The organism is Ensifer sp. ENS08 (genome assembly GCF_014852195.1).
In the GTDB taxonomy this organism is placed as follows: domain Bacteria; phylum Pseudomonadota; class Alphaproteobacteria; order Rhizobiales; family Rhizobiaceae; genus Ensifer; species Ensifer adhaerens.
In genome coordinates, this window is the sequence record NZ_JACVBF010000004.1 from 1 (window position 1) to 225,485 (window position 225,485).

Genomic DNA, 225,485 nt, shown 5'->3' on the forward strand with positions numbered 1-225,485 from the left:
GCATGTGTTAAGCCTGCCGCCAGCGTTCGTTCTGAGCCAGGATCAAACTCTCAAGTTGAGAATTCAATCATTGGCATTACGTCACGTTCTGAATCGACGAGAACTCACACCTTGTCTTCAATCAACAGCAATCCAAAGATCGCCATCGAGAAAACAGGTGTAGTCTCTTGTTAAAACGTGACCGCCAAAGTCTCTTTCCGAAAGAACCCCTAAAGGTTCCCCACGAGCTCCGCCGCCCACGTTTCTCTTTCTCTATATTCAATTGTCAAAAAACCGACGAACTCACCGTCCGTCAAACCGTTTCCACAAAGCCCAGAACGCTCGTTCCGAACCCCTCAATCAGCACCAAGCCAATCAGGAAACTCTAGAGCGAAGGTCGTCGTCGCCAGCAGCGCCGCCGCCCTCGTCAGTGATCGGGCTTATAGACCCCCATCCTCACAGACGTCAACAGCCACGTTCAAAAAAACTTCAAAAATCGACAACTCTCTGAATTTACACAATAATTCCAGCTGTTGATAAACTAGGTCGATTTTGATCCGCGAGACCGCGGTCTTTCGGTCCGCAAATCACTGCCCTTGGTTGCAAGATCATATATCGCCACAATCAGGCAGGATTTAGGAGCGCGACAGGTGCCTAACGTCTGTGGTCGGCAGTGCCATTTCACGGGTGAAATGGCCGCGGTTTTCCCTGACGCTCTGCATCAGGAATTCGCGCACCGCCCTTACCCGCGGGACGGCAACCAGGTCTCTATGGCAAACCAGCCAGTAGGTGCGCTTGAGCTCGATCTCTTCCGGCAGAACGATCTCCAGGTCGTCTTCCTGCTGCGCGATGAAGTGTGGCAAGACGCAAAGGCCCAGCCCCTGCCGCACGGCCTTCAACTGCGTCAGGATGCTCGAACTCTGGAAATGGGCATGCAGGCCCGGCTGCAGCTCCCCCAGGTAATCGAGACCCGGCGCGAAGATCATGTCGTCGATGTATCCGACGAAGCGGTGTGCGGCGAGATCGTTGCGCCCGGTGATCGGCGGGTGCTTCGAGAGATAGCTGCGCGCGCCATAGACATGCAGCGTATAGGGCGTCAGCACCTCGGATTGGTAAGGCCCAGTCTTCGGCGCCGTCAGCGCCACCTGGATATCCGCCTCCTTGCGCGACAGAGACATGATCTGCTGGATCGCCAGCATCTCCAGGGAGACGTTCGGATAGCGCGCCGCAAAGTCCGCCAGCCGGTCGGCCAGAAAGAAGTTGCCGAAGCCTTCGAGTGTGCTGAGACGGACGACGCCGCGTTGCGCCGTCAGACCGTCATTGATGTCGAGCTGCAACTGTTCGGTCTCGCGCTCGATCCGCTCGGCGGTTTCGACGAAGCGCTGGCCCATGCCGGTCAAGATGTAGCCGCGCGGATTGCGCTCGAACAGCTTGACCTTGAGCGCGAATTCCAGCCTGTCGATGCGACGAGACACCGTGGCATGGCTGGTCCTCAAGCGCCGCGCCGCCGTCGACAGTTGCCCGGTGCGGGCCACCGCCAGAAAGAACTGCAGATCGTCCCAGGTGAAATTCGGATTCATGCTTACTCCCCGTCTGTCCGAAAATGAACAGATCCTGTTTTGCAATTTACGGTTCCGGACGCTTGCATCCAAGCGGTTTTTTCCCGATTGTACGCGTCAGAGCGGACATCTGAGGAGCATGTCTGGCCAAATATGAACAGACCGAAACGAACGCCCCGGCGGCCACCATCCGGCGCCGGAGTATTCCTGCGTTCGTTCGCGGCGGCTGACGGTTCAGGAAGAAGACAAGATGACGAAGCTCAAGAATGCGGCGCCGGGGCGCGGCTGAAGGAGCGATGTCGCCCGAACCCGGGATCTGAAGGGTCGCGCCGTACATATCGAGGGAGAACCATGGACATATACGACTTCATCGTCGTTGGGGCAGGTAGCGCCGGCTGCGTGCTTGCCAACCGCCTTTCGGAAAACCCGGGGCATCGCGTGCTGCTGCTCGAAGCCGGCGGCCGCGACAACTACCATTGGATCCACATTCCGGTCGGCTATCTCTATTGCATCAACAATCCGCGCACGGACTGGTGTTTCACGACCGCAGCGGAAGAGGGCCTGAACGGCCGTTCGCTCGGCTATCCCCGCGGCAAGGTGCTCGGCGGCTGCTCGTCGATCAACGGCATGATCTATATGCGCGGCCAGGCTGAGGACTACGACCACTGGCGCCAGCTCGGCTGTACCGGCTGGGGCTGGGACGACGTGCTGCCGCTCTTCAGGAAATCCGAGGACCACTATCGCGGTGCCAACGAGATGCACGGCGCCGGCGGCGAATGGCGGGTGGAAAAGGCGCGCGTGCGCTGGGACGTGCTCGACGCTTTTCAGAAGGCGGCAAGCGAAGCCGGCATTCCCGAGACGCCGGATTTCAACCGCGGCAGCAACGAAGGCTCCGGTTATTTCGATGTCAACCAGCGTTCCGGCATCCGCTGGAACACCGCAAAGGCATTCCTGCGCCCGGCGCAGAAGCGCGGCAACCTCACAGTTCTGACCAAGGCGCATGTGCGCAAGCTGATCATCGAGGGCGATCGCATCGCCGGCGTTGAATTCCAGCATGACGGCACAGTCAAGCGCGCCGGCGCAACCCGCGAAACTGTGCTCTCCGCCGGCGCGATCGGCTCACCCCATATCCTCGAACTCTCCGGCATCGGCCGTGGTGACGTGCTGCAGGCAAACGGCATCGAGCTTCGCCACGAACGCGCCGGCGTCGGCGAAAACCTGCAGGATCATCTGCAGCTGCGCATGGCCTACAAGGTCACCGGCGTGCCGACGCTCAACGAAAAGGCAAACTCGCTGTTCGGCAAGGCGTCGATCGGGCTCGAATATCTGCTGAAGCGTTCCGGGCCGATGGCAATGGCGCCGAGCCAGCTCGGCATCTTCACCCGCTCCGGACCGGAAAAGGAAACGCCGGATCTGCAGTATCACGTGCAGCCGGTGTCGCTCGACAAGTTCGGCGAGCCGGTTCATTCCTTCCCGGCAATCACCGCCAGCGTCTGCAATCTGCGCCCGGAAAGCCGCGGTTCGGTACATCTGAAGGGTCCGGATTTTGCCGCCGCACCGGACATCAGGCCGCGCTACCTGACGGCGGAGGCCGACCGCGATGTCGCGGTCAGCGCCATCCGGTTGACGCGGCAGATCGTCAAGCAACCCTCTTTCGCCCGCTTCAACCCGGTCGAGTTCAAGCCGGGCCCGTCCTACGAGACCGAGGAGGACCTGAAGCGCGCGGCCGGCGATATCGGCACGACGATCTTCCATCCGGTTGGGACCTGCCGCATGGGCGCCGATCCGGAGAGCGTCGTCGATCCGGAACTGCGCCTGCGCGGCCTGAAGGGATTGCGCATCGCCGACGCCTCGGTCATGCCGACGATCACCTCGGGCAACACCAATTCGCCGACGATCATGATCGCCGAAAAGGCGGCAACGATGATCCTGGCAGTCAATCGTTAGGCGTCAGCGGCAAGGGCGGGCTGCACTCGGGCGCCCGTCGAAGATGCTGATTCCATGCCGGATTCGGCCAGCTAGCGGTGTCGGATAACGGTAAACTGGCCGAAAAGCGGCGCGAAAAGCTTAAATCTCAGGCGTTGAGCCCCTATATCAGGTCCTGATGGCTCGGTTTGAGCCCAAGCAAGATTTAGGGGTTGTGATGGCAATGCAGCGATTTGGGCGTTTTGGACGAACTCTGGCAATGATGGCGATCGGCATGGTCGTCGCGCTGACCGTTGTGGACGTCGCCGAAGCGCGGCGTTCGGGCGGCGGCTTCGGTAGCCGCGGCACCCGCACCTTCTCGCAGCCGCCGGTCACCCGTACGGCGCCGACCAACGCGGCACCGATCGACCGTTCGATGACGCCGCGCCAGGACGCAGGCCCGGCCGCGACCAATCCGGCAGCCGGCCAGACGCGCCCGAACGCCACCCAGCCGAATGCCCGTCCGGGCTTCTTCAGCGGCTTCGGCGGTTCGCTGCTCGGTGGCCTGATGGTCGGCGGCCTCATCGGCATGCTGATGGGCGGCGGTTTCGGCGGTGCTGCCGGCTTCCTCGGCCTGATCGTGCAGATGCTCCTGATCGGTGGCCTGATCATGCTCGCCATGCGCTTCTTTAACCGCAACCGCCAGCAGACAGCCTATGCCGGCCCGTCCGAGCGCTCGTCGGGCCAGCAGCCATCGAACGGCATGCCGTCGTTCAAGATCCCGAGCATCGGCGGCGGTCAGGCAAGCGGTCAGGTGCAGGCTCGACCCCAGGCAGCCCCTCAGGCGGCGCCCGTCACCGACGGCCCGGCCGATGAAATCGGCGTCCAGGGGTCTGACCTCGAGCAGTTCGAAAAGATGCTGAAGGACGTGCAGGCGGCTTACGCCGCGGAAGACTACGGCACGCTGCGTCGCCTGACGACGCCGGAAGCCATGTCTTACCTAGCCGAAGAGCTCAGCGACAACGCCACGAGCGGCGTCAAGAACGATGTGCGCGACGTGCACCTCGTTCAGGGCGACGTCGCCGAAGCCTGGTCGGAAAACGGAACCGAATTTGCGACCGTCGCCATGCGCTACGAGAGCATCGACGTCATGCGCGACCGCACCACCGGCAAGGTGATCAGCGGCGATCCGGACAATCTGACGGAAGCCGTCGAGCTCTGGACTTTCGTGCGCAAGCCGGGTGCCGAATGGCAGGTTTCGGCGATCCAGGGCGTCAGCCACGACTGACGCACAGCAAAGCCTATAGAAAAGGCCCGGTCGGCGTCGCCGCACCGGGCCTTTCCGTTTTCAGGCTTGTCCAATCACACGGCCGCGGGGGCCACAGTCGGCGGCGCGAGGATGCCGGTGATCAGATCCCGCAGCCAGCGATGGGCGGGGTCGCCGTCGCGCCGCCGGTGCCAGATCTGCCGGAAGGCGAAGGGCGGGATCGCGAAGGGCGGCGCGAAGATGGCGAGTGGCCCAGCCCCCCTGTCGCGGGGCAGGATCCGGCGCGCAACCGTAAGCACGAGGTCGGTTCCGGGAACGAGACCCGGCGCCGCACTCCAATGAGGCAGGGCCAGCGCAATGCGGCGCTTGTGTCCAATAGCCGAAAGCGCAAGGTCGATCTCGTTGCCGGTATCGCCACGCAGGGAGACGAGAATATGCGGCCGCTGCAGATAGGCCGAAAGATCCATCGTCGTTTCGCCGCCGAGGCTCGCGCGATCGGCCAGGCAGGCGAAGTGCTCCTCGAACAGCAATGATGTCCTCAGATCCTCGGCAAGCGTCGGGAAAACCCCGAGCGCCAGATCGATTTCGCCGTCGACGGCCTGTGCCATCATCACTTCGCGGCTTGCCTGGCTGACGAGGATATCGACGTTCGGCGCCTGCCGGCGCAGCACGGTCATCAGTTGCGGCAGCAGCACAAGCGCAGCGTAATCGGACATCGCCAGCCGGAAGACGTGGGGCTCGCGCGCCGGATCGAACGGCTGAGACCCCATGAGCAGACGCATATGCGCGAGCGCTTCGGCAAGCTGCGGCGCGATCTCCAGCGCCCGCACCGTCGGCTCGAGCTGGCCGCCATGGCGAACCAGCAAGGGATCGTCGAACAGAGCACGCAACCGCGCCAGCGCATGGCTGACGGCAGGCTGGCTCTTGTTCAACCGCAGAGCCGCGCGCGAGACGTGGCGCTCCGCCAGGAGCGCGTCGAGCACCACGAGCAGGTTCAGGTCGAATGCGCCAAGATTATTCATCATACGAATATAGCACGTGAAGAATTGGAATTTCCATTCCCAAGATAGATGATGGAGGATCGCCGCAACAAAAAGGAAAAACAATGCCCAATCTCTCCTCCCTCCTGTTGCTTGCCGTGGCGATCTTCGCCGGCGCCGTCGTCCCCCTCCAGGCCGGCGCCAATGCCAATCTTGGCCGCCTCCTCGGCCATCCGCTCTGGGCGACGGTCGTCTCGCTCGGCGTCAGTCTCGCGCTCATCCTGCCGATGCTGATTGCCTTCCGGGCGCCGTTGCCCAGCCTGGCTGTGGCATTCAAGGGTCCGTGGTGGATCTGGGTCGGCGGCCTCGCCGGCGTGATCTACATCACCGCGGCTCTCCTCCTTGCGCCGAAGCTCGGCGCGGCAAGCTTCATTGTCGCCGTCATCGCCGGCCAGATGGTCATTTCCATGTTGATCGATCACTACGGCCTTATGGGTTTCCCGCAAAAGCCGGTCAATGCGGCGCGGCTGACCGGCCTGTTCTTCATCGTCGGCGGCATGGTGATCACCCAGATCGCCAATGTCACGCCGGCCTTGGCCAACGCGCCGCGATAGCACAGAGCCGCATCTCGGCAGCGGCAGCCATGACGATCAAGGCTGCCGCTTGTCACCTGAGAAGCACCCATGGTAGATGGCTGACCATGTCGAGCGAACCCCATTTGATGGCCTGATTTGCCCCGCAAGGCGGGGCTTGCATCTGTGAGCCCAGAACCGTCCGCCTCTTGCGCGGGCTTATCCTGTTCGCGTTCGATCTCATCAAACCTGCCCAATACAGCAGACCCGAGATCGATTGCGTCTCATCGGGCTCTCCTATGGACAATTCCAATCTTTGGGGCGATGCCGCCTTCCGGCGCATCAGCCTCGTCCTCACCGTCGATTCCTTCTGCTCCTGGATGCTCGTCGCCGCGTTGCCGCTCGTCGTTGCAAGCCGCTTCGGCGCCGGTGCGGAACTGGTCGGCAGTCTTGCCTTGCGTCTGCTGCCGAGCCTCCTGCTTGCGCCAATCGTCGCCTCGCTCCTACGGCGCAGCGGCCCGCAGCTTCCGGTGCTGTGCTGCCTGTCGGTGACCGCCATCGCCATTCCCGGCCTTGCGTTCGCGCCGGACGCAATGACATTGCACATGATCGTCCTGGTCATCGGCGCTGCGGACGCGGTGATCACGCCGGGTCTGTTGATGCTGCGCGCCGCCGTCGTTCCGGCCGGCCGCAACATGGAGGCCAACACCGCCTTCCAGGCGATCGACCGCTTCGCCAAGATTTTCGGTCCGCCGGCGGCGGGTCTGGCAGCTGCCTCCACCTCGATCGTGACAACCCTTCTTGCGCTGTCCCTTGCCCAGATCGGGGCAGCCCTTCTGCTGGTGCTTCAACCACGCGACAAGCCGGTGCAAGAGAACGCGGCACCCTCGCACGCATCGGGCTTCGGACGGGAAACCCTTGCGATGTTTTGCGAGAACCCCTTGCTCTGGGCTTTGCTGCTCCCGGCCTTCGGCTACATGGTGTCGCTCGGGGCACTGCAGCCGTTCCTGTTCTGGCTCAATCGTGACCAGTTTCATCTCGGCCCGGAGATGTGGACCTTGCTTCTGGCGGCACAGGGCGCCGGCGCCCTGATTGGTGCCGTCGTCTCGCACCGATTGGCGGGGGCTTTGACCAGTACGCAGGCGCTGCTTCGCGCCTATCTCCTCTCCAGCCTGCTCGAAGGCCTTTCGACCTTCGCGCTGATTTTTGCCCCCAAAACCCTGGTGGCCAGCGGACTGCTGATCGTCGGCGGCATACCGGAGATGATCGCTTTCGCCACCTACTTTACCCTTGTGCAACGCTGCCTGTCCCTGGAGCGCCAGGCGGTGTTTTACGCCGTGAGCTTGCCGCTCATGGATGCCTGCTTGATCGCCGGCATCGTCTCGGGAGCCTTCTATACCAGCGATCTCGTGACCCTCGGGCAGTTCTGGCTCTTTGCCAGCGCCTGTGCCGTGCTTCCGGTTCTGCCGTTCCTCGCGTGGCGCGGGTCGGCGACCGACCGTCAGAGCAGTGTCTCGCGGCAAAAAGATCAACGCCAGCCGTAACTTACGGCTGGCGTGTTTCACTTTGACTGGCCATACTCGCACCGGGCTATAAAGGGGTATTGCATGCAGGACCGGTTGTTCATCGATGGCAAATGGGAAAAACCGCGGCGCGGCGGCACGCTCGACGTGATCGATCCGGCGACGGAGGAGATCATCCATCGTGCGCCTGCGGCAACTTACGAAGACGTGGACAGGGCCGCAAAGGCGGCCCGCATCGCCTTCGACAGCGGCCCCTGGCCAAAACTTTCGGGCAGCGAGCGCGCCGCCTATCTGCGTGCAATCGCCGCCAAGATCGAGGAAAAGCGCCACTCGCTGGCCCGGCTCGAAGTCGCCGACAACGGCAAGCCGCTGCCGGAAGCATTGTGGGACATCGACGATGCCGCAGGCTGCTTCCGCTATTATGCCGGCCTCGCCGAGGAACTGGACACCAGCCCTGAGGAGGCGATCGCCGTCGGCGACAGCCGCTTCACGTCACGCGCCGTGCGCGAACCGCTCGGCGTCGTCGGCGCGATCACCCCGTGGAACTATCCGTTGCTGATGGTGTCGTGGAAGGTGGCTCCGGCGCTGGCCGCCGGCTGCACCATCGTGCTCAAACCGTCGGAGCTGACACCGCTGACGGCACTTGAGCTCGGCGTAATCGCCGAGGAAGTCGGGCTGCCGGCCGGCGTGCTCAACATCCTCACCGGCACCGGCCAGGACGCCGGCCAACCGCTGACCGAGCATCCACTGGTCGACAAGCTTGCCTTCACCGGCTCCGTCGTCACCGGCCGCAAGGTGATGATGGCCGGTGCCCAGGACATCAAGAATGTCAGCCTCGAACTCGGCGGCAAGTCACCCTTCGTCGTCTTTGCCGACAGCGACATCGACAAGGCCGTCGAATGGATCATGTTCGGCATCTTCTGGAACCAGGGCCAGGTCTGCTCGGCGACCTCGCGCGTGCTCGTCGAGGAGACGATCTACGAGACCGTCGTCAAGCGCCTCTGCGAAGAAGCGGCGAAGATCACCATCGGCAATGGTCTGCAAGACGGCACCCTGCTCGGGCCGATCGTCTCGAAGGGGCAGTACGACAAGATCATGGGCGCGATCGACCGCGCCCGCCAGGACGGCGCCACGGTGGCTGGCGGCGGCGGCCGCCCGGCCGGCCTCAACAGCGGCTACTTCATCGAACCGACAGTGCTGACCGATATGCGCGAAGACAGTTACGTCTGGCGCGAGGAGATCTTTGGTCCGGTCGTCTGCGTCAAGCCGTTTGGCGAAGAGGCCGACGCGATCCGCATGGCCAACGACAGCCGCTTCGGTCTTGCAGCCGCCGTCATGTCGGCCGACAGGGACCGCTGCGAGCGCGTCGCCCGCGCTTTTCGCGCTGGCATCGTCTGGATCAACTGCTCGCAGCCGACCTTCACCGAAGCACCCTGGGGTGGCTACAAACAATCGGGCATCGGCCGTGAGCTCGGCCGCTGGGGCCTTTCCAATTATCTGGAGACCAAGCAGATCACCAGTTTCGACGCCGACGAGCCCTGGGGCTGGTACATCAAGGGATAGCGCCGATCGGGGCGTGGAGGTCAGCGTCAAATTCCCTTCATGCGGCTGTGAAATAAGCCGACTAACGATGGCATCACGCAAAGTTGTCGTCGAACACACGCAATCCGGAGGGTCAGATGAACAGGTCGAACGACGAGATCGAAACGCAGGACTGGCTGGAAGCAGAACTGGCCGACACGCTCGACGAGGACTACGAACTCGAGCTTTCCGAACCGGCGCTGTCGGAAGAGATCCGCAAGATCTACCGCAAGAACCACCCGCCATCGATCCCGCGCATCGATTACTTCCGCTCGCTGCTGAAGTTGCAGTCGGAGCTGATCAAGCTTCAGGACTGGGTGGTCCATCACAAGGAAAAGGTGGTGGTGATCTTCGAGGGCCGCGATTCCGCTGGCAAAGGCGGCGTCATCAAGCGCATCACCCAGAGGCTCAATCCCCGCGTCGTGCGTGTCGTCGCGCTGCCGGCACCGTCCGACCGCGAAAAGACGCAATGGTATTTCCAGCGCTACGTGCCGCACCTGCCGGCCGGCGGCGAGATCGTGCTCTTCGACCGATCCTGGTACAACCGCTCCGGCGTCGAGCGCGTCATGGGCTTCGCCACCGAGGACCAGGTCGAGCAGTTCTTCGACGACGTGCCGGAATTCGAGCGCATGCTGGTTCGCTCCGGCATCCGGCTGGTGAAATACTGGTTCTCGATCACCGACGAGGAGCAGCAGATGCGCTTCCTGGTGCGCATTCACGACCCGTTGAAGCAGTGGAAGCTGTCGCCGATGGATCTGCAGTCGCGGGTGCGCTGGGAAGGTTACACCAAGGCCAAGGAGGAGACCTTCGCCCGAACCAACATCCCGGAAGCGCCCTGGCATATCGTCGAAGGCAACGACAAGAAGCGCGCCCGTCTGAACTGCATCGACCACCTGTTGAAGCAGATCCCCTACGAGGACGTGCCGCACGAGGAAATCTCCCTACCGGAACGCGTCTTCAACCCGGATTACGAGCGCAAGGTTCTGCCGCCGGAACTCTACGTGCCGTCGAAATACTGACGCACGCGGGCAACTGCCCGCGTCTGCAGCCGTTGAAAGCAAGGCGGCATCCGCCCGCCTCGCTTGCAATATCCCCGCGAAAATCAGAGATTGCCGTGAAACGCCAGTTTCATGGACATCGCATGAGCCCGAAAGAACGTTCCTTCCTCACCCGTGTTCGCCAAGTGCTGCCGGAACTGCATCCGGCCGAGCGGCGGCTGGGCGACTTCCTCTGCGATTTTCCAGGCGAGGTCGCCAGCTACTCAGCCCAGGAACTGGCGGCGCTCGCACATGTGTCGAAGGCGACGGTCTCTCGCTTCATCCAGCGGCTCGGCTACGACAATTACGAAGAAGCGCGTCGGCATGCCCGCGCCGACAAGCAGACCGGTTCGCGCCTGTTCCTTGCAACCGCCACCGACAGCGGCGGCGAGCAGTCGCTCACGTCCCATGTGGCGCAGGGCGTGGCCAATATCGAAGCGACCTTTCTCGCCATTTCCGAAACCCAGGTGACGGCGGCGGCAACCGCCATCCTTGGCGCCCGCAAAGTCTGGGTCATCGGCTTTCGCGCCAGCCATTCCTTCGCCACCTATCTGCAATGGCAGATGACACAGGTGGTCGAGCACATCTCGGCCATTCCCGGCGGCGGCCAGACGCTCGGCGAACATCTGGTCAGCATCAACAACGACGACGTCGTCATCCTTTTCGGCCTGCGCCGGCGCGTCACATTGATGGAACCGATCCTCGCGCAGCTCGAAAAATCGGGCGCAAGGCTGCTCTATATCACCGACGAAGGCGTTCCCTTCCTCAACCAGGCAGAATGGCATTTCCGCTGCCAGACGCTAGCGCCGGGGCCCCTGTTCAACCACGTCTCTGTGATGGCGCTCTGCCATCTGCTCACCACGCGTTGCATCGAAATCGCCGGTCCCGCCGGCCGAAACCGCCTGCGCGGCATCGAGGCGATCAACGACGCGCTCGACGAATTGTGAGCGCCGATTGGGCATTTGCCTGAAACGGCAGAACATTTTTCGAGCACAAGAAATCTGGGTTTCAACCGCCCGTTAGAGTGCAATTTGTCGCCAAGCTTTTGACGGCAAACGAGAAACTGTCGTTTCCCACCGAGTGGCACGAAATCTGCATTCCATAACCTGGGTTGCGAGCGGCCAATTCCTTTCGCAGCGCGTCATAGAATCTCCTATGAAACTCAGATTTCATGCTGTAGATTTCATGAAACTGAGTTTTCACATTTTCACGTTGTTAAGCCATAAAGGGGAACGAACCATGGCAGCGGAAAATATGGTACCGTCCGGCAGGTCATCGCCGGTCATCAGACAGTTGGAATCAGCCTTCACCAAGATCGGCGTCACCGGCGCCCACAAGCAAATTCTCGCCCTCGTGCTCATCGGCTGCCTGTTCGACAGCTTCGAACAGAACACCATCGGCGTTGCCGGCCCGATCCTGAAAGAACATTGGGGCCTTACCGGCACCGACATCGGTTTCCTCAACACCATCACCTTCGGCAGCGCGGCGATCGGCCGCCTGCTTTCAGGCATCCTCGGCGACCGCTACGGCCGACGCGTGATGCTGACCATCAACCTCCTGCTCTTCACCATTGGCTCGGCCGCCTGCGCCATGGCGCCGAACTTCGCCACGCTCTGCTTTGCCCGTGCCATCGTCGGCTTCGGCGTCGGCGGCGAAATCTCGACGGCCGTTACCATGCTGTCGGAATTCTGCTCGCCGAAATTCCGCGGCACGGCGGCCGGCCTCGTCAATGTCGGCGCCGGCGGCTTCGGCAACTTCCTGGCGCCCGCCTTCGGCCTGATGATCTTCACCCTCTTCCCGGGTGAAAACAGCTGGCGCTGGCTCTTCGCCGCCCTCGCGCTCCCGGCTCTGCTCGTCGTCTTCTACCGCCGCTTCGTGCCGGAGACCCCGCGCTTCCTGGCTTCGCAGGGCAAGATCGACGAAGCCAACAAGGTGCTCTCCATCCTTGCCTCCGGCTCGTTGCGCCCGCGCAATCTCAAGGTCCAGGAGTATCTGACCAAGGATCACCTGAAGGACGAAGAGCCGGCCAAGAGCGACTGGAAGGAACTCTTCCGCGCGCCCTTCATCGGCCGCACGATCCCCGTCGCCATCGCCATCCTGATGAGCTACGGCGCCCAGCTTTCCGTGCTGACGCTGATGCCGATCATCTTCGTCTCCATGGGCTACACGCTGCAGGGCAGCCTGCTCTACAGCATGATCATCCAGAGCGGCAGCGTGCTTGGTGCCATCGCCGCCTCGATGTTCGGCTACTACTTTCCGCGCAAGAAGGTGCTGACGCTCGGCGCCGTGTTCGCCTGCCTCGCGGCGGTCTCGATCGCCTATCTCGGCACCAACATCTATCTGGTGCTGATGTTCGGCGCGATCTTCCAGTTCTTCGTGCTGCTGCTCAACACCTCGATCTGGATCTATGCGCCCGAACTCTTTCCGACCCGCATCCGCGCCTTCGGCGTGGCGCTGATCCTGGCAACCGGTTCGGCCGCGGGTTCCTTCGTCCCCACCATCGCCGGCGCCCTCTTCGACGTCTACGGCATGGTCGGTGTCTTCGGGCTTGCCGCCGGCATGTATGCGGTCTTTGCCTTCTGCATCCAGCTCGGCCCCGAAACCTACGGCATGTCGATGGAAGACCTCACCCAGCCTGCCGATGCCGACCTGGCAAAGGCTGACACTTCTGAAATCAAAGTCGGCGTGGAACTGAGAACGTGAGCGCACATATCCTTCTGATCAACCCGAACAGTTCGCGTGCCACGAGCGACATGATGGTCGCCATCGCACGCCGGGCGGCATCAGGACGCATGGCCGTGGCAGTCGCCACGGCCATGCGGAACCCGCCGATGATCGTTACACCGGAGCAGCTGGACGCATCCGCTGCCGAGGTCGTCGAGATCGGCGAAAAGCATGAGGTCGGATGCCTCGGCATCGTCGTCAGCGCCTTCGGCGATCCCGGCCTTGCCGCGCTCAAGCACCGGCTCGATATCCCCGTCATCGGAATCTGTGAGGCCTCGATGATCGAGGCCTCACAGGGCGGCCGCAAATTCGGCGTCGCCACCACGACGCCGGAACTGATCCAGGCGATCGACGACCGCGCCCGCGATCTCGGCGTCTGGGAACAATATACCGGCATCCGTTGCACTTCGGGCGATCCGCTGGCGCTTTCCGCCCACCCGGATCGGCTGCTTTCGGCTCTCGGCGAGGCGGTCCGCCAATGCATCGAGCTCGACGGCGCCGAGGCCGTCATCATCGGCGGCGGCCCGCTCGGCCAGGCGGCCGACGAGCTCCAGCCGATGTTTTCGACGCCGATCATCGCCCCCATCCCGAGCGCAATCGGCCGCATGCTCGACCTGATGCAGGTCGCCGCCTGACAGGCACTCCTCATCGCAGACACCCAAAAGGAGTATGGATCGGGCGGCGCTAATACCTGTTTCCGCCGGCCGCCCTGTGGTATTTTCGCCCTTCCTAATTGGCGAGACCGAAGCTGGGGCGGAGGTTACGCGATGAAATCTCTCTTTGCTTCGCTGGTCGCGGTGGCGTTCTTCGCCGCGGCGGCGAACGCGGGTCCTTTGCATGACGCGGCACGGGACGGCGACACGGAACGCGTCAAACAGTTGCTCGATCAGGGAACCGATATAACCGAGCCGGATGCGGCCGGTGAACCGGCGCTGTTGATTGCCGCTCTCAAGGGTCGCGCCGAGGTCGTCGCCCTTCTCATCGACCGCGGCAACGACATCGAGATCCGCAACAAGGGCGGTCTCACCGCGCTTCACGCCGCGGCCTATGGCGGCAATCTCGAAACCGTCAAACTACTCGTCGCCAAGGGCGCGGCGGTCAACGACGTCGCCAACTTCTACAAGATGTCGCCTCTGCATGCAGCAGCCGAAGAAGGCCACGCCGAAGTGGTCGCCTTCCTGCTTGCCAACAAGGCAGACATCGAAGCCAAGGAGCGCAACGGCTATACGCCGCTCACCCAGGCCGGCTGGCGGTCCTATTGGCCGGCCGCCGAACTTCTGTTGAAGGCCGGCGCCACCTGCCAGAAGGCCGAGCTTGTCGGCGAATGGCTCTACGGCGAATGCACGAAACGTCAATAGATCCGGAAACGGAGGAAACGGCATGTCTCGACACTCCATACGATTTATAATCGCGGCGACAGCGGCGTTCCTTGCGCCGGCCGTCACGTCACTGGCAGAAGAGCCCGTGAACACCGGCTACTTCGGTGACGTGGCGATCAAGGGTTACGATCCCGTCGCCTATTTCACCGAGAACAAGGCTGTCGAAGGATCACCCGAATTCAGCTATCGCTGGCTTGGCGCCACCTGGCAGTTTGCCAGCGCCGAGCATCGCGACCAGTTCATCAAGGAGCCGACCCGCTATGCGCCGCAATATGGCGGCTACTGCGCCGATGGCGTCTCCTTCGGCACGGTCACGACCAACATCGATCCCAAGGCCTGGCGCATCATCAAGGACAAGCTCTATCTCAGCTACGATCCGGGCGCAGCCGACGGACTGGTGAAGAACCCGAACAAGGTGGTCGATTCGCGCAAGCACTGGTCCGAGGTCGAGCAGACGTTGCTCACCGAGAAGGCGAACATCAACTGGACGCAGCCCCGGCCCTGAAGGCCGGCGGCTCGGCGATGACAACCGTCACTTCTCGATCGAGAAGAACTTCAGCGACTGCGGCGTGACATTGATGTAGTCCGCCGTGCGCTCGCCCTTTGCCGTATTGCGGTAGACATAGCCGCAGACCATGCGGTCGAGAAAATAGCCGTCATATTTTTCGCAGAGCTGGTTGCCCTTCACTTCAATCCGACCGGTGATGTTGGTGTTGCTGGTGCGATAGGCGGTGTTGCCGTCCTTGTCGAAGAACTGGGCAAAGCCCGTGCCGTTCTTGTGCACGCCGACCCAGGTCTTGTCGGTGGTCAGTTGTTTCAGCTCGGCCGGGCCGAGCCGGTCGCTGGCGGCGCCGACGAAGCCGAAGGGCCATTCCGGAATACCGGCGACGCGAAGGCCGAAGAGGTGGCGATAGAGATCCTCTTCGCGCCAGTAGTCGTAGAGATAGCCGTAGTAGCTCAGGTTCGTGTCCGGGAAGAGCTTCAACAGCTCGGCCGCTTCGGCGGCCGCACTCTGCTGGTCGCCGCGCTGGGCATAGGCCGACGCCAGATACTCCCGCACCGCCTCCGCCTTTGGCAAGGATGCGCCGGCCGCTTCGATCAGGGGGATCGCCTTCTCAAGGTGACGCGTCGTGTAATAGACGATGCCCGAAAGCAGCTGCAGGCTCGAAGATGGCGACGGATCAAGCCTCAGCGCCCGCTCGATATCGTCGAGCGCCTGCTCGTGTTCACCGGTCTGGGCCAGTATCAGCGCCAGATTGGCGAGCGCCTCGGCATCCCCCGGCTGCGCCGAGACGGCTCGAAGCGCCGATTCCTTTGCCTCAAGGGGACGGCCGTCCACCAGTTGCAGCAGCGCCAGCACGGTATGGGCGCGGGCGTTGTTGGCGTCGAGCTTCAGGGCCTGTCCCGCCGCATCATAGGCGATCTTGCGCGCCACGGCCGCGGACCAGAGATAGTTGTAGTCGTTGCGCCAGACGTCGACGGCGACCCGGGCGATACCGGCATGCGCATCGGCGAATTTCGGATCGAGATCGATCGCCCGCTGATAATAGGAAAGCGTCTGGCGATAGGTGTCGACGTCGCGCCAGATCAAGCCCTGCTGCTCGGCGCGCATGTAGTTGTCGTAGGCCTCGAGATTGTCCGTCGGAATGCGCGCCAGCTGGTCGCGTTCGCCCTCGCTGAGCTTGACCTCGAGCGCTGCGATGATCTTGCCGATCACGTCGTCCTGAACCGCAAAGAGGTCGGCGTATTGCCGATCGTAGCGCTCGGCCCAGAGCGAAAGACCGCTCATCGCATCGATCAGCTTTACGTTGATGCGCAACCGCTGGTCCGCCCGCTGCAGCGTGCCCTCCAGCACATAGTGTACGCCAAGCTCGGCGGCCACGTCCTGGATCTTGTCGGTACTGCCCTTCAGCGCGAACACCGAATGGCGCGCGATGACAAAGAGGCCGGACACTTTCGAGAGTTCTGTGATGAGATCGTCCGTCAGCCCCTCGGCCAAATGGTCGTGATCGCTGTCGCCGCTGACATTGATGAAGGGCAGCACGGCAACCGAAGGCTGGTCCGGCAGCGGATAGGCGAAGCGCTGCGCCATCCCCTCCTGCCCGATCCACGTCCACGGCTGCCACCAGGCGACCGCAGTCGACAGCGCAATCGCGACGAGACCAACGACCGATCCCTTCACCCAGGCCGCATTGTGTCGAGGCTTCTCGACAACCGTCCTGCCGGCGGCCCCCGGATCGAGGAGGACCCGGTAAACCCGGATCGGCTCGGCAAGCCCCTTGACCGTCTGTTGACCCAGGGACGCAAATCCGACTTTCAGCTTGGAGCTGACCTGGTCGTAAGCCGTGCCGGAGATCGCAATACCACCCGGCTCGGCAAGTCCCTGGACCCGATCGGCGATGTTGACGCCGTCGCCATGGATGTCGTCACCCTCGACGATGATGTCGCCAAGATTGATGCCGATGCGGAAGTCCAGCCTCTCGCCATTTGGCGCCTTGTCGGCTTCCGCCTCCGCCTTGCGCCGCTGGATCTCGACTGCGCATTGGGTCGCGTCGACAACGCTGCGGAATTCGACGAGCAGGCCATCGCCCATCGTCTTCACCAGACGCCCGTGATGCTCGCGGAAAAGCGGCTCGAGAATATCGCCGAGATCCGACTGGAATCGCAAGCGCGTCCCTTCCTCGTCCAGCCGGCTCAAGCGGCTGTAACCGACGACATCCGCGATCAGGACGGCTGCGAGACGGCGCTCCATCGACGGGCTCTCAACGTGCGATGTACTCCAGCGGCAATGGTACCGCAGCTTGGCGGGCGGCGCCATCGGCACGCATGGATGAGACGCGTCGACCAGGCCGTAACCGTTACGTACTTGCAGGACCTCGCTGAAGTGCCACGATTACAGGCGATCATCCGAAGGAAGCTGCCATGCTCAAACGACGGTCACTGCTGATGTTCGGCGCCCTTGCAACGGCACTGCCGGCATTCAAGGTAACGCGGGCAGGCGCCGCCGATTCCGCACTCACGGCGGACGAGGCGCGCGCCATTGCCAAGGACGCCTATATCTACGGTTTCCCGCTGGTCGACAGCTACAGGGTGCAGCATTCCTATTTCGTCGATCGCGGCAATCCCGAGTTCAAGAGCGGCTGGAATACGCTCAACAATACCGCGCGGGTCTATACGCCTGACGACAAGGCGATCCAGACGCCAAACTCCGATACGCCCTACTCCTTCCTGGGCGCGGACCTGCGCGCCGAGCCGCTGGTCCTGACCGTGCCGACGGTCGAGAAGGAGCGCTACTACTCGCTCCAGTTCGTCGACATGTACACGTTCAATTTCGCCTATGTCGGAAGTCGCGCCACCGGCAGCGAGGCTGGCACCTTCCTGCTGGCGGGACCGGGCTGGAAGGGTGAAACCCCGCCCGGGATCAACGCGGTGATCCGGTCGGAAACGGAATTCGCTTTCGTGCTTTACCGCACGCAGATGTTTGATCCCGCCGACATCGAGAACGTCAAGAAGATCCAGGCGGGCTACAGGGTCGAGCCGCTGTCGAGCTTCCTTGGTCAGCCGGCTCCGGCACCGGCCGCGGCCGTCGATTTTATCACCCCGTTGAGCGCGGCTGACGAAAAGACCTCGCCTGACTTCTACAGGGTCCTGAATTTTATCCTGCAGTACTGCCCGACGCACCCGTCCGAAACGGCGCTGATGCAGCGTTTCGCCGATCTGAACATCGGTGCGGGCAAGACGTTCAACATCACGGCTTTCTCGCCGGAGATCCAGAAGGCGATCACTGACGGCATGGCGGACGCCTGGGCGGCGTTCAAGGAACACAAGGAAACCGAAATCGACACCGGCAAGGCTTCGAGTGCCGACGCGTTCGGCACGCGGGAGTTCCTGAAGAACGACTATATGCAGCGCATGTCCGGCGCGGTTCTCGGTATCTACGGCAACTCGAAGGACGAAGCTCTCTATCCCGCCTATTTCGTCGATGACCAGAAGAAGCCGCTGATCGGGTCGGGCCACTACACCTTGCGCTTCGAACCCGGGCAACTGCCGCCGGTCAACGCCTTCTGGTCGCTGACCCTCTACGAACTGCCGTCGAGCCTGCTCTACGCCAATCCGCTTAACCGCTATCTCATCAACTCGCCGATGCTACCGAACCTGCAAAAGGACGCCGATGGCGGCGTGACGCTCTACGTCCAGCACGAGAGCCCTGGGCCTGACAAGGAAGCAAACTGGCTGCCGGCGCCGAGCGGCCCGTTCTTCACCGCCATGCGGCTCTACTGGCCAAAGCCGGACGCATTGGACGGAAAATGGAAAGCGCCGCCGATGCGGCGCGCCAACTGATCAACGAGGATTTGAATATGAAACACTATCGTTCGTTCCTCATTGCCAGTGCACTGGCGATGGCTGCCGCAACCCAGGCAAGCGCCGCCGACCCCGTAACCGTCGGTGTCGACAACTTCGTTCGTGCCGAGAGCGACATGTACCTTGCCTCCATGGTCAAGGACGGCGCCTTCGGCAAATTCGTGCATCGGCGCGAACCGGCTTCGATCGACAATCAGACCGTCATTCGCCTCAACCGCGATACGCTCTATTCATCGGCCGTGTTCGATCTCGACGCGGGCCCGGTTACGGTCACCATGCCGGACTCGGGAAAACGCTTCATGTCGCTGCAGGTGGTCAACGAGGACCACTATGTGCCGGAGGTCGTCTACGGTGCCGGAGAGGTGACGTTGAGCAAGGAAAAGGTCGGCACGCGCTACGCCGTTGTCGGCGTCCGCACCCTGGTCGATCCGACCGACCAGAAGGATATCGCCGAAGTCCACGCCCTGCAGGATGCGATCAAGGTGACCCAGGAGAAGGAAGGCACGTTCGAAATCCCGGCCTGGGACCCGGCCAGCCAGAAGAAGGTGCGCGAAGCCCTGCTTGCGCTCGGCGCCACTATGCCGGACTTCAAGAAGGCCTTCGGCACCAAGGCCGACGTCGACCCGATCCGCCATCTGATCGGCACCGCGACCGGCTGGGGCGGCAACCCCGACAAGGATGCGACCTATCTCAACGTCACGCCCGCCAAGAACGACGGCAAGACCATCTACAAGCTCGACGTCAAGGACGTACCGGTCGATGCCTTCTGGTCGGTCAGCGTCTACGACGCGCAAGGCTTCTACGAAAAAAACGCCTACAATGCCTACGCGATCAACAACATCACCGCCAAGAAGGGCGACGATGGCAGCGTCTCGATCCAGTTCGGCGGCTGCGACGGCAAGATCGCCAACTGCCTGCCCGTGGTCGACGGCTGGAACTATACGGTGCGGCTCTACCGGCCGCGCAAGGAAATCCTCGACGGAACCTGGCACTTTCCCGAGCCGCAGCCGGTAAACTAGGCGTGCCGCGAATTTGGCAGCGGAGGCCGCATGCATGGAACACAGCGATGACAACCTTGCGGCCTTCGCCGAGCATGGCGCAACGCCCCTGCCCGCAGCAAGGGGTGAAGGCCGTGTCGAGCGTGACGGCGCACGAATCTGGTATGCGACCTATGGATCGGGCGAACCGGTTATCCTCTTGCACGGCGGCCTTGGCCACAGCGGCAACTGGGGCTTTCAAGTCCCGGCCCTGCTTGACACTGGCCACCGCGTCATCCTGATCGACAGCCGCGGCCATGGCCGCAGCACCCGCGACCGAAAGCCCTACACCTACGAACTGATGGCGGCGGACGTGCTTGCCGTGATGGACAGGCTGGATATTCAGAAGGCCGCCTTTGCCGGCTGGAGCGATGGCGCCTGCATCGCACTTACCCTCGCCTCACAGACGCCGGAACGCGTCAGCGGCGTCTTCTTCTTCGCCTGCAACATGGACCCGAGCGGAACGAAGGACATCGAGCCGTGCCCGGTGCTCGACCGTTGCTTTAGCCGTCATGCCGAAGACTACCGCGCGCTGTCGGCGACGCCCGACGATTTCAGCGCCTTCGTCGACGCCGTCAGCGAAATGCAGAGAACCGAGCCGAACTACACGGCGGAAGATCTCGGCAAGATCCGCGTGCCGGTCGTGATCGTCCAAAGCGAAAACGACGAGTTCATCAAACACGAGCATGCTGACCATCTCGCCCGCAGCATTCCCGGCGCCGCGTTCATCCTTCTCGACGGCGTCAGCCACTTCGCCCCGCTGCAGCGGCCCGACCGCTTCAATGCCGCGCTCACGGCTTTCCTTGTCGCACTCGAAGACGAGCCCAAAGGCGACGCGCAATGACGGCATTGACGAGCCCTTGTCGGCTCGTCATCTCGCCCTCCGGCGACGCTACTCGGCCGCTTCGGTCTCAGGCATCGGCACGTAGTTGAGGATCGGCGACAGCCAGCGCTCGACCTCGCGCACCGGCATGCGTTTACGTGTCGCATAGTCCTCGACCTGGTCGCGCTCGACCTTGGCGACACCGAAGTAATAGGCTTCGGGATGGCCGATATAGAGGCCGGAAACCGACGAACCCGGCCACATCGCATAGCTCTCGGTGAGGCTGACGCCGATCGTTGCTTCTGCGTCAAGCAGCCGGAAGAGCGTTGCCTTTTCCGTGTGATCGGGCTGGGCCGGATAACCCGGCGCCGGGCGGATGCCGCCATAGGGCTCCCCAATCAGCTCCATGGGCGTAAACGTCTCGTCCGCCGCATAACCCCAGAGTTCGGTGCGCACATATTCATGCATGCGCTCGGCAAAGGCCTCGGCGAAACGATCGGCCAGCGCCTTGACCATAATCGAGGAGTAATCGTCGTTGGCGCGCTCGAAGCGCTCGGCGATCGCCACTTCCTCGATGCCGGCTGTGACAACGAAACCGCCGACATAGTCGTTGGAGCCGCTATCAACAGGCGCGACGAAGTCGGAAAGGGCCACGTTCGCACGGCCATCGCGCTTGCTGAGTTGCTGGCGCAGCGTGAAGAAGGTCGCAAGTTCAGCGGCCCGATCCTCTCCGGTAAAGAGCCGGATATCGTCGCCGACCGTGCCCGCCGGCCAGAAGCCGACGACCGCCTTCGGCGCAAACCACTTCTCCTCGATGATCTTTTTCAGCATCGCCTGCGCGTCGTCGAACAACTGGCGGGCAGCCGCACCTTGCGCCTCGTCGTCGAGGATCTTCGGATAGACGCCCTTCAGCTCCCAGGTCTGGAAGAACGGCGTCCAGTCGATGTAGCGGGCAAGCTCCGCCAGATCCCAGCTTTCGAACACGCGCGTGCCGAGGAACGAGGGCGTCTTGGCCTGATAATTCGACCAGTCAACCCGATGCTGATTGGCACGTGCCTGCGACAGGGGCAGCCGGCGCTTTTCCGCCTCGTTGCGCGCATGCGCGTCGGCGACCTTGCGATACTCCGCCCGAACCGTCTCCATGTAATTGTCGCGCGCTTCGGGCGAGAGCAAGCTCGATACGACGCCGACGGCGCGGCTGGCATCCGTCACGTAGACCGTCTGGCCGCGATCGTAGCGCGGATTGATCTTGACGGCGGTGTGCACGCGGCTGGTCGTCGCGCCGCCGATCAGCAGCGGTACATCGAAGCCTTCGCGCTCAAGCTCTGAGGCGACATGCACCATTTCATCCAGTGAGGGCGTGATCAGGCCGGAGAGGCCGATGATGTCGACCTTCTGCTCGCGCGCCACTTCGAGGATCTTCGCCGAGGGCACCATGACGCCGAGATCGATGATCTCGTAATTGTTGCAGGCCAACACGACGCCGACGATGTTCTTGCCGATGTCGTGCACGTCGCCCTTGACCGTCGCCATCAGGATCTTGCCGGCACTTTCGCGCGCCTCGCCGCCATTGGCGAGCTTTTCCGCCTCCATGTGCGGCAAGAGCACGGCGACCGCCTGCTTCATGACGCGTGCGGATTTGACCACCTGCGGCAGGAACATCTTGCCCGAACCGAAGAGGTCGCCGACGACGTTCATGCCGGCCATCAGCGGGCCCTCGATGACATGCAGCGGCCGCGCTGCCTCAAGCCGAGCCTCCTCGGTATCAGCCTCGATGTATTCGGTGATGCCGTTGACCAGCGCATGTTCGAGGCGCTTTGCCACCGACCATTCGCGCCAGGAAAGATCCTTCTCGCGGCCCTGCGAGCCGCCCTGTCCGCGATAGCGCTCAGCGATCTCCAGCATGCGCTCGGTCGAATCGGCGCGGCGGTTGAGCACCACGTCCTCGCAGGCCTCGCGCAGATCGGCATCGATGGCGTCATAGACGGCGAGCTGGCCGGCGTTGACGATGCCCATGTCCATGCCCGCCTGGATGGCGTGGTAGAGGAACACCGCGTGCATTGCCTCGCGCACCGGCTCGTTGCCGCGGAACGAGAAGGAGAGGTTGGAGACGCCGCCCGACACATGCACGTGCGGCAGGGTCTTGATGATCTCGCGCGTCGCCTCGATGAAGTCGACACCGTAGTTGTTGTGTTCCTCGATGCCCGTCGCCACGGCGAAGATGTTCGGATCGAAGATTATGTCTTCGGGCGGGAAGCCCGCCTGTTCCGTCAGGAGCTTGTAGGCGCGTGTGCAGATCTCGACCTTGCGCGCCTGGGTGTCGGCCTGGCCGACCTCGTCGAAGGCCATGATGACGACGGCGGCACCGTAGGCGCGGCAAAGCCTGGCATGGTGCAGGAACGCCTCTTCGCCTTCCTTCATCGAGATGGAATTGACCAGCGGCTTGCCCTGAACGCATTTCAGGCCCGCCTCGATCACTTCCCACTTCGACGAATCGATCATGACGGGAACGCGGGCGATATCCGGCTCGGAGGCGACGAGGTTCAAGAACTCGATCATCGCCTGCTTCGAATCGATCAGGCCCTCGTCCATATTGATGTCGATGATCTGGGCGCCGTTCGCCACCTGGTCGCGCGCGACGTCGAGAGCGGCCGCATAATCGCCGGCAGTGATCAGCTTGCGGAACTTCGCCGAGCCGGTGACGTTGGTGCGCTCGCCGACGTTGACGAAGGGAATGTCGGAGGTGAGCGTGAAGGGCTCCAGCCCGGAGAGCCGCATCAGCGGCTCGACCTTGGGGATCTCGCGCGGCGGATGCTTGGCAACGGCCTTGGCGATCGCGCTGATATGGGCCGGCGTCGAGCCGCAGCAGCCGCCGACAATGTTGAGCAGCCCGTCGCGCGCAAAGGCTTCCACCTGGGCGGCCATCTGCTCCGGCGTTTCGTCGTACCGGCCGAACTCGTTCGGCAGGCCGGCATTGGGATAGGCGCAGACGAAGGTATCGGAAACGCTTGAAAGTTCGTCGATGTGGGCGCGCATCGCATTGGCGCCGAGCGCGCAGTTGAGCCCGATGGTGAAAGGCTCGGCATGGCGCACCGAGTGCCAGAAGGCGGTCGGCGTCTGGCCGGACAGGGTGCGGCCCGAGAGGTCGGTGATCGTGCCGGAGATCATGACCGGCAGGTCGATACCCTTCTCCGCAAAGACTTCCTTGGTCGCGAAGATCGCCGCCTTGGCGTTCAGGGTGTCGAAGATCGTCTCGATCAGAATGATGTCGGCGCCGCCGTCGATCAGACCGCGGATCTGTTCGGCATAGGCGACGCGCAAATCGTCGAAGGTGACGGCGCGATAACCGGGATTGTTGACGTCGGGCGAAATCGACGCCGTGCGGTTCGTCGGCCCGAGCGCGCCGGCGACGAAACGGCGGCGACCGTCTGCGGCTTCGGCCCGCTTGGCCGCGCGCCGAGCCACTCGGGCACCATCGCGGTTGAGATCATAGACCATGTCTTCCATGCCGTAATCGGCCTGGGCGATGCGGGTCGAAGAGAACGTGTTGGTTTCAAGGATATCCGCGCCGGCGATGGCATAGGCGTAATGGATGTCCTCGATCGCCTTCGGCTGGGTCAGCGTCAGAAGGTCGTTGTTGCCCTGTTGATGACAGGCGCAGCCGCCAAATCGGTCGCCGCGGAAATGCTGCTCGACAAAGCCGAGCTGCTGGATCTCCGTGCCCATCGCGCCATCCATGATCAGGATGCGTTCGCGCGCAGCCTGGGCCAGCGCCCGCTTGATCTCGGAGCCATCCGGCTTGGAGGAAACATCGCCGAAAAGGGCGTCGATGGCGGACATGGGAAATCTCCCGTTCTGAAAACGACAAACACTAAGGCAAGTCAATCACATAAAGATATCTTTATGTCAACATATGCAGCAATCACATTTACCTCTCGGAGCAAAGAAAATGGCCCGCCGCAATCGCGACGGGCCATAATGAAAGCGATACTCTGGATCGGCAAATCAGCTCCGGGCTAGGCAGTCCTCGGTCTCATAAATGGCGCAGAGGATATGGTAGAAGCTGCTCGCCGGCGCCGGCTCCTCGACGAAGGTGCCGTCGGCCTTCTGCTTGTCGCGCCAAAGGCCCGCAACCGGCGTCGCCAGAAACGTCTGAAGGGCCGCCGCTGCTCGCGCGGCCGAAGCAAGATAACGCTCGCGCTCGGCACCATTGGTGAGTGCGGCAAAGCGGACGGCCGCCTTCAGCCACTCGGTCTGCGGCCAAAGCCTCGCGATCGGATCTGCCACCGACAGATCGTCGAGAAGCGTCATGATCGCGACGTTGCGGTTCGCGCAGATGCCGTGGGCCTCACCGATATCGAACAGCCGCCGTGCCTTGACGATCGCCTCGGCGCTGCCGCGGCGCTCCGCCCAGCGCAAAAGCAGCCACGCCCATTCGAACAGATGTCCAGGCTCGACGATCCGGCCCTTTTCGCCTGCCATCGGCGCCCAGTCGTGATCGAAGAATTCGCGCAGCACACCGCTCTCGGCATCGATGAAATAATCCATCGCCAGATGCGCAATTTCGTCGGCGAGGTTCGCCCAGCCAACCCGATCGAAGCCCTCGACCGTCTCGCTCGCCAGGCACGCCTCAAAGAGATGCATATGCGGATTGGAGCAGAGCGGCAGGCGCGAGGGATTGTCTTCCTCGAAGCCCGCGACCGGATGCTTGACATGCGCCTCGATCCGCGAGCGAAGGTCATTGCTGCGCTCGATCATCTCGGCCTTGCGGGCCGGCACGACCTCGCCCAGATAGGCGAAGGCAAGCAGCGCGAAGGCCTGGTTGTAGAGGTCAAAGGACGGATCGAGCAGATTGCCGTCGGCATCGGCGAGCGCGCCGTAAAAGCCGCTCGGCTGCTTGAAAATGCGATCGAAATCGGCAAGCCCGCCTTCGGCGGCACCGCGCCAATCACCGGACCAGCCGCGCCGCCCGGCCTCGGCGAAACAGTAGACCTGCCGCGGCTGAACGCGTGCACGCCGGTTGGCGCGGGTCGGCTCGCCTGCCATATCGATCGTCTCGACGAAGCCGCCTGAATGATCGACACCCTTGTCGCGCCAGAGCGGCAGGGCCTTGTCTGCCAGCCAATCCGACAGCACGCGTGATTGCGAAATTATATCCAATGCCAATTCTCAGTCCTCGAGCTTCAAGGCGCCATGATCCTTGCCGAGCAAGGCCGAGAGCGCTTCGACCACCATGTTGTGGTCCTCGCGTTGCGGCAGGCCGGATACGGTGACGGCACCGATACAGCCGGTGCCTTTGACGACGATCGGGAAACTGCCACCGTGCGCTGCATAATCCGCATCGGCAAGGCCGAGCTTGGCCTGCAGATTGGTCTGCGCCTTGGCGAGCTCGCGGCCGGTGGCATAGCTGCTCTTGAACAGGCGGAACACGGTGTTGCGCTTGCGGCGCACCCAGTTCGGATTATCCGGCGTCGCCCCGTCGAGCGCGGCGTAGAACACCTGCATCGAGAAGAGCGTGATGTCGATGACGACGCCAAGCTTGCGCTCGGCCGCCATCTTGCGCAGCAGTGAGCCAAGCTCCCACGCCGCATCGAGATCGAAGCGCTCGAACTGCAATTCCTGTTCCTGCCGCGCGATACGGGCGAGGTCCTTGTCGATATTCATGGGGGTCAGTCCTTCCAGAGCCAGGCCGCACCGCGCACGCCGGAACTGTCGCCGTGCAGGGCCTTGCGAATGGGCGTTTCGAACGTGTCGCCGAAGAGGTAGTTGACGACCCGCGGCGGCACGTCCTGGTAGATCTCGTCGACATTCGACATGCCGCCGCCAAGCACGTAGACATCCGGGTCGATGATGTTGGTGAGCAGTGCCAGGCTGCGCGCCAGCCGGTCGACGAAGCGCTCATAGACGCCCGTTGCAACCGGATCGCTCGCCCGCTTCGCCTCGATGATGTCGCGCCCACGCATTTCGACGCCGGTCGTCAGGCGATAGTCGAGCTCGACACCCGTGCCGCAGGCATACATGTCGAGGCAACCGTGCTTGCCGCACCAGCATTTGTGGCCAGGATATTCGTCCTGCGTCATCCAGGGCAGCGGATAATGGCCGATCTCGGCGGCAACGCCCTGGTAGCCGGCGTGCACCTTCTTGTCGATCGCAAGGCCGCCGCCATGGCCAGTGCCGACGATAACGCCGAAGACCACATGCTCATTCTTGCCGGCGCCATCGACCGCCTCCGAGACCGCCAGGCAATTGGCGTCGTTGGCAAGCCGGACCGGGCGGCCAAGCGCCGTTTCGAGGTCACGCCCAAGGGGCTTGCCATTGATCAGCACCGCATTGGAATTGCGCACGATTCCGGTGCGCGGATTGGGACTGCCGGGAATGCCGATGCCGATCGAGCCCTGTTCGCCCGCCGTCTGCTCGGCGGCAGCAACGAGATCGAGAACGGCGCGGATGCAATCGTCATAGCCGCTGGTCGGGGTCGAGACGCGATGACGGGCGCGTGTTTCGCCATCGCGGCCAAGCGCGATGACTTCCATTTTTGTGCCGCCCCAATCTATTCCGATGAACATATGTGGATCAGGTCTCTGATGAAGGACTCAATGGGGAGCGCCAGCTTCCTCGGGCCGGCGCTTGCTTTGCTTAGCATTCGGAGGACATGGAAGACCAGCCCCCCGTTTCACCCTCGTTTTCAAGCCTGCCGGTCCGCGTCGGCACACCACCCGGACGAGACGACCCAAGCTCGCCGCCACCTGCATTTCCTCGGGCACTAACGCAAAAACACTTGGCGAAGAGCCCTCGCTTTTGTATGGGTGCTATTCAAGTGGTCCCGTAGCTCAGCAGGATAGAGCACCAGATTCCTAATCTGGGGGTCCCGCGTTCGAATCGCGGCGGGATCACCATTCTCCAAGACCCCTCTTAATCGAATTGGACGCGGCGCACGCCGTGCTGACGCCGTGGATGACAGCAAAGCAACCCCCTCCGGAGAAAACACGGTTCATCTGCTCGTGACCTATATGGAAATGCTCGAACGTCCGGCGGGCGACGCGTTTCCGGCACCGATCGCGCAAGCGGTGGTCGCGTCCGAACGTCCGGATGCCGCTGCGTTTCTTTCGCTCTATCGCGCCGTCGGCGAACCGTTGCGCTGGGATCAGCGGCTGCGCATGCCGACGGCCGATCTCGACGACTTTCTCAGAAGCGCCTCCACGATCCTCTACATCCTCCGGCTGGATGGCCGCGCAGTCGGGCTCTGTGAATTCGACCGCGCCGATACCGAGGATGTCGAGCTCACCCATTTCGGCCTGATCCCGGATGTTTACGGCCAAAGGCTGGGGCCATTTCTGCTCGATAGCGCGCTGCGCGCCGTCTGGGACCGAGGTGCAAACCGGATCTGGCTACATACGGACGAATGGGATCACCCGAAGGCGCAGGCTACCTATCGCCGCGCCGGCTTCAGCGCCTTTGCGCAGAAGCTCGAGGAGATCGTGCCCTAACGCACGCTCACCGAAGCGGCTGCCACGCCGGGCCGCGCCAGGCTTTGAGTTCCTGCAGAAACACCTGCAGCCGCGATGGCAGGAAGCGCCGCGTCGGATAGACCGCATGCACAAAGACATCCGGCGCGGACCATCCCGGAAGCACGCGCAGAAGCTTGCCGCTCGCAAGTAGGCTGTCGCAGAAGATCGGCGGGAGCCGGCCGATGCCGTGGCCGCGCTCGGTCATGGCACTCGCCGACTGGATATCGTGGACCGACACCGCCCCGGTCACACGCAGGCTGGCCGCTTCGCCACCCTTGACCAGATGCCATTCGGCCTCGTTGCCCCGGGCATTGACCAGGACACAGCGGTGGCCACTCAGGTCTTCGGGTCGCGATGGGGTGCCATGTTTGTCGAGATAGCCGGGTGCGGCCACCAGGAAATGGGTGCTTCGACCCAAACGCTGCGCGACAAGCGACGAATCGCGCAATTCGCCGAACCGCACTGCGACGTCGATGTTTTCGGCAACGAGGTCCATGAACATATTGGTGACGAGCAGATCGACCTCGATCTCGGGATACGTCTTCAGAAATGCGGACAGGAAATCAAAGAAGGGCGGCTGCCCGAGGGTCATGGGAACGGTGACCCGCAGCAACCCCTCCGGTCTTCTCTGCGCCTCGCTCAGCACCCGCTCCGCGTCGCGAAGCTGCTTCAGCGGTTCGCCGCATTCCGCATAATAGGCGCGCCCCTGCGCCGTGAGACTGAGCTTGCGCGTCGTGCGCTGGATGAGCGTGACGCCCAGTTGCTCCTCGAGCGCCGTGACCTTGCGGCTGACGGTGGAGACCGGCATGCCGAGCGAACGTGCCGCCCGGCTGAAACTCTCGAATTGGGCAACGGCCGCAAAGACCGCGATATCGTTCAGATCGACCATGGGAAGATTTTTGCATCGCTAGAAAAGTAATTCCAGATATTTCCGCCTAATCGCACAATCTGGCAGCAGCCATATTGATCTCACCGAAACCGTCCATCCACGGAGAGAGATCAGATGACAAACAAAGTCGCCATCATCACCGGTGCATCCCAGGGCATCGGCGCGGGCCTCACAAACGCTTTTCTGGCAGAGGGCTACAGCGTCGTCGCAACCTCGCGCAATGTCAGCCAATCGCGCGAAATCACCGAATCGGACCGGCTGGCCCGGGTCGACGGCGATATCGCCGATCCGGAGACGGCGAAACGCGTGGTCGAAACCGCGATCGCCCGGTTCGGCTCGATCGACGCGCTCGTCAACAATGCCGGCATCTTCTTCACCAAGGCCTTCGTCGACTACACCGCCGAAGACTACCGGCAGCTGAGCGCCACCAACATCGAGGGATTCCTCCACACGACCCAGCTTGTGATCAAGCAGATGCTTTCGCAGAAAAGAGGCGGCAGCATCGTCAGCATCACGACACCCCTTGCCGACCGACCGATTGCAGGCATGAACGCTTCGGTCGCCATGCTGACCAAGGGCGGCATCAACGCGATCTCGAAGAACATCGCCATGGAATACGCAAGGGACGGAATCCGCGTCAACGTCGTGGCCCCCGGTGTCGTCGACACGCCGCTCCACAAGGACAACCCGCGGGATTTCCTGAACACGCTCTCGCCGATGCACAGCATTTCCAGCGTGGCCGAGATCGCGGATGCCGTCCTGTTCCTGACCAGGGCGCCGCGCATAACCGGGGAGGTGCTGAACGTGGACGGCGGCGCGCATCTGGGCAAATGGTAGAGTGGGAGCGCCCGTTGCTGGCGCAGGGCGGCGCAGGGGAAAAGAAACGCGCTGACGTCATGCGCCTGTCACGAACGACAGCTAAACAACACTCACATCTTCCTGATGACCACGGATGAACTGGCATCGACGGAAGGTGATGAGGAAGGTCGGGTTTGCCCCGGCCTTTTTTGTTGGGCCGGTCCCGTTCCTTCGATCACGATCGCAAGGTTGCCGCGCTGGGCGGCTGGCTTGACAGGAGATGCAGTCTGCCTGACGGTGCGCGCATGACGGGAGGACACCATGGGTAAGCTTCTGCAAATCATCGGCATCGTCATCATCCTGGCCGCTCTGGCCGCCGCGATCGCGCTGCTCGCTGCCGATCCGGCAACGGCGCAGCTTCGGGCGCTCGTCATACTGCCTTGGGCCTTGAGCGCGATCCTGAGCGGCATACTTCTCGCGGCTTTCGGCTCGATGCTGCGGCAGCTCAGCGCGATCCGCGCCGCGACCGAGCGTCAGGCCGCCCTGTTCCAGGCCATCCTTGACCGCAGAGCGCCGACGGCCGCGCAATAAGCGTTGCTATCCGCGTTCGGTCCACCAAAACCTGATGATTTCAATCATCGGGCCGGCACACGCGCAGCCGATGGCCATCCGGGTCAAGCGCGACGAAGGTGCGGCCGAAGACCGCCGTCTTCAGCTCCTGCTCGATCGTGATCCCTTTGCTGCGCCATTCCGCATAAAGGCGCTCGACCTCGGCATCGTCCTTCACCATGAAGGCGACTTCAGAGCGGTGACCGCTTCCAGACGAAACGAAATCCCGTGCACCGGTGGACCAGAGACTGAACGTCAGCCCGTTTTCGAGTTGGAAGGCGACATAAGTCGGGAAGGATGCGACGGGTTCGCGTCCAAGCAGGCCGGTATAGAAGGCAGCGCTTCCGGTTGGGTCTTCGACATAGAGCAGGATGAGGTTCGGTGACAGCATCGTCGGGTCTCCTTTTCGATGCCCGGACACTAGGCACTGCCGCTGTCAGATACTGTCAGCATCAACCGGACAGCCAAAGGCCGCCGGGCCTTGCGATCCGGCGGCCTTTGGCAGGAAGGCGACACGTCAGAAGACGGCGAGATATTTCAACAGAGAGATGATGCCGATGATGATGACGATGATCTGGACGATCTGCTTGGCGCGCGCGTCGAGCGGCAGACGCTGGACGAGATAGAGCACCAGCACGATGACGAGGAAGGTAATCAGAATTCCGATAAGCAGCCCCATGGAACACTCCCATTTTCACACAACAGCGCCGCGATGGCGTCGGGATTGTAACTAGGACGCGAAGGAAAAAGTTCCAATCGAGGCGACAACTTATGCCACTGGTTCACCCAGGCGCAGGCCGCGCCTGGTGTTTCCGCTCAGGCGAGAAGCCGGCTCAGGATGCCGGCTTGCAGGCGGTTCCCTGATCCTCGTCGCCTTTGGTGGCATCATACAGCGTTGCTTCCTCGCCCTTCGTCCACCAGACATATTGCCCGCCGGCATATTTGGCTCCGGACGCAGCTATCACGTTTGAGGCGACGACGAATGTGCCGTCGATGGTGAAGGTCACCAGCGAAACCGGGCCGGCATTGATGTATTCCGCCTCGATCGCCTTGCCGCCGCAGTCGTAGCGGACCGATTGCCGGTCCACCGCATCGGCGCGGGGAACGCGGATCGTCACGTCGGCGCCTCCAGACGCTGCCGTCATAGACGCCAGTTTCAGGGCGATGCCGCCGCCGGCCTTGCCAAGCACGAGCTTCGATCCTTCCACCGACCAGGAAAGCTCGTTGCTGAGCGCCTTGAGGAACTTCTGCTCCTGGTTCATCACCGCGGGCACGCACATCTTGCGTGTCGATGCCGCCGGGCCGAAGGTGATCTTCGAGCCGGAGAGACTGAAAGTACCGGTGAAATGGTTGCAGCCGGCCATGCCGCCATAGGTCCCGTCCTCGCGGATCTCCAGGGTCGACTGGAGATTGTCGATGACCCCACCCCCACCGATATCTTCGGCAAGCCAGGTGGCGACGAGCTGCGGCGGCACGTTTTCCGCCGCAACCGGCTGCATCGATGCCATTTCGATCGCGACACAGGCGCAGGAAACGGCGGTTATGATTTTCAGCATCGCGAACTCCTCCGGACCCCGACTCAAGGCACCCAATTCTTAGCCTGCGGACGAGACGGAATGAAGACCGCACCCTTGTTGCCGGCGGATTTCGCCTGTAGAGCCTAGCAAACAACATAAAAGACTCGGATCGATCTCGTGAAGATCATGCGCCCGCGGCGAAGGCTCAGCCGGGCATTCCGTCCGAAAAGAAGAACATGGGTATTGGCATGGCATCCCACGACAGTGCGAAGCGCCGACTGACGATCCTCGGCTCGACCGGTTCGATCGGCACCAACACGCTCGACGTTATCGAGCGCCTTGGCGGCCGTGAGCGCTTCGACGTCGTCGCCGTCACCGGCAACGGCAACATTCCCCTGCTCGCCGAGCAGGCCGTGAAAGTTCGCGCCGAACTCGCCGTCACCGCCAACGATAGCCAGTACGAAAACCTGAAGGCCGCGCTCGCCGGCACCGGCATTCAGGTTGCCGCCGGCAAGAGCGGCCTGATCGAAGCGGCCGAGCGCAACGCGGACTGGGTGATGGCGGCGATCGTCGGCAATGCCGGCTTGGCGCCGACGCTTGCCGCGGCCCGCCGCGGCGCCGACATCGCGCTTGCCAACAAGGAGTGCCTGGTTTCCGCCGGCAGTCTGTTCATCGACGCGGTGAAGAAAGGCGGCGGTCGGCTGCTTCCGGTCGACAGCGAACACAATGCCATCTTCCAGGTTCTGGAAGAACACCAGCGCCATGCGGTCGAGCGTATCATCCTGACCGCTTCCGGCGGCCCCTTCCGCACCAAGTCGCTGGAAGAAATGCGTCACGTGACGGCTGACGTCGCGCGCGCCCATCCGAACTGGTCGATGGGCCTGAAAATCTCGATCGACAGCGCCTCTATGTTCAACAAGGCGTTGGAGATGATCGAGGCGAGACATCTCTTCGCGCTTCAGCCCGAGCAGGTCGAGGTGATCGTGCACCCGCAGTCGGTGATCCACTCGATGGTCGGCTATACCGACGGATCGGTGCTCGCCCAGCTCGGCTGCCCGGACATGCGCACCGCCATCGGCTATGCGCTCTCCTATCCGAGCCGCTGCAGCCTGCCGATCGAGCGGCTCGATTTCGCCAAGCTGTCGCGCCTCGATTTCGAGGCGCCGGACGAAGTGCGCTTCCCGGCCATCCGCCTGGCGCGGCGCGCCATGGTCGAAGGCGGCGTGCAGGGTGCGGTCCTCAACGGCGCCAAGGAAACCGCGCTCGACGCGTTCATCGCCGGCCGCACCGGCTTTCTCGCCATGGCAGAGATCGTCGAAAAGGTCATGGACAAGCTTGCCGACCTGCCGGGGGCCGCAACGATGGACGACGTCTTTGCCGCCGACGAAAAAGCCCGGCACTTGGCGGCCGGGCTGCTTCGGTAATTCAGAGCTTTCTGACCGGCGCGCATGGCGCCGGCAAGATTGGCCTTACGCGACAGCGCGGGCCAGCGCACAGCGCGACCACAGCGAATGCAGCGCGCCGACGAGATGGTCGATGTCGGCATCCGAATGGAGCGGCGTCGGGGTGATGCGCAGGCGCTCGGTCTTCTTCGGCACCGTCGGATAGTTGATCGGCTGCACGTAGACGCCGAAATTGTCGAGCAGGAGATCCGAGATCCACTTGCACTTGGCAGCGTCGCCAACCATGACCGGCACGATATGGCTCGGGTTCGGCATGTGCGGAATGCCGCGCTGGTCGAGTAGCGAGCGCAGACGACGCACACGCTCCTGGTGCGCGAAACGTTCGACCTGGCTTTCCTTCAGGTGGCGAATCGAGGCGAGCGCACCGGCGGCAAGCGTCGGCGGCAGCGCCGTCGTGAAGATGAAGCCGGAGGCAAACGAGCGGATGAAGTCGCAGAGTGCGGCGGAGCCGGTGATGTAGCCGCCCATGACACCGAAAGCCTTGCCGAGCGTGCCTTCGATCACCGTCAGGCGGTGCATCAGGCCTTCGCGCTCGGCAATGCCGCCGCCACGCGGACCGTACATGCCGACCGCATGCACTTCGTCGAGATAGGTCATGGCGCCGTACTTGTCGGCGAGGTCGCAGAATTCCTTGATCGGCGCAATGTCGCCATCCATCGAATAGACGGACTCGAAAGCAATGAGCTTCGGCGCACGCGGATCGGCGGCAGCGAGCTTGGCCTCGAGGTCAGCGACCGAATTATGCTTGAAGATGACGCGTTCGCACTTGGAGTGACGGATCCCCTCGATCATCGAAGCGTGATTCCCGGCGTCCGAGAAGACGATAACACCGGGAATCTTGGAACAGAGCGTTCCGAGCGCGGCCCAGTTGGACACGTAGCCGGAAGTAAAGAGCAGTGCCGATTCCTTGCCATGCAGGTCCGCGAGCTCGCGCTCAAGCAGGACGTGGTAATGGTTGGTACCGGAAATGTTGCGGGTGCCGCCGGCGCCGGCGCCGCATTCGTCGATGGCGCGCTTCATCGCCTCGGTGACGACAGAATGCTGGCCCATGCCGAGATAGTCGTTCGAACACCAGACGGTGACTTCCTGAACGCCTTCAGCCGTATGGCGCGCGGCCTTCGGGAATTGGCCGCGATGACGGGCGAGGTCTGCGAAAACCCGGTAGCGGCCTTCCTGATGCAGCCCGTCCAGCTCGTTCTTAAAGAAATTCTCGAAATCCATCATTTTCTCCAGTGCCCGGCCGCTTTCTTCAATCAAAGCGACCTGGGGTCAACCTCGGAATGCCCGGCATCTGCCAACTGCGGCAAAAGGCCCTTGACGCGCTGCCTTCCCAGCGAGTGCATCCGAGATGATCTAGCATTTTTGAGCCTGAGCATCTTCGCTGCTTTCACTGAAACCGTTTCAACGGGAACAGCCCTAGTTTTGAAACATTCCAAAGAAAGCCTTAGTGCATGTTCATCACGTCAAGCTTGATCGAAGTCAAGCAAGGATGAAAAAAGGACGGCCGAAGCCGTCCTTTTTCAATGTTGGTGTGACGGCGAAGGCTGGTCATGCCGCCGCAACGGCGCGTTTGGCCATGACCTTCACCAGATTGGCGCGATAGGCCGCATCCGCGTGAATGTCGGAGAGCAGCTCCGAGGCATCGACGCTAATATTGCCAAGCGCATCCGGCGTCCAGTTGGCAGCAAGGGCTGCCTCCATCTCCGCCTGACGGAAAACGCCATTTGCGCCCGCACCCGTGACCGCGACCCGGATCTCGCCATTGTCGCGCTTGGCGACGAAGACACCGGTCATCGCGTAGCGCGAGGCCGGGTTGGCGAATTTCTGGTAGGCGGCCTTTGCCGGGGCGTCGAAGCTGACCGCGACGACGATCTCGCTGTCTTCCAGCGCCGTTTCGAACAGACCGGTGAAGAAATCGTCGGCCGCGATCTCCCGCCGGTTGGTCACGATCGTCGCGCCGAGCCCGAGCATCGCTGCCGGATAATCCGCCGCCGGATCGTTGTTGGCGATGGAGCCGCCGATCGTGCCCATGTGTCGCACATGCGGATCGCCGATATGGCTGGCAAGGCTGCAGATCGCCGGACACACAGCTTTGAGCGCCGCCGACGAGGCGACCTCATAATGTGTCGTGGCCGCGCCGATCCGCACGGATCGGCCGTTGACTGAGATGCCCTGCATCTCGGCGATGTGCCTAAGGTCGATCAGATCGCTCGGCGACGCCAGCCGCTGCTTCATCGTCGGAATGAGGGTCATGCCACCGGAGACGTACTTGCCTTCGCCGGCCGCATCCATTCGGCTGACGGCGTCCTGAACCGAGGACGCCCGGTGATATTGGGTCTCGTACATGGGGTGTCCTCCCGTTCACTTGGCCGCGTGCGCCGCCGCCCACACCTTCTGCGGTGTCGCCGGCATGGTAAGCGCGTTGTTGCCGATGGCATCTGTGATGGCGTTGATCAGCGCCGGTGGCGAGCCGATGGCGCCGGCCTCGCCGCAGCCCTTGATGCCCAGCGGATTGTTCGGGCAGGGCGTGTTCGAGGTCGAGACCTGGAACGACGGCAGGTCGTCGGCGCGCGGCATGGCGTAGTCCATGTAGCTCGCCGTCAAAAGCTGGCCGGAGGCATCGTAATGCACGCCTTCGAGCAGCGCCTGGCCGATGCCCTGGGCAATGCCGCCATGCACCTGTCCCTCGACGATCATCGGGTTGATGATGTTGCCGAAGTCGTCGGCCGCGACAAACTGGACGATCTTGGTCCGGCCGGTTTCCGGATCGACCTCCACCTCGCAGATGTAGCAGCCGGCCGGGAAGGTGAAGTTTGCAGGGTCGTAGAAGGCCCCTTCCTTCAACCCCGGCTCCATGCCGGCCGGCAGATTGTGGGCGGTGTAGGCGGCAAGCGCCATCTGGAACCACGGCACGGCCTTGTCGGTGCCGGCGACCTTCAGTTCGCCGTTTTCGATGACGATGTCGCTTTCGTCCGCTTCCATCAGGTGAGCGGCAATCTTCTTCGCCTTGGCTTCGACCTTGTCGAGCGCCTTGACGACGGCCGACATGCCGACGGCACCGGAGCGCGAGCCGTAGGTGCCCATGCCCATCTGCACCTTGTCGGTATCGCCATGCACGATGTTGACGCTGTCGAGCGGCACGCCGAAGCGGTCGGCGACAAGCTGGGCAAAGGTCGTCTCGTGGCCCTGGCCATGGCTGTGCGAGCCGGTCAGGACCTCGATCGTACCGACGGCGTTGACCCGCACTTCGGCCGATTCCCAAAGACCGACGCCAGCACCGAGCGAACCCACCGCTGCCGACGGTGCGATGCCGCAGGCCTCGATGTAACAGCTCATGCCGATGCCGCGCTTCATGCCGCGACCGGCGGCTTCCGTCTTGCGGCCGGCAAAGCCGTTCCAGTCGGCCGCCTTCATCGCCGCTTCGAGCGAAGCGTCGTAGTCGCCGGCGTCATAGTTCATGATGACAGGCGTCTGATGCGGGAAGGAGCGGATGAAATTGACCCGACGCAATTCGGCAGGCGAGACGCCGAGCTCGCGGGCCGCCGTCTCCATCGTGCGTTCCAAGAGATAGGTCGCCTCCGGCCGCCCGGCACCGCGATAGGCGTCGACGGGCGCGGTGTTGGTATAGACGGTGCGCACATTCGCATGGATCGCCGGGATGTCGTACTGCCCGGAGAGCAGCGTCGCATAGAGATAAGTCGGCACCGCCGAGGAGAACAGCGACATGTAAGCGCCGAGATTGGCGATCGTATCGACCTTGAGCCCGATGATGCGGTTGCTCGCATCGAACGCCATCTTCACCTTCGACACATGGTCGCGACCATGCGCATCGGTGAGGAACGCTTCGGTGCGGTCCGACGTCCATTTGACCGGCACGCCGGTGCGTTTCGACGCCCAGAGACAGACGATCTCCTCCGGATAGATGTAGATCTTCGAGCCGAAGCCGCCGCCGACATCGGGTGCGATCACCCGGAGCTTGTTTTCCGGCGCGACATTGTAGAAGGCGCTCATCACCAGTCGCGCGACGTGCGGATTCTGGCTGGTGGTGTAGCAGGTATAGTGCTCGTCGCCGGCATCGTAGATGCCGAGTGCGGCGCGCGGCTCCATCGGGTTGGGCGAAAGCCGGTTGTTATGGATGGTGATCTCGGTGACATGGGCTGCCGCTGCGATCGCCTTGTCGGTCGCCGTCTCGTCGCCGATCTGCCAGTCGAAGATCAGATTGTTGGGCGCTTCGGGATGCAGCTGCGGCTGTCCCGCCTCAAGCGCCTTTGAGGCGTCGATCACGACGGGAAGCTCCTGGTATTCGACGACCACGGCTTCGGCAGCATCACGCGCCTCGGCGACGCTGTCGGCAACGACGATCGCCACCGCATCGCCGACGTAACGCACGGTCTCGTGCGCGAGCGGCCGCCAGGCGCCCATCTTCATCGGCGATCCGTCCTTGGAATGGATCATCCAGCCGCAGATCAGATTGCCGATACCATCGGCGAGCAACTGCTTGCCGTCGAGCACGCCGATCACGCCTGGCATGCCGATCGCCGCCGACCCGTCGACTTTGAGGATCTTCGCATGCGCATGCGGGCTGCGCACGAACACCGCATATTTCATGCCCGGCACGGACATGTCGTCCGTATAGCGGCCCTTGCCGGTCAGGAACCGCTTGTCCTCCTTGCGCGCCACGCGCGCGCCAATGCCTTCAACGCCCATTGCCTATCTCCTCCCGAGATATCCAGCGACAGTCCCGACGGCCATGCATCGGTCCTGAGTGACATGCGTCAGGGGCGAGATCCCGCCCCCGTTCTGCCGCTATTCTGCGGCCACGCGGGCGCCGCTCATCTCGGCGGCGGCGGCAAGGATCGCCTTCACGATATTGTGGTAACCGGTGCAACGACAGATGTTGCCTTCGAGCTCGGCGCGCACCGTCGCCTCGTCCAGCTGACCCTGATGCCTTCGGATCATGTCGACGGCCGTCATTACCATGCCGGGCGTGCAGAAGCCGCATTGCAGGCCGTGATTGGCCTTGAAGGCCGCCTGCACCGGATGCAGCTCGCCATCAGCCGCCAGCCCTTCGATGGTGGTGATCGTAGAGCCTGCGGCTTGCGCGGCGAGGATGGAACAGCTCTTGACCGACTTTCCGTCCAAATGGATGACGCAGGCGCCGCACTGCGAGGTATCGCAGCCGACATGGGTGCCGGTCAGTCCGAGATTTTCGCGTATGAATTGCACCAGCAATGTGCGGTCGTCGCAATGACCGCTCACCTGACGGCCGTTGACCGTCATTGTTACTTTCGCCATTTCGCTCCTCCGGGGTCGGTCAATGCCAACACGAGCGCGGCCGGAAAGTCGGGTGAGATGGTTCACGCGACTAGGGTACGCGCCAACTGATATCAATGCCCGTCGCCCACGGATCCGCTCCTCCGGATTTTCGCAGGCTTGTTTGTATCATTTGTCTTTTTTTGGAATGCCGCAACCGCCCCTGCCCGCCGAACGACAAAATTTTTCCGCGCCGGTTGTGCCGAAGGGAACTGCCTTCATGTCCCGTTCAGGAACGATATCATTATCTTGCCGGCAGGAAGAAACCGCAGCGCTCCCGTAGACTTTCGATGGGGACCGCGTATTTTCCGAACCGCAAGTTCCGGTGGAGCGGGATGTTCCCGGCTTCGCCATCATCCACGGGACGGACTGAGCGATAGGCTTGAGATCCGTAGACATCGGAGAGAACAACATGAAGAAAGCCATCGCACTTGTGCTGGTCGCCCTGGCGGTCGCAAGCTGCACCCAGACGGAAAAGGGCGCCGGCATCGGTGCCGTTTCCGGCGCGATCATCGGCGGCGCTGTTACCGGCGACGTCCGTGGCGCTGCAGTCGGCGCGGCAATCGGCGGTGTTTCCGGCGCAGTCATCGGCAACGTCACCGAGCAGCCCGGCCAGTGCTACTATCGCGACCGCTACGGCCGCCGCTACATCGACTCCTGCCCGCGCTAAGGCGACAGGCAGCCTGCCGTCGGCTGCAGCTTGAGCCGCCCGACGGTCTGGTTTGATGTTTCCCCCTCACGGCTGACCGCCCTGAGGGGGTTTTTCGTTGCGGCAACCGCATCCTCTGCCGCACACAACACGCAGCGGCCAACGAAGGCGCCGAAATCGGGTGGCAACCGCCGAAGCAATCTCGTCTGCTGACCTCGACGTTTCATGATCGAGGTTCTTCCATGCCAAACCCACCACGCGACACCCTGCCACCGGCCTTCAAGCGCATCGGCTGGTCCAACCTGTTCGCACAGTTTTCCGAGCAGATGGCGCTGGCCGCCGCTCCGCTCGCCGCCGTGCTTCTGCTCGCCGCAGGCCCTGCGGAAACCGGATGGCTGCAGATGGCGCAGACGCTGCCATTCCTTCTGCTCTCCATTCCCGCCGGTCTCGTTGCCGACCGCGCATCGCGGCGCAGGCTGATGGTTTCCTCGGAAATGCTGCGCGCGCTGTCGCTGGTTGCCACGCTGTTGCTGATGCTCGGCGGCCTGCTGTCGCTGCCGCTGCTCGCCGTCATGGGCTTCGTCGGCGCCATCGGCACGGTCTGCTACAATGTCGCCGCCCCAGCCCTGGTGCCGGCGATCGTGCCCCGTCACCAACTCGCCGACGCCAATCGCTGGCTGGAGCTCGCCCGCAGTCTCGCCTATTCCGGCGGACCGGCGATCGGCGGCGCGATCGTCGCATGGACCGGCGCATCGCTCGCCTATGTCGCCGCCACATCCCTGTCCCTTCTCTCTGTCGTCCTGCTCGCCGGCCTTGGCGACCAGCAGCAACCGACCGCTCCCAGGCGCAACCTCCTTCAAGATCTCGCCGAAGGCGCCCGGTTCCTGGGCGGCCACCCGCTGCTCAGGCCCATTCTGGTGACCGCCATCGTCTTCAACACGGCCTGGTTCGTGCTGCAGGCGGTCTATGTCGCCTATGCCATTCAGACCCTCGGGCTGACGGCGACCGGCGTCGGCATCACGCTTGGCATCTATGGCGCCGGCATGATGATCGGCGCCTTCGCAGCCCCCGCCATTGCGCGCCGGATCCCCTTCGGCCTGATGATCGCCCTCGGCCCGCTCGGCGGGTTGACGGCTGCGGCCGTGATGCTCTCGACCATCTGGGTTCCCTCAGGCGCCCTTGCCGGTTTGAGCTTCTTCCTGTTCGGCGCCGGCCCGGTGCTCTGGTCGATCGCCACGCTCACGTTGCGGCAGGCCGTCACCCCCAATGCGATGCTCGGGCGCGTATCGGCCTTCATCACCACCGCCACCTTCGGCGCCCGGCCGATCGGTGCAGCGCTCGGCGCCGTCGTCGCCACACGCTTCGGCGTCGAGGCGTGCCTTGCCGTCGCAGCGGTCGGTTTCCTCATCCAGTTCCTCGTCATCATCGCTTCCGGCGTACCGCAATTGCGGGCGCTGCCCGAGGCGGCGTAGCGGCTCGATACAGCGGACAAGGCGGCATTTAAGCCTCCAAAAAGGCGCAGCGCCCTACTGGTTGTCGGCGGTGGTTGTGCTGCGCCGACAACATTTCCGCGCTTTTTCGACGGAATCGGCACCGAAATTCGGCATCAGGGGTGGATGCAGCGGATCGTCATCGTTAACAGATGGAAAACCTTAGGCATGCGATAGTGACCCAGCCGCATAAGCAGGCAGTTTGTATTGGGTCGCCTGAAGACGGGATGCGGAAGCGAATGTCCCCACCACGGTCGAGTATTGCGTACTGGAAGGCAGCGACTTCGCTTGCTGTTGCCTTTTCGTGCGCGCTCGGCCCGCTTTCCGCCGAGAAGGCCTATGCCTTCAAGCTCTTCGGCATGAAGTTTTTCGAGAGCGACGAGGAAGAGGCGCCGGTCATCGACCCGGTCAACTATACCCTCACCTTCGACGCCGGCACCGAAGACAAGGAACTGAAGGAAGCGCTGGAAAACAGCTCGCAGCTCGTGCAGGGCCAGGAAAAGCCTGTCTCCGGCGATCTTGGCCTGGCAATTCGGGCGCGTGACGACCGCGACCGGCTGCTTGCCGCACTCTACGAAAAGGCCCGCTACGGCGGCACCATCGCGATCCGCATCAACGGCCAGGATATCGACAGTCTGCCGCCGGATCCGTCTTTCCCGGATGGCAAGCCGATTCCGGTCACCGTCACCGTGACGCCGGGTCCGGTCTTCAACGTCGGTTCCGTCAAGTTCGAAGGCGATGCGGCCGGTTTCAGTCCCGCTGATTACGGCCTGCCCGCCGGCGCGCGTGCCGATTCCACCTTGATCATCAAGGCCGGTGAAAAGGTCGTGAACGATCTGCGCGAGCAGGGTCGCCCCCTGGCCAAGCTCACCGAACGCAGCGCTGTCGCCAACCACGCCAACTCGACCGTCGACATCGTCATCGGCGCCAGCGGAGGCCCCGTTGCCCCAGTCGGCGAAGTCAGCGTCGACGGAACGAAGACCGTCGACCCGGGTTTCGTGCGCGACTACTCACGCCTCAACGAAGGCCGTCCCTATTCGCCCGCGGACATCCGCAAAGCCTCCGAGCGCCTGCGCCAGCTCGGCGTCTTTTCGAGCGTCACCATCAAGGAAGCCAATGCGCTTTCGCCCGATGGATCTCTCCCGATGAAGATCGAGGTGTCCGAAGGCAAGCACAAGTATTTCGGCTTCGGCGCCCAGGTCTCGACCACCGACGGCCTCGGGCTTTCGGGCTACTGGGGACACCGCAACCTTTTCGGCCGCGCCGAATCACTGCGCATCGAAGGATCGGTCGACCGCATCGGCGAGACCAAGGAACTGGACAAGCTCGACTATTCGGTTGGCATCCTGTTTGCCAAACCCGGTGCCTTCGGCCCGGCTTCCACCTTTACCGCGAGCGTCAAGGCCAACATCCAGGACCCAGACGCCTACCGCGCCAAGATCCTGACGGCAGCGGCCGGCGCCACCTTCGAGCTCTCGGACACCGACACCGTCTCAGGCGGCGGCGAGCTCAGCTGGGCCAATATCGACGACGCCTTCGGCTCGAACTCTTATCTGACGGCCGCGATCCCGCTCGAATATGTGCGCGATACCCGCAACGACAAGCTGAACGCGACCGAAGGCTACCGGGCGATGATCAACGCCAAGCCGAGCTACGAAATCAAGGGGCAGACCTTCTTCTCGTCCTTCGAAGCCTCGGCATCCGGTTATCATGCGCTCGGCGACGAGAAGCGCTTCGTGCTTGCCGGCAAGATCGGCGCCGGCATGCTCGTCGGCGGCAGCGGACTCGAAGACATTCCTGCCAACCGCCGCTTCTACCTCGGCGGTGGCGGCTCGGTACGCGGCTATTCCTACCAGGAGATCGGCCCGCGCAATTCCGACAACGAGGAGACCGGCGGACGTTCCTATGTCAACGCCTCGCTCGAAGCCCGCATCGCCATCACCGACACGATCGGGGTTGTTCCCTTCATCGACGCCGGTACGGTGTCTGCGAAGACGACGCCGGATTTCTCCGACATCCGCGCCGGCGCCGGCATCGGCCTGCGTTACGCCACGCCCTTCGGCCCGATCCGCCTCGACTTTGCCGTTCCGCTTAACAAATATCCCGGCGGCACCAAGTACGGCATCTATGCCGGTATCGGCCAATCCTTCTGATCCGGGCCGTTTCTTCCACCAGAACCGGCAAATCGCCGCCATTGCCGGATAGTTTCTGCCGGCGGCGATTCCGCTTGGGAGCAACTTGCGTTATGGGTAGATCATGAATCAGGTCGTCCGCTTCCTTCGCGCGACGCTGCGCTATGGCCTTCGTGTGCTTGGCGTGATTGCGGTCGCTGCCCTTCTTCTCGTCGCCTTCGTGGGCTTCACCACACCCGGCGCAAGGCTCGTCGCCTGGGCAATCGAGAAGTATGCGGCAACCCCTGACCAGATCGTGCGGATCGCCGATCCGAGCGCGCTGTTGACCGGCAAGTTCACGGCCGGAAGCATCACGCTGTTCGATGGCGAGGGCGTCTATGCCGAAGTGCGCGACCTCGATCTCACCTGGTCGCCCGCCGCCCTTCTCTCCTTCCGCTTCGAAGCCGCGGCGCTCTCGGCCGGCTCGGTGCGCGTCGAGCGCCTGCCGATCCCCTCCACCGAGACCAAGGAAGTCCGCTCGACCTTTGCGCTTCCCGTGGACGTCAAGATCGACGCGATCGATCTCAAGGAGATCATCATCGGCAAGGCAATCGCCGGCGAGGACCAGTTCCTGACCGCCAGCGGCAAGGTGAACGCGACCAACGAGAGCATCGCCCTTCAGCTTGCGGCCGCCCAGCGCGACCGGCCGGAAGCGCGCGCGGTCGCCGATATCGTCTTCAATCCGGCGGGCAACGAGCTGAAGCTCGAGGCGACCGTGGACGAGCCGAACAACGGCGTGCTGGCAAAGCTGCTTCGCCTGCCCAACGAGCCCGCAGTCAACATCAAGCTGACCGGCGAAGGCCCGCTTTCCGACTGGGCCGGCAGCGCCACGGCCGCACTCGACGGCAGCGAAATTCTCAAGCTCGACGGTCGCCACGTCCAGACGCCCGACGGAATGCACCGGCTGACCGTTAACGGCGGCGGCGGTTTCGGCTCGCTGATGCCGCCGGCGCTACGCCCGATGTTCGAGGGTGACACCAGTCTCGACATCGCCGCCGCGTTCAACGACCAGGGGCTGGTTCAGGTCGACAAGGCTCATGTGACGACGGGCGCGCTCTCCTTTGCCGCTTTCGGTACTTACGACAGCAAGGGCGAGAACAACCTCAAGGCCAGGCTTGCCGGCACCAACGGCCCTGTCGACTTCCGCTGGCCGCTGCAGAAGGGTGAAGCGCAGGCCAAGATCAATGCCGTCGATTTCTCGCTGATCGGCGACGCGCAAGCCGCGATCCTCGATCTCACCGCAGACGTCACCTCCCTGGCGGTGCCCGACGTGGCGCTTGGCGCAGTCAAGCTTTCGGCACGCAGCGACGGCTTCAATCTCCAGGCGCAATCCGGTCCGGTGAAGGCGGCAATCGAGGTGGGCGAAGCCGGCTTCAACGACCCCAACCTCGCCCGCCTGGTCCAGGTGCCGCTGAAGGTGGACGCAATCCTCTCCGTGACGAAGGAAAACATCGCCTTCAACCCGGTGACGATCGAAAGCCCCGGTATCGGCGGTTCGCTCACCGGCGCCTTTTATCGCGACGAGAACACGGTTTCCGCGGCCTTCAAGCTCTTTGCCGTTCCGGACGCGTTGCCGCCGGCGGCCGCCGCGAAATTCGATGGCACGATCGCACTCTCGGGCGAAGTGAAGACGGCAACCGACGGCGGCGTCACCGTGGAGGGCCTCGAGCTCAAGTCGGGCACGATCGAGGCCGCCGGCACCGTTGCGCTCGCGCAGAGCAACCTGACGGCCGACCTTAGGGGTACCCTGCCTGATCTCGGCAAGCTGCTTGCCGATGCCAAGGGCCAGGCCGACTTTACCGCCGCCGTGACCGGCCCACTTTCGGAACTCGGCATCAAGGCCGAGTTGACGTCGAGCGGCGCGACACTGGCCGGACGCACGCTCAGCGACCTCAACGTCAAGGCCGACGCCAAGGCCAACCCTTCGAGCCCGCAGGCAAGCCTGACCGCGACCGGTGCACTCGACGGCCAGGCCATCGACGTCAAGGCCGACGTCGTCTCGAAGGATGGCCAGACCGCAATCCCGGTGCTCGAAGCCAGGATCGGCGAGAACAAGCTGACCGGGGCAATCAGCTTCACCCCCGATTTCAAGCCGGACGGCACGGTCAGCTTCGACCTGCCCGATCTCGGCCTCTTGGCCGCCATGGCCGGGCAGAAGGCCTCCGGCGACCTCAACGGCTCGGCGGCCATCAAGACCCAAAACGGCATCACCTCCGTCGTCGTCAAGGCCGGCGGCAGCGGCATCAAACGTGACGCACTGACGATCTCCAGGCCGACCGCCGACATCACCATCGCCGACCTCGCGGCCCTGGCGATCAAGGGCAGCATCCGCGCCGAAACGGTGGCGCAGGGCGAAAACCGTGTTTCCGGACTTGCCGTCGATTTCGAGCAACAGGCCGGCCGCACCGGTTTTGCCATCGACGGCAAATATGACGGCGGACCGCTGACGGTGAAGGGCGACCTCGCGGGCGCCAAGGGCCGCACGGAAATCCGCCTCGCATCCTTTGGCGCAACGCCGAAGGGCATTGCCCTGAAACTGGCGCAGCCGACGGTGATCGCCATCGAAAACGGCACCGTCCGTCTCAACGCGCTGACGATCCAGGCATCGAAAGGCACGATCGCAGTCAACGGCACGGCTGGCGAAAAGCTCGACATCACTGCGAAGCTCAACGCCCTGCCCGCAGCACTGGTCAACGCCTTCGCACCGGACCTCGGCGCCGAGGGCACGATCGCCGGCACCGTCGATGTCGAGGGCGCAGCGTCTGCCCCGGTCGTCGCCTACGACCTCAAATGGTCGGGCGCCTCGCTCGCGGCAGCCCGCACCGCGGGCGTTGCGGCCTTCGATGTGACGGCGGACGGCAAGTTTGCCAACAACAAAGTGACGCTCGATACGACGCTTTCGGGCGCCGGCGGACTTTCCTTCAAGGGCGGCGGCAATGTCGACATCGGCGGCAACATGCCGATCGCGATGAAGTTCAGTGGCAACGTCCCCTTCGCCCTCATCGCCAACCTGATGGCGGAGAAAGGCTTCACGCTGACGGGCCAGGCAAATGTCGATGTGGCAATCTCCGGTTCCGCGAAGGCGCCGCAGATCGCCGGCACGATCACCACGTCAGGCGGGCGCCTCGTCGACGTGCGTCGCAACCTGGCGCTCAACGACCTGACCGCCAATGTCGCGCTCGATGGCAAGCAGGCGACGATCTCCAGGCTCTCGGCCAATCTCGCGACCGGCGGCTCGGTCGAAGCCAGCGGTACCGTCGGCACCGTACCCGGTTCCGGCTTCCCGGCCAACCTGACGATCAAGCTGAACAACGCGACCTACGTCGATGGCACCCTGTTCAACGCCAACGTTGCCGGCGAGATGACCTTGACCGGTCCCCTGGTCGCGACCCCGACGCTCGGCGGCAAGGTGACGATCCGCAAGGCATCGATCACCATTCCGGAGAAGTTGCCGACGTCGCTTTCGGCCATCGACATCAAGCACAAGAATGCGCCGCCCAAGGTGCGGAAGATGGTCAAGGACCTACGCAAGGACGAAGTGCCGGCCGCAGGTGCCAATGCCAGCGGCGTGATTGCCTTCGATCTCGGCGTCAACGCCCACCAGATCTTCGTGCGCGGCCGCGGCATCGACGCGGAGCTTGGCGGCGACCTGACGATCCGTGGCACCGCCGTGCAGCCAATTGTTTCCGGCGGCTTTGAGATGCGCCGCGGACGGCTCGAAATCCTCGGCAAGCGCCTGACCTTCACCGACGGCAATATCGGCTTTGGCGGTGACCTGATCCCGACGCTCGACCTCAAGGCGACCTCCAGCGTCGGCGCGACCACCATCACCGTCGCGGTCGCGGGCCTCGCCAACAATCCGCAGATCGCCTTCTCTTCCTCCCCGGCGCTGCCGCAGGACGAAATCCTGGCGCAGCTCATCTTCAACCGATCGCTGTCGAACCTCTCGGCCTTCCAGATCGCCCAGCTCGCCTCCGCCGTCAGCCAGCTGGCCGGCGGCGGATCGACCTCGCTGCTCGACGGCCTGCGCAACAAGCTCGGCGTCGACGATCTCGACGTCACCACCGACGAGAATGGCGGCGCGTCCGTGCGCGCCGGCAAGTATCTCAACGACCGCACCTATATCGAGCTGCAGCAGGGCTCCGATTCCGCCTCCAGCAAGGCGGTCATCAATCTCGATGTCGGCAAGGGCGTGAAGCTCAAGGGCTCAGCCGCCGGCGACGGTTCGGCCTCGGGCGGCGTCTTCTTCGAAAAGGAATATTGAGCGGCGGCGGGCGTAAACACGCCTGTCCCGCCCGCATGACAAGGAAGCCGGTGGGTCGATCGCGATCCACCGGCGCCAGAGCCCCTGTGTTGCCCGCTCGACAGCAAGCTCACTATGGTCTTTTGGATGCACCGGCGGCGCCTGAAGCCGTGATCGGTCGAATGTCGTCGGCGCGGAGCGCGCTGCCCTTCTTGCGCCTGTTTCAGGCCCAGCCATTCTCGGGGACGAAGGAGACCTCGCGGCGTGGGCGCGTCTGCTCGTAGCGGTTCCATGCGACGGCGTCAGGTGACAGGCCGGTCATCTCGGTTTTTCGGGCGAGCATGGCGAGTTCGTCGATCGACAGGGCATCGCCGCGCTCGATCTTCTGGAGCGCCGCATCGATCAAGGACAGGCCGTGTTCGACACGGTCGCGCAGGTCCAAGAACGCCGATTGCTGGACGGCTAGCGTTTGTCCGAGGGCCGGCGCAGTACCGGCGAGCATTTCGGTAATCCGGGTGAGGCTAAGGCCAAGCCGCCTCAAAGCCATGATTTCGGTCAGCCGCGCGATTTCGACCGCACCATAGAGCCGCCACTTCTTCTGCGTCCGCCGGGGCGTGATCAGGCCGCGGTCCTCATAGACGTTGAGAGCGCGGATGGTAATGCCGAGACGGTCGGCGCATTCGGCCGCCGACAGCAGTTCATTGTGGTTCACGACCATGAGCACCTCTTCGAAACACTTTCAATAAGGTGACTTTGCGGTCGACCCGAGCGGGCTTTGCGAAGCTTTGATGGAGATTTGGCGAAGACGCACCGTGAAAGGCGATTTGCCGGCACGCGCCGTCAAAACTTGCGGGACCGCTCCGTGGAAATGCCACTTTGCCAAACCTACATCGGCATCCAGGCGCGACCGCGCGCCCCGTTGTTTCATTCCTTTTTTCAGGTGATTGCCTTGCCCTCTTCTTTTCCGCGTCCCGAACTGCCCGAACCATTCCGCCCTCTTGTCGCTGGCTATCAGTGGAACCGTGATCTGCTCGGGCAATCCGGCTCGAGCATCTTTCTCCTGAAAGCGCCCGATCGACCCATGCTGGTGCTGAAACTCGAGGAAGCCGGCCTGTTCAGCGAGTTCGTCGACGAGGCGGCGCGGCTTGATTGGCTGGCATCAAAGGACGTGCCCTGCCCGCGGGTGATCGCTCGTGCCTTCGGCGCGGAGACGAACTGGCTGCTGCTGCAAGCAGTGCAAGGGACGGACCTCGCCTCCTCGACGCTCTCGCCCAAGGACCAAATCGTCATCCTCGCGGACGCGCTGAAGCAACTGCATGCGCTGGATATCGCCAACTGCCCCTTCGATCACCGGATCGAAGAGCGCATCGCCATCGCGAAGGCGCGCACCCAGGCAGGCGTGATCGACGAAAGCGACTTTGACGAGACGCGGCTCGGCCGAACGGCGGCGGATCTCTTTGCCGAACTTCAGGCGCGCGTGCCCCAACCCGGCGAACTCGTCGTCACCCATGGCGACGCCTGCCTGCCGAACATCATCGAGAAGAACGGCCGGTTTTCCGGCTTCATCGATTGCAGCCGGCTGGGCGTCGCCGACCCCTACCAGGACATCGCTCTTGCCTGCCGCAGCATCGTCCACAATCTCGGCGAGGAATGGGTTCAGCCGTTTCTGACCCGCTATGGCCTCGACAAGGACGATTCGGAGAAACGTGACTTCTACTGCCTGCTCGACGAGTTCTTCTGATCGTCAGGCAGCAGGCATGAAATCCACCCAGAGCACATGCCCGGGCAGCGAAAGGGCCCGCAACGCCTCAGGCGGCGTTGCGGGCCTCGATGCTCAGATCGACGACGTCGGCATCTTCCATAGCGTTGAACAACGCCCAGATGTGGCCGAAGGGGTCGATGAAGGCGCCGACGCGATCGCCCGTCGACAAGGTTTCGGCCGCATTGCGAAGGCTTGCGCCTGCGCCGATCGCTCGGCCGATGACGCGATCGACGTCGCGCACATGCAGCTCCAGGATCACCGCCGTGGTGCCGAGCGCATGCGGCGAGCGCGGCCCGCCAAGCTTGGGTTCCGCATCGCGGCGCGGATTGGCCCCGGCAATACGGAACACCGATTCCCCGATCCTCAGATCCGCACTCGTCAGAATGCCGCTCGGCCATTCATGCCTTTGCAGCAGTTCGGCGCCGAGTGCTTCGCGATAGAAGGCGATGGCGCGATCCTCGTCGCCATGCCTGACGAACAGCTTCACACAGATCTGCCGATCGGCAAGCCTGCCGCCATTGGCAACCATGACATCCTCCATCTTGGGTGAGGCGGCCATCATAGCGAAACACGAGAACAAAGCAAGAACAATTCGACTCTGAGAGGCAATTTCCTCACCGCTTCGGGCGGCCAGAAATGCTCAGAACGCGCCGGTCATCTTGCTGGTTTTCAACAGGATATTCGTCTCCGTAACGGTGATGCCGTCGATCAGGCGGATGCGCCGCAGCGTTTCGTCGAAAGAGACGAGATCGCGGTCCTGAAGCTCGGCGATGAAGTCCCAGCGGCCATTGGTGCTGTGCAGCGCCCGCACCTGCGGCAGTCCGCGCAATTGCTCGGCGACACGATCGGCCATCTTGCCGTGCACCTCGATCATGACCACGGCGCGCACCCCGGAGGCCGGGATTTCGGCACCGGTGCGGATGGTGAAGGCGGCGATCGTACCATTGGCGACCAGCCTGTCGATACGGGCCGCCACCGTCGCCCGCGACACGCCCGTCATTTCCGATAGCGTCGAAACGGGAATGCGCGCATTCTGGCGCAGAGCGCTTATCAGCGCCTGGTCGAGATCATCCATAGCCTGCCACTTTGTAAAATCGGACTTAGCAATCTGTCGAAACTAGCTCACTAATCGGCAGTTTTCCATCTTTTTGCTGACGCCCATTTTGGCCATAATCCACACATCCCGGACTGGGTCACATGGGAATTATCTTGAGAAGGAATCGGGCGGACATGACGACTATCACGCTGATCGGCGCACCCATCGAGGAAGGTTCTGGACGACGCGGCGCGGCCATGGGTCCGACGGCCCTGCGCATCGCCGGCATCGACACAGTGCTGCGCGATCTCGGCCATACGGTTCACGACGAAGGCGACGTCAAGCCGCTGCCGGCGCGCGATCTCGCCAACCATCCCGGCGCCAACAACCTGCAGATCGTCGCAGCCTTCGCCCGCGCCCTGCATGATTCCGTGCACGACACCGTGCGCAAGGGCCATTTCCCGATCATTCTGGGGGGCGACCATGCGCTTTCGATGGGCAGCGTCTCCGGCATGGCGCGCTATGCCGCAGACGTCGGCCGGCCGCTGTTCGTGCTCTGGCTCGACGCCCATGCCGACTTCAACTCGCCGTCGACCTCGCCCTCCGGCAACATGCACGGAATGCCGGTCGCCTTCTTCTGCGGCCAGGCCGAATTCGCCCCGATCCTGCCGTCCGACCGTCCGCTCGTCGATCCGAAGAAGGTCTTCCAGGTCGGTATCCGCTCGGTCGACGACCGCGAGCGCGAAGAGATCACAGAACATGGCGTGCGCGTCTTCGACATGCGCGCCGTCGACGAACTCGGCATGGCTCACATCATGCGCCAGATCCTCGAAGAGGTCCGCGCCGCCAATGGCCTGCTGCATGTCAGCCTCGATGTCGATTTCATGGATCCTGAACTGGCGCCCGGCGTCGGCACCACCGTTCCGGGCGGCGCCACCTTCCGCGAGGCGCACCTGATCATGGAAGTGCTCTGGGAAAGTGGGCTCGTTTCCTCGCTCGACGTCGTCGAGCTCAACCCCTTCCTCGACGATCGCGGCAAGAGCGCGCGCATCCTGGTCGAACTGACGGCGAGCCTCTTCGGCCGCCGTGTTCTCGACCGGCCGACCCGCAGCGCCTAGATCACGGAGATCTTGGGTCGACTGGATCCAAGATCATAGGCGTGAACGGCTCTCATAAGTCTAAGCGGGATGCGGGCGGAAAACCGCGCACACTTTTCCTCATCCCGCTCAGACAAAGAAACACCGGAGGACGATATATGAACACGACGGCTGCCCTGATCGAAACCGAATACCGGCTCGGCGCCCATAACTACAAGCCGCTCGACGTGGTGCTTTCGCGCGGCGAAGGTGTCTATGTCTGGGATATGGAAGGCAACCGCTACCTCGACTGTCTCTCGGCCTATTCTGCCGTGAACCAGGGCCATTGCCACCCGAAGATCCTGAAGGCGATGATGGAGCAGGCGCAGAAGCTGACGCTGACCTCCCGCGCCTTCCGCAACGATCAGCTGGCGCATTTCTACGAAGAAATCGCTGCGCTGACCGGCTCGCACAAGGTGCTGCCGATGAACTCCGGCGCCGAAGCCGTCGAGACCGCCGTCAAGGCCGTGCGCAAGTGGGGCTACGAGGTCAAGGGCGTGGCCGAGAACAAGGCCGAGATCATCGTCTGCTCCAACAACTTCCACGGCCGCACCATGGGTATCGTCGGTTTCTCGACCGATCCGGACGCCCGCACCGGCTTCGGCCCGTTTGCGCCGGGCTTCAAGGTCGTACCCTTCGGTGACATCGACGCCTTCCGTGCGGCGATCAACGAAAACACGGTCGCCTTCCTGGTCGAGCCGATCCAGGGCGAAGCCGGCGTCATCGTCCCGCCGGTCGGCTACTTCACGACGGTGCGCGAGCTCTGCACCAAGCACGGCATCACGCTGATCCTCGACGAGATCCAGACCGGGCTTGGCCGCACCGGCAAGCTGCTTGCCGAAGAGCATGAGGCGATCGAAGCCGACGTGACGCTGATTGGCAAGGCTCTGTCGGGCGGCTTTTATCCGGTCTCGGCGGTGCTTTCGAATTCCGAAGTGCTCGGCGTCTTGAAGCCCGGCCAGCACGGCTCGACCTTCGGCGGCAATCCGCTCGCCTGCGCCATTGCCCGCGCGGCGCTGAAGGCGCTGACCGAGGAAGGCATGATCGAGAACTCGGCAAAGATGGGCGAGCGCTTCCAGAAGGGCCTCACCGACATCCGTTCCAACATCATCAAGGACGTGCGCGGTCGCGGCCTGATGCTGGCGGTGGAACTGGTGCCGGAAGCCGGCGGCGCGCGCAAGTATTGCGAAGCGCTGAAGCAGCTCGGCATCCTTGCCAAGGACACCCACGGCGACACGATCCGCATCGCGCCGCCGCTCGTCATCACCGCCGAGCAGGTGGATTGGGCGGTCGAACAATTTGCCAAGGTTCTCGCCTCCGCTTGATCGCAAATCGCTTCCGCCCCGGGGTCACGCCCGGGGCGAGATCTTCGTAAGCACTTGCAAAAGCAAGTCTTAACGAATCCCGGCCTATAGTCCTTTCCCAAAGCGCAAAGCGGTTCCTCCGCGCATGATGCAGCTGCGCCCTGCCGGATGTGATCGGCGGACTGGAAGGATCTCTCCTTTACGGATCATTGACCGCGCCTGATGCGCCGTCAGCCATGCGGAGAGATCTGGAGTTTGGCGGTGTCGCGCCCCAGAGGCGTCGACCGGAAAGCTGGAAGGACCTTCGATGACAAGCACACTCAGGACGGCCGGGTTCGACGGCGAGACGCTGGAAATCATTGCGTTCCGCCTCCACGATCAGGAATTCTGCGTCAAGACGACGACGATCCGTGAAATCCGCGGCTGGGCGCCCTCGACGCCTATCCCGCATTCGCCGCCGGAAGTGATCGGCGTCATGAACCTGCGCGGCACGGTGATCCCGATCATCGACCTCGCCCACAAGCTCGGCATGAAATCGACCACCGCCAACGAGCGCAGCGCCATCGTCGTCGCCGAAGTGCACAACATGGTCATCGGCCTCGTCGTCGACCGCGTGTCGGATATCCTCACGGTCCAGGGCAGCCAGGTGCAGCCGGTGCCGGAAGTGACGGCCTCCTTCGACAAGAGCTTCGCCGAAGGCATCATCGCCAACGAAACCGGCATGATCTGCTTCCTGAACCTTGCCCGCATGTTCAAGGAACGCGAGGTCGAGGAACTGGCCGCCTAAAGCAACAGCTCAGCGATATTCAAGGCCGTCCGACGTCTCGTCGGGCGGCTTTTTTGTTGGTTATTTGCTCAGCCAGAGGGCGATACTTTAGAAAAACAGGAGAAACTAATTCAACTAAAATTGGGATCTACGAGTTCTTACAACTGAAATTTGATAGTTGCTATTTTAACACCTGCTTAATAGTCCTATCACTAACCTAGATTGCATAAACACGGCGCCTGGGCATGAAGCCCGCCAGTTCGAACTCCCCTCACGAAGCACTAAATCGCTGACCCGGTGGGCCGGCGCGGGACGACCAGACATGTTTCGGCAGGCCGGCATTTGTCTTAGTCCGGGAGTTTGCGCCGCTTCGGCTCCGCAAACCCTGTCAAAGAAGGCACGAAGCCCCCGGCTTGAGCCAACAAACGAGAAGAGGGTTACAATGTTCGCTCTCGGAAAAATTGCAGACGCGAACCAGATCATCGCCGCGCTATCGAAGTCGCAGGCTATCATCCAGTTCGACCTGACCGGCAAGATCCTGACCGCCAATGAGAATTTCTGCCAGGCACTCGGTTACAACCTCAGCGAAATCGTCGGGCAGCACCACCGCATGTTCTGCCCCGCCGACTACGCCCAGACGCAGGAATACCGCGACTTCTGGGCCCGGCTCGGCCGCGGCGAATTCGACGCCAATGCCTACAAGCGTGTCGCCAAGGGCGGCCGCGAAATCTGGATCCAGGCGACCTACAACCCGGTGCTTCGGGGCGGCAAACCCTACAAGGTGGTCAAGTTCGCAAGCGACATCACTGCCGCCAAGGCAAGGGCCACGGAAGATGCCGGCAAGCTCGACGCGATCTCCCGCTCCCAGGCCGTGATCGAGTTCACGCCATCGGGCGAGATCCTGACCGCCAACGAAAACTTCTGCGCCGCGCTCGGCTACAGCCTCCAGGAAATCCAGGGCAAGCACCACAGCATGTTCTGCGAGCCCAACTATGCTCGCACCGCCGAATATGCCGACTTCTGGAAGCGGCTCGCCGCCGGCGAGTTCTTTTCCAACGAGTTCGTGCGCTACGGCAAGGGCGGCAAGGAGATCTGGATCCAGGCGGCCTATAACCCGATCCGCGACTTCAGCGGCAAGGTCTACAAGGTCGTCAAGTTCGCGACCGATGTCAGCGAGCGCATGAGCGCCATCAACAGCCTCGGCGCGGGCCTGCGGGCGCTCGCCGAAGGCGATCTGACGCGCAACCTCGACACGCCCTTCGTACCAAGCATGGAAGCGGTGCGGATCGACTTCAACGATGCCACCGCAAAGCTGCGCGGGGCGATGCGAACCGTCGGCGACAATGCCAGCGCGATCGCCTCCGGCGCCCGCGAGATCCGGGCCGCCGCCGACGACCTGTCGAAGCGCACCGAGCAACAGGCCGCTTCCGTGGAAGAGACCGCCGCAGCGCTCGACGAGATCACCACGACCGTCTCGGACTCCAGCCGCCGCGCCGAGGAGGCCGGAGGCCTGGTCGCCAAGACCAAGGCCGGTGCCGAACGCTCCGGCAATGTGGTCAAGAGTGCGATCGGCGCCATGGACCAGATCGAACAGTCGTCACGCGAAATCTCCAACATCATCGGCGTGATCGACGACATCGCCTTCCAGACGAACCTTTTGGCGCTGAACGCCGGCGTCGAGGCGGCGCGCGCCGGTGAAGCCGGCAAGGGCTTCGCCGTCGTCGCCCAGGAAGTGCGTGAGCTGGCCCAACGCTCCGCCAGTGCCGCCAAGGACATCAAGTCGCTGATCGGCACCTCGACCGAACACGTCAAGAACGGCGTGTCGCTGGTCGGCCAGACCGGGGCGGCGCTTGAGGAAATCCTCGTCCAGGTCCAGGAGATCAACGCCAACGTCTCGGCGATCGTCGAGGCGGCACGCGAACAGTCGACCGGCCTCAAGGAGATCAACCAGGCGGTCAACTCGATGGACCAGGCGACCCAGCAGAACGCCGCGATGGTCGAGGAAAGCACGGCCGCAAGCCACGCCATGGCCCGCGAGGCCGAAGCCCTGCACGAACTGCTCCGGCAGTTCCGCTACGGCGAGCAGGCCCAGGTCGTCGACGCGAACCGCCACCTCGAAGATCGCGCGCAGCCATCACGCCTGCATGCCACCGCCCGCGCCATGCGCGGCGGACAACGAACAAGCCTGGCCGCGGCACCGGCTGCGGATGGCTGGCAGAATTTCTGAGCGCACATCCCTGCACCCCGCGCTCGGGAATGGGGAAGGCGGCGACCGGTAGCCGCCTTCCCTTAAATCCTTTCAGGAGAGTGCCCGCTTAGGAAAACGCGCCCTCGATGAGCGTGCAGAAAGCGCTGGCGGGTAAAGAATGCAGGCTAGGCCGCTTCCGGACGTTTGATCTTTGCGGCCGCCTCCAGCACCAGCGGCGTCAGCCCCTCGCCGCCATTGTCGATATGCTCGAACAATTTGCGCCGCATGCGCGGCTCCCAGTACTTGTTGATATGGGTGGCAACGCCCTGCGCCGCCTCGCTCTCGGGCTGGCTCTTGAAGAACGTGGCGATCTGGTTCGCCATATAGATCAGCTTGGCGTTGGTATTGTCATGCGACATCGACGGCAGCTCCGGACTTGATGCGTTCGGCATGGGTGAAAATCTCGAATTCGTCGCCGCGCACGAGCGCAATCAGCGTCATGCCCGCAGCTTCCGCCGTGCGAATGGCAAGCGCCGTCGGCGCCGAAATGGCGATGATCACAGGGCTGCCGACGACTGCCGTCTTCTGCACCATCTCGACGGACACGCGGCTGGTGACGACCACGGCGCCCTCGCTGCCCTTGAAGCCGGCGCGTGCGGCGGCACCGGCCAGCTTGTCGAGCGCATTGTGGCGGCCGACATCCTCACGCACAGCGATCAGCCCGCGGCCCGGCACATAGAAGGCGGCACCGTGCACGGCGCGCGTTTCGAAATGCAGCGGCTGCTGGCCATTGAGCAGCGCTACGGCCGAAACCACGTCCTCCTGCGACAACGTCAGTCTCGAACGGGAAACGTCCGGCGTCGGCCGTACCGCCTGCTCGATCGATTCGATGCCGCAAAGACCGCAACCGACCGGCCCCGCCATGTGCCGTCGGCGTTGACGCAGCATGTCGTTCTCTTCGTCCTGAAGCACGATCTGCAAGTCGATGCCGAGATTGCCGGCGACCGTCTCGGAGACGACCTCGACCGTTTCGATCTGGCCGGGATCGGTAATGATGCCTTCGGTCAGGCTGAAGCCGACGGCGAAATCCTCGAGATCGCCGGGCGTCGCCATCATCACCGCATGGGTCGAACCACCATAGCTGAAGGCGACCGGCGTCTCCTCCGGCACGGCGCGCGCACCGTCCCGAAGCGCGCCGTTGCGGCGAGCGGCCTCGGGAACGGTCTTGGATGTCCTAAACGTCGCCATGATCGGTCGCAGCGAAAGGCATTACTCCGCCGCCTCCAGCTTTCCGGAAATCCGGCGCGACTGGCGGGCCTGCTCGTCATAGTCGACCTGCCAGTCCGACGGGCCGTTCGACGGCATCACCTGCACCGCCGTCACCTTGTATTCCGGGCAGTTGGTGGCCCAGTCGGAGAAGTCGGTGGTGATGACGTTTGCCTGCGTCGTCGGGTGGTGGAAGGTGGTGTAGACGACGCCGGGCGCGACGCGATCGGTGATCAGCGAACGCAGGGTCGTCTCCCCGGCGCGGCTTGCGAGCCGGATCCAGTCGCCATCACGGATGCCGCGCTGCTCGGCGTCGTGCGGGTGGATCTCCAGCCGGTCTTCCGCATGCCAGACGACGTTGTCGGTGCGTCGCGTCTGGGCGCCGACATTGTACTGGCTAAGGATGCGGCCGGTCGTCAAAAGCAGCGGGAAGCGCGGGCCGGTGCGTTCATCCGTCGCCACATATTCGGTGCGGATGAACTTGCCTTTGCCACGCACGAAACCGTCGATATGCATGATCGGCGAACCCTCGGGATGCGCCTCGTTGCAGGGCCACTGCACCGAGCCCATCTTTTCGAGATAATCGTAGGAAACCAGCGCGAAGCTCGGCGTCGTCGCGGCGATCTCGTCCATGATCTCGGACGGATGGCGGTAGTTCCAGTTGAGGCCCATGGCCTGGGCGAGCTTCTGCGTGACCTCCCAGTCGGCATAACCGTTCTTCGGCGTCATCACCTTGCGCACGCGGTTAATGCGGCGCTCGGCATTGGTGAAGGTGCCGTCTTTTTCGAGGAAGGTCGAACCGGGCAGGAAGACGTGCGCGTAGTTGGCCGTTTCGTTCAGGAACAGGTCGTGCACGACGACGCATTCCATCGCGGCGAGGCCGGCTGCCACATGCTTGGTGTCCGGGTCGGACTGCAGGATGTCCTCGCCCTGGATGTAGAGCGCCTTGAAGGTGCCGTCGACCGCGGCATCGAGCATGTTGGGGATGCGCAGGCCCGGCTCGTTGGAGATCTCGACGCCCCAGAGCTTCTCGAAGGTCTCGCGGGTGGCATCGTCGGAGATGTGACGGTAGCCCGGCAGCTCGTGCGGGAACGAACCCATGTCGCAGGAACCCTGCACGTTGTTCTGGCCGCGCAACGGGTTCACGCCGACGCCCGGCCGGCCGATATTGCCGGTGACCATGGCGAGGTTGGCGATCGCCATGACCGTCGTCGATCCCTGGCTGTGCTCGGTGACGCCGAGACCGTAATAGATCGCGCCGTTGCCGCCGGTGGCATAGAGCCTGGCCGCGCCCCGCACGAGATCGGCCGGCACGCCGGTATAGGCTTCGGTCGCCTCCGGGCTATGGTAGGGTTCGGCGACGAAGGCGGCCCAATCCTCGTACTCCGACCAGTCGCAGCGCTCGCGGATGAACTGTTCGTTGGCGAGGCCTTCGGTGACGATCACATGGGCGATCGACGTCAAGATCGCGACGTTGGTGCCGGGCTGGAGCGGCAGGTGATAGGCGGCCTCCACATGCGGCGAGCGCACGATGTCGGTGCGGCGCGGATCGATGACGATCAACTGGGCGCCTTCGCGCAGCCGCTTCTTCAGTCGCGAGCCGAAGACCGGATGGCCGTCGGTCGGGTTGGCGCCGATGATGACGGCGACGTCGGTGAACTCGACACTGTCGAAGTTCTGCGTACCGGCCGAGGTCCCGAAGGCCTGGCCGAGGCCGTAGCCGGTCGGCGAATGGCAGACGCGGGCGCAGGTATCGACATTGTTGTTGCCGAAGCCGGCGCGCACCAGCTTCTGCACCAGATAGGTCTCTTCATTGGTGCAGCGCGACGAGGTGATGCCGCCGACGGAATCGCGGCCGTACTGATACTGGATCCGCCGGAACTCGGAGGCCACATGCGCGTAAGCCTCCTCCCAGGTGACCTCGCGCCAGGGATCGGAGATCTTCTCGCGGATCATCGGGTTGAGGATGCGGTCCTTGTGGTTGGAATAGCCGTAAGCGAAGCGGCCCTTGACGCAGGAATGGCCGCGGTTGGCCTGGCCATCCTTCCACGGCACCATACGCACCAGTTCCTCGCCGCGCATTTCCGCCTTGAACGAGCAGCCGACGCCGCAATAGGCGCAGGTCGTCACTTCGGAATGTTCGGGCTGGCCGATCTCGATCACCGACTTTTCGATGAGCGTCGCCGTCGGGCAGGCCTGGACGCAGGCGCCGCAGGAGACGCATTCCGACGACATGAAGTCTTCCGCCATCCCGGCCGAAACGCGGCTGTCGAAACCGCGGCCGCCGATCGTCAGCGCGAAGGTGCCCTGCACTTCCTCGCAGGCGCGCACACAGCGCGAGCAGACGATGCATTTGGCCGGATCGTAGGTGAAATAGGGATTGGACTCGTCCTTCGGCATCCACTTGGCGTTGATCTCGCCATTGTTGCGCGCCGTGACGTGGTTCTCGCCCTCATAGCCGTAGCGCACGTCGCGCAGGCCGACTGCGCCGGCCATGTCCTGCAGCTCGCAATCGCCATTGGCAGCACAGGTCAGACAGTCGAGAGGGTGGTCGGAAATGTAGAGCTCCATCACCCCGCGGCGCACGTCCTTCAGCCGAGGCGTCTGGGTGGAGACCTCGATACCGGCTGCAACCGGCGTCGTGCAGGAGGCCGGCATGCCGGCGCGTCCCTTGATCTCGACGAGACAGAGCCGGCAGGAGCCGAAGGCATCCATCATGTCGGAAGCGCAGAGCTTCGGCACTTCTATGCCGGCATCCATCGCCGCGCGCATGATCGAAGTGCCCTCGGGCACGGTGACCTCGCGTCCGTCGATCGTCAGCGTCACCAGTTTTTCGGACTTGGAGGCCGGAGTGCCGTAGTCGATTTCATGAATGAGAGACATGGTCTTTTCCTCACTCCGCCGCTTGAACGCGCGGTGCCGGCTGAAAATCATCCGGGAAATGGGTCATGGCGCTCATGACCGGATAGGGCGTGAAGCCGCCAAGGGCGCAGAGCGAACCGAACTTCATCGTGTTGCAAAGATCGGCGAGCAGTTCGCGGTTCTTCTCCGGCTCGATGCCGGCGGCGATCCTGTCGGCCACCTCGACACCGCGCGTCGAACCGATGCGGCAGGGCGTGCACTTGCCGCAGCTTTCTACCGCGCAGAATTCCATCGCAAAGCGCGCCTGGTGCAGCATGTCGACGGTGTCGTCGAACACAACGATGCCGGCATGGCCGATGAGGCCGTCACGCGCGGCGAAGGCTTCGTAGTCGAACGGCGTGTCGAACAGCGCCCGCGGGAAGTAGGCGCCGAGCGGACCGCCGACCTGCACGGCCTTGACCGGCCGGCCACTCGCCGTGCCGCCGCCGATGTGATCGATGATCTCGCCGAGCGCCAGGCCGAAGGCGGTTTCGTAGAGACCGGCATGCTTGACGTTGCCGGCGATCTGGATCGGGATCGTGCCGCGCGACCGGCCCATGCCGAAGTCGCGGTAATAGGCGGCGCCCTTGTCCATGATGATGGGGACGGAGGCGAGCGAGATCACGTTGTTGATCACGGTCGGACAGTCGAAGAGGCCTTTGTGCGCGGGAAGCGGCGGCTTGGCCCGCACGATGCCGCGTTTGCCTTCGAGGCTATTGAGCAGCGCCGTTTCCTCGCCGCAGACATAGGCACCTGCGCCCTCGCGCACTTCCATATCGAAGGCCCGACCGGAACCGAGCACCGAGGTGCCGAGCACGCCGGCCTTGCGGGCGATCTCGATCGCCTCAGCCATCGCCGCGATCGCATGCGGGTATTCGGAGCGGGTGTAAATGAAGCCCTTGGTCGCGCCGGTCGCGATGCCGGCGATCGCCATGCCCTCGATCAGCACGAAGGGATCGCCTTCCATGATCATCCGGTCGGCAAAGGTGCCGCTATCGCCCTCGTCGGCGTTGCAGACGATGTACTTCCGATCGCCCGCCGCATCGAGAACGGTCTTCCACTTGATGCCGGTCGGAAAGCCTGCGCCGCCACGGCCGCGAAGGCCGCTTTCGGTCACCTGCGCGACAATGTCCTGCGGCGCCATGGCAATGGCATTGCGCAGACCGGCGAGTCCGCCATGGGCCTGGTAATCGTCGAGCGAAAGCGGATCGATGATGCCGCAGCGGGCAAAGGTCAGCCGCGTCTGCTGCTTCAGGAAGGGGATCTCCTCGGTCTTCCCGAGACAGAGGGCATGATCGCCGCCGTCGAGCAGGGCGGCATCGAGCAGCGAGGAAACGTCACGTGCCTTGACCGGGCCATAGGCAACACGGCCGTCAGCCGTTTCCACCTCGATCAGCGGCTCCAGCCAATGCATGCCGCGCGAACCGTTGCGCACGATCGTGGCGTCGAGGCCGCGTGCGCCGATCGCCTCGGCCATGGCCTTGGCTACCTTGTCGGCGCCGAGCGCCACGGCCGCGGCGTCCCGCGGAATGTAGATCTTTGCGGTCATCGACGCGCCTCCTGAACGAGCGCTTCGAGATCGGCGGCATCGACCCGGGCATGCACCTCTCCGTCCAGCATGGCGGAGGGTGCGCAGGAACAGAGCCCGAGACAGTAGACCGGCTCCAGCGTCACCGCGCCATCCGGGGTCGTCTGGTGAAAATCGATACCGAGCAGCCGCTTCGCGCGCTCAGCCAGCTGGTCGCCGCCCATCGACTGACAGGCTTCGGCGCGACAGAGCTTCAGCACGTGGCGCCCGGCGGGGTGCTCGCGGAAATCATGATAGAAGCTCATCACCCCATAGACTTCGGCGCGCGAGAGGTTGAGTTCGCGGGCAATCACCGGAAGACATTCCTGCGGCACATAGCCGAACTCTTCCTGCAGCTCGTGCAGGATTGGCAGCAAGGGCCCTTCCAGCCGCTTCAGCTCCTCGACGATGGCGAGCGTGGTTTCCGCGATATCGGCGCGCGGCTGATGGATGTTCAACGGGAGCCCTCCCGGCTCATGGGCGAGGCGGCAGCACCCGAAACGGACGACCGGCCCAGCCGACATTTCACTTCTGGCGAAGGCCGTTCCTCGGCGGTCTCCGGCCATGATCAAAAAGCTTCGCGCTTATGGCCGCATGGGTCAATAAGGCTGTTCCGTCGATCGATAGAAAAAATCTATTGAGCCTGATTCCGCTCGCCGAGAATGCGTGCTTCGTGCAGCAAGGCCGACACCAGCGGCGTAAACGGCTCACGATGCGTCGCAACCAGGCCGACCGTGTGACGGGCGTCCGGATCGACGATCGGGATCATCCGGATATCTTCGTGAAAACCGAATGATTTCGCGACGTTGAATGGCATGATGCTGGCCCAGCGGCCGGTGCGCACATGCGAAAAAAGCACGATCATCGAGTTCGATTCGAGCGTCGGTTTGGCGACGGCACCGGCCTCCGAAAAATGCTGGTTGATGATGCGGCGGTTCTGCATATCGGCCGTCAATAGACAAAGCCGAACGTCGCTAACCTCTTTCCACGTCACGCTTTCCCGCTCCGAAAGCGGTGTTCCGGCGGCGGTGACGAGGTGATAGCGCTCGACCTGGAGCGGAACGCTCGTCACCCGGCCGAGCGGCTCGTTCTCCAGATAGGTGAGCCCCGCATCGATCTCGAGATTTTCGAGCAGCGCCAGGATCTGCACCGATGTCGTCGAGAGCACGGAAAAGGTGACATCAGGGTGCTTTTCCTGGAATGGCGCGGTGATCATCGGCACCATGGCAAGTGTCGTCGGCACCGCGGCCAGCCGGATATGGCCGGAAAGACCCTTGCGCGCCGCCCGCATCTCCTCACGCATGGTGCGGGTATCGCCGACGATGCGCCGCGCCCATTCGAGTACGCGCTGGCCCTCGGGCGTTAGGCCCTGAAAGCGCGACCCACGGCTGACGAGCATGACGCCGAGCTGATCCTCAAGTTGGCGGATGGCCGCCGACAGCGTCGGTTGCGTCACCCCACACTCCTCCGCCGCGCGACCAAAATGCCTTTCGCGGGCGAGAACGAGGAACATTTCCAGCTTGTCGATCATGTCCGGCCTTCAGTTATTGTGGCTCTGCCCCTCACCCTCTCCCGCTTGCGGGACGTGGCGCTTCGCGAGGTCGCCCCTTCATGATGCGGGCCCCGAATGGAGTGGGGGACGCGAGCGGGCGCCGCAGCCTTCCTTCTCCCCGCAAGCGAGGAGAAGGTGCCGGTAGGCGGATGAGGGGTAGCCGACTTCATCTACCGCTCAAACGATCAGCTGCCCGCCATTCACCTCCAGCACCTGCCCGGTGATGTAGCCCGACAGCGCATGCGAGGCGAGGAAGAGATAGGCGGGCGCGCAGTCTTCCGCCGTCCCGAGCCGACCAAGCGGAATAGTCTTGCGGGTCGCCTCCAGCTTCTCCGGCGATGAGTAGCGCTCGTGGAATTCGGTGGTGATCGTCCCCGGCGAAACGCAGTTGACACGGATGCCATCGGGCGCGAGTTCCCGCGCCAAGGCCTTGGAATAGGTGGAAACGAACGCCTTCGTCGCCGAATAGATCGACGATCCGGCGCTGCCGCCGGTAACCGCAGAGATCGAGACGGTGTTGACGATCGCCGGATGCGTACCCTTGCGCAACAGCGGCAGCATCGCCCGCGTCATCTCGACGACCGCGGTCTGGTTGAGCTGGACGACGGTCTGGTACTGCTCGTCGGACAGCTCTGCCGCCGGGAAGCGGCCGACCATCGTGCCGGCATTGTTGATGAGGATATCGATGCTCTCGAAGCGGCTGCGCACCACGTCGGCCAGCCCCTCGACACCATCCGGCGCGAGAAAATCCGCCGTCGCCACATAGGCCCGGCCTTCCGTCGCCGCAGATTCGAGAAAATCGGGCAGGTCGCCGATCGACCGGCCGGCATGGACGAGTACATGCGCGCCACAATCCAGGAACTGCCGGGCAACCTCGAGCCCGATGCCGCGCCCGGCACCGGTGATCACGACGGTCATGCCCTTGAACAAGGCCGGATGAAACATGTCTTTCCCCTCTTCACTCCTAAGGCAGGGTCGCTTATCGCCGTAGCGAATGCAACGCGCGCCGACACCCTGGACCCGCTGCGAAAGCGATTTCGCCGCAAACGCCGATTCTGAAATTGCGCGGCTTTCGTTTTTGCATATTATGAAACAAAACGAAAATGGGGAGGATGGAATGTATTTGACCGGTCGGCAGGAGGAGATCCTGGAACTGGCAAAAAGCGAGGGCCGGGTACTGGTCGAGGAGCTGGCGCAGCGCTTTTCCGTCACGCCGCAAACCATCCGAAAGGACCTGAACGACCTCTGCGACGCCAAGATCCTGAACCGCATTCATGGCGGCGCGATCTTCCCGAGCGGCAAGGAAAACGTCAAATACGACGCCCGCCGCCAGATCGCGGCACCGGAGAAACAGGCGATCGGCAAGGCCGCCGCCGAACTCATCCCCGACAACGCGTCGCTGTTCATCAATATCGGCACCACCACCGAAGCTGTGGGCGAGGCCCTGCTCGACCACAAGGAACTGATGGTCATCACCAACAACATCAATGTCGCCAATCGCTTACGCGTTTTCCCCTCGATCGAGGTGGTGATCACCGGCGGCGTCGTGCGCGGCTCGGACGGCGGCATCGTCGGCGAGGCCGCCGTCGATTTCATCAAGCAGTTCAAGGTCGACTTCGCCGTCATCGGCGCCTCGGCGATCGACCATGACGGCGCGCTGCTGGATTTCGATTTTCGCGAAGTGAAAGTCGCCCAGGCGATCATCGCCAATGCGCGCCATGTCATTCTGGTTTCCGACTCGACCAAATTCGAAAGAACCGCGCCTGTTCGCATCGGCCATATATCGCAGGTTCAGACCTTCATCACCGACCGCTGTACGCTCGAAAACGTCAGGAAAATCTGTGTTGAACAGGACGTTCGCCTGATCGAAACCGACGCCTGAAACGGGAGATTTAGCCACCCCTAAAGATTCGGGGAGCATTCGTTTGACATTCGATATGTTTTCGTTTTAACTGATTTCACTTTCGCTGATGCATCAATTTGTGCATCGCGAAATGTGGAGGGGAAACAGCAGTGTCAGAGCAGGCAATCTACGACGTCTTCGTCATCGGCGGCGGCATCAACGGATGCGGCATCGCGCGCGACGCGGTCGGCCGTGGGTACTCGGTCGCCTTGGCCGAAATGAACGATTTCGCTTCCGGCACGTCCTCCGGCTCCACCAAGCTCATTCACGGCGGCCTGCGCTACCTCGAACATTACGAATTTCGCCTCGTGCGCGAAGCGCTGATGGAGCGCGAGGTGCTGTGGGCGATGGCGCCGCACGTCATCTGGCCGATGCGCTTCGTGCTGCCCTATCACAAGGGCGGCCTGCGCCCGGCCTGGCTCATCCGCCTCGGCCTCTTCCTTTACGACCATATCGGCGGCCGCAAGCTGTTGCCGGCAACGGCGACGCTGGACATGAACCGCGATCCCGCCGGCAAACCGCTGAAGCGCCTGTTCAACAAGGCCTTCGAATATTCCGACGGCTGGGTCAACGACGCCCGCCTCGTGGTCTTGAATGCCCGCGACGCTGCCGACCGCGGCGCCGTCATCATGGCCCGTACCCGCGTCGTCGCCGCACGTCGCGACGGTGGGCTCTGGACCATCGAAACCGAGAACCAGGCAACCGGCGAACGCAAGACGCTCAAGGCCCGCATGCTCATCAATGCCGCCGGCCCCTGGGTCGACGCGGTTCTCTCGGGCGCGCTCGGCAAGAACGACGTGCACAATGTCCGCCTCGTTCAGGGCAGCCACATCGTCGTGAAGAAGAAGTTCGACGATCCGCGCGCCTATTTCTTCCAGAACCCGGATGGCCGCATCATGTTCGCCATCCCTTACGAAGAAGACTTCACGCTGATCGGTACCACCGACCGCGACTACACCGGTAATCCGGGCGAGGTGCGCATCAGCGACGCGGAGGTCGACTATCTCTGCCGGGCAGCAAGCGAGTATTTCCTTGAGCCGGTGGAAAAGGACGACATCGTCTGGACCTATTCGGCCGTTCGCCCGCTTTACGACGACGGCGCCAGCAAGGCGCAGGAAGCGACGCGCGACTACGTGCTGCGGGTCGAGGGTGACAAGGGTGCGGCACCACTGCTCAACGTCTTCGGCGGCAAGCTCACGACCTATCGCCGCCTCGGCGAATCCGCGCTGGAAAAGATCGGCGAGGCGATCGGCGTCAAGGGTTCGAAATGGACCGCCGGCTCCAGGCTTCCGGGCGGCGATTTTCCCGCCCAGGGTTATGCCGACGAAGTCGCAAGACTGCGGAAGCAATATCCCTTCCTTGCGCCCCAGCATGCGCGTCGCCTCGTGCGCCTCTATGGCACGCGCGCCGCAGCACTTCTGGGTTCGGCGTCGAACGAGGCCGGTCTCGGCCACCATTTCGGCGCCGATCTCTACGAGGCCGAGGTCAAGTGGCTGATGACGCAGGAATGGGCGCGGCACGCCGAGGACGTGCTGTGGCGGCGCACGAAACTGGGATTGAAGCTGACGCCGGGCGAGGCGGCAGCGCTGGAGGAATACATGCGAGGCGCGGCCAACGCAGCCGCCTGACAACGCTCGCATTCAATGCATTTCCAACACGGGCGCGCGCGCCCGGAAATGCAGAAAACCGATGAGATAGAGCGTTTCCGCGCTAGGGTGGAAAACGCTCGGACTGCCGACAGGCTGGGTGGAGAATTCAATGCTTGAAATGAAGAAGATATCCAAGGTCGTAGGCGGGGAGACGCATATCTACCCGACCGACCTGGTGCTGGAGAGGGGGTCGCTGAACGTTCTGCTCGGCCCGACCCTTTCCGGCAAGACGTCGCTGATGCGGCTGATGGCCGGTCTCGACAAGCCCGCCTCCGGTTCGCTCCTTTTCGACGGCGCCGACGTCACCGGCCTGCCGGTGCAGAAGCGTTCGGTCGCCATGGTCTACCAGCAGTTCATCAACTATCCGGCGATGACCGTTTACGAAAACATCGCCTCACCGATGCGCATCAGCGGCGCCGACACCGCCACCATCGACCGCGAGGTGCGCAAGGCGGCCGATCTGCTGAAGCTGACGCCTTATCTCGACCGCACGCCCTTGAACCTCTCAGGTGGCCAGCAGCAGCGCACGGCACTTGCCCGCGCCATCGTCAAGAACGCCGATCTGGTGCTGCTCGACGAGCCACTCGCCAACCTCGACTACAAGCTGCGCGAGGAACTGCGCGAGGAACTGCCGAAGATCTTCGCCGCCTCCGGCGCCATCTTCGTCTATGCGACGACCGAGCCTTCGGAAGCGCTGCTGCTCGGCGGCAACACCGCAGCCCTCAGCCAGGGCCGCATCACCCAGTTCGACAAGACAATCGACGTCTATCGCCGCCCGGTCGACCTGATCACCGCCCGCACCTTCGCCGATCCGCCGCTGAACTGCATCGAGCTGGTCAAATCAGGCTCGGCCTTCACGCTCGACGGCAAGTCTGTGCTCACCGTCCCGGCACATCTGGCTGGCATTGGCGACGGTCCCTGCACCGTCGCCTTCCAGCCGCATCACCTGTCGTTTGACCGCCCGCAGGGCGGCGGCGATGCGCTGACGGTGAAGACGGCGATCTCCGAAATTGCCGGCTCCGAAAGCTTCATTCACGTCGGTTTTGCCAATGCGCGCTGGGTGATGCTGGCGCCGGGCATTCACGACATCGAACCCGACGCAACCCTCGAGGTCTTCGTCGATACCCGCCATCTCATGGCCTTCGGGCCGGACGGACGCGCCATCGGCGGCACGGCCTAAAGGAGGCGCTGGGAGGAAAACATGGCACGCATCAATCTCAACCATATCCGCCACGCCTATGGCGCCAAGCCGAAGTCGGAAAACGACTACGCGCTGAAGGAAGTGCACCACGAGTGGAACGACGGCGGCGCCTATGCGCTGCTCGGGCCCTCCGGCTGCGGCAAGACCACGCTGCTCAACATTATCTCTGGCCTGATCAACCCGTCCGAAGGCGAGATCCTCTTCGACGGCAAGGACGTGACGCATCTGTCGACCCAGGAACGCAACATCGCCCAGGTGTTCCAGTTCCCGGTCATCTACGACACGATGACGGTTTACGATAATCTGGCCTTCCCCTTGCGCAACCGGCATGTGCCGGAGGCCGAGGTCGACCGCCGCGTCAAGGAAACGATCGAGATGATCGGCCTTGGCGGCTGGGCGAAGAAGACGGCTCGGGGCCTCACCGCCGACCAGAAGCAGAAGATCTCGCTCGGCCGCGGCCTCGTGCGCAACGACGTCAGCGCGATCCTCTTCGACGAACCGCTGACGGTCATCGATCCGGAAATGAAGTGGGTGCTGCGCTCACAGATCAAGCGCCTGCACAAGCAGTTCGGCTTCACCATGGTCTACGTCACCCACGACCAGACCGAGGCGCTGACCTTCGCCGACAAGGTCGTCGTCATGTATGACGGCCAGATCGTGCAGATCGGCACGCCGGCGGAACTCTTCGAGCGCCCGCGCCACACCTTTGTCGGCTACTTCATCGGCTCGCCGGGCATGAACGTGCTGCCGGTCAAGCTCGACGGCGGCACCGCGACGATCGGCGGCGAGCAGTTGGGCCTCACCTTCCAGCCCAAGGTCAAGGCCGGCGCCAAGACCGAGCTCGGCATCCGCCCGGAATTCGTCTCGCTCGGTCGCGAAGGCATGCCGGTCGCGATCACCAAGGTCGAGGATATCGGCCGCCACAAGATCGTGCGCGCCCGTTTTGCCGACCAGCCGATCTCGATCATCGTCGACGAGGACGGCGAGATCCCCGCCGAGCCGCGCGTCACCTTCGATCCGAAAGCCATCAACATCTACGCCGATTCCTGGCGCGTCGGCGAGGAGGCCTGACCATGGAGAAAACCTGGAACAACAAGGCCTGGTTCATGGTGCTGCCGGTCCTCGTGCTGGTCGCCTTCTCGGCCGTCATCCCGCTGATGACCGTCGTCAACTATTCGGTCCAGGACACCTTCGGCAACAACCAGTTTTTCTGGGCCGGCACCGACTGGTACGTGCAGGTGCTGACGTCGGACCGCTTCTGGGACGCGCTCAGCCGCAACCTGATCTTTTCGGCGATCATCCTGGCAATCGAAATCCCGCTCGGCATCATCATCGCGCTCAACATGCCGAAGAAGGGTCTCGGCGTGCCGGTCTGCCTCGTCCTGATGGCGCTGCCGCTCTTGATCCCGTGGAACGTCGTCGGCACCATCTGGCAGGTCTTCGGCCGCGTCGACATCGGCCTGCTCGGCCGCACGCTCGAAGCGATCGGCATCAACTACAATTACGTGCAGAACCCCGTTGCCGCCTGGGTCACGCTGATCGTCATGGACGTCTGGCACTGGACGAGCCTCGTCGTCCTGCTCTGCTATGCCGGCCTCGTCTCGATCCCCGACGCCTATTACCAGGCGGCCAAGATCGACGGCGCCTCGCGCTGGTCGGTGTTCCGCTACATCCAGCTGCCGAAGATGAAGCGCGTGCTTTTGATCGCCTTCCTGCTGCGGTTCATGGATAGCTTCATGATCTATACCGAGCCCTTCGTCGTTACCGGCGGCGGTCCCGGCAACTCGACAACCTTCCTGTCCATCGACCTCGTCAAGACGGCCATCGGCCAGTTCGACCTCGGTCCGGCGGCAGCGCTATCGATCATCTACTTCCTCATCATCCTGCTGCTCTCGTGGATCTTCTACACCGTGATGACCACGAGCGACGCGCAGGGCTGACAAAGGCGGGAGGAGAAACAAAATGCAAAAACAACCACTTACCGAACGCCTCTCCTGGCTGGTGCCGACGGTCTACATCGTCTTCCTGCTCCTGCCGATCTATTGGCTCGTCAACATGAGCTTCAAGGAAACGAGCGAGATCCTGAGCACCTTCTCGCTCTGGCCGGTCAATCCGACGCTCCGGAACTACCAGGTGATCTTCACCGATCCCTCCTGGTACAACGGCTACATCAACTCGATCATCTACGTCGTGATGAACACGGTGATCTCGGTGACGGCAGCGCTGCCGGCGGCCTACGCCTTCTCGCGCTACCGCTTCCTCGGCGACAAGCACCTGTTCTTCTGGCTCTTGACCAACCGCATGGCGCCGCCGGCCGTCTTCGCGCTGCCCTTCTTCCAGCTCTATTCGGCCTTCGGCCTGATCGACACGCACATCGCGGTTGCCCTTGCGCACTGCCTGTTCAACGTGCCGCTCGCGGTCTGGATCCTGGAAGGCTTCATGTCGGGCGTGCCGAAGGAAATCGACGAGACCGCCTATATCGACGGTTACTCGTTCCCGCGCTTCTTCGTGAAGATCTTCATGCCGCTGATCGCCTCCGGCATCGGTGTCGCTGCGTTCTTCTGCTTCATGTTCTCCTGGGTCGAACTGCTGCTTGCCCGCACGCTGACGACCACGGACGCCAAGCCGATCGCCGCCACCATGACCCGCACGGTCTCCGCCTCCGGTCTCGACTGGGGCGTGCTCGCCGCTGCCGGCGTGCTCACCATCATTCCGGGCGCACTCGTGATCTATTTCGTTCGCAACTACATCGCCAAGGGCTTTGCCCTGGGGAGGGTATGATGACCGCTCAACCCGTTCGCAACGCCCGCTGGCAACTGCCGTTTGCCGCCGTTCTCGTCGTCTACGCCGCCGTTGCCGGGCTGCTCTTCAGCATGCTGCCCATCAAGGACGGCGCGCGCGACTGGTTCGCGCCGCTCATCCCCGGTGGCTGGATGGCCTGGTCGTTTCCGTCGGCCATGTTCTTCCTCACCATCTTCGCGCTGCTGTCGATGATGGCGGTCTGGGAATATGCCTCGCCCGGTGGCAACCCGCGCGTCGGCATCCTGCGCTTCGAGACGACACGGGGCGATCGCCTCTTCGTGTCACTGCTCGGCAGCGCCTTCATTCACCTCGCATGGCTCGGCTTCGTCGGCGGGCAGAACCTGTGGTGGGCGCTCGCGCTCTCCCTGGTCTATGCCGTCGGCGTCTTCCGCTACGTCTGAGGCGAACCGATTTGAGGGGCCGCCAGACGGGCGGCCCCTCGAAAGATAAAGAACCGCATTCGCAAACCTAAGGGAGGGAATTATGCGACGGCATCTTTTGACTACGACGGCAGCTATGCTGCTGGCTTTCACCGGCAGCGCTTTTGCCGGCATGGACGAAGCCAAGAAATTCCTCGACAGCGAGATCGGCGACATGTCCTCGCTCGACCGCGCCGGCCAGGAAGCCGAAATGCAATGGTTCGTCGATGCGGCGAAGCCCTTTGCCGGCATGGAAATCAAGGTCGTTTCCGAAACGATCACCACCCATGAATACGAATCGAAGACCCTGGCCAAGGCCTTCTCCGACATCACCGGCATCAAGATCACCCACGACCTGATCGGCGAAGGCGACGTCGTCGAAAAGCTGCAGACTCAGATGCAGTCGGGCGAAAACGTTTATGACGCCTACATCAACGACTCGGATCTGATCGGTACCCATTGGCGCTACCAGCAGGCCCGCAGCCTGACCGACTTCATGGCCAATGAAGGCAAGGACGTCACCAACCCGAACCTCGACATCGACGACTTCATCGGCAAGTCCTTCACGACAGCACCGGACGGCAAGCTCTACCAGCTTCCCGACCAGCAGTTCGCGAACCTCTACTGGTTCCGCTACGACTGGTTCAACGACGAGAAGAACAAGGCGGACTTCAAGGCGAAGTACGGCTACGACCTCGGCGTTCCGGTCAACTGGTCGGCCTATGAGGATATCGCCGAGTTCTTCACCGGTCGCGAAGTCGATGGCAAGAAAGTCTATGGCCACATGGACTACGGCAAGAAGGACCCGTCGCTCGGCTGGCGCTTCACCGACGCCTGGCTGTCGATGGCCGGCAACGGCGACAAGGGCATCCCGAACGGCAAGCCGGTCGACGAGTGGGGCATCAAGGTCGACGAAAACTCGCGCCCGGTCGGCTCCTGCGTTGCCCGCGGTGGCGACACCAACGGCCCGGCCGCTGTCTACTCCATCCAGAAGTATCTCGACTGGATGAAGGCCTACGCACCGGCAGCTGCGCAGGGCATGACCTTCTCGGAATCCGGCCCGGTTCCGTCGCAGGGCGAAGTCGCCCAGCAGATGTTCACCTACACGGCGTTCACCGCCGACTTCGTCAAGCCGGGCCTGCCCGTCGTCAACGAGGACGGCACGCCGAAGTGGCGTTTTGCTCCGAGCCCGCATGGCGTCTACTGGAAGGACGGCATGAAGCTCGGTTACCAGGACGCCGGTTCCTGGACGCTTTTGAAGTCCACGCCTGACGACCGCGCCAAGGCCGCCTGGCTCTATGCGCAGTTCGTCACCTCGAAGACCGTCGACGTGAAGAAGAGCCATGTCGGCCTCACCTTCATCCGCCAGTCGACGCTCGACCACAAGAGCTTCACGGACCGCGCTCCGAAGCTCGGCGGTCTGATCGAGTTCTACCGTTCGCCGGCCCGCCTGCAGTGGTCGCCGACCGGCACGAACGTTCCTGACTATCCGAAGCTGGCTCAGCTTTGGTGGCAGGCGATCGGCGATGCATCCTCGGGTGCCAAGACCGCTCAGGAAGCCATGGACTCGCTGTGCGCCGAGCAGGAGAAGGTTCTCTCCCGTCTCGAACGCTCGGGCGTTCAGGGCGACATCGGTCCGAAGCTCGCCGAAGAGCACGATCTCGAGTACTGGAACAAGGATGCCGTTTCCAAGGGCAACCTCGCTCCGCAGCTGAAGATCGAGAACGAGAAGGAAAAGCCGCAGACCGTCAACTACGACGATCTGGTCAAGAGCTGGCAGAAGTAAGAAACCAACGGCCGCCTGCAAAACGGGCGGCCCTCATCTCCTCGGGAGATGCGGCACCGGGGTCGGCAACGGCCCCGGTATTTCTTTGCCCATAGGCGTGAAAGGACCTTTCGCGCCTACATGTGGGCAAGCCGCAAGCGTCCGGATTTCTCGGATCGTTGCTTGTCGAAGATGGCCCTGACCGCCTGCGTCGAGCCATCATCCATCCGCACGCTCATATCCATGTGGAGATGCTCATCGACGATCGTGATGCGGATGTCGAACGGCTTGCCGCGATAGCGGCCGGCGCCGTCCTCGTTCCAGCGCCCGATGCCCGCGGCACTCGAACCGCCGCCGACGCGCCCGAGATGGGTCACCGCGAACCATCCATCCCTCCCCGTCACCTTCAGCACGGGGCCGTTCCGCCGGATCTCGACCGAGCAGCTCTCGCAGTCACCGGCGCCGGACGTGACCTGCTGCCATTGCCCCTGGAAGTTGACGCCGCTCGCCCCGGCGATCGCCGGCCAGAGAACGATCAGCAGCACGAAAAGTGCACGGCAGGGAGACGAAAAGGCCACTCTGCAAGATTTCATCGACATGATCCCCAACGAACCGCGGCGGAGCCTTCGCACCCGGCGCGACGAACCATCGTCGCTTCGCATTGCAGCAACGTTGCATCGTTGCTAGGATCAAGCTGTTCTTTGGCGCGCCTTGAGGCTTTCTTCGGCAATACCTGCCCGGTCGGAGCCGTTCGACGGGCAAATCCGAACCTTTCCCGCCCCGATCACCCCTCGACAATTTCCCCCGAAATCCGGAAAGTGTTTTCGTTCCGGCGATACTTGCGACATTCTGTCTCGACAACCGAAGATAGCGGTTCCCCTGTTGGAGGACGGGGGGCCGGACTGGTCGATGTAATGGGAGGAGGAACCATGAGCGACGTTTCCAGCATACACCCGGTGGACGAGAGGCTGCCCGTGGGCAGACTTGCGACCCTCGGGTTGCAGCATGTCCTTGTCATGTATGGCGGCGCCGTCGCGGTGCCCCTGATCGTCGGCCGCGCCTTGCAGCTCAGCCCCCAGGACGTCGCTTTCCTGATTTCCGCCGATCTTTTCGTTTGCGGCCTCGTCACCATCATCCAGTCGCTTGGCCTCGGCCGCAGCATCGGCATCCGGCTTCCGGTCATGATGGGCGTTACTTTCGCCTCGGTCGGCCCGATGGTCTCGATGGCGGCGATGACACCCGGGCAAGAGGGTGCCCGGATGATCTTCGGCGCCATCATCGGCGCCGGCCTCGTCGCGCTCCTGCTCGCGCCGGTCATGGGCCGGCTTCTGAGGTTCTTTCCCCCTGTCGTCACCGGCACGATCATTCTCGTCATCGGCGTTTCGCTGATGCGCGTCGGCGTGAACTGGATCTTCGGCAATCCCTTCGGTCCGACTGCACCCAAGATCGTCGATCCGAGCCATGCGGAATGGCTGGCGGAGCTCAAGAAGGCCGCGGCCACCGGAGGCCCGGCGGTACCGGACGGCCTGGTGCTTGGCGCCAGCGTGCCGAACCCGCTCTACGCCGAGCCGAGCCACATCGCGCTGGCCGGCTTCGTGCTTCTCTCCATTCTCGTGATCGCCCGCTTCGGCCGCGGACTGATCAGCAACATCGCGGTGCTGACCGGCGTCGTCGTCGGCTGCGTCGTCGCCGCAGCACTCGGCATGATGCATTTCGACCGGGTGGCCGATGCCGGCTGGTTTGCCGTGGTCACGCCGCTGCGCTTCGGCATGCCGATCTTCGATCCGGTGCTGATCGCCACCATGTCGCTGGTGATGATCGTCGTGATGATCGAATCGACCGGCATGTTCCTGGCACTCGGCGAAATCACCAATCGCGAAGTCTCGCGGCAGCAGTTGACGGCGGGGCTCAGGGTCGATGGCCTCGGCACCATGATCGGCGGCCTGTTCAACACCTTCCCCTACACGAGCTTCTCGCAGAATGTCGGGCTTGTCGGCGTCACCGGCGTCAAGAGCCGCTACGTCTGCGTGATGGGGGGCGTCATCATGATCGCGCTCGGCCTCATCCCGAAGATGGGCGCACTGGTCGAAGCGGTTCCGACCTTCGTGCTCGGCGGCGCCGGCCTTGTGATGTTCGGCATGGTCGCTGCGACCGGCGTGCGCATCCTGTCGACCGTCGATTTCAAGTCTTCGCGCAACAACCTGTTCGTGGTCGCCGTCTCGATCGGCTTCGGCTTGATTCCGCTGATCGCGCCGAACTTCCTGATCTGGCTGCCGCATGCGATCCACCCGATCATCGAGTCCGGCATCGTGCTTGCCTCGATCTCGGCCGTCGTGCTCAACGCCTTCTTCAATGGCCTCAGCTTCGAAAGCACAGCCAGCGTCAACGCGGCCAAACTCGCCGACAGCCATTGAGCCACCCGCAATCACGGAACCCCGGCTTTCCCACGAAAGCCGGGGTTTCGCCTTTTCACATCTCGGAGGATCCCGATACTTCGATCGCCAACGAAGCATCAGCCGTAAGCGTCGCGCTAGAACGATGGCAACAATGACGACACAAGGATGCGATCCCGATGGCGAAGACCAACCTTTCTCTCGAACTCCTGCTGCTTCTTGCGCTCGCAACGCTCTGGGGCGCCTCCTACACCTTCATCAAGATCGGCATCGAGACCATTCCGCCGGTCACGCTGACTGCCGCCCGCACCCTGATTGCTGGCGCGCTTCTTCTTGCCGTTCTGCGCTGGCGTGGTCTCAGCCTGCCGCGTGACGCGGCGACCTGGCGGCGCTTCCTGTTCCAGGCCTGCCTCAACAGCGTTGTGCCCTTCACGCTGATCGCCTGGGCCGAGCAGACGATCGATGCCGGCATCGCCTCGATCCTCAATGCGACGACGCCGATCTTCGCCTTCCTGATGACGGCGCTGATCACCCGCCACGAAGCGGTCACGGCCCGCAAGCTCGTTGGCATCGTCGCCGGCATGACCGGCATCAGCCTGATCATCGGCATGGAGGCCTTCGGCGGCCTCGGGGAACAGTTGCTGCCACAGTTGGCCGTGGTGCTCGCCACCATCTGCTACGCGGGCGCCGCCATCTTCGGTCGCGGCTTCAAGGGACTCGACCCGATGATGCCCGCCGCCGGCTCGTTGATCGCAGGTGCTGCCCTGCTGATCCCGGTAAGCCTCGTCGTCGACAGGCCCTGGACGCTTGCGCCGTCGACGGAGTCGCTGCTGGCACTGCTCGGCCTCGCCGTCTTCTCGACCGCCCTTGCCTTTGCCATCTACTTCCGGCTGATCCAGACACTGGGCTCGGTCGGCGCCACGGCACAGGCCTATCTGCGCGTGCCGATCGGCGTTGCCATCGGCGCGCTCTTCCTCGGCGAACGGCTGTCGGACACCGCCTGGATCGGCCTTGGCTGCGTCATCGTCGGGGTCGCGGCCATGACCATTCCGGCGCGGCGACGCGTCGCCGCGATCGCCGACCGCGGCTGAGGCCACTTACGGATAAAGAGAAGAGATTGCGCGCGCCGTCTGGCGCGCCATTGCCGACGCCTCAGTCCTTGCGCTTGCGGCAGTAGAGTTCCAGCCGGTGACGTACGAGGTCATAGCCGAGTTCGGCGGCGATTTCCGCCTGAAGCTGCTCGATCTTGTCGGAGCGGAACTCGATCACCGCACCGGTGTCGATGTCGATCAGATGATCGTGATGCGGCGCGTCGGCGGTCTCGAAGCGAGCGGTCGCACTCTCAAAGGCATGGCGCTGCACCACGCCCTGTTGCTCAAGCGCAGACAACGTCCGGTAGACGGTCGATAGCGAGACGGTGGCGTCAATTTCCTTCGCCCGGCGATGCAGTTCGTTTGCATCCGGATGGTCTTCGGCGGTGGCGAGGATCTTCAGAATAGCGGCACGCTGGCGCGTCACGCGCACGCCGCCATCCCTCAACACGCCTTCCAGTTCTTCGACACGATTCTTGTTCTGTTTCATGGTCGTACACTAGCCAAGGGCACGGCCTTTGAAAATAGCCAGTTGCGAATGCTTCTCATTTGCATTGACTTATGCAAATCATTCCCCTACTCCTGTGAGCATCAACATCTGGGAGTAAAGAATGATCGATCAGACGAGGCGCGCGATCCTGGCGGCAATGACGGCCGTCGCAGCCATTGCGCTCGTTCCAGGCGCCGCTTACGCGCAGGAGAAATTCAAGGCAGTGACGACTTTTACGGTCATTGCCGACATGGCAAAGAACGTCGCGGGCGACGCGGCCATCGTCGAATCGATCACCAAGCCGGGCGCCGAGATCCACAACTACCAGCCGACGCCGCGCGATATCCTGAAGGCGCATGACGCCAAGCTGATCCTCTGGAATGGCCTGAACCTGGAGCGCTGGTTCGAGAAATTCTTCCAGAACTTCGACGATGTTCCCGGTGTCGTCGTCTCGACCGGCATCGACCCCATGGGCATTGCCGAGGGCCCCTATACCGGCAAGCCCAATCCGCATGCCTGGATGTCGCCATCGGCCGCGTTGATCTATGTCGACAACATCCGCGACGCCTTCGTGAAGTATGACCCTGATAATGCCGAGACCTACAAGGCCAATGCCGAGGCCTATAAGCAGAAGATCGAGGCGACCATTGCACCGATCCGCGCCGAGATCGCCAAGATCCCCGAGGACAAGCGCTGGCTGGTCTCGAGCGAAGGCGCCTTCAGCTACCTGATCCGCGATTTCGGAATGAAGGAACTCTATCTCTGGCCGATCAACGCCGACCAGCAGGGTACCCCGCAGCAGGTCCGCAAGGTGATCGACGCCGTCCGGGCGAACCATATCCCTGTGGTCTTCTCCGAAAGCACGATTTCGCCGGACCCGGCAGAACAAGTGGCGCGCGAGACCGGTGCAAAATACGGCGGTGTGCTCTACGTTGATTCCTTGAGCGAAGCGGACGGCCCGGTTCCGACCTATGTCGACCTGCTGCGCGTCACATCGGAAACCATCGCCAAGGGTCTTGCACAATGAACCTTCAGGTGAAGACGCGCTCCGGGCCAGCACCTTCTTCCGGTGAGCAAGGAAGCGGCATCCGCGTCGCGGGTGCCACCGTCACCTACCGCAACGGCCTGCGGGCGCTGCGTGACGCCAGCTTCGAGATCCCGACCGGCACGATCACTGCGCTCGTCGGCGTCAACGGCAGCGGCAAGTCGACGCTGTTCAAGGCGATCATGGGCTTTGCCCGCCTGTCGCGCGGCGAGATCGCGATCCTCGGTCTTTCCGTGCCGGACGCGCTGAAGAAAAACCTCGTCGCCTATGTGCCGCAGGCCGAAGAAGTCGACTGGAACTTCCCGGTGCTGGTCGAGGATGTGGTCATGATGGGCCGTTACGGCCACATGAACATGTTGCGCATCCCGAAGAAAGTCGATCACGAAGCGGTCGAGGCAGCCCTTGCCCGCGTCGGCATGAGCGACTACCGCAAGCGCCAGATCGGCGAACTCTCCGGCGGCCAGAAGAAGCGCGTCTTCCTCGCACGCGCCCTTGCCCAGGACGGCAAGGTCATCCTGCTCGACGAACCCTTCACCGGCGTCGACGTCAAAACCGAGGACGCGATCATTCGGCTTTTGATCGGCCTTCGCGACGAGGGCCGGGTCATGCTGGTCTCGACCCACAATCTCGGCAGCGTACCGGAATTCTGCGACCGCACCGTGCTTCTGAAGAACACCGTGCTCGCCTATGGCCCGACCGAGACGACCTTCACCCGCGAGAACCTCGAGCTCGCCTTCGGTGGCGTGCTGCGGCACTTCGTGCTCGGCGGCGATAGCCTGCACGACGACGCCGATCCCCGCCAGCTTGCCGTCATCACCGACGACGAGCGTCCGCTCGTCATGTATGGCGACAAGGACCGCATGGTGGCGCAACCGGCAAAGCCCGAGACCAACGGGGAACAGAACGGCAAATGATCGCCACGCTCTCCGAACCCTTCACCTACGGCTACATGCTCAACGCCATGTGGGTGAGCGCACTGGTCGGCGGCGTCTGCGCCTTCCTGTCCTCCTATCTGATGCTTAAGGGCTGGTCGCTGATCGGCGACGCGCTCTCGCACTCGATTGTGCCCGGCGTTGCCGGCGCCTACATGCTCGGCCTGCCCTTCTTGCTCGGCGCCTTCTTCTCCGGCGCCCTTGCCGCCGGCGCCATGCTGTTTCTCAATCAGCGCACAAGGCTCAAGGAAGACACGATCATCGGGCTGATCTTCACCTCCTTCTTCGGCCTCGGCCTCTTCATGGTCTCGCTGTCGCCGACCTCGGTGAACATCCAGACGATCGTGCTCGGCAACATCCTGGCGATCACGCCCGCCGACACGCTGCAACTGGCGATCATCGGCATCGTCTCGCTCATCATCCTGACGGCCAAGTGGAAGGACCTGATGGTGACCTTCTTCGACGAGAGCCACGCCCGCTCGATCGGCATCCCGACGACCTTCCTCAAGGTCTTGTTCTTCACGCTGCTTTCGGCCTGCACGGTCGCGGCCCTCCAGACCGTCGGCGCCTTTCTCGTCATCGCCATGGTCGTAACACCGGGCGCCACCGCCTATTTGCTGACGGATCGTTTTCCGCGGCTGATCCTTATCAGCGTCGCCATCGGCACGCTGACGAGCTTCTTCGGCGCCTATTTCAGCTATTTCCTCGATGGCGCCACCGGCGGCATCATCATCGTGCTGCAGACGCTGATCTTCCTGACGGCCTTCGTCTTTGCCCCGAAGCACGGGCTTCTGGCCGCGCGCCGGCGCGGCGCCGAACCGGTGGAGGCCGGCCGATGATCTCGCTCGACATGATGCTTGCCGTGTTCGAATTCGAGTTCATGCGCAACGCGCTTTTGATCTCGGTTTTGGTGGCGATCCCGACCGCGATGCTCTCCTGCTTCCTGGTGCTGAAGGGCTGGTCGCTGATGGGCGATGCGATCTCACATGCCGTCTTTCCCGGCGTGGTGATCTCCTACATCGTCGGCCTGCCGCTCGCCGTCGGTGCCTTTGCCGCCGGCATGTCCTGCGCGCTGCTCACCGGCTATCTCAAGGAAAACAGCCGCATCAAGCAGGATACCGTCATGGGCGTGGTCTTCTCCGGCATGTTCGGTTTCGGCCTGGTGCTCTACACCAAGATCCAGAGCGACGTGCACCTCGATCACATCCTCTTCGGCGACATGCTCGGCATCGGCTGGCCGGACATTGTCGAGACCGGCGCGATCGCGCTCGTCGCCGCCGGCATCCTCGCGGTCAAGTGGCGGGATTTCCTGCTGCATGCCTTCGACCCGGCCCAGGCCAAGGCGGTCGGCCTGCCGGTCAACTGGCTGCACTATGGGCTGCTGGCGATCCTGTCGCTGACGATTGTCGGTGCGCTGAAGGCGGTGGGGCTGATCCTCGCCATCGCCATGCTGATCGCGCCCGGCGCCATCGCCTTCCTGATCACCCGGACAATGGGCATGATGCTCATCGTCGCCGTGCTGATCGCGATGACGGCGTCCTTCACCGGCGTCTATCTGTCCTTCTTCATCGACAGCGCGCCGGCGCCGACCATCGTGCTCCTGATGACCGCAATGTTCCTGATGGCCTTCGCCTGGTCGTCCTGGCGGACCTACCGAAACGAAGCCCGGCGCGTGGCGGCCGAATGAAAAAGAGGCTCCCCTTGGCGGGGAGCCTCTTTGCCTTATTTCAGTGGCTCGGATGCAGCGCGTCGTTGAGATACATGCAGGTCAGCATGGTGAAGATATAGGCCTGGATCAGGGCCATCAGCAGCTCCAGCCCCGTCAGCGCCACCGTCATCAGCAGGGGCATGATCGCCGCCAGAATGCCAAGCGCGCCGAAACCGCTCAAGCCCACGACGAAGCCGGCGAAAACCTTGAGCGTGATATGACCGGCGAGCATGACCGCGAACAGACGGACCGAGTGGCTGACCGGGCGCGACAGGTAGGAGACCACCTCGATCGGGATGATGATCGGTGCCAGGATCAACGGCACGCCTGAGGGCATGAACAGCCTGAGAAAGCCGAGGCCGTGCCGGTAGAGGCCGTAGAGCGTGACCGTCAGGAACACCAGCATCGCCAGCGCGAAGGTGACGGCGATATGGCTCGTTACAGTGAAGGCATAGGGAAACATGCCGATCAGGTTGGCGGTCAGGATGAACATGAACAGCGAGAACACCAGCGGGAAGAAGCGCATGCCCTTTTCGCCGGCGTTGTCGCGCAAAGTCTTTGCCGCAAACTCATAGAGGATTTCGGCAGCCGACTGCGCCCGGTTCGGCACGAGGCCGCCTCTCCTGGTCGACAGGATCAGGAAGAGGCTGGCGATCGCGATCGTCAGCACCATGTAGGCGGCCGAGTTGGTAAAGCTGATCTGGTGGCCGCCGACTTCGGCGATCGGGAAGAGCGACTTGATCTCAAATTGTTCGATGGGTCCGGCCATCATCAACCTCGTGCGTTGGTGATGAAACGGCGGCGGCGCGCGCAGGCGGCCACCTGCGCGCTTCAATATGTTGGGAAAGCGATCGGCGGCCGAGATCGTTCCACGAAACGATGGCTTCCGGCGGGGCAATCGGGCTGCTCGATGAAGGAATTGGTCACGCGGACGTGCCGCGGGCTACGGGGCTGCATGGTACGATCGTCTCCAATATCTCGGTCGAGATAATGGGGCCGTCCCCAGGCGAAACACCGACGCGGGTCGTCCCGCGTGCGCCTGACCTAGAGGCAATTTGCGCCGGGGTCAAGTCGGCGCTTGGCCGCCGCCCAACCGGTCTCAGCCGTAGCGACGGTGATCCGCAAGCACCTCGTCGATCACCACGCGCTGCTTTGCCTTTTCGCTCGCGGGCGCGCCAGTCATGTCGGCAAGGACGATCAGCGCCTTCCACAGGGTCCAGCCGCGGCCGCGCGCCCAAGCGCCGCGATCGAGAGCCATGCCGTCGCGGAAAACCTCGCGGCTCTCGCCGTCGAAAAACGTCCAGGCGATCGCCAGATCGCAGGCCGGATCCCCGACGCCGGAGGTGCCGAAGTCGATGACGCCGCTCAAGCTGTCGTTCTCGACCAGCAGGTTGCCCCAGGCGATATCGCCGTGAAACCAGACAGGCGCTCCTTCGAAAGACGCGGCAAGTGCGGCCTCCCACACCTCTGCTGCCACTGTCGTATCGACATTGTCCGCAAGCAGCGTGAGCGCTTGACGCGTCTGCGCGTCATAGAAGGCGGGCGGCCCGCCGCGATGGAAATTGTGATCGCCGGGCAAGGGTGCCCCGATGGCATCCGCTTGCATCAGCGCGCGCAGGAACCGCGCCAGGTCCTTCGCCACCTGACTGACATCGTCGACCCGCTCGACAGCCAGTGTTTGCCCGGGGAGATAACGATAGACCGACCAGGGCCAGGGAAAACCTTCTCCCGGCACGCCCTTGCCGAGAGGCACCGGAATGGGCAGCGGCAGTTGCGACGCCAGCAGCGGCAGCCAGCGATGTTCCTTTTCCACCTGCAAAACGTAGTGCTCGGCGCTCGGCAACCGGACGGTCATCCGGTCGCCGAGGCGAAACGTCCTGTTATCCCAGCCGCCCGGTTCGATCGGCCGTACGTCGAGTTCCGACCATTGCGGAAACTGCGCCGCGAGCAGCCGGCGCACCAGTGGTACGTCGATCGAGGGAGTTGCGGATGTCGGTTCTGTCATGACGAACGTACGCCCCGTTTGAATGTCTGCGGACGCAAGCTATGCAATCGCTTCCGGATTTCAACTTTTTAGTTCACGCCGACAACCATTCACCGGCGCGTTGTGCCGGGATGCAAAAGTCGCCGCGCGGTTATCGGCGGTTGCATATTGCCGCCGCGACGGATTTCGAGGATGAAGAAAGCTTGGACATCTTGCTAGCCTGAGATCATGGAAACCCGGCAGACCGATCGCCCTTCGCTGGAGGCTCCGCAGCTCATCGCCCATCATCGGGCGGGCGAGGCTGCATGAGCACGGCCAAAGGCAAGACGCCCGCCGGCAAGCCGGCCCGCAGCACCGGTCTGCGCTTCTTCATCGTGGCCCTGCTGCTGATCGTCACCGCCATCGTCGCGACGGCCCTGCTCGCCAACGAGCAGCGCAATCTGAAAAGGGTTCTGCTCGCATTCGGCCTGCCGACGACCTTCCTCGAACGGGGGAAACCGGACGAGACGACGGGCACGAAGCGCGCGAGGCGCGTGCCACCGCGCATCGCCCTGCCCGCCTGGACCTTCCAGGATCTGCAGACGCCAGAGCAGCCGTTCCTGCGCGCCATCCGCAGCGACCCCAAGGCGCTTTGCGACGAGTTGCGCGACGCCGGGTTTCGGGAACTCGAATGGAAATCGAGCGCCGGCGAACAGGCCCAATGGGAATGCTCCTCGCTCATTTCCTTCCCCCGGCCGGGCGAGGACAAACCCTCCTCGATCTTCATCTTCGTCAAGGGCAGCGGCGAGGAAGAGATCTCATCGTTCCGGGTCAAGCTCAACATCGAGCGCCAGGAGGACAGCCAGGCGGTGACGACGGCGGCGGCGCGCGCGGCATCCGTGTTCCTCGACCACGTGCGCTGGGCGGATGCCGCCAGCGTCACCTTGCAGATCCAGGCGCTGAGGGAGTTCGACCTCAAGCGCTTCGGCAGCCGCATCCAGCTCAAGCGTGAATCCGACGAGGAGACGCAGCGCTACAATTTCCTCGCCAATCAACCCGCCCGCGCCCGCCCGAAGAACATTGCCGAACAATATTTCGACCGCAGCAAGTGGCTCGCCTATGGCGATGGCAGCCCGCGCAGTTTCGTTCGGGGACCGAGCGCCTGGAACGCTCCAGCCAAGGTGCCCGACGGAACGGGTAGCAACAAAGAGGAATCTGCGCCGTCCGCTAGCCCACCCTGACGGCCGCGTCGCTTGTCGCTTGAGCCGAAGGACGGCCTAGCGGTCGATCCGCGTCGAGAGGATGATCGACGACAGCGTCCGGTCGACACCGTCGATTTCGCCGATCCGATCGATCAGCAGATCGAGTTCGCTGATCGACATCGCGGCGACCACGGCGATCAGGTCGAAGCTGCCGCTGACCGAATGCAGCGTCTGGATTTCCCGGATGGCGCTCAATTCCGGGGTCACGCGCGAGAGCGCCCGCGGCGCAATGGTGATCAGCACATGCGCCTTGACCAGCCCCTTCTCGTAGCTTTCCGAGAGGCGCACGCCATAGCCGGCGATGATGCCTTCGCGCTCCAAGCGCTCGATACGGGCCTGCACCGTCGTGCGCGACAGGCCAAGCCTTCGGGCAATCGTCGCCGTCGGCATGCGGGCGTTCTCGCTCAAGATGGCGAGAAGCTCGCGATCCTTGTCGGTGATCTGCATTTCGTCGATCCTGTTGGGCAATCTGCCGAATTTAGATAGGCGATTTAGTCATATCAGCGCTTCAAATCAACAGACCCTCCCTCGACAATAGAGACACAAACAGTTCTCATACCCCGGGGGAAAGAATGAAGAATATCGTCGTCATCGGAGCAGGCAAGATCGGCTCCACCATCGCTCGCATGCTGGCCCACACCGGCGACTACAGCGTCTGCGTCGCCGACCGCGCCGCCGAGCAGCTGGAACAGGTCGAAAAGCATGCCGCGATCACGACGGCAACCGTCGACATCGGCGACAAGAAGGCGCTCGTCGCCCTTCTCTCCGGCAAGTTCGCCGTGCTCAGCGCCGCTCCGTTCCACCTGACGGTGGCAATCGCCGAAGCCGCTGCCGAAGCCGGCATCCACTACCTGGATCTTACCGAAGACGTCGAATCCACCCGCCAGGTCAAGGCGATCGCCGCCAAGGCGAACACCGCCTTCATCCCCCAGTGCGGCCTCGCACCGGGCTTCATCTCGATCGTCGCCAACGATCTCGCCAGCCGCTTCCAGACGCTGGAAAGCGTGCGCATGCGCGTCGGCGCCCTGCCGCAGTACCCGTCGAACGCTCTGAACTACAACCTCACCTGGAGCACCGACGGCGTCATCAACGAATACATCGAGCCCTGCGAGGCGATCGTTGAGAGCAACCTGATCGAAGTTCCGGCCATGGAAGAGCGCGAAGAATTCTCGCTTGATGGCGTCACCTACGAAGCCTTCAACACCTCAGGCGGCCTCGGCACGCTCTGCGAAACGCTGAAGGGCAAGGTCCGCACGCTGAACTACAAGACGATCCGCTACCCGGGTCACGCCGCCATCATGAAGGCGCTGCTGAACGACCTCGGCCTGCGTCACCGCCGCGAAGTCCTCAAGGACATCTTCGAAAATTCGCTGCCGACCACCACCCAGGACGTCGTCGTGATCTTCGTCACCGTTTCGGGCTTCCGCGACGGTCGCCTGATCCAGGAAACCTACGCCAACAAGGTCTATAGCGGCGTCGTTGCCGGTCGCATGCAGAGCGGCATCCAGATCACCACGGCCGGCAGCATCTGCGCCGTGCTCGATCTGCTCGCCGAAGGCAAGATCGCCCAGAAGGGTTTCGTTCGTCAGGAAGACATCGGCCTCGACACCTTCCTCGCCAACCGCTTCGGTCACTACTACGCCCAGAAGGGCGAGAGCGCGCGCGTCGCCGGCTGAGCCAATCAGTCCTGATGCGCCGACTTCAATGCCCGGGTTCAGCCCGGGCATTTTTCGTTTCACGGTCCGGCAACGATGCGATGCGCTTAGTTGCGGCCGAATTCGTCTTCAATGCGAACGGTGTCGTCGTCGCCGAGATAGGAGCCGGTCTGCACCTCGATCAGCTCGAGCGGAATCTTGCCCGGGTTGTGCAGCCGGTGCACCGTGCCCTGCGGAATGAACACGGACTCGTTCTCGTGCAGGAGCCGCGTCTCGCCGCCCATGGTGATCTCCGCCGTGCCGCGCACGACGATCCAGTGCTCGGCGCGGTGATGGTGCTTCTGCAGGGAGATCTTCTTGCCGGGCGTCACACGCAGCCGCTTCACCGAGAAGCGCTCGCCGTCGGAAAGCGCGGCCACCGCGCCCCAGGGACGGTAGGCGGTGGGGTGCACTTCCGTCAGCGCTGCGGTTTTGGGAGAACGCGCGAGCGCCTTGACGATATGGCCGACGCTCTGGCTGTCGTCTAGCCGCCCGACATAGACGGCGTCCTCGCCGGCGATGACGGCCACGTCTTCCAACCCCTGCACCGCCAGGTGAATGTCGCGTGACAGAACCAGCGAGTTGCGGGTGTTCGACACCGTCGCCCGGTCCGTGACGACATTGCCGTCGTCGTCCTTGCGCCCGGTCTTCCACACCGCATCCCAGCTTCCGAGATCCGACCAGGGGAAGGACGACGGCACAACGGCTGCATGGTCGGTCTTTTCGAAAACGGCGTAGTCGACGGAAATATCCGGAGCGGCTGCAAAGCTATCGCCGTGCAGCCGGGTGAAATCGAGATCCTTGTAGGCACCTTCGACGGCAGCCTTCGCTGCGTCGAAGACTTCGGGCGTAAAGCGCTTCAACTCGTCGAGAAAGAGCGTTACCGGCAGCATGAACAGGCCGGAGTTCCAGAGATAGCGCCCGGTCGCGATCATCGCCTCGGCTTTCGCCCGATCCGGCTTCTCGACGAAACGCACCACCCGGTTCGTACCTTCGGCCAGCTCTTCGCCGCACTCGATATAGCCGTAACCGGTGGCCGGCTCGGTCGGCGTGATGCCGAAGGTCACCAGCTCTCCCCGCCCGGCGGCCGCCTGCGCTCTCAGGATGCAGTCCTCGTAGAGGACGCCGGCATCGATCTCGTGATCGGAGGCAAGCACCTGCATGATCGCCCCTTCGCCGTAGCGGCCAAGGACTGCAAAGGCGGCGGCCGCAAGGGCCGGTGCGGTGTTGCGCGCCACCGGCTCCAAGAGGATGTCGCCGAGCTCAGCCTCGATCGTACGGGCCTGCTCGGCGACGATGAAGCGAAAGTCGCTGTTGGTGACGACGATGGCCGGCTCGTATCGCGTGCGGTCGCCCACGCGTTCGAGCGTCTGCTGGAACAGCGATCGCTCGGAAAGAATCTGCAGGAACTGCTTGGGCGCGGCTGAGCGCGAGAGCGGCCACAGTCGGGTGCCCTTTCCGCCGGCCATGATGACAGGAACAATCTTCGACGTCATGCCAACGGTCTCTCTTCCTAGGCTGAACGATGCCGGCTCAGTACAGCAGCTCTAATGAAGAATGGCTAAAGCGGCCGGTCCGGCTGCTATTGGTTACAAGATCGGGCAAAACAGGCAACAAAAAACCCCGCTCGAGGGCGGGGCTTTCTCATTCGCTTCACCCTTCCGGGTGTCCCTTTCAGGCCGGGATCACAATCTCGCCAAGCTTCGTCAGTTCGGCGACGAACTGCTCCAGACGGGTCTTCTTTTCGTCACCGGCGCCTTCCAGCTCGGCACGAACCGCGTCGATACGGCTTTCGAGAGCCGTGCGGTCGAGTTCATCGACATGAACGGCGGATTCGGCGAGCAGCGTGCAGCCGGTCGGCAGGATGTCGGCAAAGCCGCCAAACACCGCAAAGCGCTCCGTCTTGCCGTCGGCCAGCTTCACCGTGACCACGCCGGGCTTCACCGTCGTCATCGTCGGCGCGTGATTGGCCATCACGGTCATCTCGCCCTCGGTCGCCGGAATGACGACTTCCGTCACCTTTTCGGAGACGAGCAGGCGCTCGGGGGAAACAAGCTCAAAGTTGAAATCGGCCATGACCATTCACTTCTTGTGGGCGCGCCACCTGAGAGGCGGCTGTGCATGTCTTCCCTATCCTTGCGAAAGGACAGGATGAAAGCCTCGGCGCTTGTGCAGCGCCGAGGCTTAACAGTGCTATCAAGCGGCTTCGGCAGCCAGCTTCTTGGCCTTTTCAATCGCTTCTTCGATCGAGCCAACCATGTAGAAGGCAGCTTCCGGCAGGTGGTCGTACTCGCCGTTGACCAGGCCCTTGAAGCCCTTGATCGTGTCTTCGAGAGCGACGAGCTTGCCCGGCGAACCGGTGAAGACTTCGGCGACGAAGAACGGCTGCGACAGGAAGCGTTCGATCTTACGAGCGCGGGCAACGGCCAGCTTGTCTTCTTCAGACAGTTCGTCCATGCCCAGGATGGCGATGATGTCCTGGAGCGCCTTGTAGCGCTGCAGGGTCGTCTGCACCTTACGCGACACTTCGTAGTGCTCTTCGCCGACGATCATCGGGTCGAGCATGCGCGAGGTCGAGTCGAGCGGGTCAACGGCCGGGTAGATACCCTTTTCGGCGATCGAGCGCGACAGAACGGTCGTTGCGTCCAGGTGGGCGAACGAGGTTGCCGGTGCCGGGTCGGTCAAGTCGTCGGCCGGAACGTAGATGGCCTGAACCGAGGTGATCGAGCCCTTGGTCGTCGTGGTGATGCGTTCCTGCATCTGACCCATGTCGGTCGCCAGCGTCGGCTGGTAACCCACGGCCGACGGAATACGGCCGAGCAGAGCCGACACTTCGGAACCTGCCTGGGTGAAGCGGAAGATGTTGTCGACGAAGAACAGAACGTCCTGCCCCTTGTCGCGGAAGTCTTCAGCGATCGTCAGACCCGTCAAAGCGACACGAGCGCGCGCGCCCGGCGGTTCGTTCATCTGGCCGTACACGAGGGCAGCCTTGGAGCCTGCGCCACCGCCGTGCTTGTTAACGCCGGACTCGATCATTTCGTGGTAAAGGTCGTTGCCTTCGCGGGTACGTTCACCCACGCCTGCGAACACCGAGTAACCACCGTGCGCCTTGGCGACGTTGTTGATCAGTTCCATGATGAGTACGGTCTTGCCGACGCCTGCGCCGCCGAAGAGGCCGATCTTGCCGCCCTTTGCGTAAGGAGCGAGAAGGTCGACGACCTTGATGCCGGTGACGAGGATCTGCGCTTCCGTCGACTGCTCGACGTAGGACGGCGCTTCCTGGTGGATGGCGCGCTTGCCCGAGGTGACGAGCGGGCCTGCTTCGTCAACCGGCTCGCCGATCACGTTCATGATACGGCCGAGCGTTTCGTCGCCAACCGGAACCGTGATCGGTGCGCCGGTGTCGGTGACCGACTGGCCGCGGACGAGACCTTCGGTCGAGTCCATGGCGATCGTACGGACGGCGTTTTCGCCGAGGTGCTGTGCGACTTCGAGAACGAGGCGGTTACCGTTGTTGTCGGTTTCCAGCGCGTTCAGGATCTGCGGAAGCTGGCCTTCATCGAACGCGACGTCGACGACGGCGCCGATGACCTGCGTTACGCGACCGACAGCGCCGGTTGCGGCTGCTGCTGCGGTCTTGGCGGAAGCTGCCTTCCTCGGTGCAGCGGGCTTCTTCTCCGCTGCGGTTTCTTTCGGGGTAGCTGCCTTAGCCATAATCCTTACCCTCTTCTCGTGACCTTAGAGCGCTTCCGCGCCCGAGATGATTTCAATGAGTTCCTTGGTGATCTGAGCCTGGCGCTGACGGTTGTAGTTCAGCGTCAGCTTGTTGATCATCTCACCAGCATTGCGCGTCGCGTTATCCATCGCGCTCATCTTGGCGCCCATTTCGCCGGCGACGTTCTCGAGCAAGGCCCGGAAGATCTGCACCGAAATGTTGCGCGGAATAAGATCGCTGAGGATCGCGCCCGCGTCCGGCTCATATTCGTAGACGGCCGAAGCATCCGATGCTTCCGCTGCGACCGGGCCGGCCGAAGCGGGGATCAGCTGCTGAGCCGTCGGAATCTGGGCGATAACGGACTTGAACTCAGAATAGAACAGCGTGCAGACATCGAACTCGCCCTTTTCGAAGAGCGCGATGATCTTGTGGCCAATCTGGTCGGCGTTTTCAAAGCCGATCTTTTTGACCTCACGCAGGTCGACACGATCGATGATCAGCGACGCGTATTCGCGGCGCAGAATATCGAAGCCCTTCTTGCCGACGCAGATGATCTTGACCGTCTTGCCGGCTGCAAGCAGCTTGCGAACGTGGTCGCGGGCATGACGGGCGATCTGCGAGTTGAAGCCGCCGCAAAGGCCGCGTTCAGCCGTGCAGACGACCAGAAGGTGCGTATCGTCCTTGCCGGTTCCGGTCATCAGCGCAGGCGCGCTGTCGTCCGCGCCAACCGCCTGGGCGATGTTGGCGAGAACGGCAGCCATACGCTGCGAGTAAGGCCGGGCGGCCTCGGCCGCCTCCTGCGCGCGCCGAAGCTTCGCCGCGGCGACCATTTTCATCGCCTTGGTGATCTTCTGCGTCGCCTTGACGGAGGCGATCCGGTTCTTCAGATCCTTAAGTGAAGGCATCCGTTATCCGTCCTAAATGAAATCCGCTCAGGCGAAAGACTTGGCGAAGCTGTCGATTGCAGCCTTCAGCTTGCCCTTGACGTCGTCGGAGATCGCCTTGTCCTTGCGGATGGTTTCCAGGATGTCCTTGCCTTCCGAACGCATGTACGAAAGCAGGCCCTGCTCGAACTTGCCGACCTGGTTGACCGGCAGCTTGTCGAGGTAACCGTTGACGCCTGCGAAGATGACAGCGACCTGTTCTTCCGTCTTCAGCGGCGAGAACTGCGGCTGCTTCAGGAGTTCGGTCAAGCGGGCACCGCGGTTCAGCAGGCGCTGCGTAGCGGCGTCGAGGTCCGAGCCGAACTGCGCAAAGGCGGCCATTTCGCGATACTGGGCGAGTTCGCCCTTGATCGAGCCGGCAACCTGCTTCATCGCCTTGATCTGCGCGGCCGAGCCGACGCGCGAAACCGACAGACCGACGTTAACGGCCGGACGGATGCCCTGGTAGAACAGGTCGGTTTCGAGGAAGATCTGGCCGTCGGTGATCGAGATCACGTTGGTCGGGATGAACGCCGAAACGTCGTTACCCTGCGTTTCGATGACCGGCAGAGCCGTCAGCGAGCCAGCGCCCATGTCGTCGTTCAGCTTTGCAGCGCGCTCGAGCAGACGGGAGTGCAGGTAGAAAACGTCGCCCGGGTAAGCTTCGCGGCCCGGCGGGCGGCGCAGCAGGAGCGACATCTGGCGGTAGGAAACAGCCTGCTTCGACAGGTCGTCGTAGCCAATCAGGGCATGCTTGCCGTTGTCACGGAAGTATTCGCCCATCGCGCAACCGGCGAACGGTGCGAGGTACTGCATCGGAGCCGGGTCGGAAGCGGTCGCAGCAACGATGATCGAGTACTGCAGAGCGCCACGCTCTTCCAGAACCTTCACGAACTGGGCAACGGTCGAACGCTTCTGGCCGATTGCGACGTAGACGCAATACAGCTTGTCACCTTCCGGACCATTGTCGTGAATGGCCTTCTGGTTGAGGATCGTGTCGAGGATGATCGCGGTCTTGCCGGTCTGGCGGTCGCCGATGACGAGCTCGCGCTGGCCACGGCCAACCGGGATGAGGGCGTCGATGGCCTTGAGGCCGGTCGACATCGGCTCATGCACCGACTTGCGCGGAATGATGCCCGGAGCCTTGACGTCAACGCGCGAGCGCTGCTTGGCGTTGATCGGGCCCTTGCCGTCGATCGGGTTGCCGAGCGCGTCGACGACGCGGCCGAGCAGTTCCGGACCAACCGGAACGTCCACGATGGCGCCAGTCCGCTTGACGGTGTCGCCTTCCTTGATGTCGCGGTCCGAACCGAAGATAACGACACCGACGTTGTCGGCTTCGAGGTTCAGCGCCATGCCGCGAATTCCACCCGGGAATTCGACCATTTCGCCTGCCTGGACATTGTCGAGGCCGTAGACGCGGGCAATACCGTCACCGACGGAAAGCACCTGACCGACTTCGGAGACTTCTGCTTCCTGGCCGAAATTTTTGATCTGATCTTTGAGAATTGCGGAAATTTCCGCGGCGCGGATATCCATCAGCCGACCTCTTTCAGTGCAAGCTTAAGGGTAGAGAGTTTGGTGCGAAGGGAAGTGTCAATCTGGCGGGACCCAACCTTGACGATCAGACCTCCAAGAATAGACGGGTCGACGGTGACGTTGACCGCCACGTCTTTGCCGGTGACGCTCTTCAGCGTCGCCTTCAATTCAGTTTCCTGCGCCGCGGAGAGCGCATGGGCCGACGTGACGTCGGCGGAAATTTCGCCACGATGGCGCGCGGCGATCAGGCGGAACGCCTTGATCATGCCCGGCAGCGCGAAGAGGCGGCGATTGCGGGCAACGACCTTGAGGAAGTTACCGACGAGCCCGGAGATGCCAGCCTTCGCGGCAACTGCCGAAATGGCCTTGAACTGGTCGTCTGCAGAAAAGACCGGGCTGGCGATCAGCCGCTTCAGATCGTCGCTGCCGTCGATCAGGGCCTGGACGCGGGTAAGATCCGCACCGACTGCCTCGACCGAACCGGCGCTGAGCGCGAGTTCAAAAAGCGAGGACGCATATCTTTCTGCAACACCGGAAATAAGCTGGGATGTGTCTGCCACGGGCACAAGCTTCTCTCAATTTCATCCAAGAACTGCGCTGGCGGTGGGCCGTCAACTTAAGGTCTTGAATTTGCTGCAATAATTTGCAGGATATCGAGGCCTGGCGACCCACTTCCCCCGCAATTCGCGGTTCGTCTAGCATAGGATGTTTGGACTCGCAACACGCGAAGGGCAGGAATGCGGCATAAGTCGGCCACCTTTGGCCGAATTTTGCCGTAAAATCGGTCCTGCGCTGTGAATCGCGGGGAAGCCCGCAATCGCAATCAGATCATGCCGAAGACATAGGCGAGCGGAAGGATGGCGAGTGCCGCCTGAACGATGAGCGCCGCCCAGTTGTAGAGCGTGCTGCCGTTGTCGCTCATCATCGAGAGGATTCGGCCGAAGGCGGCGAGCGCAAAGGCCGCGCCGACAGCGAGATAAACCATCGGCTGGGCGAGCAGAATGGCGGCAAGACCGAGCCCCACATGCATGCCGCCCATGGTCGAGCGCGCCTCGGCAAGGCCGCCGCGCCGCCCCTCGGCAATACCGATGCCGGCTGCGCGAAAGGTCAGCCGCGGAGCAAACAGCATGACGACGCCGATCAACGCTGCGACCGCCGCCGCGCAGAAGGCGAGGAACTCGCCGGTTTCCGTCGGAATATAAAACTCCATGCCCGTTCCCGCAGATGAGCCCGTTGTCATGCTGCCCCGTCGTCGGCCGGAGCAATGCGTCCCTGACCTCTAGCGCATGTCGCCCCGGTTGTGAATCGCCCACGGGCTTCAGAATGCGGCGATCACAGGAAACTTGAACTACAGGAAGCTCTGCGGATCGATGTCGAGCTGGACGCTGATCGAGCCGCGCTCCTTGGGACCGGCGGCGATCATCGCCTTGACGAAGGCCTGCATGTCGCTGTTGCGCCGGCCATGCACCAGCAGCCGGAAGCGATGCCGTCCGCGCACCAGCGCCAGCGGCGCCTCGGCCGGACCGAGAATACTGATACCCTCGGTGCGGGGGGCGGCCATCCGCAAGCCGCGCGCGTGGCCCTCGGCATCCTGGCGCGTGTCGGCCGAAACGATCAGCGAGGCAAGCCGGCCAAAAGGCGGCAGCAGCGCTTTCTCGCGCTCGGCGATCTCGCGGTCGTAGAAAGCGTCGGCATCGCCGGAAACGATCGCCTGCATCACCGGATGCTGCGGCTGATAGGTCTGCAGCAAGCCGAGGCTTTTGAGACCCGTTCGGCCCGCACGACCCGTCACCTGCGAGAGCAGCTGGAAGGTCCGCTCCGCCGCACGCGGATCGCCGTTCGCAAGACCCAGATCCGCATCGACAATGCCGACCAGTGTCATCAGGGGGAAGTTATGTCCCTTGGCGACGAGTTGCGTGCCGATGACGATATCGGCTTCGCCACGCGTGATGGCTTCAAGCTCCAGCCTCAACCGTTTGACGCCCATCAGGTCGGAAGAAAGCACGATGGTGCGCGCCTCGGGGAAATGCCGCTCCACCTCTTCGGCGATGCGCTCGACCCCCGGCCCGCAGGCCACCAGATGATCGAGCGTGCCGCATTCCGGGCAGGCTTCCGGCGTGCGCTCGGAATAGCCGCACTGGTGGCACTGGATCTGCCCGCGGAAGCGATGCTCGACAAGCCAGCTCGAACAATCCGGGCACTGGAAGCGATGGCCGCAGACGCGGCAGAGCGTCAGCGGTGCGTAGCCGCGACGATTGAGGAAGAGCAACGCCTGTTCGCCACGCTCGACCGCCTTGCCGACCTGGTTCAAGAGCACCGGCGACAGAAAGCCGCCGCGTGCCGGCGGATGCTGACGCATGTCGACGACGCCGAGCCGCGGCAGCGCCGCATCGCCGAAACGGGTCGGCAGGTGGATCGGCTTGTAACGGCCGACATCGCCATTGACCCGGCTTTCGAGCGACGGCGTCGCCGAGACGAGCACGACGGGAAAGCCGGTGATGCGACCACGAACGACCGCCATGTCGCGCGCATTGTAGAAGACGCGATCTTCCTGCTTGTAGGCAGGGTCGTGCTCTTCGTCGACGATGATGAGGCCCAGTTCCTCGAAGGGCAGGAACAGCGCCGAGCGGGCGCCGGCCACGACGCGGACGGTGCCTGTCGTCACCTGACGCCAGACCTTTTCGCGGGTGCGGGGAGCCAAGTCCGAATGCCACTCGGCGGGCTTGGCGCCAAAACGATCCTGAAAGCGCTCGAGGAAGCTCGACGTCAGCGCGATTTCGGGAAGCAGGATCAGCACCTGCTTGCCGGCGCGAAGGGTCGCAGCGATCGCCTCGAAATAGACCTCGGTCTTGCCGGACCCGGTGATGCCGTCGATCAGCGACACCGAGAAGCCGCCCTCCTCTACCGCTGCCAGCAGATCGGCGGCCGCATCCTTCTGCGGGCCTTCGAGCCGGGGCGCGGTGAAATCGGGATCTGGCAAGGCGACGACAGGCGGCGGCGCCATGAAGACGGTCTCGAAGACGCCTTGCTGGGTTAGCCCTTCGATCACACTCGACGACGTGCCGGCGGCATGCGCCAGCCCCGAGCGAGTCCAGGAAAAACCGTCACTGGCGGCAGCGATTACGCGCTCGCGCGCAGCCGTCATGCGCTCCGGCCGCATCTCGGTGAGACGCAGTGCCTCCACCATCGGTTCGGGATCGAACGCCGCCGGTGCGCGGAGCGCCATACGTGCCACCAGCCCCGGCGGCGTGACGGTATAGGCGGCCACCCAATCGAGAAAGGTCCGCATGTCGCGCGTCAACGGCGGGCAGTCGAAAGCCTTCTCGATCGTCTTGAGTTTCTTGGCATCGACGCTCCCGTCATCATCGCCATCCCAGACCACGCCGACGACGAGACGGGGGCCCAGAGGCACCTGCACGATCGAGCCCGCTTCGACCGCCATGCCGTCGGGAACCGCATAGGAATAGGCTTTCGGCGCCGGCATGGGCACCAGGACCGGCACGACGCGACGGGCCGAAACGGGCCCGAGCAAATCGCCGAATAAATCGGTTGAATCGCGAGTCATTTTGCCGTGACCTTGCCACGTGTTTCGGTTAAAGAAAACTGCGCTGCGAACCGCAGCCTTGCAGGCCGCAGGGTTTGTCACGGTTCCACCAGAGTTTCAACGCGCGCGATCTCTGCCAACGGAATTCCTCCCCGGTAGATATGCGCCGAACGGCAATCGTGCCCCAAGGGAGTGACCCCATGAAATTTTTCGTTGATACCGCCGACGTCAAGGAAATCCGTGAGCTGAACGATCTCGGCCTCCTCGATGGCGTCACCACCAACCCGTCGCTGATCCTGAAGTCGGGCCGTGACATCACGGAAGTCACCAAGGAAATCTGCGGCATCGTCGAAGGCCCGGTTTCGGCTGAAGTGACCGCAACCGAATACGCCGAGATGATGAAGGAAGCCGCCGTTCTCTCGAAGATCGCCGACAACATCTGCATCAAGCTGCCGCTGACGCTCGACGGCCTCAAGGCCTGCAAGGCGCTGACGTCTGACGGTCACCAGACCAACGTGACGCTGTGCTTCTCTGCCAACCAGGCCCTGCTCGCCGCCAAGGCCGGCGCGACCTTCGTCTCGCCTTTCGTCGGCCGCCTCGACGACATCGCGTTTGACGGCATGGACCTGATCCGCGAGATCCGCCACATCTACGACAACTACGGCTACGAGACCGAAATCCTTGCAGCTTCGATCCGCACCGTGAACCACGTCAAGGAAGCCGCCCTCATCGGCGCGGACGTCGTCACCGCACCGCCGGCAACGCTGAAGGCGCTGGTCAAGCACCCGCTGACCGACAAGGGCCTCGAAACCTTCCTGGCCGACTGGGCCAAGACCGGCCAGAAGATCGCCTGATACTTTCAGGAAAGTTCAGAAAGAGCCCGGCCACCGCGCCGGGCTTTTTTGTTGCCTACTCGTCATCGTCCATCAGCCCTGTCAGCCGCATGCCGTCGATCCAGGTGGCGCTGTCCTTGCGGATCACTCGCCGCGGACGAATGCCCGAGCGTTGACGCACTTCCTGCGCCAGCCGCTCCGAATGGGTGACGATCCAGATCTGGCTTTCGCGCGACGCGCTGGCGATCATGTCGGCAAGCGCCGGCAGCATGTCCGGGTGCAGGCTCGTCTCCGGCTCGTTGAGCGCGATGAAGCGCGGCCGGCGATAGGAAAGCAGTGCGGCCGCCAGCGCCAGAAAACGCATCTGCCCGTCGGAAAGCTCGCGCGGCGAAAACGGCCGGCTGGGAAAATCCGGAAAGACCAGCGAAAACTCGGCGAACTGGCCAGGCTCGGGAACATCGAGGTAAGCGCCGCCGAACGCGTCGGCGATCGCTCGGTCGAGATCGACCGTGTCCTCGCGCGTATGGCGGAGCGTTGCAAAGACGGCCGCCATATTGACGCCGGTCTCGTCGAGCATCGGCGCGGTCACTGCAAGGCAGGGCAGCCGCAACGGCGAATCGCGGTCGGTGCGGAAGCCGTGAAAGAAGCGCCACTGCTCGACCGCTCGGCGGAAGGTGCCGACCTCCGGATAATGGCCGGCATCGCCGAGCAGCGAGATCGCCGTTTCGGACGTCAGCGCCTGCTCCGGATAATCCTCCATCCGCCCGCGTTCGCCGCGCACGAAGATGCCGGGGCCCACGCGTTTCATCATCGTCACCGGGCGGCGGCCGGTTTCGACCGTCAGTTCCTCTTCCTTGACCTGTGGCTCATAGGCGAACCCGGCCGCAGCCTTCGGCGGACGCAGCCCGGCCTCGATGCGGTAGCGGAAGGTGATGGCCCGCTCCTCGTCCAGAAGCTCGGCTTCGAGCCTTATGCGCGCCGGCTTGTCGGCACGCCGGCGGCCGCTCCAGAGCGCCGACGACATTCCGCCCTCTTCGGCAATCTCGCGCGCCAAAGTGCCCCGCGTGGCGGCTTGCACGAGTTGAAGCGCCCGGTAGAGATTGGACTTGCCGACGCCGTTTTCGCCGATGAACAGGTTGACCCCGGTCAGATCCATGCGGATCGACTTCAGTGAACGGTAGTTTTCGGCAAACATGGATTGAAGCTGCATGGCTCAGACCTAGCCGATCCGCCGCGCGGGGTGAAGCCCGCCAGCGTTTCCGTAAGCCACGACAGTCGCTAGCGCGCGGCCGCCGTTTGCAGCCGGGGCTTGAAGGCCGCGTCGGCATCCAGCGCCAGATCGAAGACCGTGTGTCGTTCGAGCGCCTTCGTCACCTCGCCCGTTTCACCTTCCAGCGCCTCCGGCGGGATGAGGTTGCCGATGCGAAAGTCGAAAAGATCGCCCTTCTTGTTCAGCAATTCGTGGAACACGGTCATGTCGCGCAGCTCGGTCGACCATTTGGCGAACCAGTAGAACAGGCCGGAATTGCGGGCGCTCATATGCACCGGCAGGATCGGCAGGTCGTATTTGCGCGCAAAGCCCACGGCCGATGTCTTCCATGGCCGCTCGTTGAGACATCCTTCGGCCCAGTAGGCGATGCGTCCCGAGGGGAAGAGCACGGTCGCCTTACCCTCGCCGATCGCGCGGTTGGTCACCTGCAGCGTCTCACGCGCCTTCAGCTTGCTCTTGTGTTCCTCGCGCCATTCGACCGGGATGACCATTTCGACGAAGCGCGGATTGACGCGGATGGCGTCGCGATTGGCGAAGAACATCATGTCCGGCCGCCGGCTCTTCAAGAGGTCGAAAACGGCGATCCCATCGGCAATGCCGGTCGGGTGGTTGCTGACGAGCAGGAAGCCGCCCTTGGCGGGAATGCGCTCGGCCCGGTCGACCCGCACCTCCAGCGAAAGCAGCGAGCTCAGGTGCTCGAAGGCCTGGAATCCCGGCATATTGGCGACGGCATCGGCGAACTCGTGCGCCTTGCGATAGTTCAGCAACGTGTAGAGAAAAGGCCGCATCAGCGGCCATAGCGGGCTCTTGACGATCCGCTGGCCACGCTCCGCGATCAGCGTGTCGACGATGTGGCCAGGCTGCCCCTGGGAGACCAGGGTGATTACTTCTGCAAAATGCGCGAATCCGTTCACCGAATCCCGTCCCGCCATAGTCCGATCCGTTTGTTTGCGGCTGACCATCGCAATTCTATATGATCGAAGGATGACAGATTCCAAGGGTGCATTAGCAAAAACCTAAGATGCGTCAGGGCATTGTCGCGGACCGACAAACTCAGGAAAACGACAATGAACGAGTTCCTCGTCATCGGCCATCCCGAGCTACTTGCCGAGCGTCAGCGCTGGCTGGACGGCCTCATGCGGGAGCGCCGCCTCTCCGACAATACCGTCGAGGCCTATGAGCGCGACACCCGACAATTCCTGACATTTCTCACCGGCCATCTCGCCGGGCCGCCACGGCTTTCCGATATCCGCACGCTGAGGCCGGCTGACCTTCGCGGCTTCCTCGCCCAGCGTCGCAAGGGCGGCGCCGGCGCCCGCACGCTCGGCCGCGGGCTGGCCGGGCTTCGCTCCTTCCTGCGCTATCTCGAACGCAACGGCCTTGCCAACGCGGCCGGTGCGGCTGCGGTGCGTTCGCCCAAACAGCCCAAATCCCTGCCGAAGCCGCTCACCGATCGCGAAGCGCTGAATGTCGTGACGTCCGAGGCGCAGCTTGCCGAGGAACCCTGGATCGCGGCGCGCAACGCAGCGGTGCTGACCCTGCTCTACGGCTGCGGCCTGCGCATTTCCGAGGCACTCGGCCTCACGCCGTCAGCATTTGCCGGCGCGCCCTCGTCGCTGCGCATCGTCGGCAAGGGCGACAAGACCCGCATCGTGCCGCTGATCGAAGCGGCGCGCGAGGCCGTCGCCACCTACTTGAAGCTCTGCCCCTATCCGATCGCGGCCGATGCGCCGCTGTTCCTGGGCGCGCGCGGCGCCAAGCTGCAGCCGGCGATCATCCAGCGCGAAATGCAGAAGCTGCGCGGGGCGCTCGGCCTGCCCGAGACGGCAACGCCGCATGCGCTGCGCCACTCCTTCGCCACCCATCTGCTGGCCGGCGGCGGCGATCTCAGGACCATTCAGGAACTGCTCGGCCATGCCAGCCTGTCGACCACCCAGGTCTATACCGGCGTCGATTCGGCTCGGCTTCTGGAAATCTACGACCGCGCCCACCCGCGCGCCTGATTTTCGGCGAAAGGGCGGATTAACCATGCCCGTTAAGGAAGCCGTGACCGGCCCGGGCCTAGGGTCGACTATCGACCATGCGACTGTCAGGGAAGAACGATGACCGCCTTTGCGAGACCTCAGCAAAACCTGCCGCGGCACCTGCTTGCGCGGCTCGCCGATGGCGCACTTTGGCTGACCGCCCTGCTCCATGTCATGCTCGCCGCCTGCCTCCTCGTCGCTCTCGTCTTCGTCGCTGAGGCTGATGCCACGGAGGTCGAATGTGGCGGCGCGAATGTTCTGACCGCGCTTGCAAAATCCGACCCGACGAAACTGGCCGCACTCGAAGCGGAAGCTGCCGCCATCCCGAACAGCAAGGGCATCTTCTGGAAAATCGAGAAGGACGGTGTCGCGCCGTCCTGGCTGCTTGGCACGATGCATGTCACCGATCCGCGCGTGCTGGCCCTGCCGACTGAGGCGCCCGCCGCCTTTGAGGCAGCCTCTACCGTCATCGTCGAATCGGACGAGATCATCGACGAGAAGAAGTCGGCCGCCGCGATCCTGATGCGACCCGATCTTACCATGCTTCCGGACAACAAGACGATCGCCGACTTCCTGAAGCCCGACGACCGCGAACAGCTCGAAACAGGCCTCAAGGCACGCGGCATTCCGCTGACCCTGGTTTCCCGCATGAAGCCCTGGATGATCGCGAGCTTCGTTGCGCTGCCCGCCTGCGAAATGAGCCGCAAGGCTGCAGGCGCCTCCTTCCTCGACAAGAAGATCGCCGAGGATGCCGTCAGTCAGGGCAAGACGCTGAAGGGGCTGGAAACGCTGGTCGAGCAGCTCGCCGCCATGGACTCGCTGCCGACCGAACTGCATCTGCGCGCCCTCATCGAGACGCTCGCGCTCGGCAAGACCATCGACGACGTCTTCGCGACGATGACCGATCTCTATCTCGCAGGCGACACCGGCATGATCATGCCGATGATGAAAGCCGTGTCGGACAAGAGCGCCGAGGATTTCGGCTATGCCGATTTCGAGCAGCGCATCATCGTCGACCGCAACAAAACCATGGCGACGCGCGCCGAACCGATCCTCAAGGACGGCGGCGCCTTCATGGCGGTCGGCGCACTGCACCTGCCGGGCAAGGAAGGTCTGGTCGAACTGCTGCGCGCCCAGGGTTTTACGGTCACGCGCGCCAACTGACGGGCCGGCCGTCAGCGAGCGCCCGCCGGCACGACGCTCCCTTCTCAGCCTTGCGCACCGGCACGGGAAACGACCTCGGACGCGCTTGCGGTGGCAGAATCACTCTCGATCCACGACAGACGGCGATAGCCCCAGAACGCTGCGGCAAGGATCAAGGCCCCGGCGGCGAGCGCAATGGTGAAGCCGGCCTGAACGCCGAAGCGCGCGACCACGCCGCCTGACACCGCCGCACCCGACGCAACACCGATGCCGAGACCGGTGGTCAACCAGGTCAGTCCTTCCGTCAACTTCGACGGCGGCACGGCGGTTTCGCCGATGCTCAAGGCGACGATCATCGTCGGCGCAAAGAACACGCCCGAAATGAACATCATCGTCGCAAGGCTGCCGATCCCGTCGGCAAAGAGCAGCGGCAATGTGCTGGCGGCGGTCATGCCCGCACCGATCAGGAACAGCTTCGCCAAAGGCAGGCCGATCCGGACCGCACCGAACGCCAGACCGGCGATGCAGGAACCGAGGGCATAGAGGGAGAGCACGAGGCTCGCCGCCGCTGGTCGCCCTTCGGCCTCGGCAAAGGCGACGCTGACCACGTCGATCGTGCCGACAATGATGCCCATGCCGGCCAGCGCGACAATCAGCACGCGCAGCGCCGGGTAACGAAGGACCGAACCGGGCGCCATCGTCTCGGCCGGCTTGACCGGTGGCTCGGTGCCTTTCTGCAGCACGAAGGCGGTGACCCCGATGGCCAGGCATGCCGCAGCCGCCAGCGGTCCGGCCTCGGGAAACAGGCCGACGCTTAAGCCCACGGCGATCGGCGGCCCGACGATGAAGCAGATCTCGTCGAAGACCGATTCGAGCGAAAAGGCGGTCTTCAGCTCCGGACGGCCGCGATAGAGCTCGGTCCATCGCGCCCGGGTCATCGCTGACATGCTGGGCGTGCACCCGGCAAGAATGGCAAAGACGAAGAGTGTCCAGTCCGGCGCCCGCCAATGGGTGAAGACGAGGAGAGCCGAGCTGCCGAGAAGGCTGAGTGCCGCGGCGACCGGCAGGACGTGGCTCTGGCCGAAGCGATCGACGAGCCGGGAAACCTGCGGCGCCAGCAGTGCGGAGGCCAGCGTGAAGGCGGCGGCCACACCGCCAGCCAGCCCGTAGCTGCCGCGGGACTGGGCCAGCATGGTGATGATGCCGATGCCCATCATCGACAACGGCAACCGTGACACCAATCCCGCCAAGGTAAAGCCCACCGTGCCTTTGGCAGCAAAGATCTGTGCATAGGGATTGGCCATGAAAACTCCTGCAATACATGTCTGAACGTGGCGTCATTAACATACGCCGCGTATGGCAGTAATATTGACATACGCTTCGCATGTCAATTAATATACGAACCGTATGCAAAAGGAGGAGCTGCAAATGACAAGGCGCGCGCGCAGCGACATGATCGCGGAAACGAAGGCAAAGCTGATCGCCGCCGCCCGGGAAGCGTTCAGGCAACGCGGATATGCGGAGACTTCGATGGACGATTTCACCGCCTTGGCCGGGCTCACGCGTGGCGCGCTCTATCATCATTTCGGCGACAAGAAGGGCCTGCTGCGTGCGGTCGTGGAGACTCTGGACGGCGAGATGGACGCACGGCTCGACGCAGCCTCCGCGACCCCGGTCCCGTGGGACGGTTTCGTGCGCCGCTGCAGGCTGTATCTGGAAATGGCGCTCGAACCGGAAATCCGACAGATCGTGTTGAAGGATGCGCCGGCCGTACTCGGCGCAAGCGTGCTGGAACCGAGCCGGCGCCAATGCCTCGCGTCGCTTGCCACCAGGCTTTCGGCGATGATCGCCGCGGGCGTCGTACGTCCGGGAAATGCCGAGACATTGGCGCGGCTGATCAATGGCGCACTCTCCGATGCGGCGCTCTGGATTGCCGAGGCGGACGATCCGGCCATGCGCCTCACCAGCGCACGCGACAATCTCGACCTGCTTTTGTCCGGACTGAAAATTGAACCCCGGACTTAACCGCCGGGACCTACCACCCGCGCCAGAAGTGTCGGCACGATCGCCTTGTGAAACGGCGTGACGGCCATGAGGTAAACCCGCCCGAGCGTGTTGTGCCTGCGCACAAGCGTGGTGACGCCGACGATCTGATTGACCGCCGACCCCGCCCGGACGTCGACGACGATGCGGAAATCGAGATGCTTGTCATCGAAGCCGAGCACCACTTCGTCATCACTCTTCGAAACGACAGGAAACGCCCCGATCAGTCCCAGACGGCTGGACGGCGCCGCCGACTTCAGGCCGATGATCGAGACGATGCGGTTGCGCAGGCGCAGCAACACGCGGACCCATCGCGGCGACCGGCCAAGCGAACGTTCGGCGGCTTCCGCCGCGGTCACGCCCTTGCCATCAAGGGCAAGCTCGAAGCGGTCGGCCCAATCGGCATTCGGTAGATGCCGGCTCGGCAACGATATGGCCACGGCTCTCGGTTTCATCTTTCCTCCTGACGCGCGCGTCGTCTGTCCTTGCAGACATGATCGCGCCCTCCCCCGTGCCTGGACAGAAGACCGCTTGTCGCAGCCCTCGGGCCAATCGTCACATCCCCTCTTCCAGATCCTCCCCCTTCCCTTCGCTCCGGCAAGCTGCATAACTCAGGCGGGACGCTGCAAAATCTGGAGATGGACAATGGAAACCAGCTACGACACACGCGAACTCGAGATGGTCGTACTGATGACGCCGGATATGGCGAACTTCAGCGGTAAGGTCCATGGCGGTGCGCTGCTCAATCTCCTCGATCGCGTGGCCTTCTCCTGTGCCTCGCGCTATTCTCAGCAGTATGCCGTGACGCTCTCGGTCGACCAGGTCACCTTCCGTCAGCCGATCCATGTCGGTGAGCTCGTCACCTTCCGTGCAGCCGTCAACAATGCCGGCCGCACCTCGATGGAAATCGGCATCCGGGTCGAGGCCGAGAACATCAGGAGCGGCGAGCGCCGCCACACCAATTCCTGCTATTTTACCATGGTCGCCGTCGATGCCGACGGCAGCCCGACCCCGGTTCCGACCCTTGTCACCGACACGGCCGACCGCAAGCGCCGGCAGCGCGCTGCCGAGGCACGGCGCAGCCTGAGGCGCGAGTTCGAGGAGCGTTTCCACGCCCTCAGGTCTGCTTCAGAAGAATGATACGGTCGCTTGGCGACCGGAAACGCCGATAGCGGCAATGCGGGCGCTGACGCCGATAAGGTAAGCAATGGCCACAAGGGCCAGCCGGCACGCAGAAACGCGGCCGGAAACAGGGGGCCGCGTGATCGCAGCCCCCTGCATGATCCTTACATGTGGATCGGCTTGAAGAAGGTCGAAAGTGCCGCTTCCTTGACCGCTTCCGACATGGTCGGGTGCGCGTGGCAGGTGCGGCCGAGGTCTTCCGACGAACCGCCGAATTCCATCAGAACCGCGATCTCGTGGATCATCTCGCCGGCGCCGAAGCCGACGATATGGCCGCCGAGCACCTTGTCGGTTTCCTTGTCAGCAAGTATCTTCACGAAGCCGTCGGTGGCGAGCATTGCGCGCGCACGGCCGTTGGCGGTGAATGGGAACTTGCCGACCTTGTAGGCGACACCAGCCGCCTTCAGCTCTTCCTCGGTCTTGCCGACGGAGGCGACTTCCGGCTGGGTGTAGACGACACCAGGGATGACGTCATAGTTCACGTGACCGGCCTGGCCAGCGAGGATCTCGGCAACCGCCACACCTTCGTCTTCCGCCTTGTGGGCGAGCATCGGGCCGCGCACGACGTCGCCGATCGCGTAGACGCCGGCGACGCTCGTCTGGAAGTGATTGTCGATCTCGACGCGGCCGCGCTGGTCCATGACGACGCCCGCTTCCGCAAGGCCAAGACCGTCGGTGTAGGGCTTGCGGCCGGTGGCGATCAGCACGACATCGGCATCGAGCGTCTGGGCGTCACCGCCCTTGACCGGCTCGAACGTCACCTTGGCGCCCTTGCCGTCCTTGACGACGCCGGTCACCTTGGCGCCGAGCTTGAAGTCCATGCCCTGCTTGGCGAGCATGCGCTGGAACTGCTTGGCAACCTCGCCATCCATGCCGCCGAGAAGCGTGTCGAGATACTCGACAACGGTGACCTTGGCGCCGAGGCGGGCCCAGACCGAGCCGAGTTCGAGGCCGATGACGCCGCCACCGACGACGATCATGTTGGCCGGAACCTTCTCGAGCGCGATGCCGCCCGTCGACGAGATGATCACCTTCTCGTCGATATCGACCTTGACGCCCGGGATGCCAGCGACGTCGGAGCCGGTGGCGATCACGATGTTCTTGGTTTCGAGGATCTGTTCCTCGCCCTTGTCGTTGGTGACGGAGACCTTGCCCTGGCCGAGCACCTTGCCGGTGCCCTGGATGCCGTCGATCTTGTTCTTTTTGAACAGGAACGAGACGCCGTCGACATTGGCCTTAACGGTCGCGTCCTTGTGGGCCATCATCTTTTCGAGGTTCAGCTTCGGTGCCGCGACTTCGACGCCGAGCGCGTCGACGCCGTGGGCAACCTGATGGAACATCTCGGAAGCATGCAGCAACGCCTTCGACGGGATGCAGCCGATGTTGAGGCAGGTACCGCCGTAGGTGGCGCGCTTTTCGACGACGCCGACCTTCAGGCCGAGCTGGGCCGCCTTGATCGCGCAGACATAGCCGCCGGGGCCGCTGCCGATAACGATGAGATCATAAGCCATTAGAATATCCTTCTTTCAGGACGGTTACCGTCCGCCGCTGACATTGAGAATTGCCCCCGTCACATAAGTCGCCTTATCCGACAGGAGGTAGAGAACCGCGTCAGCGACTTCCTCGGCCGTGCCGGGTCGCTGAACGGGAATGGTGAAGGCGAGATCACGCGCCCGGTCCGGCAAGCCGCCGGAGGCGTGGATCTCGGTATCGATGATGCCGGGCCGTATCGCGTTGACGCGAATGCCTTCGGTCGCGACCTCGCGCGAAAGCCCTGTCGTGAAGGTGTCGATCGCACCTTTCGAGGCGGCGTAATCGACATACTGCGCCGGCGAGCCAAGCGTGGCGGCAACCGAGGAGATGTTGACGATGACACCGCCCTGGTGCCCGTATCGTGTCGACATGCGCCGGACGGCTTCCGCTGCACAGCGCATGGAGCCGGTGACGTTGATGCGGAACATGCGCTCAAGCCGCTCGGGCGACATCTCGTCGACACGTGCCGTCTGTCCGACGATGCCGGCATTGTTGACGAGCCCGTCCAGCCGGCCGAAAACCGAATCGATGGCAGCAAAGATCGCTTGGACATCCGCCTCGGAGCCGACATCGCCCTGAACTGCGATCGCCGTGCCGCCGGCCCGCTCGATCGCGCCGACAACCGCATCGGCCGCATCGCGGTTCGACGCATAGTTGACGGCGACCCGCCAGCCGGCTTTTGCAGCGCCAAGGCAGATTGCAGCACCGATGCCGCGACTGCCGCCGGTCACGAGAAGAACAGGGCTCGCACTCATGCGGCGCATCCCTTGAACGTGAAGGCATCCCAACTGTCGGCCTCGGCCTTGCCCTTGCCCCAGGCGGTCGACGCACGAAGCGACGGACCGAAGTCGGGAAGCAGCAGTTGCTCGGCCGCCGTCTCGGTCTCTTGCGGGATCTCGCTGATCGCGCCGGCCTTGTCGAGCGCGTAGACGACACCCTGCCACACAGTACAGGCGCGCAGTTCCTCACCGGTCGCATCCCCCTCGGGGCAATTGTGCATGATCAGCCCGGTCGCCCGTTCCGGCTCGCCCGCGGGCATGACGACGCCATCGAGCAGCAGGCCGGGCTTGAGAACCGCCACCTTGAAGTGGTTGCTGGTCGCGGCGCTTGCCGAGCCGACCGGTTCGAAACGCAGCTCGTAGGCTCCGTCGCGGTCGCCGTAGATCGCGTGCGACTGCTTGCAGTCGGCGGCAATCGCCGGCGCGGCAAAGGCAAGACCGAACAGGGCTGAAAGGAGTCGACCGGAGCGCATGATCAGGCTGCCTTCTCCGTCGCGAGCTTGAGGCCGAGCGCGATGAAGACCACGCCGCTGGCGCGGTCGATCCACTTGCTGGCGCGCGTAAACGCAGCACGCATGCGCGGCGTCGTCATGAACAGGCTGACGCCGACGAACCACGCGATCAGGCAGGTCGCCATGACAAGGCCGTAGCCGAACTTGATCATCATCGGCGTATGGGCGTGAACGACCGTCGAGAAGATCGACAGGAAGAAGAACACCGGCTTGGGGTTGAGCGCGTTGGCGGCAAAGCCGAGGCCGAAGGCCTTGGCCGCCGACTGGCCCTTGACCGGCCCGCTGCCTTCCGTGTGGTCGACCTGGATCTCCGTCTGGCCGGCGCGAAGCGCCTTGATGCCGATATAGATCAGGTAAGCGACGCCGCACCATTTGACGATGTTGAACAGATAGATCGACTGCGAAATGATCAGTCCGAGGCCGAGGATCGTGTAAGTCACATGGAACATCAGCGACGTGCCGATGCCGAAGGACGTGATGATCGCCGGACGGCGGCCATGCACGATCGACTGGCGCATGACCATCGCGAGGTCTGCGCCGGGCGAGACGATGGCGAAGGCGAAGATCGCCATCAGCGATGCGAGTTCGAAGAAATACTGGCTCATGGGTTTGCGACCGGTGCGTTGAAGGCCCAGACGTGGCCGAAGGGATCCTGGATGCGCGCGTAGCGTGCGTGCCAGAAGGTATCCTGCGGCTCCAGAACTGTCGATGCCCCGGCGGCCACCGCCTTGTCGTAGGCTGCGTCGACATCGGCAGGCTTCGCCAGGTTGATGCTGATCGCAACGCCGGTACCGCCGATCGTGTTCGGCGAAAGCACGCTGCCGCCGAATTCGGGGAATTCGTCGTGCAGCATCACCTCGCCGCCGTAGATCGCCAGATTGGCGTGCATGACGCGTTTGCCGTCCTCGGCCATCGCGTGGAATGTATTCACCGCACCGAGCGCCTTCTCGTAAAAGGCGATGGCGGCAAGCCCGTCCTTGACGCAGATATGCGCCTGGATCGGCGGAACGTCGGGTCCGAATGCCATGCCAGTCTCCTCTTGCCTTGTCGCCAGGATGCTATGCCATGAGCCGGACGACCATCAGCAACAGCGCAATGATCGACACGAACCAGACGAGGGTGCGCAGCACGGGAACGCCGGCCGCGTAGAGAACGGTGTAAGCCAGCCGTGCCAGAAGCCAGGTCACTGCGCCGATGGCGCCGAGACCGCCGGTCTTGCCGGTCACCGCCAGGGCGAGCGCAAGCCCAACGAAGGCCGGATAGGTTTCCAGCATGTTGCGAAGCGACCGCAGCAAACGTCCTGCCACGATGCTCTTCGAAACGCGCTGTTCGTCGCGGGGGCCGAGCAGATATTTGAAACCGAGATCGCCGGCGAGATCGAGCGACAGCGCCTGCACCAGGATGTGCACGATCAGGAACACCACGCTCCAGCCAAGCACCCAGATTTCAGTCGACGCTGCGGCGGCTTCCATCATCCCTCGCAATCGCAGGAGCGGTTCGGATCGACATCATCGGCCCTGACGGCCAGTCTCTCCGGCCAGGCCGCAGAGACGGTTTTCGCCGCGCGTGATCGCGGACGGCGAACGGCGGGGGCATGAAGGACGCCCCCGCTGTTTCCGGATATCAGAGATCGAGAACCAGGCGTTCCGGATCTTCCAGGCTTTCCTTGACGCGCACGAGGAAGGTCACGGCTTCCTTGCCGTCGACGATGCGGTGATCGTAGGAGAGCGCGAGGTACATCATCGGGCGGATGACGACCTGGCCGCCGATGGCGACCGGACGCTCCTGGATCTTGTGCATGCCGAGGATGCCCGACTGAGGCGCGTTGAGGATCGGCGAAGACATCAGCGAACCGTAGACGCCACCGTTGGAGATGGTGAAGGTGCCGCCCTGCATGTCGGCCATCGACAGCGCGCCGTCACGGGCAGCCTTGCCGAGGCGACCGATGTCCTTTTCGATCTCGGCGATCGACATCTGGTCGGCATCGCGAACGATCGGAACCACAAGACCCTTGTCCGTGCCGACGGCGACGCCGATGTGGCAGTAGTTCTTGTAGATGATGTCGGTGCCGTCGATCTCGGCGTTGACGGCCGGGATTTCCTTCAGCGCGTGGGTGACGGCCTTGGTGAAGAAGCCCATGAAGCCGAGCTTCACGCCGTGCTTCTTCTCGAAGATGTCCTTGTACTTGTTGCGCAGCGACATGACGGCGCTCATGTCCACCTCGTTGTAGGTGGTGAGCATGGCGGCAGTGTTCTGCGCATCCTTGAGGCGACGGGCAATCGTCTGGCGCAGGCGGGTCATCTTGACGCGCTCTTCGCGAACGACGTCTTCAGCCGTCGACGGCGCACGGGCCTGGATCTTGGCTGGCTCGGAAGCGGCCGGCGTCGAGATGCCCTTGGCGACGGCTGCAAGGACGTCGCCCTTCAGCACCTGGCCACGCTTGCCGGAGCCGTCGACCTGATCGGCCGAGAGGTTGTTTTCGGCAAGCAGCTTGCCAGCCGACGGTGCCGGCGGCATCGACGAAGCAGCCGGTGCTGCAGCAGCGGCCGGGGCAGCCGGAGCGGCAGCAGCCGGCTCGGCCTTCTTTTCGGCGGCAGCAGCCGGAGCGGCCGCTGCGGCGCCAGCGGCACCTGCAGCGATCTGGCCGAGCAGCGCGCCGAGACCGACGGTCTCGCCGGCCTGGGCGACGATTTCAGAGAGCGTGCCTGCGGCCGGAGCCGGAACTTCGATCGTCACCTTGTCGGTTTCGAGTTCGAGCAGGGGTTCATCGGCCTTGATGGCGTCGCCGACCTTCTTGAACCAGGTGCCGACGGTCGCTTCGCTGACGGATTCGCCAAGGGTGGGAACGCGGATTTCTGTTGCCATGATTTTTGTTCCGTTGATCAGATATCTGTTTCTATTGGCTCAGAGCGTGGGGAGCATCAGCCCCCCAGCGCGTCCTCGAGGAAGGCGGCAAGCTGCGCCAGGTGCTTCGACATCAGGCCGGTCGCCGGCGATGCGGCAGCCGGACGGCCGGTGTAGCGCACGCGCTGATACTTGGCGTCGATATGGGCGAGAACCCATTCGAGGTACGGGTCGATGAACGACCAAGCGCCCATGTTCTTCGGCTCTTCCTGGCACCAGACCATCTCCGCGTTGCGGAAGCGGCTGAGCTCGTTGATGAGCGCCTTGGCCGGGAACGGATAGAGCTGTTCGACGCGCAGCAGGTAGATGTCGTCGATGCCGCGCTTTTCGCGTTCTTCGAGCAGGTCGTAGTAGACCTTGCCCGAGCAGAGCACGACGCGACGGATCTTCGAGTCCTTCTGCAGCTTGATCGGGCCGTCCTTGATCACCTCGGCATCGTCCCACAGCAGGCGGTGGAACGAGCTCTCGCCGGCCATTTCCGACAGGCTGGAGATCGCACGCTTGTGACGCAGCAGCGACTTCGGCGTCATCAGGATCAGCGGCTTGCGGAAGTCGCGCTTCACCTGGCGGCGCAGGATGTGGAAGTAGTTCGCCGGCGTCGTGACGTTGGCGACCTGCATGTTGTCTTCCGCGCAAAGCTGCAGGAAGCGTTCCAGGCGAGCAGACGAGTGCTCCGGACCCTGGCCTTCATAGCCGTGCGGCAGCAGGCAGACGAGACCCGACATGCGCAGCCACTTGCGTTCGCCCGACGAGATGAACTGGTCGAAGACGACCTGCGCACCGTTGGCGAAGTCGCCGAACTGAGCTTCCCAGAGGGTGAGCGCGTTCGGACGGGCGAGCGAGTAGCCGTACTCGAAGCCGAGAACTGCCTCTTCCGAAAGCATCGAGTTGATGACTTCGTAGCGCGCCTGGGTCGGCGACAGGTTTGCGAGCGGGATGTAGCGCTCTTCCGACTGCTGATCGTAGAGCACCGAGTGGCGCTGCGAGAAGGTGCCGCGTTCGCAGTCCTGACCCGACAGGCGGATCTTGGTGCCTTCCGTGACCAGCGTGCCGAAAGCGAGCGCCTCAGCCATGGCCCAGTCGACACCCTCGCCGGTCTGGATCATGTTGGCGCGGTTTTCCATGAAGCGCTGGATCGTGCGGTGCGCGCTGAAACCAGCCGGGATCTCGGAGATTTTGCGGCCGACTTCCTTCAACTGCTTCATCGGCACCGAGGTCTTGCCGCGGCGCTGTTCGTCCTGGTTGTCGGCCGAGCGCAGGCCCGACCAGACACCGTCAAGCCAGTCGGCCTTGTTCGGCTTGTAGGACTGGCCGGCCTCGAACTCCTGTTCGAGATGCGCACGCCAGTCGGCCTTCATCTTCTCGACTTCGCCTTCGGAAATCAGGCCTTCGGCGATCAGGCGGTCGGAGTAGACCTGGACGACGGTCCTGTGGGCGCGGATGACCTTGTACATCTTCGGCTGCGTGAACGCCGGCTCGTCGCCTTCGTTGTGGCCGAAGCGGCGATAGCAGAACATGTCGATGACGACAGGCTTGTGGAACTTCATCCGGAATTCGGTGGCGATCTTGGCCGCGTAGACAACCGCTTCCGGATCGTCGCCGTTAACGTGGAAGATCGGCGCTTCGATCATCTTGGCGACGTCGGACGGATAGGGCGACGAGCGCGAGAAGGCCGGATTGGTGGTGAAGCCGATCTGGTTGTTGATGATGAAGTGGACCGTACCGGCAACGCGGTGACCGCGCAGGCCGGAAAGCCCGAGGATTTCAGCAATCACGCCCTGGCCGGCAAAAGCGGCGTCACCATGCAGCAGCAGCGGCATGACCTTGGAGCGTTCGCGCAGCGGAATGATGTCGCCTTCAAAGACGGTCGCCATCTGGTCCTGCTTGGCGCGTGCCTTGCCCATGACCACAGGGTTGACGATTTCCAGGTGCGACGGGTTTGCCGTCAGCGACAGGTGAACCTTGTTGCCGTCGAATTCGCGGTCGGAAGACGCACCGAGGTGGTACTTCACGTCGCCCGAACCTTCGACGTCGTCAGGCGCGTAGGAGCCGCCCTTGAACTCGTGGAAGATGGCGCGGTGCGGCTTTGCCATGACCTGGGAAAGCACGTTCAGACGGCCGCGATGGGCCATGCCGAGCACGATTTCCTTGAGGCCTTCCTGGCCGCCGCGCTTGATGATCTGCTCGAGCGCCGGAATGAGCGACTCACCGCCGTCGAGACCGAAGCGCTTGGTGCCCTTGTACTTGACGTCGATGAACTGCTCGAAGCCTTCGGCCTCGATCAGCTTCTGCAGGATCGCCTTCTTGCCTTCAGGCGTGAAGTCGACGCCCTTGTCCGGACCTTCGATGCGCTCCTGGATCCAGCCCTTCTCTTCCGGGTTGGACATGTGCATGAACTCGACGCCGATCGTCGAGCAGTAGGTGCGCTCGAGGATTTCGACCATCTCACGGAGGGTCGCGTATTCAAGACCGAGCACGTTGTCGATGAAGATCTTGCGGTCGAGATCCTTGTCCTCGAAACCGTAGTTCGAGGGCGAAAGCTCGTTGTAGTCTTCAACCGGGGCAGCCAGGCCGAGCGGGTCGAGCTTGGCATGCAGGTGGCCGCGGGCGCGATAGGCGCGGATCATCATGATGGCGCGGACGGAATCGCGCGTCGCCTGGTGGATGTCGGCAGCGCTGGCGACGGTGCCGGTGGCGGCCGCCGCTTCCTCGGCCTTCGCCTTGACCTTCTTCTCGATGACCTTCTCGACCGTGCCCCAGTCGCCATCGAGCGCCGAGACCAGTTCGCCATTGGCCGGGATCGGCCAGTTGTTCTTTTTCCAGGAGGCGCCCTTGGCTGCCTTCACCACATCTTCCGGCCGGTCGGCGAGCGCCTTGAAGAAGGCCTGCCATTCAGCCGACACGGACGCCGGGTCCGCCTCGTAGCGTGCATGGAGCTGCTCGATATAGGCGGCGTTGGCGCCGTCCAGAAACGAAGTGAGCTGGAATTGCTCGTTGGCCTCTTGCCTTGTCATGGTCTCACGCGGACTGATCTGTCCGCCTCCTGACTGAAGTTGGGTTGCCGGGTATCCCGGTCGTTCATGTTCGTTCGGCGCGTCCGGGCGCCGGGCCTTTTTCCTACGGCGCCGCGCATCGTCAGGACGCGCTGGGTCACCGTGGCAGTCATTGCCGCATGTCCTGATCTTCAATCAGCCAAGGAAACAGGCGGCAGGCACGTTGTCCGGGCCGGATCGACCGGCCCGGACAAATGGTTTGAGATCAGCCCTTGAGGACTTCGACCAGCGTCTTGCCGAGACGAGCCGGCGAAGGCGATACGCGGATGCCTGCCTGCTCCATCGCAGCGATCTTGGATTCCGCATCGCCCTTGCCGCCGGAAACGACAGCGCCGGCGTGACCCATGGTACGGCCCTTCGGAGCGGTACGGCCCGCGATGAAACCGGCCATCGGCTTCTTGCGGCCCTTCTTGGCTTCGTCGATGAGGAACTGTGCAGCATCCTCTTCGGCCGAGCCGCCGATTTCGCCGATCATGATGATCGAGGTCGTGGCTTCGTCCGCCAGGAACATCTCGAGCACGTCGATGAACTCGGTGCCCTTCACCGGGTCGCCGCCGATGCCGACGGCCGTCGTCTGGCCGAGGCCTTCGTTGGAGGTCTGGAACACGGCTTCATAGGTCAGCGTGCCGGAGCGCGAGACGATGCCGACCGAACCCTTGCGGAAGATCGAGCCCGGCATGATGCCGATCTTGCATTCTTCCGGCGTCAGGATACCGGGGCAGTTCGGGCCGAGCAGACGCGACTTGGAGCGGTCGAGGCGAGCCTTGACGCGTACCATGTCGGCAACCGGGATGCCTTCGGTGATGCAGGTGATGAACGGGATTTCCGCATCGATCGCCTCGATGATCGCGTCCGCGGCACCTGCCGGCGGAACGTAGATCACGGATGCGTCCGCGCCGGTCTTTTCACGGCCTTCGGCAACCGAGGCGAAGATCGGCAGACTTTCGCCCTTGGAGCCGGTCCAGGTTTCGCCGCCCTTCTTCGGGTGAATGCCGCCGACCATCTGCGTGCCGTAATAGGCAAGCGCCTGTTCGGTATGGAAGGTGCCGGTCTTGCCGGTCAGGCCCTGAACGAGGACCTTGGTGTTCTTGTTGACGAGAATCGACATGTGGTCTGGTCCTTCAGTTAGCCGTTGATCGCGGCGACGATCTTCTTGGCAGCATCGTCCAGATCGTCGGCGGCGGTGATCGCCAGGCCGGATTCGTTCAGGATCTTCTTGCCAAGCTCGACATTCGTGCCTTCGAGACGAACGACCAGCGGAACCTTGAGGCCGACTTCCTGCACGGCGGCAACGACGCCTTCAGCGATGACGTCGCACTTCATGATGCCGCCGAAGATGTTGACGAGGATGCCCTCGACCTTCGGGTCGGCCGTAATGATCTTGAAGGCTGCCGCAACCTTCTCCTTGCCGGCGCCGCCGCCGACGTCACAGAAGTTCGCCGGCTCCTTGCCGTAGAGCTTGATGATGTCCATCGTCGCCATGGCAAGGCCGGCGCCGTTGACCATGCAGCCGATGTTGCCGTCGAGCGCGACATAGGCGAGATCCCACTTCGAGGCCTCGATTTCCTTGGCGTCTTCTTCGGTCTCGTCGCGCAGAGCCTTGATGTCGTCGTGGCGGAAGAGCGCGTTGCCGTCGAACGAGACCTTGGCGTCGAGAACGCGCATGCGGCCGTTCTTCATGACGATCAGCGGGTTGATCTCGAGCAGGCTCATGTCCTTCTCGACAAAGGCCTTGTAGAGGATCGGGAAGAGCTTTTCAGCGTCAGCCTTGGCTTCGCCTTCAAGCTTCAGGGCCGCGGTGAGCTTGGCAAGATCAGCGGCGGTGACGCCGGCTTCCGGGTTGATCGCTACGTTGACGATCTTTTCCGGCGTGTCGTGCGCAACAGCCTCGATGTCCATGCCGCCTTCCGTCGAAACGACGAAGGCAACCTGGCCGACCGAGCGGTCGACGAGCAGCGATAGATACAGTTCGCGGTCGATGTCGGCGCCGTCCTCGATGTAGAGGCGGTTCACCTGCTTGCCGGCCGGGCCGGTCTGGGCAGTAACGAGCGTGTTGCCGAGCATTTCCTTGGCATGGGCCTTGGCTTCGTCGATCGAGAAGGCAAGACGAACGCCGCCCTTGGCGTCGGCGGACAGTTCCTTGAACTTGCCCTTGCCGCGGCCGCCCGCATGGATCTGGCTCTTGACCACGTAGAGCGGGCCCGGGAGCGACTTGGCAGCAGCTTCAGCTTCGTCAGCCGAGAAGATCGCGACACCTTCCGCGACCGGTGCGCCATAGCTCTTCAGGAGAGCCTTGGCCTGATATTCATGAATGTTCATGGTGTTTTTCCTGTCTGAGCATTGTGCGGGCAGGTGGGGCACCTACCCGCACCAATGCGGCAAAAACAATGAGGTCGAGCGGATCAGCGTCCGCCCGACGGGAGGCGATTACTGCTTGAGGCTCGGCGCAATGCCGATGCAGGCTTCGCAAAGACCGGCGACCGAAGCAACGGACTTGTCGAACGCTTCCTTCTCGGCCTTGTTGAGATCGATCTCGATGATGCGCTCGACGCCGCCGGCGCCGATAACGGTCGGAACGCCGACATACATGTCCTTGACGCCGTACTGGCCGGTCAGGTGTGCCGCGCAGGGCAGAACGCGCTTCTTGTCCTTGAGGTAAGCTTCAGCCATTTCGATCGCCGAGGCGGCCGGTGCGTAGTAGGCCGAACCGGTCTTGAGCAGGCCGACGATTTCGGCGCCGCCGTCACGGGTGCGCTGGATGATTTCTTCGAGGCGTTCCTTGGTGACCCAGCCCATCTGCACGAGGTCGGTCAGCGGGATGCCGGCAACGGTCGAGTAACGGGCGAGCGGCACCATGGTGTCGCCGTGGCCGCCGAGAACGAAGGCGGTGACGTCCTGGACCGAGACGTTGAATTCCTGCGAGAGGAACAGGCGGAAGCGCGAACTATCGAGAACGCCGGCCATGCCGACGACCTTGTTCTTCGGCAGGCCCGAGAACTTCTGCAGCGCCCACACCATGGCGTCGAGCGGGTTGGTGATGCAGATGACGAAGGCGTTCGGGGCATACTTCTTGATGCCGGCGCCGACCTGTTCCATGACCTTGAGGTTGATGCCGAGCAGGTCGTCGCGGCTCATGCCCGGCTTGCGAGCGACGCCGGCGGTGACGATGCAGACATCAGCGCCTTCGATGGCGGAATAGTCGCTCGCACCCGTCAGGTTCACGTCGAAGCCTTCGACCGGGGAGGACTGGCCGATGTCGAGACCCTTGCCCTGCGGAATGCCGTCGGCGATGTCGAAGAGGACGATGTCGCCCAGTTCCTTCAGGCCGGCGAGATGCGCCAGCGTGCCACCAATCATCCCTGAACCGATAAGTGCGATCTTGTTGCGAGCCATGAAAGTGCTTCCTTTGTGATCCCAATATGATCAAGGCCTGAAACGCGGCAAACGCCAAACCTTCGCCGGAAGCCATTAAACGGCAATCGGTAAAATATCAATCGATACTTTTTGGTGGAACAATTTCAATCGGTTAGATCATAAAATTCTTACGTAAACGTAAGAGTTTGCGCCACATCTGCGTCACGAAACAGCAACATTTGCGGGATGCGCAGCGGCATATTCCTCGCTTTGCATCTCGATCAGACGTGAAACCGTGCGGTCGAACTCGAAGCCTTCCGTGCCCTTTTTCTGGGTCAAAAGATCCTGCGGCTCTGCCGCCGCCGAGGCAAAGAGCCGGGCGCCGTTGTCGTAGAGCGTATCGACCAGCAGGATGAAGCGCTTGGTCTCGTTGCGCATATGCGGACCGAGATGCGGTACGTGGTCGACGAAGATCGTCGAATAGCGCTCGAGGATGGCGAGATAATCGGCAGCCCCAAGCGGTTGCTGGCAGAGGTCGGCGAAATTGAAGCGGGCACTCTTTCCGGACGCGGCCGGTACGGGGATCTTGCGCCCCTTACGCGGCACGTCCGCCGGAGCGGCCGGCGCATTGCGGGTCTCATGGGCCCAGGCGCGCGCCATCGCCGCATCCGCCTCAGGCCCGAGCGGCGAGAGCCACACCGGGCTGCCATCGGTCTTTGTCAGCCGGTAGTCGGTGTCCGTGTCCAGCGAGATAACCTCGGCATTTGCCTTAAGGAGTTCGATGAACGGCAAAAAAAGGCCGCGGTTGAGGCCATCGCGATAGAGATCGTCGGGCGCCACGTTCGAGGTGGCAACCAGCACGCAGCCCTTGGCGAAGAGTTCGCCGAACAGGCGGCCGAGGATCATCGCATCGGCGATGTCGGTCACGGAGAATTCGTCGAAGCAGAGCAGCCGCGCTTCACCGAAGAGCTCGGAGGCGACGGGCGGGATCGGATCGGCCTGCTTGGTCTCGCCGTTCTTCAGCTTCTGCCGGTGCTTGTAGATGCGCTCGTGCACATCGGCCATGAACTCGTGGAAATGCGCCCGGCGCTTGCGCTGGATCGGCACCGCCTCGAAGAACATGTCCATCAGCATGGTCTTGCCGCGCCCCACGCCGCCGTGGATGTAGAGGCCCTTGACCGGCGGGTGGTCCTTCTTGCGCGAGGCAAACAGCCAGCCGAGCGCATTGGTCTTGCGCGACGGGCGGCTGGCGAGCAGCTCGGCCGAGAGATGATCGAACCGCCGCGCGATCGTAAACTGCGCCGGGTCACGCTTGCGCTCGCCGTTCGCGACGAGCGCTTCGAGCTTGCGGTAAATGCTGTCGTCAGGATTGAGCACGTCTCACCCGAGATGGGACGGAAAACAAAAGCCCGGCACGAGACCGGGCTGGAGAAGCGTCAGCGGCTGAGGCTGACTGGCTGGCCGCCATTGGTCGAGCCGTCGAAACGCGCGTCGGCCGTCTTGTAGAGGCGGGCGATGGCATTGCCGCTGCGGTCCTTGAGGACCACCTGCTTGCCGGCCACTTCCCAGGAGCCCATGGTCGTCAGCTCGCCGGCGCAACCGCGGGTGCCGCCGCGCGAACCGGAGCCAAGATTGGTGAGCGTCAGGAACATGTCGCAGGAGCTGCCGGCGCTGGAGACGCGCCAGTTGCCGACCATCGCTTCCTTGGTGACGTCGAGCCCGCCACCTGCAGCCGCGGCGACCTGCGTGCCGGGCTGCTGGACAGCGCCGCCGGCAACCGCCGTGCCGCTCGCCGGTGCAGCCGGGAATTGCGACGTGTTTCCGGTCGGTGCCGGAAGCTGGTTCGACGAAACCGAAGGGACCGGTGCGGCCTGGATGGGAGCGGGCGAGGCGTCCTGGGAGCTGAAACCGCCCATCGACGTCCGTTGGCATCCGGCCAGCGCAAGCACAACCGCCAGCCCCGCCGCCGCATGAATTACCCGCATATCCCTACTCCTGTTCGTGTCCGCGAACCATGATGCAACGCGATAATATAGGCCGAAATACAGCAAATCCACCTGACAAATCAAGGGACGACGATTCCTGGCGACCTGTTGCAGGATTGAAACGTCCGCAGGGGCGGATCGCGCGCCACGTCCTCGCTGCGTATCATCGCCTCCTGCCGTCGGCCCGCCTCTCCCGCATCGGCACAATCACGAATTGTCCGCCGCCCTGGAGAGGCGCAAAACAGAAAACGGCGAGCCAGGGCCCGCCGTTTCCAAAACTTCATGTCCGGTCCGGCCGATTACACACGGCGCTCGACCAGCATCTTCTTGATCTCGCCGATCGCCTTGGCCGGGTTCAGGCCCTTCGGACAGGCCTGGGCGCAGTTCATGATCGTGTGGCAACGATAGAGGCGGAAGGGATCCTCGAGGTTGTCGAGGCGCTCGCCGGTCGCTTCGTCGCGGCTATCGATCAGCCAGCGGTAGGCCTGCAGCAGAACCGCCGGACCGAGGTAACGGTCGCCGTTCCACCAATAGCTCGGACAGGAGGTCGAGCAGCAGGCGCACAGGATGCACTCGTAGAGGCCGTCGAGCTTGAGGCGGTCCTCGTGGCTCTGCTTCCATTCCTTGGCCGGCGTCGGCGATACCGTCTTCAGCCAGGGCTCGATCGAGCGGTGCTGGGCGTAGAAGTTGGTGAGGTCAGGAACCAGGTCCTTCACGACCGGCATGTGCGGCAGCGGATAGACCTTTACCGCACCCTTCACCTCGTCCATGCCCTTGGTGCAGGCAAGCGTGTTGGTGCCGTCGATGTTCATGGCGCACGACCCGCAGATACCTTCGCGGCAGGAGCGGCGCAGCGTCAGCGTCGGGTCGATCTTGTTCTTGATGTAGAGCAGACCGTCGAGCACCATCGGGCCACAATCGTCGACATCGATGTAGAAGGTATCGATGCGCGGATTTGCACCGTCATCCGGGTTCCAGCGATAGATGCGGTATTCGCGAACGTTGGTCGCGCCGGCAGGCTTCGGCCAGACCTTGCCTTCCGTCATCTGCGAATTCTTGGGGAGAGCGAGTTCAACCATGTGGCTTGTTCCTCAAGATCAATAGACGCGGGCCTTCGGCTCGATCTTCTTGGGATCGATGCCGTCGGCGATCAGGTCGGTATGGACGGGGCGGTAGTCGAGCTTGACGTCGCCGGCCTCGTTGACCCAGGCGAGCGTGTGCTTGCGCCAGTTGACGTCGTCGCGGCCGCCGAGCGGACCCTCGGTGTAGTCCTCGCGGGCGTGCGAACCACGGCTCTCCTTGCGCGCTTCGGCACCGTAGATCGTCGTGATGGCGTTGGCCATGAGGTTTTCGAGTTCCAGCGTCTCGACGAGGTCCGAGTTCCAGATCATCGAGCGGTCGGTGACCTTGATGTCGGGCATCTCCTTCCAGATCGCCGAGATGCGCTTGCAGCCCGATTCCAGCGATTCCTGGGTGCGGAACACGGCCGCGTCTTCCTGCATGGCGCGCTGCATCTTTTCGCGCAGCACGGCGGTCGGCGTGGAGCCATTGGCGTTACGCAGGCGGTCGAAGCGGTCCATGATCCGGTCGCAGGCGGCCCTGTTGAGTTCCGGCACGGGCTCGTTGCGGTCGATGACCTGGCCGGCGCGGATGGCGGCGGCACGGCCGAAGACCACGAGATCGATCAGCGAGTTGGAGCCGAGGCGATTGGCGCCGTGCACCGAGGCGCAGCCGGCTTCGCCGACGGCCATCAGGCCGGGCGCAATGCGCTCCGGGTTCTGGCTGTCGGCATTCAGGACTTCGCCCCAGTAGTTGGTCGGCACGCCGCCCATGTTGTAGTGCACCGTCGGCAGAACCGGGATCGGCTCCCGGGTCACGTCGACACCGGCAAAGATCTTCGCCGATTCCGAGATGCCCGGCAGGCGCTCGTGCAGGACGGCCGGATCGAGGTGATCCAGGTGCAGGAAGATGTGGTCCTTGTTCTTGCCGACCCCGCGGCCCTCGCGGATTTCCATCGTCATGCAGCGCGAGACGACGTCACGCGAGGCAAGGTCCTTGGCGGACGGCGCATAGCGCTCCATGAAGCGCTCGCCTTCGGAGTTGACGAGGTAGCCGCCTTCGCCGCGTGCGCCTTCGGTGATCAGGCAGCCCGCACCGTAGATGCCGGTCGGATGGAACTGAACGAATTCCATGTCCTGCAGCGGCAGGCCGGCGCGTGCAATCATGCCGCCGCCGTCGCCCGTGCAGGTGTGCGCCGAGGTCGCCGAGAAATAGGCGCGGCCGTAACCGCCGGTCGCCAGCACCACCATCTTGGCGGAGAAGCGATGGATCGTGCCGTCGTCGAGGTTCCAGGCGACGACGCCGGTGCAGCGGCCGTCATCCGACATGATCAGGTCGAGCGCGAAATACTCGATGAAGAACTCGGCGTTGTTGCGCAGAGACTGACCATAGAGCGTGTGCAGGATCGCGTGGCCGGTACGGTCGGCAGCAGCACAGGTGCGCTGGACCGGCGGGCCTTCGCCGTAGTTCTGCATGTGGCCGCCGAACGGTCGCTGATAGATCTTGCCTTCGGCGTTACGCGAGAACGGCACGCCATAGTGCTCGAGCTCATAGACCGCCTTCGGCGCTTCCATGGCGAGATACTGCATGGCGTCGACGTCGCCGAGCCAGTCGGAACCCTTGACGGTGTCGTAGAGGTGCCACTGCCAGCTGTCCGGCGTCATGTTCTGCAGCGAGGCGGCAATGCCGCCCTGGGCGGCAACCGTGTGCGAGCGGGTCGGGAAGACCTTGGTGATGCAGGCGGTCTTCAGACCCTGCTCGGCCATGCCGAGCGTCGCGCGCAAGCCCGCACCGCCGGCGCCGACGACGACGACGTCGAAGGCGTGGTCGACATATTGATAGGCCTTACCGTTTGCAGCGGGTGAACTGTTCGATGCCATGGCGAAATTACCCTGCAAAAGCGATCTTCAGGATGGCGAAGAGACAGAGCCCGCCAACCGCGATCGTGAAAAATGTATTGAGCATGAGAAGCACGATCTTCATGCCTTCGCCATGCACGTAGTCTTCGATGATCACCTGCATGCCGAGCCGCATGTGAACGAGGCCCGAGAGCACGACGAGCGCCATGACGACGGCGACGAAGGGGTTCGCGAGCGCGGCGACGACATCCGCATAGGGCGCGCCTGCGTAGCGAACGAGAAAGATGACGAAGAAGATCAACAGCGGAACGTTGGCGACGGCCGTCAGGCGCTGGCGCCAGAAATGATCCGTGCCTTCCTTGGCCGAGCCAAGACCGCGAACCTTGCCGAGAGGAGTGCGCATATCCATGAGTATTCTCCCTCAGTCAGCGAACGAGATAGCCGACCACCCAGATCAGCAGCGTCAGCGCCACCGAACCGATGATCGTTGCCTTGGCCATCCTGGTGGCGAAGTGCTTCTCGTAGCCGTAGCCGAGATCCCAGGCAAAGTGGCGCAAGCCGCCGAGCATGTGGTGCACCAGGGCCCAGGTATAGCCGAACAGCACCAGCTTGCCGATCAGCGTACCGAACAGCCAGCTGACCCAGTCGTAATAGGCAGCACCCGACGCAGCGGCGATCAGCCACCAGGCGACGAGGATGGTCCCGAAGTAGAGCGCACCACCGGTGATGCGGTGCACAATGGACATGACCATCGTCGGGATAGGTTTATAGATTTGAAGATGCGGCGAGAGTGGCCGGCTTCTTGTGACATTCGTCATCGGAACCTCACGGAATGCCCGGATTTCCGCCCAAAAAACTGGACGATTTTAGTCCGGTATCGCACCTGATTGTGCGCAATTCAGTCATTCGGACCTTTAATCACCATAAAGCTTAACGACAAGTGTGTTTGCGGTGCAAAATCAATTTAATCGATTAGACGAATTGCGCCATTTTCCTGCCAGCCGGAGACATGGGCCGGCGTTAACGATAGCGACAAAAAGCCAAGCAATTCCGTGACTTTCCCGACGATGTGGCCCAGAGTGCTCTTAACGATTTGTTAAGCGTCACCCGGAGGGCGGGCAGAATGATTCTGTTCAGGGCAATCCATGCGACCAAAGTGCTAGCGCTTGCCGGCCTGGTCATCGCCACCAGCTACATTCCGATGGAAGCTCGAGACCGGGGCGGACTGCCGGAGGCGCAGACGCGAACACGCCATGTCAGAATGAATGCCGATCGTTTCTATCCTCGTCACGATTTCGATCGCATGGGTTATCGCAACAACTGGGACCGCCATCGCGGACCGCGCCGCGACTGGGCGTCCAACGGTGGCCCGCCGGAAGTGAACACGCGCACCCGGCACGTTCGCCTGCCGCGCTACCGCCCCTACCCCGGCGCTTATGCCGGACGGTCGGAGCAGCGTGGCGGATGGGTGCGCGACGGAGCCGGTCGCGACTACTGGACATCCGACGCCCGCAGGCACGACGGTCGCCCAGGCATCTATGACGTGCCGCCGCAGGTCTCGACCCGCACCCGCCATGTCCGCCTGCCGCAATATCGGGCCTATCCCGAGCGGTGGGGCAATGGCGGCGGATGGGGGCGCGATCAGGCCGGGCGCGAGATCTGGACATCGAGCAACCAAGGCCGAGACTATCGCCCGAGCTATTATGGCGGTGATGAATATCCGGACATCATTCCTGGTATCGGCACCTATGTCGGCGGCATTTCGGCCTATGTCGACGTCGGCAATGGCATCTATTTCAGCCAGGAAGGCGACTACGGCTATGCGGATGAGGCAGATACTGCGCCGCCGCCCGAGGCGAAACGCGGCAAGATCATCAACGTCACGCCACAGACCATGAACGGTTCCTGCGCCTACGAACACGGCGTCTGCGTCATCCGCCGGTAATCGCGGCTACAGCGATATCAGCCCGTCAGGCCAACGGCTTCGATGATCGGGCGCATCGTCGGAAGTGCAGGCATCGTCAATTGCAGGAAGTGGTGCCGAAGCGCCAGACGGTGGTGCGCTTGACCTCGCTGTCCTCCAGCGCCCGGGTGACGGGAACCTCGTAGGTGGCAAGCGCCGTCATCATCTCGCGCGGGCAATAGGAACGTCCGGGATCGCCGACGATCACCGAGGCGCCGTTCGCGGCAAGTCCCGAAAACCACGGTTTCAACCGGTCGGCAAAAGCCTTGTCGTAGAAGACGTCGCCGGCGAGATAGACCTCGGCTTCAAGATCGCGGCCAGTGATGTCCTCGCCGGTATAGGAAAGCGTGACCCCGTTAAGTGCGGCATTGAGCCGGACGGCCGTTTCCGCCCAGGGGTCGATATCGGCGGCCAGCACCGATACTGCACCCGCCTTCATCGCCGCGATCGCCACCAGACCCGAACCGGAGGCAAAGTCGACGACACGGCGGCCGCGCACAGCTTCGGGGTGATCGAGGATGTAGCGGGCGAGCCCCTGCCCGCCGGCCCAGGCGAAGGCCCAGAACGGCGGCGGCAGGCCGATCTCCTGCAACTCTTCCTCGGTCTTCAGCCAGAGCTCATGCGCTTCGGTCGCCAGATGCAGACGGATCTCCGGCACATGCGGCGGCGTGAGCACATCGGTGTTTTCGAGGATGAAGCTTTCCGGATCGGTCTTCACAAAACTCTCCGCGCCTGCCCGAGCGTCCCGGACAGGCGGAAAACAAGACTAGCGCGGCGGATTGTCGAGCCCGCCCATGCGGCAGACCTCGAGCCATTCGTCCTCGGTCACCGGCTGCACCGACAGGCGCATGGAGGTGACGAGCGACATCTTGGCGAGCTTCGGATTGTCCTTGATCTCCTTCAGCGTCACCGGCCGCGGCATGTCGGCAACCGCGCGGATATCGACGCAGTCCCAGCGGGCGTCACCTTCGGCGGTCGAATCCGGATGCGACAGCGCGCAGACCTCGGCGATGCCGACGATCTCAAGCCCTTCGTTCGAGTGGTAGAAGAAGCCCTTGTCGCCGATCTGCATCGCCCGCATGTTGTTGCGCGCCTGATAGTTGCGCACGCCGGTCCATTCGGTGCCCTTGGCGCCGGCATCCTTCTGCATCTGCCAGGACCATTTGAACGGTTCGGATTTGTAGAGCCAATGCGCCATCTTGGTCTCAAGCCTCCGGATTGTTGAAGACCCAGTTGAAGGCCTTGATCTCGACATTGGAAAAGAGCCCGGCCTTGGCATAGGGATCGGCTTCGGCGATCGCACGCGCCTCGTCGATCGTCTCCGCCTTGACGAGCACCAGGCTACCGGTCGGCTTGCCGTCGTCGCCGAGGAACGGACCGGCCATCTTCAAAATGCCCTTGGCGTTAAGATCGTTGAGATAGGCGACGTGATCAGGGCGGGTATCGAGCCGAAGCTGCAGCGCGCCTGGCTTGTCGGTACAATGAAGTGCGAAGAGCATGCTTCCTCCTAGAGTTTTCGTTGGCGCGGGATGCGGGCGGAAGATCGCCGCTCCCTTCATTCCTGGGTGATCGGGCGGGTCATCAACTGTTCGAGCGCGGTGCGGACATCGAGCTTGCCGTCGATGATCGCCGCCACCGCTTCGGTGATCGGCATTTCGACGCCGAGATCATGGGCGACGCGGGCAGCAACCGATGCGGCGAACGCGCCTTCGACCAGTTCTCCCTTGCGTCCGCTGGCGCGACCATCCTTGCCGAGCGCGATGCCGAAACGCAGGTTGCGCGACTGGTGACTGGTCGCCGTCAACACCAGATCGCCGAGACCGGAGAGACCGCGCACCGTATCCGCCTCGCCGCCTTCGGCGGCAATGAAACGCGACATCTCGGCAAGGCCGCGCGAGATCAGCGCGGCACGGGCGCTGTCGCCAAGGCCTGCGCCCTCGACGATGCCACAGGCGATCGCCAGCACATTCTTCAGCGCGCCGCCGAGCTGCACGCCGATGCGATCCTGCGAGGGATAGAGCCGGAAGGTCGGACCCGAGAGCACCTCGGCCAGCATCGTCGCCGTCGCAGCATCGGCCGCGGCAATCACCATCGCGGTCGGCAGGCCCTTGGCGATGTCGGCAGCGAAACCGGGACCCGAGAGCACGCCGATCGAACGTCCGGGCAATTCCTCCGCCAGCACGTCGGTCAGCAATCGGCCAGTCGCCTGCTCCATGCCCTTGGCACAGGTGACGATCGTGGCTGCAGCGTTGATCTGAGGACCATACTGGCGCGCCGCATCCCGGTGTGCCTGCGACGGCATGACGAAGAGCACGACTTCGGCGTCCGCCAGGACGGAGACGTCGGCCGTATGCTTCAGCGCCGCCGGCAGGTCGATACCCGGCAGGGCATCCTCATTGCGGCCGGTGTCGCGGCAGGCTTCGGCAATTTCCGCACGACGGGCAAGCAGCGTCACGTCGCTGCCTTCGGTCGAGGCGGCAACCGCGGCGAGCGCGGTGCCAAAGGCGCCTGCGCCGACCACGACGATCTTCGGCCCGTTCTTGGAAATGTCGTTCATGCTCTATCCGTATGCTTTAGATCTTGTCACGCCTTGGCGCCGCGTTTGCCGGAACCGAGCAGCGCCTGCGCCTGGGCGTCGAGCGGCCAGCGCGAGCGCGGCGCGACATCAAGGCCGTCGGCCGCCATGCCTGCCGCCAGCCGCTCGGCACCGGCCCAGGCGATCATTGCCGCGTTGTCCGTGCAGAGCGAAAGCGGCGGCGCGATGAAGTCGAAACCCGACTGCGCGCACAAGGTCTGCAGCGTCGAGCGCAGCACCTGGTTGGCGGCGACACCACCGGCAACCACCAGCGCCGGGCGCGCCACACTGCCATGTTCCGCCTTGAAGCGCTTCAGACCGCGCCCGACCCGATCCTTCAGTGTGCGCGAGATCGCCCGCTGGAACGAGGCGCAGATATCGGCGATATCCTGCTCCGTTACCGGCTCCAGCGATTGCGCCGTCTGGCGCACCGCCGTCTTCAATCCTGAAAAGGAAAAATCGAGCCTGGCGTCACCGACGAGCGGTCGCGGAAAATCGAAACGCCGCGGATCGCCGGCAAGTGCTGCCCGCTCGACCGCCGGACCACCCGGATAGGGGAGGCCGAGCAGCTTGGCCGTTTTGTCGAAGGCTTCGCCGAGCGCATCGTCGATCGTCGTGCCCCAGCGTTCGTATTCGCCGACGCCCTTGACGAGGATCAGTTGCGTGTGACCGCCGGAAACGAGCAGCATCAGATAGGGAAAGGAGAGCCCATCGGTCAGCCGCGCGGTCAGCGCGTGGCCTTCGAGGTGATTGACGGCATAGAGTGGCTTGCCGGTTGCGCGCGCGATCGCCTTGCCGGTCATCAGCCCGACGATCAGGCCGCCGATCAGACCGGGACCACTTGTCGCAGCAATGGCGTCGATGTCGGAAAGCGTGACGCCGGCCCTGAGCAGCGCTTCCTCGATCAGCGTGTCGAGCGCCTCCACATGGGCGCGCGCCGCGATCTCCGGAACCACGCCGCCATAGGCGCTGTGCTCTTCCAGCTGGCTTAAGACCACGTCGCCGAGGATGTGGCCCTTACCGTCGGAATCGCGCAAAATGACGGAAGCGGCGGTTTCGTCGCAGCTTGTTTCTATGCCGAGGATGCGCAGGGGCGGAGACATCGGGAACTACTCAAAGATTGCGGTCGCACCGAAAGGTGGGTACACGGAACTCCGGTAACAATGGATAGCCTTTGATGCAAACAAAACCTTTCCGGATCGGCACGCGCGGCAGCCCGCTGGCGCTCGCTCAAGCCCATGAAACGCGCGATCGCCTCGCAGCGGCGCATGGTCTGGCGCCGGAAATGTTCGAGGTCGTCATCCTCTCGACCAAGGGCGACCGGATCACCGACCGCTCGCTCGCCGAGATCGGCGGCAAGGGCCTGTTCACCGAAGAGATCGAGCAACAATTGCTGTCGGGCGAACTCGATTTCGCTGTGCATTCGTCCAAGGACATGCCGACGAAACTGCCTGACGGCCTCTGTCTTTCCGCCTTCCTGCCGCGTGAGGACATTCGAGATGCCTTCATCGGTCGGACGGCAAAAAAACTGATGGAACTGCCGCAAGGCGTGACCGTCGGCTCGTCGTCGCTGCGCCGCCAGGCGCTGATCCGCCGGCTGCGTCCGGATATCAATGTCATCACCTATCGCGGCCAGGTGGAAACGCGGCTGAGAAAGCTCGCCGAGGGCCAGGTCGATGCGACACTGCTTGCCTATGCGGGCCTCAAGCGTCTCGGCATGACCGACGTTCCGACCGAACTGCTCGACCCCCAGGAATTCCCGCCGGCGCCGGCCCAAGGCGCGATCTGCATCGAGAGCCGCATCGGCGACAGCCGCATCAACGACCTGCTCGCAGCCATCGACGATCCCCGCACCCATGAGGCAGTCGCCTGCGAGCGTGGCTTCCTCGCGACGCTCGACGGCTCGTGCCGCACGCCGATCGCCGGTCTCGCCACCTCGGACGGCACCCATATCAGCTTTTCCGGCATGATCCTCACGCCCGACGGCCAGACCCATCACCGGGTTACGATCGAGGGCAAGGCCACCGACGCCGAAGCGCTTGGGCAAAAGGCCGGAGAAGAGATCCGCGCCAAGGCAGGCCCCGGCTTCTTTGCAAGCTGGACTTAAAGCCATGCGCGTGCTCGTCACCCGGCCGCTTCCCGCCGCCGAGGCGACGGTACGCCGGCTGGAAGCCGCCGGCCACCGGCCGATCCTGCTGCCGCTGATGCAGGCGACCCATCTTGCTGCCGTCTCCGTTGCCGCGCTTGAAGTGCCGCATGCGGCGATCGTGCTCACCAGCGCCGAAGCCATTCGGATGCTCGTATCGTCAGATGCAGACCTGTCACAGCATCTGGCGACCCCGTGCTTCTGCGTGGGCGCCGCCACGGCGCAAGCAGCAGCCGGGCTCGGTTTCTCCGATCTGCGCATAGCGGAGGGTACCGGCCAGTCCCTGGCGGAACTAATCGGCGCGACCATCGACACGCTGCCGCCACTTCCCCTGCTCTATCTGGCAGGAACGCCGCGCTCCGAAGGGCTGGAAAAGGGGCTGAGACAACGCGGCATAGAGCACCGGACGGTCGAGTGCTACCGCATGGAGCCGATCGCTCATTCGCGCGCCGCGATCGAAGATCTGCGGCGAAGCAGCCGTCCCGACGCCGTGCTTTTATACTCGCGGGAGACCGCGCGACAGTTCGTTCGCCTGCTTTCCGAAGCCGGTGTCGATGCTGCTTCCTTTGCGCCGCGCTACCTCTGCCTCAGCCCCGTGGTGGCCGAGGCGCTGCCGGGTAACGTCGTGGCGGAGACCGCCGCAAGGCCCGATGAAGACAGCCTTTTCAGTCTTCTCTAACATCGAATTCATCCAAAAACGGAACGGAGGGGCTTTCCCTCACCGTTCCGGCTGACTAGGTTTGAAGGAAGAGCCGACAGGCACTAACGGTAAGAGGTCACCATGGTATCGGAAAACCCGCCGCGCCGCTCGAAGTCCGAGAAGGAACCGCTGACGATCGACCTCGAAGCGGAGAAAACCGTTGCGGAACCGGCCGGCCCGGAAGCAACCGGCGAGATGCTGGCAGACGCTGCGGCCGAGAACACAGCGCACAAAGCCGAGACGGATGAGCCGATAAGGGACACCAGCGACGACAGCGCCGCCGGATCCCGCCTGGACGAAGAAATCGAGGAGCAGCGCGCCGATGCCGCCGCCGACGCGGCCGCGGCCGTCTTCGCCGAAGAGCCGCCGCATGTGGCCCGCGAGCCGGAACCGGCACCGCCGCAGAAGCCGGTATCGAACTCCGGGGCGCTCGCGGCCGGCATCGTCGGCGGTCTCGTGACGCTGCTCGGCTTCGGCGGCCTGCAATATGCCGGCATCGTGCCTGGACTTGGGCCGACCCGCGGCGTCGAGCAGAACATTTCCGGCGAACTGCAGGCCCTGCGCGACCAGATCGCGGCGCTGCCCACCCCCGCAGCCGTCGTCGACAACACCGCACTCGAAGGTCGTATCGCCTCGCTCGAACAGTCCGCCTCCCAACCGGCCGCAAACGGCGCACCGAGCGCCGAGGTCGAGACGCTGAAGGCGGAAGTCGACAATCTCACCAAGGAGCTTGCAGGTCTGAAGACAGCGCTCGCCGATGCGCAGCAGGCGGCAACCGCCGAGAAGGCGGAACTGACGAGCCGCATCGAGACCGCCGAGCAGAAGCTCAACGAGCCGGTCAACGATATCCAGATGGCGAAAGCCGTTGCGGTCACTGCACTGAAGTCGGCCATCGATCGCGGCGGGCCTTTCCTCGCCGAACTCGACGCGCTGCGCAGCATCGCGCCGGACGAACAAGCCGTCGCCGCGCTCGCCCAGGATGCCCAGGTCGGCGTGCCGACCCGCACGGATCTGCGCCGCGAGTTTCCGAAAACCGCCGACGCCATGCTCGACGCTGTCAACCAGCCCGACCCGAACGAAGGCATCTTCGACCGGTTGGTGTCCAGCGCCATGTCCGGCATCCGCGTGCGTCCCGTCGGCAGCGTCGAGGGTGAAACGCCCGAAGCCGTCATCGCCCGGATCGAGGACAAGCTGAACAATGGCGACCTCAAGGGCGCCGCTCTGGAATGGAATGGTCTGCCCGACACCGCCAAGCCGGCGGGCGAGGCTTTCAAGGCCAAGCTCGACCAGCGTTTGCGGGTCGAAGCCGCGATCGATGCCGCCGTCGCTGCGACGATGGCAAAACCAGGCACGGAAGGCTGAGGGAACCAGATATGATCCGCATTCTGATTTTCATCCTGATCGTGCTTGGTCTCGGCCTCGGCTTCGCCTGGCTCGCCGACCGGCCGGGCGAACTTTCGGTCGTCTGGCAGGGCCAGTTGATCGAGATGAGCCTGATGCGCGCGGCATCGCTGCTGATCTCGCTGATTGCCGCGGTGCTGATCGTCGTCTGGCTGGTGCGCACCATCTGGCTTTCGCCGCACACGGTCACCCGCTATTTCCGCGCCCGCAAGCGCGACCGCGGCTACCAGGCGCTGTCGACCGGCCTGATCGCCGCCGGCGCCGGTGACGCCAATCTTGCCCGCAAGATGACCGCCCGCACCCGCGGCCTGATCAGCGCCGACCAGGAACCGCTGATCCACCTGCTCGAAGCCCAGACCGCACTGATCGAAGGCAAGTACGACGACGCCCGCCGCAAGTTCGAGCTGATGGCCGACGATCCGGAGACGCGCGAACTCGGGCTTCGCGGCCTTTATCTCGAGGCCAAGCGGCTCGGCGCCCACGAGGCCGCGCGGCAATATGCCGAGCGCGCCGCCGAAAAGGCGCCGAACCTGCCCTGGGCAGCGCTTGCAACCCTCGACAGCCAAAGCCAGGCGGGACAGTGGGACGATGCCCTGCGTCTGCTCGACCAGAGCCGTGTCGCCCATGTGGTCGATCGCAAGGAGGCCGATCGCAAGAAGGCAGTGCTGCTGACGGCGCGCGCAATGACGAAGCTCGAGGGCGACGTGAAAGGTGCGCGGGACGATGCGCTTGCCGCGCTGAAGCTCGACGAACATCTGGTGCCGGCGGCGCTGACGGCCGCCAAGGCGCTGTTTCGCGAGGACAACCTGCGCAAGGGCACCTCGATCCTGGAGAAGAACTGGAAGCACGAGCCGCATCCGGACGTGGCCCGGCTCTACGTGCGCGCCCGCGGCGGCGACACTGCGGTCGACCGGTTGAAACGGGCGCGCAAGCTCGAAGCCTTGAAGCCCAACAATGCCGTGGCGATGGCTGCCGTCGCCGAAGCCGCGCTCGAAGCGCGCGAACTGCTTCTGGCGCGCACCAAGGCGGAAGCCGCCGCCCGGCTCGACCCGACCGAGAGCATCTTCCTGCTGCTTGCCGACATCGAAGAGGCCGACACCGGCGACGAGGGCCGCATCCGTCACTGGATGGCGCAGGCGCTGAAGAGCCCGCGCGATCCGGCCTGGACCGCCGACGGCGTGACCTCGCCGACCTGGCTGCCGGTCTCGCCGGTGAGCGGCCGGCTCGATGCCTTCGAATGGAAAGCGCCACCGCATACGCTTTCGGCCACCGTCGACCACGACCAGTCGAACGCCGACGAGGCGATCCGCAGCCTGCCCGCCGTGGTGGAGGCGCATGTGCACCAGCCCGCACCCGCAGCCCGGCGCAGCGAGACGCCGGTGATCCTGGAGGCCGAGCGCGAGGAGCCGCGTCCGGCACCGCAGCCGATCAAGGTCGCCGAGCGCAAGGCGCCGGAACCGGTTGCCGACAAGCCTCCGGTCAAGGCGGAGAAGGAAGAGGGTGCGAATGGCGAGCACAGGCCCGATCCCTTCTTCGGCCGCCCGCCGGATGACCCCGGCGTGCGCGATCCGGCCGCTGGCGAGAAGGCGCCGGAAAAGACGACTTTCCGATTGTTCTGAGTTCTCAAGGGGCTGTGGCAAAATACATGTTTGAACGCTTACGGACGTTTCTCGATGGTCTGACCGGCCCGGCGAAGCGCATAGAGCATGGCGATCCGCGCGTGGCGGTCATCGCTCTCTGTTTCCAGGTGATGGAGGCCGACGGCCGGATCCTCGCGTCCGAGCGGCGCAAGATGCGCAAGGTCATCAAGGAGCATTACAAGCTCGACGATGCCTCGCTCTCCGCTTTGATCGAAGCCGGCGAGACTGCCGAGAGCGAGGCGATCGACTTCTACCAATTCACCGCCGAGCTCAAGCGTCACCTCTCCGAGGAGCAACGCGTCGAACTCGTCGGCATGCTCTGGGACGTCGTCTATGCCGATGGCGAGCGCAGTGAGATGGAAGATCACGTGATCTGGCGTATTGCCGATCTGCTCGGCGTTTCCGGTCGCGACCGGGTGTTGCAGCGCCAGGAGGCGGCGGCCAGAAGCGACACGGTCGAGAAAGCCGAGTCACAACAGGATAACTGAAATGCCGATGCCCGACGACAGCGCCCGAAAACCCGTCCTGATCATCCTGCATCAGGAGCGATCGAGCGCCGGCCGCGTCGGCCAGATACTCGAGCAGAAGGGTTTTGGGCTCGACATCCGTCGTCCGGCGCTCGGCGACGATCTGCCGGAAACGCTGGAACGGCACAGCGGCACGATCGTGTTCGGCGGCCCGATGAGCGCCAATGACGAGGAAGAGTTCGTCCGCCGAGAGATCGACTGGCTTTCCGTGCCGCTCAAGGAAAACAAGCCCTATCTCGGCATCTGCCTCGGCGCGCAGATGCTCGCGCGCAACCTCGGCGGCTCGGTGGCACCCCATCACGAGGGCATGACCGAAATCGGCTGGTATCCGCTGGTTGCGACCGAGGCCGGCAAGGCGCTGATGGACTGGCCGGCCATGGTCTACCATTTCCACCGCGAGGGCTTCGACCTGCCTTCCGGCGCCGAGCTGCTCGCAACTGGCGACACCTACCCCAACCAGGCCTTCCGCTACGGTGACAATGCCTGGGGCATCCAGTTCCACGGCGAACTCACCCGCGCGATGATGCATCGCTGGGTGGTGCACGGCGCCCATCGCTTCGAGATGCCCGGTGCCCAGGTGGGCAAGGCCCATCTCGACGGCCGCATGCAGCACGACGGACCGCTGCGCACCTGGATGGAGAACTTCCTGGAACTGATCTTCCTGCGCGATGAACGGCGGGGAGAAAAGGCGGAAAGCGCGTAACGTGCTGTCCGCTCGCACCGCTTACTTGTGGTGATCGGGCACGTCGAGCGTATCGATCTTGCGCAATTGCGGAAAGCCAAGCGCCCAAAGCCCTGAGACGAGCAGCGTGCCCATGCCACCGAAGACGACGGCAAAGACCCCGCCGAAGCCGGACGCCATCATGCCGGCGCGGAATTCGCCAAGCTCGTTCGACGCGCCGATGAAGACCATGTTGACGGCGTTGACCCGGCCGCGCAGTTCGTCCGGCGTCCAGAGCGTGATCAGCGTCTCGCGCACATAGACCGATACCATGTCGGCAGCACCCATGACGACGAGGGCCGCGATCGAGACCCAGGGGGTCGCTGAAAGGCCGAAGATAACGGTGCCGAGACCGAAAAGCGCCACGCCGATGAACATGTAGAAACCGGCGCGATGGCGGATCGGGTGCGCCGCCAGCCAGACCGCCATGGCAACGGCGCCGACACCCGGGGCCGCGCGCAACAGGCCGAGCCCCCAGGGGCCGAGGTCGAGGATATCGCGGGCAAAGACCGGCATCAGCGCCACGGCGCCGCCGAGCAGCACTGCAAAAAGGTCGAGCGATATGGCGCCGAGCACCACCTTCTCCGCCTTGATGTAGCGGAAGCCGGCGGTGACCGTCTGCCAGCTTTGCGCCGAGGCCTGGGTGCGCGTCGCCGGCTTCGGAATGGCAAAGACCATGAATGCGGAGGCGAGGAAGAAGCAGAAGCCGATGGCATAAGGAAAGACCGCGCCGAGCGCGTAGATGAGACCACCCGCGACCGGGCCGACGATCATCGCGGTCTGCCAGGAGGTGGAGTTCCAGGCGATCGCGTTGGGCAGATCTTCCGGCGGCACCAGGTTTGGCGCCAGCGATTGCGACGCGGGCGCAAGGAACGCACGCTCGATGCCGAAGACCACGAGAACCGCATAAACCGGCCACGGCGAAAACAGCCCGGTGACTGTCAGCGCGAGCAGCGCCGCTGCGCAAAGCGTGCTGACCACCATGCAGACGCCCATGATCATGCGCCGGTTGTAGCGGTCGGCCACGGATCCTGTGACGAGGATCAGCACCAGCGATGGCAGGAACTGGAAAAGGCCGATCAAGCCGAGATCGAAGGGATCGCGCGTCAGATCGTAGATCTGCCAGCCGACCGCGACAGAGATGATCTGGATCGCGAAATAGGCGAGGAAGCGCGAGAAGAAGTAGCGACGATAGCCGACATGCCGAAACGCGGCAAAACGATGCGAGGCATGGACGGCGGACATGAGGAAGTCGCTCCTGAAGCGGGTTGCGCAAAACTGGGTCGCGGCTTTGCGATAACGACAAGTGAAACGTCAATATTCAGAAGGCAGGCAGCGCATCTGAAGGATCGCGACACGCTTTCGTCGGCACCGACTGTCGAGCGGCCACACGTTAAACATGATCGCGCCCGATAAACCGGCGTACTTGCTCGTTTAGGTCTCAATGTCTACATGTCTGTCAATAACGATTTGGAGACCGGCATGCTTGCTGTTATCGGCACCTTGAACTTCATCATCAACATCGCGTGGTTTCTGGTCATCGCGTCGGCCATCTTTTCCTGGCTCTACGCGTTCAATGTCATCAACGTGAACAACCAGGCGATCAACATGATCGGCCGCTCGCTTTACCAGTTGACCGAGCCGCTCTACCGCCCGATCCGCCGCATCCTGCCCGACATGGGCGGCGTCGACCTTTCGCCGCTAGTCGTTCTGGTAATCCTCTATTTTATCCAGCTTTTCCTGAACACGACGATCGCGCCGGCCTTGCTGGGCTGACGACGGCCGGCCAGGTGCAGGGTGAGTAGCACGGCCTTCACCGCGCATGGCGACCATGTTCGACTGACGGTGCGCCTGACGCCGAACGGCGGCCGTGATGCCATCGACGGGCTGGAAACCGCTGCTGATGGCGAAGAATATCTGAAAGTGCGCGTCCGCGCGGTCCCGGAGAAAGGCAAGGCCAATCAGGCACTGCTTGCCTTTCTTGCCAAGACGCTCGGGCTTGCCAAGAGCAAGCTCTCCCTCATCTCAGGCGAAACGCAGCGCAAAAAAATCCTCCGGATCGAGAGCGACCCGGAGGAGCTGATGAAACGCCTTGCCGAACTGGCCGGCAGATAAAGCTTACTTGGCGCCCTTGGCGCGCTCGACGGCTTCCTTGATCAGCTGGCGGGCGGTGGAAGCATCCTTCCAGCCGTAGATCTTCACCCACTTGCCGGGCTCCAGATCCTTGTAGTGCTCGAAGAAGTGCTCGATCTGCTTCAGCGTGATTTCCGGCAGGTCGGTGTATTCGTGAACCTTGTCGTAGCGCTGCGTCAGGTGACCCGACGGAACGGCGATGATCTTCTCGTCCTGACCGGAATTGTCTTCCATCATCATCACGCCGATCGGGCGCACATTGATGACGCAACCCGGAACCAGCGGACGGGTGTTGCAGATCAGAACGTCGATCGGATCGCCATCGTCCGAGAGCGTATGCGGCACGAAGCCGTAGTTGCCCGGATAGGTCATCGGCGTATAGAGGAAGCGGTCGACGACCAGCGTGCCGGCTTCCTTGTCCATCTCGTACTTGATCGGATGGCCGCCGACGGGAACCTCAACGATCACGTTGACATCTTCTGGTGGATTCTTTCCGATGGAAATCGCGTCGATGCGCATGGATCTACTCCAGGGTCGGTTTGAGAAGTTTGCCCGTCGGATAAAGGGAAACATGCCGCGATGCAACATAACTTTCGTCCGTAGCGCAGATTCAACCGGTCGTTTTGCGCCTGCCCATCGACCTCTACAGGTCTGCCAATCGCGTTTGAGGGAGTTTCGTATGAACGGAAGGGTTGCATGCCTGGCGCTGGTGCTTTTGTCCGCCGGCCCCGTCTTGGCCAATGAGAGCGTCTATACCGACATCGGCCGCGACAAGTGCAAGACGATCGCCGAAGAAGAGGGCATGTACGCGTTGATGACTTGCCCTGGTCATGCGGACTATCCCGTTCGCTTCAAGGAAGCCGACATCCGCCAGAGTGTCTCGTTCGGTCACCTGAACCAGCGCTATGCCGACGACGCTTTCGAGAGTTTCATTCCATTCAACCACGCCGGCACGACCGTGGAGTGGCGGGTTGCCAAGGATGGCAAGGCCGTAGCGACGATCCTGCGCTGGTTCATCGAGAACACGGACGCGTCCGGCGCTTCGGTTCCTGCACTTCAGGGGCAGGTGCTCGTCATTTCCAAGGTGGCCGAGAAAGATGACGGCAAGGGCTGCGTCGCCGGCTATGTCGATGCGCTTGCCAATCCCGATCCGAATGCGCTCGCCCGCAAGATCGCCGACGAGGTGGCACCGACCTTCCGCTGCGGCGTCGACAAGCCCGCCTATCACGGCGCGCGGGGCGACAAGGCGGCCGATCCCAACAACGAACTGCCTGAGTAAGTCTTTGATTTCAGTGTCGCGGAGGCGTCGGGCCTAGTTCCAGGCGAAGCCGACCTTCTTCAGGTGCTTGTCGCCGAAATCTTCCATGCCTTCGGCGATATCGGTGCCGCCGGCACCCTGGAAGAACTGGTAGGCATGCTCGCTGTCTTCGAGGCACCAGACGACGAGGCCACGGCAGCCGAGCGAACGCAGCAGGCTCTTGGCCTCGCCGAAGAGAATGCGCCCGAGGCCGATGCCCTGGTATTCCGGCCTCAGGTAGATCTCGTAGATCTCGCCTTCCTGCGGCAGGGCCTTGGCGCGGCTGAGGCCGAGCGTTGCGTAGCCGGCGATGGTTCCGGCGACGTCGACGACGAGCAGCGTGGCAGGACCGCGGGTCGCCTTGCGCCACCAGGTCTCGTCACGGCGATTGACCATCTGAACGAGCGGACGATGGGGAATGAGACCGCCATAGGTCTGCAGCCACGAAACGCGGTGCACATCGGCAATTGCCGACGCTTCCTGCGGCTCTCCGGGCCGAATCTCTATCGAAACAGTCTTCATGACTCGCGACTCTAAACACACACAAGGCGAACAGGAATCCCGCCCGGTTGCCAGCCTGCGTTAACCCACAGGCAACTTTAACGGCACCCAATGGAAGGTTAACGCCTTTTTAACTTTATCCGCAAGTCGCCCATCGGTGGCACACACAGCAAAAAACCCCGGATCGCTCCGGGGTTTTTCTGAAAGTCGTAGGATCGATCAGGATCGATCAGGCAGCGCCAGCCGTGCGGGCCTTTTCGAAGCGCTTGCGATCGTTCGGGTCGAGGTGCAGCTTGCGAAGACGGATCGACTTCGGCGTCACTTCGACCAGCTCGTCGTCCTGGATCCAGGAGAGCGCGCGCTCCAGCGTCATGCGGATCGGCGGCGTCAGGCGAACAGCTTCGTCCTTGCCGGCGGCGCGCATGTTGGTGAGCTTCTTGCCCTTGAGCACGTTCACTTCGAGATCGTTGTCGCGGGTGTGGATGCCGATGATCATGCCGGCATAGACCTTCTCGCCGGCGTCGATGATCATCGGGCCGCGGTCTTCCAGGTTGAACATCGCGTAGGCAACCGATTCACCGGCGTCGTTCGAAAGCAGAACGCCGTTGACGCGACCACCGATCTCGCCCTTGTAGGGCTGGTAGGCGTGGAACAGGCGGTTCATGATCGCCGTGCCGCGGGTATCGGTCAAAAGTTCCGACTGGTAGCCGATGAGGCCGCGGGTCGGAGCGAAGAACACCAGACGGACGCGATTGCCGCCAGACGGACGCAGTTCGACCATCTCGGCCTTGCGCTCGGACATCTTCTGCACGACGACGCCCGAATGCTCTTCGTCGACGTCGATCACGACTTCTTCGATCGGCTCGAGCATCTGGCCGTTGTCATCCTTGTGCATGACGACGCGCGGACGCGAAACGGCAAGCTCGAAGCCTTCACGACGCATGGTTTCGATGAGAACCGCAAGCTGCAGTTCGCCGCGGCCCGATACGAAGAAGGAGTCCTTTTCCGAGGATTCTTCGATCTTCAGCGCAACGTTGCCTTCGGCTTCCTTGAACAGGCGGTCGCGGATGACGCGGCTCGTGACCTTGTCGCCTTCGGTGCCGGCAAGCGGGCTGTCGTTGACGATGAAGGACATGGTGACGGTCGGCGGGTCGATCGGCTGCGCGGTCAGCGCTTCGGCGACCGACGGATCGCAGAAGGTGTCGGCGACGGTGCCCTTGGTAAGGCCGGCGATCGCAACGATGTCGCCTGCCTGCGCTTCTTCGATCGGCTGACGCTCGATGCCGCGGAAGGCGAGGATCTTCGAGATACGGCCGGTTTCAAGCAGCTTGCCATCCTGGCCGAGAACCTTGACGGCCTGGTTCGGCTTGACGGTGCCCGAGTGAACGCGACCGGTGATGATGCGGCCGAGGAAGGGGTTGGCTTCGAGGATCGTGCCGATCATACGGAACGGGCCTTCGGCAACCGTCGGCTCCGGCACGTGCTGCAGCACCAGGTCGAGCAGCGGCGCCATGCCCTGGTCCTTCGGACCTTCCGGGTTGACGTTCATCCAGCCATCGCGGCCCGAACCGTAGAGGATCGGGAAGTCGAGCTGCTCGTCAGAGGCGTCGAGGTTGGCGAAGAGGTCGAAGACTTCGTTGATGACTTCTTCGTGGCGGCCGTCCGGGCGGTCGATCTTGTTGATCGCGACGATCGGCTTCAAGCCGACCTTCAGCGCCTTGCCGACGACGAACTTCGTCTGCGGCATCGGGCCCTCGGAAGCGTCGACGAGAACGATGGCGCCGTCCACCATCGACAGGATGCGCTCGACTTCACCGCCGAAGTCGGCGTGGCCGGGGGTGTCGACGATGTTGATGCGCACGCCCTTCCATTCGACCGAAGTCGCCTTGGCGAGGATGGTGATGCCGCGTTCTTTTTCGATGTCGTTGGAGTCCATGACGCGTTCGGCAACGCGCTGGTTTTCGCGGAACGAGCCCGACTGCTTCAGGAGCTCGTCAACAAGGGTCGTTTTCCCATGGTCGACGTGCGCGATAATCGCGATGTTACGAATGCTCATTTTTCGTCTCGGAAGGTTCAGGGCAAGCCCCGATGGGCCACGCCGCTTTTTCAATGGTCGCGCTCATACAGGTTTTTTTGCGATTGCGAAAGGGGGGCGCGCGCATGAGCGTCGTGTTCAAATGCCGGTAGGCCATGGGTTTGCACTCGTCAGGGGTCTCGCGAACGCCGTTTGCAAAGCTGTTGGCCGCGACCGAATTCCTCATGCAATTGCGGCCGGATCGAGCGTCACGCGCCAGAGTTCCTGGTCCTGCCGGTCCATCAGCCGCACCGTCATCTGCTGCGTCTGGCCGTTGATATCGACGATGCCGAAAAACTGCAGACCAGCCGATGGCGGCAGGTTCTGGTCGATGCCGCCGCCGGATGCCTTGATGAAGCGAACCTCCGGCCCGAAGGTCATGTCGAGGTCCTTCGGCCCATAGGTGCCGGAATGCAGTGGACCGGACACGAACTCCCAGAACGGCGTGAAATCCTTGAATGCGCCGCGCCCCGGATCGTAGTGATGCGCGGCGGTGTAGTGCACGTCCGCCGTCAGCCAGACGAGGTTGTCGATGCCGTTGTCGCGGACGAAGCGCAGGAGATCGGCAAATTCGCGTTCGCGCCCCGCGGGCGGACCGTTGTCGCCGTTGGCGATCGCGTCCGAGCCGCGCCGGTTGGTGTAATCGTCCCAGACGACGAGACCGATCGGCATGTCGCAGGCGATCACCTTCCAGGTGGCCCGCGAGGCAGCAAGTTCGCGCTTAAGCCAGTCGACCTGCCGCCAGCCGAACAGGGCGCCGCCGCCGTCTTCTCCCTGGTTGGCGCCGCGATAGGATCTGAGGTCAACGAAGAACACGTCGAGCAACGGACCATAGCCGATCTTGCGGAAGATGCGGCCGGGCTGCGTTGCCGGCATGCGGATCGGCGTCATCTCGTGGAACGCCCGCGCCGCCCGCTCGGCATAGACGGCAACATCCTTTTCCGGATAGCGCGCGTCGTCGCGCAGGTCGGTCGAGGCCGACCAGTTGTTCAGCACCTCGTGGTCGTCCCATTGATAGAAAGTGGGGCACACGGCGTTGAGTTGCCGCACATGCTCGTCGAGCAGATTGTATTTCCATTGCCCGCGATATTCTTCCAGCGTCCGCGCCACGTCACGCTTCTCATGCGTCACCACGCGGTTCTTCCAGACACCGCCATCACGTAGCGCTATCTCGTCAGGGATCGGGTTATCGGCATAGATCGTGTCACCGGAATGAATGAAGAAGTCCGGCTCGTGCTGGCGCATGGTCGAATAGGTCTTCATGCCGACATCATCAATGCCCCAGCCCTGCCCGGCCGTGTCGCCAGACCAGACGAAGCGGATCGAGCGCTTGCGCAAGGGGGCGGTGCGAAACCGGCCGGTGACCGGCGCGGAGACGCGGTTGACGTCGTAGAGATCCGTGGCGGTGAAGCGGTAGAAGATATCCTGGTCCGGCAGCAGCCCGTCGAGCGAACATTTGATCGCGCAATCCGTCTGCGGCGTCGCCGTCAGATCGGCAAGGCGAAGGGGGTTAGAGAAGCTCTCGGTGGTCGAGTATTCGACCGACACCTTCGACGGGCGATCCACCCGTGTCCAGATCATGCCGGAGGACGTATCGACATCGCCCGATTGCACGCCGTGAATGAATTCCGGCCGGCCGTAGCCGCGTGCATAAAAGGGTGTCGCAAGACCGGATGAGGCCACGAAGCCCGCGGCACCGGCGGAAAGCAGGAAAGAACGCCTCGAAAGCGTCTTGAGGATATCGGCCAAACAGACCTCCGATTCGGCAGCGCCACCGCGCGTGCCGGACCTTTGGTCATCTGGGTGTCAGCGACGTAACAGCCGCATGAAACTATTTGAACGGTTTGGCGACAGTTCGGTGAAGGCCGGAGTGGCCGCGGCGACAATGGGACGATGGCAAACGCCGCCAATGCTGTTATCAAAGGCGATCAGCGTTAGCCTTGGTGAATCCGGGCAACGAACCCGCCTCCTGCCCCCGTTCGGTGGCCACACAAATCGACAGGTGATCATCGTGTCCCATGCCGCCAACGTCTCCGTCCGCGACCGCCTGGAACAGATCATGAGCCGGCTCAACAATCGTCGGCGCGAGGAAAAGGCTTTTGTCCGTCTCTACCAAGAGAGCGCGCGGAGCGAGGCAGACGCGGCCGACCGCCGCCGGCAGGCGGGGGACGGCCTTGGGCCGCTCGACGGCAAGATCGTTTCAATCAAGGACCTGTTGGATATCGCCGGCGAACCGACGCTTGCCGGCTCCATCATCCGCCGCGACGCGCCGCCGGCCCAAAAAGACGCGCTCGTTGTCCAGCGGCTGCGTGCTGCCGGTGCGGTCATTATCGGCAAGACGCATATGACCGAATTCGCCTTCACGGCGGTCGGGCTCAATCCGCACTACCCGGTACCCGGCAACGCCACCGACGAAAGCCTGATCCCCGGCGGTTCATCCTCGGGCGCTGGCGTGTCGGCAGCAGAAGGCACCTGTGATATTGCCATCGGTTCAGATACCGGTGGCTCGATCCGCATCCCCGCGGCGCTGAACGGCATCGTCGGCTTCAAGCCGACGGCGAACCGCATCCCGCTCGATGGCGCCTTTCCGCTCTCGCCGGTTCTGGATTCGCTCGGGCCGCTCGCCCGGACCGTTGCCGATTGTGCGACGACCGATGCTGTGATGGCCGGCGAGCAGCCAAGGCCGCTTGTCGCCCGTCCTGTCGCAGGCCTTCGTATCGGCATCCCCCGTGGCAGGCTGTTTGAAGACCTCTCCCCCGAAGTCGCCGACGCCTTTGCGGCAAGCCTCGACCGACTGGCCCAAGCGGGTGCCAAGATCGTCGACTGCACCATCGATGACTTGATCGAGAAGCTCGGCCAAGCGACGCGGATCGGCTCGATTGCGGGCCTGGAGGCAAGCCGCGTCCACGCCGGATGGCTGGGTGATGCAGCCGCCCCAGTCGACGAAAGGGTCAAGTTCTCGCTTCGCCGCCGGCTTTTGGTGCCCGACGCGGCGATCTCGGCCCTGCTGCAAACCCGGCATGGGCTCGCCGCCGCCATGGACGAGCGGCTCTCGCCCTACGATCTCATCGCACTGCCGACGACGCCGATTGCGGCCGTGTCCATCGCAAGCGTCGACACCGACGCGGCGGAATACGACCGCGTGGAGAGCCTGCTGCTGCGCAACTGCCAGGTCGCCAACCAGTTCGATCTCACCGCTATCACCCTGCCGATGCCGGGCCTTGTGCGGCCGGCCGGACTGATGCTGGTTGGGAGAAACGGAACCGATGCGACCGTACTGGCGGCAGCCCTTTCAGCCGAGGCGCTGCTTCAGGAAGCTTGAACGGCGCGCCCGATGGTCATCGAATGAATCACCGGCCTGCAAGCAGGCCGGTTCGGCAGTCGTCGTCGATGAGGACATCAAGCGGGCATGGATCCCGTTGAAATCGGAACCCCGCAACGCCTTGTTCTCTACGGCCAATCGCTCGCGCCTTGATGCGCCAAGCATGCCGAGCGATGTGCGCGCCGATTTTGCGACAGCGATATGCGATGAAGCAGACTTGATCTGCGACGCGCTTTAGCGTGAGCGCTTCGAGGCCCGAAGGATCAGCCAGACCGGTGCGCCGATAATCAGCAGCGCTATGACCGTATGCCAGATAGAAAATGTCATGCTTGTGCGTCTCCCCTAGCGCAAGCGATACGTGGCCGCGAACTCTCCCGACATCCGACGCGTCGCCGATTGGAACCCGGTCAGAACAGGACATCCCTGATTCGATTCGCAACCGATGGTGGATTACGTTCGAAAAATAGTTCGTGGAGGAGACGCGCTCCGCTCAATGCATCGTTTCGCCGGAGATCTCGTCACGGAGGATGCGGAAGGCATCTTCAAGCGCGGCGACCAAGACATCGGTCAGTTCGTCGCCGTCATTGTTCGCGAGATAGAGGGCAACCATCTTGTCGGATGGGTCGCGGTAATGCTCGATATCGTTTGACATATCATTGTCCTTCATTCGCCGTGTCACATCCCGGCCATTGAGGTGACTATAGGCGAAGGGACTTGCGTAAAGCTGGATGCATGACATCAGGCGAAGGGCACAGCACGCAGCGTCGCGTTATTCTCCATGCGCTCCCTAACGGGGTCGACTGACAAAGGATAGAGGATAGCGACCTATTTCGCTCGCGCCGGGCGTACGAGCACGCTAGAGCATGTCGCCGACGAACGACGCGGGAATGAGCATGTCGAAGAAAACCAAGAGCGACGAAACCGCGGACGTGCAGCGCCTGAAACTCGATTTTCCCGACATCCATGCGGATCTGATCGCCGGCCGCATCCCGTCGCTGCGCAAGGCGCTTATCGCGGCAGGGCTTAAGGACGAGCGCACGCGCCTCGACAAGCTCAAGAATTCCTGGACCAAGGCAAGCCCCACCGAGCGTGAAACGTTCCTCAAGTGGCTGAGCAGCAATGGCGGCCCGGACGGGCTTGCCCCACACGCTCATATCGATCCGCCGCTCGTAGCGCCCCCCGCGATTGCCAGCGGTCGCTACCTGCTCCCCGAAACGATCGCCGAAATCCGCACGATCATGAATCGCCGCCGGATGCGGGCGAACGACATCATGGCCGAGATGGGATTTGCCGGCGACGACCTGTCCCTCACCCGCGCGCTGTCCAAGGGCGCAAGCCTGCGGCTCTCGGTGATTGCCGCGCTGGAAACCTGGTTGCGCAACAACGCGGCGGAGTGAACCCGCCGGACAATCGTCCGCTTTCAACGCGCCCCTCTTCCGCCCGCTGCAACCCGCATTGCCGGCGCACGACCGTTGCGCGCGTTCAGCAGAAGAAAATTGCAACTTAAACCTGAGCCAATCCTTGAAAGCACGAAAGTGGTGCTTTATGTTATTGCTCATGGCTCAGGGCAACCACACGTCGATCTTGTACTACGATCTCGCGCCGGACGCGGAGGCCAGACGTGCGCTGGAAGAAACCTTCGTTGCCTACGGCGACATGCTGGCGATGCTCGATGAACTCGCCGGCGAAAAGGCGGGCGCCAATCTCGTAACGTTGCATGAACTTGCCTACGAAACGGTCCGGGAGCGCACCGGGCTTCCGGCGCGCATGGTCACGCTTGGACTGCGTGACTTCGCGGCAAACCGCGGACAGCAGGCCAATGCCGAAAGGCTGCCGCTGGACGACAAGCTTTTCGCAATCAAGGGACCGTCGGACCTGACCGTCGCCACCGTGCGTGGTCGCGTCGCGATCCCATACGACGTCGCCGGCTATTCGCCGGGCACTCTGAATATCTTCGCCGCCCAGCTCGTTGCACAGCACGGCGGCTATCAGATCCACATTGGCGTCACCACGCATTCCGACCGAACGGAGAAGAAAATGATGACGAATGAAGGCATCCTATCCCGTATGGGCCGCTTGATCGCCGGTCTCGCCAATGCCGCCGTCGACAAGGCGGAAGGCAGCAACAAGATCGTGATCGTCGAACAGGCGCTCCGCGAAATCGACGCGGCCGCCGAAGAGGCCCGGGTCGATATCGGCCAGGCACGCGCCGAGGAGTATCGCATCCTCAGCCGCCGCGACGAAATCGGGGCCGATCTCGAAAAGCTGGACGAAAAGATCAGCACCGCCATCTCTGCCGCCCGGGAAGACCTTGCCAAGGCCGGCGTCGCCCGCCAGATCGACCTGGAATCGCAGCTGGCCGCGCTGGACAAGGCGCTCGCCGGCGCCCGCACCGATCTCGAAGAGGGCCAGCAGGCGCTGCAGGCGGTGCTTGCCACCCGCCGCGAGGCCGAGGCGCGGCTCGCCGATCTCAAGCGCAGCATCGCCCAGTTCCCCGAGAGCAAGGTTTCGGGCCTGGCGAAGCCCAGTCCGGTGGACGGTGCCGCCCGCGCCGCTGCCGCCGTCTCCCGCGCCACGGGCGTACCGGGCGGAGAACACGGCAGCAGCGCCGAGCTGGACGAACTCGACCGCCTGCATCGCGACCGGGCAATCGAGGCGAGACTGGCCTCACTCAAGGCAAAGCAGCACTGACGCCGATGCTGTTCTTCCTCGCCCCGGAATCCCTACCCTTCGCGGTTGCGGCGGTGATGTTGGCCGCCTTCACCGGCATCGAGCTCCTCTGCCTGCTGCTCGGCTTCTCACTGGGCGAGGCGATCGACAAGGCCTGGCTGGACGACCACAACGCATTGGGCGGGCTGATGTCCTGGTTCAATGTCGGCGGCGTACCGCTGCTCGTGCTGCTGATGCTTTTCCTCGGCCTCTTCGCGATGATCGGTTTTGTCATCCAGGCGGTGGCTGGGGCCCTGTGGGCGCCGCTGCCTGCCCTTGTCGCGGCGCTACCGGCACTCGCCGTCTCGCTGCCCGCAGTTCGGATGTCGAGCCGATGGGTGGCAAAGATCGTGCCGCGTGACGAAAGCTATGCCGTCGATCTCGGCGATTTCGTCGGCCGCAGCGGCGAAGTCACCGTCGGCCCACTGGACCAGGGCCTGCCGGGACGCATCCGCCTCAAGGATCGCCACGGCAACTGGCATGTGCTGCGCGCGCGCGCCGCCCGCAACGAGCAACCGATCGCCATCGGCGCGCAGGTGCTCGTCGTCGACCGCGTTTCCAACATTTTCATTGCGATATCGGCGCCGGCAGACCTGCTGACGCCGCCCAATCCTTAAAATTCCCACGTCTTAAAGTCTCACGGAGCAACCATGTTTTATGAACTCTTGGTGCCGGCCGGCATCGGCATCGTCCTGATCCTCGGCATCGGCTTTGTTCTTGCATCGCTCTATACCCGCTCGAGCCGCGACGAAGCCTATGTGCGCACGGGCCTTGGCGGCCAGAAGGTGGTCCTCGACGGCGGCTCCATCGTGCTGCCGATCTTCCACTCGATCGCCCGCGTCAACCTGAAGACGCTGCGCCTTGAAGTCCGTCGTGGCGAAGGCGACGCGCTGATCACCAAGGACCGCATGCGCGTCGATATCGGCGCGGAATTCTATGTCCGCGTGAAGCCCGATGCCTCCTCGATCGCGCTTGCAGCCCAGACACTCGGCGACCGTACCAACGATGCCGAGCAGCTGCGCGTACTGATCGAGGCCAAGTTCGTCGACGGTCTGCGCTCGGTCGCCGCCACCATGAGCCTCGACGCGCTGCAGGAACAGCGCATGGATTTCGTCAAGGCGGTGCAAGAAGCGGTCGGCGCCGACCTGCAGTCGAACGGTCTCGAACTCGAATCCGTTTCGCTGACCCGTCTCGACCAGACGGATATCAAGCACTTCAACGCCAACAACTTCTTCGACGCGCATGGTCTTGCGGCGCTGACCCGCATTACCGAGGGCCGCAAGAAGGAGCGCAACGAGATCGTGCGCGATACCGAAGTCGCGATCGCCCAGAAGGATCTGGAAGCCCGCCAGCAATCGCTGACGATCGAGCGCACCAAGCGCGAGGCGGAGCTGAACCAGGAACGCGACATCGCCAACAAGTCGGCCGCCACCCGCGCCGAAACCGCGCAGCAGGAACAGGCGGCCAAGCGCGCCGAGGAAGAAGCTCGCATCGCCGCCGAACAGGCAATCGCCGAACGCGAGGCACTTGCCAAGCAGGCGCGTGAAAGCGCCAACATCGACGCCACCCGCGCCGTGCAGCAGCGCGACACGGAAGCCCGCCGTGACCTGCAGATCGTTTCGCAGGAAAGCGCCATCGCGGTTGCCAACAAGAGCCGGGAAGAGTCCGAGGCGAAGGCCCAGGCTGAAACCGCCCGCGCGCTCGCCATCGCCGCGGAAGAAAAGGTGGAGACGGCAAAGGCCGTGGAAATCGCCGAACGCGAACGCCAGATCGCCGTTATCGACGCCCGCAAGAACGCCGAAACCGAAGCGACCGCCGTGACCGTCGGCGCCGAAGCCGAAAAGCAGGCGGCCCTCGACCAGGCCGATGCGATCAAGACGCTGGCCACTGCCGAGGCCGACGCCGCGATCATCAAGGCGAAGGGCGTGCTCGAAACCGGCAAGGCCGCAGCCGAGAGCGAGGCGCTGCTCAACGAAGCCCGCAACAAGCTGAGCTCCGCCATCATCGAGTTCGAGATCCTGCGCGAACGCATCCGCATCATTCCCGAAGCACTCGCCGAAGCGGTCAAGCCGATCGAGAAGATCTCCGACATCCGCATCTTCGACACCGGCGGCATGCTCGGCCGCAACGGCGGCCGCGACGGTGCTGCCAACGGCATCGGCCTTGGCGACGGGTTGGCGGGCCAGCTCCTGTCCTACCAGGCCAACAAGCCGATCGTCGACCAACTGCTGAAGGAAGCCGGCTTCAACGGTGAAAATGCCATCTCACCGCTGCTCGGCAACCTGCAGGCGGCACCGCCGCCGGCGGAGAAATCGCCGAAGAAGTAATGCGAAACCGACGGGATCCCTGGCCTCGCGGCCGGGGATCAGACTATGGGTGCGGGCATCAGGTCAGGCCGGCCCGCGCGTGACCGCAAGCACCCTGCGGCGCTGTCGTCGCGACCCTTAAACCGGCCCTGCGGCCGACGGTCCGCCTTCTTCCGTCCTGCCTCGGCTGCCGGGTCACGGGCCGCTCAACATGCTGGCGCACTAGCGCGCGTGTTCAATGCACCGCGTTCTGCCGTTTCCGCAAGTTGCCGAGAACTGGCCATTTACATCCACAAGTGCTAATATTTTTGGGCCGAAGGTTCCAGAGGAACCCGCCTCGCGGCCGACAATCAGATAAACGCGAATTGCTTGCAGCCAATTGCCGCGCCGTCGGACGACCGCTCCATGAGCGCCGTCGATGTCCGACGACATCAACGTGGAGGAAAAGCCAATGGCCAGCAATCTTGTTTCGTATATCGCGCAGATGCTTACCCCTGACATGATCGCACGCATCGCTTCGGCGCTCGGGCTCGACAGCAGCAAGGTGCAGGGCGCCGTCAGCGCCGCCATTCCCGCGGTGCTGGCGGGACTGACGGGTGTCGCCGCGCAACCGGGCGGGGCGCAGAAGATCGCCGATACCGCCAGTCAACAGGGCGGATCGCTCGACAGTCTCATCGGGATGCTTCAGGGAGGCGATCAGGCGACGCTTAGCCAGAACGGGTCACAGATCATTTCGTCAATCTTCGGGGCGAAGGACGGCAGTGCGCTTGCTAACGCCATCGGCGGGATCTCCGGCATGGACACGCGGGCGAGCGGTTCGTTGCTGGCGACGCTTGCTCCCCTCGTGCTGGGTGGCCTTGCCCGGCAGAGCGGCGGCGATCTCAGCGCCAATGGCATCGCCGGACTGCTCGCGAGCCAGAAGGACAACATCGCGGCCGCCCTGCCCTCCGGCGCAAGAGAACTGCTTGGCGGAACAGGCTTGCTCGGCGGGTTCGGCGCTTCGGCACAGTCTGCCGCGGCCTCGGCGAGCCAGGTCGCCCGCAGCGCCGCGACAGCGGCTTCGTCCGTCGGTGGAGCCGGTCAGCGCGCAGCCGAGGCGGCGACGCCGTCCGGGTCGCGCAACTGGCTCTACTGGGTGATTGCCGTACTCGCGCTTGCAGCCGTGCTCTTCTATCTGTTCGGCAGACCGAGCGGAGAGGTCGCGCCACAGGCTGGCACGGCGGGGCAAAGCTTGACGGTCGCCGGGGTCGACATCGGCCGGCAGGTCCAGGACAGCATGGCGAGCTTGCAGACAACGCTGACCGGTGTCACGGACGCCGCCTCGGCCACGGCCGCCCTGCCGAAACTGGAGGAGATTTCAGCCGGGCTCGACAAAGTCACGGGCGCCACCGGGCAACTGTCTGCCGAACAGAAGGCAGCCCTTTCCGCGCTCGTCGGGCCGATGATGCCAACGCTCAACGGGCTTTTCGACAAGGTGCTGGCGATACCCGGCGCTTCCGACATCGTGAAACCCGCAATCGATGCATTGAAGACCAAGCTCGCCTCACTGGCGACCTGAAGAACCAGCCCAAGCATGAGCTGCCGGCCCTGCATTCCGCACGGACCGTTGGCGATTGTCATCGACGAAACCGGATAGGAAGGAAGACGGCCATGGCCGACAAATCGACATTCACCCCGGAAGAATGGACGCTGCTCCTGGAGAGCGTGATGATGGCCGGCATTGCCGTGACGGCCGCGGAGCCGAGCGGCCTCTGGGGGATGATGAAGGAAGGCATCGCCAACAGCAGCGCACTTCTGCAGGCAAAAGCCGATGCCGCAGCAAGCCCGCTCGTCAAGGCGCTGGTCGCCGACTTCGAAACCTCGGAGGGCCGGACCGCCGCTCGCGATGGGCTGCAGACGAAACTCAAGGGTGCCAAGCCGGAGGACATGAAGGCCAGATGCATTGAAACGCTGAATCAGGCCCGGACACTCGTCGAGACCAAGGCGCAGGGTGATGTCGCAGCCTTCAGCACATGGCTATACCAGATCAGCCAGAAGGTGGCGGAAGCCGCCAAGGAAGGCGGCTTCCTGGGCTTCGGCGGCGTCGCTGTCAGCGATGCGGAGAAGGCCACCTTGTCGGAAATTTCCGCGGCGCTGAAAGTCGCCTAGGCAGCTGCGTTTCGCCGCGGAAGCACGAACGTGCCGTCAGCCCGGCCGCCGACGCCCTTGCCCGGTTCGCAAGGGCATCGATGGCTATAGTTCGGCAAACCGCAATCGCTGGCGACAACGCCGCGACATCGTTGTCAGATGGGTCACCCTTTGACGCGGCGCACGACCCGCGATCGCCATATCAGGGTGGGCTATCGGAAGCGCCGGATGACCGCTGGCAAGGAGAACGATCGATCGCCCCGCCTCCGACACAACAGGAACGTGCCCGCCCCCATCCTGAAACAGATATCGAGCCTGCTGGCGATTTTGTTTCCTGGACGCCGAAGTCGAGTTGATAGAGACGCGCGTTTAAACAACGAACCCCGGAAGCTTCCGTGAACCGCCCTGAAGTCGGGCTGCTTCGCATAGCACATGGTGGTGAGATAGATTATGGCGGAGAGGGTGGGATTCGAACCCACGGTACGGTTGCCCGTACGCCGCATTTCGAGTGCGGTGCTTTCGACCACTCAGCCACCTCTCCGCTTTGCTGGTCGGCGCTTGTTCGGCGCGGTCGGGTTCATAGCGGCAGATTCGGGTGCTGGCAAGGGCCTTGTTTGAAGAATATGTAACGGCCTCGTTGCTTTCGCCTTGACACGCCTGTGCAAATCCTTGTAATCCGCGCAATGAAGTGGTGTGGCCTAGCTTCACCGCAGCGGGTGCGATTTGCGCCCATTCACCGGTGGATATCCGAAAAGGAGATCCACTCAACTGTCGACTGAGAAAAAGACGGCCTTGTCTTCGGGCAGAGAGCCGGATCGAACATGAAAGGATAAAAAATGTTCGCAGTCATCAAGACCGGCGGTAAGCAGTACCGCGTGGCCGCCAACGACGTCCTCACCATCGAAAAGCTGGAAGGCGTTGCAGGCGACAAGATCGAATTCACCGAGATCCTGATGGTCGGCGTTGGCGCCGATGCAACCATCGGTGCTCCGTTTGTCGAAGGCGCCGTTGTCAGCGCTGAAGTTGTTGAGCAGGGTCGCGCCAAGAAGGTCATCGCCTTCAAGAAGCGTCGCCGCCAGAACTCCAAGCGCTCGCGCGGTCACCGCCAGCACCAGACGACCGTCCGCATCCTGGACATCGCTGCTGCCGGTGGCAAGGCAAAGAAGGCTTCGAAGAAGTCTGAAGCTGCCGCTGAAGCCGCTGCAAACTGAGTTCAGGGATCTAAGGTTTAAAGGAGAACACCAATGGCACACAAAAAAGCTGGCGGTTCGTCGCGTAACGGTCGCGATTCTGAGTCCAAGCGCCTTGGCGTGAAGAAGTTCGGCGGCGAGAACGTCATCGCAGGCAACATTATCGTGCGCCAGCGCGGTACGAAGTGGCATCCGGGCGCCAATGTCGGCCTCGGTAAGGACCACACGATTTTTGCACTTACGGCCGGCAACGTGGACTTCCGTACGAAGGCCAATGGCCGCGTGTACGTGTCTGTAATGCCGAAAGCCGAAGCAGCGGAATAAGCCGGTAGCGCTCTAAAACAGCCGGCGTCTCATCGACCCGGCTGACGCACCTGATGGTTCCAAGCCAGACTTCAAAGGGGAGATGGGGCAATACCCAACTCCCCTTTTTCGTTTCTGGAGGAAACCATGCAAACCGAGTTGTTGAGGGAAGACCAATCCCGGTCTCCCGAGCAGAGGCTGAGGCCCCAACGGTCAAGGACCGATTGCCCGATATTGTTGTCACCCCGGCTCGTTCTGCGCGCGCCCCATGAAGACGATATCGACGCCCTTGCCCATCTTGCCAACAATGCCAATGTCGCGACCATGGTTTCGCGCATGCCGCACCCGTATACGACGGCCGATGCCGCCGACTTCGTGCGACGCGCGAAAGCCGGCACGATTGGCAAGTGCGTCTACGCGATTACCAAAGCGGACAATGGCGCATTTCTCGGTTGTTGCGGTATCGAGCCGCATCCCGATGGCAAGACGGCGGAGCTCGGCTATTGGCTGGGCGAGCCCTATTGGAACCAGGGCTATGCCACCGAGGCCGCCCAGGTCTTGACCGACATGGCCTTCCGCACCCGCGACATCGACCAGATCGATGCGCGCTGCAGGGTCATGAACTTGGCATCGCGCCGGGTCATCCAGAAGTGCGGTTTCCAGTTCCAGGGCAGCGGCATGGTCGGCAGCCTGGCGCTCGGCGGCTCGATCGCCGTCGAATGGTACCGACTCGACCGCAAGACCTGGGTCTCCTTGAGAAGCTGGGGAGGCATGCGATGAACGCGCTCGCTTCCGAACGCCAGCGGATCGTTGCCCGCCCCGGTCCCGGCCCCTGCCCGGTCATCGAGACCAAGCGCCTGGTTCTACGCCCGCATCGGCGAAACGACGCCGAGGCGATCGCCCAGTCGCTCGGCGATTTCCAAGTGGCGCGCATGCTGGCGCGCGTTCCCGCGCCCTACGATCAGCAGGACGCGCTCGACTGGCTGACGGCGCAGACTTCAGGTTTGACGCCAGACTGGACCTTCGCCGTCACCACCGGTGACGACGTGCACATCGGCTGCGTCGGCATCGAGCTCCGCCACGGCCAATGGCATGTCGGCTACTGGCTGAACCGCTTCTACTGGGGCAAGGGCTTTGCCTCGGAGGCTGCCTATGCGGCGGTCGAGCGCTTCTTCCGCCGCATGCCCGAAACGACCCTGCATTCCGGCGTCTTTGCCGACAATCCGGGATCGCTGAAGGTGCAGGAGAAGATCGGCTTCCAGATCACCGGCTGCGCCCAGGTCTATGCGCTCGCGCGCAACGCCATGGTCGCCCATATCGAGACGCGGCTGACCGCCGCCGATCTGCGCCGACCGCACTAGAGAACATCCCCGCGAAGCTCGGGCTTCGCGGGGACTTTTTTGTCATGCGAGCGTGAAACCGACAGGCAGGTGGTCGGAACCCTTGGCTTCATAGTCGGTCCAGGCATCGCTGAGACGAGACGCAAGGCCGGCGCTCAAGAAACAATAGTCGAGATGCATGCGTTTTTCGGGGTTTTCGGGATGGATCCAGCTATAGCTTTCAGGCGTCAGGCGGCCGAGATGGGCAAGCGCATCAACCGGATTCTCAAGTCGCAGCGAACGGCCGTAGAAGGCGTCACGCGAGCCGGTCATCGCGCAGTATTCCGGCGTCTCCGGCTCCATGTTGAAATCGCCCATGACGACGAAGTCCTCCGGATGCGGCGGCTCGGCCATGCCGAAATCGGCCGCCCCGGTGATCGCGCCGCCTTCGAGCGGATAACCGAGCAGCCGGTCCTTGAGATAACGGATCTGGGCAATACGCTCGGCCGGCAGCACATGATCGAGATGCACGGAATAGACCCGAAGCGGACCGTCGGGCGTCGCGATCAGCGCTTCCGTCGCCCCGCGCTGCAGGTTCATCGGGCTGATCGTGCGGGTGCGCGGCAAGGGGATCAGCCGGGTGGCAAGGATCGGCCAGCGCGACAGGATCATGTTGCCGAACTGGAAGCGGCGGCTGACGGCGCGTCCATCCTCGATCGCCGAACCGATGTCGATGTCGCAAGGCGCGTGGAAGGCGGAGAAATGGCCGGGAAACAGCTTTTCGAAGCGGGTGACGAGATCGACATGGCCGTTGCGGTGAAAGCCGCGCGTCACTTCCTGAAGCGCGATGATGTCGGCGTCCCCGATCGAAGCGGCGATACGCTCGAGATCGAAGCGACCGTCGAGGCCGATGCCGTATTGGATGTTGTAGCTAACGAACCGCACGATATTCTTTGACCTCCGAATAAACCGCCTATATCGATGGCGGCAAATTACAGCGCCGCGCATCCTTTAGGACCTGCAAAGGTCGCTGTAACACTTTCTAAGACCGCGCACTTACACCGAACAGATGGCAGCCCAATGAAATTTCTCGACGAAACGAAAGTCTATATCCGCTCCGGCGACGGTGGCGCAGGCGCCGTCTCGTTCCGGCGCGAGAAGTTCATCGAGTTCGGCGGACCGGACGGCGGCGACGGCGGCCGTGGCGGAGACGTCTGGGTTGAGGCCGTCAACGGTCTGAACACGCTCATCGACTTCCGTTACCAACAGCACTTCAAGGCCAAGACCGGCCAGCACGGCATGGGCCGCAACCGCACCGGCGCCGGCGGCGACGACGTGACGCTGAAGGTCCCGGTCGGCACCCAGATCTTCGAGGAAGACAACGAGACGCTGATCGTCGACATGGTCGCCGAGGGCCAGCGCTATCGGCTGGCCGCCGGTGGCAATGGCGGCTTCGGCAACGCCCGCTTCAAGTCCGCGACCAACCAGGCGCCGAACTGGGCCAACCCCGGTCTCGAGGGCGACGAGAAGACGCTCTGGCTGCGGCTGAAGCTGATCGCCGATGCCGGTCTCGTCGGTCTGCCGAATGCCGGCAAGTCGACCTTCCTTGCCGCCTGCACGCGCGCTCGCCCGAAGATCGCCAACTATCCGTTCACGACGCTGCATCCCAATCTCGGCGTCGCCACCATCGACGGCAACGAGTTCATTATCGCCGACATTCCCGGCCTGATCGAAGGTGCGCATGAAGGTGTGGGCATCGGCGACCGCTTCCTCGGCCATGTCGAGCGCACGCGTGTGCTGCTGCACCTCGTCTCCGCCCAGGAGGAAGATGTCGCCAAGGCCTATAAGACGGTCAAGCACGAGCTCGAAGCCTATGGCGGCGGGCTGGAAGACAAGCCGCAGATCATCGCACTGTCGCAGATCGACGTGCTCGACGAGGACGAGCTGAAGATAAAAGCCAAGGCGCTGGCCAAGGCCTGCGGCGAGCAGCCCCTGCTGCTCTCTGCCGCCGTCGGCAAGGGCATGACCGAAGCGTTGCGAGCGTTGCGCAGCGTCATCGTCGCCGCCAAGGCCGGTGAAGGCTATGGCGAGGAGAACCTCTGAGATGACCAAGACCCGCAAGCCGCTTTTGAAGTATCGTCGGGTCGTCATCAAGATCGGGTCGGCATTGCTGGTCGACCGCGCCACCGGGCTGAAGAAGGCCTGGCTTGACGCCATGTGCGCCGACATCGCTGGCCTCAAGGCCAAGGGCGTCGAAGTGCTGGTCGTCTCCTCGGGCGCGATCGCGCTCGGCCGTACCGTGCTCAACCTGCCGGCAGGTGCCCTGAAGCTCGAAGAGAGCCAGGCGGCCGCCGCCGTCGGCCAGATTGCGCTCGCGCGCGCCTGGTCGGAGAGCCTTTCGACCGATGCCATCGTCGCCGGCCAGGTGCTGCTGACACTCGGCGACACGGAAGAGCGCCGCCGCTACTTGAACGCCCGCGCCACCATCAACCAGCTGCTGAAGCTCGGCGCCGTGCCGATCATCAACGAGAACGATACGGTCGCGACCACAGAAATCCGCTATGGCGACAACGATCGCCTCGCCGCCCGCGTCGCCACCATGGTCGGCGCCGATTTGCTGGTGCTGCTCTCCGATATCGATGGGCTCTACACGGCCCCGCCGCATCTCGACCCGAACGCCCGCTTCCTCGAAACGATCGCCGAGATCACCCCTGAGATCGAGGCCATGGCCGGGGGTGCGGCATCCGAGCTTTCGCGCGGCGGCATGCGCACCAAGATCGATGCCGGCAAGATCGCCACGACCGCCGGCTGCGCCATGATCATCGCCTCAGGCAAGCCGAACCATCCGCTGGCGGCGATCGAGGACGGCGCCCGTTCGTCCTGGTTCGCACCATCAGGCTCGCCGGTGACTGCGCGCAAGACCTGGATTGCCGGTCAATTGCTACCAGCCGGAACGCTTGCCGTCGATGCCGGTGCCGAAGAGGCGCTGCGCTCGGGCAAGAGCCTGCTGCCGGCCGGCGTCCGTGACGTGACGGGCAGCTTCAGCCGCGGTGACACCATCGCCATTCTCGGCACCTCCGGCCGGGAGATCGCCCGTGGTCTTGCCGGCTACGATGCCGACGAAGCCCGCCAGATCGCCGGCAAGAAATCGGCCGAGATCGCCGCGATCCTCGGCTATGCCGGCCGCGCCGCCATGGTGCACCGCGACGATATGGTGATGACCGGAAAACGCGCTGAGGCCGAGGGCAGCCGGAAGGATGAAGTCCATGCTTGACGAGGTGAAAAACAAGGGCGACGTCGAGACCGTCATGCTGGAGATCGGCCGCAACGCCAAGGCCGCCAGCCGACCGCTTGCCATCGCCAGCGCCGAACGCAAGCACGCCGCCCTGATCGCCATGGCCGATGCGATCGTCGCCCGCACGGACGAGATCCTGGCGGCCAATGCGATCGACCTTGAAAACGCCCGAGAAAGCGGCGTCGCCGCCTCTTTCATCGACCGCCTGACGCTGAGCGAAGGCCGCATCCGCGACATGGCAAACGGCATTCGCGCGATTGCCGAGTTCAAGGATCCGGTCGGTGACATCATTGCCGAATGGGACCGGCCGAACGGCCTGCACATCGAGCGCGTGCGCACGCCGCTCGGCGTCATTGGCGTCATTTATGAAAGCCGGCCGAACGTGACGGCTGATGCCGGCGCGCTGTGCCTCAAGGCCGGCAACGCCGTGATCCTGCGCGGCGGCTCCGACAGCTTCCATTCCTCCAGCGCGATCCATGCCTGCCTCGTCGAAGGCCTCAAAGCCGCCGGCCTGCCGGAACATGCGATCCAGATGGTGCCGGTCTCTGACCGCGCGGCCGTCGGCGCCATGCTCTCGGGTCTTGGCGGCACGATTGATGTGATTGTACCGCGTGGGGGCAAGAGCCTCGTTGCCCGGGTGCAGAACGAAGCGCGCGTGCCGGTCTTTGCCCATCTCGAAGGCCTCTGCCACATCTATGTCGATGCCTCTGCCGATCTCGCCATGGCGGAAAAGATCGTCGTCAATGCCAAGATGCGCCGCACCGGTATCTGCGGTGCTGCCGAAACACTGCTGATCGACCGCAACGACGCCGACCGACTGGTCAAGCCGCTGCTGAACGCCCTGCTGTCAGCGGGCTGCGAAGTACGCGTCTCCGACGAACTCTCAGGCGCGGTCGACGGCCTGAAGGAAGCGATCGACGAGGATTGGGCAACGGAATATCTCGACGCCATCATCTCGGTGAAGCTGGTCGACGGGATCGCCGGTGCGATCGAGCACATCGGGACCTGGTCGTCGGCCCACACGGAGGCCGTCATCGCCGAGGATCCCGGGGTCGTCGAGCGCTTCTTCTCGGAGATCGATTCCGCGATCTTGCTGCATAACGCCTCGACCCAGTTTGCCGATGGCGGCGAATTCGGCATGGGCGGTGAAATCGGCATCGCCACGGGCAAGATGCATGCGCGCGGACCGGTCGGCGTCGAACAGCTGACCTCTTTCAAGTATCGGGTGCGTGGTGCTGGACAGGTCAGGCCCTGAGGTGACGGCAGGCAGGGTGAACGCCCGCTACCTGCGCATGCCCCATGTCGAAGCCGGCATGGTGGTGGGCCTCTTCGGCGGGTCCTTCAACCCGCCGCATGAAGGCCATGTGCTCGTTGCCGACACGGCGATCCAACGGCTCGGGCTCGACCAGCTCTGGTGGATGGTGACCCCCGGCAATCCGCTGAAGGACCACAACAATCTGGCGCCGCTTGCCGACCGCATCGCCATGAGCGAAGCGATCGCGCACAACCCGCGCATCAAGGTGACGGCGTTCGAGAGGGCTCTGGGGCAGAGCTATACCGCCCGCACGCTCGAAATCGTGCAGGCGCGAAACCGCGACATTCGCTTCGTCTGGATCATGGGCGCCGACAACCTGAAGAGCTTTCATCGCTGGCAGAACTGGCAGAAGATCGCCCGCACTTTCCCGATCGCCGTCATCGATCGGCCGGGCTCGACGCTCGCCTATCTCTCCTCACGCATGGCGAAAACCTTCGACTATGCTCGCATCGACGAGGACGACGCGCGGCGCCTCCCCTTCCACCGCGCGCCAGCCTGGACCTTCATCCATGGACCTCGCTCATCGATGAGTTCGACGGCGCTTCGCGCCGCCGGTGGAGTATGATTTCCAGGGATTCAGTTCTGCTGTCTTGAAACAGCTACGGTTTGATGCCTACATTCATGGACGGTTCGATCTTTGTTCGAATCGGAAGTGCCTGTTCTGTTCATGTGGAAAGGAAAGACCCTGACAACAGCACACGCCAAGGGATATGCGGTTACCGCATTCCCGCGCAGCACGGGATCTAGCGACGAAGCCGCTGTCCGTGCGCTTCAACTGGTCCTCGAGAGCCTAGAGGACTCGAAGGCAGAAGACATCGTCAGCATCAACATTGCCGGAAAGTCGGCGCTGGGAGACTTCATGGTCGTTGTCTCCGGGCGATCGAACAGGCATGTGATGGCCATTGCAGATCACCTGACGACCGACCTGAAAGACGGGGGCTTTGGCAATGCCCGTGTCGAAGGTCTGGAAGGCGGTGACTGGGTGCTGATCGACACCGGTGATGTGATCGTTCACATCTTCCGGCCGGAAATCCGGGAGTTCTACAACATCGAGAAGATGTGGGCGGCTCCCGAGATCGAGGACGGCACCTTGCATTGAGACCGACCGGGTCGCCGCGCAGCTGAATGCCGGACGAGCCGAGTTGCGGTCATGCATGAATGTGAAGGGCTGGCGCCGCCTTGGGCGGCGTTGTCAGCCGGATATTTGTTGCGACTGATCGTAACCTACAGGCCCGTCAACCGGACAAGGCGCGCAACGACGCTGCAAGGCTCCAGGAACGCGGTATAAGATTCTCCTTGAATCGACCCGATTTCAGGAACTATGCAGTGCGCGTTGCAGCGCAAGCGAGGACGGACAAGGTCATGCGTATCGGACTTTTCGCAGTCGGCCGCCTCAAGGCGGGGCCGGAAAAGGATCTTGCGGCCCGTTATCTCGATCGCTTCTCCAAGGCCGGTCCGGCGATCGGGCTTGAGCTTTCCCGCGTCGTCGAAGTCAACGAAAGCCGTGCTTCGAACGCCGAGACGCGCAAGCGCGAGGAAGCCGCACAGCTCGAAAAGGCACTGGCCGAAGGCAGTCTGCTCGTGCTCTTGGACGAACGCGGCAAGGCGCTGGATTCGGAAGGCTTCTCATCGCTTCTCGGCACGTTCCGCGACAGCGGCAAGCGTGACCTGATGATCGCGATCGGTGGCGCCGATGGTCTCGATCCGAGCCTTCATGCCCGCGCCGATGCGGTGCTGAACCTTGGAAAGATGACCTGGCCGCACCAGCTCGTGCGCATCCTGATCGCCGAACAGCTCTACCGGGCCGTCACCATTCTCTCCGGCCACCCCTATCATCGGGTCTGAAGCGGCGGGGCTGCTTTTCGGGCAACCTCTCCCGGTACACGCGGCGATAACGAGAATATGCTTGGTCGTGCGCGCCAAATCAGATTAGGTTTTTTCCTCATATTTTCGGATGGACGCACGCAACGGATGACGCCCCGAGGCAGGACCAGCGTTTTCGGCATGGGAAGAGACGGCACAGGACGGCTTGCCCGTACTGCGGCGGCCTTTGCGCTTGCGCTTGCGATCGGCCTGCCGGCGAGCGCCCAGGAGGCCACGCCGCCCGCCGCCGCGACCGGTCAGGAGCAGGGCCCGCCCGACCCCGCCGCCGACCTCACGCTTCGCCGCAACAGTACGCGCAGCGAACTGGATGCGCTCTCCAAGACGATCACGCTTTCCCAGGAGCGCGCCAATGCGCTGACGGAAACCATTGCCGAAATCGACAAGACCAACGAGACGCTGCGCGCCGCAATCGTCGAGTCCGCAAAGAAACGCCAGGATCTCGAACAGCAGATCGTCGATGGCGAGAAGAAGCTGAGCGACCTTAGAACCAAGGAAGACACGGTCCGTCGCTCGCTGCGCTCACGCCGGGGCGTGCTTGCCGAGGTGCTCGCCGCCCTGCAGCGGATGGGGCGCAACCCGCCGCCGGCGATCCTGGTGACCCCTGAGGATGCGCTCGGCTCCGTGCGCAGCGCCATTCTGCTTGGCGCCGTCGTGCCCGGCCTGCGCAAGGAAACCGAAAACCTGGTGGCCGACCTCAAGGCGCTCGCCGACATCCGCATCGGCATCGACCGGCAGCGCGAGGACCTGACTGCGGCAATGACCGCCAATGTCGAGGAAGAGCGCCGCATGTCGATGCTGGTTGCCGAAAAGGAAAAGCTGCGCCAGACGAGCGCCAGCGAACTTGCGGCCGAGCAGCGCAAGGCGCAGGAACTGGCCTCGCAGGCGACCAATCTCCAGGGCCTGATCGGCTCACTCGAGGACCAGATCTCCTCCGTTCGCGAGGCTGCCGAAGCGGCGCGCGCGCAGGAGGAAGAACGCCGTCGTATGAGCGAGGCAGAGCGCGAGGCGGCGCGGGAACTCGCCCGCAATGCGGTGCCTGACAAAAACCGCATTGCGCCCGCATATGTGTTTTCGGAGCTGAGGAACAAGCTTGCCTATCCGGCCGCGGGATCGCTGTTGCGCAAATTCGGCGATGCAGACGGGACGGGGCATTCCCTGCAAGGGATCATGTTGGAAACCAATCCCGGCGCGCTGGTGACTGCGCCGTCAGATGGCTGGATCGTCTATGCAGGCAATTTCCGCAGTTATGGGCAGATGATCATTCTCAACCCGGGCGACGGCTACCACGTCGTGCTTTCGGGGATGGAGAAGGTGAGCGTTCAGACTGGGCAGTTCGTCGTCGCCGGAGAACCGCTGGCGACGATGGGCGCAAAAAGAGTGGCGAGCGCTGCGGCCTTGGCGCTGGAAACGGACCGGCCGACGCTTTACATTGAATTCCGAAAAGACGGAAAACCGGTTGATTCCCGACCATGGTGGACCGCAGCAGAGGTTGGAAAGGCGCGAAATGATACGTAGGGCTTCACTTGTTCTGGTCGGGGCGCTGATGGGCGCGACCGCGATGGGCGTGGTTTATTCGGCTGTCGTTCCGGCCGTCGCTGCCAACACCTCGACCTATCGCGAACTGGCAATCTTCGGCGACGTGTTCGAACGCGTGCGGGCGCAATACGTGACGCCGCCGCAGGACGACAAGCTGATCGAGAACGCGATCAACGGCATGCTTTCCTCGCTCGACCCGCATTCGAGCTACATGAACTCGACCGATGCCGAGGACATGCGCACCCAGACGCGCGGTGAATTCGGCGGCCTCGGCATCGAAGTGACGATGGAAGACGACCTCGTCAAGGTCACGAGCCCGATCGACGACACACCTGCGGCCCGCGCCGGCGTGCTTGCCGGCGACTTCATTTCCAAGATCGACGGTGCGGATGTTCGCGGACTGAAGCTCGAAGACGCCGTCGAAAAGATGCGCGGCGCCATCGGCACCCCGATCAAGCTGACGATCCTGCGCAAGGGCGCGGACAAGCCGATCGAACTGACGATCGTCCGCGACGTCATCGCCGTTCGTGCGGTCAAGTTCCGCACCGAAGGCGACGTCGGCTACCTGCGTGTCATATCCTTCACTGAAAAGACCTATGACGACCTGAAGAAGGGCATCGAGAAGATCAAGGCGGAAGTGCCGGCCGATAAGCTGAAGGGCTACGTGCTCGACCTGCGCCTCAACCCGGGCGGTCTGCTCGACCAGGCGATCAACGTCTCCGACGCCTTCCTGGAACGTGGCGAAGTCGTTTCGACCCGCGGCCGCAACCCGGACGAGACCCGTCGCTTCAACGCCACGCCGGGCGATCTGACCGATGGTAAGCCGGTAGTCGTGCTGGTCAACGGCGGCTCGGCCTCCGCTTCGGAAATCGTCGCCGGCGCCCTGCAGGATCTGAAGCGCGCGACCGTGCTCGGCACGCGCTCCTTCGGCAAGGGTTCGGTCCAGACGATCATCCCCCTCGGCGAAGCCGGTGCGCTGCGTCTGACGACCGCGCTCTACTACACGCCGTCGGGCAAATCGATCCAGGGCACGGGCATCACGCCTGACATCAAGGTCGAACAGCCTCTGCCGCCGGAACTGCTCGGCAAGGTCGAGGCTCAGGGCGAGTCCGATCTGCGCGGCCACATCCAGGGCCAGAGCGAGACCGACGAAGGCTCCGGCTCGGTCGCCTATGTGCCGCCGGAAGCCAAGGACGACCTGCAGCTGAACTACGCGCTCGACCTTCTGCGCGGCAAGAAGACGGACCCGTCTTTCCCGGCGAGCCCCGAGCAGGCTCAGCTGAAGAAGTAAGCCTCACAGACACGAAACGAAGCGCCGCATGTTCACCCGAACATGCGGCGCTTCGCATTTGGCCCCATGACTGGGCCGGCCGATGCACTGGTCAAGCCTTCGCCACTAAATTATAGGGTTAGCAAGCGCTGCCGCGGCCACTGATTCTTCGAAGGCATACGGCGTGCGACGGGAGAGGATCGGCACGCGTCCTGGCGCCGGCCTCGCTCTAGCGGCAACATCCCACAGCTCGACCGAGGCTCCGTTTGGGAACTGATCTCAATGCTCCGCTCGGCCAGAACCGGCGGGCCAAGCCAGTGTCGAAGCGCAATCCCCAGCGAACGCTCGGGTTTTCTCTTGCCGGCCTTTGCATCGCCGCGGTGATTGGCATTTCCGCCTGGAACACGCTTTCGCCGGACGGTTTGCGGCGTGATTCCGCATCGCCGGTCGTAACGGCCGAGAAAGCGAAGAGCCCAGGCGAAAAGGCATCCAACCCGGCCAGCGGCCAGACGGGCGTCGGCTCCGGAACGATGGCACCGGGAACGGCCTATTCCGGCGCCGATGTCGAGCGCACGCTCACCGACGACGGCTCCACCGTCACCACGTTTTCGCCGCGCAGCCGCGACGGCAAGGGACCGGCCCTCATCAATGTCGGTCCGATCCGCGGCCAGGATCCGCGCATGGCGGCGATGCCCAATGACGACCTGCTGGAAGAAAGCCCCGCCGGACGCCTGCCGATCATCGGTCCCGACGGGCTGCGCCCGCTCGATCAATATGCGCGCCCTTGGTCGGGCGCGCGCGGCACACGCATCGCACTTGTCGTCGGCGGGCTCGGCCTCAGCCAGACGGGAACCCAGAAGGCGATCCGCGACCTGCCGGGCGAGGTGACGCTCGGCTTTGCCACGGCTGGAAACAGCCTGCAGCGCTGGATGCAGGAAGCGCGCCGCAGCGGCCACGAGATCCTGTTGCAGCTTCCGATGGAGCCGTTCGACTATCCGGCCAACGATCCGGGCCCCAATGCGCTGCGCGTCGGCCTCGGCGAAAAGAAGAACCTCGCGGAACTGCACCGCAACCTCGCCGAGATCACCAATTATACCGGCGTCATGAATTATCTTGGCGGCCGCTTCCTGTCCGATGCCGATGCGCTGGAGCCGGTCATGCGCGATCTCGGCAAGCGCGGCCTGCTGTTCCTCGACGATGGCACCTCGGCGCAGTCCCTGTCCGGCAAGCTTGCCGGCGCCTTCGACGTGCCGCACGGCTTTGCCGACCTGACGCTCGACAGCGAACTCAGCCGCAACGCGATCCTGAAGAAGCTTGATGAACTCGAACGCATCGCGCGCCGCAACGGTACCGCCATTGGCGTCGCTTCTGCCTTCGACGAGAGCGTCGGCGCGATCGCCTCCTGGATCGGTGAAGCGCAGGGGCGCGGCATCGAGATCGTCGGCGTTTCCGCGCTCGTCAAGGATCCGCAACAGAACTAGCTTAAAGCCGTCCCCACGGGACCAATGAACGTTTGCACAGAAGAGGCAGCCGATGAGCAAGGACAAGAAACTGAAGGCGGATGACCTTCCCTATCGCCCCTGTGTCGGGGTGATGGTGCTGAACCGGGCGGGCCTCGTCTGGGCCGGTCATCGTATCGCCGTCGGCAATTCCGAATATGACGGCTCGCCGCAGCAATGGCAGATGCCGCAGGGCGGCATTGACAAGGGAGAGGATCCGCTGAAGGCCGCCTATCGCGAGCTTTACGAAGAGACCGGCATGAGCACCGTCTCGCTGCTGGCCGAAGCGCCCGGCTGGATCAACTACGACCTGCCCGAACATCTGATCGGTATCGGCCTCAAGGGCAAGTATCGCGGCCAGACGCAGCGCTGGTATGCCTTCCGCTTTGAAGGCGAGGAAAACGAGATCGCCATCAACCCGCCGCCGGGCGGACATGAGCCGGAGTTCGACGCCTGGGAATGGAAGCCGATGCGCGACCTGCCGGAGCTGATCGTGCCGTTCAAGCGCAAGGTCTACGAGGAAGTGGTTGCGGCTTTCGCGCATCTGGCGCCGTGAACCGGACCTGCCCGTTCCTGAAACGACAAAGGCCGGCGATATCGCCGGCCTTTATGTTTGCAAGCTTTTACCAGGCTCAGTCGGCTTCGGCCTCGTTGGCCGGAGCGGCATTGAGCTGGCCGTATTTCTCTTCGCCGATCTTGTCGAGCAGCTCGAGCTGGGTTTCGAGGAAGTCGATATGGCCTTCCTCGTCGGCGAGCAGCTCTTCGAAGAGCTTCATGGAGACGTAGTCTCCGGCGGCATGACAGATGTCGCGGGATTTCTTGTAGGCGGTGCGGGCGTCGTATTCGCCGGCGAGATCTGCCTTCAGCACTTCCTTGACGTTCTGGCCGATGCGCAGCGGCGCGACCGTCTGCAGGTTGGGATGGCCTTCAAGGAAGATGATGCGCGCGACGAGCTTGTCGGCATGTTGCATCTCCTCGATGGATTCGGCCCGCTCCTTCTTGGCGAGAAGCGTATAGCCCCAGTCTTCGAGGAGGCGGTAGTGCAGCCAATACTGGTTGACGGCACCGAGTTCGAGATAGAGCGCTTCGTTAAGCTGCTCGATGACTTTTTTGTCGCCTTTCAAGATCCGCCCTCCGGTTGTCGTCGTGGAATTGTCTGAGGCGGGTCATGAAATCAAATATCTCTGCGTCCGTCGAGTCGCGGTGCGCGTGATATTGCTCGGTGGTGCGGATGATGATGTCGACGACATTGGGGAAACAGCCGCAGCAACGGCCGCGTTTTTCCATCGCGTGGTAGACTTTCGCCGGCACGATCAGCTGCCAACAGTCCTCATCGAGGAGACCAATGATCGTGTCCTCGATCTCTTTTTCCGTGATGAAATTGCAGCTGCAAACCAGCATGTCGTCTCGCCTGTCGTACGCAACGCCCTGTATCAGCGCATAAAGCAAAACAGGACATTTAGTGTCAACTAAAAACTCCGCGAGCGGAAGTTGCGGGTGGATTAGAACGACTCTAAACTTGACAGAAAACTTCGCCTTTTCAGAATTTTAGAGATTCCTGAGCGACTGCGCCTGCAAACACTGAATGGGTCATGAGGCGCACAGCCTGCGACATTTTTACACACCTCCGGTCGCGACGGCGGGAAACCCTGCCCATGACCTGCGCCGGAAGCATTCTATGGAATCCCTCCGACGTATCTGGCAGTCCCTTCGCCAAACCGCCCCACACAATCGGGAGACAGCAAAGCCGGGTCGGGCTTTCAATGGAAATTGCGCCCCTTCGGCATCACGTCGGCCACCTCGGCTGTCGCTCGATCCGGGTTGCTGGAACTGCTGCCGGAATGGCGGGGGATCGGTAGGCGCTGGTCGCCTTGCGCCCGCTTCATGCGCGCGTCGCCGGTTGGCCTCAGTGCCTCATCGGCACGCTCGCTCGCGCCAAAACGGCGCGCCTCCTTGCGCAACAGCCCCAGCATCGGCGTGATGTCTTCGATATGTTCGGCGACCACGTGGATGACACTGCTTTCGCGCTGAAGCCGGCCGCGGATCTTGACGAGACGCGCGCCCATGACCACCGGACGATAGGTCGCAAACACCTTCGGCCAGACGATCGCATTGGCGACACCGGTCTCGTCCTCGATGGTCATGAAGATCACGCCCTTGGCCGAGCCCGGACGCTGGCGAACGAGCACCAGCCCGGCAACCGTGACCCGCCGCCCGACCGGGGCGGTCGCAAGCATGCGGCTCTGGACGATCCCTTGCGCGGCAAGCGTGTCTCTGAGGAAGGAGACCGGATGCGCCTTCAGCGAGAAGGAGAGATAACGATAGTCGTTGATCACCTGCTCGCCTGCCAGCATCTCCGGCAGGATCATCGCGGGCTCCGGCCGCAACTCCTCTCTCGCAGCCCCCTCAAAAAGCGGCAGCCGCTCGGCCGCACTTTTTTCGTCGAGCGCCTTCACCGCCCAGAGCGCCTTGCGCCGATCGAACCCGATCGAGCGGAAGGCATCCGCATCCGCAAGCCTTTCGAGCGCGGAACGGGAGAGGCCGGAGCGCAGCCAGAGATCGCGAACCGATCCGTAACCGGCCCCCCTATTGGCGACGAGCTTGTCCTCGAGTTCCCTTTGGTTCAGCCCCTTGATCGAATTGAAGCCGAGGCGCATCGCCTTCGTCGTCCTGATCACAGTCTCCATCTCGCGGTGGCGCGGCTCGATGGCCCTCTTGTCGAGCCCCCCCTCTTCGAGATCCGCATCCCAGACCGAGTGGTTGATATCGACAGGCAGCACCCGGACCCCATGCTCGCGCGCATCGCGCACCAACTGACCGGGCGCGTAAAACCCCATCGGCTGCGAGTTCAACAACGCGGCGCAGAAGACGTCGGGATAATAGGTCTTGAGCCAGGAGGAAACATAGACGAGCAGCGCAAAGGACGCCGCATGGCTTTCGGGAAAGCCGTACTCGCCGAAACCTTCGATCTGCTTGAAGCAACGCTCGGCAAAATCGCGCGGATAGTCGTTCCTGACCATGCCTTCGATCATCTTTTCGTGGAAGGTATGGATGGTGCCGGTGCGCTTGAAGGTCGCCATGGCCCGGCGCAACTGGTCAGCCTCGCCGGGCGAGAAGCCTGCGGCAGTAATCGCGATCTGCATCGCCTGCTCCTGGAACAACGGCACGCCCAGCGTTCGCTTCAGCACGGCCTCCAGTTCAGGACTTGGATATTCGATGGGAATTTTTTTATCCCGCTGCTCCCGCCGCTTCAGATAGGGATGCACCATGTTACCCTGGATCGGCCCGGGCCGGACGATCGCCACCTCGATGACGAGATCGTAGAAGATGCGCGGCTTCAGCCTTGGCAGCATGCTCATCTGCGCCCGGCTCTCGATCTGGAAGACGCCGATCGTATCGGCGCGACAGATCATGTCGTAGACGTCCTTCTGGTCATCCTTGAAGAGCTGATGCAGCGTTTTCTGCTCGTTGTAATGCCGGTCGAGAAGCTTGAAGGCACGGGCGATGCAGGTCAGCATGCCGAGCGCCAGTACATCGATCTTCAGGATCTTCAGCGTGTCGAGGTCGTCCTTGTCCCACTCGATCATGTAGCGGTCGGGCATCGCCGTATTCATGATCGGCACCACCTCGTCGAGCCGGTCGCGGGTCATCACGAAGCCGCCGACATGCTGGGAAAGATGGCGCGGGAAACTCATCAGCTCGGTGGCGTAATCGAGCACCTTCACCGTCGTCGGATCCTTCGTATCGAGCCCGGCCGCCTGCGCCTCGCGCTCCGAGAGATCGGCGACCGACCAGCCCCAGACGGAACCGGCAAGCGCCGATTGCACGTCTTCTGAGAACCCGAAGGCCTTGGCGGTCTCTCGGCCGGCCGAGCGCGCCCGGTAGCTGATGACAGCCGCCGTCAGTCCCGCATGCTCCTTGCCGTAGGTGCGGTAGATATGCTGGATCACCTCTTCCCGCTTCTCATGCTCGAAATCGACGTCGATATCCGGCGGCTCGTCCCGTTCGGTCGAAAGGAAGCGATCGAAGAGCAGGGTGGTCTTAAGTGGATTTACCTCAGTGATGCCAAGGCAATAGCAGACGGTGGAATTCGCCGCCGACCCGCGGCCCTGGCACAGGATGTCGGCGCCGCGCGCGAACTGCATGATGTTGCGCACTGTCAGGAAGTAGGGCTCGTAGCGTTTCTCTGCGATCAGGCCGAGTTCGTATTCGATCTGCCTGGAAACCTGTTCGGAAATTCCTTCGGGATACCGTTCGCGCGCGCCCTCCATCGTCAGCCGACGCAGCGTCTGCGTCGGCGTTTCGCCCGGAATGCTCTCATCCGGATATTGATATTCGAGATCCGACAGCGAGAACTTCAGACGCCCAAAGAAATGCCCGGTATTGGCGATCGCTTCCGGATAGTCGCGGAAGATGCGGACCATTTCGGCGGGCGTCTTCAGATGCCGCTCGGCATTGGCATGGAGCCGATAGCCTGCGGTCGCGATCGTCACATGCTCGCGGATGGCGGTGACGACATCGGCAAGCGGCCGCCGGCCGGCGGCGTGGAACAGCGGACTGTTGGTGGCGACGAGCTTGACTGCCGCGTGGCGGGCGATGGTCGCAAGCCCGGCAAAGGCAAGCTGGTCGAAGCCGTCATAACGCGGCACCAGCGCCAGATAGAGCCGATCGGCGAAATGCGGCTTCAGCCGCTTGAGGAAATCGGCAAGCAGGGTTGCCTCCGGTGCGCCGATCACCGGGCCGGGCAGCACGGCGAGAAGCAGATCCTCGCCCCATTCGATGAGATCGGTCTCGTAGAGCGTGCAGGTGCCCTTCCTGGCACGCAGGTTTCCGGCACTCAGCATCCGGCAGAGGTTGCCCCAGCCGCGGCGGTTTAAGGGATAGGCGAGCACGTCGGGCAAGTCCTCGGCAAAGGAGAGCCGCGCGCCGGGCTGGAAGGCCGACTTCTCCACCTTGGCCTGCGCATGGGCGCGCACCACGCCGGCCACCGTGTTGCGATCAGCAATGCCGAGGCCTGATATCTTGAGACGGCTCGCCGCAACGACCATCTCACCCGGATGGGAAGCGCCTTCGAGGAAGGAGAAATTCGACCAGGCACCGATCTCGAAATAGGGGGTAGCGTCGCTCATGCGAAGACTCCATGCATGAACCAGCGCGGCGGGGCGCTCGCGCCATAATGACCCTCGCGAAACAGCCAGAACCGCCGGCCGCTATCGTCCTCCACCCGGAAATAATCACGCTCCAGCGCCGGCTCGCCATCGAGCCACCATTCGCCGGCGATCCGCTCCGGCCCCTCAGCGCGCGCGATACGGTGCAATGTGCGCCGCCAGCGAAAGCTTCTCGGCGGCCCCTCCGGCACTTCGGCCACCGCCTCCACCGGCTCGGGACTTGGAAAGAGCCGCTGCGGCCGGGCGGCGGCAGCAAGCAGGGGCGCCGGGATGTTGTTACCCGGTTCCTCAGCCTTGCCGATCAGCGCCAGGTCCGTGAGCGGCCGGAAGCTTGCCGCCCGCTCCGGCACATGGCTTTCCGAGAGCGCCGGCACCATGAGGCTTTCTGCGCCGAAGCGCGCCATGACCCGGTCGGCAAAGGCGGCAAGCGGACGCTCGCGATCCGGCGTGCCGGAGAAATCCTCCTGCATCACCTCGTATTTTTCGCTCTTCGGCACGGAAAGCCTGAGGATTTCGAAGCCGAAGCCGGCATCGAGATCTTCGTGCACCGCCTGCAGGCGTTCGCGGAAGAGACCCGCGACGCGACGCGGCTCGTTGAGCGGCGAGGACGTGCCGGCGGCGATGCGAAAGACCGCACCGTCGACGCGGAAAAGCAGCAGTTCGAACAGGCGCCCGCCCTCGCCGCGCTTCTCCAGTTCCGGTTTCAGCCGCAACGCCAGTTCTTCCGTCAGGCCCAAAATATCGTCTTCACCCTGGACCGGCTCGCCGAGCCGCCGCTCTGCCGAAAGGGCAGCGACGGGCAACCGTGGCGACAGCGGCTCGTCCTCGCGCCCGAGCGCCTGGTCGAGACGCAGAAGCAGGGTTGCGCCGAACCGGCGGGCGAGCGGTGCGCGCGGCGCCTCGATCAGGTCGCCGATCTGCTTGAGCCCGACCCGGCCGAGTGTTTCGATCGTTTCCTGCGGCAGCCGCAGCGCCGCCATCGGCAAGGGTGCCAGCGCTCGCACCGCCTCGTCCTCGGCAAGGATAGCGTCGGAGCCGAAACGCGCCACCGCCCAGGAGAGCCCGGCGGACGAAGAGATCGCCGCCCGGGCCTCGACCCCCAGATGAAAGAGGCGAGCGAGCAGATCGTCGAGCAGCGCTTTTTCCCCGCCGAGAAGATGGGCGCAGCCGGTGATGTCGAGAAAGAGGCCGCTGTCGCCATCGAGCGCGACGAGCGGCGTGTAGCGGCAACACCAGTCCGCCAGCCCTGCAAGCAGCGCCCGGTCGGCGGCGGGATCGGCCGGCAGCACGTCGATCTCGGGACACATGGCCCGCGCTTCGGCGACACCCTGGCCGATATGAAACCCACGCTTTTCAGCGAAACCATCGAGCGCAACGAGACGCATCGCGCTCTTCACCTTGTCGGCGAAGACGACGGGCGGATGCTCAGGACGCCCGCGGGAAAGCCACGAGTTCCCCCAGCGCTTGCGCGCGACCCGATCGGCCGGAAGATGCGGAAAGGCGAGCGACAGAATGCGCTGGTTCTGGATCTGCCGCAGCAGCGGCTGGTAGGGGCTCGACGGGGTAAAGGCGGCGGTCATGGGGGTTCCACTCCAGGAAGAAGCCGAGCGGCGCAGGAGCCCTGCTCTTCTCGGCAATGACGTGAAAGACGGGATGGCCGATGCTGCCGCGAAGCATCGATCCATCCGGTAGCGGTCGCTCACGCGCCGGTGCCGGCTCGACGAGGAAGCGGAAGAAGGCGCTGCTCGCCTCCTCGTGTCCGGATTGGCGCAGAAGCAGAAGGGGGACGTGGCCAGCGCGCGAGCGCACATGCAGGCGTCGGCTCTCGCTGAGCGCGAGGGCAGCCGGGTTGCCGCGAATTTCAAGGATGACGGCACAGAAGCTCGGCACGGAAAGCGCGGCCTCGGCGATCCAGAGCGCATCCTTTATCGTGCGTGGCAGGCTGAAGACGAGGCCGCGGACATCGAGACCAAAGGCCTTCAGACCCAGCCCATAGGGCATGCCCGCCTCGGTGCAAGCCATCGACTGGCTGATCCAGAGAACGGGGGCGGCCGGCTCGCCCTTTTCAAGCCGCGCCCGTTGACAGAGCACGCTGAGTGCTGCGGCAAAACCGGCGGCCGCACCGGCATCGCGCGTCTCGGCATTGCGGATTTCCGTCATGCCTTCGAGCGGCAGGCCGCCTTCGAGAAGATCGTCCAGATCGGGAACGCCGAGCGCCAGCGCCTTGCGGCCAGGCTCGTCTTCTTCCCGTTGACGGAAGCCGCCGGGATCGGCCGCCTTGGCGGCGCGCACGACGCCCGGAAGCCGACGGTTTTCGATCCTGGCTATGGTTTCTCGGAGCGAAAGTACCGTCTCCCGCTGCACGGCTGTGTCGGCCATGACGGTCAACTCCCATCAGAATGTTCATGTTATGTTCTATTAGATTCCAGAGCTTCCTAAATGAGTCAACAGCCAATTCTAAGAATTTATTCCTGTCTCTGTGGTCAAGGAATTCAACACTCGAAAAACAAAGGCAAAATCGCTATATGGAGGGCAACAAGGAGTGCCTATGGCCCGCATTGACCAGACCGATGATTGGCGGGAACGCCACGCACCGACGCTTACCACTTTCGAGCAGCTTGCGCTGGAGGCCTATGGCCACCTGCCGCAGGAATTCCGCCAGCTGACGACCGACCTTATCATCGAAGTTGCCGACTTCCCGAGCGACGACGTTTTCGAGGACATGGCGCTGGAAACGCCTTTCGACCTGCTCGGCCTCTTCGAAGGCCGCGGCATCAGCGAACGCTTCACCATGGAAACCGGCCAGTTTCCGAACCGCATCACCCTCTACCGCCGCCCGATCATCGACTATTGGGCGGAGAACGAGGAGACGCTGGGTGACATCATCACCCACGTGCTGATCCACGAGATCGGCCACCATTTCGGCCTCTCCGACGACGACATGGAACGGATCGAGGCCAGCGTCGAGCACGTCGGCGGCTGACACTTCATTTGCTATCATCGCGCGGTGAGGACCGCCCCTCATCCGCGCGGTGAGGAAGCCTCTCATCCGCCTGCCAGCACCTTCTCCCCGCAGGCGGGGCGAAGGAAACTCGCGATACCGTTTGCATCCCAATCGGAGCACGACCGATTCCAGAAAGCAGGCCTCACACGCCGATTGTGAGCATCAACCGCGTCCCCTCGCCCCGCCTGCAGGGAGAGGGTTAGTCCTCGGGCTAAACCCGAGGAGAGGGGCAAACCTGCGCGACGGCAAACAGCCTCGACTACTGCTCCGACAGCTTGATATCCGGGGTGTATTCCTTGCCTTCGACCTCCTTGACCACCGCCTGGCCGCACTGCATGTGCTGCGTGTCGGCATTGAAAGCATAGGTGGGCGAGCCATGCAGGCTCCAGCCCTGGTTTAGCGCCGCCGTCACCTTGTGGCAGAAGGAAGCGTCGTCAGGGCCGGTCAGGAAGCGGAAGAGTTTCAAGATCTTGTCTTTCGTTTTTCGATGAGGTCCGCCTTGGCGGCAAGCGTGACGGCCTGGTCGAGGTGCAGCCGCTCGACCATCCGCCCGCTGAGGTTGATGACGCCCTTGCCGACGTTTTCGGGCAGCGCAAAGGCGGCGATGATCGCGCGCGCCTCGTCGACGGCGATCTGATCGACGCCGAAGCGCTCGTTCGCCGGGCCAATCTGCGCTGGATGGATCAGCATTTTGCCGTCATAGCCCATGTCGCGGCCCTGCCGGCATTCCTCGTCGAAACCGGCACCATCGCGGAAATCGTTGAACACGGCGTCGATGACATCGAGCCCGCCGCCGCGCGCGGCAAGCAGGATCTGCATCAGCCAGGGGATGAGATAGGGCCGGCCCGGACGATCCGGAACGCCGGTCTCCTTGCGCAGGTCGTTGAGGCCGACGACGAAACAATCGAGCCTGCCACTGAAGGTACGGCCGGCCTCGGCGATTGCCGGCGCGTTGATCACCCCGCGTGGCGTCTCGATCATTGCCCAGAGGCGCAGCGTCTCCGGCGCATCGTTCTCGTCGAGCCAGTCGGCCGCCGCCTGGATATCCGCCGGGCTTTCGACCTTCGGCAACAGGATGGCGTCGGGATTGGCCGCAAGCGCCGCAGCAAGATCGCCCTGACCATAGTCGGAGCCGATCGCATTGATGCGAATGACAATCTCGCAATCCGGCCGGCTCGCCGTCAGATACTGCACCAGCGCCGCACGCGCTTCCACCTTGCGCTCGGGCGCTACCGCATCCTCGAGATCGAAGATCGCGGCATCCGTCGCGAGTTCCGCGACCTTGGCAAGCGCGCGGGCATTGTCGGCCGGCACGCAAAGCACCGAGCGGCGCAGGCGTACAGGGTGATGTTCGCTCGATTTGTTCATGCTTCAGTTGTGCCCGCCTTTGCCGCGTTCCGCAAGACGAGGCGAACCGCCGCACCCCTTTCGAGAGCCCACCTCTTGCAAGTCCGAAGGCGCGCCCCCACATCGCCATCAGAAAGGTGACGATTATGCAAAGCATTCGCTCTGTTCTCTTTACGGCCGCAGCCCTGACCATCACGTTCGCGGCCTTTGTGCTTACCGCCTCGCTGGCGCTGGCACTGGCCGGCATCGCCGCCGTCGTCGTGGTCGGCAGCGCCATTGCCACCCGGCTGAATTTCAGGCCTGCCCGCGCCACCGCGCGCCCGGCTGCCGCAGGTGCGGCCCAGGGCCAGCGCGAGATGCGCATCTGGAACGACGGCCGCGGCACGATCATCGACCTCTGATCCCTGGGTGTCGAAATCGATCCCCGGGCGTCGGAATCGATCCCCGGCGATCATTGCAATCGGGCCGATCCGTGATCGGCTCGAACCCTGTTGGCGGACTTCAAAAACCGTCATGCAGCCGGCTGCGATTTTTTTTCGACCCCATGTCGGATCGGAGATTCCATGTCCGTCCTTGAGGCAGGCCAGCACGGTCCTGGCTCTTCGAACAGGATGGAGAACGATATGGATACCCAGACGCAGCAGCCGGCACCGGTCCTCAACGGCCTTCTGCCCTATCTTCAGGTCGATGGCGCCGCCAAGGCGTCCGAATTCTACCAGAGCGCCTTCGGGGCCAAGGAAGTGGGCCGGCACCCGCTCGACGAGCAGGGCCGCACGATGCACATCCACCTCTATGTCAACGGCAGCTCGCTGATGCTCGCCGATGCCTATCCGGAATACGGCCATCCGCTGGAAAAGCCGCAGGCCTTCACCCTGACGCTCACCGTCGACGACATCGATGCCTGGTGGGACCGTGCGGTTGCCGCCGGCACCGAGGTCGTGATGCCGATCGAGGTGATGTTCTGGGGCGACCGCTACGGCCAGCTCCGCGATCCCTTCGGCGTTCTCTGGGCCATGAACAGCCCGGTGAAGGCAAGCTAAGTCCCTGCAGACAATCGAGATCCGGACGAAGCTCTCGCCGGGCGGGCATTTTCACCCGCCCGGCGAAGCGTATTTGAACAGATTTTCCTTCATTTCGGCGCAAAACTCATCTAAACGCTAGCGCAACATTCTTCTGAAATCGAAGGCCTGAAGTTATGGAAAAATTCGTCAAGCTCACCGGTGTCGCCGCCCCCCTCCCCGTCGTCAACATCGACACGGACATGATCATTCCGAAGGACTACCTGAAGACGATCAAGCGCACCGGCCTTGGCAAGGGCCTCTTCGCCGAGGCCCGCTACAATGAAGACGGCTCGGTCAACCCGGACTTCGTGCTCAACAAGCCGGCCTACCAGAACGCCAGCATTCTCGTTGCCGGCGATAACTTCGGCTGCGGCTCCTCGCGCGAGCATGCTCCGTGGGCGCTGCTCGACTTCGGCATCCGCTGCGTGATCTCCACGTCCTTTGCCGACATCTTCTACAACAACTGTTTCAAGAACGGCATCCTGCCGATCGTCGTCAGCCAGGCTGACCTCGACAAGCTGATGGACGACGCCTCGCGCGGCTCCAACGCCATCCTCTCGGTCGACCTGGAATCCCAGGAAATCACCGGTCCGGACGGCGGTTCGGTCAAGTTCGAGGTCGACGCCTTCAAGCGTCACTGCCTGCTGAACGGCCTCGACGACATCGGCCTGACGCTGGAAAAGGCAACCGCCATCGACAGCTTCGAAAAGACGGTCGGCGCCGCGCGCCCCTGGGCTTAAAACGAAGATATGGCGCGCAAGCTCATCTCCTCGGGCTCGCCCTTCGAAAAGACGGCAGGCTATTCGCGTGCCGTCGCGATGGGTGACTGGTGCTTCGTCTCCGGCACGACCGGCTATGACTACGCCACCATGACCATGCCCGAGACGGTGGAAGAGCAGGCGCGCAATTGCCTGAAGACGATCGAGGGCGCGCTGAAGGAAGCGGGCTTCTCGATGAAGGACGTGGTGCGCAACCACTATTACGTCACTGATGCCAGCTTCGCCGACCGGGTGTTCCCGATCTTCGGCGAAGTCTTCGGCGAAATCCGCCCGGCCGCAACGATGATCGTCTGCGACCTGATCCGCCCGGAAATGCTGATCGAGATCGAGGTCACCGCGCTTCGCGGCTGACCCCTTGATCGCGCCCACCCTCAAAACGATTCCGATTTAAGCCATTATGCGATAGTCCATAGGGCATGACTTCGCCTGACTTACGCTGAACCGGAAGACGCCCATGCAATTTCAAGGCACCGCCGACTATATCGCCGACAAGGACCTGATGATCGCCGTCAACGCCGCGATCCGGCTGGAGCGCCCACTGCTGGTCAAGGGCGAGCCCGGCACCGGCAAGACCGAGCTTGCCCGCCAGATCGCCGCCGCCCTTGGCCTCGAACTCATCGAATGGAGCGTCAAGTCGACGACCAAGGCACAGCAAGGCCTCTATGAATATGACGCCGTGTCGCGGCTGCGCGACAGCCAGCTCGGCGACGAGCGTGTCAACGAGGTCCGGAACTATATCCGCAAGGGCAAGCTCTGGCAGGCCTTCGAGGCCGATCGCCGCGTGGTGCTTCTGATCGACGAGATAGACAAGGCCGACATCGAGTTTCCGAACGACCTGTTGCAGGAGCTCGACCGCATGGAATTCCATGTCTACGAGACCGGCGAGATGATCGGCGCGCGTCACCGGCCGATCGTCATCATCACCTCCAACAACGAGAAGGAGCTGCCGGACGCGTTTCTGCGCCGCTGCTTCTTCCACTATATCCGCTTCCCCGATGCAGACACGCTCGCCCGCATCGTCGAGGTGCATTATCCCGGCATCCGCAAGACGCTGCTTTCGGCGGCGCTCGCCGCCTTCTACGACATCCGCCAGGTGCCGGGCCTGAAGAAGAAGCCCTCCACGTCAGAGGCGCTCGACTGGATCCGCCTGCTCGTCGCCGACGAGGTCGATCCGGCCGACCTCAGGGCCGATGCCAAGACCATGTTGCCGAAGCTGCACGGTGCGCTCCTGAAGAACGAACAAGACGTGCACCTCTTCGAGCGCCTCGCCTTCATGGCCCGCCGCGACGGATGAGGCCGCACGCGCACAAGGTCCTGATCTACGCCACCTGGCAGGACCGCCTGCTGGTCTTCGACGAGCCGGATTTCCCAGAGATCGAGCTGCAGGTGCCCGGCGGTACGATGGAACCAGGAGAAAGCCCGGAGACATCGGCTCAACGGGAATTCATCGAGGAAACCGGGCTGACGCCGCCGGAAGCGCTCACCCATCTCGTCACGCAGGACTACCACTACCCGAAGGACGGCAGGACGATCTGTCATCGGCGGCACTACTTCCACATCGCCCTTGCCGGCGAGCAGCGGCAGACCTGGATACATCAGGAAATGACGCCCTTTGGCGGCGGTGACCCGATCCGCTTTCGTTTCTTCTGGCTCGGTACCGATCAGGCTGACCGCCGGCTGGGTTACGGCATGCGGGATGCTCTAAGCCTGCTGCAGACCAGCCCCTCTCCCTGACCCTCTCCCCGCAGGCGGGGAGAGGGGACGAGGACGACGGCTGCCCCCAAGCCGAGACGTGCCGACAGCGAACCCGGCTACCAAGATGGGCCGAACGGCCGCTGAGCTTAATTCGTGGAACGATCGGGTGCGGCAAGGCCGCTTCTCCCCGCCAGCGGGGAGAAGGTCGCGGCAGCGGGATGAGGGGCAGCTGCCCCCTACGCGAATCGTTTTTCTTGACCCCCGCGGCCCACTCGCGCTATCAAATTCTCCGTGGTGATTTGGCCGGCCGGCTTGCAGCCACGTTAAACAAGTCGCTAAAGGGCCGAGGAAAGTTGGATTTCCGAGGACCGGTCGCGATCAATCGCCGCCGGTTTTTTTGTATTGATCGAGTGGAAGCCCATGCCCATCAAGATTCCCGATACGCTGCCCGCCTTCGAAACCCTCGCGCATGAGGGCGTGCGGGTGATGACCGAGACCGTGGCGATCCGTCAGGATATTCGCCCGCTCCAGATCGGGCTCCTGAACCTCATGCCGAACAAGATCAAGACAGAGATCCAGATGGCGCGCCTGATCGGCGCTTCGCCGCTGCAGGTGGAACTGTCGCTGGTGCGCATCGGCGCTCACCGCGCCAAGAACACCTCGGAAGATCACCTGCTCTCCTTCTACGAGACCTGGGAAGAAGTGCAGGGCCGCAAGTTCGACGGTTTCATCATCACCGGCGCCCCGGTCGAGACGCTCGAATACGAAGACGTCACCTATTGGGACGAGCTGAAGCGCATCCTCGACTGGACCGAGACCAACGTGCATTCGACGCTCAACGTCTGCTGGGGCGCGATGGCGGCGATCTATCACTTCCACGACGTGCCGAAGTATCCGCTGAAGGAAAAAGCCTTCGGCGTCTATCGTCACCAGAACCTCAACCGCTCCTCCGTCTATCTCAACGGCTTCTCCGACGATTTCGCCGTCCCCGTTTCGCGCTGGACCGAAGTGCGCCGCGCCGACATCGACAAGGTGCCGAGCCTCGAAATCCTGATGGAATCGAAGGAGATGGGCGTCTGCCTCGTGCACGAGAAAAAGGGCAACCGGCTCTACATGTTCAACCACGTGGAGTATGATTCGACCTCGCTGTCGGACGAATACTTCCGTGACGTGGATGCGGGCGTGCCGATCAAGATGCCGCACGACTACTTCCCGCACAACGATTCGACCCTGCCGCCGCAGAACCGCTGGCGCAGCCATGCACATCTCTTCTTCGGCAACTGGATCAACGAGATGTACCAGACGACGCCCTACGATCTCGCGGAGATCGGCACCGGGAAAAGCTGAGGTCAGATGTTCATTCCCTTCTTCCTCGAACTCAAGGCAGCGAAGGTCCCGGTCACGCTCCGGGAATTCCTGTCCTTGATCGAGGGGATGGAGGCGGGCATCGCCACCTTCGACGTCGAAGCCTTCTACTACCTGGCGCGCGCAGCACTGGTGAAGGACGAGCGCCATATCGACCGCTTCGACCGGGTGTTCCAGCACTGCTTTTCCGGTCTCGAAGCGGTCAATCCTCTGGAAGCGAGTGAAGAGGCCACCATCCCCGAGGACTGGCTGCGCAAGCTCGCAGAGAAGCATCTGAGCGAGGAAGAAAAACGCCTGATCGAGGCACTCGGCGGCTTCGACAAACTGATGGAGACCTTGCGCCAGCGGCTGCAGGAGCAAAAGGGCCGCCATCAGGGTGGCTCAAAATGGATCGGTACCGCCGGCACCTCGCCTTTCGGCGCCTATGGCTACAATCCCGAGGGTGTGCGGATCGGCCAGGACCAGTCGCGCCACCGCCGCGCCGTCAAGGTTTGGGACCGGCGCGAGTTCAAGGATTATGACGACACGATCGAGCTCGGCACGCGCAACATCAAAGTGGCCCTGAAGCGGCTCCGGCGCTGGGTGCGCCAGGGTGCCGCCGACGAACTCGACCTCTCCGGCACGATCCGCGCCACCGCCGAACACGGCTATCTCGACGTGGTGACGAGGCCGGAGCGCCGCAATGCGGTGAAGCTTCTGATGTTCTTCGATATCGGCGGATCGATGGACGATCATATCCGCATCGTCGAGGAGTTGTTTTCAGCGGCTCGCAGCGAGTTCCGCCATATGGAGCATTTCTACTTCCACAATTGCGTCTACGAGGGCCTGTGGAAGGACAATCGCCGCCGCCGTGTCGACATTACCCGTACGACGGAAGTGCTGCGCACCTACGGCGGCGACTATCGCGCCATCTTCGTCGGCGACGCTTCGATGAGCCCCTATGAAGTCAGCCACCCCGGTGGCTCGGTCGAGCACTGGAACGACGAGGCGGGCGCCCTCTGGCTCTCTCGTCTGACGGCACATTTTCCGCGCTCCATCTGGCTCAATCCCGTGCCCGAACAGCACTGGGGCTATACCCAGTCGATCACGATGGTGAAGAGCCTGTTCGAGGGACGAATGTTCCCCTTGACGCTCGCCGGCCTGCAGGAGGCCACCAAGCAGCTGTCGCGCTGACATGTCTGCCGAGAGGTCGCTATAGCACCTTGAATAGCTGGATGTTTTTGCTCTCAGGCCAGAGACGGCGCCAGGCCGCATTTAGTATGATTTTCCGGTTGCCGTGCCTTTGGAAATGACGCAGGTTGCTGCGATCGCACCGTTGCATGTTTCCCTGGATCCTAACCGAGCCAAGGACAAAACATGCAGCAATTCAAAAGTGTACGGCGACCTTTGTGCGTCTGGGGAGACGCGCAGCGCTGTAGTGGGAGCCAGCGGTGAATATGCATCAGAACACGGAAATCTTCGGCCACCTGCCATCCGGCGAGCCGGTCCATCGTGTGGTGCTCTCCGGTGGCGGCCTCACCGCCCATGTCTTGACCTGGGGCTCGGTGATCCAGGACCTTCGCCTGGAAGGCCATGAGCCGCCGCTTGTGCTCGGTTTCACCGATCTCGAAAGCTACCTCGCCCACTCGCCCTATCTCGGCGCCACGCCTGGACGCTGCGCCAATCGCATCGGCAACGGCCGCTTCACGCTCGATGGCGAGGCCTACCAGCTCGAACTGAACGAGAAGGGCGTCACGCATCTGCACGGCGGCAGCGACAATATCGGCAAGCGCAACTGGACGATCGTAAAGCAGACGCCCGACAGCATCACGCTCGCCATTACCGACCCGGATGGCCGCGCCGGTTATCCCGGCAACTGCAAGGTCACCTGCACCTACCAGCTGAAGCCCGGCGGCGTCTTGAGCGTCGTCTACGAGAGCGAAACCGACCGAGCGACGCTCGCCAATGTCTGCCAGCACAGCTATTTCAATCTCGACGGCAGCGCCGACGCCCTCGGCCACGACATCATGATCGCCGCCGACCACTATCTGCCCACCAGCGAACGCCAGGTGCCGACGGGCGAGATCCGCCCGGTCGAGGGCACTGCCTTCGATCTGCGGGAAATGACGCGGCTCAGCCGCCAGACCGAAGGCGAGCGCATCGCCTACGACCATAATTTCTGCCTTTCGAACGAACGCATGGCGAAACATTCGGTGGCGCTTGCTCGCAGCATCGATTCGGGTGTCACGATGGAAGTGCTGACGACCGAGCCCGGCGTGCAGCTCTATACCGGCGCAAAGCTGAACATCCCCGTCCCCGGCCTCGAGGGCCGCCGCTACGGCGCCTTTGCCGGCTTCTGTCTCGAAACCCAGATCTGGCCGGATGCGGCCAACCACGCCAGCTTCCCGAACGCGGTACTTCGCCCCGGCGAGATCCGCCGGCAGGAGACGGACTATGTGTTCATGAAGAGCTGAGCGCGGAAACGGCGACCGGCTTTACCAACAAAGGCAAAATGCAAAAGGAGCCGTCTCGGCGGTCCGAACCACATGGTGCGGACGGCACTATCGGCGCATGGAATGCCTGACGGCAAATGCCGTTTCATTCCAGAAATGACTGTGAAATGAAGTGGTTGGGAGAAATTGGAGCGGGTGAGGCGATTCGAACGCCCGACCCCAACCTTGGCAAGGTTGTGCTCTACCCCTGAGCTACACCCGCTCATCATCCAAGGTCCGGGGGTAGTCGGTGGACCGTGGCGTCGGCGCTGTCTTGCGGCGACGGGCGGTATATGGCCTAAGCGATTTTGGAATGCAACAGGGAAATGACGAGAAATCGAATATTTTTTTGGACACCCTTCGCAAAGCCCGGAAATGCCGCGTTTTCGGCCGGCTTCGCCGCCTGTGAGATTGCGTCCTGACGGCCTTCTCCCCTAAAGCAGAGACGAAACGAACGCCCTGGGGATGAGAATCATGCGTGAATCACAGCCGAAAACCGCCGAAGACCTCTTCAATTTTCTCGATGGACTTGGAATCGAGCATAAGACGAAGAACCACGCTCCGGTTTTCACCGTGGCCGAATCGGTGGCGCTTCGTGACGAGATGCCCGGTGGCCACACGAAAAACCTCTTCGTGAAGGACAAGAAGGACAACTATTTCCTGCTCACCGTCGAGGAGCACGCGACGGTGGACCTGAAGACCGTGCACCAGGTGATCGGCGCGGCAAGCAAAGTATCCTTCGGCAAGCCGGAGAAGCTGATGGAGTATCTCGGCGTCATTCCGGGGGCCGTAACCGCCTTCGGCGCGATCAACGACACCGGGGGCAACGTCAAGGTCATCCTCGACGAGGCGCTGATGACGTTCGATATCGTCAACTGCCACCCGCTTTCCAACGACGCAACGACCTCGATCGCTTCGAAGGATCTGTTGCGCTTCATGGAAGCGACCGGACACGAACCGCTTGTCTTGAAAGTCACGGCCTGACATACGATCTTTGGCGCGAATGCAGTAAGCTGGCGGACGAGCCGGCGAGGAGAGAAGAATGACGGGCAGCGACAATCCCTATGCAGGGTCTTTCGGCACTCAGATGACGGCTTCGGCCTCCTTCGGCCAGCCGGCGCCGGCGGCCGCGTCGGGCGGTGACCTGATCAAGGAAACCACCACTGCCAACTTCACCAAGGACGTGCTCGAAGCCTCCAGGCAGCAGCCCGTTCTCGTCGATTTCTGGGCGCCCTGGTGCGGTCCCTGCAAGCAGCTGACCCCTGTCATCGAAAAGGTGGTCACGGAAGCCGCAGGCCGCGTCAAGCTCGTCAAGATGAACATCGACGATCATCCCTCGATCGCCGGCCAGCTCGGCATCCAGTCGATCCCGGCCGTCATCGCCTTCGTCGGCGGACGCCCGGTCGACGGCTTCATGGGCGCAGTTCCGGAAAGCCAGATCAAGCAGTTCATCGAAAAGATCGCCGGCCCCGCCGTTGACGACAGCAAGGCCGAGATCGAGGCGGTTCTCGCCGACGCCAAGGCGCTCATCGATGCCGGCGATGCCGAGAACGCCGCCGGCCTCTATGGCGCCGTGCTGCAGGCCGACCCGGAAAATGTCTTGGCGATCGCCGGCATGGTCGATTGCATGATTGCGCTCGGCCAGCTTGCCGAGGCCCGCGAGGCGCTGTCCAGCCTGCCGGAAGATCTTGCCAAGGACGCCGGCATTGCCGCCATCGGCAAGAAGCTCGACCAGATCGAGGAAGCCCGCAAGCTCGGCGATCCCAACGAGTTCGAACGGCGCCTCGCCGCAAACCCCGATGATCACGAGGCGCGCGTGCTGCTCGCCAAGATCCGCAACGTCGAGGGCGACCGGATGGCTGCGGCCGACCATCTGCTCACGATCATGAAGCGCGACCGGGCTTACGACGACGACGGCGCGCGGCGCGAGCTGCTTTCGTTCTTCGAGGTCTGGGGCCCGAAGGATCCGGCAACCATCGCCGCGCGGCGCAAGCTCTCGTCGATCCTGTTCTCCTGAGCCGTCAGACATGTTTTTGAAAGGGGCGCTATCTGCGCCCCTTTTCGTAAGCGGATCCGATCACGATCCATCTTCACCTGTGAAGATCGACGGGCTCGTCCCTTGAGATTTTCAAGCAGCGCACCATCTTTTGATCTGGTTGACCACGCTTCCTTGGCGGGGCAAAGCGAATACCGGCAGGGTCTATCGGAAATGCACGTCGGAAATGCACGCTATCTCGGTCCGAAGGACTTGCCGGAGATCATTCCGGTGTTTCCGCTGACCGGTACATTGCTGCTTCCCGGCGCCCAGCTTCCCCTCAACATCTTCGAGCCGCGCTACCTCGCCATGCTCGATGACGCCCTTTCCGGCAACCGCCTGATCGGCATCGTACAGCCGTCCTTCTGCGAGGGTCGCAACGACACCGCCACCGGACCGATGCAGGCGCTCTGCGAGGTCGGCTGCATTGGTCGCATCACCTCCTTTGCCGAGACCGGCGACGGCCGCTACATCACCTCGCTCACAGGCGTCTGCCGCTACCGGCTGTTTTCGGAAGTCGGCGGTACGCGTGGCTACCGTCGCTTCCGCATCGGCCCCTTTGCGGCAGATCTCGAAAACCGCGACGACGAGACCCTCGTCGACCGGGCAGCGCTTCTGGCCGCCTTCAAGGCCTATCTCGAAGCCAACAAGCTGAAAGCCGACTGGGAAAGCGTCGAGCGGGCGAGCAACCGCACGCTCGTGAACTCCATGGCGATGATGTCGCCCTATGGCCCGGCGGAGAAACAGGCGCTGCTCGAGGCCCCCGATCTCAAGACCCGCGCCGAAACCCTGATCGCCATCACCGAAATCGTTCTTGCGCGCGACTTCGGCGATATGGACAGCATTTTGCAGTGAGCAACGGATAGATGGATATCAACGCCAGCAAGGTCGATCCGAAACTGCTCGAACTGCTCGTCTGCCCGCTGACCAAGGGACGCCTCAGCTATCACGCCGAAGCCAATGAACTGATCTCGGAAAAGGCGCGCCTCGCCTATCCCATCCGCGACGGCGTGCCGATCATGCTGATCTCGGAAGCACGCAAGATCGAGGATTGAGGGCCGCGTCGGCCCGTTACCCGTAGAGTTCTCGACTGCCCCTCATCCGGCCTGCCGGCCACCTTCTCCCCGCAAACACAGCGAGGCGTCCCCTCTCCCATCCTGCGGGGAGAGGGTTAGTCCTCGGGTTTAACCCGAGGAGAGGGGCAACCCCAGCCGTAAAGCCTCAGATCGGCTGACCCGACAACAACCGCGGATCGGTCTCCCCGGCAATACCGGCCGCCTGGCGGATAAAGAAGCTCTTGAGAGACGGCAGCCGGTCGACGAGGCCCAAGCCGAAATCCCGGGCGATCCGGACCGGGGTGATGTCGTTGGAAAACAGCCGGTTGAGCACGTCGGTCGTAACACCCATGCGGAACGTGTCGAAACGCCGCCAGCTCTGGTAGCGCTCAAGCACCGCGAGCGAACCGATGTCGAGCCCGAGACGATCCGCCTCGACGATGGTTTCGGCAAGTGCTGCCACATCCTTGAAGCCGAGATTGAGCCCTTGCCCCGAGATCGGGTGAATGCCATGGGCGGCGTCACCGGCAAGCGCGAAGCGTGGTTTGACGAAATCGCGGGCAAGCGTCAGGCCGAGCGGAAAGGCCCGCCGTCCGCCGACCACCTTCAGGTGACCAAGCTTGTGGCCGAAGCGGCGCTCCAGTTCTTCCTCGAACAGGAAATCGTCGCCCTTGACCAGGCGTTCGGCGTCCTCGGTGCGCTCGGTCCAGACCAGTGACGAGCGATTGTTCTTGAGCGGCAGGGTGGCGAAAGGCCCGGCCGGCAGGAAATGCTCCTCCGCCGTGCCCTCGTGCGGCCGCTCGTGCTCGACGGTGGTGACGATGCCGGACTGGCCATAGTCGAATTCGACGGTCTTGATGCCGGCGGCATCGCGCAGCTTGGAGCGCACGCCGTCACAGGCAACAAGCAACCGTGCTTCGAGTTCCTCGCCACCGGCGAGCGTCACGGCGACCGCGTGGTCGCCGCTCTTGAAGCTCTCGACCATGGTCGACTGGCGATTGACCACGCCGAGCGCCGCGCAGGCACCGCGCAGTGCGCCGACCATCGCCGTGTTAGGCACCATATGGGCAAACGGACGACCCTCGCCGCCGTCACCGTCGAAGGTCAGGAACACAGGCCGCACCGGATCGGCCGCCTTCGAATCGGTAATCACCATGCGGCGGATCGGCTCGGCCTCCGGCGCGATCTCATCCCAGACGCCAAGCACGTCGAGCATGCGCTCGGCCGCGGACGCAACGGCGGAAGCGCGCTGGTCCTTCTTCCAGGCGCCTTCCGGCGCGCCGTCGATCACCATCACGTCGAGATGAGGCGCCGCCTTCTTCAGCGAAACCGCGAGCGAAAGGCCGACATAGCCGCCACCGGCAATCAAGACATCGAGCATCGGCTTTCTCCGTCGCACTTGAGCATCGTTTTATGTCTATATAGATCAATGCCATCGACGTTCCTACCATCGGAGAAAGCCGAAATGTCGCGCCCCACCGAGACCGCCACCCCCATGGATGCGCTGCTGGCCATTCTCGATCTCGAAAAGCTCGAGGAAAACCTGTTCCGCGGCCGTAGCCCGCAGGTCGGCTGGCAGCGTGTCTTCGGCGGCCAGGTGATCGGCCAAGCGCTGGTCGCCGCGCAGCGAACCGTTGATGAGGGGCGTTACGTGCATTCGCTGCACGCCTATTTCATGCGGCCGGGCGATCCTTCCGTACCTATCATCTACGAGGTAGATCGCATCCGCGACGGTTCGAGCTTCGCCACCAGGCGGGTAGTCGCCATCCAGCATGGCAAGGCGATCTTCTCCATGTCCGCCTCGTTCCAGTACGACGAGGACGGTTTCGACCACCAGATCGACATGCCTGATCTCGCCATGCCCGAGACGCTTCCGGGCGAACAGGAGCTGAAGGAAAAGTTTCTCGTCCACGCGCCCGAAGCAATCCGGCGCTATTGGGAAAGGCCGCGGCCGATCGAGATCCGGCCGGCGTCGCTGCAGCACTATTTTACCCGCAACGACGGCAAGCCGATCCAGGATGTCTGGGTCAAGGCCGTCGGCACGGTTCCGGACGAGCGCCATATCCAGGCAGCGATCCTTGCCTATCTCTCCGACATGACCCTGCTCGACACCTCGCTCTATGCGCACGGCACTTCGGTCTTTGACCGGAACCTGCAGGTCGCGAGCCTCGATCATGCCATGTGGTTTCACCGCCCCTGCAAGATGGACGACTGGCTGCTCTATACCCAGGATAGCCCGAGTGCACATGGTGCCCGCGGGATGACCAGAGGCAGCCTTTTTACGCGTTCCGGTGTGCTGATCGCCTCCGTCGCCCAGGAAGGGTTGATCCGGAAAAAGGCATCTGAATAGGAAATAAGCAGAATCTTCGTTCTGCCTATTTTTTAATCTTCTAAAGTGACGATTTTTTGATGCGCCGCAGCAATCGTGCTGCGGCTTTCTTTTTTTCTATTTGTTTTCATTACCTTAAGTCGAGCGTCAGAATCTGGCACGCCCCTTGAATGTCATGGTTCGGTTGCACGGCGCTCTGGCGCTCCGCAGCAAGGAGAGACGGCCTCCGCCGGAGGCGAACAAGGATGAAACCAGATGAAAATTGTGATGGCCATTATCAAGCCGTTCAAGCTCGATGAGGTTCGCGAAGCCCTCACTGCTGTCGGCATCCAGGGCCTGACCGTGACCGAAGTCAAAGGCTACGGCCGCCAGAAGGGACATACCGAAATCTACCGCGGTACCGAATATGCCGTGAGCTTCCTGCCGAAACTGAAGGTCGAGATCGCCGTTCCTTCAGAACTCGTCGACAAGGCCGTTGAAGCGATCGCCGCAGCCGCCAAGACCGGCCAGATCGGCGACGGAAAGATCTTCGTCTACGCCATTGACCATGCGGTGCGCATCCGCACCGGCGAAACCGATTCAGAAGCGTTGTAAACCACGCCGTTCAGGGAGCACTACCTCGATGTCATCACTTAAGCTTTCCACCTCTCTTGGACGCCTGGGCGCAATGACTGCCGCCCTGCTTGCGCCGGCCGTAGCCTTCGCGCAGGAAGCGGCACCGGCGGCGGCCGCAGCTGTACCGGTGCCGGACAAGGCCGATACCGCCTTCATGTTCATCTCGACGCTTCTCGTCTTCTTCATGCTGATCCCGGGCCTCGCGCTGTTCTACGGCGGCCTAGTGCGCGCCAAGAACATGCTCTCGGTGCTGATGCAGTGCACCGTGATCGGCGCGACGATGATGATCGTCTGGGTCGTCTACGGTTACTCCTTCGCCTTCGGCGGCTCGACCAGCCCCTATTTCGGCGGCTTCGCCAAGATGTTCCTCGCCGGCGTCACCACTGAGAGCACGTCGGCCACCTTCTCGGAAGGCGTCGTCATTCCGGAATACATCTTCATGCTGTTCCAGATGACCTTCGCGGCACTGACCCCGGCGCTGATCGTCGGCGCCTTTGCCGAGCGCATCAAGTTCTCCGCAGCCGTGCTCTTCTCGGTGCTCTGGGCGACCTTCGTCTACTTCCCGATCGCCCACATGGTCTGGGACGGCAACGGCCTGCTCTTCGGCATGGGCGCGCTTGACTTCGCCGGCGGCACCGTCGTTCACATCAATGCCGGCGTGGCTGGCCTGATCGGCGCGATCATGGTCGGCAAGCGCACCGGCTACGGCCGCGACATGATGGCACCGCACTCGATGACGCTGACGCTGGTTGGTGCTGCCATGCTCTGGTTCGGCTGGTTCGGCTTCAACGCCGGCTCGAACCTCGAAGCCTCGGGCGGCGCCATGCTCGCGACCGTCAACACCTTCCTTGCAACCGCAGCCGCCATCCTTTCCTGGTCGGCCGTCGAAACCTTCACCCGCGGCAAGGCCTCGATGCTGGGCGCCGCCTCGGGCATGATCGCCGGTCTCGTCGCCATCACGCCCGCCGCCGGCATTGCCGGCCCGATGGGCGCGATCGTCATGGGCGTGCTCGTCTCGCCGCTCTGCTACTTCTTCGTCTCTGTCGTGAAGAACAAGTTCCACTATGATGACACGGCAGACGTCTTCGGCGTCCACGGCGTCGGCGGCTTCTTCGGTGCGCTTGCCACCGGCATCTTCGCCTCCTCGTCGCTCGGCGGCATCGGTTATGCCGACGGCGTCACCATGGGCGGCCAGTTCATGACCCAGCTGACCGCGGTTGCCATCACCATCGTCTGGTGCGGCGTCGTCTCCGTCATCCTCTACAAGCTGGTGGACTCGATCGTCGGCCTGCGCGTCTCCGTCGAAGCCGAACGCGAGGGCCTCGACCTCTCGTCGCACGGTGAAGCCGCCTACCACAGCTAAGCGGATCGCGGCGCCGGCAATTCGGCGCCGCCTACAGTCCCGTCGCGATCCGCCCCACGCGGATCGCCCTTGGCCCGGATCGGAAGCTCCGGGCCTTTTTTCGTGCCGATCGGTCCGGCTGCGACTGCTATTTTAGCGCCAACTACGCATGGTTAATGTCGCATTAACCGTACACCGCTTAGGTTGATTCCATGGCGCGCAATGCGCCGTGAAGATCGAGACGGGCAGCAGGCAACATGAGCAGAAGCAATCCGGCAGCGCTTGACAGCCGTTCCAACCGGTTCGTGCTAACCACCTTCGTTTGGCGACAGATCGCGTCGCTGGCGGGCTTTGCGCTGTTCGGCGCATTGGCGCTGGCCGTCGCAGCGCTCTCGACGTGGAACGTCGCCGATCCCAGCTTCTCCTACGCCACGTCACAAGCGCCGACCAACGTGCTCGGTTACACGGGTGCTGCCTTTGCCGACATCTTCATGCAGTTCTTCGGGCTGGCCAGCGTCGTCGCCCTCCTGCCGGCCGTCGCCTGGGCCCTGGTGCTGATCGGCGGCAAACGTTTCGACAAGGTCTTCAAGCGCCTCGGTCTCTGGTTCGTCGGCTCGGTGCTTGCCGGCGCAGCACTCAGCTGTGTTCCCGCCCCCATCACCTGGCCGCTGCCCAACGGCCTTGGAGGCGTCTTCGGCGACATGATCCTGCGCTTCCCCGCGCTCTTTACCGGCGCCTTCCCGACCGGCACGCTTGCGACCATTCTTGCCTGCATCTTCGCCGTCCCCGCCGCCTGGTGCCTGGTCTATAGCGCCGGCCTGATCGGCGTCAGCGACGAGGAGGAGGAAGAGGAAATTGCCGAGCCGACGCCGAGCAAGGCGCGCACCGTGCGCGACGAACTGGACGAGGACGACAGCGAAGGTCCCTTCACCCTGCTGATGGGCTCTTTTGCCCATATGCGCTACACCATGCACGCGCGCATGCGCCGCATTTTCGGCATGAGCGGCACCCGCGCCACGCCCAAGCGCCAGTACGACGAACCCTATGATTTCAACAACGACGAGTTCGGCACGCTGAACGAACCCGCCCGGCCGAAGCCGATGGCCGCCGGCGACCGCATCGAGCCCTCGCTCGACCGCTCCGAGCGCCGCATCCTCACCCCGCCGCCGATCATGGCCGACGACGAGGATGACGACCTGCCCTTCGACATCGACGAGCGCCGCCCCGCCGGCATTCTGCCTGACGACGAAGACTACGATGCAGCCGCCGACTGGGCGCCGAAGGCGGCACCGCCGAAGCAGGGCCTGCCCAAGGGCGGCGGCTCGCGCGTTTCGACGCCTGCTCCTCGCCCGAAGACGGGCCAGCGCGTCGAGCGCGAAGCCCAGCGCTCCTTCGTCGACGACAACGATGGCGACTTCACGCTGCCGCCGATGCATTTCCTTGCCGAGCCGAAAAACGTCGGCCGCGACGCCTCGCTCTCGCCCGATGCGCTGGAGCAGAACGCCCGCATGCTCGAAGGCGTGCTTGAAGATTTCGGTGTCAAGGGCGAGATCATCCATGTTCGCCCCGGCCCGGTCGTTACCCTCTACGAACTGGAACCGGCACCGGGCATCAAGTCCTCTCGCGTCATCGGCCTTGCCGACGATATCGCCCGCTCGATGAGCGCGATCGCGGCTCGCGTCGCCGTCGTTCCCGGCCGCAACGCCATCGGCATCGAACTGCCGAACCAGCGGCGCGAAACCGTCTATCTGCGCGAACTCATCGGCTCGCGCGATTTCGAGACCTCCAAGGCCCGCCTTGCCATGGCGCTCGGCAAGACGATCGGCGGCGAGCCCGTCGTCGCCGATCTCGCCAAGATGCCGCATCTGCTCGTCGCCGGCACCACCGGTTCGGGCAAATCGGTCGCGATCAATACCATGATCCTGTCGCTGCTCTATCGGCTGAGCCCCGATCAGTGCCGCCTGATCATGATCGACCCGAAGATGCTCGAACTTTCCGTCTATGACGGCATCCCGCACCTGCTTTCGCCTGTTGTGACCGACCCCAAGAAGGCGGTCGTCGCACTGAAGTGGACGGTGCGCGAGATGGAAGAGCGCTACAAGAAGATGTCGAAGATCGGCGTGCGCAACATCGACGGCTTCAACAGCCGCGTCGAGCAGGCGCTTGCCAAGGGCGAACAGATCACCCGCACGGTGCAGACCGGCTTCGACCGCCAGACCGGCGAAGCCATGTACGAGACGGAAGAATTCGATCTGGCGCCGATGCCCTACATCGTCGTCATCATCGACGAAATGGCCGACCTGATGATGGTCGCCGGCAAGGACATCGAGGGCGCAGTGCAGCGGCTCGCCCAGATGGCCCGCGCCGCCGGCATCCATGTCATCATGGCGACGCAGCGCCCCTCGGTCGACGTCATCACCGGCACGATCAAGGCCAACTTCCCGACGCGCATCTCGTTCCAGGTGACCTCGAAGATCGACAGCCGCACCATCCTTGGCGAACAGGGCGCCGAACAGCTGCTCGGCATGGGCGACATGCTCTACATGGCCGGCGGCGGCCGCATCCAGCGCGTCCACGGCCCCTTCGTTTCCGACACCGAGGTCGAAGAGGTCGTCGCCTACCTGAAGACGCAAGGCGTACCGCAATATCTCGATGCCATCACCGAGGATGACGACGAGGATGGCGAGGGCGGCGGCCCGGCCGGCACCTCCAATCTCGCCGATTCCGACGATCCTTACGACCAGGCGGTTGCGGTCGTCCTGCGCGACGGCAAGGCCTCGACTTCCTACGTGCAGCGACGCCTCGGGATCGGTTACAATCGTGCCGCATCGCTGATCGAGCGCATGGAGCAGGAAGGCATCATCGGGCCGGCGAACCACGCCGGCAAACGCGAGATCCTCGTTCCGACCGAAGAGTAAGTCACCGGACGACAGGGCAGTTCCCGCAGATTCGCGTGAGGCGAATGCATTGATAGAAAAGACGCCCGGCGGATGCGGGCAGAGGCCCTGGATAAAGGGCCAAACCGGTAACAGTCATGTGAGAGCGCGAGCGAAAAAGCTCGAAAATGGCGCCTTGAAGGCGCCGCACTTGCGCTCCAGATGATTCGTAAATGAAGGAGACCGAGATGACAGAGACTAAGACTGGCGAGCGCAACCACCCGGTGATGTCGCGCCGCCTCTTCGTGTGCGGGCTTGCGGCACTTGGCGGCATCGGCGGCACCGGTCTCGACCTCGGCCAGGCCTTCGCCCAGGCCCCGAGCGCTGCCCAGAAGATCGCCGACCATTTCTCCTCGGTGAAGACCATGGCCGGCGAATTCGTCCAGTTCGGCCCGCGCGGCGAGCAGACCGGCGGCAAATTCTATATCCGCCGCCCCGGCCGCATCCGCTTCAACTACGAGGCCCCCTCGCCGATGCGCGTCATCGCCGACGGCAAGTCCGTCGTCATCGGCAACATGAAGCTCAAGACCTGGGACATCTATCCGCTGTCGAAGACTCCGCTCAACCTGCTGCTCAGCGAGAGGATCGACCTGACCGGCAAGATGGTGCGCGACGTCAAGGAAGAGTCCGACCTCATCACCATCGTGCTTGGCGACCGTTCGATCTTCGGCGATTCGACCATCACCATGATGTTCGACCCGAAGACCTACGATCTGCGCCAGTGGACCATCACCGACGCGCAGAAGAAGGACACCTCGGTCATGATCTTCAATGTCAAGACCGGTATGGCGCTGGACGACAAGGTCTTCCAGATCCCCTATGACGAGGTCCGCAACAAGCGCGGCGGCTGAGCGACATCATGCGCCAAGCCGACCTTCGCGCGTCCATAGGACACGCGGTTTTTAGTGCGGCGTCGTTCAGGCATTCCTTGTCCCGGCGCGCCGGACCTGCTTAAAGCTCGGGTCAAACATCCATCCCGAGCCGGCCTTCCCTTCGCGAGCGTCCGGCCCCAGCCGATCAGGGAATGACGCATGGCCCTTTCCGTCGCCACTTGGAACATCAACTCCGTTCGCCTGCGCATGCCGCTGGTCGAGCATCTGCTGCAGACCTGGCAGCCTGACATCCTCTGCCTGCAGGAAACCAAGTGCCCGAACGACCAGTTTCCCTCCAAGCCCCTGAAGGCGCTCGGCTACAATCATATCGAGATGCACGGCCAGAAGGGCTATCACGGCGTGGCGACGATCTCGCGCCTGCCGCTGCATGAGCTTAGCGATCGCCGCGACTATTGCGGCATCGGCGACGCCCGCCATCTCTCGGTCGTTTTCGAAGCCGGCGGCAAGAAGATCCGGCTGCATAATTTCTACGTGCCTGCCGGCGGCGACGAGCCGGACCGCACCATCAATCCGAAATTCGGCCACAAGCTCGATTTCGTCGAGGAGATGAAGCTGCTGCACGCCGAAGCCGAGGCCGGCATTTCCTCGATCCTCGTCGGCGACCTCAATATCGCGCCGCTGGAAGACGACGTCTGGTCGCACAAACAGCTCCTGAAGATCGTCAGCCATACGCCGATCGAAACCGAGGGGCTGACCACGGTCATGAACGGCGGCGGCTGGGTCGACCTGATGCGCCAGCACACGCCCTCCCCGACCAAGCTCTACACCTGGTGGAGCTACCGGGCGAAGGACTGGGAAGCTGCCGACCGTGGGCGCCGACTCGACCATATCTGGTCGTCCGCCGACCTCGCGCCGGCGCTCAAGAACGTCGATATCCTGCGGGAAGCGCGCGGCTGGGAGCGCCCCTCAGACCACGTGCCCGTCATCGCGCACTTCGACATCTAGGACGTCATTTTCTGGGCGGCGGCACGCGCCTTCGGCGCCCGCTGTTCCATCAAGAAAAACATGACTAAAAGAATCATATTTTTCTTGATGCGCATTTCCAAACGGACTATCCCTCTTGTCGGGCGGCGGGGACACCGCCTCCGATGGCCGCTCAGCCGTCGTTTTCACTGATATTCGGGTGCTTTGCTCTGGCTTTGGCCGGAGGGTTTTCGTGCGCCCGCAAGAGGGCCAGAGATGCCAAAGACCTTGCCGACCACCTTCCTGCGCGCCTCGCGCCGCGCGCTGTCCGCAACCACCGTGCTCGCCGCAAGCGCTGTCGCCGTGATCCTTTCGCCGACAGCGACCCATGCGCAATCGGCCGAAAGCCAGAAGACCACCCGTCTGGAAAAGATCGAAGCGACGGCCGGCAGGGCAGCTGCGACGATCGCCGAGGATAACGACACGATCGTGCCGACACGCAACGTCTCGGCGCTGAAGACCGACACGCCGCTGATCGAAACGCCCCGCTCGGTCTCGGTGGTCACGCGCAAGGAGCTCGAAGAACGCGGCGTGCAGGACATGATCCAGGCAACGCGTTATGCCGCCGGCGTCACGACCGGCGCCTTCGGCTTCGATCCGCGTTTCGACCAGATCTATATCCGCGGTTTCGAGACGACGACGACCGGCGATTTCCGTGACGGCCTGCGCCAGCCCTACATGAACTACGGCACCTTCCCGACGGAGGTCTACGGCCTCGAGCGGATCGAGATCCTGAAAGGTCCGGTCTCGGTCATGTATGGTGCTGCCGGCGTCGGCGGCATCGTCAACCGCATCTCGAAGATGCCCGAGGAGGAGCCCCACCGCGAGGTCGAGCTGCAATATGGCACGATCGGTCGCGCCCAGGCCGCCTTCGATGTCGGCGGGCCGGTAACGGCTGACGGCGACGTCCTCTATCGCATCGTCGGGCTTCTGCGAAACGGCGAGACCAACTACGACGTTGCCGACGATCGTTACCTGCTGCAGCCCTCCTTCACCTGGAAGCCGGACGAAGGCACGTCGCTGGCGGTCTACGGCCTGGGGCAGAAGGGCGAAAGCGACGCCAGCCCGCGGGTGCTCGAGCATGACGGCCGGCTGCTGCGCTACAGCGACCCGGACTATGACTACCAGAAGGTCGGCCAGGTCCAGGCCGGTTACAAGTTCGAGCACGAGTTCGACAACGGCCTGACCTTCCGCCAGCACGGCCGCGTCAGCGATCTGGACCTCAGGGCCCGTTACCTGCAGTTCGGGACGGAGGTCGCGCCCGGCGTCTTTGACCGCTCACCCGTCGCCATCAAGGACGACCAGCGCGCCTACCAGATCGACAATCAGCTCCAGGCGACCTTTGACACCGGGGCGGTCTCGCACACGCTGCTGACCGGCCTCGATTACACCTGGATCACCTCGGACTTCGGCCTCGGCTTCGGCGCCGTCGATCCGGCCTATCGCTTCGATCTCAACAACCCGACCTTCGGCGTCGGCGTCGGCGATCCGACGCCAGCGCTTACCAGCTTCAGCGGGCGGGACCTGCGGCAGACGGGCATCTATGTCCAGGATCAGCTGGAGGTAGGCAACTGGCGCGCCGTTGGTGGCCTTCGCTACGACTGGGTCGACCAGACCAGCACCAACAAGAACACCGGCGTCGTCGATCGCAAGGACGATGGCGAACTCACCGGGCAGGCCGGCCTGCTCTACCTCTTCGACAACGGCATCGCGCCCTATGCCAGCTACAGCACCTCCTTCGTGCCGCGCACAGAGCTTTCGGTCGATGGCCGCGTGCTCGATCCGACGACCGGCGAGCAGGTCGAATTGGGCGTGAAGTACCATCCGGAAGGCGAAGCCTATTCACTGAGCGCGGCCTATTACCGGATCGTCGAAAGCGGCGCGCCGCAATACGTGTCCGACCCGTCCCTTCCCGTCGGCTACTACTACAAGTCGGCCGGCGAGGTGACGACCAATGGTTTCGAGGTGGAAGGACGCCGGGAGTTCGACAACGGCCTGAGCTTCATCGCCGCCTACAACTACAACGACGCTGAAATCACCGGAAACGTCGATCCGTCGCTGATCGGCAACGTGCCGTCGACGAAGCCGCGCCATGTCGCATCGCTGTGGGTGAACTATCTTTTGCCCGAAGACACGCAGCTTGCGGGCCTCAGCCTCGGCGGCGGCGTACGGCTGGCGTCAAGCTCCTACACGTCCGATGCCAACACCGCCAAGAACGGCGGCGCCGTCTATTTCGACGCCTCGATCGCCTACGACTTCGGCGTCAAGAACCCCGAACTCGACGGACTGTCGCTCGCCGTCAGCGCTACCAATCTCGGCGATCGCCGCGAAGAGGTCTGCACCGATGGCTACTGCTATTTCGGCCAGGGCCGCACCGTGCTCGGTTCGCTGAAATATCGGTGGTAGCGAGAAACCGTAGCGCGGTTCAAGCAAAACGGCCGGCGAGCGCGCCGGCCCGGCGGATCATCGCCTGCAGGTTTTCGCGGATGCGCGCTTCGACGAGCTCGGCCACTTCAGGATATTCCTCCAGCATGCGGCGGAAGAGCGGCCGATTGATGCGAATGACTTCGCTGTCTTCCTCGGCCGTTGCCGTGAACTTACGCTCGACCATCGAGATCAGCGCCAGTTCCGACAGAAGCGCTCCGCGACTGACGGTCGAGACCGTCGTCTCAGAACCGTCGAAACCGGCCTTCGACAGGGACAAGCTGCCGCTGGCGATCGCATAGGCGCAATCGGCCGGCGCCCCCTCGCGAAACAGCTCCTGTCCCTTGAAGATGCGGCGCCGCTCCGCGCCGAAGGCGATCAGCCTCAGCTTGTCCTCGCTGATATCGGCGAACAGCGGCACGTTGGACAGAAGCACGATATCGTCGTTGAGCGCCAAGCGGCTAACCTCCCACGGTCACGCCAGTGCCGGTCCCGATGGACCGGATCGCGCACGCGACCCATGCAAACAACAGTCTACGGAGAACGCGCGAGAAGTGGATTGCCACCCTGCGCACCCCGGCTACGGAACGATCTTGTAGCCGCCGTTCTCTGTCACCAAAATCTCGGCATTGGAAGGGTCCCGCTCGATTTTCTGGCGCAGACGATAGACGTGGGTTTCGAGCGTGTGGGTGGTCACGCCGGAATTGTAGCCCCAGACTTCTTCCAAGAGCACGTCGCGCGTCACCACCTTCTGGTCGGCGCGGTAGAGATAGCGGATGATCGCCGCTTCCTTTTCGGTAAGCCGGATCTTCTGGCCGTTTTCGAGCGTCAGCAGCTTCTGGCTCGGCTTGAACGTGTAGGGCCCGACGCTGAAGGTTGCGTCCTCGCTCTGCTCGTGCTGGCGCAGCTGCGCGCGGATGCGGGCGAGCAGTACGGCGAAACGGAACGGCTTCGTCACATAATCGTTGGCGCCGGCCTCAAGGCCCAGAATCGTATCGGAATCGGTGTCGTGGCCGGTCAGCATGATGATCGGCGCCTTGAAGCCGCCCTTGCGCAGCAGCTTCACCGCTTCGCGACCGTCCATGTCCGGCAGGCCGACATCCATGATCAACAGGTCCACCTGCTGGGCACGCGCCGTCTGGATGCCCTTGCCGGCAGTCGCTTCCTGGATGAGGTCGAATTCCTCGTAGAGCGAGAGCTGCTCGACCAGGGTCTCGCGCAGGTCATTGTCGTCATCGACAAGAAGAATGGTACGGGTCGCCATGGGACAATTCCTGTTTGCTTCCGTTTTCAAACTAGCTCAAATGCCTGTGTTGGCAAGCGAACCAGCGTTGCTACCTCTTTATATCCGTAACCGTGCTTATGGTGCCCCCCAAATCACGGGCAAAGCAAAAATCCGTGAGAATGATGCTCAAGAAAACGTCGGGAAGAAGACCAGCCAAATCTGTCATCACCGTGCGCGCCGCACCGCGCGATCGCAAGCGAGCACTTGTCTCGTTCGACGGCCGCGTCGAGCAGGCCGCCATCGGGCGAAGTGGCATTACCAGCCTGAAGCGCGAGGGCGATGGCGCCACGCCACGCGCCGCGATGAAGCTGATCGGCGGCTATGTCAGGCGCGACCGCCTCCTCCTGCCGCCGACGCCGCTGCCGACCCGGACGACGCGCACGGGCATGCTGTGGTGCGACGCGACACGCCACGCGCTCTACAATCGCCCGGTCAAGGCACCCTTCCAGCCGAGCCATGAGGAGATGATGCGTGACGACGGGCTCTACGACATCTGCCTGGTGATGGACTGGAACCTGCTCGCGCGCCGGCGAAATGCCGGTTCGGCGATCTTCTTTCACCTGATCCGGCCGGGCTACGAGCCGACGCAGGGCTGCGTCGCCGTCAGCCTGCCGGCGATGCGTCGGCTGATCCCGCATATGCGCCGCGGCACCGTCGTGAAGGTAATCTGACCTCGACGTCCGATCGGCTCAATCGAGCGAACGCGGCGTGACGAAGCGCGCGAGCCTGGCCCCGCCGGACAGAAGCTCACGCCAGCCTGTCGCTTCGAATTCAAGGACGGCAAGCGCCGCCGTCGGAAACTTGTCCGCCATGCGCATACGCAGATCCGCATCGCCGGAACCGACGAGCTCGTGCGCCAGGTCCTCCATGCCGGGATTGTGGCCGACGATCAGCAGCGTCCTGATGGCCGGGTCGGTTGCACGAAGCACGCTGAGGATCTGGGCGGCCTCCACCTCATAGATCGCCCGGGTGTTTTCGACCGTGATGCCGGGCGGCAAGGCAGCGGCTACCAGTGTCCAGGTCTCCTGCGCCCGTTTCGCGGTCGAGACGAGGGCGAGATCCGGCACGAGCGCATGCCGAGCCATATAGCCCCCCATCAGTGGCGCCGCCTTGCGGCCTCGCTCGCCGAGCGGTCGGTTGATGTCGGCAACGCCGTCCGGCCAGGCGGACTTGGCATGGCGCAACAGCAGCAGACGGTAGCGTTGCACAGGCAGATCGTCGCTCATCCCATCGTTCTCCCCAATGTGCCTCGGCCCGCACAGCTTAACCCATTTCAGGCGCGCGGGCGGGGAGAGCGCCAAATAAAAAAGGCCGCCCCGAAGGGCGGCCATTGACGCCGGAAAAGCTCAGACCCGGCCTATTTCCATTCGCGGATATCGACGAAATGACCCGCGACCGCAGCGGCTGCCGCCATCGCCGGCGAGACCAGATGCGTGCGGCCCTTGAAGCCCTGACGGCCCTCGAAGTTGCGGTTCGATGTGGAGGCGCAACGCTCGCCGGGCTTCAGCCGGTCGTCGTTCATCGCCAGGCACATGGAGCAGCCCGGCTCGCGCCAGTCGAAGCCCGCTTCGCGGAAGATCTTGTCGAGGCCTTCGGCCTCGGCCTGTTCCTTCACGAGGCCGGATCCCGGAACAATCATCGCCGAAACGGTCGAGGCGACCTTGCGGCCTTCGACCACCTCGGCCACGGCCCGGAGGTCCTCGATGCGGCCGTTGGTGCACGAGCCGATGAAGACGCGGTCGACGGCGATGTCGGTGATCTTCGTGCCCGGCTTCAGGCCCATATAGTCGAGCGCGCGCCACTTGGAGGCCCGCTTGTTCTCTTCCTGGATCTCATCCGGATTGGGAACGATGCCCTGAACCGAGATGACGTCTTCCGGCGACGAGCCCCAGGAGACGATCGGCGGCAGGTTGGCGGCGTCGAGCACGACGACGCGATCGTAATGCGCGCCCTCGTCCGTGTGCAGCGTCTTCCAGTAGTCGAGCGCCATGTCCCAGGCCTTGCCCTTCGGTGCGCGCGGCTTGTCCTTGATATAGGCGAACGTCGTTTCGTCAGGCGCGATCAGGCCGGCGCGGGCGCCGCCTTCGATCGTCATGTTGCAGATGGTCATGCGGCCTTCCATCGACAGCGAGCGGATCGCTTCGCCGGCAAACTCGATGACGTGGCCGGTGCCGCCGGCAGTGCCGATCTCGCCGATGATGGCGAGGATGATGTCCTTGGCGGTGACGCCCGGCGGCAGTTGGCCGTCGACGCGCACCAGCATGTTCTTCGCCTTCTTCTGGATCAGCGTCTGGGTCGCGAGCACGTGCTCGACTTCCGACGTGCCGATGCCGTGGGCCAGCGAACCGAAGGCGCCATGTGTCGAGGTGTGGCTGTCACCGCACACGATGGTCATGCCCGGCAGGGTGAAGCCCTGCTCGGGGCCGACGATGTGCACGATGCCCTGGCGCTTGTCGTTTTCCGAGTAGTATTCGACGCCGAAGTCGGCGGCGTTCTTGGCGAGCGCCTCGACCTGGATGCGGCTTTCCTCGTTCTTGATGCCGAGGTGACGGTCGGCCGAAGTCGGAACATTGTGGTCGACGACAGCGAGCGTCTTTTCAGGCGCACGGACCTTGCGGCCGGCCATGCGCAGACCTTCGAAGGCCTGCGGACTCGTCACTTCGTGAACGAGGTGACGGTCGATGTAGAGAAGACAGGTGCCGTCGTCCTGTGCGTTGACCAGGTGATCGTCCCAGATCTTGTCATAGAGGGTACGCGGTGCGCTCATGGCGGTATATCCATCGAGTTTTCAAAAAAGTAGGAAAGCCGGCGGCAAGGCGGCCGGAAGCACTGATCAGGAGATCAGGATAGGCGGCTTGTAAGCGCCCCGTGGACGCGCGCAAAGAAGCGTGCCGGCAGGCGCTTGTGGTCCTGCAGCACGACGATTTTCTGCTCGCTACATCCGAATTTGGATTCCATGGCCGTGTTCATATCAATTTTCTGACAGGTCGGCAATTGCCGGAAACGGACTCAGCGCTGCTCCGCGCGCCTGAGCCGCCGCTCCAGCCCCCGCAATCCCAGCGACAGACCGATGGTCAGCACGAGATAGACATAGGCAACGATCGAATAGGTCTCGAAGAAGCGAAAGGAGCCGGAGGCATAGACCTTGCCCATCTGCGTGATGTCGGCGACGCCGAGCACCGAGACGAGCGAACTGTCCTTGACCATGGCGATAAAGTCGTTGCCGAGCGGCGGCAGGATCACGCGGATCGCCTGCGGAAAGATGACGAGACGAAAGCGCTGGTAGCGTGAAAGCCCGAGCGCCTTAGCGGCTTCGACCTGCCCCTTGTCTACCGAGAGGATGCCCGCCCGGAACACTTCGGCGATGAACGCAGAATAGCCGATCATCAGCGCCAGGATCGCCCGCCACATCAAGGAGATGTCGCGCACGACAACCGGCTCCATCCAGCCGGCGCTAATCAGCGGTGCTGAGATGAAATTGGCCGCGACGACGAGCCCCGGCGCGCCGACGAAGGCAATGTAGAACAGAAGCACCAGGATCGGCACGCCGCGGATGACTTCCGTATAGAAGCGGGCGATCTGCCGAAGGGACGAGTGCTCGGAGAGCGCCATCAGCGCGATGCCGAGGCCGAGCGTCGTCGCCAGCACGAAGCCCATGAGGGTCACGAAGACGGTGACGCCAAGGCCCTTGAAGACGACGGTGAAGACTTCCGAGAAGATGTCATTGCTGATGATCACGGCGGCGAGCGCCACAGCGATCGCAACAAGGGCGACCAACCACCAGGGATAGTCGCCCTTGCCAGACATGTCTGAAGATTGTGGAGCGGCCATAGCCTGCTATCAGCCGCCCATCTTGTATTCGAGGAACCACTTCTTATCGAGGGCGTCGAAGGTACCGTCTTCCTTCAGCGCCTTGATCGCGGCGTTGACCGGAGCCACGAGATCCGAGCCCTTCGGGAAGATGAAGCCGAAATCCTCGGTGCCGAGCGGCCCACCGACGACCTTGAGCTTGCCTTCGGAGGAATCGACATAGCCCTTGGCGGCGACGCTATCGGTCAGGACCACATCGACGTCGCCGGCCTTCAGCGCCTGAACGGTCGCGCCGAAGGTCTCAAACAGCTTGATGCGCGGGTTCTGCTCGTTGCCGTCGAGCATTTCGTAGACGGCGGTGTAGAACGGCGAGGTACCCGGCTGTGCGCCGACGAGACCGTCGGCAAAGGCGCCGAAGCTCTTGCCATCGTTGAAGCGGGCCTCGTCGCTGCGCACCAGCATGAACTGCTGCGAGCGCATGTAGGGGTCCGAGAAATCGACCTTTTCCTTGCGGTCGTCCTTGATGGTGATGCCCGTCATGCCGATCTGGTACTGACCGTCATGCACCGCCTGGATCATCGCGTCCCAGCTGGTGTTCTGGTATTCGACCTTGAAATTCAACCGCTTGGCGATCTCGTTCATCGCGTCGTATTCCCAGCCCTTGGCTTCGCCGGACTTCGGATCGACAAACTGCAGCGGCGGGTAGGCGTTCTCCGTGACGACGACGACCGTCTTGCCGCCGAGGTCAGGCAGGTCGGCGGCCAGCGCCGGTGCAGAAAACGCAAAAGGTGCTGCAAGTGCGGCTGCGATGCCCGCAAGCACGTGGCGACGGATTGTCATTGGAGGAGCTCCCGAAAAGTGTGGCAGCGGAAAATGTCACAAATTCCGTCGAAAAGACAAGCGGATAGTACCAAAAAAGAAAGGCGGCCGAGGCCGCCTTTCCAACAATCCCTAGGGATTGAAATGTTATTCTGCTGCGGCTTCCGCTGCTGCCTTTGCTTCGGCGGCTTCGGCTGCTGCCTTCTCGGCGGCGAGCGCCTGAGCTGCTGCAACCTTTTCAGCCTCGATGCGTGCCTTTTCCTCGGCAATCGCCTGACGCTCGGCTTCGTTCAGCTTGCGGGCGCGCGTGCCGGTGTTCTCGACGATACGAGCCGACTTACCGCGACGGTCGCGCAGGTAGTAGAGCTTGGCGCGACGGACCTTACCGCGGCGAACCACTTCGACGCTCTCGACGAGCGGAGAGTAAACCGGGAATACGCGCTCGACGCCTTCGCCGTAGGAGATCTTGCGAACGGTGAAGCTTTCGTTGATGCCGCCGCCCGAACGAGCGATGCAAACGCCTTCATAGGCCTGGACGCGGGTACGGTTGCCTTCGACAACGCGGACGTTGACGCGGAGCGTGTCGCCTGCGGAGAATTCCGGGAGCGTGCGCTTGGCGGCGATCTTGGCGGCCTGTTCGGCTTCCAGCTGCTGGATGATGTTCATCGGTCTAACCTTTCAAGTTCTTCTGAAACAGCCAGAGCGCTCTCGATGAACCTGTCGGGCCAGCCTTCAGGTCTTGCCGGATACCGGCAGGAGCGGATTCGCCATTCTTTGTTTTGGTCGACGGGCATGGAACCCGAACCGGGGCGGCACTTACACCAATCGCACTGCCTTGTCATCCCCGAAGGCCATAATTTCTGAGGCATCCGCGCCAGGAAAGCCGAATTTATCAGAAAATACGCAAACACGCGCGTGATGATTGTCCGATGCAACGGACTTGCGGCCGGCACAACCACCGGCTATCCCGAGCATGAGGGGTCGGGGGAGACCATGAACATCTTCGAAATACTCATGCTGTTTGCGGCCGGCTTCCTGTCCGGCGTCGTCAATGCCATTGCCGGCGGCGGAACGTTCCTGACCTTCGGGGCGATGACGCTTGGCGGTCTCTCGCCAATCGTCGCCAACGCGACCTCGTCGATCATCCAGTTTCCAGGCTACATCACCTCGGCGCTCGCCTATGCCAAGGAGATCCGCGCCGACAAGCGCTATGCGATCCTGCTCGGCGTCATCTCCGCACTTGGCGGTCTGGCCGGCGCGCTGCTGCTCATCTCGCTCTCCAATGCCTCCTTCCGCGCGCTTGTGCCCTGGCTGCTGCTGGCGGCAACGGCGATCTTCGCTGCCGGGCCGCTCCTGAAGCCCAAGGCCCGCGTCGACGAGCATGCGATCAATCCGGTCGGCATCGGCGCCCAGTTCGTCACCTCCATTTACGGCGGCTTCTTCGGCGCCGGCATGGGCATCATGATGCTGGCAGTGCTGGGGCTTGCGACCGGCGGCGGCTATCACCGGCTGAACGCGCTCAAGAACTTCATCTCGATCGTTATTGCCGCGATCGCCATCGTCGTCTTTGCCGCCGGCGGGGTCGTGTCCTGGCTGCACGCGGCAATCATGGTGCCAGGGGCCGCCCTTGGCGGCTACAGCGGCGTCTGGGCAGCAAGACGCGTGCCGCAGGCGGTCATCCGCGCGCTGGTCGTCGCCGTAGGCCTGCTGCTTGCCGCCTATTACTTCTTCACGGGCTGATTAAGAAGATCGGGCCGGCGCTCGGCGGTCAGCCGCCGCGCCTCCGCCTCGCGCCATTTGGCAATGGCGCCGTGATTGCCCGAGGTCAGCACTGCCGGGATTTCGCGGCCTTCGAAGACCTGTGGGCGGGTGTAGTGCGGATGCTCGAGCAGCCCGCCTTCGAAGCTCTCATGCACACCCGAAAGCTCGTTGCCCATGACACCCGGCAGGATGCGCACCACGGCATCGAGCAGCGTGAGGGCCGCCGGCTCGCCGCCCGAAAGAATATAGTCGCCGATCGAAACCTCTTCGAGGCCGCGGGCGTCGATCACCCGCTGATCGACACCTTCGAAGCGGCCGCAAACGATGACGACGCCGGGGCCGACGGCGAGTTCACGCACCCGCTCCTGTGTCAGCGGTCGGCCACGCGGGCTCATCAGCAATCGCGGCCGATCGTCGTTCTCCGAGACACGATCGATCGCGCGCGCGAGCACATCCGGCTTCAGCACCATGCCGGCGCCGCCGCCAGCCGGCGTGTCGTCGACAGTGCGATGCTTGTCCTCGGCGAAATCACGGATCTGCACCGGCTCGATCGACCACTGGCCACGCTCGAGCGCCTTGCCGGAAAGCGAGGCGCCGAGATGGCCCGGAAACATTTCGGGATAGAGCGTCAGGATGGTGGCGCGAAACGTCATGGCCGCAACGCTCACTTGCGCTTCGCGGAAAACGGGCTACCCGGATCCTGGTCCTTGTCGTCGGTCAGGCCGGCCGCAACCGGATCGACCAGCAGCCGCCCCGCTTCCAGATCGATCTCCAGCACCGACCATTCGGTAAACGGGATCAGCACCGGACGTCGGCCTGGCCCCTTCAGCTCAAGGAGATCGCCGGCGCCGAAATCGAAGACACCGCTGACCTTGCCGTAGCTCGTGCCATTGCCGTCGATCGCTTCCAGGCCCTCGAGATCGGCATAGAAGAACTCGTCCTCGTCGAGATCGTCGTCGGGCAGGTTGTCGCGCTCGATGAACAGGTCGAGGCCGTTGAGCGCCTCGGCGGCATTGCGGTCATTGACGCCGCGAAAGCGAACGATGACGACGTTTTTCGCCTCGCGAATCTCCAGCACCTCGAACACACGGCCGTCTGCGCTGTGCAGATTGCCATACTCGCCGAGCGCCGTCGGATCATCGGTAAAGGACTTGACCCTGACCTCGCCGCGCAGGCCCTGCGCCGCGCCAATCGTCGCCATTAGAACCGGGTTTTCGAGTTTGCTCATCGTCCGCGTCCGTTTCGGTATATCTCGGTGCACATAACGGAAAACGGGCGGCATGGAAATGCCACCCGTTTCCTTAAGTCACGGCCAGCCGGAGAGCTGCGTCGGCAGATGACCGCCGATCACTCTCCGGACCGTTCGCCGGCTGTTATTCAGCAGCAGCAGCAGCGGCGTCTTCAGCCTTCTGCTTGGCTTCAGCAGCGCGCTCCTGAGCCTTCTTGCCCGGGGCACCCTTGGTCGGGTTGCTGCGAGCCGGGCGCTTTGCGAGACCGGCCTGGTCGAGGAAGCGCAGAACGCGGTCGGTCGGCTGGGCGCCCTGGGCGATCCAGTGGTTGACGCGCTCGGCGTCGAGCTCGACGCGCTTTTCGTCGTCCTTGCCGAGCATCGGGTTCCACGAGCCGATCTTCTCGAGGAAGCGGCCGTCACGCGGGCTGCGGGCGTCGGCAACGACGATCTGGTAGTAAGGACGCTTCTTGGAACCGCCACGGGCGAGACGAATTTTCAGTGCCATTTGAGTAACTCCTTGCAGGCTTTCTTGACCGCTTGGTTCAAGCGGAATGGTTTGTGCCGGCGTTGCCCGCGGAATGCGAGCGATCGGCGGCGATGGCTTCATGATGCCGGATGACTTCCTTGATGATGAAGTTCAGGAACTTCTCGGCGAAATCCGGATCCAGATTGGCATCCTTGGCCAGGCGGCGCAGGCGTTCGATCTGGTATTCTTCGCGCGCCGGGTCGGCCGGCGGCAGTTCGTGCTTGGCTTTCAGAACGCCGACTGCCTGGGTGCAGCGGAAGCGTTCAGCCAGCATGTGGACGAGCGCGGCATCGATATTGTCGATCGACTGCCGGTAGCCCGCCAATTCCTTTTTGATTTCGGGATCAATCATCTTTTAAGCGATCCTCACTTCTTCTTCGGCAGGCCGGGAAGGCCGGGGAAGCCGCCACCAAGACCCGGAAGCTTGGCGCCACCCAGACCTGGCAGGCCACCGCCGCCAAGGCCAGGCATACCGCCCGGCTTCAGACCGGCGGCTTCCGCCTGCTTCTGCAGGGCTTCGAGCTGCTTCGGGTCGAGCTTCGAGAGATCAGGCATGCCGCCGCCACCGAGGCCGCCAAGGCCCATCTTGTTGGCAAGGCCGCCCATCATCTGCTTCATCATGCCGCCTTTGCCCTTACCGCCCATCATCTTCATCATGTCCGCCATCTGGCGGTGCATCTTCAGAAGCTTGTTGATGTCGGCGGCATCGGTGCCGGAACCGGCGGCGATGCGCTTCTTGCGCGAGTGCTTGAGCAGATCCGGGTTGGCACGCTCGGCCTTGGTCATCGACGAAATGATGGCGAGCTGGCGCTTGAACAGGCTGTCGTCGAGGCCGGCCGCGGCCATCTTGTCCTTCATGCCGGCCATGCCGGGCATCAGGCCCATGATACCGCCCATGCCGCCCATCTTCTGCATCTGGCCGAGCTGGTCTGCAAGGTCGTTCAGGTCGAACTTGCCCTTGGCCATCTTGGCGGCCATGGCGGCCGCCTTCTCGGCGTCGATGTTCTCGGCAGCCTTCTCGACGAGCGAGACGATGTCGCCCATGCCGAGGATACGGTCGGCGACGCGGCGGGGGTGGAACTCTTCGAGTTCGCCCATCTTTTCGCCGACGCCGATGAGCTTGATCGGCTTGCCGGTGACCGCACGCATCGACAGCGCTGCACCGCCACGGCCGTCGCCGTCCATACGGGTGAGCACCAGGCCAGTGATGCCGACGCGTTCGTCGAAGTTGCGGGCGAGGTTGACGGCGTCCTGACCGGTCAGCGCATCTGCCACGAGCAGGATTTCATGCGGATTGGACTTCCGCTTGATCTCCGCCATCTCGATCATCAGCGGCTCGTCGATATGGGTACGGCCCGCCGTGTCGAGAATGACGACGTCGTGGCCGCCGAGCTTGGCAGCCTGAACGGCGCGCGCAGCGATATCGGTCGGCGACTGGCCGGCAATAACAGGCAACGTGTCGACGCCGGTCTGCACGCCGAGCTGGCGCAGCTGCTCCTGGGCTGCTGGACGACGCGTGTCGAGCGAAGCCATCAGGACCTTCTTCTTGTCCCTGGTCTTCATCCGGCTGGCGATTTTGCCGGTGGTCGTCGTCTTACCGGAGCCCTGCAGACCGACCATCATGATGACGACTGGCGCCGGCGCATTGAGGTCGATGGTGACGCCCTCGGAGCCGAGCATCTCGACGAGCTGGTCATGGACGATCTTGACGACCATCTGGCCGGGCTTGATCGACTTCAGGATCTCGGCGCCGACGGCCTTTTCACGAACCTTTTCGGTGAAGGAGCGCACGACGTCGAGCGCGACGTCGGCTTCGAGCAGCGCACGGCGAACCTCGCGGAGCGCAGCGGAAACATCGGCTTCCGACAATGCGCCGCGGCCGGTCAGTCCATTCAATATGGAACCAAGGCGGTCCTGGAGGCTCTCGAACATTCTCACTTCCTTCTGGTTTCCGGTGGCGATGAACTCGCCGGAAACGTGGGTTCCTTCGCGCAGAAAACAAGGCGCAAAGCCAAAAACCACCCGAGGGCGCCACGCGCTGTCGGGTGTTGACCTCCGGGTTCTCTTTATACCTTTACGGGACCCGGTCGGTGGCTTCGAAGACTTGAGCTTGCGAAGGAATTGGCGCGGATAAACAGGAAAGCGCGGCAAAAGTCAAGGACGGCAGGCAAATGAGGCGCTTTCGGCTCAGAGCGCCTCGTCCTTGCCGGCGTCGTCGAGTTCGCCAGCCAGCTGCTCGAAGGCGGTCGACACCCGCGTCATCACCCGAAGTGCGGCCACCACTTCGGTCTGGTTGATATCGCCGAGCAGGGCATGCAGCAACTCCACCTCGCGGCGATGGATTTCCGCGAACAGATCACGCCCGGCCGCCGTCGGCGCGCAAAGATAGGCGCTGCGGTGTTCCGGGTTCGGCCGTCTTTCCAGCAACGTCTTGTCCATCAGCCCGTTGACGACCCTGAGCACGAACTGCCGTTTCATCGACAGGCGCCGTCCGGCTTCCGGCACCGTCAGCGGCGTTTCGCAAAAAAGTTCGAGAACCGCCCGCTCCGCCACTGATATGCCGGCACAATCGAGCATATGTTCTGCCGAGCGCTGCATATTGAGATGGATGGAGCGGACCAGCTTCAGGGTCTTGTAGAGACGTTCTTGCGGGTCGAATCGAACGAGCATGAAACCACGATAGCAATCCAGTTGCTGTCTTCAAGAATTTATTAAACCTTGACCTTTCAACCAAGGCGAACCGCCCGGATGAAGACACGCAATCCCTATTACCAAGGTCCCGTCACCGATCATTTCGACGGCACCAGGTTCTTCAATCCCGACGGCAAACCGCCCAAGGGCGCGGCAGATCTCCTGCGCTGGCAGTTCGGCAGCGGCAAGGTGCGCTGGCCCGCGCACAATCCAAGCCCGTTCGCGCCGGTGAAGCCTGAACTCAGCGTCGAAGGCGATCGCCTGCGCGTGACGATGGTCGGACACGCGACGCTGCTCATCCAGGTGCATGGGCTCAACATTCTCACCGACCCCGTCTGGTCGCATCGCGCCAGCCCGTTTGCCTTTGCCGGCCCGCAGCGCCGCAACGCGCCCGGCATCGAACTCGACGACCTGCCGCCGATCGACATCGTGCTCGTCACCCACAATCACTACGACCACCTCGATGTCGAGACGCTGGCAGCCCTTCACGAGGAACATGCTCCCCGCATCGTCACGCCGCTCGGCAACGACGCGATCATCCGCCGTTCCCGACGTCGAGATCGACATGGTCGACTGGGGCGACCAGCTCGATTGCGGCGATGACGTCATTCTTCACGCCGAGCCCTGCCACCACTGGTCGGCGCGCGGCTCGCGCGACCGGCGCATGGCGCTCTGGGCCGCCTTCGTCGTGGAGACGCCGGCCGGCAAGATCTACCACGTCGGCGATACCGGCTTTCACGACGGCATCAACTATCGCGCCGCCCGCGAAAAACACGGCGCCTTCCGCCTCGCCAACCTGCCCTTCGGGGCCTACGAGCCGCGCTGGTTCATGCAGGACCAGCACCAGAACCCGGAGGAAGCCGTGCGCGGCATGGTCGATTGCGCCGCCGCCCATGTCGCCGGCCACCATTGGGGTACGTTTCGCCTGACCGACGAGGGCGTCGAAGAGCCGCGACAGGCGCTGGAACGGGCGCTCGATGCGGCGGGCATCGCCCGCAGCCGCTTCCGGCCGCTTCGCCCCGGCGAAATCTTCGATGTACCGACCGGCGGCGAGGGAGCCGAATAAAGGCGGCACTGGTATTTTCCGGGCTTTTCCGCCATATACAGCCCGAATGAAGGATGGCCCGCCCGGAGCGGGCCCGTTTGGACAATCGCGACATGACCGACAACGTGCAATTTGCCAGGATGAACGGGCTTGGAAACAAGATCCTCGTCGTTGACATGCGCGGTCGGAAGGATCGGGTGACGCCGGCCGCTGCGATCGCGCTCAATGCCGATCCGGCAACCGCCTTCGACCAGATCATGGCGATCCACGACCCCAAGGCTCAGGGCACCGACGCCTGGATCGATATCGTCAATTGCGACGGCTCCATGGCCCAGGCCTGCGGCAACGGCACGCGCTGCGTCGTCCAGGCGCTGGCCGCCGAAACCGGCAAGAAGGCCTTCACCTTCCAGACCATTGCAGGCATCCTCAACGCCACCGAGCATGAGGACGGCACGATCTCGGTCGACATGGGCAAGCCGGTCTTTGCCTGGGACAAGATCCCGCTTGCCGAGGAATTTGCCGATACGAGCCGCATCGAACTGCAGATCGGACCGATCGACAATCCCGTCCTGCACTCGCCCTCGGCCATGTCGATGGGCAATCCGCACGCCGTCTTCTGGGTCGACAAGGACCCGATGTCCTTCGATCTCGATCGTTTCGGCCCGCTGCTCGAAAACCATCCGATGTTTCCCGAGCGCGCCAACATCACGCTGGCGCAGGTGCTTTCGCCCTCGTCGCTGCGCACCCGCACCTGGGAACGCGGCGCCGGGTTGACGCTTGCCTGCGGCTCGGCGGCTTGCGCGGCTGCGGTCAGCGCCGCGCGCACCGGCCGCACGGGCCGCAAGGTGGTGATCGACGTCGCATCAGCCCCTGCCCCGGCAAAGCTCACGATCGAATGGCGTGAGCACGACGATCATGTCGTCATGACGGGACCTGCCGAATGGGAATGGTCCGGCACGCTGAACCCGACGACCGGAACCTGGCAGCGCGACGAGGCCGAAGCGGGCGGAGCCCGGGCGCTTTGAGCGGCGTCGAGGTCATAACCTTCGGCTGCCGTCTCAATACCTACGAATCCGAAGTGATGAGGGCGGAAGCCGAAAAGGCGGGGCTGAACAACGCCATCCTCGTCAACACCTGCGCCGTCACCGGCGAGGCCGTGCGCCAGGCGCGCCAAGCGATCCGCCGTGCCCGGCGCGACAATCCGCATGCCCGCATCATCGTCACCGGCTGCGCCGCCCAGACCGAAAAGGAGACCTTTGCCGAAATGGCCGAGGTCGACGCCGTGCTCGGCAACGAGGAGAAGCTGAAGAGCGCCTCCTATCGTTCACTGCCGGATTTCGGCGTCTCGGCGGAAGAAAAGCTGCGGGTCAACGACATCATGAGCGTGCGCGCCACCGCACCGCAGATGGTCAAGCACATCGATGGCCACGTGCGCGCCTTCATCCAGGTGCAGAACGGCTGCGACCACCGCTGCACCTTCTGCATCATCCCCTATGGCCGCGGCAATTCCCGCTCCGTGCCGATGGGCGCCGTCGTCGACCAGGCGCGCAGGCTGGTCGAGAGCGGCTATTGCGAGATCGTCTTGACCGGCGTCGATGCCACCAGCTACGGCGCCGACCTGCCGGGCACGCCGACCCTCGGGCTGCTGGCGAAGACGCTTCTGAAACAGGTTCCGGAAATCCGCCGCCTGCGGCTTTCCTCGATCGACGGCATCGAGGCCGACAAACACCTCTTCGACCTGATCGCCGACGAGGCGCGCTTCATGCCGCACCTGCACCTGTCGCTGCAGCATGGCGACGATTTGATCCTGAAGCGCATGAAGCGCCGTCATTCGAGCGCCCACGCCCGCGCCTTTGCCGATCAGGTCCGGCGCTTGCGCCCCGATATCAGCCTCGGTGCCGATATGATCGCCGGCTTTCCGACCGAGACCGAAGAGATGTTCGAAAATGCCGCGAGCCTCGCCGAGGACTGCGGCATCGCGCATCTGCACGTCTTTCCCTACAGCCCGCGTCCCGGCACGCCGGCGGCACGCATGCCGCAGCTCGACCGGGCGCTCGTCAAGGATCGTGCCGCGCGGCTTCGCGCCGTCGGCGCGACGCTCTACGCCCGCCACCTCGAAGGTATGGTCGGCAGCGAGCAGACGATCCTGGTCGAGAACAACGGGCTTGCCCACACACAAAACTTCACGCTCGTCGACGCGGCTGACCTGACGCCCCGTGCGCTTGTCCCGGTCTCAATCACCGGCCACAATGGCAAGCATCTGACGATGCAGGTAAAACAGATGGCTGCGGCCTGATTTATGCGGAATTCCTGAATGGCAATGGGTTTCATCAAGAGGATCTTCACCTTCGGCAAGGGCGCGGTGGAGGAAACGAAGCCGCCGGAAGGTGTACCGGAGGAGACGATCGTCTCTGCGCCCGAAGTCGAGGCGCAGCCGGAGCCGAGCGCCGAGGCGGTCGAACCGCCTGCCGCCGTTGCCGAGGCAGAGATCGTCGAAGAGAGCCCGGAAACCGCCTTCGAACCACCTGTCGACATCGAGACCCTGCCGTTGTCCGACGACGATCCGGTGCTTGAGGCCGAGATCGAGACGGCCGGTGGCCCGGCCTCCGACGACGCCGAAGAGCTGGCGCGCGACGAAGCCGCCCCGGTCGAAGCTGTGGTAACGCCGGCCGAGACTGAAGCCGCGATACCCCCCTCTGTCCCTTCGGGACATCTCCCCCTCAAGGGGAGAGAGCAGACGGAGACCGAGGCCACAGCTGAGGAAACAACAGCTGCCACCGAGACTGCGGCGCCTGTTGCGCACAAGGAGCCTGCTCCCTCCGATGAGATCATCGTAGCCTCCCGCGAGGCCGAACCCACGGCAAGCGACGTCACGACTGCCGAAGCAGACGAGGTCACGCCAACCGAAACGCTTGCTTCCGAACTCGAGAGCGAGCCCAACGTGATCTCCGCCCCTGTGGGGGAGATGCCCGGCAGGGCGGACGGCGGTGAAGCCGCAGCCCTCCGCGAAAGCATCGAGACCGCAGAAGCCAACGCAGCAGATGCCGCCACTGACGTCGCGCCGACCGAGACAGCCGAGGCCGAGCCCACTGCTACGCCCGCTTTGCCCAAGGGCTTCTCCGCCACAGAGCGCAAGCCCAAGGAAGAACCCGTCGCCGCGCCGAAGGAAAAGCTCAGCTGGTACCAGCGCCTGCGCCGCGGCCTCGCGCGCACCTCATCGCAACTGACCGGCCAGATCGCCAGCCTGTTTACCAAGCGCAAGCTCGACGAAGCGACGCTGCAGGATCTCGAAGACCTGTTGATCCAGGCCGACCTCGGCGTCGAAACGGCGATGCGCATCACCGACACGCTCGCCTCGGAACGCTACGGCAAGGATGTCTCGGGCGAGGACGTGTCGCGCATCATGGCCGGCGAGATCACCAAGGTGCTTTCGCCCGTCGCCAAGCCGCTGGAACTCGATCTCAGCCACAAGCCGCACGTGATCCTGGTGGTCGGCGTCAACGGCACCGGCAAGACCACGACGATCGGCAAGCTCGCCGCCAAGCTTTCCGGCGCGGGCCTGAAAGTCATGCTCGCCGCCGGTGACACCTTCCGGGCCGCGGCGATCGAGCAGCTGAAGATCTGGGCCGAGCGCACCAACTCCGAAATCGTCTCGTCCAAACTCGGCGCCGATGCCGCTGGCCTTGCCTATGAGGCTTTCCAGCAGGCGCGCGAGAAGAAGTCCGACGTCCTGATCATCGACACCGCCGGCCGCCTGCAGAACAAGGCGGAACTGATGGCCGAACTCGAAAAGATCGTGCGCGTGCTCGGCAAACTCGATCCGGATGCGCCGCACACCGTGCTGCAGACGCTCGACGCCACCACCGGCCAGAACGCGCTGCAGCAGGTGGAGATCTTCCGCAACGTCGCCGGCGTCAGCGGGTTGATCATGACCAAGCTCGACGGCACGGCGCGCGGCGGCATCCTCGTCGCCATCTCCGCCAAGCACAAGTTGCCGGTCTATTTCATCGGCGTCGGCGAAGGGATCGACGATCTCGAGCCGTTCGAAGCCAAGGATTTTGCCGAGGCGATCGCCGGCGTTGCCGCCTGACGGGGCGATCGGGCCTGCGCGTAGTTACGCCGGCCCGTTGCCTTGATATGGTTTTGCCGCAAAGCTGGTGTTATGAGCAGCAGGTACATGCAGAAACAGGACCCCCAGATGTCGTCGATCGAGGCTGCCAAGCCGCAGAAGGAAGTCAGCCCCTTGCTCAAGTTGGTGCTGGAGCTTGGGCCGCTGATGGTCTTCTTCTTTGCCAATTCGCGTGGCGAATGGTTGGCCGGGCATTTTCCGGCGCTCGCCGAACTCGGCGGTCCGATCTTCATCGCCACCGGCCTGTTTATGGCCGCGACCGCAATCGCGCTTGCCGTCTCTTGGGTGCTGACCCGCACCCTGCCGATGATGCCGCTGATTTCGGGCATCGTCGTCTTCGTCTTCGGCGCGCTGACGCTCTGGCTGCAGAACGACACCTTCATCAAGATGAAGCCGACGATCGTCAACACGCTGTTCGGCACGATCCTGCTCGGCGGCCTGCTGTTCGGCAAGTCGCTGCTCGGCTACGTCTTCCACTCCGCCTTCAAGCTGGATGAGGCCGGCTGGCGCAAGCTGACGCTGCGCTGGGGCCTGTTCTTCCTGGTCCTCGCCGTGCTCAACGAAGTGGTCTGGCGCTCGTTCACGACCGATTTCTGGGTCGCCTTCAAGGTCTGGGGCACGATGCCGATCACCATTCTCTTTACGCTCGCCCAGATGCCGCTGATCATGAAGCACTCGCTTGACCAGGAGAACGCCGAGTGAGCACGATGCTCGAGGAGAATGACAGCCGCAACCGGCACGCACTCCTCTGGCTCGCCGCCTGTTTTGCTGTTCTCATCATCCAGATCGTCACCCAGCATCTGATGGGTCGCCTCTGGATCTGCGAATGCGGCTACGTCAAACTGTTCGAGCCCGTGGTCAAATCCAGCGGCAACTCGCAGCATATCGCCGACTGGTACACACCGTCGCACATCATCCACGGCTTCCTGTTCTACGGCCTCGGCCATCTGCTCCTGCGCGGCAAGCCGCTGACGGCAAAGCTCTTCCTTGGGACCGTGATCGAATCCGCCTGGGAGATCGCCGAAAACACGCCGATGGTGATCAACCGCTACCGCTCGGCAACGATTTCGCTCGACTATTTCGGCGACAGCATCCTGAATTCGACGATGGATACACTGGCCATGGCCGCCGGCTTCCTGTTTGCCGCCCGCATGCCCGTCTGGTTGACCATAACGGTCGCCATCGTCTTCGAGCTCTTCACCGGCTGGCTGATCCGCGACAATCTCACGCTCAACGTACTGATGCTCGTCTGGCCGCTGGATGCGGTCAGGGACTGGCAGGCGGGGATTTAAGCGGGCTTCGGTCGCCGTCGCAGCCCCTCATCCCGCATCCGCGACTTTCTCCGGCAGATGGGGCGAAGGGACTTGAGGCACTCACTTCATTCCACGACTGCCCGGCAGGGAAAGCACGGTTTTATGCCGTCGATGCGATGCGAGAGTTTAGGGCTACCGAGCGCTACGTGTCTTCTTCGCCCCGCTTGCGGGCAGAAGGAGCCGACAGGCGGATGAGGAGCAAATCCCTACCATCCGAATGAGAGCTAATGCCGGGAGCGGTTACGAACCCGCAGTCGCCTTTTCGATCGCCGGCAACAGACCCGTCTTCACGCTGTTTTCGTCGAACGGGCCGACGCGCTTGTAGAGGATCGTGCCGTCAGCGCCGACGAGATAGGATTCCGGAATACCGTAGACGCCCCAATCGATCGCCGCCTTGCCGCGCGGGTCGACGCCGATGGCGGAGAAGGGATTGCCGAGTTCGCCGAGGAACCTGAGCGCGTTTTCGTTCTGGTCCTTGTAGTTGATACCGACGACGGTCAGCCGCGGATCCTTCGACAGTTCCAGGATGAAGGGATGCTCCTGCCGGCAAGGCACGCACCAGGAGGCCCAGACGTTGACGAGCGTCAGCTTGCCGTTGATCGCCGCATCGGTCAAAGCCGGCATCGGCTGGCCATCGCGCGTCGCACCTTCGAGCGCCGTCATGTCGAGTTTCGGCGCCTTGGTGCCGATCAGCGCGGAGGGGATTTCGCTCACGTCCTTGCCGGAATTGAGCTGGCTCCAGAAGATCGCCGCAAGCCCGGCGAAGATGACGAGCGGCAGCGCCGCCAGCACGAAACGCATGGGGCCGGGTTTGCGCTCCTCGTTACCCGGAGCGGGTGCGTTGCTCATCGTGTTTCTCCGGAAGCCGGTTCGGCCGAGCGCCGGCGGATGCCTGCGGCTTCGAGTTCGGTGAGTTCACGCCGGCGGGCACGACCGTCGAGCACGACCCAGGCAATCAGACCGAGGACCGTCAGCGTGGCTATTCCATAGCTCGTGAAAACGTAGGCGGCGTGGCTCATCATTGTGCGCGGGCTCCCCGTCCGGCAGCACGGGCCGCAAGGCGCCTGAGCGCCGTGACGCGCCGGCGCAGGATTTCGTTGCGCATGGCGGCGATGTGCAGCGTGAAGAACAGCAGCGTGAAGGCGATCGCCATCACGATCAGTGGCCACAGGAACTCCGGATCGATCGTCGGTCCGTCGAGCCGCATGACGCTCGCCGGCTGATGCAGCGTGTTCCACCACTCGACCGAGAACTTGATGATCGGGATGTTGACGAAGCCGACGAGAACCAGAATGGCCGAAACCTTGGAGGACCGCGCCGGATCGTCGATCGCGCGGTTGAGCGCCATCAGTCCGAGATACATCAGGAACAGCACGAAGACCGAGGTCAGCCGCGCGTCCCAGACCCACCAGGTGCCCCACGTCGGCTTGCCCCAGAGCGAGCCGGTGACGAGCGCCAGGAAGGTGAAACAGGCGCCGATCGGGGCTGCCGCGCGCGAGGAGACGTCGGCAAGCGGATGGCGCCAGACGAGCGTACCGAGAGCTGCCAAGGCCATCACCGAATAGCACATCATCGACAGCCAGGCCGCGGGCACGTGCACATACATGATGCGCACCGTTTCGCCCTGCTGGTAATCACCTTCCGTCGTGAAGGAAAGCCAGACGCCGGCAACGAAGAACAGCGCCGTCAGCCCGGAAAGCCAGGGCAACAAACGGTCGGCCAGCGCCAGGAACCGCGTCGGGTTGGCGAGATCGCTGAATTTGCGGATGGCCAGGCTGTTTTCGCTCATGGTCGCTCTTTAGCGCTTAAGGCGCCCGCCTGCAATTGATCCGCGTCAATCGCCCGATCACGATCGAGTTGGAACGCGGATCATAAATGTTATCGATCTGAACAGCTTAGCGACAAATCCATGGGAATGCCGCAAACACTTTCGCCCGTTCTGGCCCGATTGCGTCAATCGGACGCGTGCCGAAGTGCTGCGGCGGCGGCAACCGGGCCGATGACGGCGAAGAACAGGGTGATTGCCGCAAGGATCATCAAAGGTGGCAGGAACGGCGCCGGATCCTCGATCGCCGCATAGACAGCGCTGACACCGAAGATCAGCACCGGGATCGCCAACGGCAGAACAAGGATCGAAACCAGCAGCCCGCCACGCGGCAGCGACACGGCAACGGCCGCCCCCACTGCACCGATGAAGGTGATCGCCGGCGTGCCGATCAGAAGCGTCAGCATGGTGGCGCCGATGGCGATCTCGCTCATGTTCATGAAGAGGCCGAGCAAAGGCGAGGCGATCACCAGCGGCAGGCCGGTCGCCGCCCAATGCGCCGCACATTTGACGAAGACGGTGAAAAGCAGCGGCGTTTCCTGCATCAGCATCAGGTCGAGCGAGCCGTCGTCGCGCTCCGCCTGGAACAGCCGGTCGAGGCCGAGCAGCGAGGCGAGCAGCGCGCCGATCCACAGGATCGCCGGACCGATGCGCGAAAGCAGGTTCAGGTCGGGACCGACACCGAAGGGAATGACTGCCACCACAGTCATGAAGAAGAGCACGCCGATCATCGCCCCGCCGCCGGCGCGGATCGACAGTTTGAGATCGCGGAAAAAGAGCGCGATCATAGCGGCAACCTGCGGATCGGCACGCGCGCGTTTTCCGGCAATGGGCTTCCAGGCATTGCGACCCTATGCATCATGCCAGCGATCTCCTGCCAGATGCTCGAACCCCGTCATGTGCAGCTCCTTCGTGCGGTCGAGCCCGAGTGGCTGGTGGGTCGCCGCAATGACGATGCCGCCTTTGCCAAGATGCGCCTTCACCAGATCGGCAAACAGCCGGTCGGCGCCGGCGTCAAGCGCTGCGGTCGGCTCGTCGAGGATCCAGATCGGGCGATAGGCAATGACCAGCTTGGCCATCGCCATGCGCCGCTGCTGGCCGGCCGAGAGATAACCGAAGGGCAGATGGGCGATATCCGGCAAGCCGACCGCTTCGACCGCCTCGGTGAGCGTGGCGCCGCGCCCCCCGGGCGAATCACCCATGAAGTCTCGCCAGAAGGAAAGATTTTCCGCGACGGTCAGTTCGCGCTTCATCGCGTTGCGGTGTCCGAGATAGTGGCTGAGCTCGGATGGATGGGCGATTTCCGGGGGGCCATTCTCAAGTTTCAGGTGCCCGCTTTCGGGCCTCAACAACCCCGCAAGAACCCGCAGCAAAGTGGACTTGCCGGAGCCGTTCGGACCCGTCACGACAAGGGCTTCCGAGGCGTCGAGAATAAAGGAAATATCGTTAAAAATCAGGTCCTCACCGCGCTTCGCGCTCAACCCTTCAGCCATGAGGCGCATGAATTTTCAGCTTCCCTTCACTCTCTTTGTCGCAGGGCAAAAAAAAGTCCCGTTTCGACCTTCGTTGCTCTGGCACGTTTTGGAGAAATTATCTATAAGGCGGCCAACACGCCAGCGGTCGGCGTGAATTTCATCCTAGCGCCGAACATGGAATGAATTTCCACGTACGGACAGCGGAAATGGCCGCACCCGCATCCCAATTCGCGCTTCACAGGCGCTCGGGCGTTCGTACGTCAGTTTTTGGCGATCAGACGGAACGGGGTATTATCCAGTGTCCAAATCCCTAGACAGCTTCAATTGTCGCTCCACGCTCACCGTCAACGGTGTCGACTACGTCTATTACAGCCTGCCCAAGGCTGAGGCGAACGGTCTCGCCGGCGTTTCCAAGCTGCCCTATTCGATGAAGGTTCTGCTCGAGAACCTGCTGCGCAACGAAGATGGCCGCTCCGTCACCAAGAAGGACATCGAGAACGTTGCCGCTTGGCTCAACGACAAGGGCACGGCTGAAAACGAAATCGCCTACCGCCCGGCCCGCGTTCTGATGCAGGACTTCACCGGCGTGCCTGCTGTCGTCGACCTCGCGGCGATGCGCGACGCCATGGTCTCGCTCGGTGGCGACCCGGAAAAGATCAACCCGCTCGTTCCCGTCGACCTCGTCATCGACCACTCCGTCATCGTCGACGAATTCGGCACCCCGAACGCCTTTGCCCGCAACGTCGAGCTCGAGTACGAGCGCAACGGCGAGCGCTACCGCTTCCTGAAGTGGGGCCAGCAGGCGTTCAAGAACTTCCGCGTCGTTCCGCCCGGCACCGGCATCTGTCACCAGGTCAATCTGGAGTATCTGGGCCAGACCGTCTGGACCCGTGAAGAAGATGGCGTCGTCACCGCCTACCCGGACACCTGCGTCGGCACCGACAGCCACACCACCATGATCAACGGTCTCGGCGTTCTCGGCTGGGGCGTGGGCGGCATCGAAGCGGAAGCTGCCATGCTCGGCCAGCCGGTCTCCATGCTCCTGCCTGAGGTCATCGGCTTCAAGCTCACCGGCAAGCTCAAGGAAGGCGTCACCGCGACCGACCTCGTGCTTATGGTCGTGCAGATGCTGCGCAAGAAGGGCGTTGTCTCGAAGTTCGTCGAATTCTTCGGCCCAGGCCTCGACAACATGACGCTCGCCGACCGCGCCACCATCGGCAACATGGGTCCGGAATACGGCGCCACCTGCGGCTTCTTCCCGGTCGACAGCGAAACCATCAACTACCTCACCATGTCCGGCCGTGAAGAGCAGCGCATCGCTCTCGTCGAAGCCTATTCCAAGGCTCAGGGCATGTGGCGTGACGGTGACGGTTCCGAGCTCGTCTTCACCGACACGCTCGAACTCGACCTCGGCGACGTCGTTCCGGCCATGGCTGGCCCGAAGCGTCCGGAAGGCCGCATCCCGCTCGAAAGCATCGCATCGGGCTTCGCAACCTCGCTTGAAGGCGACTACAAGAAGCCGGGCCAGCTTTCGAACCGCTATGCCGTCGAAGGTACCGATTTCGATCTCGGCCATGGCGACGTCGCCATCGCTGCGATCACGTCCTGCACCAACACCTCCAACCCGTCGGTCCTGATCGCTGCCGGCCTGCTCGCCCGCAACGCGGTCGCCAAGGGCCTGAAGTCCAAGCCGTGGGTCAAGACCTCGCTCGCACCGGGATCGCAGGTCGTCGGCGAATATCTCGCCAAGTCCGGCCTGCAGAAGGACCTCGACGCGCTCGGCTTCAACCTCGTCGGCTTCGGCTGCACGACCTGCATCGGCAACTCCGGCCCGCTGCCGGCGCCGATCTCGAAGACGATCAACGACAAGGGCCTGATCGCCGCCGGCGTTCTCTCGGGCAACCGTAACTTCGAAGGCCGCATTTCGCCGGACGTCCAGGCGAACTACCTCGCTTCGCCGCCGCTCGTCGTCGCCTACGCGCTTGCAGGTTCCGTCCAGAAGGACCTGACCAACGAACCGCTCGGCGAGGACCAGGACGGCAAGCCGGTCTTCCTCAAGGACATCTGGCCGACCTCCAAGGAAATCCAGGAGTTCATCTTCAAGTACGTCACCCGCGAACTTTACGCGACCAAGTACGCCGACGTGTTCAAGGGCGACGAAAACTGGCAGGCCGTTCAGGTTCCTCCGGGCCAGACCTATGCCTGGGACGACGGTTCGACCTACGTGCAGAACCCGCCCTACTTCGTCGGCATGGGCAAGTCCGGTTCGGGCATCTCCGACATCAAGGGCGCCCGCGTGCTTGGTCTCTTCGGCGACAAGATCACCACCGACCACATCTCGCCGGCCGGTTCGATCAAGGCGGCTTCGCCGGCCGGTGCCTACCTCATCGGTCATGGCGTCGGCGTTGCCGACTTCAACCAGTACGGCACGCGTCGTGGCAACCATGAGGTGATGATGCGCGGCACGTTTGCCAACATCCGCATCCGCAACCACATGCTCGGCCCGAACGGCAAGGAAGGCGGCTACACCATCCACTATCCGTCCAAGGAAGAGATGTCGATTTACGACGCCGCCATGCAGTACAAGGAAGAGGGCGTTCCGCTCGTCATCTTCGCCGGCGTCGAATACGGCAACGGTTCGTCGCGCGACTGGGCTGCCAAGGGCACCAACCTGCTCGGCGTCAAGGCCGTCATCGCGCAGTCCTTCGAGCGTATCCACCGCTCGAACCTCGTCGGCATGGGCGTCATTCCCTTCGTCTTCGAGGAAGGCACGACCTGGGAATCGCTGGGCCTCAAGGGCGATGAGATCGTCACGATCGAAAATCTCGCCAATGTCCAGCCGCGCGAAAAGCGCGTTGCCAAGGTAACCTACGGCGACGGCAGCGTGAAAGATGTGCCGCTCGTCTGCCGTATCGATACGCTGGATGAAGTGACCTACGTCAACAACGGTGGCATCCTGCAGACGGTTCTGCGCGACCTCGCCGCTTAATCGCGCGAGCGCATACAAGGCTCTGGAGCCGGGACGCCGAAAGGCGCCCCGGCTCTTTCTTTGAGGTGCACCGGCCAACGATCGGGTGCTGGATCGCGCTCACTTGCCATCTCACTCCAACGTGACTTCCCGTTGATGCAGGGGCGTCGTATGTAGTGAACTCCCCCACAAGGAGTAGGCCGCCGGCCGGTAACGAAGTGACGCCATGACATCCGCAGACCGTTCTTTCATTCGCCCTGTTGCACTGGCTTTCGGGCTGCTCGCAGCCGCCGGTGCCCCTGCCGGGGCGCAGGAGAAACAGGCGGTCAAGGGCGTTGTCGAACTGTTCACCAGCCAGGGCTGTTCGTCCTGTCCGCCGGCGGATGCGGCGCTGAAGTCGCTGGTCGACGAGGGCGATGTGGTGGCGCTCGCCTATCACGTCGACTACTGGAACTATCTCGGCTGGGCCGACACGCTGGCATCGAAGGAAAACACCGAGCGGCAATATGCCTATGCGCGCATGCTCGGGCGCAACGGCGTCTACACGCCCCAGGCGATCCTGAACGGCCGCGACCACTTGAACGGCGGCAACCTGCAGGCAATCAAGACGCGGCTGGAAACGATGAAGGCGGAAGGCAAAGGGCTTGCCGTTCCCGTCGACGCCAAGATCCTCGGCGAAGAAATCCAGATCACAATCGGTAGCGGCATCGGCAAGGCCAATGTCGTCGTCGTCTATTTCGACCGCGCCAAGATCGTGAAGATGGAGAAGGGGGAGAACAGCGGCAAGGAAGTCCCCTATTGGCATGCGGTGCGTGACATACAGACGATCGGCATGTGGGACGGCCAGCCCGCGTCCTTTACGCTGCCGGCGACGGTGCTGACCGAGCGCCCGGGAAACAGCGGCTGCGCGATCCTGCTGCAATCGATGAAGGACAAGGAAACGCCGGGTGCCATCATCGGCGCTGCGGCCGTGCTCGCCGGCCCTCAGGGCAAATTGTAGGGACGGCGAAGCGCAAGGGGTTGGTTCGGCCCGGCAGCATCGAGGGGCTGGGGCTGAGGGTTCGAAGTTACCGGACCGAACCGGCCATAACTGCGTTCGGTGAACTCCCGCAGCATGACGATCTGACCGGACATACGGTGGCAACGACTCTGTCCGTCAGCGCCCGCGAGTTTTGCGATGAATTGGGGCGCCGGTTTGACTGAAATGGGGCAGAGGCAAGAAATGACCTCATCGTCCCATGGCTTCCAGCTTGCTTTTCGGCTCGTGTCAGGCACACTGTAATCGTTCTGTCACAACAGAAGGCCGGATTGCCGATGACCGATGAGCCGGATTTGCCGCAAGGCGAGGCGCGCCATCAGCGCGAAACCACTTCCGAAGTGGTCGTCGATCTTCACGAATACAAGAACGCCAAGAACGCTCCCCCCATCACTTTCCATCGCCGCGAATTGGATCAGATCCTGTGGGTCTACGGCCGTATGGTCGGCGAAGGCGAGTGGCGGGACTACGCGATCGACCACCTGAGGGACCGCGCGGTCTTCTCAGTGTTCAAGCGTTCGGGCGAAATGCCGCTCTACCGGATCGAGAAGAACCCGAAACTGGCCGCGAAACAGGGCGCCTATAGCGTGCTGAACATTCACGGCACGATCCTGAAGCGCGGTCACGAGCTCGCCCAGGTGCTCAAGGTATTCGACAAGGTGCTGAGGCTGGTGGAAACCTGACCACCCGGGAAAGTGTGACATCAGGAGACGCCCGCCGACGTCACGGGCAGCAACGGCACGACCTGCCTACGGCGCGCTTCGAGGCGCTTCGCCGACTGACGTTCTTCAGCAAGCGATGGTCACTGGTAGAGGGTGTCCGGATAGACGTCTTCCGGCGGGTCGGTCGCCTGGCCCTCGCCGAGCGCGAGCTGCATGATCGTCGTGTCGAGCCAGCGGCCATGCTTGAAGCCGGTCGCTTTCATCGTGCCCTGGAGTTCGAAGCCGAGCGACCGGTGCACGGCGATCGAGGCCGGATGGGCACCGCCGATCACCGCGACCATCTGGCGGAAGCCGAGTTCAGTGCAACGCCGGACGAGTTCGACCAGCAGCGCCTTGCCGGCACCCTTGCCGCGCGCTTCCGGCGCCAGGTAGATGGAATCCTCGACCAGGAAGCGATAGGCCGTGCGCGTGCGGAAGCCGGATGCGTAGGCATAGCCGATGATCGTCCCGCCCGCGTCTACCGCAACCATGTACGGGTAGCCGCTGCCGATGATCGTTTCGAACCGCGCCCGCATCTCCTTTTCGGATGGCGGGTTGATCTCGTAGGTCGCAACCCCGTGCAACACGGATTCGCGATAGATCTCGGTGATGACGGGAAGATCGGCCAGGGTGGCGTCGCGCAGGGTCAGGGACATGGCTAAAGACTTTGATCCCAAGGTTTCGTCGTCCTTTCACTCCCACGGAGCCCGGACGCTTTCAAGCTGCTCCAGCAAACAAAAAAGGCGGCCAAAGCCGCCTTTTCCGTCTGCTGTTCAGACTTAGTTGTTCCGGTTGCCCATAAACTGGAGCAGGAACATGAACAGGTTGATGAAGTCGAGGTAGAGCGTCAGCGCGCCCATGATCGCCTTGCGGCCGGCAACGGTGCTGTCATCGGCTTCGTAGTACATTTCCTTGATCTTCTGCGTGTCGTAGGCGGTGAGGCCTGCGAAGATCAGCACGCCGATCACGCTAATCGCGAAGGCGAGCGCCGAAGAGGCGAGGAAGATGTTGACGATCGACGCGATGATGACCCCGAACAGACCCATGATCAGGAACGAGCCCATGCCGGACAGGTCCTTCTTCGTGGTGTAGCCGTAAAGCGACAGGGCGCCGAACGAGGCGGCCGTCACGAAGAACGTCTGAACGATGCTCTGGCCGGTGTAGATCAGGAAGATCGACGACAGCGACAGGCCCATCAGGGCCGCATAGATCCAGAACGTCGTCTGCGCGGCAGAAACGCTCATGCTATTGATGCGGAAGCTCATGAAGAACACGAGCGCCAGCGGCGCCAGCATCACCACCCACTTCAGCGGGCTCGTATAGATCGCAGCACCAAAGGCAGTCAGCTGGCCATCCGAAAACGCCATTTGGAAGGCCAGGTAGGCCGCGACGCCAGTGATCGCCAGACCAAGCGCCATCAGGTTGTAGACCTTCAGCATGTATGCGCGAAGGCCTTCGTCAATCACGGCACCCGCCTGAGCGCCGGCGGGCGACATTCGGGTTTGGTAATTTCTCAGATCAGCCATTGTTTCCTCATTCAAGCTCCGGTGGAAGTTACGGTGTCGGGCGGCGAATATCGCCCTGGAAGATGAGCTTCCACGCCCAGGCGCCGCTGCGGAGCTCCAGCATGCCTGTGGACAAATATGATGCCGAAACCCGCTGCACACAAGACCCGGCACTCCCGGATTCCGTTGCACCGGACCGATTCAGACCGGCGCAATAGGGATTTACGGTTAACTCGGCCCGGTCAAAGTTCGCGCAGGACCGGCGCCGCCTTCTGCCCGAGAATGCGCCATGTACCGGCAAGTCCGATGCCGACCGTCATCACCAGCGCTGCCACAACCGTCACGATCGCCACGTCGGGCAGGAAGCTCGACGGCAGCGTCATGATGCGGTTGACGACGAACCAGGCGGCGATACCGCCGGCAAACAGCGCAAAAACTGCGGTTGCAAGACCGAGGATCGCGTATTCGTAGCTGAACGCCTTGATCAGCGTCACCCGCGTTGCCCCCAGCGTCTTCAGGACCACCGCATCATGGACGCGCGCCCGGTTGCCGGCCGCAAGTGCGCCGGCCAGCACCAGCACGGAGGCGACGAGCGCCACGGCCGCGGCCGCCCGGATCGCCGTTGCCAGCTGACCGAGCAGCCCATTCACAATGTCGAGAGCGTCCTTCACCCGTACGCTGGTGATCGTCGGATAGGCATTGGTGACGGCCTTCAGGACCGCTGCCTCCTCTTCCGGCGTCGCCGACGGATCGATCACAGTCGCCAGCCAGGCATGCGGCGCGCCGGCAAAGGTGTTCGGCGAGAACACCATGACGAAGTTGATCGACAGCGATTCCCACTCGACATTGCGGAAGTTGGCAATCTTGGCGGTGATGTTGCGACCGAGCACATTGACGGTGACCGTATCGCCGATCTTCAGGCCGAGTTCGCCGGCCTCCTCGGACGAGAAGGAAACCAGGGGTTCGCCGCTGTAGTCGGCCGGCCACCAGGCGCCTTCGGACAGCGTCGAATTCTCCGGCTTGTTCTTGGCGTAGGTGATACCGCGGTCGCCGCGCAGCACCCATTGGCCTGCAGGCGGCACGTTGCGGCTGTTCACGTCCTCACCGTTGAAGGCGGTGATGCGGCCGCGCAGCATCGGCACCTCGATGACCTTGCCCTTCGGGATCGCCTGGTTCAGCACCGAGCGGAAACCTTCAATCTCACTGCCCTGGATATCGACGAAGAAGAAATTCGGCGCTCGCTCCGCCATGCTTCCGGTGAGTTCGCGGCGCAGATTGCCGTCGATCAGCGCCAGCGTCACCAGAAGCGCCAGACCGAGCCCAAGCGATAGCACCACCGAGGAGGTCAGCGCACCCGGACGGTGAATGTTGCCGATCGCCAGTCTGAGAGCCGGCGAATTGACCCGCGGGCTGCGGCGCGCGAGCCAGGCGATCGCGAGCGCAACGGCCCTGAGCACGATGAAGGCGAAGGCAATCGCGCCGAGGAAGACGAGCGAAATATAGCGGTCGTAAGCCGTAAAGATCGCCAGGCCGGCGAGCGCGGCAAGACACGCGACGGCGCCGAGCAGATAGGGCCAGGCCGGAAAACCCGAGGGATCGAAACCCTGCTGGCGGAAGAGTGCGGTCGCAGGAATGGCGCGCGCCCGTCCGAGCGGCAGGATGGCGAAGGTCAGCGCCGTCAGCACGCCGAACAGGGCGGCAAGCCCGAGCGCGCCCGGATAGAGATGGAAGGCGGTCGAAATCGGCAACAGGTCGGCCAAAAACTGCGCCGCGACAAAGGGGATCAGAGCTCCGAGCACGAGCCCGATAACGATGCCGATCAAGGCGATCATCAGGATCTGTGCGAGATAGATCATCGCCACCAAGGCGGCGGGGGCGCCCAGGCATTTTAAGGTCGCGATCACGCTGCGCTTGGCATCGAGATAGGCGCGCACCGCATTGGCGACGCCGACGCCGCCGACGATGAGCGCCGTCAGGCCGACAAGCGTCAGGAACTGCGAGAAACGCGTGATGTTGGCCGTCAGCGCCGGTGCTGCGTTGCCGCTGGTGCGGATCGACCAGCCGGCTGCCGGCTGGCTTTTCTCCGCCTCGGTGCGAACGGCCGCAACCCCTGCCGGATCGGCGAGCTTCACCTTGTATGTGTGCTCGACGAGGCTTCCGGTCTGCACCAGTCCCGTCGCCGCCAGGGCTTCGTCCGAGACCATCAGGCGGGGCGCGAAGCCGAAGCCGTCGGAAAGCGCATCCGGCTCGCGCGTGATCGTGCCGGCGATCCGGACACGGGCGTTGCCGAGAAGGATTTCGTCTCCGACCTTAACGTCCAGGCGGTCGAGCAGCAGAGGCGCCACGACCGCACCGAAGACATCGCCGTCGCGTGCGATGAGGTCGTGCAGCGGCCTGTCGGGTTGGCTTTCCAGCGTGCCATAGAGCGGATAGGCCGCATCGACGGCCTTCAGTTCCACCAGGGCTTGATTGGAACCGTCGGGCAGCCGCGCCATAGATCTCAGGCCAGCGGAAACCGCAACGGTCCCAAGACCATCGAGATAGGCGCGCTCTTCGGTCGTTGCGACACGATTGTTAAGCTCGAAGCGAATATCGCCGGCGAGCAGTTCCTGACCCTGCGATGCGATCGTCGCTGTGATCGACTGCGACAGCGAGTTGACGCCGGCAATCGCCGCCGTACCCAGCGCAATGCAGGCGAGGAAGATGTAGAAGCCCTTGAGCCCGCCGCGCATTTCACGCAGCGCCAGCCGCAGGGCAAGCAGCGGCCGCAGCCGTACCGAAGGCGCGCCGATCATGCCGAGGCCGCCTGCTGGACCGGCGCCACGGCCACGGGGTCCGCGGCGCCGCCGGCAACGATCTCGCCCGAGCGCACCCGCACCTGCCGCGCGCAGCGGTCGGCAAGGGCGGCGTCATGGGTCACGAGCACGAGTGTCATGCCGCGGTCACGCTGTTCGGCGAAAAGCAAATCGGCGATCTGCCGTCCGGTTTCGGCGTCGAGGTTGCCGGTTGGTTCGTCGGCGATCAGAAGCTTCGGCGAGGGCGCAAGCGCCCGGGCGATCGCAACGCGCTGCTGCTCGCCGCCCGAGAGCTGGCCGGGATAATGGCTGAGCCGCTCGCCGAGGCCGACGGCGACAAGCTCCTTGCGCGCGATCTCGAAGGCGCCCGGGACATTGGCCAGTTCGAGCGGCACGGCGACGTTTTCGAGTGCCGTCATGTTGGGAATGAGGTGGAAAGACTGGAAGACGATGCCGATGTTGCGCCCGCGAAAGTCCGCAACCCTGTCCTCGTCGAGCCGGTGCAGCGGCGTGCCGTCGATGACGATCTCGCCGCGATCCAGCCGCTCGAGCCCGGCAAGCACCATCAGCAAAGTCGACTTGCCTGAACCGGACGGGCCGACGATGCCGACCGATTCTCCGGCATTGATCGTCAGGCTCATGCCTTTCAGCACATGCACCGAGGCGGCCGCCTCGCCCAGCGTCAGATCCGCGTTTTTAAGTTCGATGATGGTGCTGGCCAAGCGAAACAACCCTATATGAAACGAAGTGGGGAACAGAAACGGCATTCGGGATTTAGGAACAGGCCCATGGCATTAAAAGGATTTCAACGGGTTTTCTTGGCACTGATGATGACATTTGCGTTATCATGCACCGCACGCGCCGAGACGATCAGCCTCATCGGGTTCGGCGACAGCCTGATGGCGGGT

The 225,485-nt window shown here is 63.3% G+C and carries 213 protein-coding genes, 3 tRNA genes, 1 pseudogene and 1 riboswitch (1 of these 218 running past the window's edge); of the genes and pseudogenes, 114 read left to right on the forward strand and 103 right to left on the reverse strand.

The features are described from left to right. Positions 1-614: 614 nt before the first annotated feature. A complete protein-coding gene (locus tag IB272_RS12050; protein WP_060582919.1) occupies positions 615-1,559 on the reverse strand; it encodes a LysR family transcriptional regulator in 945 nt (314 codons plus the stop codon). Between the two features lie 330 nt (positions 1,560-1,889). Between IB272_RS12050 and IB272_RS12055 the strand changes: the two genes are divergently transcribed. Continuing rightward, the gene (locus tag IB272_RS12055; protein ID WP_060582918.1) at positions 1,890-3,485 is read left to right on the forward strand and encodes a GMC family oxidoreductase N-terminal domain-containing protein; all 1,596 of its coding nucleotides are present in this window, start codon (positions 1,890-1,892) and stop codon (positions 3,483-3,485) included. Positions 3,486-3,681: 196 nt separating this feature from the next. Next, a complete protein-coding gene (locus IB272_RS12060; RefSeq protein WP_060521345.1) occupies positions 3,682-4,731 on the forward strand; it encodes a Tim44 domain-containing protein in 1,050 nt (349 codons plus the stop codon). A 74-nt stretch (positions 4,732-4,805) separates the two neighbouring features. Here the strand turns inward: IB272_RS12060 and IB272_RS12065 are convergent, their stop codons facing one another. Further along, complete coding sequence (locus tag IB272_RS12065; RefSeq protein WP_246810351.1) at positions 4,806-5,735, reverse strand: LysR family transcriptional regulator; 930 nt, start codon at positions 5,733-5,735, stop codon at positions 4,806-4,808. An 80-nt stretch (positions 5,736-5,815) separates the two neighbouring features. On the opposite strand from IB272_RS12065, the gene IB272_RS12070 reads away from it, so the two are divergent. The 9 genes from IB272_RS12070 to IB272_RS12110 all read left to right on the forward strand — a co-directional run bounded on the left by IB272_RS12070 (position 5,816) and on the right by IB272_RS12110 (position 15,011). Further along, entirely contained in the window at positions 5,816-6,304 is a 489-nt protein-coding gene (locus tag IB272_RS12070) for a DMT family transporter (protein WP_060521346.1), read from the forward strand. A gap of 257 nt (positions 6,305-6,561) precedes the next feature. Then, the gene (locus tag IB272_RS12075) at positions 6,562-7,806 is read left to right on the forward strand and encodes an MFS transporter (protein WP_060582917.1); all 1,245 of its coding nucleotides are present in this window, start codon (positions 6,562-6,564) and stop codon (positions 7,804-7,806) included. Between the two features lie 63 nt (positions 7,807-7,869). Then, a complete protein-coding gene (locus IB272_RS12080) occupies positions 7,870-9,348 on the forward strand; it encodes an aldehyde dehydrogenase family protein (RefSeq protein ID WP_060582916.1) in 1,479 nt (492 codons plus the stop codon). Between the two features lie 116 nt (positions 9,349-9,464). Further along, the gene (ppk2, locus tag IB272_RS12085) at positions 9,465-10,385 is read left to right on the forward strand and encodes a polyphosphate kinase 2 (RefSeq protein WP_060582915.1); all 921 of its coding nucleotides are present in this window, start codon (positions 9,465-9,467) and stop codon (positions 10,383-10,385) included. 122 nt (positions 10,386-10,507) lie between these two features. Next, positions 10,508-11,350, forward strand: a complete 843-nt coding sequence (locus tag IB272_RS12090) for a MurR/RpiR family transcriptional regulator (protein WP_034802348.1) — start codon at positions 10,508-10,510, stop codon at positions 11,348-11,350. A 292-nt stretch (positions 11,351-11,642) separates the two neighbouring features. Then, on the forward strand, positions 11,643-13,106 hold the full coding sequence (locus IB272_RS12095) for an MFS transporter (RefSeq protein ID WP_034802351.1): 1,464 nt from the start codon (positions 11,643-11,645) through the stop codon (positions 13,104-13,106). After that, entirely contained in the window at positions 13,103-13,762 is a 660-nt protein-coding gene (locus IB272_RS12100; RefSeq protein ID WP_034802354.1) for an aspartate/glutamate racemase family protein, read from the forward strand. Before IB272_RS12095 ends, IB272_RS12100 begins: the two co-directional genes overlap by 4 nt. A 132-nt stretch (positions 13,763-13,894) precedes the next feature. Further along, positions 13,895-14,485 (forward strand): ankyrin repeat domain-containing protein, encoded by a 591-nt coding sequence (locus tag IB272_RS12105; protein ID WP_034802356.1) that lies wholly within the window; start codon positions 13,895-13,897, stop codon positions 14,483-14,485. Between the two features lie 22 nt (positions 14,486-14,507). After that, entirely contained in the window at positions 14,508-15,011 is a 504-nt protein-coding gene (locus IB272_RS12110) for a YHS domain-containing (seleno)protein (RefSeq protein ID WP_246810352.1), read from the forward strand. Between the two features lie 27 nt (positions 15,012-15,038). On the opposite strand, the gene IB272_RS12115 is transcribed toward IB272_RS12110, so the two are convergent. Beyond that, positions 15,039-17,258, reverse strand: coding sequence for an adenylate/guanylate cyclase domain-containing protein (locus tag IB272_RS12115; protein ID WP_060582914.1), 2,220 nt, complete (start codon positions 17,256-17,258; stop codon positions 15,039-15,041). A 194-nt stretch (positions 17,259-17,452) separates the two neighbouring features. Between IB272_RS12115 and IB272_RS12120 the strand changes: the two genes are divergently transcribed. The 3 genes from IB272_RS12120 to IB272_RS12130 are packed head-to-tail and all read left to right on the forward strand — an operon-like array spanning position 17,453 to position 20,749. Further along, positions 17,453-18,847 (forward strand): DUF1254 domain-containing protein, encoded by a 1,395-nt coding sequence (locus IB272_RS12120; RefSeq protein ID WP_246810355.1) that lies wholly within the window; start codon positions 17,453-17,455, stop codon positions 18,845-18,847. 17 nt (positions 18,848-18,864) lie between these two features. Continuing rightward, complete coding sequence (locus tag IB272_RS12125) at positions 18,865-19,887, forward strand: DUF1254 domain-containing protein (protein WP_113135857.1); 1,023 nt, start codon at positions 18,865-18,867, stop codon at positions 19,885-19,887. A gap of 34 nt (positions 19,888-19,921) precedes the next feature. Next, positions 19,922-20,749 carry an alpha/beta hydrolase gene (locus IB272_RS12130; protein ID WP_060582912.1) on the forward strand — a complete coding sequence of 276 codons (828 nt, stop codon included), beginning with the start codon at positions 19,922-19,924 and terminating at the stop codon, positions 20,747-20,749. A gap of 48 nt (positions 20,750-20,797) precedes the next feature. On the opposite strand, the gene metH is transcribed toward IB272_RS12130, so the two are convergent. The 4 genes from metH to IB272_RS12150 all read right to left on the reverse strand — a co-directional run bounded on the left by metH (position 20,798) and on the right by IB272_RS12150 (position 27,294). After that, positions 20,798-24,568 (reverse strand): methionine synthase, encoded by a 3,771-nt coding sequence (gene metH, locus IB272_RS12135; RefSeq protein ID WP_060582911.1) that lies wholly within the window; start codon positions 24,566-24,568, stop codon positions 20,798-20,800. A 165-nt stretch (positions 24,569-24,733) separates the two neighbouring features. Continuing rightward, entirely contained in the window at positions 24,734-25,894 is a 1,161-nt protein-coding gene (locus IB272_RS12140; protein WP_113135853.1) for an AGE family epimerase/isomerase, read from the reverse strand. A 3-nt stretch (positions 25,895-25,897) separates the two neighbouring features. Further along, entirely contained in the window at positions 25,898-26,392 is a 495-nt protein-coding gene (locus IB272_RS12145; RefSeq protein WP_034802370.1) for a heme-degrading domain-containing protein, read from the reverse strand. A gap of 5 nt (positions 26,393-26,397) precedes the next feature. Continuing rightward, positions 26,398-27,294 (reverse strand): ROK family protein, encoded by an 897-nt coding sequence (locus tag IB272_RS12150; protein ID WP_060582909.1) that lies wholly within the window; start codon positions 27,292-27,294, stop codon positions 26,398-26,400. Between the two features lie 253 nt (positions 27,295-27,547). Here IB272_RS12150 and IB272_RS12155 point away from each other — a divergent pair. Next, a tRNA-Arg gene (locus IB272_RS12155) sits at positions 27,548-27,624 on the forward strand. A 54-nt stretch (positions 27,625-27,678) separates the two neighbouring features. Next, positions 27,679-28,215 carry a GNAT family N-acetyltransferase gene (locus tag IB272_RS12160; RefSeq protein ID WP_348646785.1) on the forward strand — a complete coding sequence of 179 codons (537 nt, stop codon included), beginning with the start codon at positions 27,679-27,681 and terminating at the stop codon, positions 28,213-28,215. Positions 28,216-28,222: 7 nt separating this feature from the next. Here IB272_RS12160 and IB272_RS12165 read toward each other — a convergent pair whose 3' ends face one another. Next, positions 28,223-29,125: a LysR family transcriptional regulator gene (locus IB272_RS12165; RefSeq protein ID WP_060582871.1), complete on the reverse strand. Its 903-nt coding sequence runs from the start codon at positions 29,123-29,125 to the stop codon at positions 28,223-28,225. A gap of 114 nt (positions 29,126-29,239) precedes the next feature. On the opposite strand from IB272_RS12165, the gene IB272_RS12170 reads away from it, so the two are divergent. Together IB272_RS12170 and IB272_RS12175 are read left to right on the forward strand one after the other, a co-directional pair. Further along, positions 29,240-29,962: an SDR family NAD(P)-dependent oxidoreductase gene (locus tag IB272_RS12170; RefSeq protein ID WP_060582870.1), complete on the forward strand. Its 723-nt coding sequence runs from the start codon at positions 29,240-29,242 to the stop codon at positions 29,960-29,962. 282 nt (positions 29,963-30,244) lie between these two features. Further along, on the forward strand, positions 30,245-30,514 hold the full coding sequence (locus IB272_RS12175) for a hypothetical protein (RefSeq protein WP_060582869.1): 270 nt from the start codon (positions 30,245-30,247) through the stop codon (positions 30,512-30,514). Positions 30,515-30,554: 40 nt separating this feature from the next. Here the strand turns inward: IB272_RS12175 and IB272_RS12180 are convergent, their stop codons facing one another. The 3 genes from IB272_RS12180 to IB272_RS12190 all read right to left on the reverse strand — a co-directional run bounded on the left by IB272_RS12180 (position 30,555) and on the right by IB272_RS12190 (position 32,088). Next, positions 30,555-30,923: a VOC family protein gene (locus tag IB272_RS12180; RefSeq protein ID WP_060582868.1), complete on the reverse strand. Its 369-nt coding sequence runs from the start codon at positions 30,921-30,923 to the stop codon at positions 30,555-30,557. Positions 30,924-31,049: 126 nt separating this feature from the next. Further along, positions 31,050-31,211 carry a Thivi_2564 family membrane protein gene (locus IB272_RS12185; RefSeq protein WP_089044368.1) on the reverse strand — a complete coding sequence of 54 codons (162 nt, stop codon included), beginning with the start codon at positions 31,209-31,211 and terminating at the stop codon, positions 31,050-31,052. 154 nt (positions 31,212-31,365) lie between these two features. Then, positions 31,366-32,088 (reverse strand): META domain-containing protein, encoded by a 723-nt coding sequence (locus IB272_RS12190; RefSeq protein ID WP_060582867.1) that lies wholly within the window; start codon positions 32,086-32,088, stop codon positions 31,366-31,368. 209 nt (positions 32,089-32,297) lie between these two features. Between IB272_RS12190 and dxr the strand changes: the two genes are divergently transcribed. After that, the gene (dxr, locus tag IB272_RS12195; protein ID WP_060582921.1) at positions 32,298-33,473 is read left to right on the forward strand and encodes a 1-deoxy-D-xylulose-5-phosphate reductoisomerase; all 1,176 of its coding nucleotides are present in this window, start codon (positions 32,298-32,300) and stop codon (positions 33,471-33,473) included. A gap of 45 nt (positions 33,474-33,518) precedes the next feature. On the opposite strand, the gene hemA is transcribed toward dxr, so the two are convergent. From hemA to IB272_RS12215, 4 genes are all read right to left on the reverse strand, one after another. Further along, a complete protein-coding gene (hemA, locus tag IB272_RS12200; protein ID WP_034802389.1) occupies positions 33,519-34,733 on the reverse strand; it encodes a 5-aminolevulinate synthase in 1,215 nt (404 codons plus the stop codon). Positions 34,734-35,060: 327 nt separating this feature from the next. After that, positions 35,061-35,858 (reverse strand): xanthine dehydrogenase family protein subunit M, encoded by a 798-nt coding sequence (locus IB272_RS12205; RefSeq protein WP_060582866.1) that lies wholly within the window; start codon positions 35,856-35,858, stop codon positions 35,061-35,063. A 15-nt stretch (positions 35,859-35,873) separates the two neighbouring features. Beyond that, positions 35,874-38,219, reverse strand: a complete 2,346-nt coding sequence (locus IB272_RS12210) for a xanthine dehydrogenase family protein molybdopterin-binding subunit (protein ID WP_060582865.1) — start codon at positions 38,217-38,219, stop codon at positions 35,874-35,876. A gap of 99 nt (positions 38,220-38,318) precedes the next feature. Further along, complete coding sequence (locus IB272_RS12215; protein WP_060582864.1) at positions 38,319-38,807, reverse strand: (2Fe-2S)-binding protein; 489 nt, start codon at positions 38,805-38,807, stop codon at positions 38,319-38,321. Between the two features lie 430 nt (positions 38,808-39,237). Here IB272_RS12215 and IB272_RS12220 point away from each other — a divergent pair, with 430 nt between their 5' ends. The 4 genes from IB272_RS12220 (at position 39,238) to IB272_RS12235 (ending at position 47,399) form a co-directional block, all read left to right on the forward strand. Beyond that, positions 39,238-39,495, forward strand: a complete 258-nt coding sequence (locus IB272_RS12220; RefSeq protein ID WP_034802400.1) for a glycine zipper domain-containing protein — start codon at positions 39,238-39,240, stop codon at positions 39,493-39,495. 221 nt (positions 39,496-39,716) lie between these two features. Next, positions 39,717-40,946 (forward strand): MFS transporter, encoded by a 1,230-nt coding sequence (locus tag IB272_RS12225; protein ID WP_089044364.1) that lies wholly within the window; start codon positions 39,717-39,719, stop codon positions 40,944-40,946. A 257-nt stretch (positions 40,947-41,203) separates the two neighbouring features. Continuing rightward, entirely contained in the window at positions 41,204-43,117 is a 1,914-nt protein-coding gene (locus tag IB272_RS12230) for an autotransporter assembly complex family protein (RefSeq protein ID WP_082566522.1), read from the forward strand. A 103-nt stretch (positions 43,118-43,220) separates the two neighbouring features. Continuing rightward, positions 43,221-47,399: a translocation/assembly module TamB domain-containing protein gene (locus tag IB272_RS12235; RefSeq protein ID WP_060582862.1), complete on the forward strand. Its 4,179-nt coding sequence runs from the start codon at positions 43,221-43,223 to the stop codon at positions 47,397-47,399. Positions 47,400-47,601: 202 nt separating this feature from the next. Here the strand turns inward: IB272_RS12235 and IB272_RS12240 are convergent, their stop codons facing one another. Beyond that, complete coding sequence (locus IB272_RS12240; protein WP_060582861.1) at positions 47,602-48,096, reverse strand: MerR family transcriptional regulator; 495 nt, start codon at positions 48,094-48,096, stop codon at positions 47,602-47,604. 231 nt (positions 48,097-48,327) lie between these two features. Here IB272_RS12240 and IB272_RS12245 point away from each other — a divergent pair, with 231 nt between their 5' ends. Then, on the forward strand, positions 48,328-49,119 hold the full coding sequence (locus tag IB272_RS12245) for an APH(3') family aminoglycoside O-phosphotransferase (protein ID WP_060582920.1): 792 nt from the start codon (positions 48,328-48,330) through the stop codon (positions 49,117-49,119). 67 nt (positions 49,120-49,186) lie between these two features. Here the strand turns inward: IB272_RS12245 and IB272_RS12250 are convergent, their stop codons facing one another. After that, complete coding sequence (locus IB272_RS12250; protein ID WP_034802409.1) at positions 49,187-49,669, reverse strand: VOC family protein; 483 nt, start codon at positions 49,667-49,669, stop codon at positions 49,187-49,189. A gap of 111 nt (positions 49,670-49,780) precedes the next feature. Further along, positions 49,781-50,215: an Lrp/AsnC family transcriptional regulator gene (locus IB272_RS12255; protein WP_043614769.1), complete on the reverse strand. Its 435-nt coding sequence runs from the start codon at positions 50,213-50,215 to the stop codon at positions 49,781-49,783. Positions 50,216-50,370: 155 nt separating this feature from the next. Between IB272_RS12255 and rocF the strand changes: the two genes are divergently transcribed. The 4 genes from rocF to IB272_RS12275 all read left to right on the forward strand — a co-directional run bounded on the left by rocF (position 50,371) and on the right by IB272_RS12275 (position 55,609). Further along, entirely contained in the window at positions 50,371-51,294 is a 924-nt protein-coding gene (gene rocF, locus IB272_RS12260) for an arginase (RefSeq protein ID WP_060582860.1), read from the forward strand. Positions 51,295-51,431: 137 nt separating this feature from the next. Beyond that, positions 51,432-52,637 (forward strand): ornithine--oxo-acid transaminase, encoded by a 1,206-nt coding sequence (gene rocD, locus IB272_RS12265; RefSeq protein WP_060582859.1) that lies wholly within the window; start codon positions 51,432-51,434, stop codon positions 52,635-52,637. Between the two features lie 286 nt (positions 52,638-52,923). Further along, positions 52,924-53,403 (forward strand): chemotaxis protein CheW, encoded by a 480-nt coding sequence (locus IB272_RS12270; RefSeq protein WP_034803080.1) that lies wholly within the window; start codon positions 52,924-52,926, stop codon positions 53,401-53,403. 421 nt (positions 53,404-53,824) lie between these two features. Next, on the forward strand, positions 53,825-55,609 hold the full coding sequence (locus IB272_RS12275; protein ID WP_034802419.1) for a PAS domain-containing methyl-accepting chemotaxis protein: 1,785 nt from the start codon (positions 53,825-53,827) through the stop codon (positions 55,607-55,609). Between the two features lie 146 nt (positions 55,610-55,755). On the opposite strand, the gene IB272_RS12280 is transcribed toward IB272_RS12275, so the two are convergent. The 7 genes from IB272_RS12280 to IB272_RS12310 form a co-directional block, all read right to left on the reverse strand. Then, entirely contained in the window at positions 55,756-55,989 is a 234-nt protein-coding gene (locus tag IB272_RS12280; protein WP_034802422.1) for a formate dehydrogenase subunit delta, read from the reverse strand. Beyond that, positions 55,979-56,818 carry a formate dehydrogenase accessory sulfurtransferase FdhD gene (gene fdhD / locus IB272_RS12285; RefSeq protein ID WP_192444447.1) on the reverse strand — a complete coding sequence of 280 codons (840 nt, stop codon included), beginning with the start codon at positions 56,816-56,818 and terminating at the stop codon, positions 55,979-55,981. Before fdhD ends, IB272_RS12280 begins: the two co-directional genes overlap by 11 nt. Before the next feature lie 21 nt (positions 56,819-56,839). Next, on the reverse strand, positions 56,840-59,719 hold the full coding sequence (gene fdhF, locus IB272_RS12290) for a formate dehydrogenase subunit alpha (protein ID WP_060586411.1): 2,880 nt from the start codon (positions 59,717-59,719) through the stop codon (positions 56,840-56,842). Positions 59,720-59,729: 10 nt separating this feature from the next. Continuing rightward, on the reverse strand, positions 59,730-61,286 hold the full coding sequence (locus IB272_RS12295) for an NADH-quinone oxidoreductase subunit NuoF (RefSeq protein ID WP_060586413.1): 1,557 nt from the start codon (positions 61,284-61,286) through the stop codon (positions 59,730-59,732). Continuing rightward, on the reverse strand, positions 61,283-61,762 hold the full coding sequence (locus tag IB272_RS12300) for a formate dehydrogenase subunit gamma (RefSeq protein ID WP_060586415.1): 480 nt from the start codon (positions 61,760-61,762) through the stop codon (positions 61,283-61,285). Before IB272_RS12300 ends, IB272_RS12295 begins: the two co-directional genes overlap by 4 nt. 176 nt (positions 61,763-61,938) lie before the next feature. After that, a complete protein-coding gene (locus tag IB272_RS12305; protein ID WP_060521374.1) occupies positions 61,939-62,835 on the reverse strand; it encodes a LysR family transcriptional regulator in 897 nt (298 codons plus the stop codon). 198 nt (positions 62,836-63,033) lie between these two features. Beyond that, entirely contained in the window at positions 63,034-63,801 is a 768-nt protein-coding gene (locus tag IB272_RS12310) for an SDR family oxidoreductase (protein WP_034802437.1), read from the reverse strand. 172 nt (positions 63,802-63,973) lie between these two features. Between IB272_RS12310 and IB272_RS12315 the strand changes: the two genes are divergently transcribed. The 8 genes from IB272_RS12315 to IB272_RS12350 all read left to right on the forward strand — a co-directional run bounded on the left by IB272_RS12315 (position 63,974) and on the right by IB272_RS12350 (position 72,616). Further along, positions 63,974-64,738 carry a DeoR/GlpR family DNA-binding transcription regulator gene (locus IB272_RS12315; RefSeq protein ID WP_034802440.1) on the forward strand — a complete coding sequence of 255 codons (765 nt, stop codon included), beginning with the start codon at positions 63,974-63,976 and terminating at the stop codon, positions 64,736-64,738. A gap of 131 nt (positions 64,739-64,869) precedes the next feature. Then, positions 64,870-66,387 carry a glycerol-3-phosphate dehydrogenase gene (gene glpD, locus IB272_RS12320; protein ID WP_060586417.1) on the forward strand — a complete coding sequence of 506 codons (1,518 nt, stop codon included), beginning with the start codon at positions 64,870-64,872 and terminating at the stop codon, positions 66,385-66,387. 130 nt (positions 66,388-66,517) lie between these two features. Continuing rightward, positions 66,518-67,588 carry an ABC transporter ATP-binding protein gene (locus IB272_RS12325; RefSeq protein ID WP_060521377.1) on the forward strand — a complete coding sequence of 357 codons (1,071 nt, stop codon included), beginning with the start codon at positions 66,518-66,520 and terminating at the stop codon, positions 67,586-67,588. A 21-nt stretch (positions 67,589-67,609) separates the two neighbouring features. Further along, on the forward strand, positions 67,610-68,680 hold the full coding sequence (locus tag IB272_RS12330) for an ABC transporter ATP-binding protein (RefSeq protein WP_034802449.1): 1,071 nt from the start codon (positions 67,610-67,612) through the stop codon (positions 68,678-68,680). Positions 68,681-68,682: 2 nt separating this feature from the next. After that, entirely contained in the window at positions 68,683-69,549 is an 867-nt protein-coding gene (locus IB272_RS12335) for a sugar ABC transporter permease (protein WP_034802451.1), read from the forward strand. 22 nt (positions 69,550-69,571) lie between these two features. Next, positions 69,572-70,390, forward strand: a complete 819-nt coding sequence (locus tag IB272_RS12340) for a carbohydrate ABC transporter permease (RefSeq protein ID WP_034802454.1) — start codon at positions 69,572-69,574, stop codon at positions 70,388-70,390. Then, positions 70,390-70,812, forward strand: a complete 423-nt coding sequence (locus IB272_RS12345) for a DUF2160 domain-containing protein (protein WP_034802456.1) — start codon at positions 70,390-70,392, stop codon at positions 70,810-70,812. The genes IB272_RS12340 and IB272_RS12345 overlap by 1 nt, the downstream gene beginning before the upstream one ends. 82 nt (positions 70,813-70,894) lie before the next feature. Then, a complete protein-coding gene (locus IB272_RS12350) occupies positions 70,895-72,616 on the forward strand; it encodes an ABC transporter substrate-binding protein (protein WP_034802459.1) in 1,722 nt (573 codons plus the stop codon). Between the two features lie 116 nt (positions 72,617-72,732). On the opposite strand, the gene IB272_RS12355 is transcribed toward IB272_RS12350, so the two are convergent. Beyond that, positions 72,733-73,188, reverse strand: coding sequence for a hypothetical protein (locus tag IB272_RS12355; protein ID WP_162733037.1), 456 nt, complete (start codon positions 73,186-73,188; stop codon positions 72,733-72,735). Positions 73,189-73,524: 336 nt separating this feature from the next. On the opposite strand from IB272_RS12355, the gene IB272_RS12360 reads away from it, so the two are divergent. Together IB272_RS12360 and IB272_RS12365 are read left to right on the forward strand one after the other, a co-directional pair. Next, positions 73,525-75,009 (forward strand): nucleobase:cation symporter-2 family protein, encoded by a 1,485-nt coding sequence (locus tag IB272_RS12360; RefSeq protein ID WP_060586422.1) that lies wholly within the window; start codon positions 73,525-73,527, stop codon positions 75,007-75,009. A 158-nt stretch (positions 75,010-75,167) separates the two neighbouring features. Next, positions 75,168-76,079, forward strand: coding sequence for an EamA family transporter (locus IB272_RS12365; RefSeq protein WP_060586424.1), 912 nt, complete (start codon positions 75,168-75,170; stop codon positions 76,077-76,079). A gap of 61 nt (positions 76,080-76,140) precedes the next feature. On the opposite strand, the gene IB272_RS12370 is transcribed toward IB272_RS12365, so the two are convergent. Next, entirely contained in the window at positions 76,141-76,569 is a 429-nt protein-coding gene (locus IB272_RS12370) for a Fur family transcriptional regulator (protein WP_034802472.1), read from the reverse strand. A gap of 121 nt (positions 76,570-76,690) precedes the next feature. Between IB272_RS12370 and IB272_RS12375 the strand changes: the two genes are divergently transcribed. Genes IB272_RS12375 through IB272_RS12390 form a run of 4 tightly spaced genes read left to right on the forward strand, consistent with a single transcriptional unit; the run spans position 76,691 to position 80,233 of the window. Further along, on the forward strand, positions 76,691-77,596 hold the full coding sequence (locus IB272_RS12375; RefSeq protein ID WP_034802475.1) for a metal ABC transporter substrate-binding protein: 906 nt from the start codon (positions 76,691-76,693) through the stop codon (positions 77,594-77,596). Next, positions 77,593-78,528 (forward strand): manganese/iron ABC transporter ATP-binding protein, encoded by a 936-nt coding sequence (locus IB272_RS12380; protein WP_034802478.1) that lies wholly within the window; start codon positions 77,593-77,595, stop codon positions 78,526-78,528. The genes IB272_RS12375 and IB272_RS12380 overlap by 4 nt, the downstream gene beginning before the upstream one ends. Further along, positions 78,525-79,385: a metal ABC transporter permease gene (locus tag IB272_RS12385; RefSeq protein WP_192444448.1), complete on the forward strand. Its 861-nt coding sequence runs from the start codon at positions 78,525-78,527 to the stop codon at positions 79,383-79,385. The genes IB272_RS12380 and IB272_RS12385 overlap by 4 nt, the downstream gene beginning before the upstream one ends. Then, positions 79,382-80,233 (forward strand): metal ABC transporter permease, encoded by an 852-nt coding sequence (locus tag IB272_RS12390; protein ID WP_060611074.1) that lies wholly within the window; start codon positions 79,382-79,384, stop codon positions 80,231-80,233. Before IB272_RS12385 ends, IB272_RS12390 begins: the two co-directional genes overlap by 4 nt. A gap of 40 nt (positions 80,234-80,273) precedes the next feature. On the opposite strand, the gene IB272_RS12395 is transcribed toward IB272_RS12390, so the two are convergent. Beyond that, on the reverse strand, positions 80,274-81,023 hold the full coding sequence (locus IB272_RS12395; protein WP_113135851.1) for a F0F1 ATP synthase subunit A: 750 nt from the start codon (positions 81,021-81,023) through the stop codon (positions 80,274-80,276). A gap of 330 nt (positions 81,024-81,353) precedes the next feature. Further along, entirely contained in the window at positions 81,354-82,259 is a 906-nt protein-coding gene (locus IB272_RS12400; RefSeq protein WP_060586429.1) for an aminoglycoside phosphotransferase family protein, read from the reverse strand. A gap of 41 nt (positions 82,260-82,300) precedes the next feature. On the opposite strand from IB272_RS12400, the gene IB272_RS12405 reads away from it, so the two are divergent. Together IB272_RS12405 and IB272_RS12410 are read left to right on the forward strand one after the other, a co-directional pair. Continuing rightward, positions 82,301-82,462, forward strand: a complete 162-nt coding sequence (locus IB272_RS12405) for a hypothetical protein (protein ID WP_162727342.1) — start codon at positions 82,301-82,303, stop codon at positions 82,460-82,462. 81 nt (positions 82,463-82,543) lie between these two features. Then, positions 82,544-83,458 (forward strand): DUF6030 family protein, encoded by a 915-nt coding sequence (locus tag IB272_RS12410; protein WP_060586430.1) that lies wholly within the window; start codon positions 82,544-82,546, stop codon positions 83,456-83,458. Positions 83,459-83,494: 36 nt separating this feature from the next. Here IB272_RS12410 and IB272_RS12415 read toward each other — a convergent pair whose 3' ends face one another. Next, positions 83,495-83,926, reverse strand: coding sequence for an Lrp/AsnC family transcriptional regulator (locus IB272_RS12415; RefSeq protein ID WP_034802493.1), 432 nt, complete (start codon positions 83,924-83,926; stop codon positions 83,495-83,497). Between the two features lie 125 nt (positions 83,927-84,051). Here IB272_RS12415 and IB272_RS12420 point away from each other — a divergent pair, with 125 nt between their 5' ends. Continuing rightward, complete coding sequence (locus tag IB272_RS12420; RefSeq protein WP_034802496.1) at positions 84,052-85,155, forward strand: saccharopine dehydrogenase family protein; 1,104 nt, start codon at positions 84,052-84,054, stop codon at positions 85,153-85,155. A gap of 86 nt (positions 85,156-85,241) precedes the next feature. On the opposite strand, the gene IB272_RS12425 is transcribed toward IB272_RS12420, so the two are convergent. The 8 genes from IB272_RS12425 to IB272_RS12460 all read right to left on the reverse strand — a co-directional run bounded on the left by IB272_RS12425 (position 85,242) and on the right by IB272_RS12460 (position 94,915). Continuing rightward, positions 85,242-86,669, reverse strand: a complete 1,428-nt coding sequence (locus IB272_RS12425) for a mannose-1-phosphate guanylyltransferase/mannose-6-phosphate isomerase (RefSeq protein WP_060586431.1) — start codon at positions 86,667-86,669, stop codon at positions 85,242-85,244. Between the two features lie 178 nt (positions 86,670-86,847). Then, on the reverse strand, positions 86,848-87,249 hold the full coding sequence (locus IB272_RS12430) for a F0F1 ATP synthase subunit epsilon (RefSeq protein ID WP_034803086.1): 402 nt from the start codon (positions 87,247-87,249) through the stop codon (positions 86,848-86,850). 120 nt (positions 87,250-87,369) lie between these two features. Further along, positions 87,370-88,887, reverse strand: coding sequence for a F0F1 ATP synthase subunit beta (gene atpD, locus IB272_RS12435; protein ID WP_034802502.1), 1,518 nt, complete (start codon positions 88,885-88,887; stop codon positions 87,370-87,372). A 24-nt stretch (positions 88,888-88,911) separates the two neighbouring features. Then, the gene (locus tag IB272_RS12440; protein ID WP_034802504.1) at positions 88,912-89,793 is read right to left on the reverse strand and encodes a F0F1 ATP synthase subunit gamma; all 882 of its coding nucleotides are present in this window, start codon (positions 89,791-89,793) and stop codon (positions 88,912-88,914) included. A gap of 27 nt (positions 89,794-89,820) precedes the next feature. Next, positions 89,821-91,350: a F0F1 ATP synthase subunit alpha gene (atpA, locus tag IB272_RS12445; protein WP_034802507.1), complete on the reverse strand. Its 1,530-nt coding sequence runs from the start codon at positions 91,348-91,350 to the stop codon at positions 89,821-89,823. After that, positions 91,350-91,916 (reverse strand): F0F1 ATP synthase subunit delta, encoded by a 567-nt coding sequence (locus tag IB272_RS12450; RefSeq protein ID WP_034802509.1) that lies wholly within the window; start codon positions 91,914-91,916, stop codon positions 91,350-91,352. The genes atpA and IB272_RS12450 overlap by 1 nt, the downstream gene beginning before the upstream one ends. A gap of 257 nt (positions 91,917-92,173) precedes the next feature. After that, positions 92,174-92,560, reverse strand: coding sequence for a hypothetical protein (locus tag IB272_RS12455; protein ID WP_034802512.1), 387 nt, complete (start codon positions 92,558-92,560; stop codon positions 92,174-92,176). Between the two features lie 138 nt (positions 92,561-92,698). Beyond that, on the reverse strand, positions 92,699-94,915 hold the full coding sequence (locus IB272_RS12460; RefSeq protein ID WP_060586436.1) for a primosomal protein N': 2,217 nt from the start codon (positions 94,913-94,915) through the stop codon (positions 92,699-92,701). Between the two features lie 179 nt (positions 94,916-95,094). Here IB272_RS12460 and fsa point away from each other — a divergent pair, with 179 nt between their 5' ends. Continuing rightward, positions 95,095-95,748, forward strand: a complete 654-nt coding sequence (fsa, locus tag IB272_RS12465) for a fructose-6-phosphate aldolase (RefSeq protein ID WP_034802519.1) — start codon at positions 95,095-95,097, stop codon at positions 95,746-95,748. Positions 95,749-95,803: 55 nt separating this feature from the next. Here the strand turns inward: fsa and IB272_RS12470 are convergent, their stop codons facing one another. Both IB272_RS12470 and IB272_RS12475 read right to left on the reverse strand, forming a co-directional pair. Beyond that, a complete protein-coding gene (locus tag IB272_RS12470) occupies positions 95,804-96,937 on the reverse strand; it encodes an AAA family ATPase (RefSeq protein ID WP_060586438.1) in 1,134 nt (377 codons plus the stop codon). A 68-nt stretch (positions 96,938-97,005) separates the two neighbouring features. Next, positions 97,006-97,929: a GNAT family N-acetyltransferase gene (locus IB272_RS12475; protein ID WP_060521389.1), complete on the reverse strand. Its 924-nt coding sequence runs from the start codon at positions 97,927-97,929 to the stop codon at positions 97,006-97,008. 135 nt (positions 97,930-98,064) lie between these two features. Between IB272_RS12475 and IB272_RS12480 the strand changes: the two genes are divergently transcribed. Both IB272_RS12480 and IB272_RS12485 read left to right on the forward strand, forming a co-directional pair. Then, the gene (locus IB272_RS12480) at positions 98,065-99,000 is read left to right on the forward strand and encodes a tyrosine recombinase XerC (protein ID WP_034802532.1); all 936 of its coding nucleotides are present in this window, start codon (positions 98,065-98,067) and stop codon (positions 98,998-99,000) included. Between the two features lie 99 nt (positions 99,001-99,099). After that, the gene (locus tag IB272_RS12485; RefSeq protein WP_060586440.1) at positions 99,100-100,185 is read left to right on the forward strand and encodes a TraB/GumN family protein; all 1,086 of its coding nucleotides are present in this window, start codon (positions 99,100-99,102) and stop codon (positions 100,183-100,185) included. Positions 100,186-100,229: 44 nt separating this feature from the next. Here IB272_RS12485 and IB272_RS12490 read toward each other — a convergent pair whose 3' ends face one another. Next, the gene (locus IB272_RS12490; protein WP_060586441.1) at positions 100,230-101,468 is read right to left on the reverse strand and encodes an MFS transporter; all 1,239 of its coding nucleotides are present in this window, start codon (positions 101,466-101,468) and stop codon (positions 100,230-100,232) included. 124 nt (positions 101,469-101,592) lie between these two features. Here IB272_RS12490 and IB272_RS12495 point away from each other — a divergent pair, with 124 nt between their 5' ends. Then, on the forward strand, positions 101,593-102,189 hold the full coding sequence (locus IB272_RS12495; protein WP_034802538.1) for a TetR/AcrR family transcriptional regulator: 597 nt from the start codon (positions 101,593-101,595) through the stop codon (positions 102,187-102,189). Here the strand turns inward: IB272_RS12495 and IB272_RS12500 are convergent. Beyond that, positions 102,186-102,662, reverse strand: a complete 477-nt coding sequence (locus IB272_RS12500; RefSeq protein ID WP_060586443.1) for a DUF2867 domain-containing protein — start codon at positions 102,660-102,662, stop codon at positions 102,186-102,188. The genes IB272_RS12495 and IB272_RS12500 overlap by 4 nt on opposite strands. A gap of 190 nt (positions 102,663-102,852) precedes the next feature. On the opposite strand from IB272_RS12500, the gene IB272_RS12505 reads away from it, so the two are divergent. Beyond that, positions 102,853-103,347: an acyl-CoA thioesterase gene (locus IB272_RS12505; RefSeq protein WP_034802542.1), complete on the forward strand. Its 495-nt coding sequence runs from the start codon at positions 102,853-102,855 to the stop codon at positions 103,345-103,347. A gap of 146 nt (positions 103,348-103,493) precedes the next feature. On the opposite strand, the gene lpdA is transcribed toward IB272_RS12505, so the two are convergent. The 17 genes from lpdA to sdhC all read right to left on the reverse strand — a co-directional run bounded on the left by lpdA (position 103,494) and on the right by sdhC (position 121,245). Further along, positions 103,494-104,900: a dihydrolipoyl dehydrogenase gene (lpdA, locus tag IB272_RS12510; protein ID WP_060586444.1), complete on the reverse strand. Its 1,407-nt coding sequence runs from the start codon at positions 104,898-104,900 to the stop codon at positions 103,494-103,496. Positions 104,901-104,924: 24 nt separating this feature from the next. Beyond that, entirely contained in the window at positions 104,925-105,677 is a 753-nt protein-coding gene (locus IB272_RS12515) for an SDR family oxidoreductase (protein WP_060586604.1), read from the reverse strand. Further along, positions 105,674-106,174 carry a hypothetical protein gene (locus IB272_RS12520; protein ID WP_060586445.1) on the reverse strand — a complete coding sequence of 167 codons (501 nt, stop codon included), beginning with the start codon at positions 106,172-106,174 and terminating at the stop codon, positions 105,674-105,676. The genes IB272_RS12515 and IB272_RS12520 overlap by 4 nt, the downstream gene beginning before the upstream one ends. A 2-nt stretch (positions 106,175-106,176) precedes the next feature. Beyond that, complete coding sequence (locus IB272_RS12525; protein WP_060521397.1) at positions 106,177-106,818, reverse strand: LysE family translocator; 642 nt, start codon at positions 106,816-106,818, stop codon at positions 106,177-106,179. Then, the gene (locus tag IB272_RS12530; RefSeq protein ID WP_060586446.1) at positions 106,815-107,240 is read right to left on the reverse strand and encodes a VOC family protein; all 426 of its coding nucleotides are present in this window, start codon (positions 107,238-107,240) and stop codon (positions 106,815-106,817) included. Before IB272_RS12530 ends, IB272_RS12525 begins: the two co-directional genes overlap by 4 nt. 31 nt (positions 107,241-107,271) lie before the next feature. Beyond that, complete coding sequence (locus IB272_RS12535; protein WP_060521399.1) at positions 107,272-107,685, reverse strand: MAPEG family protein; 414 nt, start codon at positions 107,683-107,685, stop codon at positions 107,272-107,274. Positions 107,686-107,836: 151 nt separating this feature from the next. Beyond that, the gene (gene odhB, locus IB272_RS12540; protein WP_060586448.1) at positions 107,837-109,078 is read right to left on the reverse strand and encodes a 2-oxoglutarate dehydrogenase complex dihydrolipoyllysine-residue succinyltransferase; all 1,242 of its coding nucleotides are present in this window, start codon (positions 109,076-109,078) and stop codon (positions 107,837-107,839) included. 56 nt (positions 109,079-109,134) lie between these two features. Then, the gene (locus IB272_RS12545; protein ID WP_034802556.1) at positions 109,135-112,131 is read right to left on the reverse strand and encodes a 2-oxoglutarate dehydrogenase E1 component; all 2,997 of its coding nucleotides are present in this window, start codon (positions 112,129-112,131) and stop codon (positions 109,135-109,137) included. Between the two features lie 244 nt (positions 112,132-112,375). After that, a complete protein-coding gene (gene sucD, locus IB272_RS12550) occupies positions 112,376-113,278 on the reverse strand; it encodes a succinate--CoA ligase subunit alpha (RefSeq protein ID WP_034802559.1) in 903 nt (300 codons plus the stop codon). Positions 113,279-113,295: 17 nt separating this feature from the next. Then, complete coding sequence (sucC, locus tag IB272_RS12555; RefSeq protein ID WP_034802562.1) at positions 113,296-114,489, reverse strand: ADP-forming succinate--CoA ligase subunit beta; 1,194 nt, start codon at positions 114,487-114,489, stop codon at positions 113,296-113,298. Between the two features lie 108 nt (positions 114,490-114,597). After that, positions 114,598-115,563: a malate dehydrogenase gene (mdh, locus tag IB272_RS12560; RefSeq protein ID WP_034802565.1), complete on the reverse strand. Its 966-nt coding sequence runs from the start codon at positions 115,561-115,563 to the stop codon at positions 114,598-114,600. Between the two features lie 183 nt (positions 115,564-115,746). Beyond that, on the reverse strand, positions 115,747-116,901 hold the full coding sequence (gene zapE / locus IB272_RS12565; RefSeq protein WP_060586450.1) for a cell division protein ZapE: 1,155 nt from the start codon (positions 116,899-116,901) through the stop codon (positions 115,747-115,749). 59 nt (positions 116,902-116,960) lie between these two features. Then, positions 116,961-117,509: a protease inhibitor Inh/omp19 family protein gene (locus IB272_RS12570; protein ID WP_034802570.1), complete on the reverse strand. Its 549-nt coding sequence runs from the start codon at positions 117,507-117,509 to the stop codon at positions 116,961-116,963. A 299-nt stretch (positions 117,510-117,808) separates the two neighbouring features. After that, positions 117,809-118,588, reverse strand: coding sequence for a succinate dehydrogenase iron-sulfur subunit (locus IB272_RS12575; protein WP_034802573.1), 780 nt, complete (start codon positions 118,586-118,588; stop codon positions 117,809-117,811). 18 nt (positions 118,589-118,606) lie between these two features. Beyond that, entirely contained in the window at positions 118,607-120,448 is a 1,842-nt protein-coding gene (gene sdhA, locus IB272_RS12580; RefSeq protein ID WP_112771752.1) for a succinate dehydrogenase flavoprotein subunit, read from the reverse strand. Between the two features lie 7 nt (positions 120,449-120,455). Next, positions 120,456-120,836, reverse strand: coding sequence for a succinate dehydrogenase, hydrophobic membrane anchor protein (gene sdhD, locus IB272_RS12585; protein ID WP_034802578.1), 381 nt, complete (start codon positions 120,834-120,836; stop codon positions 120,456-120,458). 16 nt (positions 120,837-120,852) lie between these two features. Further along, on the reverse strand, positions 120,853-121,245 hold the full coding sequence (sdhC, locus tag IB272_RS12590; protein ID WP_060586452.1) for a succinate dehydrogenase, cytochrome b556 subunit: 393 nt from the start codon (positions 121,243-121,245) through the stop codon (positions 120,853-120,855). Between the two features lie 305 nt (positions 121,246-121,550). On the opposite strand from sdhC, the gene IB272_RS12595 reads away from it, so the two are divergent. Beyond that, the gene (locus IB272_RS12595; RefSeq protein ID WP_060586454.1) at positions 121,551-122,372 is read left to right on the forward strand and encodes a hypothetical protein; all 822 of its coding nucleotides are present in this window, start codon (positions 121,551-121,553) and stop codon (positions 122,370-122,372) included. A gap of 76 nt (positions 122,373-122,448) precedes the next feature. Here IB272_RS12595 and IB272_RS12600 read toward each other — a convergent pair whose 3' ends face one another. From IB272_RS12600 to tsaD, 5 genes are read right to left on the reverse strand one after another with little or no spacing between them, the layout of a single operon-like run. Further along, positions 122,449-123,108 (reverse strand): methyltransferase, encoded by a 660-nt coding sequence (locus IB272_RS12600; protein WP_034802582.1) that lies wholly within the window; start codon positions 123,106-123,108, stop codon positions 122,449-122,451. A gap of 48 nt (positions 123,109-123,156) precedes the next feature. After that, positions 123,157-123,588 (reverse strand): EVE domain-containing protein, encoded by a 432-nt coding sequence (locus tag IB272_RS12605; RefSeq protein ID WP_034802584.1) that lies wholly within the window; start codon positions 123,586-123,588, stop codon positions 123,157-123,159. A gap of 7 nt (positions 123,589-123,595) precedes the next feature. Beyond that, positions 123,596-123,889, reverse strand: coding sequence for a YciI-like protein (locus IB272_RS12610; protein WP_034802587.1), 294 nt, complete (start codon positions 123,887-123,889; stop codon positions 123,596-123,598). 56 nt (positions 123,890-123,945) lie between these two features. After that, complete coding sequence (locus IB272_RS12615; protein ID WP_060586456.1) at positions 123,946-124,947, reverse strand: NAD(P)H-dependent glycerol-3-phosphate dehydrogenase; 1,002 nt, start codon at positions 124,945-124,947, stop codon at positions 123,946-123,948. A gap of 26 nt (positions 124,948-124,973) precedes the next feature. Next, a complete protein-coding gene (gene tsaD / locus IB272_RS12620) occupies positions 124,974-126,068 on the reverse strand; it encodes a tRNA (adenosine(37)-N6)-threonylcarbamoyltransferase complex transferase subunit TsaD (protein ID WP_060586457.1) in 1,095 nt (364 codons plus the stop codon). Positions 126,069-126,142: 74 nt separating this feature from the next. On the opposite strand from tsaD, the gene hemC reads away from it, so the two are divergent. From hemC to IB272_RS12650, 6 genes are all read left to right on the forward strand, one after another. After that, complete coding sequence (hemC, locus tag IB272_RS12625; protein WP_060586459.1) at positions 126,143-127,072, forward strand: hydroxymethylbilane synthase; 930 nt, start codon at positions 126,143-126,145, stop codon at positions 127,070-127,072. 4 nt (positions 127,073-127,076) lie between these two features. Beyond that, complete coding sequence (locus IB272_RS12630; protein ID WP_034802598.1) at positions 127,077-127,790, forward strand: uroporphyrinogen-III synthase; 714 nt, start codon at positions 127,077-127,079, stop codon at positions 127,788-127,790. Positions 127,791-127,892: 102 nt separating this feature from the next. Continuing rightward, on the forward strand, positions 127,893-129,173 hold the full coding sequence (locus IB272_RS12635) for a mitofilin family membrane protein (protein WP_060586461.1): 1,281 nt from the start codon (positions 127,893-127,895) through the stop codon (positions 129,171-129,173). Positions 129,174-129,184: 11 nt separating this feature from the next. Beyond that, entirely contained in the window at positions 129,185-130,831 is a 1,647-nt protein-coding gene (locus tag IB272_RS12640) for a heme biosynthesis protein HemY (protein WP_192444449.1), read from the forward strand. Positions 130,832-130,857: 26 nt separating this feature from the next. Beyond that, a complete protein-coding gene (locus tag IB272_RS12645; RefSeq protein ID WP_034802604.1) occupies positions 130,858-131,340 on the forward strand; it encodes a TerB family tellurite resistance protein in 483 nt (160 codons plus the stop codon). 7 nt (positions 131,341-131,347) lie between these two features. Further along, positions 131,348-132,082, forward strand: a complete 735-nt coding sequence (locus tag IB272_RS12650; protein WP_060586606.1) for a glutamine amidotransferase — start codon at positions 131,348-131,350, stop codon at positions 132,080-132,082. Positions 132,083-132,103: 21 nt separating this feature from the next. Here IB272_RS12650 and IB272_RS12655 read toward each other — a convergent pair whose 3' ends face one another. Beyond that, on the reverse strand, positions 132,104-133,345 hold the full coding sequence (locus IB272_RS12655) for an MFS transporter (protein ID WP_060586465.1): 1,242 nt from the start codon (positions 133,343-133,345) through the stop codon (positions 132,104-132,106). 237 nt (positions 133,346-133,582) lie between these two features. Here IB272_RS12655 and IB272_RS12660 point away from each other — a divergent pair, with 237 nt between their 5' ends. Further along, the gene (locus tag IB272_RS12660) at positions 133,583-133,876 is read left to right on the forward strand and encodes a YggT family protein (RefSeq protein ID WP_089044330.1); all 294 of its coding nucleotides are present in this window, start codon (positions 133,583-133,585) and stop codon (positions 133,874-133,876) included. A 21-nt stretch (positions 133,877-133,897) separates the two neighbouring features. Then, a complete protein-coding gene (locus IB272_RS12665) occupies positions 133,898-134,215 on the forward strand; it encodes a DUF167 domain-containing protein (RefSeq protein WP_060586466.1) in 318 nt (105 codons plus the stop codon). Positions 134,216-134,218: 3 nt separating this feature from the next. Here IB272_RS12665 and ppa read toward each other — a convergent pair whose 3' ends face one another. Next, positions 134,219-134,752 carry an inorganic diphosphatase gene (gene ppa, locus IB272_RS12670; RefSeq protein ID WP_034802613.1) on the reverse strand — a complete coding sequence of 178 codons (534 nt, stop codon included), beginning with the start codon at positions 134,750-134,752 and terminating at the stop codon, positions 134,219-134,221. 160 nt (positions 134,753-134,912) lie between these two features. On the opposite strand from ppa, the gene IB272_RS12675 reads away from it, so the two are divergent. Beyond that, complete coding sequence (locus tag IB272_RS12675) at positions 134,913-135,512, forward strand: hypothetical protein (RefSeq protein WP_060586468.1); 600 nt, start codon at positions 134,913-134,915, stop codon at positions 135,510-135,512. Between the two features lie 33 nt (positions 135,513-135,545). Here the strand turns inward: IB272_RS12675 and IB272_RS12680 are convergent, their stop codons facing one another. The 3 genes from IB272_RS12680 to IB272_RS12690 form a co-directional block, all read right to left on the reverse strand. Then, positions 135,546-136,052: a GNAT family N-acetyltransferase gene (locus IB272_RS12680; RefSeq protein ID WP_034802619.1), complete on the reverse strand. Its 507-nt coding sequence runs from the start codon at positions 136,050-136,052 to the stop codon at positions 135,546-135,548. 208 nt (positions 136,053-136,260) lie between these two features. Next, entirely contained in the window at positions 136,261-138,087 is a 1,827-nt protein-coding gene (gene typA / locus IB272_RS12685) for a translational GTPase TypA (protein ID WP_034802622.1), read from the reverse strand. 201 nt (positions 138,088-138,288) lie between these two features. Next, on the reverse strand, positions 138,289-139,854 hold the full coding sequence (locus tag IB272_RS12690) for an alkaline phosphatase (protein WP_060586470.1): 1,566 nt from the start codon (positions 139,852-139,854) through the stop codon (positions 138,289-138,291). 262 nt (positions 139,855-140,116) lie between these two features. Here IB272_RS12690 and IB272_RS12695 point away from each other — a divergent pair, with 262 nt between their 5' ends. Then, a complete protein-coding gene (locus IB272_RS12695) occupies positions 140,117-141,427 on the forward strand; it encodes an amidase (RefSeq protein WP_348646786.1) in 1,311 nt (436 codons plus the stop codon). Positions 141,428-141,917: 490 nt separating this feature from the next. Here IB272_RS12695 and IB272_RS12700 read toward each other — a convergent pair whose 3' ends face one another. Continuing rightward, positions 141,918-142,079 carry a hypothetical protein gene (locus tag IB272_RS12700; RefSeq protein ID WP_090295460.1) on the reverse strand — a complete coding sequence of 54 codons (162 nt, stop codon included), beginning with the start codon at positions 142,077-142,079 and terminating at the stop codon, positions 141,918-141,920. Positions 142,080-142,320: 241 nt separating this feature from the next. Here IB272_RS12700 and IB272_RS12705 point away from each other — a divergent pair, with 241 nt between their 5' ends. The 6 genes from IB272_RS12705 to IB272_RS12730 all read left to right on the forward strand — a co-directional run bounded on the left by IB272_RS12705 (position 142,321) and on the right by IB272_RS12730 (position 148,590). Next, positions 142,321-142,824 (forward strand): hypothetical protein, encoded by a 504-nt coding sequence (locus IB272_RS12705; RefSeq protein WP_060586610.1) that lies wholly within the window; start codon positions 142,321-142,323, stop codon positions 142,822-142,824. Positions 142,825-142,972: 148 nt separating this feature from the next. After that, positions 142,973-144,118, forward strand: coding sequence for a PspA/IM30 family protein (locus IB272_RS12710; RefSeq protein WP_246810353.1), 1,146 nt, complete (start codon positions 142,973-142,975; stop codon positions 144,116-144,118). Between the two features lie 5 nt (positions 144,119-144,123). Continuing rightward, the gene (locus tag IB272_RS12715) at positions 144,124-144,753 is read left to right on the forward strand and encodes an OB-fold-containig protein (protein ID WP_060586478.1); all 630 of its coding nucleotides are present in this window, start codon (positions 144,124-144,126) and stop codon (positions 144,751-144,753) included. A gap of 33 nt (positions 144,754-144,786) precedes the next feature. Then, complete coding sequence (locus IB272_RS12720; RefSeq protein ID WP_192444450.1) at positions 144,787-146,463, forward strand: flotillin domain-containing protein; 1,677 nt, start codon at positions 144,787-144,789, stop codon at positions 146,461-146,463. A gap of 430 nt (positions 146,464-146,893) precedes the next feature. Further along, positions 146,894-148,000 carry a DUF937 domain-containing protein gene (locus IB272_RS12725; RefSeq protein ID WP_162733035.1) on the forward strand — a complete coding sequence of 369 codons (1,107 nt, stop codon included), beginning with the start codon at positions 146,894-146,896 and terminating at the stop codon, positions 147,998-148,000. 92 nt (positions 148,001-148,092) lie between these two features. After that, on the forward strand, positions 148,093-148,590 hold the full coding sequence (locus IB272_RS12730) for a hypothetical protein (protein ID WP_034802641.1): 498 nt from the start codon (positions 148,093-148,095) through the stop codon (positions 148,588-148,590). Positions 148,591-149,020: 430 nt separating this feature from the next. Here IB272_RS12730 and IB272_RS12735 read toward each other — a convergent pair. Continuing rightward, positions 149,021-149,110, reverse strand: a tRNA-Ser gene (locus IB272_RS12735). 295 nt (positions 149,111-149,405) lie between these two features. Between IB272_RS12735 and rplU the strand changes: the two genes are divergently transcribed. The 4 genes from rplU (at position 149,406) to IB272_RS12755 (ending at position 151,423) form a co-directional block, all read left to right on the forward strand. Then, positions 149,406-149,780, forward strand: coding sequence for a 50S ribosomal protein L21 (gene rplU / locus IB272_RS12740; RefSeq protein WP_034802644.1), 375 nt, complete (start codon positions 149,406-149,408; stop codon positions 149,778-149,780). A gap of 33 nt (positions 149,781-149,813) precedes the next feature. Then, positions 149,814-150,083 (forward strand): 50S ribosomal protein L27, encoded by a 270-nt coding sequence (gene rpmA, locus IB272_RS12745; RefSeq protein WP_034802646.1) that lies wholly within the window; start codon positions 149,814-149,816, stop codon positions 150,081-150,083. 126 nt (positions 150,084-150,209) lie between these two features. Next, complete coding sequence (locus tag IB272_RS12750; protein WP_034802649.1) at positions 150,210-150,842, forward strand: GNAT family protein; 633 nt, start codon at positions 150,210-150,212, stop codon at positions 150,840-150,842. Further along, a complete protein-coding gene (locus tag IB272_RS12755) occupies positions 150,839-151,423 on the forward strand; it encodes a GNAT family N-acetyltransferase (protein ID WP_060586506.1) in 585 nt (194 codons plus the stop codon). Before IB272_RS12750 ends, IB272_RS12755 begins: the two co-directional genes overlap by 4 nt. A gap of 42 nt (positions 151,424-151,465) precedes the next feature. Here IB272_RS12755 and IB272_RS12760 read toward each other — a convergent pair whose 3' ends face one another. After that, on the reverse strand, positions 151,466-152,326 hold the full coding sequence (locus IB272_RS12760; protein ID WP_060586508.1) for an endonuclease/exonuclease/phosphatase family protein: 861 nt from the start codon (positions 152,324-152,326) through the stop codon (positions 151,466-151,468). A gap of 135 nt (positions 152,327-152,461) precedes the next feature. Here IB272_RS12760 and obgE point away from each other — a divergent pair, with 135 nt between their 5' ends. From obgE to IB272_RS12810, 10 genes are all read left to right on the forward strand, one after another. Beyond that, on the forward strand, positions 152,462-153,484 hold the full coding sequence (obgE, locus tag IB272_RS12765; protein ID WP_192444451.1) for a GTPase ObgE: 1,023 nt from the start codon (positions 152,462-152,464) through the stop codon (positions 153,482-153,484). Position 153,485: 1 nt separating this feature from the next. Then, positions 153,486-154,655, forward strand: a complete 1,170-nt coding sequence (proB, locus tag IB272_RS12770; RefSeq protein WP_060521426.1) for a glutamate 5-kinase — start codon at positions 153,486-153,488, stop codon at positions 154,653-154,655. Further along, entirely contained in the window at positions 154,648-155,931 is a 1,284-nt protein-coding gene (locus IB272_RS12775; protein ID WP_060586615.1) for a glutamate-5-semialdehyde dehydrogenase, read from the forward strand. The genes proB and IB272_RS12775 overlap by 8 nt, the downstream gene beginning before the upstream one ends. A 16-nt stretch (positions 155,932-155,947) precedes the next feature. Continuing rightward, positions 155,948-156,556 carry a nicotinate-nucleotide adenylyltransferase gene (locus tag IB272_RS12780; protein WP_113135856.1) on the forward strand — a complete coding sequence of 203 codons (609 nt, stop codon included), beginning with the start codon at positions 155,948-155,950 and terminating at the stop codon, positions 156,554-156,556. Positions 156,557-156,658: 102 nt separating this feature from the next. Continuing rightward, the gene (rsfS, locus tag IB272_RS12785; RefSeq protein WP_034802667.1) at positions 156,659-157,090 is read left to right on the forward strand and encodes a ribosome silencing factor; all 432 of its coding nucleotides are present in this window, start codon (positions 156,659-156,661) and stop codon (positions 157,088-157,090) included. Between the two features lie 263 nt (positions 157,091-157,353). Then, a complete protein-coding gene (gene rlmH / locus IB272_RS12790; RefSeq protein WP_060521428.1) occupies positions 157,354-157,836 on the forward strand; it encodes a 23S rRNA (pseudouridine(1915)-N(3))-methyltransferase RlmH in 483 nt (160 codons plus the stop codon). A 159-nt stretch (positions 157,837-157,995) separates the two neighbouring features. Beyond that, the gene (locus tag IB272_RS12795; RefSeq protein WP_060611166.1) at positions 157,996-159,390 is read left to right on the forward strand and encodes a murein hydrolase activator EnvC; all 1,395 of its coding nucleotides are present in this window, start codon (positions 157,996-157,998) and stop codon (positions 159,388-159,390) included. Then, positions 159,380-160,702: a S41 family peptidase gene (locus IB272_RS12800; RefSeq protein ID WP_034802677.1), complete on the forward strand. Its 1,323-nt coding sequence runs from the start codon at positions 159,380-159,382 to the stop codon at positions 160,700-160,702. The genes IB272_RS12795 and IB272_RS12800 overlap by 11 nt, the downstream gene beginning before the upstream one ends. Positions 160,703-160,947: 245 nt before the next feature. After that, positions 160,948-162,162 (forward strand): divergent polysaccharide deacetylase family protein, encoded by a 1,215-nt coding sequence (locus IB272_RS12805; RefSeq protein WP_060586510.1) that lies wholly within the window; start codon positions 160,948-160,950, stop codon positions 162,160-162,162. Between the two features lie 52 nt (positions 162,163-162,214). Next, positions 162,215-162,736 (forward strand): RNA pyrophosphohydrolase, encoded by a 522-nt coding sequence (locus tag IB272_RS12810; RefSeq protein WP_034802695.1) that lies wholly within the window; start codon positions 162,215-162,217, stop codon positions 162,734-162,736. 76 nt (positions 162,737-162,812) lie between these two features. On the opposite strand, the gene bfr is transcribed toward IB272_RS12810, so the two are convergent. The 5 genes from bfr to IB272_RS12835 form a co-directional block, all read right to left on the reverse strand. Further along, complete coding sequence (gene bfr, locus IB272_RS12815) at positions 162,813-163,304, reverse strand: bacterioferritin (RefSeq protein WP_034802698.1); 492 nt, start codon at positions 163,302-163,304, stop codon at positions 162,813-162,815. Continuing rightward, positions 163,270-163,581, reverse strand: coding sequence for a (2Fe-2S)-binding protein (locus tag IB272_RS12820; RefSeq protein WP_034803108.1), 312 nt, complete (start codon positions 163,579-163,581; stop codon positions 163,270-163,272). Before IB272_RS12820 ends, bfr begins: the two co-directional genes overlap by 35 nt. Positions 163,582-163,940: 359 nt before the next feature. Further along, complete coding sequence (locus IB272_RS12825; RefSeq protein WP_060586512.1) at positions 163,941-167,309, reverse strand: error-prone DNA polymerase; 3,369 nt, start codon at positions 167,307-167,309, stop codon at positions 163,941-163,943. Further along, a complete protein-coding gene (locus tag IB272_RS12830; RefSeq protein ID WP_246810357.1) occupies positions 167,306-168,889 on the reverse strand; it encodes a DNA polymerase Y family protein in 1,584 nt (527 codons plus the stop codon). The genes IB272_RS12825 and IB272_RS12830 overlap by 4 nt, the downstream gene beginning before the upstream one ends. Next, positions 168,774-169,727 carry a hypothetical protein gene (locus IB272_RS12835; RefSeq protein WP_060586516.1) on the reverse strand — a complete coding sequence of 318 codons (954 nt, stop codon included), beginning with the start codon at positions 169,725-169,727 and terminating at the stop codon, positions 168,774-168,776. The genes IB272_RS12830 and IB272_RS12835 overlap by 116 nt, the downstream gene beginning before the upstream one ends. A gap of 169 nt (positions 169,728-169,896) precedes the next feature. Between IB272_RS12835 and IB272_RS12840 the strand changes: the two genes are divergently transcribed. Further along, entirely contained in the window at positions 169,897-170,331 is a 435-nt protein-coding gene (locus tag IB272_RS12840) for a metallopeptidase family protein (protein ID WP_034802708.1), read from the forward strand. A gap of 280 nt (positions 170,332-170,611) precedes the next feature. On the opposite strand, the gene IB272_RS12845 is transcribed toward IB272_RS12840, so the two are convergent. After that, complete coding sequence (locus IB272_RS12845) at positions 170,612-170,818, reverse strand: DUF1737 domain-containing protein (protein ID WP_034802710.1); 207 nt, start codon at positions 170,816-170,818, stop codon at positions 170,612-170,614. Then, a complete protein-coding gene (locus IB272_RS12850) occupies positions 170,815-171,720 on the reverse strand; it encodes a CoA ester lyase (RefSeq protein ID WP_060586518.1) in 906 nt (301 codons plus the stop codon). Before IB272_RS12850 ends, IB272_RS12845 begins: the two co-directional genes overlap by 4 nt. Positions 171,721-171,845: 125 nt before the next feature. Between IB272_RS12850 and IB272_RS12855 the strand changes: the two genes are divergently transcribed. From IB272_RS12855 to IB272_RS12895, 9 genes are all read left to right on the forward strand, one after another. Further along, positions 171,846-172,100: a hypothetical protein gene (locus IB272_RS12855; protein ID WP_060521435.1), complete on the forward strand. Its 255-nt coding sequence runs from the start codon at positions 171,846-171,848 to the stop codon at positions 172,098-172,100. A gap of 222 nt (positions 172,101-172,322) precedes the next feature. Continuing rightward, a complete protein-coding gene (locus tag IB272_RS12860) occupies positions 172,323-172,739 on the forward strand; it encodes a glyoxalase/bleomycin resistance/extradiol dioxygenase family protein (protein WP_060586520.1) in 417 nt (138 codons plus the stop codon). Positions 172,740-172,894: 155 nt separating this feature from the next. Next, positions 172,895-173,500 (forward strand): 3-isopropylmalate dehydratase small subunit, encoded by a 606-nt coding sequence (gene leuD / locus IB272_RS12865; RefSeq protein ID WP_034802725.1) that lies wholly within the window; start codon positions 172,895-172,897, stop codon positions 173,498-173,500. A 9-nt stretch (positions 173,501-173,509) separates the two neighbouring features. Continuing rightward, complete coding sequence (locus IB272_RS12870; protein WP_034802728.1) at positions 173,510-173,890, forward strand: RidA family protein; 381 nt, start codon at positions 173,510-173,512, stop codon at positions 173,888-173,890. 103 nt (positions 173,891-173,993) lie between these two features. Continuing rightward, positions 173,994-174,833 carry a MoxR family ATPase gene (locus IB272_RS12875; RefSeq protein WP_034802731.1) on the forward strand — a complete coding sequence of 280 codons (840 nt, stop codon included), beginning with the start codon at positions 173,994-173,996 and terminating at the stop codon, positions 174,831-174,833. Further along, on the forward strand, positions 174,830-175,273 hold the full coding sequence (locus IB272_RS12880) for an NUDIX domain-containing protein (RefSeq protein ID WP_060586522.1): 444 nt from the start codon (positions 174,830-174,832) through the stop codon (positions 175,271-175,273). The genes IB272_RS12875 and IB272_RS12880 overlap by 4 nt, the downstream gene beginning before the upstream one ends. A gap of 242 nt (positions 175,274-175,515) precedes the next feature. Next, positions 175,516-175,593: riboswitch (SAM riboswitch) on the forward strand. Positions 175,594-175,654: 61 nt separating this feature from the next. Further along, entirely contained in the window at positions 175,655-176,581 is a 927-nt protein-coding gene (metA, locus tag IB272_RS12885) for a homoserine O-succinyltransferase (protein ID WP_034802737.1), read from the forward strand. 6 nt (positions 176,582-176,587) lie between these two features. Continuing rightward, entirely contained in the window at positions 176,588-177,772 is a 1,185-nt protein-coding gene (locus IB272_RS12890) for a VWA domain-containing protein (protein ID WP_112771730.1), read from the forward strand. 263 nt (positions 177,773-178,035) lie between these two features. Then, positions 178,036-179,052: an aldose epimerase family protein gene (locus tag IB272_RS12895; protein ID WP_060521441.1), complete on the forward strand. Its 1,017-nt coding sequence runs from the start codon at positions 178,036-178,038 to the stop codon at positions 179,050-179,052. Between the two features lie 166 nt (positions 179,053-179,218). Here IB272_RS12895 and IB272_RS12900 read toward each other — a convergent pair. Continuing rightward, positions 179,219-179,293 (reverse strand) — tRNA-Gly (locus IB272_RS12900). 251 nt (positions 179,294-179,544) lie between these two features. On the opposite strand from IB272_RS12900, the gene IB272_RS12905 reads away from it, so the two are divergent. The 4 genes from IB272_RS12905 to IB272_RS12920 all read left to right on the forward strand — a co-directional run bounded on the left by IB272_RS12905 (position 179,545) and on the right by IB272_RS12920 (position 182,160). Next, on the forward strand, positions 179,545-180,054 hold the full coding sequence (locus IB272_RS12905) for a prolyl-tRNA synthetase associated domain-containing protein (protein WP_082566535.1): 510 nt from the start codon (positions 179,545-179,547) through the stop codon (positions 180,052-180,054). 58 nt (positions 180,055-180,112) lie between these two features. Continuing rightward, entirely contained in the window at positions 180,113-181,087 is a 975-nt protein-coding gene (gene trxA, locus IB272_RS12910) for a thioredoxin (protein ID WP_034802750.1), read from the forward strand. Positions 181,088-181,279: 192 nt separating this feature from the next. Further along, the gene (locus IB272_RS12915; RefSeq protein ID WP_060586524.1) at positions 181,280-181,960 is read left to right on the forward strand and encodes an LON peptidase substrate-binding domain-containing protein; all 681 of its coding nucleotides are present in this window, start codon (positions 181,280-181,282) and stop codon (positions 181,958-181,960) included. Positions 181,961-181,971: 11 nt separating this feature from the next. Beyond that, the gene (locus IB272_RS12920; RefSeq protein ID WP_034802755.1) at positions 181,972-182,160 is read left to right on the forward strand and encodes a Trm112 family protein; all 189 of its coding nucleotides are present in this window, start codon (positions 181,972-181,974) and stop codon (positions 182,158-182,160) included. A 166-nt stretch (positions 182,161-182,326) separates the two neighbouring features. Here the strand turns inward: IB272_RS12920 and IB272_RS12925 are convergent, their stop codons facing one another. Further along, positions 182,327-183,541 (reverse strand): ubiquinone biosynthesis hydroxylase, encoded by a 1,215-nt coding sequence (locus IB272_RS12925; RefSeq protein WP_060521445.1) that lies wholly within the window; start codon positions 183,539-183,541, stop codon positions 182,327-182,329. A gap of 84 nt (positions 183,542-183,625) precedes the next feature. Between IB272_RS12925 and tesB the strand changes: the two genes are divergently transcribed. The 7 genes from tesB to IB272_RS12960 all read left to right on the forward strand — a co-directional run bounded on the left by tesB (position 183,626) and on the right by IB272_RS12960 (position 193,644). Further along, positions 183,626-184,510, forward strand: coding sequence for an acyl-CoA thioesterase II (gene tesB, locus IB272_RS12930; RefSeq protein WP_034802762.1), 885 nt, complete (start codon positions 183,626-183,628; stop codon positions 184,508-184,510). Positions 184,511-184,744: 234 nt separating this feature from the next. Further along, the gene (locus IB272_RS12935; protein WP_034802765.1) at positions 184,745-185,083 is read left to right on the forward strand and encodes a P-II family nitrogen regulator; all 339 of its coding nucleotides are present in this window, start codon (positions 184,745-184,747) and stop codon (positions 185,081-185,083) included. A gap of 28 nt (positions 185,084-185,111) precedes the next feature. Beyond that, on the forward strand, positions 185,112-186,467 hold the full coding sequence (locus IB272_RS12940; protein WP_034802768.1) for an ammonium transporter: 1,356 nt from the start codon (positions 185,112-185,114) through the stop codon (positions 186,465-186,467). Positions 186,468-186,703: 236 nt separating this feature from the next. Then, positions 186,704-189,364, forward strand: a complete 2,661-nt coding sequence (locus IB272_RS12945; RefSeq protein ID WP_060586525.1) for a DNA translocase FtsK — start codon at positions 186,704-186,706, stop codon at positions 189,362-189,364. Positions 189,365-189,570: 206 nt separating this feature from the next. After that, complete coding sequence (locus IB272_RS12950; RefSeq protein ID WP_034803111.1) at positions 189,571-190,233, forward strand: outer membrane lipoprotein carrier protein LolA; 663 nt, start codon at positions 189,571-189,573, stop codon at positions 190,231-190,233. A gap of 180 nt (positions 190,234-190,413) precedes the next feature. Next, entirely contained in the window at positions 190,414-191,220 is an 807-nt protein-coding gene (locus tag IB272_RS12955) for an exodeoxyribonuclease III (protein WP_034802774.1), read from the forward strand. Between the two features lie 234 nt (positions 191,221-191,454). Continuing rightward, complete coding sequence (locus IB272_RS12960; protein ID WP_060586527.1) at positions 191,455-193,644, forward strand: TonB-dependent siderophore receptor; 2,190 nt, start codon at positions 191,455-191,457, stop codon at positions 193,642-193,644. Positions 193,645-193,663: 19 nt separating this feature from the next. Here IB272_RS12960 and IB272_RS12965 read toward each other — a convergent pair whose 3' ends face one another. After that, positions 193,664-194,119 carry a cyclic nucleotide-binding domain-containing protein gene (locus tag IB272_RS12965; RefSeq protein WP_034802780.1) on the reverse strand — a complete coding sequence of 152 codons (456 nt, stop codon included), beginning with the start codon at positions 194,117-194,119 and terminating at the stop codon, positions 193,664-193,666. Between the two features lie 123 nt (positions 194,120-194,242). Then, complete coding sequence (locus tag IB272_RS12970; protein ID WP_034802783.1) at positions 194,243-194,926, reverse strand: response regulator transcription factor; 684 nt, start codon at positions 194,924-194,926, stop codon at positions 194,243-194,245. A gap of 143 nt (positions 194,927-195,069) precedes the next feature. Here IB272_RS12970 and IB272_RS12975 point away from each other — a divergent pair, with 143 nt between their 5' ends. Beyond that, positions 195,070-195,618: a L,D-transpeptidase family protein gene (locus tag IB272_RS12975; RefSeq protein ID WP_060586529.1), complete on the forward strand. Its 549-nt coding sequence runs from the start codon at positions 195,070-195,072 to the stop codon at positions 195,616-195,618. Positions 195,619-195,636: 18 nt separating this feature from the next. Here the strand turns inward: IB272_RS12975 and IB272_RS12980 are convergent, their stop codons facing one another. From IB272_RS12980 to rplS, 5 genes are all read right to left on the reverse strand, one after another. After that, positions 195,637-196,173 (reverse strand): histidine phosphatase family protein, encoded by a 537-nt coding sequence (locus tag IB272_RS12980; protein ID WP_034802788.1) that lies wholly within the window; start codon positions 196,171-196,173, stop codon positions 195,637-195,639. Between the two features lie 131 nt (positions 196,174-196,304). Further along, positions 196,305-197,714 (reverse strand): 3-isopropylmalate dehydratase large subunit, encoded by a 1,410-nt coding sequence (leuC, locus tag IB272_RS12985; protein WP_060521449.1) that lies wholly within the window; start codon positions 197,712-197,714, stop codon positions 196,305-196,307. Between the two features lie 242 nt (positions 197,715-197,956). Then, the gene (locus IB272_RS12990; RefSeq protein WP_060586531.1) at positions 197,957-198,778 is read right to left on the reverse strand and encodes an amino acid ABC transporter permease; all 822 of its coding nucleotides are present in this window, start codon (positions 198,776-198,778) and stop codon (positions 197,957-197,959) included. Positions 198,779-198,787: 9 nt separating this feature from the next. Continuing rightward, positions 198,788-199,597: a transporter substrate-binding domain-containing protein gene (locus IB272_RS12995; RefSeq protein ID WP_034802798.1), complete on the reverse strand. Its 810-nt coding sequence runs from the start codon at positions 199,595-199,597 to the stop codon at positions 198,788-198,790. 126 nt (positions 199,598-199,723) lie between these two features. Then, positions 199,724-200,242 (reverse strand): 50S ribosomal protein L19, encoded by a 519-nt coding sequence (gene rplS, locus IB272_RS13000; protein WP_043625625.1) that lies wholly within the window; start codon positions 200,240-200,242, stop codon positions 199,724-199,726. A gap of 327 nt (positions 200,243-200,569) precedes the next feature. Here rplS and IB272_RS13005 point away from each other — a divergent pair, with 327 nt between their 5' ends. Next, positions 200,570-201,316: a sulfite exporter TauE/SafE family protein gene (locus IB272_RS13005; RefSeq protein ID WP_060521571.1), complete on the forward strand. Its 747-nt coding sequence runs from the start codon at positions 200,570-200,572 to the stop codon at positions 201,314-201,316. On the opposite strand, the gene trmD is transcribed toward IB272_RS13005, so the two are convergent. The 6 genes from trmD to IB272_RS13035 form a co-directional block, all read right to left on the reverse strand. Further along, a complete protein-coding gene (trmD, locus tag IB272_RS13010) occupies positions 201,298-201,990 on the reverse strand; it encodes a tRNA (guanosine(37)-N1)-methyltransferase TrmD (protein ID WP_060586617.1) in 693 nt (230 codons plus the stop codon). The genes IB272_RS13005 and trmD overlap by 19 nt on opposite strands. A gap of 11 nt (positions 201,991-202,001) precedes the next feature. Continuing rightward, entirely contained in the window at positions 202,002-202,565 is a 564-nt protein-coding gene (gene rimM / locus IB272_RS13015; RefSeq protein WP_034803120.1) for a ribosome maturation factor RimM, read from the reverse strand. A 145-nt stretch (positions 202,566-202,710) separates the two neighbouring features. Continuing rightward, a complete protein-coding gene (gene rpsP / locus IB272_RS13020; RefSeq protein WP_034802802.1) occupies positions 202,711-203,073 on the reverse strand; it encodes a 30S ribosomal protein S16 in 363 nt (120 codons plus the stop codon). A 37-nt stretch (positions 203,074-203,110) separates the two neighbouring features. Continuing rightward, the gene (locus IB272_RS13025) at positions 203,111-203,446 is read right to left on the reverse strand and encodes a chorismate mutase (RefSeq protein ID WP_034802805.1); all 336 of its coding nucleotides are present in this window, start codon (positions 203,444-203,446) and stop codon (positions 203,111-203,113) included. A gap of 14 nt (positions 203,447-203,460) precedes the next feature. Then, entirely contained in the window at positions 203,461-205,026 is a 1,566-nt protein-coding gene (ffh, locus tag IB272_RS13030; protein WP_034803123.1) for a signal recognition particle protein, read from the reverse strand. A gap of 255 nt (positions 205,027-205,281) precedes the next feature. Next, positions 205,282-205,764 carry a MarR family transcriptional regulator gene (locus tag IB272_RS13035; protein ID WP_060586533.1) on the reverse strand — a complete coding sequence of 161 codons (483 nt, stop codon included), beginning with the start codon at positions 205,762-205,764 and terminating at the stop codon, positions 205,282-205,284. Positions 205,765-206,058: 294 nt separating this feature from the next. On the opposite strand from IB272_RS13035, the pseudogene IB272_RS13040 reads away from it, so the two are divergent. From IB272_RS13040 to IB272_RS13065, 6 genes and pseudogenes are all read left to right on the forward strand, one after another. Then, a pseudogene (locus tag IB272_RS13040) lies at positions 206,059-206,851 on the forward strand (MBL fold metallo-hydrolase). Positions 206,852-206,943: 92 nt separating this feature from the next. Then, the gene (dapF, locus tag IB272_RS13045) at positions 206,944-207,855 is read left to right on the forward strand and encodes a diaminopimelate epimerase (RefSeq protein ID WP_060521573.1); all 912 of its coding nucleotides are present in this window, start codon (positions 206,944-206,946) and stop codon (positions 207,853-207,855) included. Continuing rightward, positions 207,852-209,126, forward strand: coding sequence for a tRNA (N(6)-L-threonylcarbamoyladenosine(37)-C(2))-methylthiotransferase MtaB (mtaB, locus tag IB272_RS13050; RefSeq protein WP_060586537.1), 1,275 nt, complete (start codon positions 207,852-207,854; stop codon positions 209,124-209,126). The genes dapF and mtaB overlap by 4 nt, the downstream gene beginning before the upstream one ends. An 18-nt stretch (positions 209,127-209,144) precedes the next feature. Next, complete coding sequence (gene ftsY, locus IB272_RS13055) at positions 209,145-210,920, forward strand: signal recognition particle-docking protein FtsY (protein ID WP_060586539.1); 1,776 nt, start codon at positions 209,145-209,147, stop codon at positions 210,918-210,920. Between the two features lie 108 nt (positions 210,921-211,028). Continuing rightward, positions 211,029-211,661 carry a septation protein A gene (locus IB272_RS13060; protein ID WP_089044390.1) on the forward strand — a complete coding sequence of 211 codons (633 nt, stop codon included), beginning with the start codon at positions 211,029-211,031 and terminating at the stop codon, positions 211,659-211,661. 5 nt (positions 211,662-211,666) lie between these two features. Beyond that, the gene (locus IB272_RS13065) at positions 211,667-212,251 is read left to right on the forward strand and encodes a DUF2585 domain-containing protein (RefSeq protein WP_060586621.1); all 585 of its coding nucleotides are present in this window, start codon (positions 211,667-211,669) and stop codon (positions 212,249-212,251) included. A 261-nt stretch (positions 212,252-212,512) separates the two neighbouring features. On the opposite strand, the gene IB272_RS13070 is transcribed toward IB272_RS13065, so the two are convergent. The 5 genes from IB272_RS13070 to ccmA form a co-directional block, all read right to left on the reverse strand. Continuing rightward, positions 212,513-213,121 (reverse strand): DsbE family thiol:disulfide interchange protein, encoded by a 609-nt coding sequence (locus IB272_RS13070; RefSeq protein ID WP_060586541.1) that lies wholly within the window; start codon positions 213,119-213,121, stop codon positions 212,513-212,515. Next, positions 213,118-213,294 carry a heme exporter protein CcmD gene (ccmD, locus tag IB272_RS13075; RefSeq protein ID WP_082566526.1) on the reverse strand — a complete coding sequence of 59 codons (177 nt, stop codon included), beginning with the start codon at positions 213,292-213,294 and terminating at the stop codon, positions 213,118-213,120. Before ccmD ends, IB272_RS13070 begins: the two co-directional genes overlap by 4 nt. Then, the gene (locus tag IB272_RS13080) at positions 213,291-214,061 is read right to left on the reverse strand and encodes a heme ABC transporter permease (RefSeq protein WP_192444452.1); all 771 of its coding nucleotides are present in this window, start codon (positions 214,059-214,061) and stop codon (positions 213,291-213,293) included. The genes ccmD and IB272_RS13080 overlap by 4 nt, the downstream gene beginning before the upstream one ends. A 164-nt stretch (positions 214,062-214,225) precedes the next feature. Next, positions 214,226-214,885: a heme exporter protein CcmB gene (gene ccmB / locus IB272_RS13085; protein ID WP_034802831.1), complete on the reverse strand. Its 660-nt coding sequence runs from the start codon at positions 214,883-214,885 to the stop codon at positions 214,226-214,228. A 63-nt stretch (positions 214,886-214,948) separates the two neighbouring features. After that, the gene (gene ccmA, locus IB272_RS13090; protein ID WP_060586543.1) at positions 214,949-215,599 is read right to left on the reverse strand and encodes a heme ABC exporter ATP-binding protein CcmA; all 651 of its coding nucleotides are present in this window, start codon (positions 215,597-215,599) and stop codon (positions 214,949-214,951) included. 271 nt (positions 215,600-215,870) lie between these two features. Here ccmA and acnA point away from each other — a divergent pair, with 271 nt between their 5' ends. The 3 genes from acnA (at position 215,871) to IB272_RS13105 (ending at position 220,259) form a co-directional block, all read left to right on the forward strand. Beyond that, positions 215,871-218,561: an aconitate hydratase AcnA gene (gene acnA, locus IB272_RS13095; protein ID WP_034802837.1), complete on the forward strand. Its 2,691-nt coding sequence runs from the start codon at positions 215,871-215,873 to the stop codon at positions 218,559-218,561. 205 nt (positions 218,562-218,766) lie between these two features. Further along, a complete protein-coding gene (locus IB272_RS13100) occupies positions 218,767-219,540 on the forward strand; it encodes a thioredoxin family protein (protein WP_060521460.1) in 774 nt (257 codons plus the stop codon). A 314-nt stretch (positions 219,541-219,854) separates the two neighbouring features. Further along, entirely contained in the window at positions 219,855-220,259 is a 405-nt protein-coding gene (locus tag IB272_RS13105) for a DUF2794 domain-containing protein (protein ID WP_034802844.1), read from the forward strand. A gap of 119 nt (positions 220,260-220,378) precedes the next feature. On the opposite strand, the gene IB272_RS13110 is transcribed toward IB272_RS13105, so the two are convergent. From IB272_RS13110 to IB272_RS13125, 4 genes are all read right to left on the reverse strand, one after another. After that, positions 220,379-220,933, reverse strand: a complete 555-nt coding sequence (locus IB272_RS13110; RefSeq protein ID WP_034802847.1) for a GNAT family N-acetyltransferase — start codon at positions 220,931-220,933, stop codon at positions 220,379-220,381. A 123-nt stretch (positions 220,934-221,056) separates the two neighbouring features. Beyond that, positions 221,057-221,803: a Bax inhibitor-1/YccA family protein gene (locus IB272_RS13115; RefSeq protein ID WP_034802850.1), complete on the reverse strand. Its 747-nt coding sequence runs from the start codon at positions 221,801-221,803 to the stop codon at positions 221,057-221,059. A gap of 221 nt (positions 221,804-222,024) precedes the next feature. Next, on the reverse strand, positions 222,025-224,577 hold the full coding sequence (locus IB272_RS13120; RefSeq protein WP_113135844.1) for an ABC transporter permease: 2,553 nt from the start codon (positions 224,575-224,577) through the stop codon (positions 222,025-222,027). Then, positions 224,574-225,299 (reverse strand): ABC transporter ATP-binding protein, encoded by a 726-nt coding sequence (locus tag IB272_RS13125; protein ID WP_034803135.1) that lies wholly within the window; start codon positions 225,297-225,299, stop codon positions 224,574-224,576. Before IB272_RS13125 ends, IB272_RS13120 begins: the two co-directional genes overlap by 4 nt. A gap of 105 nt (positions 225,300-225,404) precedes the next feature. Here IB272_RS13125 and IB272_RS13130 point away from each other — a divergent pair, with 105 nt between their 5' ends. Beyond that, on the forward strand, positions 225,405-225,485 hold the start of the coding sequence (locus tag IB272_RS13130; protein WP_234798767.1) for an arylesterase. Its footprint extends 522 nt past the window's final position; 81 of the gene's 603 nt are visible here — the first part of the coding sequence; the start codon lies at positions 225,405-225,407; its stop codon lies beyond the right edge, outside the window.

Excerpts from the sequence above, each read along its gene's own strand:
- IB272_RS12050 (WP_060582919.1), bottom strand. The coding sequence starts at position 1,559 with ATGAATCCGAATTTCACCTGGGACGATCTGCAGTTCTTTCTGGCGGTG.
- IB272_RS12055 (WP_060582918.1), top strand. The coding sequence starts at position 1,890 with ATGGACATATACGACTTCATCGTCGTTGGGGCAGGTAGCGCCGGCTGC.
- IB272_RS12060 (WP_060521345.1), top strand. The coding sequence starts at position 3,682 with ATGGCAATGCAGCGATTTGGGCGTTTTGGACGAACTCTGGCAATGATG.
- IB272_RS12065 (WP_246810351.1), bottom strand. The coding sequence starts at position 5,735 with ATGATGAATAATCTTGGCGCATTCGACCTGAACCTGCTCGTGGTGCTC.
- IB272_RS12070 (WP_060521346.1), top strand. The coding sequence starts at position 5,816 with ATGCCCAATCTCTCCTCCCTCCTGTTGCTTGCCGTGGCGATCTTCGCC.
- IB272_RS12075 (WP_060582917.1), top strand. The coding sequence starts at position 6,562 with ATGGACAATTCCAATCTTTGGGGCGATGCCGCCTTCCGGCGCATCAGC.
- IB272_RS12080 (WP_060582916.1), top strand. The coding sequence starts at position 7,870 with ATGCAGGACCGGTTGTTCATCGATGGCAAATGGGAAAAACCGCGGCGC.
- ppk2 (WP_060582915.1), top strand. The coding sequence starts at position 9,465 with ATGAACAGGTCGAACGACGAGATCGAAACGCAGGACTGGCTGGAAGCA.
- IB272_RS12090 (WP_034802348.1), top strand. The coding sequence starts at position 10,508 with ATGAGCCCGAAAGAACGTTCCTTCCTCACCCGTGTTCGCCAAGTGCTG.
- IB272_RS12095 (WP_034802351.1), top strand. The coding sequence starts at position 11,643 with ATGGCAGCGGAAAATATGGTACCGTCCGGCAGGTCATCGCCGGTCATC.
- IB272_RS12105 (WP_034802356.1), top strand. The coding sequence starts at position 13,895 with ATGAAATCTCTCTTTGCTTCGCTGGTCGCGGTGGCGTTCTTCGCCGCG.
- IB272_RS12110 (WP_246810352.1), top strand. The coding sequence starts at position 14,508 with ATGTCTCGACACTCCATACGATTTATAATCGCGGCGACAGCGGCGTTC.
- IB272_RS12115 (WP_060582914.1), bottom strand. The coding sequence starts at position 17,258 with ATGGAGCGCCGTCTCGCAGCCGTCCTGATCGCGGATGTCGTCGGTTAC.
- IB272_RS12120 (WP_246810355.1), top strand. The coding sequence starts at position 17,453 with ATGTTCGGCGCCCTTGCAACGGCACTGCCGGCATTCAAGGTAACGCGG.
- IB272_RS12125 (WP_113135857.1), top strand. The coding sequence starts at position 18,865 with ATGAAACACTATCGTTCGTTCCTCATTGCCAGTGCACTGGCGATGGCT.
- IB272_RS12130 (WP_060582912.1), top strand. The coding sequence starts at position 19,922 with ATGGAACACAGCGATGACAACCTTGCGGCCTTCGCCGAGCATGGCGCA.
- metH (WP_060582911.1), bottom strand. The coding sequence starts at position 24,568 with ATGTCCGCCATCGACGCCCTTTTCGGCGATGTTTCCTCCAAGCCGGAT.
- IB272_RS12145 (WP_034802370.1), bottom strand. The coding sequence starts at position 26,392 with ATGAATATCGACAAGGACCTCGCCCGTATCGCGCGGCAGGAACAGGAA.
- IB272_RS12150 (WP_060582909.1), bottom strand. The coding sequence starts at position 27,294 with ATGTTCATCGGAATAGATTGGGGCGGCACAAAAATGGAAGTCATCGCG.
- IB272_RS12165 (WP_060582871.1), bottom strand. The coding sequence starts at position 29,125 with ATGGTCGATCTGAACGATATCGCGGTCTTTGCGGCCGTTGCCCAATTC.
- IB272_RS12170 (WP_060582870.1), top strand. The coding sequence starts at position 29,240 with ATGACAAACAAAGTCGCCATCATCACCGGTGCATCCCAGGGCATCGGC.
- IB272_RS12175 (WP_060582869.1), top strand. The coding sequence starts at position 30,245 with ATGGGTAAGCTTCTGCAAATCATCGGCATCGTCATCATCCTGGCCGCT.
- IB272_RS12180 (WP_060582868.1), bottom strand. The coding sequence starts at position 30,923 with ATGCTGTCACCGAACCTCATCCTGCTCTATGTCGAAGACCCAACCGGA.
- IB272_RS12185 (WP_089044368.1), bottom strand. The coding sequence starts at position 31,211 with ATGGGGCTGCTTATCGGAATTCTGATTACCTTCCTCGTCATCGTGCTG.
- IB272_RS12190 (WP_060582867.1), bottom strand. The coding sequence starts at position 32,088 with ATGCTGAAAATCATAACCGCCGTTTCCTGCGCCTGTGTCGCGATCGAA.
- dxr (WP_060582921.1), top strand. The coding sequence starts at position 32,298 with ATGGCATCCCACGACAGTGCGAAGCGCCGACTGACGATCCTCGGCTCG.
- hemA (WP_034802389.1), bottom strand. The coding sequence starts at position 34,733 with ATGGATTTCGAGAATTTCTTTAAGAACGAGCTGGACGGGCTGCATCAG.
- IB272_RS12205 (WP_060582866.1), bottom strand. The coding sequence starts at position 35,858 with ATGTACGAGACCCAATATCACCGGGCGTCCTCGGTTCAGGACGCCGTC.
- IB272_RS12210 (WP_060582865.1), bottom strand. The coding sequence starts at position 38,219 with ATGGGCGTTGAAGGCATTGGCGCGCGCGTGGCGCGCAAGGAGGACAAG.
- IB272_RS12215 (WP_060582864.1), bottom strand. The coding sequence starts at position 38,807 with ATGGCGAAAGTAACAATGACGGTCAACGGCCGTCAGGTGAGCGGTCAT.
- IB272_RS12220 (WP_034802400.1), top strand. The coding sequence starts at position 39,238 with ATGAAGAAAGCCATCGCACTTGTGCTGGTCGCCCTGGCGGTCGCAAGC.
- IB272_RS12225 (WP_089044364.1), top strand. The coding sequence starts at position 39,717 with ATGCCAAACCCACCACGCGACACCCTGCCACCGGCCTTCAAGCGCATC.
- IB272_RS12230 (WP_082566522.1), top strand. The coding sequence starts at position 41,204 with ATGTCCCCACCACGGTCGAGTATTGCGTACTGGAAGGCAGCGACTTCG.
- IB272_RS12235 (WP_060582862.1), top strand. The coding sequence starts at position 43,221 with ATGAATCAGGTCGTCCGCTTCCTTCGCGCGACGCTGCGCTATGGCCTT.
- IB272_RS12240 (WP_060582861.1), bottom strand. The coding sequence starts at position 48,096 with ATGGTCGTGAACCACAATGAACTGCTGTCGGCGGCCGAATGCGCCGAC.
- IB272_RS12250 (WP_034802409.1), bottom strand. The coding sequence starts at position 49,669 with ATGGTTGCCAATGGCGGCAGGCTTGCCGATCGGCAGATCTGTGTGAAG.
- IB272_RS12255 (WP_043614769.1), bottom strand. The coding sequence starts at position 50,215 with ATGGATGATCTCGACCAGGCGCTGATAAGCGCTCTGCGCCAGAATGCG.
- rocF (WP_060582860.1), top strand. The coding sequence starts at position 50,371 with ATGACGACTATCACGCTGATCGGCGCACCCATCGAGGAAGGTTCTGGA.
- rocD (WP_060582859.1), top strand. The coding sequence starts at position 51,432 with ATGAACACGACGGCTGCCCTGATCGAAACCGAATACCGGCTCGGCGCC.
- IB272_RS12270 (WP_034803080.1), top strand. The coding sequence starts at position 52,924 with ATGACAAGCACACTCAGGACGGCCGGGTTCGACGGCGAGACGCTGGAA.
- IB272_RS12275 (WP_034802419.1), top strand. The coding sequence starts at position 53,825 with ATGTTCGCTCTCGGAAAAATTGCAGACGCGAACCAGATCATCGCCGCG.
- IB272_RS12280 (WP_034802422.1), bottom strand. The coding sequence starts at position 55,989 with ATGTCGCATGACAATACCAACGCCAAGCTGATCTATATGGCGAACCAG.
- fdhD (WP_192444447.1), bottom strand. The coding sequence starts at position 56,818 with ATGGCGACGTTTAGGACATCCAAGACCGTTCCCGAGGCCGCTCGCCGC.
- fdhF (WP_060586411.1), bottom strand. The coding sequence starts at position 59,719 with ATGTCTCTCATTCATGAAATCGACTACGGCACTCCGGCCTCCAAGTCC.
- IB272_RS12295 (WP_060586413.1), bottom strand. The coding sequence starts at position 61,286 with ATGACCGCAAAGATCTACATTCCGCGGGACGCCGCGGCCGTGGCGCTC.
- IB272_RS12305 (WP_060521374.1), bottom strand. The coding sequence starts at position 62,835 with ATGATCGACAAGCTGGAAATGTTCCTCGTTCTCGCCCGCGAAAGGCAT.
- IB272_RS12310 (WP_034802437.1), bottom strand. The coding sequence starts at position 63,801 with ATGTTTCATCCGGCCTTGTTCAAGGGCATGACCGTCGTGATCACCGGT.
- IB272_RS12315 (WP_034802440.1), top strand. The coding sequence starts at position 63,974 with ATGTATTTGACCGGTCGGCAGGAGGAGATCCTGGAACTGGCAAAAAGC.
- IB272_RS12325 (WP_060521377.1), top strand. The coding sequence starts at position 66,518 with ATGCTTGAAATGAAGAAGATATCCAAGGTCGTAGGCGGGGAGACGCAT.
- IB272_RS12330 (WP_034802449.1), top strand. The coding sequence starts at position 67,610 with ATGGCACGCATCAATCTCAACCATATCCGCCACGCCTATGGCGCCAAG.
- IB272_RS12335 (WP_034802451.1), top strand. The coding sequence starts at position 68,683 with ATGGAGAAAACCTGGAACAACAAGGCCTGGTTCATGGTGCTGCCGGTC.
- IB272_RS12340 (WP_034802454.1), top strand. The coding sequence starts at position 69,572 with ATGCAAAAACAACCACTTACCGAACGCCTCTCCTGGCTGGTGCCGACG.
- IB272_RS12345 (WP_034802456.1), top strand. The coding sequence starts at position 70,390 with ATGACCGCTCAACCCGTTCGCAACGCCCGCTGGCAACTGCCGTTTGCC.
- IB272_RS12350 (WP_034802459.1), top strand. The coding sequence starts at position 70,895 with ATGCGACGGCATCTTTTGACTACGACGGCAGCTATGCTGCTGGCTTTC.
- IB272_RS12355 (WP_162733037.1), bottom strand. The coding sequence starts at position 73,188 with ATGAAATCTTGCAGAGTGGCCTTTTCGTCTCCCTGCCGTGCACTTTTC.
- IB272_RS12360 (WP_060586422.1), top strand. The coding sequence starts at position 73,525 with ATGAGCGACGTTTCCAGCATACACCCGGTGGACGAGAGGCTGCCCGTG.
- IB272_RS12365 (WP_060586424.1), top strand. The coding sequence starts at position 75,168 with ATGGCGAAGACCAACCTTTCTCTCGAACTCCTGCTGCTTCTTGCGCTC.
- IB272_RS12370 (WP_034802472.1), bottom strand. The coding sequence starts at position 76,569 with ATGAAACAGAACAAGAATCGTGTCGAAGAACTGGAAGGCGTGTTGAGG.
- IB272_RS12375 (WP_034802475.1), top strand. The coding sequence starts at position 76,691 with ATGATCGATCAGACGAGGCGCGCGATCCTGGCGGCAATGACGGCCGTC.
- IB272_RS12380 (WP_034802478.1), top strand. The coding sequence starts at position 77,593 with ATGAACCTTCAGGTGAAGACGCGCTCCGGGCCAGCACCTTCTTCCGGT.
- IB272_RS12385 (WP_192444448.1), top strand. The coding sequence starts at position 78,525 with ATGATCGCCACGCTCTCCGAACCCTTCACCTACGGCTACATGCTCAAC.
- IB272_RS12390 (WP_060611074.1), top strand. The coding sequence starts at position 79,382 with ATGATCTCGCTCGACATGATGCTTGCCGTGTTCGAATTCGAGTTCATG.
- IB272_RS12395 (WP_113135851.1), bottom strand. The coding sequence starts at position 81,023 with ATGGCCGGACCCATCGAACAATTTGAGATCAAGTCGCTCTTCCCGATC.
- IB272_RS12400 (WP_060586429.1), bottom strand. The coding sequence starts at position 82,259 with ATGACAGAACCGACATCCGCAACTCCCTCGATCGACGTACCACTGGTG.
- IB272_RS12405 (WP_162727342.1), top strand. The coding sequence starts at position 82,301 with ATGCAATCGCTTCCGGATTTCAACTTTTTAGTTCACGCCGACAACCAT.
- IB272_RS12410 (WP_060586430.1), top strand. The coding sequence starts at position 82,544 with ATGAGCACGGCCAAAGGCAAGACGCCCGCCGGCAAGCCGGCCCGCAGC.
- IB272_RS12415 (WP_034802493.1), bottom strand. The coding sequence starts at position 83,926 with ATGCAGATCACCGACAAGGATCGCGAGCTTCTCGCCATCTTGAGCGAG.
- IB272_RS12420 (WP_034802496.1), top strand. The coding sequence starts at position 84,052 with ATGAAGAATATCGTCGTCATCGGAGCAGGCAAGATCGGCTCCACCATC.
- IB272_RS12425 (WP_060586431.1), bottom strand. The coding sequence starts at position 86,669 with ATGACGTCGAAGATTGTTCCTGTCATCATGGCCGGCGGAAAGGGCACC.
- IB272_RS12430 (WP_034803086.1), bottom strand. The coding sequence starts at position 87,249 with ATGGCCGATTTCAACTTTGAGCTTGTTTCCCCCGAGCGCCTGCTCGTC.
- atpD (WP_034802502.1), bottom strand. The coding sequence starts at position 88,887 with ATGGCTAAGGCAGCTACCCCGAAAGAAACCGCAGCGGAGAAGAAGCCC.
- IB272_RS12440 (WP_034802504.1), bottom strand. The coding sequence starts at position 89,793 with ATGCCTTCACTTAAGGATCTGAAGAACCGGATCGCCTCCGTCAAGGCG.
- atpA (WP_034802507.1), bottom strand. The coding sequence starts at position 91,350 with ATGGATATCCGCGCCGCGGAAATTTCCGCAATTCTCAAAGATCAGATC.
- IB272_RS12455 (WP_034802512.1), bottom strand. The coding sequence starts at position 92,560 with ATGGAGTTTTATATTCCGACGGAAACCGGCGAGTTCCTCGCCTTCTGC.
- IB272_RS12460 (WP_060586436.1), bottom strand. The coding sequence starts at position 94,915 with ATGACTCGCGATTCAACCGATTTATTCGGCGATTTGCTCGGGCCCGTT.
- fsa (WP_034802519.1), top strand. The coding sequence starts at position 95,095 with ATGAAATTTTTCGTTGATACCGCCGACGTCAAGGAAATCCGTGAGCTG.
- IB272_RS12470 (WP_060586438.1), bottom strand. The coding sequence starts at position 96,937 with ATGCAGCTTCAATCCATGTTTGCCGAAAACTACCGTTCACTGAAGTCG.
- IB272_RS12475 (WP_060521389.1), bottom strand. The coding sequence starts at position 97,929 with ATGGCGGGACGGGATTCGGTGAACGGATTCGCGCATTTTGCAGAAGTA.
- IB272_RS12480 (WP_034802532.1), top strand. The coding sequence starts at position 98,065 with ATGAACGAGTTCCTCGTCATCGGCCATCCCGAGCTACTTGCCGAGCGT.
- IB272_RS12485 (WP_060586440.1), top strand. The coding sequence starts at position 99,100 with ATGACCGCCTTTGCGAGACCTCAGCAAAACCTGCCGCGGCACCTGCTT.
- IB272_RS12490 (WP_060586441.1), bottom strand. The coding sequence starts at position 101,468 with ATGGCCAATCCCTATGCACAGATCTTTGCTGCCAAAGGCACGGTGGGC.
- IB272_RS12495 (WP_034802538.1), top strand. The coding sequence starts at position 101,593 with ATGACAAGGCGCGCGCGCAGCGACATGATCGCGGAAACGAAGGCAAAG.
- IB272_RS12500 (WP_060586443.1), bottom strand. The coding sequence starts at position 102,662 with ATGAAACCGAGAGCCGTGGCCATATCGTTGCCGAGCCGGCATCTACCG.
- IB272_RS12505 (WP_034802542.1), top strand. The coding sequence starts at position 102,853 with ATGGAAACCAGCTACGACACACGCGAACTCGAGATGGTCGTACTGATG.
- lpdA (WP_060586444.1), bottom strand. The coding sequence starts at position 104,900 with ATGGCTTATGATCTCATCGTTATCGGCAGCGGCCCCGGCGGCTATGTC.
- IB272_RS12515 (WP_060586604.1), bottom strand. The coding sequence starts at position 105,677 with ATGAGTGCGAGCCCTGTTCTTCTCGTGACCGGCGGCAGTCGCGGCATC.
- IB272_RS12520 (WP_060586445.1), bottom strand. The coding sequence starts at position 106,174 with ATGCGCTCCGGTCGACTCCTTTCAGCCCTGTTCGGTCTTGCCTTTGCC.
- IB272_RS12525 (WP_060521397.1), bottom strand. The coding sequence starts at position 106,818 with ATGAGCCAGTATTTCTTCGAACTCGCATCGCTGATGGCGATCTTCGCC.
- IB272_RS12530 (WP_060586446.1), bottom strand. The coding sequence starts at position 107,240 with ATGGCATTCGGACCCGACGTTCCGCCGATCCAGGCGCATATCTGCGTC.
- IB272_RS12535 (WP_060521399.1), bottom strand. The coding sequence starts at position 107,685 with ATGGAAGCCGCCGCAGCGTCGACTGAAATCTGGGTGCTTGGCTGGAGC.
- odhB (WP_060586448.1), bottom strand. The coding sequence starts at position 109,078 with ATGGCAACAGAAATCCGCGTTCCCACCCTTGGCGAATCCGTCAGCGAA.
- IB272_RS12545 (WP_034802556.1), bottom strand. The coding sequence starts at position 112,131 with ATGACAAGGCAAGAGGCCAACGAGCAATTCCAGCTCACTTCGTTTCTG.
- sucD (WP_034802559.1), bottom strand. The coding sequence starts at position 113,278 with ATGTCGATTCTCGTCAACAAGAACACCAAGGTCCTCGTTCAGGGCCTG.
- sucC (WP_034802562.1), bottom strand. The coding sequence starts at position 114,489 with ATGAACATTCATGAATATCAGGCCAAGGCTCTCCTGAAGAGCTATGGC.
- mdh (WP_034802565.1), bottom strand. The coding sequence starts at position 115,563 with ATGGCTCGCAACAAGATCGCACTTATCGGTTCAGGGATGATTGGTGGC.
- IB272_RS12570 (WP_034802570.1), bottom strand. The coding sequence starts at position 117,509 with ATGCGGGTAATTCATGCGGCGGCGGGGCTGGCGGTTGTGCTTGCGCTG.
- IB272_RS12575 (WP_034802573.1), bottom strand. The coding sequence starts at position 118,588 with ATGGTTGAACTCGCTCTCCCCAAGAATTCGCAGATGACGGAAGGCAAG.
- sdhA (WP_112771752.1), bottom strand. The coding sequence starts at position 120,448 with ATGGCATCGAACAGTTCACCCGCTGCAAACGGTAAGGCCTATCAATAT.
- sdhD (WP_034802578.1), bottom strand. The coding sequence starts at position 120,836 with ATGGATATGCGCACTCCTCTCGGCAAGGTTCGCGGTCTTGGCTCGGCC.
- sdhC (WP_060586452.1), bottom strand. The coding sequence starts at position 121,245 with ATGACGAATGTCACAAGAAGCCGGCCACTCTCGCCGCATCTTCAAATC.
- IB272_RS12595 (WP_060586454.1), top strand. The coding sequence starts at position 121,551 with ATGATTCTGTTCAGGGCAATCCATGCGACCAAAGTGCTAGCGCTTGCC.
- IB272_RS12605 (WP_034802584.1), bottom strand. The coding sequence starts at position 123,588 with ATGGCGCATTGGCTCTACAAATCCGAACCGTTCAAATGGTCCTGGCAG.
- IB272_RS12610 (WP_034802587.1), bottom strand. The coding sequence starts at position 123,889 with ATGCTCTTCGCACTTCATTGTACCGACAAGCCAGGCGCGCTGCAGCTT.
- IB272_RS12615 (WP_060586456.1), bottom strand. The coding sequence starts at position 124,947 with ATGAACGACATTTCCAAGAACGGGCCGAAGATCGTCGTGGTCGGCGCA.
- tsaD (WP_060586457.1), bottom strand. The coding sequence starts at position 126,068 with ATGTCTCCGCCCCTGCGCATCCTCGGCATAGAAACAAGCTGCGACGAA.
- hemC (WP_060586459.1), top strand. The coding sequence starts at position 126,143 with ATGCAAACAAAACCTTTCCGGATCGGCACGCGCGGCAGCCCGCTGGCG.
- IB272_RS12630 (WP_034802598.1), top strand. The coding sequence starts at position 127,077 with ATGCGCGTGCTCGTCACCCGGCCGCTTCCCGCCGCCGAGGCGACGGTA.
- IB272_RS12635 (WP_060586461.1), top strand. The coding sequence starts at position 127,893 with ATGGTATCGGAAAACCCGCCGCGCCGCTCGAAGTCCGAGAAGGAACCG.
- IB272_RS12640 (WP_192444449.1), top strand. The coding sequence starts at position 129,185 with ATGATCCGCATTCTGATTTTCATCCTGATCGTGCTTGGTCTCGGCCTC.
- IB272_RS12645 (WP_034802604.1), top strand. The coding sequence starts at position 130,858 with ATGTTTGAACGCTTACGGACGTTTCTCGATGGTCTGACCGGCCCGGCG.
- IB272_RS12650 (WP_060586606.1), top strand. The coding sequence starts at position 131,348 with ATGCCCGACGACAGCGCCCGAAAACCCGTCCTGATCATCCTGCATCAG.
- IB272_RS12655 (WP_060586465.1), bottom strand. The coding sequence starts at position 133,345 with ATGTCCGCCGTCCATGCCTCGCATCGTTTTGCCGCGTTTCGGCATGTC.
- IB272_RS12660 (WP_089044330.1), top strand. The coding sequence starts at position 133,583 with ATGCTTGCTGTTATCGGCACCTTGAACTTCATCATCAACATCGCGTGG.
- ppa (WP_034802613.1), bottom strand. The coding sequence starts at position 134,752 with ATGCGCATCGACGCGATTTCCATCGGAAAGAATCCACCAGAAGATGTC.
- IB272_RS12675 (WP_060586468.1), top strand. The coding sequence starts at position 134,913 with ATGAACGGAAGGGTTGCATGCCTGGCGCTGGTGCTTTTGTCCGCCGGC.
- IB272_RS12680 (WP_034802619.1), bottom strand. The coding sequence starts at position 136,052 with ATGAAGACTGTTTCGATAGAGATTCGGCCCGGAGAGCCGCAGGAAGCG.
- typA (WP_034802622.1), bottom strand. The coding sequence starts at position 138,087 with ATGAGCATTCGTAACATCGCGATTATCGCGCACGTCGACCATGGGAAA.
- IB272_RS12700 (WP_090295460.1), bottom strand. The coding sequence starts at position 142,079 with ATGTCAAACGATATCGAGCATTACCGCGACCCATCCGACAAGATGGTT.
- IB272_RS12705 (WP_060586610.1), top strand. The coding sequence starts at position 142,321 with ATGTCGAAGAAAACCAAGAGCGACGAAACCGCGGACGTGCAGCGCCTG.
- IB272_RS12710 (WP_246810353.1), top strand. The coding sequence starts at position 142,973 with ATGTTATTGCTCATGGCTCAGGGCAACCACACGTCGATCTTGTACTAC.
- IB272_RS12715 (WP_060586478.1), top strand. The coding sequence starts at position 144,124 with ATGCTGTTCTTCCTCGCCCCGGAATCCCTACCCTTCGCGGTTGCGGCG.
- IB272_RS12720 (WP_192444450.1), top strand. The coding sequence starts at position 144,787 with ATGTTTTATGAACTCTTGGTGCCGGCCGGCATCGGCATCGTCCTGATC.
- IB272_RS12725 (WP_162733035.1), top strand. The coding sequence starts at position 146,894 with ATGGCCAGCAATCTTGTTTCGTATATCGCGCAGATGCTTACCCCTGAC.
- IB272_RS12730 (WP_034802641.1), top strand. The coding sequence starts at position 148,093 with ATGGCCGACAAATCGACATTCACCCCGGAAGAATGGACGCTGCTCCTG.
- rplU (WP_034802644.1), top strand. The coding sequence starts at position 149,406 with ATGTTCGCAGTCATCAAGACCGGCGGTAAGCAGTACCGCGTGGCCGCC.
- rpmA (WP_034802646.1), top strand. The coding sequence starts at position 149,814 with ATGGCACACAAAAAAGCTGGCGGTTCGTCGCGTAACGGTCGCGATTCT.
- IB272_RS12750 (WP_034802649.1), top strand. The coding sequence starts at position 150,210 with ATGCAAACCGAGTTGTTGAGGGAAGACCAATCCCGGTCTCCCGAGCAG.
- IB272_RS12755 (WP_060586506.1), top strand. The coding sequence starts at position 150,839 with ATGAACGCGCTCGCTTCCGAACGCCAGCGGATCGTTGCCCGCCCCGGT.
- obgE (WP_192444451.1), top strand. The coding sequence starts at position 152,462 with ATGAAATTTCTCGACGAAACGAAAGTCTATATCCGCTCCGGCGACGGT.
- proB (WP_060521426.1), top strand. The coding sequence starts at position 153,486 with ATGACCAAGACCCGCAAGCCGCTTTTGAAGTATCGTCGGGTCGTCATC.
- IB272_RS12775 (WP_060586615.1), top strand. The coding sequence starts at position 154,648 with ATGCTTGACGAGGTGAAAAACAAGGGCGACGTCGAGACCGTCATGCTG.
- rsfS (WP_034802667.1), top strand. The coding sequence starts at position 156,659 with ATGTGGAAAGGAAAGACCCTGACAACAGCACACGCCAAGGGATATGCG.
- rlmH (WP_060521428.1), top strand. The coding sequence starts at position 157,354 with ATGCGTATCGGACTTTTCGCAGTCGGCCGCCTCAAGGCGGGGCCGGAA.
- IB272_RS12795 (WP_060611166.1), top strand. The coding sequence starts at position 157,996 with ATGGGAAGAGACGGCACAGGACGGCTTGCCCGTACTGCGGCGGCCTTT.
- IB272_RS12800 (WP_034802677.1), top strand. The coding sequence starts at position 159,380 with ATGATACGTAGGGCTTCACTTGTTCTGGTCGGGGCGCTGATGGGCGCG.
- IB272_RS12810 (WP_034802695.1), top strand. The coding sequence starts at position 162,215 with ATGAGCAAGGACAAGAAACTGAAGGCGGATGACCTTCCCTATCGCCCC.
- IB272_RS12820 (WP_034803108.1), bottom strand. The coding sequence starts at position 163,581 with ATGCTGGTTTGCAGCTGCAATTTCATCACGGAAAAAGAGATCGAGGAC.
- IB272_RS12825 (WP_060586512.1), bottom strand. The coding sequence starts at position 167,309 with ATGAGCGACGCTACCCCCTATTTCGAGATCGGTGCCTGGTCGAATTTC.
- IB272_RS12835 (WP_060586516.1), bottom strand. The coding sequence starts at position 169,727 with ATGGCCGACACAGCCGTGCAGCGGGAGACGGTACTTTCGCTCCGAGAA.
- IB272_RS12840 (WP_034802708.1), top strand. The coding sequence starts at position 169,897 with ATGGCCCGCATTGACCAGACCGATGATTGGCGGGAACGCCACGCACCG.
- IB272_RS12850 (WP_060586518.1), bottom strand. The coding sequence starts at position 171,720 with ATGAACAAATCGAGCGAACATCACCCTGTACGCCTGCGCCGCTCGGTG.
- IB272_RS12855 (WP_060521435.1), top strand. The coding sequence starts at position 171,846 with ATGCAAAGCATTCGCTCTGTTCTCTTTACGGCCGCAGCCCTGACCATC.
- IB272_RS12860 (WP_060586520.1), top strand. The coding sequence starts at position 172,323 with ATGGATACCCAGACGCAGCAGCCGGCACCGGTCCTCAACGGCCTTCTG.
- leuD (WP_034802725.1), top strand. The coding sequence starts at position 172,895 with ATGGAAAAATTCGTCAAGCTCACCGGTGTCGCCGCCCCCCTCCCCGTC.
- IB272_RS12870 (WP_034802728.1), top strand. The coding sequence starts at position 173,510 with ATGGCGCGCAAGCTCATCTCCTCGGGCTCGCCCTTCGAAAAGACGGCA.
- IB272_RS12875 (WP_034802731.1), top strand. The coding sequence starts at position 173,994 with ATGCAATTTCAAGGCACCGCCGACTATATCGCCGACAAGGACCTGATG.
- IB272_RS12880 (WP_060586522.1), top strand. The coding sequence starts at position 174,830 with ATGAGGCCGCACGCGCACAAGGTCCTGATCTACGCCACCTGGCAGGAC.
- metA (WP_034802737.1), top strand. The coding sequence starts at position 175,655 with ATGCCCATCAAGATTCCCGATACGCTGCCCGCCTTCGAAACCCTCGCG.
- IB272_RS12890 (WP_112771730.1), top strand. The coding sequence starts at position 176,588 with ATGTTCATTCCCTTCTTCCTCGAACTCAAGGCAGCGAAGGTCCCGGTC.
- IB272_RS12895 (WP_060521441.1), top strand. The coding sequence starts at position 178,036 with ATGCATCAGAACACGGAAATCTTCGGCCACCTGCCATCCGGCGAGCCG.
- IB272_RS12905 (WP_082566535.1), top strand. The coding sequence starts at position 179,545 with ATGCGTGAATCACAGCCGAAAACCGCCGAAGACCTCTTCAATTTTCTC.
- trxA (WP_034802750.1), top strand. The coding sequence starts at position 180,113 with ATGACGGGCAGCGACAATCCCTATGCAGGGTCTTTCGGCACTCAGATG.
- IB272_RS12915 (WP_060586524.1), top strand. The coding sequence starts at position 181,280 with ATGCACGTCGGAAATGCACGCTATCTCGGTCCGAAGGACTTGCCGGAG.
- IB272_RS12920 (WP_034802755.1), top strand. The coding sequence starts at position 181,972 with ATGGATATCAACGCCAGCAAGGTCGATCCGAAACTGCTCGAACTGCTC.
- IB272_RS12925 (WP_060521445.1), bottom strand. The coding sequence starts at position 183,541 with ATGCTCGATGTCTTGATTGCCGGTGGCGGCTATGTCGGCCTTTCGCTC.
- tesB (WP_034802762.1), top strand. The coding sequence starts at position 183,626 with ATGTCGCGCCCCACCGAGACCGCCACCCCCATGGATGCGCTGCTGGCC.
- IB272_RS12935 (WP_034802765.1), top strand. The coding sequence starts at position 184,745 with ATGAAAATTGTGATGGCCATTATCAAGCCGTTCAAGCTCGATGAGGTT.
- IB272_RS12940 (WP_034802768.1), top strand. The coding sequence starts at position 185,112 with ATGTCATCACTTAAGCTTTCCACCTCTCTTGGACGCCTGGGCGCAATG.
- IB272_RS12945 (WP_060586525.1), top strand. The coding sequence starts at position 186,704 with ATGAGCAGAAGCAATCCGGCAGCGCTTGACAGCCGTTCCAACCGGTTC.
- IB272_RS12950 (WP_034803111.1), top strand. The coding sequence starts at position 189,571 with ATGACAGAGACTAAGACTGGCGAGCGCAACCACCCGGTGATGTCGCGC.
- IB272_RS12955 (WP_034802774.1), top strand. The coding sequence starts at position 190,414 with ATGGCCCTTTCCGTCGCCACTTGGAACATCAACTCCGTTCGCCTGCGC.
- IB272_RS12960 (WP_060586527.1), top strand. The coding sequence starts at position 191,455 with ATGCCAAAGACCTTGCCGACCACCTTCCTGCGCGCCTCGCGCCGCGCG.
- IB272_RS12970 (WP_034802783.1), bottom strand. The coding sequence starts at position 194,926 with ATGGCGACCCGTACCATTCTTCTTGTCGATGACGACAATGACCTGCGC.
- IB272_RS12975 (WP_060586529.1), top strand. The coding sequence starts at position 195,070 with ATGCTCAAGAAAACGTCGGGAAGAAGACCAGCCAAATCTGTCATCACC.
- IB272_RS12980 (WP_034802788.1), bottom strand. The coding sequence starts at position 196,173 with ATGAGCGACGATCTGCCTGTGCAACGCTACCGTCTGCTGCTGTTGCGC.
- leuC (WP_060521449.1), bottom strand. The coding sequence starts at position 197,714 with ATGAGCGCACCGCGTACCCTCTATGACAAGATCTGGGACGATCACCTG.
- IB272_RS12990 (WP_060586531.1), bottom strand. The coding sequence starts at position 198,778 with ATGGCCGCTCCACAATCTTCAGACATGTCTGGCAAGGGCGACTATCCC.
- IB272_RS12995 (WP_034802798.1), bottom strand. The coding sequence starts at position 199,597 with ATGACAATCCGTCGCCACGTGCTTGCGGGCATCGCAGCCGCACTTGCA.
- rplS (WP_043625625.1), bottom strand. The coding sequence starts at position 200,242 with ATGAACATCATCCAGCAGCTGGAAGCCGAACAGGCCGCCAAGATCGCC.
- IB272_RS13005 (WP_060521571.1), top strand. The coding sequence starts at position 200,570 with ATGAACATCTTCGAAATACTCATGCTGTTTGCGGCCGGCTTCCTGTCC.
- trmD (WP_060586617.1), bottom strand. The coding sequence starts at position 201,990 with ATGACGTTTCGCGCCACCATCCTGACGCTCTATCCCGAAATGTTTCCG.
- rimM (WP_034803120.1), bottom strand. The coding sequence starts at position 202,565 with ATGAGCAAACTCGAAAACCCGGTTCTAATGGCGACGATTGGCGCGGCG.
- rpsP (WP_034802802.1), bottom strand. The coding sequence starts at position 203,073 with ATGGCACTGAAAATTCGTCTCGCCCGTGGCGGTTCCAAGAAGCGTCCT.
- IB272_RS13025 (WP_034802805.1), bottom strand. The coding sequence starts at position 203,446 with ATGATTGATCCCGAAATCAAAAAGGAATTGGCGGGCTACCGGCAGTCG.
- ffh (WP_034803123.1), bottom strand. The coding sequence starts at position 205,026 with ATGTTCGAGAGCCTCCAGGACCGCCTTGGTTCCATATTGAATGGACTG.
- IB272_RS13035 (WP_060586533.1), bottom strand. The coding sequence starts at position 205,764 with ATGCTCGTTCGATTCGACCCGCAAGAACGTCTCTACAAGACCCTGAAG.
- dapF (WP_060521573.1), top strand. The coding sequence starts at position 206,944 with ATGACCGACAACGTGCAATTTGCCAGGATGAACGGGCTTGGAAACAAG.
- ftsY (WP_060586539.1), top strand. The coding sequence starts at position 209,145 with ATGGCAATGGGTTTCATCAAGAGGATCTTCACCTTCGGCAAGGGCGCG.
- IB272_RS13060 (WP_089044390.1), top strand. The coding sequence starts at position 211,029 with ATGTCGTCGATCGAGGCTGCCAAGCCGCAGAAGGAAGTCAGCCCCTTG.
- IB272_RS13065 (WP_060586621.1), top strand. The coding sequence starts at position 211,667 with ATGCTCGAGGAGAATGACAGCCGCAACCGGCACGCACTCCTCTGGCTC.
- IB272_RS13070 (WP_060586541.1), bottom strand. The coding sequence starts at position 213,121 with ATGAGCAACGCACCCGCTCCGGGTAACGAGGAGCGCAAACCCGGCCCC.
- ccmD (WP_082566526.1), bottom strand. The coding sequence starts at position 213,294 with ATGATGAGCCACGCCGCCTACGTTTTCACGAGCTATGGAATAGCCACG.
- IB272_RS13080 (WP_192444452.1), bottom strand. The coding sequence starts at position 214,061 with ATGAGCGAAAACAGCCTGGCCATCCGCAAATTCAGCGATCTCGCCAAC.
- ccmB (WP_034802831.1), bottom strand. The coding sequence starts at position 214,885 with ATGATCGCGCTCTTTTTCCGCGATCTCAAACTGTCGATCCGCGCCGGC.
- ccmA (WP_060586543.1), bottom strand. The coding sequence starts at position 215,599 with ATGCGCCTCATGGCTGAAGGGTTGAGCGCGAAGCGCGGTGAGGACCTG.
- IB272_RS13100 (WP_060521460.1), top strand. The coding sequence starts at position 218,767 with ATGACATCCGCAGACCGTTCTTTCATTCGCCCTGTTGCACTGGCTTTC.
- IB272_RS13105 (WP_034802844.1), top strand. The coding sequence starts at position 219,855 with ATGACCGATGAGCCGGATTTGCCGCAAGGCGAGGCGCGCCATCAGCGC.
- IB272_RS13110 (WP_034802847.1), bottom strand. The coding sequence starts at position 220,933 with ATGTCCCTGACCCTGCGCGACGCCACCCTGGCCGATCTTCCCGTCATC.
- IB272_RS13115 (WP_034802850.1), bottom strand. The coding sequence starts at position 221,803 with ATGGCTGATCTGAGAAATTACCAAACCCGAATGTCGCCCGCCGGCGCT.
- IB272_RS13120 (WP_113135844.1), bottom strand. The coding sequence starts at position 224,577 with ATGATCGGCGCGCCTTCGGTACGGCTGCGGCCGCTGCTTGCCCTGCGG.